The sequence below is a fragment of the Pelomicrobium sp. P1 genome (assembly GCF_052805615.1).
On record NZ_JBRBEM010000001.1, the window covers coordinates 166,885 to 387,575 of the forward strand.

At 67.3% G+C, this 220,691-nt stretch carries 215 protein-coding genes, 3 pseudogenes and 2 riboswitches (1 of these 220 running past the window's edge); of the genes and pseudogenes, 88 read left to right on the plus strand and 130 right to left on the minus strand.

From position 1 onward, the window contains the following. Both cas4g/cas1g and ACUVYZ_RS00840 read right to left on the minus strand, forming a co-directional pair. Nucleotides 1-919 carry the 5' portion of a CRISPR-associated endonuclease Cas4g/Cas1g gene (gene cas4g/cas1g / locus ACUVYZ_RS00835; RefSeq protein ID WP_439932562.1) on the minus strand. The gene continues 791 nt to the left of window position 1, outside the view, so only the first 919 of its 1,710 coding nucleotides appear in the window; it begins with the start codon at nucleotides 917-919; its stop codon lies off the left edge, out of view. 140 nt (nucleotides 920-1,059) lie between these two features. Then, nucleotides 1,060-1,809: an ERCC4 domain-containing protein gene (locus ACUVYZ_RS00840; protein ID WP_439932563.1), complete on the minus strand. Its 750-nt coding sequence runs from the start codon at nucleotides 1,807-1,809 to the stop codon at nucleotides 1,060-1,062. A gap of 182 nt (nucleotides 1,810-1,991) precedes the next feature. On the opposite strand from ACUVYZ_RS00840, the gene ACUVYZ_RS00845 reads away from it, so the two are divergent. Then, nucleotides 1,992-2,240 carry a type II toxin-antitoxin system Phd/YefM family antitoxin gene (locus tag ACUVYZ_RS00845; protein ID WP_439932564.1) on the plus strand — a complete coding sequence of 83 codons (249 nt, stop codon included), beginning with the start codon at nucleotides 1,992-1,994 and terminating at the stop codon, nucleotides 2,238-2,240. A 13-nt stretch (nucleotides 2,241-2,253) separates the two neighbouring features. Then, on the plus strand, nucleotides 2,254-2,634 hold the full coding sequence (locus tag ACUVYZ_RS00850; protein ID WP_439932565.1) for a type II toxin-antitoxin system VapC family toxin: 381 nt from the start codon (nucleotides 2,254-2,256) through the stop codon (nucleotides 2,632-2,634). Nucleotides 2,635-2,759: 125 nt separating this feature from the next. Here ACUVYZ_RS00850 and ACUVYZ_RS00855 read toward each other — a convergent pair whose 3' ends face one another. From ACUVYZ_RS00855 to ACUVYZ_RS00885, 7 genes are all read right to left on the minus strand, one after another. Then, complete coding sequence (locus ACUVYZ_RS00855) at nucleotides 2,760-8,015, minus strand: DUF4011 domain-containing protein (RefSeq protein WP_439932566.1); 5,256 nt, start codon at nucleotides 8,013-8,015, stop codon at nucleotides 2,760-2,762. 89 nt (nucleotides 8,016-8,104) lie between these two features. Beyond that, nucleotides 8,105-9,640, minus strand: coding sequence for a type I-G CRISPR-associated protein Csb2 (csb2, locus tag ACUVYZ_RS00860; protein WP_439932567.1), 1,536 nt, complete (start codon nucleotides 9,638-9,640; stop codon nucleotides 8,105-8,107). A 6-nt stretch (nucleotides 9,641-9,646) separates the two neighbouring features. Beyond that, nucleotides 9,647-10,660 carry a type I-G CRISPR-associated RAMP protein Csb1/Cas7g gene (gene cas7g / locus ACUVYZ_RS00865; protein ID WP_439932568.1) on the minus strand — a complete coding sequence of 338 codons (1,014 nt, stop codon included), beginning with the start codon at nucleotides 10,658-10,660 and terminating at the stop codon, nucleotides 9,647-9,649. A gap of 11 nt (nucleotides 10,661-10,671) precedes the next feature. Then, entirely contained in the window at nucleotides 10,672-13,131 is a 2,460-nt protein-coding gene (cas8g1, locus tag ACUVYZ_RS00870) for a type I-G CRISPR-associated protein Cas8g1/Csx17 (protein WP_439932569.1), read from the minus strand. After that, complete coding sequence (locus tag ACUVYZ_RS00875; RefSeq protein WP_439932570.1) at nucleotides 13,128-13,637, minus strand: nucleotidyl transferase AbiEii/AbiGii toxin family protein; 510 nt, start codon at nucleotides 13,635-13,637, stop codon at nucleotides 13,128-13,130. The genes cas8g1 and ACUVYZ_RS00875 overlap by 4 nt, the downstream gene beginning before the upstream one ends. Next, nucleotides 13,634-16,177: a type I-G CRISPR-associated helicase/endonuclease Cas3g gene (cas3g, locus tag ACUVYZ_RS00880; protein WP_439932571.1), complete on the minus strand. Its 2,544-nt coding sequence runs from the start codon at nucleotides 16,175-16,177 to the stop codon at nucleotides 13,634-13,636. The genes ACUVYZ_RS00875 and cas3g overlap by 4 nt, the downstream gene beginning before the upstream one ends. Before the next feature lie 411 nt (nucleotides 16,178-16,588). After that, the gene (locus tag ACUVYZ_RS00885; RefSeq protein ID WP_439932572.1) at nucleotides 16,589-17,533 is read right to left on the minus strand and encodes a YecA family protein; all 945 of its coding nucleotides are present in this window, start codon (nucleotides 17,531-17,533) and stop codon (nucleotides 16,589-16,591) included. 163 nt (nucleotides 17,534-17,696) lie between these two features. Here ACUVYZ_RS00885 and ACUVYZ_RS00890 point away from each other — a divergent pair, with 163 nt between their 5' ends. From ACUVYZ_RS00890 to ACUVYZ_RS00905, 4 genes are read left to right on the plus strand one after another with little or no spacing between them, the layout of a single operon-like run. Continuing rightward, nucleotides 17,697-17,984 carry a type II toxin-antitoxin system Phd/YefM family antitoxin gene (locus tag ACUVYZ_RS00890; protein ID WP_439932573.1) on the plus strand — a complete coding sequence of 96 codons (288 nt, stop codon included), beginning with the start codon at nucleotides 17,697-17,699 and terminating at the stop codon, nucleotides 17,982-17,984. Nucleotides 17,985-17,992: 8 nt separating this feature from the next. Continuing rightward, the gene (locus ACUVYZ_RS00895) at nucleotides 17,993-18,688 is read left to right on the plus strand and encodes a type II toxin-antitoxin system VapC family toxin (protein ID WP_439932778.1); all 696 of its coding nucleotides are present in this window, start codon (nucleotides 17,993-17,995) and stop codon (nucleotides 18,686-18,688) included. A gap of 30 nt (nucleotides 18,689-18,718) precedes the next feature. Then, entirely contained in the window at nucleotides 18,719-19,003 is a 285-nt protein-coding gene (locus tag ACUVYZ_RS00900; RefSeq protein WP_439932574.1) for a type II toxin-antitoxin system Phd/YefM family antitoxin, read from the plus strand. Further along, complete coding sequence (locus ACUVYZ_RS00905; protein WP_439932575.1) at nucleotides 19,000-19,431, plus strand: type II toxin-antitoxin system VapC family toxin; 432 nt, start codon at nucleotides 19,000-19,002, stop codon at nucleotides 19,429-19,431. Before ACUVYZ_RS00900 ends, ACUVYZ_RS00905 begins: the two co-directional genes overlap by 4 nt. Before the next feature lie 116 nt (nucleotides 19,432-19,547). On the opposite strand, the gene rmuC is transcribed toward ACUVYZ_RS00905, so the two are convergent. From rmuC to ACUVYZ_RS00925, 4 genes are all read right to left on the minus strand, one after another. After that, nucleotides 19,548-20,951, minus strand: coding sequence for a DNA recombination protein RmuC (gene rmuC / locus ACUVYZ_RS00910; protein ID WP_439932576.1), 1,404 nt, complete (start codon nucleotides 20,949-20,951; stop codon nucleotides 19,548-19,550). A gap of 420 nt (nucleotides 20,952-21,371) precedes the next feature. After that, nucleotides 21,372-22,355 (minus strand): helix-turn-helix transcriptional regulator, encoded by a 984-nt coding sequence (locus ACUVYZ_RS00915; protein WP_439932577.1) that lies wholly within the window; start codon nucleotides 22,353-22,355, stop codon nucleotides 21,372-21,374. A gap of 18 nt (nucleotides 22,356-22,373) precedes the next feature. Continuing rightward, the gene (locus ACUVYZ_RS00920; RefSeq protein WP_439932578.1) at nucleotides 22,374-22,649 is read right to left on the minus strand and encodes a cupin domain-containing protein; all 276 of its coding nucleotides are present in this window, start codon (nucleotides 22,647-22,649) and stop codon (nucleotides 22,374-22,376) included. A gap of 20 nt (nucleotides 22,650-22,669) precedes the next feature. Next, nucleotides 22,670-22,774, minus strand: a complete 105-nt coding sequence (locus ACUVYZ_RS00925; protein WP_333843740.1) for a 30S ribosomal protein THX — start codon at nucleotides 22,772-22,774, stop codon at nucleotides 22,670-22,672. Between the two features lie 89 nt (nucleotides 22,775-22,863). On the opposite strand from ACUVYZ_RS00925, the gene ACUVYZ_RS00930 reads away from it, so the two are divergent. The 6 genes from ACUVYZ_RS00930 to ACUVYZ_RS00955 all read left to right on the plus strand — a co-directional run bounded on the left by ACUVYZ_RS00930 (nucleotide 22,864) and on the right by ACUVYZ_RS00955 (nucleotide 28,973). Further along, nucleotides 22,864-24,078, plus strand: a complete 1,215-nt coding sequence (locus tag ACUVYZ_RS00930; RefSeq protein ID WP_439932579.1) for a bifunctional alpha/beta hydrolase/OsmC family protein — start codon at nucleotides 22,864-22,866, stop codon at nucleotides 24,076-24,078. Between the two features lie 436 nt (nucleotides 24,079-24,514). Next, on the plus strand, nucleotides 24,515-25,282 hold the full coding sequence (locus tag ACUVYZ_RS00935; protein ID WP_439932580.1) for a response regulator transcription factor: 768 nt from the start codon (nucleotides 24,515-24,517) through the stop codon (nucleotides 25,280-25,282). Between the two features lie 184 nt (nucleotides 25,283-25,466). Next, nucleotides 25,467-26,588 carry an MlaE family ABC transporter permease gene (locus ACUVYZ_RS00940; RefSeq protein WP_439932581.1) on the plus strand — a complete coding sequence of 374 codons (1,122 nt, stop codon included), beginning with the start codon at nucleotides 25,467-25,469 and terminating at the stop codon, nucleotides 26,586-26,588. Then, nucleotides 26,588-27,388 carry an ABC transporter ATP-binding protein gene (locus ACUVYZ_RS00945; RefSeq protein ID WP_439932582.1) on the plus strand — a complete coding sequence of 267 codons (801 nt, stop codon included), beginning with the start codon at nucleotides 26,588-26,590 and terminating at the stop codon, nucleotides 27,386-27,388. The genes ACUVYZ_RS00940 and ACUVYZ_RS00945 overlap by 1 nt, the downstream gene beginning before the upstream one ends. 8 nt (nucleotides 27,389-27,396) lie before the next feature. Continuing rightward, nucleotides 27,397-28,359 carry an MlaD family protein gene (locus ACUVYZ_RS00950; RefSeq protein WP_439932583.1) on the plus strand — a complete coding sequence of 321 codons (963 nt, stop codon included), beginning with the start codon at nucleotides 27,397-27,399 and terminating at the stop codon, nucleotides 28,357-28,359. After that, nucleotides 28,356-28,973, plus strand: a complete 618-nt coding sequence (locus ACUVYZ_RS00955) for an ABC-type transport auxiliary lipoprotein family protein (protein ID WP_439932584.1) — start codon at nucleotides 28,356-28,358, stop codon at nucleotides 28,971-28,973. The genes ACUVYZ_RS00950 and ACUVYZ_RS00955 overlap by 4 nt, the downstream gene beginning before the upstream one ends. A 69-nt stretch (nucleotides 28,974-29,042) precedes the next feature. Here the strand turns inward: ACUVYZ_RS00955 and ACUVYZ_RS00960 are convergent, their stop codons facing one another. The 11 genes from ACUVYZ_RS00960 to ACUVYZ_RS01010 form a co-directional block, all read right to left on the minus strand. Beyond that, nucleotides 29,043-29,678: a hypothetical protein gene (locus ACUVYZ_RS00960; RefSeq protein ID WP_439932585.1), complete on the minus strand. Its 636-nt coding sequence runs from the start codon at nucleotides 29,676-29,678 to the stop codon at nucleotides 29,043-29,045. Nucleotides 29,679-29,691: 13 nt separating this feature from the next. Next, complete coding sequence (locus tag ACUVYZ_RS00965) at nucleotides 29,692-30,345, minus strand: hypothetical protein (protein WP_439932586.1); 654 nt, start codon at nucleotides 30,343-30,345, stop codon at nucleotides 29,692-29,694. A 98-nt stretch (nucleotides 30,346-30,443) separates the two neighbouring features. Beyond that, nucleotides 30,444-32,213, minus strand: a complete 1,770-nt coding sequence (gene aceK / locus ACUVYZ_RS00970; protein WP_439932587.1) for a bifunctional isocitrate dehydrogenase kinase/phosphatase — start codon at nucleotides 32,211-32,213, stop codon at nucleotides 30,444-30,446. Nucleotides 32,214-32,281: 68 nt separating this feature from the next. Continuing rightward, complete coding sequence (locus ACUVYZ_RS00975) at nucleotides 32,282-32,650, minus strand: YidH family protein (RefSeq protein WP_439932588.1); 369 nt, start codon at nucleotides 32,648-32,650, stop codon at nucleotides 32,282-32,284. An 11-nt stretch (nucleotides 32,651-32,661) separates the two neighbouring features. Beyond that, complete coding sequence (locus ACUVYZ_RS00980; protein WP_439932589.1) at nucleotides 32,662-33,087, minus strand: thioesterase family protein; 426 nt, start codon at nucleotides 33,085-33,087, stop codon at nucleotides 32,662-32,664. Continuing rightward, nucleotides 33,084-33,884: an amidohydrolase family protein gene (locus ACUVYZ_RS00985; RefSeq protein ID WP_439932590.1), complete on the minus strand. Its 801-nt coding sequence runs from the start codon at nucleotides 33,882-33,884 to the stop codon at nucleotides 33,084-33,086. Before ACUVYZ_RS00985 ends, ACUVYZ_RS00980 begins: the two co-directional genes overlap by 4 nt. Continuing rightward, nucleotides 33,881-34,297, minus strand: coding sequence for a DUF488 domain-containing protein (locus ACUVYZ_RS00990; RefSeq protein ID WP_439932591.1), 417 nt, complete (start codon nucleotides 34,295-34,297; stop codon nucleotides 33,881-33,883). Before ACUVYZ_RS00990 ends, ACUVYZ_RS00985 begins: the two co-directional genes overlap by 4 nt. Before the next feature lie 8 nt (nucleotides 34,298-34,305). Next, a complete protein-coding gene (locus ACUVYZ_RS00995) occupies nucleotides 34,306-34,773 on the minus strand; it encodes a hypothetical protein (RefSeq protein ID WP_439932779.1) in 468 nt (155 codons plus the stop codon). A gap of 23 nt (nucleotides 34,774-34,796) precedes the next feature. Beyond that, nucleotides 34,797-35,120 (minus strand): YnfA family protein, encoded by a 324-nt coding sequence (locus tag ACUVYZ_RS01000; RefSeq protein ID WP_439932780.1) that lies wholly within the window; start codon nucleotides 35,118-35,120, stop codon nucleotides 34,797-34,799. 124 nt (nucleotides 35,121-35,244) lie between these two features. Then, nucleotides 35,245-36,588, minus strand: a complete 1,344-nt coding sequence (locus tag ACUVYZ_RS01005) for a TAXI family TRAP transporter solute-binding subunit (RefSeq protein ID WP_439932592.1) — start codon at nucleotides 36,586-36,588, stop codon at nucleotides 35,245-35,247. A gap of 76 nt (nucleotides 36,589-36,664) precedes the next feature. Then, nucleotides 36,665-37,555 (minus strand): hypothetical protein, encoded by an 891-nt coding sequence (locus tag ACUVYZ_RS01010; protein ID WP_439932593.1) that lies wholly within the window; start codon nucleotides 37,553-37,555, stop codon nucleotides 36,665-36,667. 257 nt (nucleotides 37,556-37,812) lie between these two features. On the opposite strand from ACUVYZ_RS01010, the gene thiL reads away from it, so the two are divergent. The 10 genes from thiL to ACUVYZ_RS01060 all read left to right on the plus strand — a co-directional run bounded on the left by thiL (nucleotide 37,813) and on the right by ACUVYZ_RS01060 (nucleotide 45,787). Then, nucleotides 37,813-38,769: a thiamine-phosphate kinase gene (gene thiL, locus ACUVYZ_RS01015; protein ID WP_439932594.1), complete on the plus strand. Its 957-nt coding sequence runs from the start codon at nucleotides 37,813-37,815 to the stop codon at nucleotides 38,767-38,769. Beyond that, nucleotides 38,753-39,256 (plus strand): phosphatidylglycerophosphatase A family protein, encoded by a 504-nt coding sequence (locus ACUVYZ_RS01020; protein ID WP_439932595.1) that lies wholly within the window; start codon nucleotides 38,753-38,755, stop codon nucleotides 39,254-39,256. The genes thiL and ACUVYZ_RS01020 overlap by 17 nt, the downstream gene beginning before the upstream one ends. A gap of 5 nt (nucleotides 39,257-39,261) precedes the next feature. Beyond that, nucleotides 39,262-39,756, plus strand: coding sequence for a CinA family protein (locus tag ACUVYZ_RS01025; protein ID WP_439932596.1), 495 nt, complete (start codon nucleotides 39,262-39,264; stop codon nucleotides 39,754-39,756). Further along, entirely contained in the window at nucleotides 39,753-40,148 is a 396-nt protein-coding gene (locus ACUVYZ_RS01030) for a YkvA family protein (RefSeq protein ID WP_439932597.1), read from the plus strand. The genes ACUVYZ_RS01025 and ACUVYZ_RS01030 overlap by 4 nt, the downstream gene beginning before the upstream one ends. Before the next feature lie 127 nt (nucleotides 40,149-40,275). Next, on the plus strand, nucleotides 40,276-41,295 hold the full coding sequence (gene recA, locus ACUVYZ_RS01035; protein WP_439932598.1) for a recombinase RecA: 1,020 nt from the start codon (nucleotides 40,276-40,278) through the stop codon (nucleotides 41,293-41,295). 28 nt (nucleotides 41,296-41,323) lie between these two features. Further along, a complete protein-coding gene (gene recX / locus ACUVYZ_RS01040; RefSeq protein WP_439932599.1) occupies nucleotides 41,324-41,767 on the plus strand; it encodes a recombination regulator RecX in 444 nt (147 codons plus the stop codon). Nucleotides 41,768-41,791: 24 nt separating this feature from the next. Next, on the plus strand, nucleotides 41,792-44,410 hold the full coding sequence (gene alaS / locus ACUVYZ_RS01045; RefSeq protein WP_439932600.1) for an alanine--tRNA ligase: 2,619 nt from the start codon (nucleotides 41,792-41,794) through the stop codon (nucleotides 44,408-44,410). A 3-nt stretch (nucleotides 44,411-44,413) separates the two neighbouring features. Further along, a complete protein-coding gene (locus ACUVYZ_RS01050) occupies nucleotides 44,414-44,569 on the plus strand; it encodes a hypothetical protein (RefSeq protein ID WP_446033016.1) in 156 nt (51 codons plus the stop codon). Nucleotides 44,570-44,584: 15 nt separating this feature from the next. Next, nucleotides 44,585-45,040 carry a PaaI family thioesterase gene (locus tag ACUVYZ_RS01055; protein ID WP_439932601.1) on the plus strand — a complete coding sequence of 152 codons (456 nt, stop codon included), beginning with the start codon at nucleotides 44,585-44,587 and terminating at the stop codon, nucleotides 45,038-45,040. Nucleotides 45,041-45,145: 105 nt separating this feature from the next. Continuing rightward, a complete protein-coding gene (locus ACUVYZ_RS01060) occupies nucleotides 45,146-45,787 on the plus strand; it encodes a MarC family protein (RefSeq protein ID WP_439932602.1) in 642 nt (213 codons plus the stop codon). A 7-nt stretch (nucleotides 45,788-45,794) separates the two neighbouring features. Here the strand turns inward: ACUVYZ_RS01060 and ACUVYZ_RS01065 are convergent, their stop codons facing one another. The 6 genes from ACUVYZ_RS01065 to ACUVYZ_RS01090 all read right to left on the minus strand — a co-directional run bounded on the left by ACUVYZ_RS01065 (nucleotide 45,795) and on the right by ACUVYZ_RS01090 (nucleotide 50,983). Then, a complete protein-coding gene (locus tag ACUVYZ_RS01065; RefSeq protein ID WP_439932603.1) occupies nucleotides 45,795-47,171 on the minus strand; it encodes a phosphomannomutase/phosphoglucomutase in 1,377 nt (458 codons plus the stop codon). 64 nt (nucleotides 47,172-47,235) lie between these two features. Further along, entirely contained in the window at nucleotides 47,236-48,270 is a 1,035-nt protein-coding gene (locus ACUVYZ_RS01070) for a hydrolase (protein WP_439932604.1), read from the minus strand. A gap of 24 nt (nucleotides 48,271-48,294) precedes the next feature. Beyond that, complete coding sequence (locus ACUVYZ_RS01075) at nucleotides 48,295-48,717, minus strand: YybH family protein (RefSeq protein WP_439932605.1); 423 nt, start codon at nucleotides 48,715-48,717, stop codon at nucleotides 48,295-48,297. Next, complete coding sequence (gene waaF, locus ACUVYZ_RS01080) at nucleotides 48,714-49,748, minus strand: lipopolysaccharide heptosyltransferase II (RefSeq protein WP_439932606.1); 1,035 nt, start codon at nucleotides 49,746-49,748, stop codon at nucleotides 48,714-48,716. Before waaF ends, ACUVYZ_RS01075 begins: the two co-directional genes overlap by 4 nt. Before the next feature lie 98 nt (nucleotides 49,749-49,846). Beyond that, entirely contained in the window at nucleotides 49,847-50,053 is a 207-nt protein-coding gene (locus ACUVYZ_RS01085) for a zinc-finger domain-containing protein (RefSeq protein WP_439932607.1), read from the minus strand. Nucleotides 50,054-50,062: 9 nt separating this feature from the next. Continuing rightward, nucleotides 50,063-50,983, minus strand: a complete 921-nt coding sequence (locus ACUVYZ_RS01090; RefSeq protein WP_439932608.1) for a branched-chain amino acid transaminase — start codon at nucleotides 50,981-50,983, stop codon at nucleotides 50,063-50,065. Nucleotides 50,984-51,226: 243 nt separating this feature from the next. Between ACUVYZ_RS01090 and ACUVYZ_RS01095 the strand changes: the two genes are divergently transcribed. Next, a complete protein-coding gene (locus ACUVYZ_RS01095; protein ID WP_439932609.1) occupies nucleotides 51,227-52,537 on the plus strand; it encodes an adenylate/guanylate cyclase domain-containing protein in 1,311 nt (436 codons plus the stop codon). Nucleotides 52,538-52,546: 9 nt separating this feature from the next. Here ACUVYZ_RS01095 and glnE read toward each other — a convergent pair whose 3' ends face one another. Further along, nucleotides 52,547-55,258, minus strand: a complete 2,712-nt coding sequence (gene glnE, locus ACUVYZ_RS01100; RefSeq protein WP_439932610.1) for a bifunctional [glutamate--ammonia ligase]-adenylyl-L-tyrosine phosphorylase/[glutamate--ammonia-ligase] adenylyltransferase — start codon at nucleotides 55,256-55,258, stop codon at nucleotides 52,547-52,549. A gap of 500 nt (nucleotides 55,259-55,758) precedes the next feature. Here glnE and ACUVYZ_RS01105 point away from each other — a divergent pair, with 500 nt between their 5' ends. The 4 genes from ACUVYZ_RS01105 (at nucleotide 55,759) to ACUVYZ_RS01120 (ending at nucleotide 63,288) form a co-directional block, all read left to right on the plus strand. Further along, nucleotides 55,759-59,583, plus strand: a complete 3,825-nt coding sequence (locus ACUVYZ_RS01105) for a YhdP family protein (RefSeq protein WP_439932611.1) — start codon at nucleotides 55,759-55,761, stop codon at nucleotides 59,581-59,583. Nucleotides 59,584-59,668: 85 nt separating this feature from the next. Then, nucleotides 59,669-60,550 carry a carbon-nitrogen hydrolase family protein gene (locus ACUVYZ_RS01110; RefSeq protein WP_439932612.1) on the plus strand — a complete coding sequence of 294 codons (882 nt, stop codon included), beginning with the start codon at nucleotides 59,669-59,671 and terminating at the stop codon, nucleotides 60,548-60,550. 7 nt (nucleotides 60,551-60,557) lie between these two features. Then, nucleotides 60,558-62,042 carry a metalloprotease TldD gene (tldD, locus tag ACUVYZ_RS01115; RefSeq protein WP_439932613.1) on the plus strand — a complete coding sequence of 495 codons (1,485 nt, stop codon included), beginning with the start codon at nucleotides 60,558-60,560 and terminating at the stop codon, nucleotides 62,040-62,042. Nucleotides 62,043-62,145: 103 nt separating this feature from the next. After that, complete coding sequence (locus ACUVYZ_RS01120; RefSeq protein ID WP_439932614.1) at nucleotides 62,146-63,288, plus strand: 3-deoxy-7-phosphoheptulonate synthase; 1,143 nt, start codon at nucleotides 62,146-62,148, stop codon at nucleotides 63,286-63,288. A gap of 25 nt (nucleotides 63,289-63,313) precedes the next feature. On the opposite strand, the gene ACUVYZ_RS01125 is transcribed toward ACUVYZ_RS01120, so the two are convergent. Next, nucleotides 63,314-63,865 carry a cob(I)yrinic acid a,c-diamide adenosyltransferase gene (locus ACUVYZ_RS01125; RefSeq protein WP_439932615.1) on the minus strand — a complete coding sequence of 184 codons (552 nt, stop codon included), beginning with the start codon at nucleotides 63,863-63,865 and terminating at the stop codon, nucleotides 63,314-63,316. Between the two features lie 172 nt (nucleotides 63,866-64,037). Here ACUVYZ_RS01125 and ACUVYZ_RS01130 point away from each other — a divergent pair, with 172 nt between their 5' ends. Together ACUVYZ_RS01130 and ACUVYZ_RS01135 are read left to right on the plus strand one after the other, a co-directional pair. Then, nucleotides 64,038-64,283 carry a hypothetical protein gene (locus ACUVYZ_RS01130; RefSeq protein ID WP_439932616.1) on the plus strand — a complete coding sequence of 82 codons (246 nt, stop codon included), beginning with the start codon at nucleotides 64,038-64,040 and terminating at the stop codon, nucleotides 64,281-64,283. After that, on the plus strand, nucleotides 64,284-65,351 hold the full coding sequence (locus ACUVYZ_RS01135; protein WP_439932617.1) for a sulfite exporter TauE/SafE family protein: 1,068 nt from the start codon (nucleotides 64,284-64,286) through the stop codon (nucleotides 65,349-65,351). It begins immediately after the preceding gene. Here the strand turns inward: ACUVYZ_RS01135 and ACUVYZ_RS01140 are convergent. Both ACUVYZ_RS01140 and ACUVYZ_RS01145 read right to left on the minus strand, forming a co-directional pair. Continuing rightward, nucleotides 65,313-67,475: a SulP family inorganic anion transporter gene (locus ACUVYZ_RS01140; protein ID WP_439932618.1), complete on the minus strand. Its 2,163-nt coding sequence runs from the start codon at nucleotides 67,473-67,475 to the stop codon at nucleotides 65,313-65,315. The genes ACUVYZ_RS01135 and ACUVYZ_RS01140 overlap by 39 nt on opposite strands. 54 nt (nucleotides 67,476-67,529) lie before the next feature. Then, nucleotides 67,530-69,341 carry a SulP family inorganic anion transporter gene (locus tag ACUVYZ_RS01145; protein ID WP_439932619.1) on the minus strand — a complete coding sequence of 604 codons (1,812 nt, stop codon included), beginning with the start codon at nucleotides 69,339-69,341 and terminating at the stop codon, nucleotides 67,530-67,532. Nucleotides 69,342-69,545: 204 nt separating this feature from the next. Between ACUVYZ_RS01145 and ACUVYZ_RS01150 the strand changes: the two genes are divergently transcribed. Together ACUVYZ_RS01150 and ACUVYZ_RS01155 are read left to right on the plus strand one after the other, a co-directional pair. Then, nucleotides 69,546-69,848, plus strand: a complete 303-nt coding sequence (locus tag ACUVYZ_RS01150) for a c-type cytochrome (protein ID WP_439932781.1) — start codon at nucleotides 69,546-69,548, stop codon at nucleotides 69,846-69,848. A gap of 26 nt (nucleotides 69,849-69,874) precedes the next feature. Further along, nucleotides 69,875-70,213, plus strand: coding sequence for a c-type cytochrome (locus ACUVYZ_RS01155; RefSeq protein WP_439932620.1), 339 nt, complete (start codon nucleotides 69,875-69,877; stop codon nucleotides 70,211-70,213). 100 nt (nucleotides 70,214-70,313) lie between these two features. On the opposite strand, the gene ACUVYZ_RS01160 is transcribed toward ACUVYZ_RS01155, so the two are convergent. From ACUVYZ_RS01160 to ACUVYZ_RS01265, 22 genes are all read right to left on the minus strand, one after another. After that, nucleotides 70,314-70,745: a DUF1841 family protein gene (locus ACUVYZ_RS01160; RefSeq protein ID WP_439932621.1), complete on the minus strand. Its 432-nt coding sequence runs from the start codon at nucleotides 70,743-70,745 to the stop codon at nucleotides 70,314-70,316. A 12-nt stretch (nucleotides 70,746-70,757) separates the two neighbouring features. After that, a complete protein-coding gene (nth, locus tag ACUVYZ_RS01165) occupies nucleotides 70,758-71,465 on the minus strand; it encodes an endonuclease III (RefSeq protein WP_439932622.1) in 708 nt (235 codons plus the stop codon). A gap of 31 nt (nucleotides 71,466-71,496) precedes the next feature. Continuing rightward, nucleotides 71,497-71,913 carry a hypothetical protein gene (locus tag ACUVYZ_RS01170; protein WP_439932623.1) on the minus strand — a complete coding sequence of 139 codons (417 nt, stop codon included), beginning with the start codon at nucleotides 71,911-71,913 and terminating at the stop codon, nucleotides 71,497-71,499. Nucleotides 71,914-71,919: 6 nt separating this feature from the next. After that, nucleotides 71,920-72,594 carry an electron transport complex subunit E gene (locus ACUVYZ_RS01175; protein WP_439932624.1) on the minus strand — a complete coding sequence of 225 codons (675 nt, stop codon included), beginning with the start codon at nucleotides 72,592-72,594 and terminating at the stop codon, nucleotides 71,920-71,922. After that, nucleotides 72,591-73,241, minus strand: coding sequence for an electron transport complex subunit RsxG (gene rsxG / locus ACUVYZ_RS01180; RefSeq protein ID WP_439932625.1), 651 nt, complete (start codon nucleotides 73,239-73,241; stop codon nucleotides 72,591-72,593). The genes ACUVYZ_RS01175 and rsxG overlap by 4 nt, the downstream gene beginning before the upstream one ends. Then, complete coding sequence (locus ACUVYZ_RS01185) at nucleotides 73,238-74,272, minus strand: RnfABCDGE type electron transport complex subunit D (protein WP_439932626.1); 1,035 nt, start codon at nucleotides 74,270-74,272, stop codon at nucleotides 73,238-73,240. Before ACUVYZ_RS01185 ends, rsxG begins: the two co-directional genes overlap by 4 nt. A gap of 26 nt (nucleotides 74,273-74,298) precedes the next feature. Continuing rightward, the gene (gene rsxC / locus ACUVYZ_RS01190) at nucleotides 74,299-75,882 is read right to left on the minus strand and encodes an electron transport complex subunit RsxC (protein WP_439932627.1); all 1,584 of its coding nucleotides are present in this window, start codon (nucleotides 75,880-75,882) and stop codon (nucleotides 74,299-74,301) included. After that, nucleotides 75,837-76,388 (minus strand): electron transport complex subunit RsxB, encoded by a 552-nt coding sequence (rsxB, locus tag ACUVYZ_RS01195; protein WP_439932628.1) that lies wholly within the window; start codon nucleotides 76,386-76,388, stop codon nucleotides 75,837-75,839. Before rsxB ends, rsxC begins: the two co-directional genes overlap by 46 nt. 16 nt (nucleotides 76,389-76,404) lie before the next feature. After that, complete coding sequence (gene rsxA / locus ACUVYZ_RS01200) at nucleotides 76,405-76,980, minus strand: electron transport complex subunit RsxA (RefSeq protein WP_439932629.1); 576 nt, start codon at nucleotides 76,978-76,980, stop codon at nucleotides 76,405-76,407. A gap of 158 nt (nucleotides 76,981-77,138) precedes the next feature. Beyond that, entirely contained in the window at nucleotides 77,139-78,167 is a 1,029-nt protein-coding gene (locus tag ACUVYZ_RS01205) for a quinone-dependent dihydroorotate dehydrogenase (RefSeq protein ID WP_439932630.1), read from the minus strand. A 321-nt stretch (nucleotides 78,168-78,488) separates the two neighbouring features. Continuing rightward, nucleotides 78,489-79,871: a UDP-glucose dehydrogenase family protein gene (locus ACUVYZ_RS01210; protein ID WP_439932631.1), complete on the minus strand. Its 1,383-nt coding sequence runs from the start codon at nucleotides 79,869-79,871 to the stop codon at nucleotides 78,489-78,491. A 37-nt stretch (nucleotides 79,872-79,908) separates the two neighbouring features. Further along, the gene (locus tag ACUVYZ_RS01215) at nucleotides 79,909-81,540 is read right to left on the minus strand and encodes an ArnT family glycosyltransferase (protein WP_439932632.1); all 1,632 of its coding nucleotides are present in this window, start codon (nucleotides 81,538-81,540) and stop codon (nucleotides 79,909-79,911) included. Continuing rightward, entirely contained in the window at nucleotides 81,537-81,833 is a 297-nt protein-coding gene (locus ACUVYZ_RS01220) for a lipid-A-disaccharide synthase N-terminal domain-containing protein (protein WP_439932633.1), read from the minus strand. Before ACUVYZ_RS01220 ends, ACUVYZ_RS01215 begins: the two co-directional genes overlap by 4 nt. Nucleotide 81,834: 1 nt before the next feature. After that, on the minus strand, nucleotides 81,835-82,659 hold the full coding sequence (locus ACUVYZ_RS01225; RefSeq protein ID WP_439932634.1) for a glycosyltransferase family 2 protein: 825 nt from the start codon (nucleotides 82,657-82,659) through the stop codon (nucleotides 81,835-81,837). 233 nt (nucleotides 82,660-82,892) lie between these two features. Then, nucleotides 82,893-84,215 carry a sensor histidine kinase gene (locus ACUVYZ_RS01230; protein WP_439932635.1) on the minus strand — a complete coding sequence of 441 codons (1,323 nt, stop codon included), beginning with the start codon at nucleotides 84,213-84,215 and terminating at the stop codon, nucleotides 82,893-82,895. An 81-nt stretch (nucleotides 84,216-84,296) separates the two neighbouring features. Next, complete coding sequence (locus tag ACUVYZ_RS01235; protein ID WP_439932783.1) at nucleotides 84,297-84,980, minus strand: response regulator transcription factor; 684 nt, start codon at nucleotides 84,978-84,980, stop codon at nucleotides 84,297-84,299. A gap of 28 nt (nucleotides 84,981-85,008) precedes the next feature. Further along, complete coding sequence (locus tag ACUVYZ_RS01240) at nucleotides 85,009-85,746, minus strand: arginyltransferase (RefSeq protein WP_439932636.1); 738 nt, start codon at nucleotides 85,744-85,746, stop codon at nucleotides 85,009-85,011. An 80-nt stretch (nucleotides 85,747-85,826) separates the two neighbouring features. Next, nucleotides 85,827-86,522: a leucyl/phenylalanyl-tRNA--protein transferase gene (gene aat / locus ACUVYZ_RS01245; RefSeq protein ID WP_439932637.1), complete on the minus strand. Its 696-nt coding sequence runs from the start codon at nucleotides 86,520-86,522 to the stop codon at nucleotides 85,827-85,829. 66 nt (nucleotides 86,523-86,588) lie between these two features. Further along, nucleotides 86,589-87,284 carry a hypothetical protein gene (locus ACUVYZ_RS01250; protein WP_439932638.1) on the minus strand — a complete coding sequence of 232 codons (696 nt, stop codon included), beginning with the start codon at nucleotides 87,282-87,284 and terminating at the stop codon, nucleotides 86,589-86,591. 115 nt (nucleotides 87,285-87,399) lie between these two features. After that, nucleotides 87,400-87,936: a superoxide dismutase family protein gene (locus ACUVYZ_RS01255; RefSeq protein ID WP_439932639.1), complete on the minus strand. Its 537-nt coding sequence runs from the start codon at nucleotides 87,934-87,936 to the stop codon at nucleotides 87,400-87,402. 153 nt (nucleotides 87,937-88,089) lie between these two features. Further along, the gene (locus tag ACUVYZ_RS01260; protein ID WP_439932640.1) at nucleotides 88,090-89,415 is read right to left on the minus strand and encodes a nicotinate phosphoribosyltransferase; all 1,326 of its coding nucleotides are present in this window, start codon (nucleotides 89,413-89,415) and stop codon (nucleotides 88,090-88,092) included. A 16-nt stretch (nucleotides 89,416-89,431) separates the two neighbouring features. Then, nucleotides 89,432-90,013 (minus strand): isochorismatase family protein, encoded by a 582-nt coding sequence (locus ACUVYZ_RS01265; protein WP_439932641.1) that lies wholly within the window; start codon nucleotides 90,011-90,013, stop codon nucleotides 89,432-89,434. A 283-nt stretch (nucleotides 90,014-90,296) separates the two neighbouring features. Between ACUVYZ_RS01265 and ACUVYZ_RS01270 the strand changes: the two genes are divergently transcribed. From ACUVYZ_RS01270 to ACUVYZ_RS01320, 11 genes are all read left to right on the plus strand, one after another. Continuing rightward, nucleotides 90,297-90,920: an OmpW/AlkL family protein gene (locus ACUVYZ_RS01270; RefSeq protein ID WP_439932642.1), complete on the plus strand. Its 624-nt coding sequence runs from the start codon at nucleotides 90,297-90,299 to the stop codon at nucleotides 90,918-90,920. Between the two features lie 160 nt (nucleotides 90,921-91,080). After that, complete coding sequence (locus ACUVYZ_RS01275) at nucleotides 91,081-93,615, plus strand: heavy metal translocating P-type ATPase (protein WP_439932643.1); 2,535 nt, start codon at nucleotides 91,081-91,083, stop codon at nucleotides 93,613-93,615. A 57-nt stretch (nucleotides 93,616-93,672) separates the two neighbouring features. Continuing rightward, complete coding sequence (gene ccoS, locus ACUVYZ_RS01280; protein WP_439932644.1) at nucleotides 93,673-93,846, plus strand: cbb3-type cytochrome oxidase assembly protein CcoS; 174 nt, start codon at nucleotides 93,673-93,675, stop codon at nucleotides 93,844-93,846. Nucleotides 93,847-93,973: 127 nt separating this feature from the next. Further along, nucleotides 93,974-95,401, plus strand: a complete 1,428-nt coding sequence (gene ccoN, locus ACUVYZ_RS01285; protein ID WP_439932645.1) for a cytochrome-c oxidase, cbb3-type subunit I — start codon at nucleotides 93,974-93,976, stop codon at nucleotides 95,399-95,401. A gap of 10 nt (nucleotides 95,402-95,411) precedes the next feature. Beyond that, complete coding sequence (gene ccoO, locus ACUVYZ_RS01290; protein ID WP_439932646.1) at nucleotides 95,412-96,026, plus strand: cytochrome-c oxidase, cbb3-type subunit II; 615 nt, start codon at nucleotides 95,412-95,414, stop codon at nucleotides 96,024-96,026. Nucleotides 96,027-96,030: 4 nt separating this feature from the next. Next, the gene (locus tag ACUVYZ_RS01295; RefSeq protein ID WP_439932647.1) at nucleotides 96,031-96,225 is read left to right on the plus strand and encodes a cbb3-type cytochrome oxidase subunit 3; all 195 of its coding nucleotides are present in this window, start codon (nucleotides 96,031-96,033) and stop codon (nucleotides 96,223-96,225) included. Beyond that, nucleotides 96,222-97,130: a cytochrome-c oxidase, cbb3-type subunit III gene (gene ccoP, locus ACUVYZ_RS01300; protein ID WP_439932648.1), complete on the plus strand. Its 909-nt coding sequence runs from the start codon at nucleotides 96,222-96,224 to the stop codon at nucleotides 97,128-97,130. The genes ACUVYZ_RS01295 and ccoP overlap by 4 nt, the downstream gene beginning before the upstream one ends. A 141-nt stretch (nucleotides 97,131-97,271) precedes the next feature. After that, a complete protein-coding gene (ccoG, locus tag ACUVYZ_RS01305) occupies nucleotides 97,272-98,714 on the plus strand; it encodes a cytochrome c oxidase accessory protein CcoG (protein ID WP_439932649.1) in 1,443 nt (480 codons plus the stop codon). Then, entirely contained in the window at nucleotides 98,686-99,234 is a 549-nt protein-coding gene (locus ACUVYZ_RS01310) for a FixH family protein (protein WP_439932650.1), read from the plus strand. Before ccoG ends, ACUVYZ_RS01310 begins: the two co-directional genes overlap by 29 nt. A 19-nt stretch (nucleotides 99,235-99,253) precedes the next feature. Continuing rightward, nucleotides 99,254-99,388 carry a DUF3149 domain-containing protein gene (locus ACUVYZ_RS01315; RefSeq protein ID WP_439932651.1) on the plus strand — a complete coding sequence of 45 codons (135 nt, stop codon included), beginning with the start codon at nucleotides 99,254-99,256 and terminating at the stop codon, nucleotides 99,386-99,388. Further along, complete coding sequence (locus ACUVYZ_RS01320) at nucleotides 99,385-99,762, plus strand: hypothetical protein (RefSeq protein WP_439932652.1); 378 nt, start codon at nucleotides 99,385-99,387, stop codon at nucleotides 99,760-99,762. The genes ACUVYZ_RS01315 and ACUVYZ_RS01320 overlap by 4 nt, the downstream gene beginning before the upstream one ends. 30 nt (nucleotides 99,763-99,792) lie before the next feature. Here the strand turns inward: ACUVYZ_RS01320 and fnr are convergent, their stop codons facing one another. Further along, on the minus strand, nucleotides 99,793-100,539 hold the full coding sequence (gene fnr / locus ACUVYZ_RS01325; RefSeq protein ID WP_439932653.1) for a fumarate/nitrate reduction transcriptional regulator Fnr: 747 nt from the start codon (nucleotides 100,537-100,539) through the stop codon (nucleotides 99,793-99,795). Nucleotides 100,540-100,690: 151 nt separating this feature from the next. On the opposite strand from fnr, the gene hemN reads away from it, so the two are divergent. Both hemN and ACUVYZ_RS01335 read left to right on the plus strand, forming a co-directional pair. After that, the gene (hemN, locus tag ACUVYZ_RS01330; RefSeq protein WP_439932784.1) at nucleotides 100,691-102,112 is read left to right on the plus strand and encodes an oxygen-independent coproporphyrinogen III oxidase; all 1,422 of its coding nucleotides are present in this window, start codon (nucleotides 100,691-100,693) and stop codon (nucleotides 102,110-102,112) included. Nucleotides 102,113-102,259: 147 nt separating this feature from the next. After that, nucleotides 102,260-102,961 (plus strand): sulfite exporter TauE/SafE family protein, encoded by a 702-nt coding sequence (locus tag ACUVYZ_RS01335; protein WP_439932654.1) that lies wholly within the window; start codon nucleotides 102,260-102,262, stop codon nucleotides 102,959-102,961. A gap of 45 nt (nucleotides 102,962-103,006) precedes the next feature. Here ACUVYZ_RS01335 and ACUVYZ_RS01340 read toward each other — a convergent pair whose 3' ends face one another. The 7 genes from ACUVYZ_RS01340 to ACUVYZ_RS01370 all read right to left on the minus strand — a co-directional run bounded on the left by ACUVYZ_RS01340 (nucleotide 103,007) and on the right by ACUVYZ_RS01370 (nucleotide 109,603). Further along, nucleotides 103,007-104,260, minus strand: coding sequence for a class I SAM-dependent methyltransferase (locus ACUVYZ_RS01340; protein ID WP_439932655.1), 1,254 nt, complete (start codon nucleotides 104,258-104,260; stop codon nucleotides 103,007-103,009). Between the two features lie 83 nt (nucleotides 104,261-104,343). Next, entirely contained in the window at nucleotides 104,344-105,681 is a 1,338-nt protein-coding gene (locus ACUVYZ_RS01345; RefSeq protein ID WP_439932656.1) for an ATP-binding protein, read from the minus strand. Beyond that, a complete protein-coding gene (locus ACUVYZ_RS01350; protein WP_439932657.1) occupies nucleotides 105,678-106,361 on the minus strand; it encodes a response regulator transcription factor in 684 nt (227 codons plus the stop codon). The genes ACUVYZ_RS01345 and ACUVYZ_RS01350 overlap by 4 nt, the downstream gene beginning before the upstream one ends. 65 nt (nucleotides 106,362-106,426) lie before the next feature. Beyond that, nucleotides 106,427-106,807, minus strand: a complete 381-nt coding sequence (locus ACUVYZ_RS01355) for a PepSY domain-containing protein (RefSeq protein ID WP_439932658.1) — start codon at nucleotides 106,805-106,807, stop codon at nucleotides 106,427-106,429. A gap of 83 nt (nucleotides 106,808-106,890) precedes the next feature. Then, entirely contained in the window at nucleotides 106,891-107,409 is a 519-nt protein-coding gene (locus tag ACUVYZ_RS01360; RefSeq protein WP_439932659.1) for a glycine zipper 2TM domain-containing protein, read from the minus strand. A gap of 33 nt (nucleotides 107,410-107,442) precedes the next feature. Then, nucleotides 107,443-107,769 carry a hypothetical protein gene (locus ACUVYZ_RS01365; protein ID WP_439932660.1) on the minus strand — a complete coding sequence of 109 codons (327 nt, stop codon included), beginning with the start codon at nucleotides 107,767-107,769 and terminating at the stop codon, nucleotides 107,443-107,445. A 196-nt stretch (nucleotides 107,770-107,965) separates the two neighbouring features. After that, the gene (locus ACUVYZ_RS01370; RefSeq protein WP_439932661.1) at nucleotides 107,966-109,603 is read right to left on the minus strand and encodes an acyl-CoA dehydrogenase family protein; all 1,638 of its coding nucleotides are present in this window, start codon (nucleotides 109,601-109,603) and stop codon (nucleotides 107,966-107,968) included. Between the two features lie 345 nt (nucleotides 109,604-109,948). Between ACUVYZ_RS01370 and ACUVYZ_RS01375 the strand changes: the two genes are divergently transcribed. From ACUVYZ_RS01375 to ACUVYZ_RS01450, 16 genes are all read left to right on the plus strand, one after another. After that, nucleotides 109,949-112,429 (plus strand): heavy metal translocating P-type ATPase, encoded by a 2,481-nt coding sequence (locus ACUVYZ_RS01375; RefSeq protein ID WP_439932662.1) that lies wholly within the window; start codon nucleotides 109,949-109,951, stop codon nucleotides 112,427-112,429. A gap of 53 nt (nucleotides 112,430-112,482) precedes the next feature. Beyond that, on the plus strand, nucleotides 112,483-112,989 hold the full coding sequence (locus ACUVYZ_RS01380) for a DUF7482 domain-containing protein (protein ID WP_439932663.1): 507 nt from the start codon (nucleotides 112,483-112,485) through the stop codon (nucleotides 112,987-112,989). Between the two features lie 30 nt (nucleotides 112,990-113,019). Further along, the gene (locus ACUVYZ_RS01385; protein WP_439932664.1) at nucleotides 113,020-113,349 is read left to right on the plus strand and encodes a heavy-metal-associated domain-containing protein; all 330 of its coding nucleotides are present in this window, start codon (nucleotides 113,020-113,022) and stop codon (nucleotides 113,347-113,349) included. Beyond that, nucleotides 113,327-114,247, plus strand: coding sequence for a transporter (locus tag ACUVYZ_RS01390; RefSeq protein ID WP_439932665.1), 921 nt, complete (start codon nucleotides 113,327-113,329; stop codon nucleotides 114,245-114,247). The genes ACUVYZ_RS01385 and ACUVYZ_RS01390 overlap by 23 nt, the downstream gene beginning before the upstream one ends. A gap of 19 nt (nucleotides 114,248-114,266) precedes the next feature. Beyond that, nucleotides 114,267-115,247 (plus strand): NHL repeat-containing protein, encoded by a 981-nt coding sequence (locus ACUVYZ_RS01395; RefSeq protein WP_439932666.1) that lies wholly within the window; start codon nucleotides 114,267-114,269, stop codon nucleotides 115,245-115,247. A gap of 276 nt (nucleotides 115,248-115,523) precedes the next feature. Next, nucleotides 115,524-116,066 carry a heavy metal-responsive transcriptional regulator gene (locus ACUVYZ_RS01400; RefSeq protein WP_439932667.1) on the plus strand — a complete coding sequence of 181 codons (543 nt, stop codon included), beginning with the start codon at nucleotides 115,524-115,526 and terminating at the stop codon, nucleotides 116,064-116,066. Between the two features lie 13 nt (nucleotides 116,067-116,079). Next, nucleotides 116,080-116,388, plus strand: coding sequence for a glutaredoxin domain-containing protein (locus ACUVYZ_RS01405; RefSeq protein WP_439932668.1), 309 nt, complete (start codon nucleotides 116,080-116,082; stop codon nucleotides 116,386-116,388). Beyond that, nucleotides 116,378-117,073 (plus strand): cytochrome c biogenesis CcdA family protein, encoded by a 696-nt coding sequence (locus ACUVYZ_RS01410; protein ID WP_446033017.1) that lies wholly within the window; start codon nucleotides 116,378-116,380, stop codon nucleotides 117,071-117,073. Before ACUVYZ_RS01405 ends, ACUVYZ_RS01410 begins: the two co-directional genes overlap by 11 nt. Nucleotides 117,074-117,161: 88 nt before the next feature. Beyond that, nucleotides 117,162-117,235: riboswitch (Fluoride riboswitch) on the plus strand. A gap of 102 nt (nucleotides 117,236-117,337) precedes the next feature. Continuing rightward, on the plus strand, nucleotides 117,338-117,724 hold the full coding sequence (gene crcB, locus ACUVYZ_RS01415; protein ID WP_439932670.1) for a fluoride efflux transporter CrcB: 387 nt from the start codon (nucleotides 117,338-117,340) through the stop codon (nucleotides 117,722-117,724). A 19-nt stretch (nucleotides 117,725-117,743) separates the two neighbouring features. Further along, nucleotides 117,744-118,112: a DUF190 domain-containing protein gene (locus ACUVYZ_RS01420; protein WP_439932785.1), complete on the plus strand. Its 369-nt coding sequence runs from the start codon at nucleotides 117,744-117,746 to the stop codon at nucleotides 118,110-118,112. Further along, nucleotides 118,109-119,194, plus strand: coding sequence for a cation:proton antiporter (locus ACUVYZ_RS01425; RefSeq protein WP_439932671.1), 1,086 nt, complete (start codon nucleotides 118,109-118,111; stop codon nucleotides 119,192-119,194). The genes ACUVYZ_RS01420 and ACUVYZ_RS01425 overlap by 4 nt, the downstream gene beginning before the upstream one ends. Continuing rightward, the gene (locus ACUVYZ_RS01430; protein WP_333840265.1) at nucleotides 119,191-119,607 is read left to right on the plus strand and encodes a universal stress protein; all 417 of its coding nucleotides are present in this window, start codon (nucleotides 119,191-119,193) and stop codon (nucleotides 119,605-119,607) included. The genes ACUVYZ_RS01425 and ACUVYZ_RS01430 overlap by 4 nt, the downstream gene beginning before the upstream one ends. Before the next feature lie 15 nt (nucleotides 119,608-119,622). Next, nucleotides 119,623-120,090 carry an HAD family hydrolase gene (locus tag ACUVYZ_RS01435; protein WP_333840267.1) on the plus strand — a complete coding sequence of 156 codons (468 nt, stop codon included), beginning with the start codon at nucleotides 119,623-119,625 and terminating at the stop codon, nucleotides 120,088-120,090. Between the two features lie 140 nt (nucleotides 120,091-120,230). Beyond that, nucleotides 120,231-120,599 carry a HEAT repeat domain-containing protein gene (locus ACUVYZ_RS01440; RefSeq protein WP_333840269.1) on the plus strand — a complete coding sequence of 123 codons (369 nt, stop codon included), beginning with the start codon at nucleotides 120,231-120,233 and terminating at the stop codon, nucleotides 120,597-120,599. A 51-nt stretch (nucleotides 120,600-120,650) separates the two neighbouring features. Continuing rightward, complete coding sequence (locus tag ACUVYZ_RS01445) at nucleotides 120,651-121,895, plus strand: MFS transporter (RefSeq protein WP_333840271.1); 1,245 nt, start codon at nucleotides 120,651-120,653, stop codon at nucleotides 121,893-121,895. Nucleotides 121,896-121,947: 52 nt separating this feature from the next. Further along, entirely contained in the window at nucleotides 121,948-123,126 is a 1,179-nt protein-coding gene (locus ACUVYZ_RS01450; RefSeq protein WP_333840273.1) for a putative sulfate/molybdate transporter, read from the plus strand. On the opposite strand, the gene ACUVYZ_RS01455 is transcribed toward ACUVYZ_RS01450, so the two are convergent. Next, nucleotides 123,116-123,730, minus strand: coding sequence for a hypothetical protein (locus tag ACUVYZ_RS01455; RefSeq protein ID WP_333840275.1), 615 nt, complete (start codon nucleotides 123,728-123,730; stop codon nucleotides 123,116-123,118). The genes ACUVYZ_RS01450 and ACUVYZ_RS01455 overlap by 11 nt on opposite strands. Nucleotides 123,731-123,910: 180 nt before the next feature. Between ACUVYZ_RS01455 and ACUVYZ_RS01460 the strand changes: the two are divergent. Beyond that, a pseudogene (locus ACUVYZ_RS01460) lies at nucleotides 123,911-124,189 on the plus strand (MerR family DNA-binding protein); the annotation flags it as partial. A 58-nt stretch (nucleotides 124,190-124,247) separates the two neighbouring features. Here the strand turns inward: ACUVYZ_RS01460 and ACUVYZ_RS01465 are convergent. The 15 genes from ACUVYZ_RS01465 to ACUVYZ_RS01535 form a co-directional block, all read right to left on the minus strand. Further along, entirely contained in the window at nucleotides 124,248-124,598 is a 351-nt protein-coding gene (locus ACUVYZ_RS01465) for a P-II family nitrogen regulator (protein ID WP_333840277.1), read from the minus strand. Next, nucleotides 124,595-127,717 carry an efflux RND transporter permease subunit gene (locus ACUVYZ_RS01470; protein WP_333840279.1) on the minus strand — a complete coding sequence of 1,041 codons (3,123 nt, stop codon included), beginning with the start codon at nucleotides 127,715-127,717 and terminating at the stop codon, nucleotides 124,595-124,597. Before ACUVYZ_RS01470 ends, ACUVYZ_RS01465 begins: the two co-directional genes overlap by 4 nt. Before the next feature lie 9 nt (nucleotides 127,718-127,726). Then, on the minus strand, nucleotides 127,727-128,941 hold the full coding sequence (locus ACUVYZ_RS01475; protein ID WP_333840281.1) for an efflux RND transporter periplasmic adaptor subunit: 1,215 nt from the start codon (nucleotides 128,939-128,941) through the stop codon (nucleotides 127,727-127,729). Between the two features lie 33 nt (nucleotides 128,942-128,974). Continuing rightward, nucleotides 128,975-130,258 carry a TolC family protein gene (locus tag ACUVYZ_RS01480; RefSeq protein WP_333840282.1) on the minus strand — a complete coding sequence of 428 codons (1,284 nt, stop codon included), beginning with the start codon at nucleotides 130,256-130,258 and terminating at the stop codon, nucleotides 128,975-128,977. Between the two features lie 67 nt (nucleotides 130,259-130,325). Continuing rightward, on the minus strand, nucleotides 130,326-130,682 hold the full coding sequence (locus ACUVYZ_RS01485; RefSeq protein ID WP_333840284.1) for a hypothetical protein: 357 nt from the start codon (nucleotides 130,680-130,682) through the stop codon (nucleotides 130,326-130,328). 107 nt (nucleotides 130,683-130,789) lie between these two features. Continuing rightward, on the minus strand, nucleotides 130,790-131,404 hold the full coding sequence (locus ACUVYZ_RS01490) for a class I SAM-dependent methyltransferase (RefSeq protein WP_333840286.1): 615 nt from the start codon (nucleotides 131,402-131,404) through the stop codon (nucleotides 130,790-130,792). Between the two features lie 122 nt (nucleotides 131,405-131,526). After that, nucleotides 131,527-132,270, minus strand: coding sequence for a cytochrome c biogenesis CcdA family protein (locus ACUVYZ_RS01495; protein WP_333840288.1), 744 nt, complete (start codon nucleotides 132,268-132,270; stop codon nucleotides 131,527-131,529). Nucleotides 132,271-132,585: 315 nt separating this feature from the next. Beyond that, nucleotides 132,586-134,202 carry a multicopper oxidase family protein gene (locus tag ACUVYZ_RS01500; protein ID WP_333840290.1) on the minus strand — a complete coding sequence of 539 codons (1,617 nt, stop codon included), beginning with the start codon at nucleotides 134,200-134,202 and terminating at the stop codon, nucleotides 132,586-132,588. Nucleotides 134,203-134,220: 18 nt separating this feature from the next. After that, the gene (locus ACUVYZ_RS01505; RefSeq protein ID WP_333840292.1) at nucleotides 134,221-135,051 is read right to left on the minus strand and encodes an SCO family protein; all 831 of its coding nucleotides are present in this window, start codon (nucleotides 135,049-135,051) and stop codon (nucleotides 134,221-134,223) included. A gap of 7 nt (nucleotides 135,052-135,058) precedes the next feature. After that, nucleotides 135,059-135,661, minus strand: coding sequence for a TlpA family protein disulfide reductase (locus ACUVYZ_RS01510; RefSeq protein WP_333840294.1), 603 nt, complete (start codon nucleotides 135,659-135,661; stop codon nucleotides 135,059-135,061). After that, entirely contained in the window at nucleotides 135,658-136,290 is a 633-nt protein-coding gene (locus ACUVYZ_RS01515; protein ID WP_333840296.1) for a DsbE family thiol:disulfide interchange protein, read from the minus strand. The genes ACUVYZ_RS01510 and ACUVYZ_RS01515 overlap by 4 nt, the downstream gene beginning before the upstream one ends. A 6-nt stretch (nucleotides 136,291-136,296) precedes the next feature. Beyond that, nucleotides 136,297-137,538: a c-type cytochrome gene (locus tag ACUVYZ_RS01520; RefSeq protein ID WP_333840298.1), complete on the minus strand. Its 1,242-nt coding sequence runs from the start codon at nucleotides 137,536-137,538 to the stop codon at nucleotides 136,297-136,299. Next, nucleotides 137,535-138,095 (minus strand): c-type cytochrome, encoded by a 561-nt coding sequence (locus ACUVYZ_RS01525; RefSeq protein ID WP_333840300.1) that lies wholly within the window; start codon nucleotides 138,093-138,095, stop codon nucleotides 137,535-137,537. The genes ACUVYZ_RS01520 and ACUVYZ_RS01525 overlap by 4 nt, the downstream gene beginning before the upstream one ends. A gap of 31 nt (nucleotides 138,096-138,126) precedes the next feature. Further along, on the minus strand, nucleotides 138,127-139,038 hold the full coding sequence (locus tag ACUVYZ_RS01530; RefSeq protein ID WP_333840302.1) for a F510_1955 family glycosylhydrolase: 912 nt from the start codon (nucleotides 139,036-139,038) through the stop codon (nucleotides 138,127-138,129). Nucleotides 139,039-139,201: 163 nt separating this feature from the next. Next, nucleotides 139,202-139,597: a hypothetical protein gene (locus ACUVYZ_RS01535; RefSeq protein WP_333840304.1), complete on the minus strand. Its 396-nt coding sequence runs from the start codon at nucleotides 139,595-139,597 to the stop codon at nucleotides 139,202-139,204. A 487-nt stretch (nucleotides 139,598-140,084) separates the two neighbouring features. Between ACUVYZ_RS01535 and ACUVYZ_RS01540 the strand changes: the two genes are divergently transcribed. Beyond that, entirely contained in the window at nucleotides 140,085-140,852 is a 768-nt protein-coding gene (locus tag ACUVYZ_RS01540) for a hypothetical protein (RefSeq protein WP_333840307.1), read from the plus strand. A 99-nt stretch (nucleotides 140,853-140,951) separates the two neighbouring features. Here the strand turns inward: ACUVYZ_RS01540 and ACUVYZ_RS01545 are convergent, their stop codons facing one another. The 23 genes and pseudogenes from ACUVYZ_RS01545 to ACUVYZ_RS01655 all read right to left on the minus strand — a co-directional run bounded on the left by ACUVYZ_RS01545 (nucleotide 140,952) and on the right by ACUVYZ_RS01655 (nucleotide 168,367). Next, nucleotides 140,952-141,215, minus strand: coding sequence for a hypothetical protein (locus ACUVYZ_RS01545; protein ID WP_333840308.1), 264 nt, complete (start codon nucleotides 141,213-141,215; stop codon nucleotides 140,952-140,954). Nucleotides 141,216-142,030: 815 nt separating this feature from the next. After that, on the minus strand, nucleotides 142,031-145,153 hold the full coding sequence (locus ACUVYZ_RS01550; RefSeq protein WP_439932672.1) for an efflux RND transporter permease subunit: 3,123 nt from the start codon (nucleotides 145,151-145,153) through the stop codon (nucleotides 142,031-142,033). Between the two features lies 1 nt (nucleotide 145,154). Beyond that, a complete protein-coding gene (locus tag ACUVYZ_RS01555) occupies nucleotides 145,155-146,768 on the minus strand; it encodes an efflux RND transporter periplasmic adaptor subunit (RefSeq protein ID WP_439932673.1) in 1,614 nt (537 codons plus the stop codon). A gap of 28 nt (nucleotides 146,769-146,796) precedes the next feature. Next, nucleotides 146,797-148,149 carry a TolC family protein gene (locus ACUVYZ_RS01560; protein ID WP_439932674.1) on the minus strand — a complete coding sequence of 451 codons (1,353 nt, stop codon included), beginning with the start codon at nucleotides 148,147-148,149 and terminating at the stop codon, nucleotides 146,797-146,799. A 770-nt stretch (nucleotides 148,150-148,919) separates the two neighbouring features. Further along, nucleotides 148,920-150,092, minus strand: a complete 1,173-nt coding sequence (locus ACUVYZ_RS01565) for an MFS transporter (RefSeq protein ID WP_439932675.1) — start codon at nucleotides 150,090-150,092, stop codon at nucleotides 148,920-148,922. Between the two features lie 31 nt (nucleotides 150,093-150,123). Next, nucleotides 150,124-150,207, minus strand: a pseudogene (locus ACUVYZ_RS01570) (enoyl-ACP reductase FabI); the annotation flags it as partial. Between the two features lie 183 nt (nucleotides 150,208-150,390). Next, nucleotides 150,391-152,157: a DUF3141 domain-containing protein gene (locus ACUVYZ_RS01575; protein WP_439932676.1), complete on the minus strand. Its 1,767-nt coding sequence runs from the start codon at nucleotides 152,155-152,157 to the stop codon at nucleotides 150,391-150,393. 56 nt (nucleotides 152,158-152,213) lie between these two features. After that, nucleotides 152,214-154,637 carry a heavy metal translocating P-type ATPase gene (locus ACUVYZ_RS01580; RefSeq protein ID WP_439932677.1) on the minus strand — a complete coding sequence of 808 codons (2,424 nt, stop codon included), beginning with the start codon at nucleotides 154,635-154,637 and terminating at the stop codon, nucleotides 152,214-152,216. Beyond that, nucleotides 154,634-155,425, minus strand: coding sequence for a hypothetical protein (locus ACUVYZ_RS01585; protein ID WP_439932678.1), 792 nt, complete (start codon nucleotides 155,423-155,425; stop codon nucleotides 154,634-154,636). The genes ACUVYZ_RS01580 and ACUVYZ_RS01585 overlap by 4 nt, the downstream gene beginning before the upstream one ends. Before the next feature lie 18 nt (nucleotides 155,426-155,443). Next, nucleotides 155,444-156,631 carry a thiolase family protein gene (locus tag ACUVYZ_RS01590; RefSeq protein WP_439932679.1) on the minus strand — a complete coding sequence of 396 codons (1,188 nt, stop codon included), beginning with the start codon at nucleotides 156,629-156,631 and terminating at the stop codon, nucleotides 155,444-155,446. A 52-nt stretch (nucleotides 156,632-156,683) separates the two neighbouring features. Beyond that, nucleotides 156,684-157,352 carry a methyltransferase family protein gene (locus ACUVYZ_RS01595; protein WP_439932680.1) on the minus strand — a complete coding sequence of 223 codons (669 nt, stop codon included), beginning with the start codon at nucleotides 157,350-157,352 and terminating at the stop codon, nucleotides 156,684-156,686. Continuing rightward, nucleotides 157,349-157,558, minus strand: coding sequence for a DUF2933 domain-containing protein (locus ACUVYZ_RS01600; RefSeq protein WP_439932681.1), 210 nt, complete (start codon nucleotides 157,556-157,558; stop codon nucleotides 157,349-157,351). Before ACUVYZ_RS01600 ends, ACUVYZ_RS01595 begins: the two co-directional genes overlap by 4 nt. Nucleotides 157,559-157,831: 273 nt before the next feature. Further along, nucleotides 157,832-158,281 (minus strand): hypothetical protein, encoded by a 450-nt coding sequence (locus tag ACUVYZ_RS01605; protein ID WP_439932682.1) that lies wholly within the window; start codon nucleotides 158,279-158,281, stop codon nucleotides 157,832-157,834. A 117-nt stretch (nucleotides 158,282-158,398) separates the two neighbouring features. Next, nucleotides 158,399-158,653, minus strand: a complete 255-nt coding sequence (locus ACUVYZ_RS01610) for an SHOCT domain-containing protein (protein ID WP_439932683.1) — start codon at nucleotides 158,651-158,653, stop codon at nucleotides 158,399-158,401. A 140-nt stretch (nucleotides 158,654-158,793) separates the two neighbouring features. Continuing rightward, nucleotides 158,794-160,365, minus strand: coding sequence for a sensor histidine kinase (locus ACUVYZ_RS01615; protein WP_439932684.1), 1,572 nt, complete (start codon nucleotides 160,363-160,365; stop codon nucleotides 158,794-158,796). Then, entirely contained in the window at nucleotides 160,358-161,215 is an 858-nt protein-coding gene (locus ACUVYZ_RS01620) for a response regulator transcription factor (protein ID WP_439932685.1), read from the minus strand. The genes ACUVYZ_RS01615 and ACUVYZ_RS01620 overlap by 8 nt, the downstream gene beginning before the upstream one ends. Nucleotides 161,216-161,238: 23 nt before the next feature. Continuing rightward, complete coding sequence (locus ACUVYZ_RS01625) at nucleotides 161,239-161,586, minus strand: hypothetical protein (RefSeq protein WP_439932686.1); 348 nt, start codon at nucleotides 161,584-161,586, stop codon at nucleotides 161,239-161,241. Nucleotides 161,587-161,694: 108 nt separating this feature from the next. Further along, nucleotides 161,695-162,567 carry a class I SAM-dependent methyltransferase gene (locus tag ACUVYZ_RS01630; RefSeq protein WP_439932687.1) on the minus strand — a complete coding sequence of 291 codons (873 nt, stop codon included), beginning with the start codon at nucleotides 162,565-162,567 and terminating at the stop codon, nucleotides 161,695-161,697. 10 nt (nucleotides 162,568-162,577) lie between these two features. Further along, nucleotides 162,578-165,016: a heavy metal translocating P-type ATPase gene (locus tag ACUVYZ_RS01635; RefSeq protein ID WP_439932688.1), complete on the minus strand. Its 2,439-nt coding sequence runs from the start codon at nucleotides 165,014-165,016 to the stop codon at nucleotides 162,578-162,580. 72 nt (nucleotides 165,017-165,088) lie between these two features. Further along, complete coding sequence (locus ACUVYZ_RS01640; RefSeq protein ID WP_439932689.1) at nucleotides 165,089-166,762, minus strand: ABC1 kinase family protein; 1,674 nt, start codon at nucleotides 166,760-166,762, stop codon at nucleotides 165,089-165,091. 25 nt (nucleotides 166,763-166,787) lie between these two features. Continuing rightward, a complete protein-coding gene (locus ACUVYZ_RS01645; protein ID WP_439932690.1) occupies nucleotides 166,788-167,147 on the minus strand; it encodes a hypothetical protein in 360 nt (119 codons plus the stop codon). Nucleotides 167,148-167,288: 141 nt separating this feature from the next. Further along, nucleotides 167,289-167,867 (minus strand): hypothetical protein, encoded by a 579-nt coding sequence (locus tag ACUVYZ_RS01650; RefSeq protein ID WP_439932691.1) that lies wholly within the window; start codon nucleotides 167,865-167,867, stop codon nucleotides 167,289-167,291. Nucleotides 167,868-168,022: 155 nt separating this feature from the next. Beyond that, nucleotides 168,023-168,367 carry a hypothetical protein gene (locus ACUVYZ_RS01655; protein ID WP_439932692.1) on the minus strand — a complete coding sequence of 115 codons (345 nt, stop codon included), beginning with the start codon at nucleotides 168,365-168,367 and terminating at the stop codon, nucleotides 168,023-168,025. Between the two features lie 344 nt (nucleotides 168,368-168,711). Between ACUVYZ_RS01655 and ACUVYZ_RS01660 the strand changes: the two genes are divergently transcribed. The 3 genes from ACUVYZ_RS01660 to ACUVYZ_RS01670 all read left to right on the plus strand — a co-directional run bounded on the left by ACUVYZ_RS01660 (nucleotide 168,712) and on the right by ACUVYZ_RS01670 (nucleotide 172,117). Further along, a complete protein-coding gene (locus ACUVYZ_RS01660; RefSeq protein WP_439932693.1) occupies nucleotides 168,712-170,541 on the plus strand; it encodes a copper resistance system multicopper oxidase in 1,830 nt (609 codons plus the stop codon). A 148-nt stretch (nucleotides 170,542-170,689) separates the two neighbouring features. Further along, nucleotides 170,690-171,589: a copper resistance protein B gene (locus tag ACUVYZ_RS01665; protein WP_439932786.1), complete on the plus strand. Its 900-nt coding sequence runs from the start codon at nucleotides 170,690-170,692 to the stop codon at nucleotides 171,587-171,589. A gap of 42 nt (nucleotides 171,590-171,631) precedes the next feature. After that, the gene (locus tag ACUVYZ_RS01670; protein WP_439932694.1) at nucleotides 171,632-172,117 is read left to right on the plus strand and encodes a cupredoxin domain-containing protein; all 486 of its coding nucleotides are present in this window, start codon (nucleotides 171,632-171,634) and stop codon (nucleotides 172,115-172,117) included. A gap of 79 nt (nucleotides 172,118-172,196) precedes the next feature. Here the strand turns inward: ACUVYZ_RS01670 and ACUVYZ_RS01675 are convergent, their stop codons facing one another. The 16 genes from ACUVYZ_RS01675 to ACUVYZ_RS01750 form a co-directional block, all read right to left on the minus strand. Next, a complete protein-coding gene (locus ACUVYZ_RS01675) occupies nucleotides 172,197-172,529 on the minus strand; it encodes a c-type cytochrome (RefSeq protein ID WP_439932695.1) in 333 nt (110 codons plus the stop codon). Nucleotide 172,530: 1 nt separating this feature from the next. Then, nucleotides 172,531-172,824 (minus strand): c-type cytochrome, encoded by a 294-nt coding sequence (locus ACUVYZ_RS01680; RefSeq protein ID WP_439932696.1) that lies wholly within the window; start codon nucleotides 172,822-172,824, stop codon nucleotides 172,531-172,533. A gap of 12 nt (nucleotides 172,825-172,836) precedes the next feature. Further along, on the minus strand, nucleotides 172,837-173,979 hold the full coding sequence (locus ACUVYZ_RS01685; RefSeq protein ID WP_439932697.1) for a hypothetical protein: 1,143 nt from the start codon (nucleotides 173,977-173,979) through the stop codon (nucleotides 172,837-172,839). Nucleotides 173,980-174,093: 114 nt separating this feature from the next. Continuing rightward, the gene (locus ACUVYZ_RS01690) at nucleotides 174,094-174,351 is read right to left on the minus strand and encodes a hypothetical protein (RefSeq protein WP_439932698.1); all 258 of its coding nucleotides are present in this window, start codon (nucleotides 174,349-174,351) and stop codon (nucleotides 174,094-174,096) included. A 198-nt stretch (nucleotides 174,352-174,549) separates the two neighbouring features. Further along, nucleotides 174,550-175,863: a porin gene (locus ACUVYZ_RS01695; RefSeq protein WP_439932699.1), complete on the minus strand. Its 1,314-nt coding sequence runs from the start codon at nucleotides 175,861-175,863 to the stop codon at nucleotides 174,550-174,552. 284 nt (nucleotides 175,864-176,147) lie between these two features. Further along, nucleotides 176,148-176,531 carry a hypothetical protein gene (locus tag ACUVYZ_RS01700; RefSeq protein WP_439932700.1) on the minus strand — a complete coding sequence of 128 codons (384 nt, stop codon included), beginning with the start codon at nucleotides 176,529-176,531 and terminating at the stop codon, nucleotides 176,148-176,150. 150 nt (nucleotides 176,532-176,681) lie between these two features. Beyond that, nucleotides 176,682-178,256, minus strand: a complete 1,575-nt coding sequence (locus tag ACUVYZ_RS01705; RefSeq protein WP_439932701.1) for a sensor histidine kinase — start codon at nucleotides 178,254-178,256, stop codon at nucleotides 176,682-176,684. Then, nucleotides 178,253-179,011 carry a response regulator transcription factor gene (locus ACUVYZ_RS01710; RefSeq protein ID WP_439932702.1) on the minus strand — a complete coding sequence of 253 codons (759 nt, stop codon included), beginning with the start codon at nucleotides 179,009-179,011 and terminating at the stop codon, nucleotides 178,253-178,255. Before ACUVYZ_RS01710 ends, ACUVYZ_RS01705 begins: the two co-directional genes overlap by 4 nt. A gap of 13 nt (nucleotides 179,012-179,024) precedes the next feature. After that, nucleotides 179,025-179,483 (minus strand): cupredoxin domain-containing protein, encoded by a 459-nt coding sequence (locus ACUVYZ_RS01715; RefSeq protein ID WP_439932703.1) that lies wholly within the window; start codon nucleotides 179,481-179,483, stop codon nucleotides 179,025-179,027. Between the two features lie 697 nt (nucleotides 179,484-180,180). Continuing rightward, nucleotides 180,181-180,858, minus strand: coding sequence for a Spy/CpxP family protein refolding chaperone (locus tag ACUVYZ_RS01720; RefSeq protein WP_439932704.1), 678 nt, complete (start codon nucleotides 180,856-180,858; stop codon nucleotides 180,181-180,183). A gap of 170 nt (nucleotides 180,859-181,028) precedes the next feature. Next, entirely contained in the window at nucleotides 181,029-181,418 is a 390-nt protein-coding gene (locus tag ACUVYZ_RS01725; protein ID WP_439932705.1) for a DUF302 domain-containing protein, read from the minus strand. A gap of 134 nt (nucleotides 181,419-181,552) precedes the next feature. Then, nucleotides 181,553-181,921, minus strand: coding sequence for a copper-binding protein (locus ACUVYZ_RS01730; RefSeq protein WP_439932706.1), 369 nt, complete (start codon nucleotides 181,919-181,921; stop codon nucleotides 181,553-181,555). 94 nt (nucleotides 181,922-182,015) lie between these two features. Further along, complete coding sequence (locus tag ACUVYZ_RS01735) at nucleotides 182,016-182,501, minus strand: cupredoxin domain-containing protein (protein ID WP_439932707.1); 486 nt, start codon at nucleotides 182,499-182,501, stop codon at nucleotides 182,016-182,018. Between the two features lie 11 nt (nucleotides 182,502-182,512). Next, nucleotides 182,513-183,844 (minus strand): multicopper oxidase family protein, encoded by a 1,332-nt coding sequence (locus tag ACUVYZ_RS01740; protein ID WP_439932708.1) that lies wholly within the window; start codon nucleotides 183,842-183,844, stop codon nucleotides 182,513-182,515. A 15-nt stretch (nucleotides 183,845-183,859) separates the two neighbouring features. Continuing rightward, entirely contained in the window at nucleotides 183,860-185,143 is a 1,284-nt protein-coding gene (locus ACUVYZ_RS01745) for a hypothetical protein (protein ID WP_439932709.1), read from the minus strand. 113 nt (nucleotides 185,144-185,256) lie between these two features. Next, nucleotides 185,257-185,652, minus strand: a complete 396-nt coding sequence (locus tag ACUVYZ_RS01750; RefSeq protein WP_439932710.1) for a hypothetical protein — start codon at nucleotides 185,650-185,652, stop codon at nucleotides 185,257-185,259. 139 nt (nucleotides 185,653-185,791) lie between these two features. Between ACUVYZ_RS01750 and ACUVYZ_RS01755 the strand changes: the two genes are divergently transcribed. Beyond that, complete coding sequence (locus ACUVYZ_RS01755) at nucleotides 185,792-186,697, plus strand: alpha/beta hydrolase (RefSeq protein WP_439932711.1); 906 nt, start codon at nucleotides 185,792-185,794, stop codon at nucleotides 186,695-186,697. 37 nt (nucleotides 186,698-186,734) lie between these two features. Here ACUVYZ_RS01755 and ACUVYZ_RS01760 read toward each other — a convergent pair whose 3' ends face one another. Beyond that, nucleotides 186,735-187,685 (minus strand): LLM class flavin-dependent oxidoreductase, encoded by a 951-nt coding sequence (locus ACUVYZ_RS01760; protein ID WP_439932712.1) that lies wholly within the window; start codon nucleotides 187,683-187,685, stop codon nucleotides 186,735-186,737. A gap of 255 nt (nucleotides 187,686-187,940) precedes the next feature. Between ACUVYZ_RS01760 and ACUVYZ_RS01765 the strand changes: the two genes are divergently transcribed. Next, complete coding sequence (locus ACUVYZ_RS01765) at nucleotides 187,941-188,393, plus strand: MarR family winged helix-turn-helix transcriptional regulator (RefSeq protein WP_439932713.1); 453 nt, start codon at nucleotides 187,941-187,943, stop codon at nucleotides 188,391-188,393. Nucleotides 188,394-188,740: 347 nt separating this feature from the next. Here the strand turns inward: ACUVYZ_RS01765 and ACUVYZ_RS01770 are convergent, their stop codons facing one another. Next, a complete protein-coding gene (locus ACUVYZ_RS01770) occupies nucleotides 188,741-189,592 on the minus strand; it encodes a hypothetical protein (RefSeq protein ID WP_439932714.1) in 852 nt (283 codons plus the stop codon). A 186-nt stretch (nucleotides 189,593-189,778) separates the two neighbouring features. Continuing rightward, nucleotides 189,779-193,264, minus strand: a complete 3,486-nt coding sequence (locus tag ACUVYZ_RS01775) for an FAD-dependent oxidoreductase (RefSeq protein WP_439932787.1) — start codon at nucleotides 193,262-193,264, stop codon at nucleotides 189,779-189,781. 301 nt (nucleotides 193,265-193,565) lie between these two features. Here ACUVYZ_RS01775 and ACUVYZ_RS01780 point away from each other — a divergent pair, with 301 nt between their 5' ends. The 19 genes and pseudogenes from ACUVYZ_RS01780 (at nucleotide 193,566) to ACUVYZ_RS01870 (ending at nucleotide 211,576) form a co-directional block, all read left to right on the plus strand. Beyond that, entirely contained in the window at nucleotides 193,566-195,626 is a 2,061-nt protein-coding gene (locus tag ACUVYZ_RS01780) for an ASKHA domain-containing protein (protein ID WP_439932715.1), read from the plus strand. 8 nt (nucleotides 195,627-195,634) lie between these two features. Beyond that, nucleotides 195,635-195,931: a CDGSH iron-sulfur domain-containing protein gene (locus tag ACUVYZ_RS01785; RefSeq protein ID WP_439932716.1), complete on the plus strand. Its 297-nt coding sequence runs from the start codon at nucleotides 195,635-195,637 to the stop codon at nucleotides 195,929-195,931. Next, entirely contained in the window at nucleotides 195,928-196,284 is a 357-nt protein-coding gene (locus ACUVYZ_RS01790) for a hypothetical protein (RefSeq protein ID WP_439932717.1), read from the plus strand. The genes ACUVYZ_RS01785 and ACUVYZ_RS01790 overlap by 4 nt, the downstream gene beginning before the upstream one ends. Nucleotides 196,285-196,350: 66 nt before the next feature. Then, nucleotides 196,351-197,031 (plus strand): MBL fold metallo-hydrolase, encoded by a 681-nt coding sequence (locus ACUVYZ_RS01795; RefSeq protein ID WP_439932718.1) that lies wholly within the window; start codon nucleotides 196,351-196,353, stop codon nucleotides 197,029-197,031. 92 nt (nucleotides 197,032-197,123) lie between these two features. Next, a riboswitch (cobalamin riboswitch) is annotated at nucleotides 197,124-197,351 on the plus strand. 128 nt (nucleotides 197,352-197,479) lie between these two features. After that, nucleotides 197,480-199,339: a TonB-dependent vitamin B12 receptor gene (gene btuB, locus ACUVYZ_RS01800; protein ID WP_439932719.1), complete on the plus strand. Its 1,860-nt coding sequence runs from the start codon at nucleotides 197,480-197,482 to the stop codon at nucleotides 199,337-199,339. A gap of 38 nt (nucleotides 199,340-199,377) precedes the next feature. Further along, nucleotides 199,378-199,959, plus strand: a complete 582-nt coding sequence (locus tag ACUVYZ_RS01805; protein WP_439932720.1) for a hypothetical protein — start codon at nucleotides 199,378-199,380, stop codon at nucleotides 199,957-199,959. Nucleotides 199,960-199,980: 21 nt separating this feature from the next. Further along, the gene (locus ACUVYZ_RS01810; protein ID WP_439932721.1) at nucleotides 199,981-201,303 is read left to right on the plus strand and encodes a cobyrinate a,c-diamide synthase; all 1,323 of its coding nucleotides are present in this window, start codon (nucleotides 199,981-199,983) and stop codon (nucleotides 201,301-201,303) included. Between the two features lie 93 nt (nucleotides 201,304-201,396). Continuing rightward, nucleotides 201,397-202,167, plus strand: a complete 771-nt coding sequence (locus ACUVYZ_RS01815) for an ABC transporter substrate-binding protein (protein ID WP_439932788.1) — start codon at nucleotides 201,397-201,399, stop codon at nucleotides 202,165-202,167. Nucleotides 202,168-202,259: 92 nt separating this feature from the next. Continuing rightward, a pseudogene (gene bluB, locus ACUVYZ_RS01820) lies at nucleotides 202,260-202,729 on the plus strand (5,6-dimethylbenzimidazole synthase); the annotation flags it as partial. 108 nt (nucleotides 202,730-202,837) lie between these two features. Beyond that, nucleotides 202,838-203,455 carry a cob(I)yrinic acid a,c-diamide adenosyltransferase gene (gene cobO / locus ACUVYZ_RS01825; protein ID WP_439932789.1) on the plus strand — a complete coding sequence of 206 codons (618 nt, stop codon included), beginning with the start codon at nucleotides 202,838-202,840 and terminating at the stop codon, nucleotides 203,453-203,455. Continuing rightward, on the plus strand, nucleotides 203,455-204,378 hold the full coding sequence (cbiB, locus tag ACUVYZ_RS01830; RefSeq protein ID WP_439932722.1) for an adenosylcobinamide-phosphate synthase CbiB: 924 nt from the start codon (nucleotides 203,455-203,457) through the stop codon (nucleotides 204,376-204,378). Before cobO ends, cbiB begins: the two co-directional genes overlap by 1 nt. Then, entirely contained in the window at nucleotides 204,371-205,384 is a 1,014-nt protein-coding gene (gene cobD / locus ACUVYZ_RS01835) for a threonine-phosphate decarboxylase CobD (protein ID WP_439932723.1), read from the plus strand. Before cbiB ends, cobD begins: the two co-directional genes overlap by 8 nt. A gap of 14 nt (nucleotides 205,385-205,398) precedes the next feature. After that, complete coding sequence (locus ACUVYZ_RS01840; protein WP_439932724.1) at nucleotides 205,399-206,298, plus strand: cobalamin-binding protein; 900 nt, start codon at nucleotides 205,399-205,401, stop codon at nucleotides 206,296-206,298. 151 nt (nucleotides 206,299-206,449) lie between these two features. Further along, the gene (locus ACUVYZ_RS01845) at nucleotides 206,450-207,931 is read left to right on the plus strand and encodes a cobyric acid synthase (protein WP_439932725.1); all 1,482 of its coding nucleotides are present in this window, start codon (nucleotides 206,450-206,452) and stop codon (nucleotides 207,929-207,931) included. Beyond that, nucleotides 207,928-208,449 carry a bifunctional adenosylcobinamide kinase/adenosylcobinamide-phosphate guanylyltransferase gene (gene cobU, locus ACUVYZ_RS01850; protein ID WP_439932726.1) on the plus strand — a complete coding sequence of 174 codons (522 nt, stop codon included), beginning with the start codon at nucleotides 207,928-207,930 and terminating at the stop codon, nucleotides 208,447-208,449. The genes ACUVYZ_RS01845 and cobU overlap by 4 nt, the downstream gene beginning before the upstream one ends. A gap of 76 nt (nucleotides 208,450-208,525) precedes the next feature. After that, complete coding sequence (gene cobT / locus ACUVYZ_RS01855) at nucleotides 208,526-209,581, plus strand: nicotinate-nucleotide--dimethylbenzimidazole phosphoribosyltransferase (RefSeq protein ID WP_439932727.1); 1,056 nt, start codon at nucleotides 208,526-208,528, stop codon at nucleotides 209,579-209,581. Further along, entirely contained in the window at nucleotides 209,578-210,177 is a 600-nt protein-coding gene (locus tag ACUVYZ_RS01860) for a histidine phosphatase family protein (RefSeq protein WP_439932728.1), read from the plus strand. Before cobT ends, ACUVYZ_RS01860 begins: the two co-directional genes overlap by 4 nt. A 3-nt stretch (nucleotides 210,178-210,180) precedes the next feature. Then, a complete protein-coding gene (locus tag ACUVYZ_RS01865) occupies nucleotides 210,181-210,909 on the plus strand; it encodes an adenosylcobinamide-GDP ribazoletransferase (RefSeq protein WP_439932729.1) in 729 nt (242 codons plus the stop codon). A gap of 7 nt (nucleotides 210,910-210,916) precedes the next feature. Continuing rightward, nucleotides 210,917-211,576: an adenosylcobinamide amidohydrolase gene (locus ACUVYZ_RS01870; RefSeq protein ID WP_439932730.1), complete on the plus strand. Its 660-nt coding sequence runs from the start codon at nucleotides 210,917-210,919 to the stop codon at nucleotides 211,574-211,576. A 110-nt stretch (nucleotides 211,577-211,686) separates the two neighbouring features. Here ACUVYZ_RS01870 and ACUVYZ_RS01875 read toward each other — a convergent pair whose 3' ends face one another. The 3 genes from ACUVYZ_RS01875 to ACUVYZ_RS01885 form a co-directional block, all read right to left on the minus strand. Beyond that, entirely contained in the window at nucleotides 211,687-213,042 is a 1,356-nt protein-coding gene (locus ACUVYZ_RS01875; protein WP_439932731.1) for a DUF3422 family protein, read from the minus strand. A 76-nt stretch (nucleotides 213,043-213,118) separates the two neighbouring features. Continuing rightward, a complete protein-coding gene (locus ACUVYZ_RS01880; protein WP_439932732.1) occupies nucleotides 213,119-213,847 on the minus strand; it encodes an aldolase in 729 nt (242 codons plus the stop codon). Further along, nucleotides 213,840-215,261, minus strand: coding sequence for an FAD-linked oxidase C-terminal domain-containing protein (locus ACUVYZ_RS01885; RefSeq protein WP_446033018.1), 1,422 nt, complete (start codon nucleotides 215,259-215,261; stop codon nucleotides 213,840-213,842). The genes ACUVYZ_RS01880 and ACUVYZ_RS01885 overlap by 8 nt, the downstream gene beginning before the upstream one ends. A gap of 397 nt (nucleotides 215,262-215,658) precedes the next feature. On the opposite strand from ACUVYZ_RS01885, the gene ACUVYZ_RS01890 reads away from it, so the two are divergent. Beyond that, nucleotides 215,659-216,879, plus strand: a complete 1,221-nt coding sequence (locus ACUVYZ_RS01890) for an MFS transporter (RefSeq protein WP_439932734.1) — start codon at nucleotides 215,659-215,661, stop codon at nucleotides 216,877-216,879. Nucleotides 216,880-216,917: 38 nt separating this feature from the next. Continuing rightward, nucleotides 216,918-217,061: a hypothetical protein gene (locus ACUVYZ_RS01895; protein ID WP_439932735.1), complete on the plus strand. Its 144-nt coding sequence runs from the start codon at nucleotides 216,918-216,920 to the stop codon at nucleotides 217,059-217,061. Nucleotides 217,062-217,105: 44 nt separating this feature from the next. Here the strand turns inward: ACUVYZ_RS01895 and ACUVYZ_RS01900 are convergent, their stop codons facing one another. Genes ACUVYZ_RS01900 through ACUVYZ_RS01920 form a run of 5 tightly spaced genes read right to left on the minus strand, consistent with a single transcriptional unit; the run spans nucleotide 217,106 to nucleotide 220,621 of the window. Then, nucleotides 217,106-217,921, minus strand: coding sequence for a ferredoxin--NADP reductase (locus tag ACUVYZ_RS01900; RefSeq protein ID WP_439932736.1), 816 nt, complete (start codon nucleotides 217,919-217,921; stop codon nucleotides 217,106-217,108). A 14-nt stretch (nucleotides 217,922-217,935) separates the two neighbouring features. After that, nucleotides 217,936-218,487 (minus strand): TlpA disulfide reductase family protein, encoded by a 552-nt coding sequence (locus ACUVYZ_RS01905; RefSeq protein ID WP_439932737.1) that lies wholly within the window; start codon nucleotides 218,485-218,487, stop codon nucleotides 217,936-217,938. Further along, on the minus strand, nucleotides 218,484-219,251 hold the full coding sequence (locus ACUVYZ_RS01910) for a hypothetical protein (protein WP_439932738.1): 768 nt from the start codon (nucleotides 219,249-219,251) through the stop codon (nucleotides 218,484-218,486). The genes ACUVYZ_RS01905 and ACUVYZ_RS01910 overlap by 4 nt, the downstream gene beginning before the upstream one ends. A gap of 58 nt (nucleotides 219,252-219,309) precedes the next feature. Then, on the minus strand, nucleotides 219,310-220,374 hold the full coding sequence (locus ACUVYZ_RS01915) for a M14 family metallopeptidase (protein ID WP_439932739.1): 1,065 nt from the start codon (nucleotides 220,372-220,374) through the stop codon (nucleotides 219,310-219,312). Then, complete coding sequence (locus ACUVYZ_RS01920) at nucleotides 220,367-220,621, minus strand: hypothetical protein (protein WP_439932740.1); 255 nt, start codon at nucleotides 220,619-220,621, stop codon at nucleotides 220,367-220,369. The genes ACUVYZ_RS01915 and ACUVYZ_RS01920 overlap by 8 nt, the downstream gene beginning before the upstream one ends. Between the last annotated feature and the right edge of the window lie 70 nt (nucleotides 220,622-220,691).

Below are 220,691 nucleotides of genomic sequence, written 5' to 3' on the forward strand. Positions count from 1 at the left end.
CCAGGAACCAGCCGCCGAAGGAATGCCAGGAGACGGGAATCTCCCGCGCCATCAGCTCGTGCAGCGTGGGCGTGGTGACGTATACGTTTCCCATGAGCACGAGCTGCGAAACGTCGATCAGGCGCACGGTCTGCGCCTTCTCGTTCTCGACGGAGATTTCCAGGATTTCGCCCTTCTTGCTCACCTTGGCACCACGCGCCTGTACATAGAGCGGCAGCGCCTCGTCGCGCGCGACGGCCAGGGGCCGGGGCGGTGTCTCCTGCCGGCGAAGAAAGTTCACCTCGTCCGGAAGGCAGATGCCCACCAGCGAGCAGCGCGGGCACTTGGGACTGTCTTCCAGCGGCGGCGGGATCTGCCCGCCAGCCGCGATGAGCCGCAATCCGTCGATGGCGTTGCGCGTCAAGGCGCACAGCTCTTCATCGAAGGGCACCCGGACCCGCTCCCGGCTCTCCGTGAAGTAAAGCACCCCTTCATCGCAGGCGTAGCCGTGCTCCTCCAGGATCAAGCCTTGAACGCAGAGCTGCACCCGCTCCGGATCGTAGGCGCCGTGGGCCACGTGAGGCCGCTTTCCCCGTTTGTAGTCCACCGGGACGACGCGGCCGCCTTCCGCCTCGATCAGGTCCATCTTGGCGATCAGGCCGAGCCGGTTGGAGGAAAGGGTGATGGAGCGGGCATGGATCCGCTCGCCTTCCGCGGCTTCCTCGGGCGGCGGAAGCTCACCGCTCGGCCGGTCCACCCGCCGGTGGGCATGGCGGCCCTCCACCGTGTCGGAAGATTCCGCCCATTCTCCCTGCACCCATTCCAGATAGGCAAGCCGCGGGCAATACTGGTACTCGTTCACCATGCGCGCCGGCAAAAGCGGCATGTCGCCGGTGAGCTCCGGGAAGGGCAGGGGCAGCTCTTGCTGAACGTCGTCCATGACGGAAACGTGTCAAGCAATTCACCTTATACATCGATCATCCTTTTTCGTCATGCCGGCAATTTGAAAAATTGTTACTCTCTGGCGGGAATCGGTTGGGAGCGTCGCTGTGGGCCCGACCAGCAGGACCTTGAAGCGGATCACGAGGGATAAGCCGGCAACAGGCTGGAGCTTGCCGGTCGGTCATGGATTTCCGCAGCAAACCTGGGCTCGTAGCGTGCCCCCGGCTCCTCTACCGCCCAGCGGATTCGCCTGGCTGTGTGAGTGCCGATTCCGGCCACCGAGGCCAGTTCGCCTTCGCTTGCCGTCAATATCCTTTCCACGGTTCCAAAGCGCTCCAGCAGCCGGGTGGCGCGCGCCGGCCCGATGCCCGGTAATCCTTGGAGAAGGTATCGCTGCAAAGCTGCCTTGCCCTTGGGTCGCCACCCGCGGCGGGGAAGCGCTCCATGGGCCAGGGTGCGCCCCTGGCGCGCCACGTACAAAAAAGTTCGGACCGTTTCCGCAGGCGAGCGGGTTCTCAGCACCGGCAGACCGATGAATAGGCAGACGGTCACCAAAGCGCCCTGGATAGCTTCCCAGGCCATGCCGTGGCCTCCCAGGTCCTTGGAAGTTCCCTCCAGCACGAGGGCTGGCCGCAAGCCTTTTGCCTGGGCAAACCGCAGCGCCTGATTGAACAGCCGGCCGTCCTCGATGGAAAGCACCAGATCGGACAGTGTCTTGCGTTCGAACAAAAAGCGGCCGTCCACCTGGTAGTCGCCGAGCTTGAGCCGCTCCACTCGAACCTCGAAGGCAGCGGACTCCAAGAGCAGAGGGAGCAGCGAGCTCGACTGTTCCCGGTCGTCCACGACAATCGGGATCGGCTTTCGCGAATCGATGGATGATTCCCGCATGGGTTTGCTTCCTGCTAAGCCTTGCATAGGTGATCGCAACCGCTCGTTGTCAGGAGAAAGCTCAGAGCCGCAATAAATCTTGAATGGAAATCAGTGACCTGCCTCATACCCCGCTCCCGCGCGTGCCGATCATACGATCCCAGCATCTTGCTACAATGTGCTACGATTGCTACACTCGAGACATGAGCAAGACGATTACTCAGCGCGAACTACGAAACGATTCCGCCGCCATCCTCCGTGAAGTGCAGGCGGGCGAGACCATCATCGTCACGCGCAACGGCGTACCCGTGGCCGAGCTGCGGCCGATCCATCCGCGCCGGTTCGTGCCCCGCGCGGTTATTGCCGAAGCCGCGGCGCGGGCGCCACGCATCGACGTCAACCGCTTTCGCGCGGATCTCGACGCGGTAATCGACTCGTCCGTCGATGGCTGAAACGAGCCGGGGATTGCTGGATACGTCCGTCGTCATCGACCATGACGTAGTGGACCCGGCGCTGCTTCCTGACGAATCCGCCATCGCGGCCATCACTCTGGCCGAGCTCGCCGCCGGACCGCACGCGACCCGCGACGAACGGGAACGGGCATGGCGTCAGGACAGGCTGCAATGGGCGGCCGCGACCTGGGACCCGCTCCCGTTCGACGCCGAAGCGGCCCGCATGTACGGCCGCGTGTTCGCCGCCGTGAAGGCCGCGGGACGATCGAGCCGCGCGCGTCTTGCGGATCTGCTCATCGCGGCGACCGCCGCGGCCCATGGGCTGCCGTTGTACACGCGCAATCCTTCCGACTTCACCGGGCTCGAGGAAGTTGTCGCCGTCATCGTGGTTTGAATTCCCTCAAAAAGAAGGCTGCGGCGTGCGGTCGATGATTGCCTCCCAAAGCGCAAGTGCCCTACGTATCGACTGTCCAGCAGCCCCCGCGAAAAGACGGGCGCACGCTTCGGCCAAAGCGCGAATCAGGAAATAGAATCTGACAGACCTCGTCCAGCCGAGGCCTTTCGCAACGCAGTTTCCAGCTTGTCCAGCTCGCGCTCGGGATCGGTCCACCAATCGGTCGACCAGATTCGATGAAGCGACCACCCCAGTCCCTCCAGGATATGCTGTCGCAGCCGGTCACGGTCGCGGGCCGTGGGAAGCGCGTGATAGGTCGCACCGTCGCACTCGATGCCGAGGATGTAGCGGCCGGGCTGTCGGGGGTCTACCACGGCAAGGTCGATGCGGTAACCCGAGCAGCCGACCTGCGGATGAACGATCCAGCCTCTGTCGCGGAGCGCTCGCATGACGTCTGCCTCGAGCGGGCTCTCCGATTCCAACCCGGTCGGCACGGCCTGCTGAACGATGGCCTGCGGTCCTTTGGCCGCGTACTCGAGGTACGTCTTGAGGTCGGCTACACCGGAGGCCCGAATGCGCGAAAGGTCGATGTCCTCGCCGAGGATGGAGCTGAAGATCGTGACCCCCATGCGCGCTCGCGTGATAGCGACGTTGAGACGCCTCTGGCCGCCCTCCTGGTTGAGCGGGCCGAAGTTCATTGCCATCCGGCCGGCCGCATCCTTTCCATAGGTGATGGAGAACAGGATGAGGTCCCGCTCGTCGCCCTGCACGTTCTCCAGGTTCTTGATGAAGAGCCGTTCCGGACCGTGCTCGTCGATGCGCATTTCCAACTCGGGCGCCCTGCGCAGCTCTTCGTCTAGCAGCATCTCGATCAACCGCTGTTGCGGCTGGTTAAAGGTCACGACCCCGAGCGTCATGCGGCGCCGCTCCTCGTTGGAAAAGTGCTCGACAATCGTCTTTACGATCGCCTCAGCTTCGGCACGGTTGGTACGGCTTCCGCCCCGATCGTAGATGCCGGGCACGGCGACGAGTTTCACCGCCATGTCCCGCGTCACAGGCGACGGGAACGTGATCAGGCGCGAGTCGTAATAGCGATGATTGGAGAACGCGATGAGACTTTCGTGGCGGCTGCGGTAGTGCCATTCCAGGCGTAGCGTAGGTAGACCCATACCTAGGCACTCGTCGAGGATGCTTTCAAGATCCCGGACCGGCGCGTTCTCAGAATCGTCTGCGACCTCCTCTCCCATCTCGTCCGCGCGATTGAAGAAATTTGTCGGTGGGAGCTGCTTTGGGTCGCCGACCACCACGACCTGCCGGCCGCGCGCGATCGCGCCCACTGCGTCCCACACCGGAATCTGCGACGCTTCGTCGAATATCACAATGTCGAATGCCGATTGTGAAGCGTCGAGATACTGGGCAACAGACAGCGGCGACATCAGAAGGCACGGCTTGAGCCTGCGCAGGAGATTTGGAATGCGCTGCACCAGCTTGCGCACCGGCAGGTGCGCGCGTTGCTTCGCCAGCTCCTTCAGCAGTGTCCCCATCTCTGGATCGGGCTTTTGCCCTGTGCGCTGCTGCGGCACCTTGCTTGCCAGCACCGCGGCGAGGTACTTCTCGGTCAGCTTCTCGAAGCGTTCGTCGGCGAGCCTGAACTCGTGGATTCGGCGTTCGTGCTCGCCGCTGGAGAAATTGCGAAGCACCGGTTCACGATCGATCACCGCCTTCAGCCACCAGACCTGGTAGGAGTATTCCACGTATGCTTCGATGTCCCGTGCGGCGATTTTGCCCGCTTCGTGGCGCGCTACGACGGCTTCCAACCCGCTGTTGATCGCTTGCTCGCGTAACTGCCGCCAGCGGCACCAGAGCCTTAAGGAACGTCGAGCCGAACTCCAGCCGGCGGCGACCAAGCGCACGCGGCTCGGCAGCCCCGCCGCACGCGGTTCGCCTCCAAATAACGGCGTAGTGCCGGCAAGTGCGCTTACCGTCTCGAGATGCGCTCGGAACGCGCGATAAGCGTCGCGGAAAGCGGTCAGTCGTTCGGCGAGCGGGCCCTCGGGAAGAAGCGCGGCGCTCCGCTCGGCAATCACGCTTCTCAGCCGTTCTTTGACCTGGGCGCTTGCCCCCGCCTCCATGCAAGCCGTGACTCGGCCGATCGCCTCTTCGAGCTGCGTAGACCACTGTGCGTAGCGCCCGACCGCGCTCCAGTCCGTGTCCAGACCTTTGTACTCCGCGCCCAGCCATTCCATCGCCTGGGCTTCCAGAGCCTTCAGCGCCCGATCTTCGGTATTGAGCCCGCGCAAGGCGTCCAGAAGCTGGGGCATGGCTTCAGAAAGCGGTCTTTTACCATCCACGGTGTAAGGCAGCAGGCGCCCGCTGACCGCCCGCTGGGCGAACCAGCGCTTCGGCCACCAGGTTATGGACGCCAACGCCCATGCCTGGGCGAGAGATGCTCCGTCGGCCAGCGCCACGTCTGGCTTGAACACCGGCGAGAGCTGAGCCCAGAGCGCACGCCGCTTCTCGCCGTGCCGTTGAAGCATCTGCATTCCCGTTCGGACGCGCGCGTCGAAGCATTGTGCCGCGTACCCCGGCGGCACGCCTGCCGCCTGGAGAAGGGGATCGACCACGCCGTCGATCGCGTCCAGCAGGGCGGAAGAGGGCGTGCTGAGACTGAGCCCAAATACAGGTGCCAGCTCCTCAGCCACCGTTTGGAGACGTGCCGCGGCGGTGTCAAGCGCCGCTGCATGCTTGAAAAGGCTTTCCTCCCAGGCGTTCGTCCAGTCTGTGCGATGCACTAGGGCGAGCGGATGGTGCGCCAGCGTGCCCAGCTCGCCGATCACGGCACCGATGCTTTTCGCGAGGTCGCGTATTTGATCGAGCGTGCGCTCATCGTGCACGTCTGGATCTGGCCATGGCATCGGTGCGGCGGGCCATTGGCGGTATTGAATTGCGACGTCCATGGCCCGACGCACCGTCAGACCGTTGCGATGCCTCTGGTGCAACAGGCGGGCGAATTCGTTCAACTGCGCGCGCAACCTCCCGAGCCGTTCGGCTTCCCGCTCCCAACCCTCCTCACTGAACCGGCTGGAAACCTCGATCGCGGCGCGAAGTTGGGCGAGCACCTCCGTCTTGCGCGCCTTGGCGGAGTGCAGCTCCAAGCAGAATGGACCCAGCCCGATCGCGTTGAGCCGCCGATGCACCACGTCGAGGGCCGCCATCTTCTCGGCGACAAAGAGCACGGTTTTCCCCTGGCCGAGGAAGTGGGCGATGAGATTCGTGATGGTTTGCGATTTGCCCGTTCCCGGCGGCCCTTCAAGGACGAAGTCGCGCCCTGCCGCGGCCCGGCTGACGGCGTTCAATTGCGAGGAATCGGCGATCAGAGGAGTAAGAAGGCTCCCTGGAGGGTGGCGCTCGTCCAGATCGGTGCGTTGGGAGAGATCCTCGGGCGTCCCGAACGGCTCATGGGGACGTTCGATCAGATGGCGCACCACGGGGTTTTTCTTCAGCTCCTCGGCGCGATCCTGAAGGTCTTTCCACATCAGGAATTTCGTGAACGAGAAGATGCCCAGATAGACGTCTTCCACAACCTCCCAGCGCGGGATTTCTTTCACCGCGAGGCGGAAGATCTGCCAGATCTTGTTCACGTCCACGCCGCCCCCGTCTGCCGGCAGCGGATCGAGGCCCTTCAGCGTGATCTGGAAGTTCTGGCGCAGAAGCTCGAGCAGGGTCGGGTTTACGATCGTCTCGTCGTCGTGCCGGCTGATGGCATAGCCGGTGCGCACCGACTGCCGAGTCAGGGTGACCGGTACGAGGAGGATCGGCGCAAGATGGGTCCGCTCGGCTCGCTCGTCCTCGGCCCACCGCAGGAAACCGAGCGCCAGGAAAAGCGTGTTCGCGCCGCCTTCCTCCAGACCCAGGCGCGCGGTGCTGTAGATTTCATACAGCCGGCTGTCGAGCGTCTTCGCCTCGACGGGCGCAAGCAGTTCCTTGCGCTGCATCGCCTCGCGGGCAAGCGCTTCGACCGGGTCGGTGCCCGTGCGCCGTGCGGCAACTGCCGCAACGCGCGGATCGTCGCCCTGCATGATCGGCGGCAAAGCGCGGAACTTCCACTCCTGGCCCTCGGAAAGGGCGTCCTCGACATGTGCGGGGTCGGGAATGCGCAGCGGCAGCGTCGTCCGGGTGGGCTTGAAATTGATCAGCCGGTTGCGCAACGTGAGGTCGAGAAGCTTCGACTTCCAGCGTGCGAGCCGGCCCTCGGGCGTTTCGGGCCGCTCCTCTTCGTCGAGCAAGATCGTCTCGCCCTCGAGAGGAGGGAGCGGCGGCGCGGGTTCGACCGTGGGCAGGTCGGCAGTGTTGGGCCTGGGCACCTCTCCGGCAAGCGCTTGCGTCCGGGTGGGCAGCGGCCGGATCTGCTCGATGCGCGCCCGCTTTACATCCAGGGCGAAGAGGAACTCCGCTTCGTCCTGCAGGTGAGACAACCCCGTCTCGCAGGCACTTCGCAGCGGAGCGACCGGTCGCTGCGCGAGCAGCGTCGTCTCGAACACGAGTAGCTCTCCGCTTGCGACGCGCTTTCGCACCGCCTGGGGATCGTCGAACACCGCGGTCGGTAGTGTCGTGTTGATCAACCAGCAGCCGGCCCAGGCATGCCCCTTCTTGATGAGAACAAGAGGATTGAGCCCCGCCTGCTCGAGGCACGACGTGATGAGCATTACGAGATCGAGGCAAGTGGCGACGCCTCCCGACAGGACCCGATCCGGGGTACGGATCTTCTGACCCTCCATGCCGAACGATGCAGGAGGGACGCTGTAGTGAAGGTTGGCGGCTGCTACAGCGCCGTAGACTGACGAGATTTGCCCCCACACGTCCTCGCGGTTCCTGGACTGATAACCGTTTAACATACGCCCCGTGCCCGAGCGCGCGAGGAGCTCGGCGGCGTCGAAGAGCAGGCGGTCGACCGCGGGATCGTTCGGAAGCGAGAAAGCAGCGAGCAGCTCCGGCAGGCCGCGGCTCCCAGCCCACTGATCGTAGGCGAGCACCTCGATGGGGTGGTCAAAGTGGGCAATCTCCCCACCGCCCGCCCTTATGTCGACCAAGATCCGCCCGCGCTCGGCTTCTGTAAGTTCCGCGAGATAGCGATGCTCGAACTTGAGATCGAGCGCTTCGAGCCGGCGCATCTCACCCGGCGCGAGCCGCTCAAAGCGAAGCTGCATCGGCTCAGCGAACGGCGGCTCGCAACGTACCGTTACCTCGATATCGCGCAACGGCTCATCAGCAGAGTTGGCAATGTTGAGACTGCGGATAAGGGGAACGTTATTCTGATAGGAGGCGTAGCTGACCGTCGGATCCGCCTTGATCTCGATCTCAACCCTGCCTTCACCCTGCAAGGCTCTGCCTCTATCGATTGAAGCGCTATCCATTACGCACCCCTTCTTCGTGCCTAGTTTCCGCTACTTGCTCGGTTCCTTCCGACACCCTATGCGGGCGCGAATAGCCCAAGACCGAAGTGGCAGGCAAAGCCGAGGGCAATCGGTCCTCGGACAGGCGCAGCAAAGCGAATCTCCAGCAAGCGGCCGAGCTTGTCGGGCTGAACCAGACCACGTTTGCCGCGGAAGCGGTGGTAGTGCAGAGGCTTCAAGCGCCGGCCGTCAAAATCGCGATCGGGCAGTTCGCGGAAATCGACGATCTCGGGCAGGTCCTTCCCGCGTGCGTGCCATTCCCTGCGTAGTTGTGCGAGCAGGGCTTCGTACAAGGCCTCGGGCGAGCGCGCCGCGGGCTTTTTTAGATGCCAGGGGTGCAGCCAGGGCGTAAGGCTTTGCCAGACAGCCGAGGTGCCCACCAGCGGCGTCAGCTGCTCGAAAAGCTGCGCCGGACCGCAGCCTTCCAGCAGCAAACGCAGTTTTGTGTCCTCACCCTGTGGCAAGGATGGCAAGTCGGTGAGAACACGAACCGCCTCCGAGCTCAAACCTCGGGGTGCATGCACCAGCACATGGGTGATCTCGCCGCGTTCGTTCGGCTCGGGCAGCCAGAAGGCGTGGCCGTGGCGGTTGTCCTTCCCGAGTTCGTGGCCCGAGAGTTCAGCAGGAATGCGGTCCGGCCCGAGGCGTTGCCGTGCTCGCCTCATCGCGGCCAGGCGCAGGGCTTCGCCGATGCGCACCGCGTCCTCGATCCGCGGCAGCGGCTTGCCGTAGAGGGCGAAGCGGGCGGTGGTGATGGCGTGTTCGGTCTTGTGAGCAGGTCGTCGCGGTGCTGTCTGGGTCGCCACTGCCTTGAGCGCATGCAGCGGTCGCCGATAGCTGACCCAGCGCGCGGCGGGCGGCAGGCTCCAGCCCGCTTTCTGGATGTCCGCGGTGTCGAGGCTCAGCGCATCGAGCCAGTTCTCGGGCAAGGTTGCGGCAATGCTCTTGGGTAGCTTCTTGCGTGAACCTATCTGCTCCGCACGGAAATCGGCGTATTGCTGCGGCGGTAATGGAATGAGCAGCTGCACGATCTCGCCTACTTCGCCGGTTTCGGTGTCCACGTCCTGCTCGGCGGGGACACAGTTGTAGCCATCCGTCCAGGACGTACGCTCGGCATGGACCCACGACTCGGCGCGGCCGAAGTAGCCGAGCATGTTGAGCAGCGCGTCGAGCAACTCCTGCTCTTTGCCAGGCAGTTCCAGCTCCGGCCACGCGATGACCACGGGATCATCAGGGCGCAAACGCACGAAGGCGTCGAAGATCAAGGTGCGCTTGTCGCCCTTGGTCGGCATGTAATGTCGCGTATGCGCGTGAATCACGTCCTCGGGCAGACGGAACTTCGGTAGGGGCGCCTCGGCGATATGCGCCAGCAAGGATTCGAGCCGTTCACGTGGATAACGGTGCGCATCGAGTTTGCGATGCCAGGTGGCGATCAGTGCGCGGAACAGGCGCCATGGTTCCGGCGGCCAGGCGATATCCGCCTCGTTGACGTGCCGCCCCCACGGTGTGGCGTGATAACGCCCGGCGGGGAAGGTGAGGGCAATCGTGAGCATTGGGCTTTACCCGACCGCGTTTTCGCCTTCCTTGCTTCTCCTTTTGGACGCCTTGGCCGAGGCATCCCAGCGCACGGTCGTCACGCGGGCTTTGGGATCCTCGGGCCAGCCCTTTTCCTTAGCCACGCGCGCGATGAGTCCGGGCAGTGCACTTTCCAGCGTGCTGCGGTCTGGCACCGTAAATCCAGACGGACGCGTGACGGTAAGCGCGTCGCACTCCAGATCGCAAGCGGTCCGTAGCCGAAGACCTTCGTCGAGAAAGGCGCGGATCTTGAAGAGCCCCAAAGCGATAAGAAGTTCGGTCACCGCATTGCCCAATCCGTAACCGCGGATCTGGGCAAGGTCGAGGTTGAAGTAGGCGGTAATTCTGGGCGAGGTGAATTCCGAGCGAGCGAACGGCACGTTGCCGAAACCCTTGGACGTGTCGCCCGAGGGATTGACATGATCGTTCTTTACGCCCCCACTCTGCGCTTCACGCACGTCTTGCGCTTCGATGAATGCCGAGAGCGCTCGCGGTAGACGCAATCTGCCGCCGGCCAGGTCCGATTTGGCGAGAAATACGCCGTGCAGTAGTGCGTTTGTATCCATCCGGAGCAGAACAGCGGCAAGCTTGCGAATGTCCACGGGACCTTCCTCCATTTCTGCCAATTCCCGCTTGAGCTGATTCAGAACGGAGGCGTCCTTGCCCTCCAGAATGTAGGGTGAGTTCGTACGATGCGCTTCGAGCACGGTATTCGTGAGCGGCTGTCCGTTTCCGTCGCACACCTTGATGACCGGCAATCCCTTGAGCGGCGGGACCCAGTCATCGGCGATCTTGTCCCAGCAGACGACTTCCAAACGATTCGCCATGCTCTGCGCGGATTCGACCAGCAGCATCCGCGAGCCGTCCGGTCCGTCATAGGTCGCGGCACCGAGATTGGGAAAGCCAGTGGGCTGGAAGCGCGTACCCTGCAAAGGCTTCAAATGCGCCTCGAGCAGCAGACGTGGGACATTTTGGAGTGCGGAAAAGTCGAGCGACATGGGCATTCTCCTTAAGCGGTGTGTTCGAGAGATTCCTCGGGGGATTCGGACTCGGGTATGAGATCGAGCCAGCGCAGCAGGCGTCCGGTCTCGCTAAAGGTCATGGGAATCATCAGCACGGCAAGCAGCCGCTGGCCGTCGAGGCCGGCAGCGCAAGGCGGCTCCCGCACGGGCAACTTTACACCCAGCGCGCGCAGGCGTTGCCAGGCGATCTCCAGTGCAGCGCTAATGTCACCGCTGGCCAGCCGGGCGGGCATTTCCGCGGGCAGGCGCAAGCCGCGGTCCGGCGGCAGCCACTCACGCCCGTCAATCTTTATCGCACGCAGCAGGGATTCCGGGGTGAAAAACGGCTTCAAGATTGCATAAGCAGGCATTGGCGGCACGGCTTCCGATGCTTCCGGCTGCACGACCTGTCTCAAATCGGCACACGCAAGACCTGCCAGCAGCTCGGCGATGCGCCGATCGTCGCTCTGGCCATCAAGAAAGCGATGAACGTCGGAGATCGCCGCGCCCGTGCGGCTGCGCAGCAGTTCCCCTTCGGCGTTCAGGCGCACCGCTTCCAGCCGGCGGCGATGCAACACCGTCGCCAGATTGCGCGTCAGCGGCCCTGTGCTCCAGCAAACGAGGTGGCTGTCTTTGTCCCAGGACTGGGCATCCCGACTAATCGGCACGAGGTGTGGACGCAGGCCCAGATATTGCCGTTTACCGTTTTCCTCCACGGGCAAAGAGAGGCCAGCAAGCGCAAGCGCAATGCGGAATTCCAAACTGCCATCGTCGGCACGGCGCACCCATTCTGCCGAAAGAGTAGGGACGGGGCCGATCGCTTCGCGAGTTTTGGGGCTGGTGACGCACAAAGCTTCGATGCGGCCGAGCTGGCGCAGCACCTCCTGCACAACCGTGCGTCCGGGGCTTTGCGCGAGCGCGAACAGCGCAGCATCGAGGCGCGCGGCGGCGGCACGGAAGGCGTTTGGTACCTTGTCGTCTCGAGCATAGCGCTGCACATATGCGAGCCATTCACGCTGTTCGAGTTCGTCAATCAGATCGGCCTGAGGATTGCGGCGCACGGCTAAACGCGAAAGTGGCGTTGCCAAGAAGGCCTTGCCGGAACGCATGACGAAAGCGTAACGCTGGAACGCGGCGATGCCTCGATCCACTCCGAGCCGAGCTACTGCGCGAGTGAAATCTAATCCGTCGCGCGCTGGACGCGTGCCCAAGGCTGCGCGTCCCTCGGCGAATAGGCTTAGAACCTCTTCGATGCCAAAAGGCGACGACCACAACGGCATCCAGATCTCGCCGCGAGCGTCGGTGTCGTCGCCGGACGCGGCGGCGCCTTCCGTGGCCAGGCGGCTGCGGACGGTAAACGGCGCCGAGAGTACCGCAGCACTGTTCGATTCCAGACGCCGTGCCGCCGAGGCGGCGAGTAGCACCGCCCCTTCCAGCATCAGAATGAAATCCCAGGGATTGATACGTGCAGTGCCTTCAAAGCCAGAAGTGGTGTTCGGGCCGCCGGCGCTGCCGGGCGAGAACTGGCCGATCGCTCGCTCGATCAGCGTCGCCGAAGGCCGAGCGAACAAGGCCGTACAGAGAAGCTCTCTGGCTTGCGGCTTCGGCTCGCCAGTGGCGATATCAAAGACGTCGGCGAGGCGCTGCATGAAGTTGTTGGTGAAATCGAGATTTCCATCGTTTCCGCCGGTGCCAAGGAGCGGCGGATACCTGGGTTCTCGATCTGCGAGAACGATGGCTGCATCGAGCCATTTGAGCGCAGCCTCAGGAATGCCATTTCGGACGTAAGCGACAAATTCATTCTTCACGTCAGCTTCCGGCGCTTTGACGAGTTGGAAGCGCTGAATGGCTGAACGAGCGGAACTGATCACTTTCCGATATAGCGCGAATCGGGAGGCAGTTGATCGTTCAACAACTTCAAGCGCCCTTGTCGCTTCGGTGGGTTGATCGCGCTTACCCGTCTTTACTTTCTTCCCGGTTACGGGATCTTTTTCGTTCAACTTTCCTTCTTGGTAGTAGAAACCACTGCCGCCATTCCATGGCGCAACAATCGGCGTCGGCTGATAGCGCTGCAGGAAAAACTCCAGCAACTCGTCCTCGTTCAACCGTGTACCCAGCACGAAGACATCGTTGCGCCAGAAGCCCGTGGCGTCCGGATCGCCCGCCTGTTCGGCGACCAGCCGCAGAACCGCGAGGGCCTTGAGGTAGGACGCGAGTGGCATCGGCGTGCAGCCGTGCAGCACGATTTCGTTGCGGCCGCGGCCGCTGGAATAACTCGGCTGCGGTTCGCGCACCTGTTGACCTGGCGCCCGGCTTGCCGCCTGGCGCGTGCGCTCGGCGTGGGTGGTCAGCCGATCCAGCGCCTCCAGCCGTTCGCGCAGGGAAAGCGCACGCCAGCGTTTCAACTGTTCGCGGCGGCTGCCGTCGAAGGTAGTCTTGGACCAGTCGATATGCTCTTGTTCGCTCATGGCTTGCCCTCGTCTTCGAGCATCCAGCGCAGATGCTGGATGTCATCCAAGTCGCGCGGTCTTCCGGCCGCTTCCTTCATGCGGATCAGAGTCGGGATGGAGACGAACCGTGCGGGCAGGCCGGGAGCGATTTCGCCAGCCAGCGCCCTCTCATATTCCTGTTCGAAGTCGAACGGTTCGTAAACGAACACATCTACGGATGTCTCGCGATGGCGGTCGCTGAAGAAGTTGAGCACCTGCATGCCCTTTTCCTCGATCCAGCGCTGTCGCTGCGTCGCGTCGGTGAACTGGTCGGCGGTCACGGGAGCCGTCGGCCGATAGCCGATCCGGGCGAGTGCGGAGAAGGCAGAGATGACATTGCCGGCGTCCAACGCGATCACAAGGTCTATGTCAGCGGTGAAGCGCAAATAACCATGCGCGTTGACCGCAAGCCCCCCGGCGACGAGGTAGCGCACACCCGCCTCGTTGAGCACCTTGGCCACGGCCTCGAAGGCATCGAGTTTCATGCCTGCTCCTTGCGCGAGGCACGCCAGTCTGCGACACGCACGAGCGCCTCGCACCAGGCGAGCTTGAATGGGCCGATGGCGTTCAAGAGGCGTCGCGTGCGGGTGATCCAGGACGGGCCTTGGGCGCCCTCACCCAGCTTCATCAGATTTAGGCGCAGAGTGCAGGCCGGCACCATCTCACCGTCTGAGAACCGCACTTCCGGCAAGACGTCGCCTTCCCAAACGCCGCGCGCGAAGAGCCGACCATCCAGAGCTTCGTTCTCTTCAGGCAGCGCCCGCAGCGACAGGCGCACCTTGCCGTGGTGCGCAGCGATCAAGTAGGCGATCAGGCTGGTCGTCTCATCCGCGGCATGGTTCTGGGTCGCAAGCCAAGCCAAGGCGGACGCCAGTTCGTGCCGAAAGTGCGGCCGCTCGATCTCCTTTCCGTCCGGTTCGCGCAGGACGTAACGCGGTCTGCCTGGCTTGGCTCCCGGCTTCCGGCCCGCCTTGGCCCAGAACCCGTCGCCCAAGCGCTCACCGGCGGCTTGTTCGTGCGCCGCACGCAGCATGTTTTGAAAGGCTTCGTGCGCTTTGCCGAGATCGTGCCAGCGGGCGGCGCGGATGATCGCATCGCAATGAGCACTCGGTAGCGCCTGGCACAGCACCCGGGCCTCGGATTCAACGTCGGCCAGATGCACCGGCAGCGCGACGGGCTTCTCCAGCAGGCTGCGGTGCTCGTCGTCGTAGGCTTCCAGTGCTTCTTCGATTGCCGCCGGCTGCGCAATCGGCGGGACTGGTGTCTTCAGATCGGCGGACAGCCCGAGATCCAGCCCATAGCCGCCCGCCACAGCCGCCACCAGCAGTGTCATACCGGGACGCAGCCGATCGTTCTCGGTCTGCGCCTGCCAGCGCCGTGCGAGCGGGTCCCAGCGCCACGCCTGGCCGTACTCGAGCCGCTTCAGAAGTTGCCTCGCCACGCCAAATCCGGCGCGGCACAGTTCGTCGCGGCCAGGTCCGGGTTGCAAGGGCTCGTTGGGGCTTTCACCGAAGTCGCGCCAGAAGACGAACACATCGGCGTCATCGGCATCCCGTACGTAAGGCGCAATGTCCACGTCGAAGCCGGAGAGATCGGGATCTGTGTTGAACAGGTCCAAAAAATCCTTGCGCCGGATGACGGGGTGTAATGGCGCGGCCTCGTCCGTTGGGGGCAGGTCGCCTGGACTGGCGCTGGCAAGTTTCCGCAGCTTCGCGCGCGCTGCAGCCAGCGCTTCCGTTGCATAGGGCTGTGCGGCGTCTTTGTCGTCGGCGATGTCGATCCAATAAATGTCTGCACCGTCGCTTTCGTTGCACTCGCCATAACGATTGCAGCGGCCAAAGCGCTGCACCAGCGAAGACCAGGGCGCGAGTTCGGTGAACAGCGTGCGGCAGGTCATGTCCACGCCGGCTTCAATGGCCTGCGTGGCGACCACGATGCGGCCCTGCTCCGATACCGGCGCGGAGAGTTTCGCCTCCTGCGCGCGCCGATCTGGGCCTCGGAAACGTGAATGGATCAGGATGACATCGGTCTCGTGGCGATCATGCGACTGGGCGCTTCGTTTGCGACGACCGGCCTGCGCTTCCGGAAACAGCGCGCCATATACCGCCTGCGCCCGCTCCACGGTATTCACGATCACCAAAGTGGTGCTGCCGGGCTTGTGCTGACTCAGGATCTGCTTCGCCAGGGACTGAACGTATTCGGCAAGGTCTTTTTTCGCTGCGGAACTCAGGCTTACCCCCGCACGCCGCAAATGCTTGGTAGCCTGGATCCGCTGGCGAACAGCGGGACTTTGCCGCTCCTCTTCGGAGAGTCCGTGCACGGCGAGCGCGTAGGCATCCAAGTCCACCGTCGTGAGCCAATCCCGGCTGAGCGTAGCGGAGACCCACAGGCTGCGGCTGGTGCTGGCAAGCGAAAAGTGCCGACGAAACGCTTCGAGCTGCACACTGGTAGGCAATCCCGGACCCATCAGTTGCACCTCGTCGAAGACCCAGAAGGCGTCGTTGTGCAACCACGCAAAGTGGACCGGCCATTGGTAGCGGCTCATGCCATAGCCCCGCATCAGCGCACGTGACAGCAGCATGTCCTGCGTGCCGATCAGGACCATGTCCTCTTCCGGATACTCGGCCCAGGTGGCCTGTGCGACATCCTCGGAGCCGCCCATCAGCAAATGCACCGAGACCTTACCCTCGCCGGGCTCGCCGAGGATGCCGAGATTTTCGAGCCAGCCTTGGACGTTCTGGTGTGTCTGCTCGACCAACACCCGCATCGGCAAACAATAGACGAGCCGGCGCGGGGTTTGCTGATCTGGTGGTTGCGCGCGCCCGCCCTGGCGCCAGCCCCGCTTCCATAGCCAGGCGAGCACGACCGCGGCGGTTTTGCCCATCCCTGTGGGCACATCGAGCAGGTCGGGCCATGAGTGACCGTCAAATTTCTCCTCTGCCAATTGGCGCTGGTACTCGAACGGCTTGAAATCGTCACCCGTCTGCCTGCCGAAAGCGCACCTGAAGAAATCGTCGAACGTCACGGGTCTCTCCTGATGATCTCCCGGTGTCCCCCATCGCTAAGATGTGGAGGGAAGGTGTTTTCTTTCGGATGTATTGACGACGCGCAATGTCTCCGGACGAACGGCGGTTTGTGCTCCACCTGCATTGTAGCTACAGTCATAAAGAGGTTGTTACCAGGAGCTTCGTCCACGGGAGTGTCGGCTCGGGGCATGCATGACAAAATTGCGCGCTCCCTTGAGCGCGTCCAAGCGCTGAAGGAGATCATCATCCGGGAGCGCGGTCGGCCGGTCTCGCGTCTTGGGCCCTTTCCGCAGGTCGGGGCAACATCGCTGGAGGGCGCGCGAGCACCCTTGCCTAAGGGACGCCGGAAGAAATCGTTGCAGCGCATCTCCTTTTTTCCTTCGACGAGAACTCAGGCCCGCGAGCCGGCTTTACGATTCTTCCTTGAGCAGGCAGCACTTCTTGTATTTTTTCCCGCTGCCGCAGGGGCAGGGGTCGTTGCGGCCGATCTTGGGACCTGGCCGCACATAGGGTTCCTCGACAGCGAAGTCATCTTCATCGCTCTCCTCGTCCCCGCGGTCCTCTTCCGCCCACCGCGCCTGGCGGCGCTCGATGGCCGTGGGCGCATAAAACGCCCAGGGATCGTCGAAGCGATCCCACTGGGGTTTCTCGTTCATGGCCGTGAAGGCTTGCCGCACGTCGTCTTGGGAGAAATGCACGCCCCATCCCGTCTGCCGCGCCGCCAGATCCTCGAGCAGTGCGCGATGGCGCTCGCGGGGAAAATCGAGCAGTTTGTTGCCGGCCGCGAGGCGCAACGTCCAATCCTCCGATTCGTCGACGGCGATGCCCGCCGCCCAGTCGAGCGCGGCTTCCAATGCGTCCGCGCTGCGCCGTTGGGCGAAGGCAATGATCGACTCGACCGCCTGGATGCGCATATACCAATCGACACCGCGCTCGAGGGCCAGCTCGCGAAGGGGCGCCTCCACCGCCTCGGGCTTGTTGCGGAAAAGCGCCGGCCAGTAGCCGGAGAGCCAGTCCTGAAGGTTCTCGTCTTGCGCCCGTTCCATGCGCCGCATGAAGGAGACGAGCAGTCTCCCCGCGGATTCGCTGGGGATGAGCCCCAGGATCATCACCGCGTGTAGTCTGAGCCACCATTGGCCGAGAGCGATTTGGTCGTTCCAGAACGCTTCCTGGTGTGCAAGAGCGGCGAGGCGATCTACCATCGCTTCGCCGCGGCGGGCGCATTCGTCGATGAGCGCGCGCGGGGCGCGGTCTTCGTCGGCGACGAGCAGGTGCAGCAGCTCGTCTTGGCCGAGCCGAGCCAGTTCCTCGGGAGCGTAGGCGGGCAAGGGCAGTGGGTTGGATGCAGCGTTCACTCAGTGGTTCTCCTTTCGCCGGCGGCTTCGGCTTCGTTTCGTAAGCGCCCACATCGTCCATCTTGCGGGTGTAGATCAGGGCCATTCGGATGCGTGCCACCGTCTCGTTGATATCGAGCCTTTGTGACTACAATGTGTCATGTAGTCACATCGGGAGGCAGCCGTGGAAGTCTCGGTGCGGGAACTCAAAAGCCGCCTGTCCGAATACCTGCGCCGGGCGGCGGCCGGCGAGGAGGTGATCGTGACCTCGCGGGGCAAGGCCGTGGCGCGCTTGAGCGCTCCGCGATCGGTACGACGGGACACGCCTTCCGAGGAGGAGGCAGTGGCCTTTCTGCGCAGCCAGTCCTGGATCCGGCCGGGAAAGGGCAAACCCCGCTTGCCAGAATATGTCGCGCGGCTCAAGCCCGGTGAGAAAACGCAGGCCGAGATCGTGGCCGAAGAGCGCGGATAATCCTTTATCTGGATACTTCCGCCCTGGTGAAATTGTTCGTTCCGGAGGTGTATTCCGAGGCGGTGCGCCGCGGCGTGCGGGCGGGCAGCGTCATTGCGACGCACTTGCTCGCCTACGCGGAGGCTTGTTGCGCTTTCGCGCGTCTGGCGGAGGCGCGAAAGGATGAATCGCTGTACCGGCGCTTGCGGCGTAGGCTCGATGCGCACTGGGCGGAGCGGGAAATTATCCAGGTCGAGGAGCATCCGGTTCGGCGCGCGGCGGATTTTTGCGCCCGGTACCGGTTGCGCGGCGACGACAGCATCCATCTCGCTGCTGCCGAAAGAGTCTGTAGCGCGACTCGCGGCCGTGCCGACTTCCGGTTTGGCGTGTTCGACGCCAGACTGGCGCGCGCCGCAGCCGAGCTGGGGTTGACTTTGCTCGAAGCTCGATCCCTGAGTCATGCCGATTCGGTCGGCGGGCAAGACGCGGTTCATTGCGGATCGTCGTTGGACACGCTGGACGAAAGGGGCGCCGCCCGCAGCGCCCGCGGGGCGCGCTCGACGGGCTCGATCGTCTCGATCTCGACGCCCTCCGGCGCGGCCTTGAGGTCCCGCAGGCGCCGGGCGGAGGCGAGCGCACGGAATTCGTACGGTGGGAAGGGCGCGAACCCGTTTTCGTGCTGTAAACCGTTTCTTGCGTGCCGCAACGTTTTGTGGCTACAATGAAAAAAGTTGTGGCCACATCGGGAAACTGTCATGGAAGTCTCGGTCCGCGAACTGAAAAACCGCTTGTCCGAGTATCTGCGCCGGGCTGCGGCGGGCGAGGAAGTGCTGATCAAGTCGCACGGCCGGTCGGTCGCGAGACTGGTTCCTGCGCCGACAGGCAGGGAGGACACGGAAGCCGCCGCGATTGCGCGTATCCGCGCGCTCCCGTTTGTGATTCCCGGCAAGGGCGGCAAGCCGGAAGGCGCGAAACGTCCCATCAAGATCAAGCCCGGTGAGAAAACCCTGGCGCAAATTGTGATTGAGGGCCGGGAGTGATCCTTTATCTGGATACGTCCGCCTTGGTCAAGCTCTACGTGCGAGAAGATGGCTCGTCCCTGGTCGGACACGCGGTAAGGCAAGCAAGCCTCACCGTCTGTCATCTGCTCGCCTATGTGGAACTCCGTGCGGCGTTTGCAAGAAAGCATCGGCTGCGGGAAATCAGCGAGCGGGAGCTCGCTGCCTGCAAGCGCGAATTGGAGCGAACTTGGCCGCGTTTTGAGCGGCTGCGCGCTGACGAAGCTCTGATCCGGCAGGCAGGAAACCTGGCGGAACGCTTCGGCTTGAAAGGCTACGACAGCGTGCATTTGGCCGCTGCCGAAGCGATTTTTCGCGCCGCAGGCCCCGCTGCGGAATTTCGCTTTGCCGCCTTCGACGGCGGCCTGACAAAGGCCGCTGTCAGGCTTGGCATGCAGCTTCTGACTTGAACCGAGCGGACCCGGACACTCCTCCTCGGCGATCCGGCGCGGGGGCGGGAACGGCTTGAGCCCGTGCAAAGCGGACTCGCCGCGCATTGCGCTTTTGAAGAATTGCGCGTCGTTCCTCATTCTTTCCCGTCCGAAGATATCGGTAAAAGCCCTGGCGCCTGCAGCGCCCGGGGGGCGCGCTCGATGGGCTCGATCGTCTCGATCTCCACGCCTTCCGGCGCGGCCTTGAGGTCGGCGAGGCGCCGCGCGGAAACCAGCACGCGCGTCTCCAGGGTGGCGGTGGCGCTGTTGTAGGCATCCACGGCCTTGCCCAGCCGGTCGCCGACGTTCGCCCAGTGCTCGGCGAGCTTGGCGATGCGCTCGTAAAGCTGCCGGCCGAGGTCGGCGACCACCTGGGCGTTCCTGGCGAGGGCCTCCTGGCGCCAGCCATAGGCCACGGCCCGCAGCAGGGCGATGAGGGTGGTGGGGGTGGCGGGGATCACGCGCTCGTTGACCCCGAACTCGATCAGCCCCGGGTCCTGCTGGAGGGCGGCGGAGAAGAACATCTCCCCCGGCAAGAACAGCACGACGAATTCGGGCGTGGGATCGAACTGCCCCCAGTAGGCCTTGCGACCGAGGGCGGTCATGTGGTCGCGCACCTGGCGGGCATGGTCGGCGAGGTACATTTGCCGGGTCTCGTCGTCCCCCGCCTCCACGGCCCGGAGATATGCCTCCACCGGCGCTTTCGAGTCCACCACGATTTGCTTCCCGCCGGGGAGCCGCACGATCAGGTCTGGGCGCAGGTGCCCCTCTTCGGTCGCGCGGGATTCCTGCTCCACGAAGTCGCAGTATTCCAGCATCCCGGCCATCTCGACCACGCGCTTGAGCTGTATCTCGCCCCAGCGACCCCGCACCGTGGGCTGGCGCAGCGCCTTCACGAGATTAGCCGTTTCGTTGCGCAGCATGGGGAGATGCGTGTCCACCAGGCTCTTCAACTGCTCGCTCAGCGCGGCGTAGGCGGATACCCGCGCCTTTTCCAACTCCCCCAGCTTGCCGTCGACTTTCTCCAGCGATTCGCGGATTGGCTTGACCAGCTCGTCCACCGCCTTCCGGCGCGCTTCCAGGTCGCCTCTCGCGCCTTCCTGGAACTTTTCCAGGGTGGCCTTGGCGAGATCGAGGAAGGACTGGTTGTTGCTCTGGAGCGCTTCGGCGGAGAGGGCCTTGAAGGCGTCGGAGAGGGCGGTTCGGGCTTCCTCCAGAAGCCTGAGTTTTTCTTCGGCCGCCCGGCGCTCGGCGGCGAGCCGCTCTTCGGCCGCCACCCGCCGCTCGGACTCTTCCCGCAACGCTTGCGCCGAGCGCGCCTGCTCGGCCCTGAGCGCTTCGATCTCGCGGGTCCTCTCCGCGAGCTGCTGCTCCGCGGATGCCAGGCGCGCTTCCAGAGCCGCAGCCGCGGTCTTTGCCAGCAGGCCGCGAACCCACCAGGCGGCGAGCCCTCCGGCGATCAGGAAGATCAGGGCGATCCATTCAGCGGACACGGGCATTCTCTTTGCAAGAATTTGTCATGACGGCCTTGGCTGCCAGCAGGTCACACGGCAATCCTACCGGTTCTCACGATCAAAACGCGATAGCGGCCGCCCAGGTCGAAGGAAATTTTCCTCTATTCAGACGGCGGGGAAGGGGCAACGCAAGCTTGCGAGGGTCCCAAGCGACGGCAGGGGCAAACAGGGGCGCCTTTTTCTATGGGCGTATCCCTGCCAGCCTTCGAGCGGGCGTCCGGCTGAGACAGCCGTTCAGCCACGTCTTGCATTTCCTCCAGGGCCAGGATGATGCGCTCCAGGAGCAGGGCGGCCCAGCGCCGGAGTTGCTCCCGGCGCGCCCCTTCCCAGGTCGTCAGCCTCCAGTCCACGCCGTCTTCCGGTCGCTCGGTTTCCGCCATCGCCTTACAACCTCGTGCGTCCGGATTACATGGAGTTCAGTGCGGCGTACTGGGCCAGCGCCTTTTTCAGGCGCTCCACCACCAGGTCGCGCAGACTTTCGGGAGCGACCACTTCCACATCCGGCCCGTAGCGCAGGATGTCCATCGCGAGTTCGGTGGGGTCTCGGAAGGGGATTTGCAGCTCGTAGCGGCCGTCCGTCAGGAACTGGCCCTGCTGCTTGGGATGCCAGCGCTCGTCGGCCACCCACCGGGCCCGCTCGGGGGAGAAGCGCAGCACGGCCACCTGGTTCGCTCGCCCTGCGAAGATGCCGTAGCTCGAGGCGAGGTGCTCGTCGAGGCGCTCGTCGGGGATCTCTTCGGCCGGCTGGTCCAGCTCCTCGGCCCGGCGCACCCGGTCCACCGAGAAGCTTCTGAGCGCCCGGCGGGTGTGGCACCAGGCGTCCAGGTACCAGTTATCCCGGTAGCGGGTAAGGCGCTGGGGCGAGACGGTGCGCTCGGAGACCTCGTCCTTGGAGCGGGCGTGGTAGCGCAAGCGCAGCCGCCGGCGCTGGAGCGTGGCGCTGGCGAGCACGTGGAACCACTCGCCCGCGGGTCGGGCCGCCATGCCGAGGAGCCGGATGCGGCGGCCGACCTCGGTGAGCCCGAGGCGCTGGTGGCGGATGAGCGCCGTGATGCGCTCCTTGAGGGGCGTGAGGTGGTCCCCAAGAAGGCCGGGCTCCAGGGACTCGAAAAGCTGCTCGAAGACGAGCAGGGCTTGAAGCTCCCGGGCGTTGAACCACAGTCCCGGCAGCTCGTAGGCGGCCCCGTCCCCGTCCCGCCGGTAGGCATAGCCCCCCGCCTCCTTGTCGTGCTCGATGGGGGCGCCCAGGTAGTCCTTCATCTCCCGCAGCAGCCGGTAGACCGTGGGTTCGGAGCACTCCAGCCGGTCTGTCAGCTCGGCGAGGGATACCGGGCTGCGGCGCCCTTGCAGGATGCGGTGGAGCTGATAGATGCGGTCGAATTTGTCCACGGGCCGGCGGGGCGTTTTTCAGCGGCGCCGGTAGCCGTAGAACCAGCGGTTCTCGCCGGCCCCGGGGTTTCTCACGCTATGGCGCGCGCCGGCGGGTATCAGGACCTCCTCGCCCGGGCGCAGTCGCAGGGTCTTACCCTGGAATGCGAGCTCCAGCTCGCCCGCGTCCAGCATGACCAGCTCGTCCACGTCGTGGACGAAGTCGATCCACTGCCGCCCCGGCGGATCGGTCCAGATGTCGCAGGAAAAGCCCCGCGCCGACCAGTCGGCCTTGACCCTCGCGTAGTCGGGCATGGGACTGCCGCGGAAGGAATTTATTTGCCCTTGGGGGCCGGCTGCTTCTTTTTACGGGGGCGGGTGACGCCGTAGGAACCATTGTAGATCTTGCCTCGGCGCGTGCGGCGATCGCCTTTGCCCATCGTTGACCCTCCTTCGTGTCAAGAGTAAAAAGCGGTCCTATTCTAACGAGAATCCCGCAGACCTGAAGCCCACGTCCGGAGAACTTCCCATGCAGCCGATCCACTTTCCCGGCGCCCTCGGGGAACCCCTGGCCGCCCGCCTCGACCTGCCGGCGGGCGAGGTGATCGCCTATGCCCTTTTTGCCCACTGCTTCACCTGCTCCAAGGACAGCCTGGCCGCCGCCCGGGTGAGCGCCGAGCTCAAGGCCCAGGGGATCGCCGTGCTGCGCTTCGACTTCACCGGGTTGGGGGGCAGCCAGGGGGACTTCGCCAACACCGGCTTCTCCTCCAACGTGGCGGACGTGGTGGCCGCGGCGGCCTACCTGCGCCGGGAGCATGAAGCCCCCCGGCTGCTCATCGGCCACAGCCTGGGGGGCGCCGCGGTGCTGGCCGCAGCCCGGGAAATCCCGGAAGCGGCGGCGCTGGTCACCATCGGCGCGCCGGCGGAGCCGGCCCACGTGGCCCGGCTGCTCGCCCCGGCCCGGGCGGAGATCGAGGCCCGGGGCGAGGCGGAGGTGGAGCTCGCCGGGCGCCGCTTTCGCATCCGGCGGGAATTCCTGGACGATCTCGCCCGGGCGAACATCCTGAAGAGCCTCGGTAACCTGCGCAAGGCGCTCCTCGTCATGCACTCGCCCCGGGACACGGTGGTGGACATCGAGAACGCCGCCCGCCTGTTTATGGCTGCTAAGCATCCCAAGAGCTTCGTCTCCCTGGATGAGGCCGATCACCTGATCACGCACCGGGAGGACGCCGCTTACGTGGCACGGGTCCTCGCCGCCTGGGCGAGCCGGTATTTGGGGCGAGGTGAAAGTCGTCAGGAGACCTCGCCGGCGTGCCCCGAGGGGGTGGTGCGGGTCGAAGAGGAGGGCAGCGGGAAATACGCCCAGACGATCTGCGCCGGACGCCATCGGCTGCGGGCCGACGAGCCGCAATCCTACGGCGGCACCGACACGGGTCCCTCGCCCTACCAGTTACTCCTGGCGAGCCTCGGCGCCTGCACTTCCATGACCCTGCGCATGTACGCCGACCAGAAGGGCTGGCCCCTGGAGCGGGTGGCGGTGGAGCTTAAGCACGAGAAGATCCACGCGGCCGATTGCGAAACGTGCGAAACCAAGGAGGGCAGGGTGGACCGCATCGAGCGGGTGATCGAGCTCGAGGGCGCCCTCGACGAGGCCCAGCGCGGGCGGTTGCTGGAGATCGCTAACAAGTGCCCGGTGCACCGCACCCTGCATTCCGAAGTGACGATCCCCACCCGTTTGAAATAGGCCCGTCAAGGGCATCGCCGTGGATTCTCCCAGCCCGGCGCCAGTTGCGGGTGGTCGTGGGAGGCGACCGGAGGGCGGACGAGCGCACGCAGAGGCTTCCCTGGCCGTCCGGGATCGAGCCCACGATAGGACCGCCTAACCTGTCGAAGGCGGCGACAGGGCCGACGGCTTCCCGTCGAAGGCGCCCGTTTTCCCTGTTTTCCCTTGTGGGCTCAAGACTTGCCGAGTCGCCGCCGGGGCTGGCCGGGCCGGTTTCCCACCTTTCTTAAACAGGCAGGCGTTCCCTCCCCTCTCACATCTTCATGAATTATAAAAATTTTCCTTGTCCTGGCCGGCAAGCCAGGGTGCTGGCACAGCCCTTGCACTTAATCCGGTGCAAAAAAATTCAATCCAAAGGACGAGGCGGACCAGTTAGGAAGAGAAGGGAGGTATCCAATTGCGTATCGCCATTTTGGTCTACGACCGCGAGCAGGCCGAGCAGCTCAAGCAGAGCCTGCAGAAAGCCGGGCACGATTGCCACGTGTTCGGCGGCGGCCGCCAATTCCTCGTCACCGCTGGCCGCGAGAGCTTCGACGTGCTGCTGGTGGATTGGGAATTGACCGACATGACCGGGGTGGATGTGCTGCGCGCGGTGCGTCGCGGCTCGTCCTGCGACATGCCGGTGATCTTCGTGAGCCATCGCAACGCCGAGCGGGACGTGGCGGACGCCCTGAACGCCGGGGGCGACGACTACATCGTGCCCCCGGTGCGGCCGCTGGAGTTCGCCGCCCGGTTGAACGCCGTCTGGCGGCGGGCTAACCCGCGCATCGAGGCCCGGATCCTGGAGTTCCCGCCCTACGTGCTGGACCTGAACGAGCGGGAGGTGACCCTGCACGGCCGGCGCGTGGAGCTGACCCAGAAGGAGTTCGACCTGGCCGCGTTCCTGTTCCGCAACATGGGGCGCTTGCTCTCCCGGGGGCACCTCCTGGAAGCGGTGTGGGGCAAGAGCGTGGATGTGCCCACCCGGACCCTGGACACCCACGTGAGCCACCTGCGCAGCAAGCTGGGCCTGCGTCCCGAGAACGGCTATCGCCTCACCACCGTGTACAACTTCGGCTACCGGCTGGAAACCGCGCGTATCCCGGATCCAAGCGTCAAGGAGTTACCCCAGCGGTCCACCGGGACGGGGATCGCCCGGGATGCGGCGCGGGCCAACGCGGGATAAAGCGCCCGCCGTGGCCTGAACTTTTCCCTGGGACGTCGAGCTTGAGCGGGTTTCGGCCCGCTCTTTTTTTCTGGGGGCGAGGAATAGGCGGCGCGGGAGCCGCTGGCTCCCGCGGGGCGACAAACGGGGAGGAACCGGGCTAAACTAGCCGGCGTTTTTTCGGACCGGTGACCGGCGCCCAGTCATGACCGACGGCAGCCCGTGGTTGCGCCTCGAGCCCGGCGAGGGCGGCGCGACGCTGCACCTGATGGGCGCGTGGCGGCTGCCCCAGCTCTCCCGCATCGCGCCCGCGCTGGACCAGGTGGCAGCCCTGCCCCTCGCCGCCCTGGACGGCAGCCGCCTGGAGGCCCTGGACACCTCCGGCGCAGCGGTGATCTGGCAGTTTCTGGCCGCCCGCGGCCTCGATCGGGAGCGCATCGAGCTCAAGCGCTTCGCTCCCCGGCACCTGAGCGTCATGACGTTGGTATCGGAACGGCTCGAGCAAAGCGCCGCCTGCCCGCCTACGACCCACCTGGGGCCGGTGGAGAAGATCGGCCGCGCCGCCCTGGACCTGTACGAGGCCTTGCGGGGCATGACCGCGTTCCTGGGCCAGGTGGCGGCAGAGTTCGCCCGGGTGGCGGCGAAACCCCGCGCGTTCCGCGCTCGCGAGACGGTGTCCCATCTGGAGACCGTGGGGGTGGACGCCATCCCCATCGTGGCCATGGTCACTTTCCTGATCGGCGTGGTGTTCGCCTATCTCCTGGGCATCGTGATCGAGCGCTTCGGCGTCAACATCTTCGTGGTGGACGGGGTGGGGCTCGCCATGTCCCGGGAGCTCTCCCCCATCATCGTCGCCATCATCCTGGCCGGGCGCACCGGCGCCTCCTTCTGCGCCCAGCTCGGCACCATGAAGGTGACCGAGGAGATCGACGCCATCCGCACCCTGGGACTTTCCCCCATCCAAGTGCTGGTCATCCCCCGGCTCGTCGCCATCGTGGTGGCCTTGCCCCTGCTCACCTTTCTGGGCGACGTGATGGGCATCTTGGGCGGCATGCTGATCGCCGACTTGCGGCTCGGCATCTCTGTGCCTACCTTCCTCGACCGCCTGCAGAGTGTGCTCGCCGTGAAGCACGTGTGGGTAGGGCTCGCCAAGGCGCCGGTGTTCGCTCTGTTCATCGCCCTGATCGGCTGCCGCATGGGGATGGCGGTCAAGCGCGACGCCCGCAGCGTCGGCGCGGCCACCACCTCTACGGTGGTGCAGTGCGTCGTCTCGGTGATCCTGCTGGATGCCGGGTTCGCGGTGCTGTTCGTGGAGCTGGGCATCTGATGATCCCTTCGGCCGCCGTCCTGCAGGAGACGCCGGCCGCCCCGCCCGGGGCGGAGGCGGTGGTGGAGGTGGAAGACCTGGTCACCCGGTTCGGCGCGGCCACGGTGCACGACGGGGTGTCGTTCCAGGTGCGGCGGGGGGAGCTCGCGGCCCTGATCGGCGCCAGCGGCTCCGGCAAATCGGTGCTGGTGCGGGAGATCATCGGCCTGCTCAAACCCGCCGCGGGGCGGGTGCGGCTGCTGGGCACCGAGGTCTGGAGCGCCTCCGAGCGGGAGCTGGAAGAGACGCGCCGTCGTTTCGGGATGCTATTCCAGGACGGGGCCCTGTTCTCCTCCCTCTCGGTCGCGGAGAATATCGCGGTGCCGATCAAGGAACACACCGACATTCCGGACGCCCTGATCGAGCCGTTGGTGCGCATCAAGCTGGCGATGGCGGGGCTGCCCAGCTCGGCGGCAGCCAAGATGCCGAGCGAGCTCTCGGGCGGCATGCGCAAGCGGGCGGCCCTCGCCCGGGCCCTGGCCCTGGATCCGGAGATCCTGTTCCTGGATGAGCCGACCTCGGGGCTGGATCCCGTCACCGCCCGGGGTTTCGATCGGCTGATCCAGTTCCTCAACCGGAACCTGGGGATCACGGTGCTCCTCGTCACCCACGACCTGGACACCCTGTTCGGCATCGCCCGGCGGGTGCTGGTCCTGGGGGACGGAAAGCTCCTGGCGGACGGGCCGGTGGAGGAAGTCGCCCGGGTGGACGATCCCTGGGTGCGGGAGTACTTTCACTCCCGACAGGACTTGATGCGCTGAGAAGATCCATGGAACCCCAAGCCCGCTACGCCCTCGTCGGCATCGTGATCCTGGTCCTGGCGGCCGCCCTGGTGGTCTTCATTCTCTGGCTCAACCGGGCCGGGCTGGAGCGGGACACCAAGCCGTTCCTCGTCTTTTTCCGCCACCAATCCCTGGACGGTCTGCAGGTCAACAGCGACGTGAAGATGAGGGGCATCAAGGTGGGATACGTGGCGAGGTATCAGATCGAAGAGGGGGACGTGAACGCGGTGCGGGTGGTGATCCGCGTCGCCGCGGACACGCCGGTGCGCAAGAGCACCCAGGCCACCATCGTGCGCAACCTGGTGACCGGGCTGGCGGCCATCCATCTCATCAACACCGATGAGAAGAGCCCGCCCAACACCGAGCCGCCCCCGGGCTTGCCGTACCCGGTGATCGCCGAGGCCGAGGGCACCCAGGAAGTGACCGACGCCCTGAGCCGTTTCGCCGAAGAGGGGGTCAAGACCCTGGAGCAACTGCAGCTCGTGCTCACCGACGACAACGTCGCCCGGATCCGGGGCACTTTGTCCAACCTGGAGAACCTCACCCTGCAGCTCGAGCAGCAGGCCCCGGCCCTGCGGGAAGCCCTCCTCGCCGTGACCCAGGCCGCCGGAGAACTCACCGCCGCCGGCGCCACGGTCAGCCGGGCGGCCAAGGGGCTGGATCACCACGTGGGCGAAATTGCCCAGGGAACGAAGGAGGCCCTGGCCGAGGCGAGGCAAACCCTGGCCGAGGCGCGGAAGCGCCTGGTTTCCCTGGAGCGGGACCTCGGGGCGGTGGCGGGCCATCTGGAGCGCCTCTCCGACACCGGGAACCTGGAGTTGCAGGCGACCGCCCGGGAGCTGCGGGCGGCCGCGGATTCCCTTTCCCGCACCGCGCGGCGGCTGGAAGACCCCCGCGCGGTGCTGTTCGGCCCCCACGCGGGCGAGCTGGGGCCGGGGGAGAAGCGATGAGGCGAACCCCAAGGGCGGGGGCGGCGCTCGCCGGGCTTGCCCTGCTCCTCATGCTTTCGGCATGCATGACGCTGCGGGAGCAGCCCGCCGTCTATTACGTCCTGGGGGACGGGGCTTCCCCTTCCGCCTCGCTGGCGCGGGCGCAAGGGGCGTCCCCCCGGCTGCTGGTGGCCCCCACCGAAGTGAAGAGCTTCTACGACACCGCGTCCATCGCCTTCAGCCGGGCCCCCGGCACCCGGGGCTACTACCAGTATGCCTTCTGGACCGAGCGGCCCGGGCAGGCGTTCACGCGGCTTCTGGCGGCGCGGTTGGAAGCGGCGGGGGCCTTCTCCAGCGTGGCGCTCAGCACTTCGGGCGTGGACGGGGAGCTGATGCTCAACACCACGCTCACCGAGCTCTACCACGACGCCGCCGGCGCGCCCGGCGTGGCCCGGGTGCGCCTGACCGCCGAGCTGGTGGACCGGCGCAGCCGGCGGCTGCTGGCCCGCAGGACCTTCGACCAAGCCGCGCCGGCGGCGAGCTACGACGCGCCGGGGGCGGTCGCGGGCTTCCAGCGGGCGATCGCCGCGCTGCTGGACGACCTGAGCCGGTGGGTGCAGGAAAAAGCCCGGTGACGGGCCTCCGGGGGACAGGACCGGGAACCCGACGGGGAACGCTCCGGCGCCCGCGTTTCAATGACGAAATCATCGCGACGCCGGTTGAGCTTCGCGCACCAGCAGCCCGCTCGCGGATACCTTGATCTCGAACTCGGCCGGGCGGCTCACCGTCACGAAGGTGGCCGAGCCGTATTCCGCGTCCACCAGGGGAGCGAGGAGGGCGTAGCGCCGGCGCAAGAGGAACAGGTCTACCGGCTTGTCCTCGGCCAGGGAATAGACGGTGCGCGGGGCGGTGCGCTCCTGCTCCAGGACAGCGTAGCGCCCGGCGATGCGGGAAAGCTCGTAGGCGGTGTGCAGCCCGAGCAGATTGGCGACGGGCTTCCACTTGAGGATGTGGGCGTCCACGTAGACCTCGTCGCCGGCGAGCTGGAAGGTGTGCTCCTTCCCATCGGGGAGCCGCACCCGCGCCTCGAATCGCTGGGGCCCGATGGGCGTGACCGAGATCCACGCCGCGGTTTCTTCCCGGACGAGGGCCTGGTAGCCCAGGGTGGCGACGGCGAGGGTTGCGAACAGCGCCCCAATTGCCAAGGCGAGCAAGGCGGAAGCGATCCACGACAGGGAGGCGAGGGGGCGACGGCGCAACGCCGCCCGCAGGCCGCCTGCAAACGCCACGAGCCCGAGGGCGGCGGAAGCTGCCGCGATGGCGTAGACGGTGCTCGTCATGGGGCCTGGGCGCTCAGGTGGCGAACCGGCGCTCGAACTCGGCGCGCACCTCGCTGCGGCGGCGGGGCCAGGCGGCCTCCGCCGCGGGGTTCGCAGGCGAGGCGCCGCAGATCCAGGCCGCCCGGGGACGGCTGCGGTGCGCCTCTTCGTAGTCGAGGGCCCATTGCACCAGCCGCACCCGACGCCCCGGGTCCTGGCGCAACAACTCGAACGCAGCGCCGAGGTTGAGGCGGGACTCGAGCTGTTCGACCGCCCCCATCGCCTCAGGGGACCCGCAACGGGCCGCGTCGACCCGTCCCACCAGGGCAGCGGCGGAGACGAACTCCAGCGCCCGGTCCCGCCAGCCTGCCTTTTCCGCGTACAGCCCCATGAAGTAGAGGGCCGGAATCGCCCCCTGGTGGGCCCGCTGCTCGAGCCAGAACACAGTGAGTTCTGCATCCTCCGCGCTCGCCCGATCCAGGCCCTGGGCCAGGGCCCGGGCGAGGGTCGCCGGGTCGCTCTCCCGCTCGACCTGGGCTAAAGCTTGCACGAAGGCGGAAGCTTCCACCCCGCGCTGGTAGCTGGAATAGATCCAGTAGCCCACCCCCATCATGAGGGCGGCGAAGACGGCGAGCCCGAGGGCGAGATGGAGGAAGAATTTCAGGAAACGCTGGCCGAGGGTCGTCACTGGGGTTCCGCTGCAATGGGGTGCTTACCTGTTCTTCGCGCCGGTCATCGGGAGGTGCTCCTTGCGGTTGACCGCGCCCTGGGCTCCCGGGTTTCCATCTAGGCCGCGCCCGCCCGGGCGGCCCGCCGGCTCGCCGCCGTCCGTGACGGCCGGGCGCGGCGGCAGAAGCGCAGCGACTCCGGGTAGGGGAAGACGTCTTCCTGGATGCCCTGGAGGAGGCGCCGTTGCTTCTCCCGCCAGAACGCCGGGTCCACGAGCTCGGGATGCAGCTCCAGGAAGATCGTCCTGGCGCGGGGATCGGTGAACACGTACCGGGCGAACTGTTCCGGAAACACGTCGTTCTGCCCCACCCCGTACCAGGGCTCGGCGGCGAGCTCCTCTTCGGGCGTGCGCGCTTCGGGAAGAGCCCGGAAGGCACAGTCGGTCACGTAGGCGATCTCGTCGTAGTCGTAGAACACCACCCGGCCGTGGCGGGTGACGCCGAAATTCTTGAGCAGGAGATCCCCGGGAAAGATGTTGGCCCCGGCCAGGTCCTTGATCGCCTGGCCGTACTCCTGAATGGCGTGCCGCAAGCGCGCCTCGTCCGCGTCTTCCAGGTAGAGGTTGAGCGGCACCATGCGCCGCTCGATGTACATGTGCCGGATGATGATCTTGTCGGCCTCGAACTCCACGCTGGAGGCGCAATTGTGCTTGAGTTCCTCCAGGAGCTCCGGATCGAAGCGGGCCACCGGCAGCGCCACGTCGGAGTACTCCAGGGTGTCGGCGAGGCGCCCGACCCGGTCGTGGTACTTCACGATCAGGTATTTCTCCTTGACCGTCTCCCGGTCCATGTCCTTGGGTGGGCCGAAGGTGTCCCGGATGACCTTGAACACGTACGGGTAGGAGGGCAGGGTGAACACCAGCATCACCAGCCCGCGGATGCCCGGGGCGACGCAGAAGTTGTCGCTGGAATGCTCCAGGTGGTGGTGCAAGTCCCGGTAGAAGAGGGTCTTGCCGTGCTTCTGCAGCCCGAGCAGGGTATAGATCTCCGCCGGGGGCTTTTCCGGGAGCAGCTCCCGCAGGAAAGCCACGTAGGCCGAGGGCACCTCCATGTCCACCATGAAGTAGGCGCGGGCGAAGCTGAACAGCACCGCGATGTGGGACGGCTCGAGGAGGAGCGTGTCCACGTAGAGCTCCCGCCGCTCGTTTTGCAGCAGGGGCACCACGAACGGGTACTGGCGGTTGCCGTTGATGGCGCGCCCGACGATGTAGGCTCCCTTGTTGCGGAAAAAGAGGGAGGAGAGCACTTGGAGCTGGAAATTGGGCTGGAGCTGCCAGGGGGAGGGAAAGCGTTCCTCCAGGGCCTGCAGCAGCAGGCCCACGTCCCGCCCCAGGTCCTCGAAGGGATTGCGCAGCCCGAAGCTCAGGAGGATGTCCGTCACCGTGCGCCGCAGCCCCCGGGCGGTCGGGTAGTGGCAGCGATAGGTGGGGGCGTCTCCCTCCAGGTACTCGGTGGAGATGGCCGGGCGCCAGAAGATGAACTGGTTGTGGAAGTAGCGCCGGTGCAGCACCCGGCACGCCACCGAGTTGTAGAACGTCTCCGCGCACTCGGGCTGCCGGTGCTCGTAGAGCAGCCCGATGTAGGCGAGCTTGATGCGGGGCCACAGGGATTCGTCCCCGGCGCCGGGGAAGCGCTGGCGCACCGCCGCCACCGCCTCCGCCACCCGCTGGTCGTACATCTGGATACGCAGCCGCTGGGCTTCCCGGGCCGCCGCCCAGTCGGCGTTCTCGAAGCGCTCCTTGGCCCGGGCGCTCGCCTCCCGGAACAGGCGGTAGTGCTTGTCGAAACCCGCCAGGATGGTGCGGGCGATGTCCTCGTGGACGCTCACGGGCTCCCTGCCGCGTTGCTCGGTCGCATCAATGGTAAGCCGCCAGCCCCCGAAACGGCCAGGGGGTTTCACAGGCCGGAAAGCAGGTACAGGGTGATCGCCAGCCCCAGGGCGGCGAGGGCGAGGTTGGTGACAACCCCGGCGTTGTACCAGTAGCGCTCCGGGATCTCCACGGGTTTCAACTGGCGGATCACCCGGCGGTACTGGGCGGTGGAGACGAGGGCAGTGATGACGCCGAGGACGATAAACGCCACCCCCACCCAGAACGATACGCCGCGCTCAATCGGCCGGGTGGGGTCCGCCGCCAGCATGTGCAGGAATAGCCCGAAGCGCTCGATCACGAAGCCGAACGCCATCAAGGTGAGGCTGGTGCGGGTCCAGGCGAGTAGGGTGCGCTCGGCGGCGAAGAAGACGCGGGGGTCGTCGAGGTAGGACATGAGAGGGGCCCCTATCTCGCCGACGCGGCCTTGTGCCGCATCCGCTCGTTGAACCGCTCGGCGTCGATCACGAAGCGCTGGTGGGTGCCGCGGCTCACCACCTGCAGGCCGTCGTCGGCCTCCACCTCGAACGCGAGCCTGCGGCCGTCCACCTCGATCAGCTTGACCCGTACCCGCACTTCCAGCCCTGGCGGGGTCGCCGCCTCGTGGCTCAGGTCGACGTGGGTGCCTACCGTCATCTCCCGCGGCCAGTCCAGGTAGGGGTTGATAGCTCGGATGCAGGCCCACTCGATGAGACCCACCAGAAATCCGGTGGCGAAGACCCGGGGCATTGCCTGGAATTCCGGCGACTCGGGGTACAGGGCGGGCACCGTCTTCGACTCGGGCACCCGATAGCGGAACTCGTGCTCGATACCAGGTTTCAGGGATTCCTTCACGACGCTTCTCCTTTCGCTTGCGGTGAGCTGACCGGGCTCGATGATGCCGCAGCCCACGGCCGGTAAAAGGCGAGGGCGTTGTCGCATAAAACCTTGCGCGCCTGGCCCTCGTCCAGGGCGTCCAGCACCCGCCGCAGGTCCTCGTCCCGGTAGGGCACGGGGGCGCGGGTGGAGGGAAGATCGGTGCCGAACATGACCCCATCGGGGTTGGCGGCGCAGAGGTCCCTGAGCGCCCGGGGTACGTCCAGGTCTCCGCGCCCGAAGCCCATCGCCTTGACCCGCACGCCCCGCTCCGCCAGGCGCAGCAGGGTGGGGAAGCCTTCGCGGGAAAGCCCCAGGTGATCGATGCTCACCGCAGGCAGGCGCACCAGCCTGCCGGCGAGGGGCGGCAGTTCCCGCGCGTCGACGTAGAGCTCCACGTGCCAGCGGGCGAGGCGGTGCACGCGCCAGGCGAGGGTTTCGAGCTTTTCCAGGGCCTCGGAACCGCCCCGGCGCAGGTTGAAACGCACCGCCCGCACCCCGGCGGCGTCGAGCGCCAGGATCTCCTCGTCGGTGGCGCCGGCGGGCAACTGAGTCACCCCCACGAAGCGCGGGCCCAGCTCTGCCAGGGCCGCCTTGAGGTAACCCTGGTCAAAGCCCTGGAACGACCCCGAGACCACGGCGCCGCCCGCGAGCGCCACCCCTTCCATGCGCCGCAGATAGTCCGCGCAGGTGAACGCCTCGGGCAGGTAGCCGTCGTTGGGCGACAAGGGAAAGCGCGGATCGATGATGTGGAAGTGGCTGTCGAAGATCTTCATCGCCGTCCAGATTCCAGGTACTGGCGCAGCGCCACTGCGTTGTTGCGCTCCTCGTCCCGGGCGCCGAAGAGGAGCGTCACGCGCCCGCGGCGGGCGCGCTCCTTGAGCTCCTCCAGTCGTTCCCGGCGGGCCTCCAGCTCCGAGAAATAGCGGCGGCGGAACTCGTCCCAGCGGGCCGGGTCGTGGCCGTACCATTTGCGCAGGGCGTCCGAAGGGGCGATGTCCTTAAGCCACAGGTCCACCCGGGCAGCGTCCTTGCTCAAGCCCCGGGGCCAGAGCCGGTCCACCAGCACCCGCAGCCCGTCCTCTTCCCGGGGCGGATCGTAGACCCGCCGGACGGCGAATCCCTTGGGCGACGGCGCCCCGGCGGCTTTCCGGGGCGAGGACGAAGGGGAGCGACGGCTCGAAGTCATGTGGCGCCTCAGGCGGGCGAAGCCCCGGCGGCGCGGGCCGCCTCTTCCCGGGAGAGCTTCAGGATGTAGGCGGCGAACTCCTCGTCCTCGCCCTGGAGCAGCCAGGGAAGGAGCTGGCGGAAATCCTCCCGCCGGCACCACTCCCGCATGAAGTCTTCCCAGGAATTCCAGCGGCGGCGCTTCTTCTCCGGCATGTTCTCCTCATAGGCGAGGAGGTAAGCCCGTTCGAACAGGGAAATGAGCATATTGAAGATGACCAGCATGCGTTCCCGCTGTTCCTCGGAAAGGTTGGGCGTCGGCTCCTGGGACATGAGCTTGAGATCCGGGTGGTCGATCACCAGCTTGAGGAAATCCGTGTAGGCGTTGGAGAGGAGCTGGTAGACCTCCTCCTCTTCGTTTTCCCGCTCCTTGCGCTGTTCGATGAGGAACACCGCGATGGCGAACGGCAGGCCGATCACGGTGACCACGTAGCTCATGAGCTCCCAGGTCTCCAGGAAGCTCACGCCGCCCTCGGCCCGAACATGATGACGGCCATTCCGGCGAGGGCCACTAGGCCTCCCAGCAGGTCCCAGCGGTCCGGCACCACCCCGTCCACCGCCCAAAGCCAGAAAAGAGCGGTGAAGACGTAGACGCCCCCATAGGCGGCGTAGACGCGCCCGGCCGTCGTGGGATGCAGGGTGAGGAGCCAGGCGAACAGGGCGAGGCTCGCCGCCGCCGGGAGGAGCAGCCAGGGCGAGCCGCCCTGGCGCAGCCAGAGGTAGGGGAGATAGCAGCCGACGATCTCCGCGACGGCCGTGAGAATGAAGAGCAGGGTGGTTTTCAGGAGCGCCATGGGAAGAGGGGGGAAGCCCGCTCGAAGCGCCATTTTACCGTTCGCCGCGCGAAAACCGGGAAAAGGGGGAGGGGGACAGCGGTAAATGGTTCACCGACCATTTACCGGAGACTCATTAATCGATGGGCAGGACATCGCTTCTTTCCCGCGCCAGTGCCAGCGCGATGCGCCGGCGCACCAGGTGGATGTGAAGGCGAAACGTGTAGAGCCGGTCGGTGTAGGCGAGGGGCATGGGGATGCGGTTGACCGCCTCCTCAATGGCGTCCAGCCGCTCCAGTAATTCCCGCAGCTTGCCCGGGTCCCGTTCCTCCTCCAGGTCCAGCTCCACCGCCTTGAGCTTGGCGTACCACTTGTAGATGCGCGAGTGCACCCGCCAGGCGTAAAGGGGCGGCACGATGCGGGAAAGCGGGATGGCCAGGGCCACGATGGGCAAAAGCATCACCCACAGGCGGTCCACCAGGTTGGCCGCCCAGTAGGGAAGATAGCGCTGGAGGAAAGGCGGGCCGGAGCGATAGTAGCGCCGGGCCTCGTCGCTCAAGGGAAAGTCCGTGTCTTTTCCCGACGGGAATTCCCCGGGGCGGGCGAAGAGGCCCGGCTCTCCGTGGACCTCGGTGGCGGCCCGCAGCAGCAGGTAGGCGAGGGCCGGGTGCAGGCTATCCTTGGCCACCAGGGTCGCCGAGGGGGCGAGGAGGGTCACGTCCCTCGCGGGAAGATCCCGGGCCAGGTCGAGGGCCCCTTGGGGCAGCACCACCTGGGTGAGGAAGGGGAAGCGGCGGGTATAGGCTTCCGCCCGGTCGAAGCTCATGAGCCGCACGCCCGGGGACGCGAGCAGCCGCCGGATCACGGGGGCTTCGGGGGAGCCCACCACAAACAAGGCGTCGATTTTCCCCTGGAGCAGGAGCTCGGTGGCAGCGTTGCTCCCTTGGAACACGAGTCGGGTGGGGGGCTGGGTGGCATGGTTCACCGCTAGGAGCATGAGGGCCAGCGCCCGGGTACCGGAAAGATCGCCGCCCACCGCGATGCGCTTGCCGCGCAACTCGGTGAGGCGGGTGATCTCGCGCGGTGCCCGGTAAAACACCCACAACGGCTCGTAATACATGGTCCCCAGCGACACCAAGTTGGGCGCGTTGGCCGCCGAACCGGTGCCGCCCTGGACGAAGCCCACTTCCACGGGCGAGTCCTCGTTCATCAGCCGCGCCACGTTTTCCAGCGAGCCGCCGGACGTCTCGATCTCCAGCCTGACCCCGTCCCGGGCGAGAATCTCCCGGTAGCGCAGGGCGAAATGGTGGTAACCGCCTTCCGGATCGCCGGTGGTGATCACCAGGGTGTCCGGCGGCGCGGGCTTCACGAACTGGTAGGCGAGCCACAGCCCCGCGGCGACAGCGAAGACGAGGGGCGCCACCGCGAAGAGCAAGTCGCGGGCGGAGAGCTGGGAGATGCGCAGGCGCTTGCGAACCATGGGGGCGGCCGGAAGCCAGCCGCCGATTATACGGTGTCGCGGTCCTCGGGACGGCCCGGCCGGACGGGGGCAGGGGTCAGAAGCGGCCCGTCAGGCTGAAGCCGAACACGGGGCTTGGCGCCAGCTCCTCGTTGTAGAGCTCGATCCCGGCACTGTTCTCCAGCCTGAGCTCGCCGCCCAGAAGCGCGCCGGCGTACACGTCCACGCTGAAACGCGGGCCCAGGCTGCGGGCGAGGTGCAGGAACGCCGCCACGCCCCGTTCCTCGCCGACCCCGTAGGGAGCGAGCCCCGTCGCGTCCAGGGGGAAGCGGGCGTTGCGGTAGGCGCCGCCGGCGCCGATCTCCCATGCGTCGGAGAGGCGGTATTTGAGCTCGAGCCCGGCGGGCCCGGTGGGCCCCGTGGCGAGGGGGTTGGTGAGCCGCAGCCGTTCGGTGAACTGCCAGTCCACCGCGAGGAAGGGAAAGGCCCAGAGCCGGTCCAGGCGGTCGAACACGCCCACCCCCAGACCGATGCGCCGTCCGGCCGACACCTCCCGGGCGGCGGAGAGCACGGCGCCGTAGGCGTAGATCGGGCCCCAGCCGGCCGCTCCCTCCCGGGAAGCGCCGAGGAAGGGTGTCGCCGTCCACCACCATCCGTCCCGACCTTGGCGGGTGAGAGACACGCCCTGCTCCATCGATCCTATGGGATCCCGCAGGCTGCGGCCTGGGGCCATAAAGCGGTGGGCGCCCAGCCCGAGGGAGCGCTCCGGTGGAATGCCGAGCCTGGGTCCCGCTGTCGCGGGTCGATTCAGACCCATGTCCCCGGGCCAGGAAAGGCCGCTTGGGGATGCAGGAGAGGAGAGGGACGGTGCCCAGGGCGACGGCTCCCCCGGCCAGCGCAGGCCGTCGGCCCAGGCCTCGCCGCTCAGCCCGATGGCGGACAAGGCAAGGACGATCAACGGGATCTTTCCCGTGCCGGTTCTTCCCATGGCGATTCCTCCCGAGGGCAGGCGGAAGGCCGACACCCGAAATGCATTGCAGGGACCTGCGGAATCATCCACCGGATGGCCCGCCGCAAAGGACCATCGAGGACCCCGTCGGACCGCGCATCGGGCGCGTCTCCTTCTACAAGGATAGAAGCAAATCGGCCCCTGTGCAGGCGCCGGCCCACGTAAAATAATGCAAATTCATCTTCCCCGAAGGCGCCCACGGCCGCGAATATGCATCCTGAGACGCGCTCTGCCGCATGGTTTCCGAGTTCGACCTGATACGCCGTTTTTTTACCCATCCCGCCCCCGGCGCCGTGTTGGGCGTGGGGGACGATGCGGCCCTCATGAAACCGACCCCCGGCCAGGAGCTGGTGGTGTCCACGGACATGCTGGTGGCCGGGCGGCATTTCTTCCTCGACGCCGATCCCGAGAAGCTGGGCCGCAAGGCCCTCGCGGTGAACCTGTCGGACCTGGCGGCCATGGGGGCCCAGCCCCGCTGGACCCTGCTGGCCCTGGCCCTGCCCGAGCCGGACGAGGAGTGGGTGGGCGCGTTCGCCCGGGGTTTCATGGACTTGGCGGCCCAATTCCGCGTGGATCTGGTGGGGGGCGACACCACCCACGGTCCCCTCAACGTGTGCGTCACGGTGCTGGGCGAGGTGCCGGACGGGGAAGCGCTGCGGCGCGACGGGGCCAAGGCGGGCGATGACATCTGGATATCTGGCACCGTGGGCGACGCGGCCCTGGCGCTGGCCCATCTGCGACGGCGCCTCGCCCTCGACCCCCACGACGCGGCCTTCTGTCTCGCCCGCCTGGACACCCCTACCCCCCGGGTGGCGTTGGGCATGGCCCTGCGCGGCATCGCCCACGCCGCCATCGACGTGTCGGACGGCCTCGCCCAGGATTTGGGGCACATCTTGGAGCGCTCGGAGGTGGGCGCCGTCCTGGAATTCTCCCGGCTGCCCCGCTCGGCGGTGATGGCGCGCCTCGCCGACCGCCGGCTCGCCGCCCAATGCATGCTGGCGGGGGGCGACGACTACGAGCTGCTGTTCACCGCCCCGCCGGGAGTTCGCCGGCTGATCGAGGACCTGGGACGGGAGCTGGGGCTGCCCCTCACCCCCATCGGGCGCATCACGGGGGAGCGCGGCTTCACCCTCCGGGGGGAGGACGGCGCGCCGATCACCCTGGAGAGGATGGGGTTTGACCACTTCCGCTGACTCGGGAAAGGTCCCTTCCTGGCGGGAACTGGGGGCAGATCCGGCCCAGCTCATCGCCTTCGGCTTCGGGCTGGGCAAGATCCCCGCGGCCCCGGGCACCTTCGCCAGCCTGGCCATGCTGCCGGCCTACCAGTGGCTTGCGCCGAGGATGGGCGACGCCGGGTTGCTGGTGCTCGTCGCGCTCATGTTCCTTCTGGGCGTATGGGCGTGCGACCGGGCGGGGCGCGCCTTGGGGGCCCATGACCACGGCGGCATGGTGTGGGACGAGATGACGGCGTTTTTGCTGGTGCTCTCTTTTACGCCGCAAGCCCTTCTCTGGCAGGCGTTCGCCTTCCTCCTCTTTCGCCTGTTCGACGTGGCGAAGCCTCCGCCCATCCGCCGCTTGGAGCGGCGGTTCCAGAACGGTTTCGGGGTCATGCTGGACGACGTGATCGCGGCGTTCTACACGCTCCTCGCCCTGGCGGCCTGGCGGGCCCTCACGGGGTAGGCGGCATGGACGCGAAACTCCTGCGGCTGGCGGAAGAAGCGGGCCGGGCCCTCCAGGGGGCGGGCTGGATGCTGGTCACCGCCGAGTCCTGCACCGGGGGCTGGATCGCCCAGGCGGTGACCACGGTGCCCGGCGCCTCGGCCTGGTTCGACCGGGGCTTCGTCGTCTATTCGAACGCGGCCAAGGAGGAGCTGCTGGGCGTGCGCCCGAGCACCCTGGCGGCCCACGGCGCGGTGTCGGAAGAAGCGGTGAGGGAGATGGCGCAAGGGGCCCTCGAGCGCAGCCGCGCCCAGGTGGCGGTGGCGGTGAGCGGCATCGCCGGCCCCACCGGCGGCACGCGGGAGAAGCCGGTGGGCACGGTGTGCATCGCCTGGGCGGTTCGGGAGGGGTCTACCCGGGTCGAAACCCATTGCTTCTCTGGAGACCGGGAGGCCGTGCGCCGGCAGGCGGTAGAAGCGGCCCTGGACGGAATCGCCCGCTGCGCCCGAGGAGGTAGATGAACCGAGCTTGCCGCGAATCGTGGCGCGCCTGGGCCCGGGCACTCAAGCGGGAAGTCTACGCCCTTTATCTGTGCGCCCGGCATCCCCGCACCCCTTGGTACGCCAAGCTTCTCGTGGGCCTCATCGTGGCCTATGCCTTGAGCCCCATCGATCTGATCCCCGACTTCGTACCGGTGCTGGGCTACCTGGACGAGGCGGTCCTGCTGCCCCTCGCTATCCTGCTGGCCCTGCGCATGGTGCCCGCCGACGTGCTGGCGGAGTGCCGCGACCGGGCCGCCGGCGCCTTCGCCGGAGGGAAGCCGGTTTCCCGGGTCGCCGCCGCGGTCATCGTGGGCCTGTGGATCGCGGCCGCCGCGGCCCTCGGGCTCACGGCCTGGGCCTGGATGCGGTAGCCCGGACATTTCACGAAGATCCCCGGCAATCGGGCCACGGCATGCAGCGCCATCACCTGACGCCTGGGGACGCTTATGCCATAATTTTTGTTTTTCCCATCATCCGGTTCGCGAGGGACGGGCATCCATGGACGACCACAAGAGCAAGGCGTTGGCGGCGGCGCTGTCGCAGATCGAAAAACAGTTCGGCAAAGGCTCCATCATGCGCATGGGGGAGGCCGAGGTGGCCCGGGACATCCAGGTGGTGTCCACCGGCTCCCTCGGGCTCGACATCGCGTTGGGGGTGGGCGGGCTGCCCCGGGGCCGGATCGTGGAGATCTACGGCCCGGAGTCCTCCGGCAAGACGACCCTGGCGCTCCAGGTGATCGCGGAAGCGCAAAAGCAGGGCGGCATCGCCGCCTTCATCGACGCGGAGCACGCCCTCGACCCCGTCTACGCCGGCAAGCTGGGCGTGGACGTGGGCAATCTCCTCATTTCCCAACCGGATTCCGGCGAGCAGGCCCTGGAGATCGCCGACATGCTGGTGCGCTCGGGCAGCGTGGACGTGGTGGTGGTGGACTCGGTGGCGGCCCTCACGCCCCGGGCGGAGCTGGAGGGGGAGATGGGCGAGCCCCAGATGGGCCTCCAGGCCCGGCTCATGTCCCAGGCCCTGCGCAAGCTCACCGCCAACATCAAGCGCTCCAACACCCTGGTGGTCTTCATCAACCAGATCCGGATGAAGATCGGGGTCATGTTCGGCAACCCGGAGACCACCACCGGCGGCAATGCCCTCAAGTTCTACGCCTCGGTGCGCATCGACATCCGGCGCACCGGCTCCATCAAGCGGGGCGAAGAGGTGATCGGCAACGAGACCCGGGCCAAGGTGGTCAAAAATAAGGTGGCGCCGCCCTTTCGCCAGGCGGATTTCGACATCCTCTACGGCGAAGGCATCTCCCGGGAAGGGGAGATCGTGGACCTGGGGGTGAGCTACCGGGTGCTGGAGAAGTCCGGCGCCTGGTACGCCTACAAGGGGGAAAAAATCGGCCAGGGCAAGGACAACTGCCGGGAGTACCTGAAGGAGCATCCCGAAATCGCCCGGGAGATCGAGATGAAGATCCGGGAGGCGGCCGGGGTAAAGGCGCCCGAGGCGGAGGCGGCCACGGCCTGAAGCGGGCGGCCCGGGGGGATGAGGGGCCGTGGCGGCCACGCTGCGGGACCGGGCCCTGAGGCTACTCGCCCGCCGGGAGCATACCCGGGCGGAGCTTAAGCGCAAGCTCGCCCCCCACGCCGACGAAGAGGACGACCTGGAGGCGTTGCTGGATTGCCTGGAGAGGGAAGGCTGGCTCTCGGAGCGGCGCTACGTGGAGCAGCTCCTCGCCTCCCGCGGCGGCCGCTACGGGAGCCTGCGCATCGCCCAGGAGCTCAAGGAGAAGGGCGTTGCGGGCCCGCTGGCTGAGGCGGCCTTGAGCGAGGCGCGGCGGCTGGACGAGGCGAGCTGTCGGGCGGTGTGGGCGAAGAAGTTCGGGCGCGTTCCCCGCACGCCGGCGGAACGGGCGCGGCAGGCCCGCTTCCTCCAGTCCAGGGGGTTCAGCCTCGAGGCGATCGGCAAGGTTCTGAAAGGCCCGGCCGGGGACGAGTGAATATCACGTAAACCCAGTACCGCGATGAAAAGCAGCGAAATCCGAAGCAGGTTCCTGCAGTACTTCGAATCCAAGGGCCACACCATCGTGCCCTCGAGCCCCCTCGTGCCCGCAAACGATCCCACGCTGCTCTTCACCAATTCGGGCATGGTCCAGTTCAAGGACGTCTTTCTCGGCAACGAGAAGCGCCCCTACGTGCGCGCCGCCACGGCCCAGCGCTGCGTGCGCGCCGGCGGCAAGCACAACGACCTGGAGAACGTGGGCTACACCGCGCGGCACCACACCTTTTTCGAGATGCTGGGCAACTTCAGCTTCGGCGACTACTTCAAGCGGGAGGCGATCCACTACGCCTGGGACCTGCTCATCAACCACTTCAAGATCCCGACGGAGCGCACCTGGATCACCGTGTACCAGGACGACGACGAGGCCTATGACGTGTGGGTGAAGGAGATCGGCGTCCCCGCCGACCGAGTCACCCGCATCGGCGACAAGCCCGGGGGGCAGAAGTACCAGAGCGACAACTTCTGGGCCATGGGGGACACGGGCCCGTGCGGGCCGTGCTCGGAGATCTTTTACGACCACGGACCGGAAGTGCCCGGCGGCCCGCCGGGCAGCCCCGAGGCCGAGGGCGAGCGCTACATCGAGATCTGGAACCTGGTGTTCATGCAGTTCAACCGGGACGAGCAGGGGGTGCTGCACCCTCTGCCCAAGCCCAGCGTGGACACGGGCATGGGGCTCGAGCGCATCGCGGCGGTGCTCCAGGGCGTGCATTCCAACTACGAGATCGACCTGTTCCGGGACTTGATCCGGGCAGCGGCCCGGGAGACGGGCGCCTCGGATCTCGCGAGCAACTCCCTCAAGGTCATCGCCGACCACATCCGCGCCTGCGCCTTCCTGATCGTGGACGGGGTGATCCCGGGCAACGAAGGCCGCGGCTACGTGCTGCGCCGGATCATCCGGCGGGCCATCCGCCACGGCTACAAGCTGGGACAGAAGCGGCCCTTCTTCCATCGCCTAGTGGATGATTTGGCGCGGGTGATGGGCGACGCCTACCCGGAGCTGCCGGCGGCCAAGGACCGGGTCGCGGCCATCCTCAAGCAGGAGGAGGAACGCTTCGCCGAGACGCTGGAAAACGGCATGCGGGTGCTGGAGCAGGCGCTGGCCCGCAGCGAGGACAAGATGCTGGACGGAGAGACCGTGTTCCAGCTCTACGACACCTACGGCTTCCCGGTGGACCTCACCGCGGACATCGCCCGGGAGCGCAACGTGCTGGTGGACTACGCCGGGTTCGAGGCGGCCATGCAGCGCCAGCGGGAGCGGGCCCGGGCCGCTTCCCGGTTCCAGATGGGGGCGAGCGTGGACTACGCCGGCCGGCCCACCGAGTTCCACGGCTACGACACCTTGAAGCTGGAGGCCACGGTGGTGGCTCTGTACAAGGAGGGCACCCAGACCGAGGAGATCCAGTCGGGGGATTCCGCCGTAGTGGTGCTGGACCGCACCCCCTTCTACGCCGAGTCCGGCGGCCAGGTGGGGGACCGGGGGGAGCTCGCGGGGGTGAACGGGACCTTCGCCGTGGAGGACACCCAGAAGATCCAGGCGGAGGTTTTCGGCCACAAGGGGACGATGAAGACCGGCCGGCTCCAGGTGGGGGACAGGGTGACGGCCACGGTGGACGCCTGGGCGCGCCACCACGCCATGTGGAACCACTCGGCTACCCACCTGCTTCACGCGGCCCTGCGCCAAGTCCTGGGGCCCCACGTGCAGCAGAAGGGCTCCCTGGTGGACCCCTACAAGACCCGGTTCGATTTCTCCCACCCCGCGCCCCTCACCCCGGAGCAGATCCGCCAGGTGGAGCAACTGGTGAACGAGCAGATCCGGCGCAACATCGAGGTATCGGCGCGGATCATGAAGTTCGACGAGGCCATGAAGGCCGGGGCGCTGGCCTTCTTCGGCGACAAGTACGGAGACGAGGTGCGGGTGATCGGCATGGGGGATTTTTCCACCGAGCTGTGCGGCGGCACCCACGTGAAGCGCACCGGCGACATCGGGTTGTTCAAGATCGTCTCCGAGACCGGGGTCGCGGCCGGCATCCGCCGCATCGAGGCGGTGACCGCGGACGCGGCCCTGGAGTACGTCCAGAAGCAGCAGGCGCAACTGGAAACCATCGCCGGCCTGCTTAAGACTTCGCCCCAGGAAGTACCGCAGAAGATTGCCCAGATCGTGGAGAACGTGAAGCAGTTGGAGAAGGAGTTGAACCGCTTCAAGTCCAGGCTCGCCGCCTCCCAGAGCGACGACCTGGCCGTCCAGGCCATGGACGTGAAGGGCGTCAAGGTGGTGGCGGCCACCATCGACGGAGCCGGCGCGCCGGCGCTGCGGGAGGCGGTGGACAAGCTCAAGGAGAAACTGAAGAGCGCCATCGTGGTGCTGGGTTCGGTGGAAGGCCAGAAAGTGACCTTGATCGCCGGCGTCACCCCGGATCTGACCGGCAAGGTGAAGGCCGGGGAGCTGGTGAACTACGTGGCGAGCCAGGTGGGCGGGAAAGGGGGGGGTAGGCCGGACCTGGCCCAAGCGGGGGGCAACGATCCTGCGAAGCTGCCTGCGGCGCTGAAGGGGGTCACTTCGTGGGTGCAGGAGCGGCTTTGATGAATGAGGTCCGGCCTGTTCGGCCGCGCCCGCTCCGGCGCTTGCGCGCTTCCGTGGCGCGGCCGATGGCCCTCCCTGGCCCAAGCGGGGGGCAACGATCCTGCGAAGCTGCCTGCGGCGCTGAAGGGGGTCACTTCGTGGGTGCAGGAGCGGCTTTGATGAGGATGAGGACGAATGGCGGACAAGGAATCGACGAGCAAGACTTTTCGGCGCCCGGAGGTGACCGTGGAGGCGCTCAACCGACGCAGCCCCGGCCATCTCCCGGGGCTGGTGGGCATGGAAGTGCTACAGGTGGAGGAGGGCCGGCTGGAGGCGCGGCTCTCGGTGCGGCCTGAGCTCATGGCCACCAACGGCTTTCTCCACGCGGCGACGGTGATCGCCCTGGCGGACACCTCCTGCGGCTACGCGACCCTGGCCCACCTGCCGGAGGGGGCGAGCAGCTTCACCACCATCGAGCTCAAGGCCAACCTCCTGGGCACGGTGCGGGAGGGGGGCATCCGCTCGATCGCCCAGGCCCAGCACCTGGGCAAGAGCACCCAGGTGTGGGACGCGGTGGTGACCGATGAGGGCACCGGGCGCAAGATCGCGCTCTTCCGTTGCACCGAGATGATCCTCTACCCGAAGGAATAGCGGTAGGGTGCGTAGAGCGAAGCGAAACGCACCGAGGGGCGCCGGTCGACGGTGCGCCCTGCCGCGGAAGCAATCCTGAGTCAGGTTTGAGGCTCGGTGCTCGCCATGGAGGGGCTAGCGTCTTGGACCGACTATACCCGGTTCCTGGTCACCCTCACCGCGGTCCTCGATCCCTTTTTCATCGTCCCGTTCTTTCTCGCCTTCACCGCTGGCTGGAAACCGGGGGAACGCCGGCGCCTCGCCCGGGTGATCACCCTCACCGTAGCGGCGGTGCTCACCGGCTTCGCCCTGGCGGGGGAAGCGGTGCTCCAGTTCATGGGGGGGAGCCTCGCCTCTTTCCGGGTGGGAGGCGGCCTGGTGCTGCTGCTGATGGCCCTTGCCATGCTCAACGCCGAGCCCGGCGGCATCCGCCAGTCCCAGAAGGAAGCCCTGGAATTCGACGCCCACGCCACCGGCGGCGTGGTGCCCCTGGCCATCCCCCTGCTGGCGGGGCCGGGGGCCATCAGCACCGTCATCATCGCGGTGGAGCGGGGGGGATTCGCCCACACGCTCGCCATTCTCGGCTGCATCCTGGCGGTGTGCGGACTGCTCTGGACCGTGCTTCAGCTCGCCGCCCCCATCGGCCGGCGCCTGGGAACCACCGGCCTCAACGTGGCCACGCGGCTGCTAGGGTTGCTTCTCACCGCCATCGCCGTGGAAACCATGGCGGTGGGCTTGAAGGCCCTGTTCCCCGGCTGGGCGGGGTGAAGGGCTCTCAGAACGGCAACCGGGCGTCGGGCTTCGCTTCCAGGATCACCCGGCGGAATTCCTCCTGGATCCTTTTGAGGGCGGTCTCGCTCTCCGCCTCGAAGCGCAATACCACCACGGGCGTGGTGTTGGAAGCGCGGGCGAGTCCGAAGCCGTCCTGGTACTCGACCCGCAGCCCGTCCAGGGTGATGACCTGTTCCGCCCCGGGGAAGCGGGCGGTTTTCTGCAGCTTCTCGATCAGGGCGTAGTTCTCCCCCTCCTCAAGCTTGAGCTGCAGCTCCGGGGTGGAGACCGCGTCGGGGATGGCGTGGAGCGTTCCCGTCACGTCCTTCTGCTTGGACAGGTACTCGAGGAGCCGGGCGCCGGCGTAGAGCCCGTCGTCGAACCCGTACCAGCGCTCCTTGAAGAAGAAATGGCCGCTCATCTCGCCGGCGAGCAGGCCCCCGGTCTCCCGCAGCTTGGCCTTGATGAAGGAGTGGCCGGTCCGGCACAGGACCGGGCGTCCCCCGTGGCGCTCGATCCAGGGCGCCAGGTGGCGGGTGGATTTCACGTCGAAGATCACCTGGGCGCCGGGATTGCGGGAAAGCACGTCGGCGGCGAACAGCATCAGCAGACGATCGGGATAGACGATGCGGCCGTCCTTGGTGACCACCCCCAGCCGGTCCCCGTCCCCGTCGAAGGCGAGCCCCAGCTCGGCGTCGGTGGCGGCCAGGGTGCGTTTCAAGTCCTCCAGGTTGGCCGGCACGGAGGGGTCGGGATGATGGTTGGGGAAGGTGCCGTCCACCTCGCAGAAGAGCTCGATCACTTCGCAGCCGAGCCGCCGGTAGAGCTCGGGGGCGAAAGCGCCGGCCACCCCGTTGCCGCAATCCACGGCGATCTTCATCCGGCGCGCGAGCTTCACATCGCCGGTGATGCGACCGAAATAGGCTTCCCGGATGTCGTGGGTGCGGTACGTTCCCTCGCCGCTCGTGAGCTCTCCCCGCTCCAGCCGCAGCCGCAGCGCCTGGATCGCCTCCCCGGCTAGGGTTTCGCCGCCCAGCACGATCTTGAGCCCGTTGTAATCCGGAGGGTTGTGGCTGCCCGTGATCATGACGCCAGAATGGGTTCCAAGATCGTAGGTGGCGAAATAGAGCACGGGGGTCGCTACCCGACCCACGTCGATCACGTCCACGCCGCTCTTCGCGAGCCCCTGGGCCAGGGCGCGGGAGAGCTCGGGACCGGAGAGCCGCCCGTCCCGACCGATCGCGACCGCCTTCTGGCCGCGAGCCCGGGCTTCCGAGCCGATGGCCTGGCCGATGCCCTCCACGATGGCAGGAGTGAGGGTTTTCCCCACGATCCCGCGCACGTCGTAGGCCTTGAAGATTTCCTTGGGGTAGTCCGTCACGGCGATTCCTTCCTTCGATCCTTTGGCCTTTGCACCGTCCTCGCCCGAGGGGGCGTTTCGGGTCTCAGGGAAGCGGCGCATCCTCTCGGGATGTTACTCCAACTCGCCCCGCCGGCTCGACGGGGGCGTGCCCGGCGAAGAACCCGAGCATCCGCCGGGGCAGCCACTGCAGATGGCCGGGGAAGGGGCCGCAGACGAATCCGGCGTGCCCTCCGGTCGCCAGCACCTCCAGGGTCACGGCGGGGGACACCTCGGCGGGGCGGGGTACGGCCCATTGGGGAAGAAAGGGGTCGTCCCGGGCGTGGACGATGAGGGTCGGCACGGCGATCCGCGCCAGATGGGGCTTGCTACTCGCCCGGGCCCAGTAGTCGTCCGCGTCCCGGAAGCCGTGGAGCGGTGCCGTCACTACGTCGTCGAAGGCTTCAAACGTGCGCGCCCGCCGGACCCGGTCCGCGGGGTAGAGTCCGGGAAAGCGTTCCAGCTTTTCCAGGCTTTTTCGCTTGAGCGAGCGGAGAAAGTGGCGGGTGTAGACCCGGTTGAATCCTTTTGCGAGCCGCCGGCCGGCGGCGGCCAGATCGAAGGGGACCGAGGCGGCGGCCGCGGCTCGCACCACGGAACGGGCGCTGGGGCCCCGCTCCCCCAGCCACTTGAGGAGCGCGTTGCCCCCCAGGGACACCCCCACGGCGAAAAGCGGCGCGCCCGGTTCTTGGTTTTTCAGGCGATGGAGCACCCAGTCCACGTGCTCCGTGTCCCCCGAGTGGTAGGCCCGGGGCCGCCGGTTAAGCTCGCCGCTGCAGCCGCGGAAGTGGGCCACCACCCCCCGCCAGCCCCAGCGCTCCGCTTCAAAGAGGAGGGCCTGGGCGTAGTGGCTGCGGGAACAGCCCTCGAGCCCGTGGAACAGCACGATCAGAGGCCCCGTGCCGGGGGCGTCGAGCCAGTCCAGGTCCACGAAATCCCCGTCGGGGGTGTCCCAGCGGGTGCGCTGGAGCCGCACCGAAGGCCTGGGGCACAGGAGCGCGGCGTAGAGGGTCTGGAGATGACCGCCCGGGAGCCAGCGGGGCGGCCGGTAGGCGATGGGCGGCACGGGCGATCGGTTCACGGCGGATCCTGCGCTGAAAACTACTCAGTGGAGGGTGATGGCCCCGGGCTCGCCCTCGGGCGGCGCCTCCTCCGAGCCGGGGGAGGCGTGGTGCAGGACCAGGCGCCAGCCCCCGGCAGTCAGGGCGTACACGTTGGTGGCGATCACCAGTCCCGAGCGCTCTCCCGCGACCTGGATGTTCTCGTGCACCGTGTGCACCGCCATCAGGGCGCCGCGCCACACCCGGCGATGGGTGATCCGGAAGCGTAAGGTGGGTCCCCGGGAGAACAGCCGCCGCCAGCTTTCCCGCACTTCTTCCAGCCCATCGAGGCGCTTGCCCCCCGGATGGATGCAAGCCACCTCTTCGTCTTCGGCCCAGACCTCCATCATCGCCTCCAGGTCGGCCCGCTGGAAGGCTTCATAAAAGGCGCTCTCCGCCTCGTCGGGGCTGGCGAAGCGCCGGCTCACGGGTTGCCTCCCGGGACGAGGCGGGCGATCTCCTCCAGCACCCGTTCAGGGGTCAGGTCCACCATGCAGCGGAAGTGGCCCAGGGGGCAGACCCGCTTAAAACACGGGCTGCAGGGCAGGCCGAGGCGCAGGATGCGGGCGTGGGGGGATAGGGGCGGGGTGTAGTCCGGGCTCGACGAGCCGAACAGGGCCACCAGGGGCCGGTCCAGGGCGGCGGCGACATGCATCAGGCCCGAGTCGTTGCTCACCACCAGGCTCGCCGCCGAAATGAGGTCGATCGCCTCCTCCAGGGAGGTCTTGCCGCACAGATCGAGCACGGGGGCGGCGATCCCGTCCTGGGCAGCCGTCGCGATCGCCTGGGCAATCTCCCGATCCTTGGCCGAGCCCAGCAGCCATACAGCGTGACCCTTCCCAGCGAGGGCCCGGGCGAGGGCAGCGAAGTGGGCGGCCGGCCAGCGCTTCGCCGGCCCGTACTCGGCGCCGGGGCAGAAGACGGCCACGGGGCCGCTCCCTAGGAGGCCCAGCCGGGCGAGGGTCGCCCGGCGGGCCGCCGGATCCGCCGCCAGGTGGGGGTGGGGGAGGGGGCGGGGAAGGGGCGCGCCCCGGGGCTCGGCGAGGGCCGCGTAGCGCTCCGCGAGGAGAGGATGTTCGGTCTTGTCGAGGAGGCGCGCGTCGTTCAAGAGCCCGTAGCGGGCCTCCCCCACATAGCCGGTGCGCACCGGGATGCGGGCGAAGAAGGGCGCCAGAGCCGACTTGAGGGAGTTGGGCAGCACGATCGCCTGATCGTAGCGGTGGCGCTGGAGCCGCCGGCCCAGGCGAAACCGGTCGGCCAGCCGCAGGCTGCCGTGGGGAAATGGGTTCTCGATCACCGCGTCCACCTCCGGCATGCGCTTGAATAAGGCGGCCGACCAGGCCGGGGCCAGCACGTCGATGCGGGGCGGCTCGGGGCGGGCCTTGAGCCGCGCGAGCAGCGGCTGGGCCATCACGCAGTCGCCGACCCAGGAAGGAGCCACCACCAGAATCTTGTCCATGGAGCGAAGCCCGGGTCGCGGCGTCCCGGCCCTGGGAAGCGGCCGGCTCGGCCCGCGGGCCTCCCCGCGGCCGCAGTCCGGGCGGCAGTCGCCGGCGGTCAGTGGCGGCCCGAGGACGCCCCGCCTTTCAGTTTGTACAGGGTGCCGCAGTAGGGGCACAGGGACGAGCCCGTCTTCTCGATCGGCAGGAACACCCGGGGATGGGCGTTCCACAACTTCTGGGACGGCATCGGGCAGTGCAAAGGGAGATCGGCGGCGGTCACCTCTACCACCCGCTGCCGGTTTTCCGTCTTGTTCTCTTCCATGGGCGGCCTCTAGAGGAAGCTCAGCCAGCCGAGATGCTTCTCCGACCGGCCGTTCACCACGTCGAAAAACATCGATTGCAGCCGGGCGGTCACCGGGCCGCGGCTACCGCTACCGATCATCCGATTGTCCAGCTCCCGGATGGGGGTTACTTCCGCGGCGGTGCCGGTGAAAAACGCTTCGTCCGCAATGTAGACCTCGTCCCGGGTGATGCGCTTCTCCACCACGGTGAGGCCCGCCTCCCGGGCGAGCTGGATCACCGTGTCCCGGGTGATGCCCTCCAGGGCGGAGGTGAGGTCCGGGGTGTAGAGCACGCCGTTGCGCACGATGAAGATGTTCTCCCCCGAGCCCTCGGCCACGTAACCCTCCACGTCCAGGAGCAGCGCCTCGTCGTAGCCGTCGTTGGTGGCCTCCTGGTTGGCCAGGATGGAATTGGAATAGCTGCCCACGGCCTTGGCCTTGCACATGGTGACGTTCACGTGGTGCCGGCTGAAGGAGGAGGTCTTGACCCGGATGCCTTTCTCCAGCCCCTCCGCCCCCAGGTAGGCCCCCCAGGGCCAGGCGGCGATGGCCACGTGCACCGAGATGGTCTTGGCCGAGATGCCCAGGGCCTCGGCGCCGTAGAAGGCGATGGGCCGCACGTAGCAGGATTCCAGCTTGTTGGCCCGCACCACCTCCTTTTGCGCCTCCAGCAGGGTCTCCCGGTCGTAGGGGATCTTCATGCCGAAGATATGGGCCGAGCGGTACAGGCGCTCCGTGTGCTCCTCGAGGCGGAAGATGGCCGTTCCCCGCGCGGTCTTGTAGGCCCTCAGGCCCTCGAACACCCCCAGGCCGTAGTGCAGGGTGTGGGTGCACACGTGGGTGGTGGCCTGGCGCCACGGCACCAGCTTGCCGTCGTACCAGATGAAACCGTCGCGGTCGGCTAATGACATAAGGGCGGCTCCAATGAGGCGGCTCCAGCGCGTCGAAAGGCCGACATTTTACTGCAAAAATCCGACGCCCACGGCGGCGCGGCCGCCCGCGGGCGCCGCGCCCGGGCGCGCAAGGCCCAAATTATGAAGAGGAAAATCCCCGGCCGGCGGGCCGTCGGGGCGGCCCGGCACTGGCCTACGGTTTGCTTCGCTTCCCCGATGCACAAGCTTGCCGTGAGCCGGGCACAAGGAGAATCCCAGGCAATGGGTGGCAGGTTTCCATCGGCGCTGGCCGCGCTCAAGACGGCGGGGGGGGGCTTGCCGCTGCCGGAGGAGGAGAGCCTCAAGCGCCAGCTCCTGGTCTTCGCCGCCGGGCTCATGAGCTTCGGCGTCATGGCCTGGCTCGCCATCTACTGGGCCATGGGGGTGGCCTTCTCCACCACCGTGCCCCTCTCCTACCAGCTCGCCCTGGTCGCCTCCCTCACGTATTTTTTAATCGGCGGCAACTTCGCCGTCTTCCGCCTGGTCCAGCTCAGCCTGTTCCTGTTCTTTCCCTTCCTGATGCAATGGAGCATCGGCAGCTTCGTGACCTCCTCGGGGGTGATGCTGTGGGCGCTGCTGGCGCCGGTGGGCGCCCTGGTGGTGCAGGGCCCGCGGGAGTCGATCCCCTGGTTCGTGGCCTACGGCGCCATGACGGCCCTGTCCGGCTTCTTCGACTACTACCTCGCCGCGCCCGGGCAGGCGGCCCTTCCGATGCAGGCGATCGCGGTGTTCTTCGCCTTGAACTTCGCCGGCGTCTCCTGCGTGGTCTATGCTCTCCTCGCCTACTTCGTCGCGGCGAACGCCCGCATCAAGGCACGCCTCGACGAGCAGCACCGGCTGCTGGAGGAGGAGCAGCGCAAGAGCGAGCGGCTGCTCAACAACATCCTGCCGGCGCCCATCGCCCGGCGGCTGAAGGCGGGCGAAAGCGTCATCGCCGACGGTCATGGCGATGTCATCGTCATGTTCGCCGACCTGGTCAACTTCACCCGGCTCACCCAGGAGCTGCCCCCCGAGCGCCTGGTGGCCCTGCTCGACAAGGTCTTTTCCATGTTCGACGCCCTGGTGCAGGCGCACGGGCTGGACAAGATCAAGACCGTGGGGGACGCCTACATGGTGGCGGGCGGGCTCGCGCCGGAGAATCTCCGTCCCCACCGGGCTGTGGCGGAGCTGGCGCTGGCGATGCGCGCCCTGATCGGCGCCCACCCCGAGCTGCGCGCCCACGGACTCAACATCCACGTGGGCATCGCCTCGGGTCCGGCCATGGCCGGCGTCATCGGCACTCGGCGCATCGTCTACGACCTGTGGGGGGACACGGTGAACACCGCGAGCCGGCTCACGGCGGAAGCGCCCCCGGGCTGCATCCAGGTGGACGCCGCCACCCACCTGCGACTCGCCGGCGAATACACTTTCGAGGGTCCGGTGGAGATCCTGGTCAAGGGCAAGGGAAAGATGGCCGTCTATCGGCTCCTCGGGCGCAAGGCGCCGGGCAGGCGCGGCCTCGCCACCGAGCCAGTGAGCGTCGCAAGCGGATAAGCGGCCGAGTCAATCCTCCCCGAACACGCTGCGCCACAGCTCGCCCACCGCGGCCACCGCCTCGGCCACCTCTTCGAGGGGGACGCGGGCGTAGCGGGCCCCGTTCAGCCGCAGGTGGTGCTGGCGGCGGCGGAACTCCCGGTAGCCCCGCCGCACCCGCTCGGCCAGCTCCTCCGGGATGAGGGAGAGGGCGGCGGCGAGCCTGAGCAGCGCCAGGTTGCCGATGTTGGCGGTGAGCTCCGGGTGGGCGTGGGAGTACCCGAGGACCAGGTACTGGACCGTGAACTCCACGTCGATGATCCCGCCCCGGTCGTGCTTCAGGTCGAACAGCCCGCTCTTGTTGGGATGGGCCTCCAGCATTTTCCGCCGCATGGCCGTGATCTCGCGCTTAAGGGCGGCGAGATCCCGCCGCTGGCACAGCACTTCCTTGCGGATCGCCTCGAAGCCTTCCCCCACGGCCGCATCCCCGGTCACGAAGCGGGCCCGGGTCAAGGCCTGGTGCTCCCACACCCAGGCCTTCTCCCGCTGGTAGGCGGCGAAGGCTTCCAGCGGCGAGACCAGGAGGCCGCTCGCCCCGTCGGGCCGCAGCCGCAGGTCGGTGTCGTACAGCACGCCGGCGGGGGTGTAGCTGGTGAGCCAGGAATTGATGCGCTGGGCGAGCCTGGCGTAGACCTCGGGGGCGGCCGGGTCGGGGTCCTCGTAGAGGAAGATCAGGTCCAGGTCGGAGGCGTAGCCCAGCTCCTTCCCGCCCAGCTTCCCGTAGCCGATGATGGCGAAGCGGGGCGCCTCCCGGTGGCGGCCCTTGAGGCCGGCCCAGGCGAGGCGCAGCACCTCGGAGAGGATCAGGTCCGCCAGGGCCGTCAAATGATCGGCCAGGGTCTCCACGGGGAGCAGCCCTTCCAGGTCCTTGGCCAGCAGCCGGAACACCATGGCGTGGTGGAAGTGGCGCAGCACGTCCATCTGCCGCTCGGTGTCGCCTTCGGCGTCGTCCAGGAGCTGGCGCAGTTGCTGGGCCGCCTGGCGCCAGTCGGGGGCGCTGTAGAGCTCCCGGGCGTCCAGCAGCTCGTCCAGCACGATGGGGTGGCGGGTGAGATAGTCGCAGGCCCAGCGGCTGGCGCTGGCCACCTTGGCCACCCGCTCCAGCGCCTGGGGGTATTCGCTGAGCAGGGCGAGGTAGGCCGCCCGGCGGCTCACCGCCTCCAGCAGGTTGAGGAGCCCCTCCAGGGTGGCGTCGGGATTGGCCTGGCGGGCGGCCGAGACGATGACCGCCGGCACCAGGGCGTCCAGCACCCTCTGGCTGGCGCGGGACAGGCTCTGGTAGCGGGGCCCCCGCCGGAACTTGGCGAGCCGGTCGCAGATCGACTCGGCGTCCCGGTAGCCCAGCTCGGCCAGGCAGGCGGTCGCCTGGTCGGCGGGGAGGCGTTCTTCCCACAGGGCCTCCAGGGCGCCGTGGGCGGGCGCCGGCTGGGGGCCGGCGAAGACCTGCTCGAAATGGCGGGTGACCGCCGCCCGGTGCCGGGCGAGGGCCTCGGCGAGCTGCGGCCAGCCGGCGAAGCCCATGGCCTCGGCGACGAGGGCCCGGTCGGCGGCGGACTCCGGCAGGGACTGGGTCTGCTGGTCGTCCAGGTACTGGAGCCGGTGCTCCAGGTGGCGCAGGAACCCGTAGGCCTCGGTCAGCTCCGCCACCGCCGCCTCGGGCAGCAGCTTCATTTCCCCCAGGCACCGCAGCACGGTGAGGGTGGGGCGGGCCCGCAACTGGGGCACCTGGCCGCCCCGGATCAACTGGAACACCTGGGCGATGAACTCAATCTCCCGGATGCCCCCCGGGCCCAGCTTGATGTTGTCCATGAGCTCCCGGCGCTTCACCTCCTCCCGGATCTGGGCGTGGAGGCTGCGCATGGAGGCGTAGGCGCCGAAGTCCAGGTACTTGCGGAAGACGAAGGGGCGGGTGAGCCGCTCCAGCTCCTGGGCCCGGCTGCCGCACACCACCCGGGCCTTGATCCAGGCGTAGCGCTCCCACTCCCGCCCCTGGGTGATCAGGTAGTGCTCCAGGCTCGGGAAGTTCACCACCAAGGGGCCGCTCTCTCCGAAAGGGCGCAGGCGCAGGTCCACCCGGAAGACGAAGCCCTCGGGGGTGAAGTCGTGGAGCGCCCCCGCGAGCCGCTGGCCCAGGCGGGTGAAGAACTCGTGGTTGCTGATGGGCTTGGAGCCGTCGGTCTGCCCCTCCTCGGGGTAGACGAACACCAGGTCCACGTCGGAGGAGACGTTGAGTTCCCCGCCTCCCAGCTTGCCCATGCCCACCACCAGCAGGTCCTGGGGGCGGCCGGTCTCGCCCCCGACGGGGTGCCCGTAGCGCTGCGCCAGCCAGGCGTGGTGGGCGTCCCGCGCCCGGGTAATGGCGAGATCCGCCAGCGCCGTCATGGTGCCGGTCACCTCCTCCAGGGTGGCGAGCCCGCCCAGGTCCCGGGCCATCACCCGCAGCATCACCCGGCGGCGCAATTGCCGCAGGGCCGAGGCGAGCTGGCCCGGATCCCCTGCCGGCCGTTCGTCCAGGAAGGCCTGCATGGCCTGGGGCGTGTAGGGTTCCCGTACCCGGGCGGCCAGCTCTTCGCCCAGGGAAGGATCGGCGGCCAGCAGGCGATCCGCGTAGCGGCTCAAGCGCCGCACGCGGGAGAGGAACTCGGTGGCCAGGCCGGAGGTGGCAGGGTTTTCGGCGCCCATAGGGAGAGGTGGGTTAACCCGGACATTTCACGAGGGACTCGGGGGGATGGGGCGGGGCCGGGCGAGAGAGGTTCCCCGCAGCCGACGAAGCCCGTGGTGGAGCCCACGGGCGAGGAGAGGCGCGCCAGCGCGCGGAGCAGGGGCCCCGCTTCGCGGGGATGCGACCGCAGAGGCGCGCGTCGCCCGCTCCCGGGTCGCACCTTTGCCCTTCGGGCGTAGGCATCCGCCGTCCGCGAGCGCGACAAGATGGCCGCCCCGCCCCCGCCAGGACCCGAGGAGCCCGGCGGGACAAATTGCTCTTACGCTGCCTTCCAACAAAACTCGCTGATCCTGTGCAGCTTGACTTCATTTCAGGGGCGTCTTCGTGAAATATCTGGGTTAAACTAACGGAGCCTCTGGCTCGTCGCGCGGGTGGCCATTTTCGCGGCGGTTGGGGGAAGATTTCCCGCAATTCTAATCGCCGGGGCGCCGGTTAAGCGAAACGCCCTGGGAAGAGGTCCTTGAGCCCGCTCTCCCGTACCCTGTCGGCCACGTTGCGCGGCCTGCGCCATTTCTCCCGCGCCGCCCTGTTCGTCCTGCTGGCCGGGTTCCTCGGCCTCGCGGTCTCCCTCCTGGCCCTGCGCTACGGGTTGTTCCCCAACGCCGACGCCTTCCGCGGTCACGTGGCCCGCTACGCCGAAGAAGCCCTGGGACTTCCGGTGACCCTGGGCCGCCTGGAGGCCGGCTGGCGGGGCTTGCGGCCCGAGCTGCGGGTGAGCGAGGTGCGGGTGCTGGACCCCGCCGGGCAGCCCGCCCTCGCCCTGGGGCGGGTGGAGGCGGTCCTCTCCTGGTCCGCCCTGCTGCGGGGGGAATTGGGTTTTTACCGGCTGGCGGCCGACGCGCCGGCGGTCCACGTGCGGCGGGACCCCCAGGGCGGGTGGTGGGTCGCGGGCCTGGCCCTAGATCGAACCGGGGAGGGCGCCTCCAACGCCTTGGGCGGATGGCTGCTGCGCCAGCGGTCGGTGCTCGTGCGGGGTGCCGCGCTGGTATGGGAGGACGGGTTGCGGGGCGCCCCGCCCCTGGCCCTCACCCAGGTGGAGCTGCGGCTGGAAAACGGCTTCGGGCGGCATCGCTTCGCCCTGGAAGCTTCGGCGCCGGCGGCTGGAGGCGGGCGCCTGGAGGTGCGGGGCGACCTGAAGAAGGGGCTCTTCTTCGATAACCTGAAAAGCCTGAAGGGCGAGGTGTACCTAGCCCTGGACCGGATGGACGTGGCCGCGTGGCGGCCCTGGCTTCCCCTTCCCGAAGGCCTGCGCACGGGCACCGGCGCCGCCAGGGCCTGGGTGACCCTCCAAGGGGGCGGAGCCGTCGCGGTGACGGCGGACGTGCAGTTGGCCGGCGTGGTGGTGGCCCTTTCCCCCGAGCTGCCCCCCCTCGCCCTGACCGCCTTGGGCGGGCGGCTCGGCTGGAACCGGGAGGCGGGGGGGTACGAGATATCGACCCGGGGCTTGAGCCTCACGACCCGGGAGGGCCTGCGCCTCGCCCCCACTGATTTCCGCTTCCGGCGCACCGGGGAAGGGGCGGACGTCCGGTGGGAGATCCAGGCGAACGCCCTGGACCTGGGGGTGCTGGCGAGCCTCGCCCGCCATCTGCCCTTGCCCGTGGAGGTGCAGCAGCGGCTCGCGGCGCTGGCGCCCCGGGGCATGGTCTCGGGGCTGGAAGCTTCGTGGCGGGGAGACTTGGCCGCCGCGAGCGACTACCGGGTGCGGGCCCGGTTCGACGCCCTGGAGCTCAGCCCCTACGGGCACGCGCCCGGGTTCCGGGGCCTAAGCGGCACAGTGGAGGGGAGCGATCGGGCGGGCTCCTTCGCCTTGTCGGGCAAGGGGGCGATGCTCGACCTTCCCCGGGTTTTCCCCCGGCCCCTGGCCTTCGACCAATTGGCGGTGCAGGGCGGATGGGTGAAGAAGGGGGAGCAGGGCACCGAGATCAGTCTCCGCCAGGTGACCTTCGCCAACGCCGACCTGGCGGGCAGCGCCGCGGGCCGATACTGGACCGCCCCTTCGGGCCCCGGCCGCATCGATCTCACCGGAAGGCTCACCCGGGCCGAAGCCCGCCGGGTCCACGCCTATCTGCCTTGGGTGGTGAACGAAGAAACCCGGACATGGCTGCGGGACGCCCTCCTGGCCGGTCGGGCTTCCGATGGGGAGATCGTCCTCAAGGGGGCGCTGGAACACTTCCCCTTCGCCGAGGAGGGCCAGGGGGAGTTTCGGGTGACCGCCAAGGCGTCCGGGGTGCAGCTCCACTACGCCGATGGCTGGCCCCGGATCGAAGGGATCGAAGCGGACCTGGCTTTCCGGGGGGCGGGAATGGAGATCACTTCGGGCCGCGGCACCCTCCTGGGGGCCCGGGTGAGCGGCGTGCGGGCGGTGATTCCGGACCTGGGCGCCCCGGAACCCCAGCTCACGGTGACCGGGGAAGCCCAGGGGGACACCAGCGCCTTCTTGCGCTTCATCGACGAGAGCCCGGTGGGCAGCCGCATCGGGGGCTTCACCCGGGGGATGGAGGCGGCGGGGAGTGGGCGGCTCGCCTTGAAGCTGACGGTGCCCTTGCGCCACAGCCGGGACGCCACGGTGGAAGGCGCCTACGCCTTCCAGGCCAACCGCATCGCCTTTCTGGCCGGCGTGCCGCCCCTGGAGGAAGTGACGGGAACGCTGCGCTTCACCGACCGGGAGGTGGCGGCGGAGGGGATCGACGCCCGCTTCCTGGGGGGGCCGGTCCGCCTTTCCGCCACCACCGCGGGGGACGAAGTGCGCCTGACCGCCAGCGGGCGCCTGGAAGCCGAGGCCTGGCAGGCGAGGGGGGCGCCGAACTGGGCTCGGTTCACCTCCGGCGCCGCCGACTGGCACTTCGTCCAGGTGATCCGCCGGGACGCCACCGAAGAGACGCTGGAATCGTCCCTGGAGGGGCTCGCCCTGGCCTTGCCCGCTCCCCTGGCGAAATCCGCCCAGGAGCCCCTACCCTTGCGGGTGACCCGGCGGCCGGCCGGCCCTGGATCCTCCGCCCTCACCGTCTCCCTGGGCGAGCGGGCGTCCGCCCAGCTCATCTTAAGTGGCGCGCCGTCCTCCGCCGCCCTGGAGCGGGGCATCCTCGTGCTGGGGGCCGGGACGGCGGAGGCGCAGCGGCAAGGGCTGTGGATCACCGGCTCGACTCCCACCCTCGACCTGGACCGCTGGCTGGAATGGATGCCCAAAGAAGGCGCCGGAACCGGTCCGGGCCTGATCGGCTTCGATTTCCGGGCGGGGCGCCTGTTCGCTTTCAACCGCCTGTTCCACGAGGTGGAGGCGGCGGGGGAGCAACGCCAGGGCACCTTGAAGCTGCGCCTCGCCGGCCGGGAGATCGCGGGGGACGTGACCTGGGAGGGCGCCGGCAGTGGAAAGCTCACGGCCCGCCTGGACCGGCTCACCATCCCCTCGGACGAAACCCTGGGGCGGGGCGAGGCGGAGGCGTTGCCCAAGGAACGGGACCTCCCGGGCCTGGACATCGTGGCCGAGCGCTTCACCCTGAACCAGATCCCCCACGGCCGGCTGGAGCTCCTGGCCCGACCCCAGGGAGGGTTGTGGCGCATCCATAAGCTCTCCCTGGAGCATCCCGACGGCGTGCTCACCGCTTCCGGGGAGTGGCGGCGGCGTCCCGGCCCCCCGCGCACCCGGTTGTCCGTGGACCTGGCGGTGGCCGACCTGGGGCGCTTCGCCTCGCGCCTCAAGCTGGGGGAAGGGATGCGCGGCGGCGCGGGCAGCGTCAAGGGCACCCTGGAGTGGAACGGAGTTCCCTACGCCATGGATTACCCGACCCTCGCGGGTCAGCTTACCCTGGCGTTCGACGACGGCCAATTCCTGGAGGCGGAGCCGGGGGTGGCGAAGCTCCTGGGCATCCTGAGCCTGCAGGCGCTGCCCCGGCGCGTCGCCCTGGATTTCACCGACGTCTTCAGCAAGGGCTTCGCCTTTGAGAAAATCCGCGGCGAGGTGCGCCTCGCCCAGGGAATCGCCCGCACCGAGGAACTCTCCATCGACGGCCCTTCCGCCCGGATAAGGATGCAGGGCGAGGTGGATCTCGCCCGGGAGACCCAGAACCTGCGGGTCAAGGTAATGCCCTCCCTGTCCGAGACGGCGGCCCTTGCCACCGGCGTGGTCGGCGGACCCGTGGTGGGCCTGGCGACCCTGGCCCTTTCCAAGGTGCTCAAGGACCCCTTCGATCAGATGGCGGCGTTTGAATACCACGTGGCGGGAACCTGGGTGGATCCCAAGGTGACCAAAATTCCCAGACGTATCGGCAACCTGCTGCCTCCATGAGCCGCTTACCCGTATTCCATCCCCATTCCACGATGCCGGCGGCTACTGGAGACCCGCTGCGGGTCGGGGCTTGCGGAGGGCGGAAATGACGCTGGCCGACACCGGCGCCGCACCGGCTGGCCTCGTGGACGAGGCGGGGGGAGCCCGTTCCCCCTTCCGCGCAGCGGCGGTGCAGATGGTGTCGGGGCCCCGGGTGGACGAGAACTTGAAGGAAGCCGCCCGGCTCGTGGAGCAGGCGGCGGCGGGCGGCGCCCGGCTGGTGGTGCTGCCCGAGAACTTCGCCCTCATGCCCTTGCGGGACCAGGATCGGCTTGAGGCAGCGGAAGCGCCGGGGGACGGGCCGATCCAGGCCTTTCTGAGCGCCCTCGCCCGGCGGTTCGGGATCTGGATTGCCGGGGGCTCGGTGCCCCTCAAAGCAAGCCGGCCCGACAAAGTCTACAACAGCCTGCTCCTCTACGACGAAGAGGGGCGAGCGGCGGCCCGCTACGACAAGATCCACCTGTTCGGGCTTGACCTCGGCCAGGAGCGCTACGACGAGGCCGCCACCATCGAGCCGGGGACCGAGGTGGTGGCGGTGGATACCCCCTTCGGGCGCGTGGGCCTGTCCATTTGCTACGACCTGCGCTTCCCGGAGCTCTACCGGGCCATGGGAACGGTGGACCTGATCCTTGCTCCTTCCGCCTTCACCGCCACCACGGGACGGGCCCACTGGGAAGTGCTGGTGCGGGCCCGGGCCATCGAGAACCTGGCCTACGTGGTGGCGCCGGCCCAGGGGGGCGTCCACCCCAACGGGCGGGAGACCCACGGCGATACCATGATCGTGGACGCTTGGGGCACGGTGCTGGGGCGGCTTCCCCGGGGCGCCGGGGTGGTGAGTGCCCCGGTGGACCCGGCCTACCAGGCGCGGCTGCGGCAGAGCCTGCCGGCCCTCGCCCATCGCGCGGTGCGCCGGTGCCGAATACAATGACGGGACCATGAACGATCCTCTGGCCGACGCCACCCTCATCGAGGCCGCCGATCCGGCGCGGTTGCTGGAAACCGCCCGCAGCCGGCTGCTCGCCCCCGCGTGTCTCGACACGCCCCAGCTCGAGCGGGTCTTCGGCCAGCTCTTGACCCAGGGCGTCGAGGTGGCGGACCTGTATTTCCAGTACAGCCGGGCCGAGAGCTGGACGCTGGAGGAAGGCATCGTCAAGGCCGGCAGCTTCAACATCGACCAGGGCGTGGGCGTGCGGGCGGTCGCCGGCGAGAAAACGGCTTTCGCCTATTCCGACGACATCAGCCTGGCGGCCCTGGAGTCGGCGGCTCGGACCACCCGGGCCATCGCCCGCCAGGGGGGAAGCCGCCCGGTGCCAGCGCCACGCCCGGCCCGGGGGCTCCGGCTCTACGAGCCGGTCGACCCGCTGGCGACCCTCTCCGCGTCCGACAAGGTGGCGCTCCTCACCCGGCTGGAAAGCTACGCCCGGTCGCTGGACCCGCGGGTGACCCAGGTGATCGCCAGCCTGGCCGGCGAGTACGAGGTGGTGCTGATTGCCTCGAGCACGGGTCTGCTGGCCGCCGACGTGCGCCCCCTGGTGCGCCTCACGGTCCAGGTGATCGCCGAAGCCAGGGGCCGGCGGGAACAGGGTGTGAGCGGCGGCGGCGGCCGCTTCGGCTACGCCTACTTTACCGACGAAGTACTGCGCGACTACGCGAAGAAGGCGGTGGACCAGGCCCTGGTGAACCTGGAGGCGCGCCCGGCGCCCGCGGGCACCATGACCGTGGTGCTGGGGCCGGGCTGGCCGGGCATCCTGCTCCATGAAGCGATCGGCCACGGGCTGGAGGGGGACTTCAACCGCAAGGGCAGCTCCGCCTTTTCCGGCCGCCTCGGCGAGCGGGTGGCGGCTCCGGGGGTCACCGTGGTGGACGACGGCACCCTGCCTCAGCGGCGCGGCTCCCTCAACGTGGACGACGAGGGCACGCCCACCCAGTGCACGGTGCTGATCGAAAACGGCGTGCTCCGAGGCTACCTGCAGGACACCCTGAACGCCCGGTTGATGGGTATGGCGCCCACGGGCAACGGCCGGCGGGAATCCTTCGCCCACCTCCCCATGCCCCGCATGACCAACACCTACATGCTGGCCGGCCGCCACGATCCGGAGGAGATCATCCGTTCGGTGGACCGGGGGCTTTACGCAGTCAACTTCGGCGGCGGCCAGGTGGACATTACCAGCGGCAAGTTCGTCTTCTCCGCCGCCGAGGCCTACATGATCGAGAACGGCCGGGTGACCTACCCGGTCAAGGGGGCGACCCTCATCGGCAACGGCCCCGATGTGCTGACGCGTGTGTCCATGATCGGCAACGACCTGAAGCTCGATCCGGGCATCGGCACCTGCGGCAAGGAAGGGCAGAGCGTGCCGGTGGGCGTGGGCCAGCCCACCCTGAAGATCGAGGGGCTCACCGTCGGCGGCACTGCTGAATAGCCGCTCCCGCCGCGGTCTTTCGCGGCGGGAGCGGCGTGTTCTGTTATAATCCAGCCCCTTTCAGGTACTTATAAAGCGCGACGAGGCGTCGCGCGACCCGACCATGATCCTGATCCTCGAAGAAAACGTGGACCTGAACGGTCCCGAGTTCAAACAGTTGATGGAGCACCTGGGCTCGCTGCCGGGCATCCAGACCCGTATCCACCACGAGAAGGGCACCGAGCGGGTGTTGACCGAGGTCTACCTGATCGGCAGCACGCTGCAACTTTCGGTGGAGGATATGAAGGCCCTACCCTGCGTGGAGCGGGTCGTGCGCGTCTCCGAGCCCTACCGCGTGCTGGGGCGCCACAAGGACGACCAGCGGCTCTCCCACTTCGACTACAACGGTCTGCGCTTCGGCCAGGACACGCTGCACGTGTTCGCGGGCTTGTGCGCGGTGGACACCCGCGAGCACGTGGAGATGATGATGCGGGCGCTGCGGGACAACGGCCAGGTGTGCACCCGCATGGGCGCCTACAAGCCCCGCACCAGCCCTTATTCGTTCCAGGGCCACGGCAAGGACTGCCTGCCCTACGTGTTCGAGCTCGCGGGCAAGTACGGGATCAAGGTGATCGCCATGGAGATCACCCACGAGGATCACATCGATCAAATCCGCGAAGCGCTGCACATGACGGGCAACCCGACCGGCGTCATGCTCCAGATCGGCACCCGCAACGCCCAGAACTTCGAGCTGTTGAAGGCCGTGGGCCGGCAGCAGGAGTTTCCGGTCCTGTTCAAGCGCGGCTTCGGCATCACGCTGGACGAGTCGCTGAATGCCGCCGAATACCTGGCTTCCGAGGGCAACCGCAAGGTGATCTTCGGGCTGCGGGGCATGAAGACCAACATGGGAGACCCCCACCGCAACTTCGTCGACTTCTCCCACGTGGCGGTGGTGAAGCGGCTCACCCGCATGCCGGTGTGCATCGACCCTTCTCATTCGGTGGGCTCCCGAGCGATGGCCCCCGACGGGCTGCTGGACATCATGCACGTGACCGCTCAGGGGGTGATCGCGGGGGCCAACATGATCCTGGTGGACTTCCACCCGGAGCCGTCCAAGGCGCTGGTGGACGGCGCCCAGGCGCTGACCCTGGCCGAACTGCCCTATTTCCTCGAGGACGTAAGGATCGCTCGGGAGGCCTACCTCAAGCGGGCGGCCCTGGCGGAGAAGTTCCACGCCTCCTCCAGCGCCACCCCGGCGGCGGCCTGAGCGCGGCAAACGGCGGCGCGCTGGGCTAGCGGTTTTTTCCCGGCTGCCACAGCACGTCGCCCTGGCCGTGCTGGCGGTTGAGCACCCGCGCCAGGACAAACAGCAAGTCGGAGAGGCGGTTCAGGTACTTGAGGGCGGTGGGGCTCACGACCTCCGCGTTGGCCAGCGTGACCAGCCGGCGTTCTGCCCGGCGGCAGACGGTGCGTGCGAAATGGCACACGGCGGCCTGGCGCGCGCCGCCCGGCAGGATGAATTCCTTGAGCGGCGGCAGGTCGGCGTTGAAGCCGTCAAGGAGATGCTCGAGCCGTTCCACCTGCCGATCGCTGACGGCGGTATGCCCCGGAATGCACAGCTCGCCGCCCAGGTCGAAGAGATCGTGCTGGATGTCCACCAGGCACGACCGTACTTCGGGCGCGAGTTCTTCTGCGAGCAGGAGCCCAATCACGCTGTTCAACTCATCGACGGTGCCGAAGGCTTCCACGCGCAGCGAGTCCTTCGGCACCCGGGAGCCATCCCCGAGCCCGGTGGTGCCCTTGTCCCCCGTGCGGGTGTAGATCTTCGACAGCCGGTGTCCCACGTGCGGTCTTCCTCCGATGAACGTGGCCGCATTGTCGGCCGGGGCCTAGGGAAGGGTCAAGTCGCGGGCCAAAAGCGGCTCGATGCCGCCATAAGAACCCCCTATCAAGGGCCCGGACCCGGCGCCCTATAATCGCGCGAACCGTCCCGCTCCGATACCAAAAACGCCGGGAATGGAACGAGACAAGAAACCGCTGCTCCCCCTCGCCTTGAGCGGCGCCGGCTCCCTGGGGCTCTACCTGCTCCTGTTCCTGTTCGAGGACGAGATCATGCGTGCCTACACCCGGACCGACGGGTTGTACTGGCTGCTGCCGGTGGCGACGGCGTTCGTCTTCTCGCTCGTGCACGGGGCGTTTACGGGCTACTTCTGGGAGGTGCTGGGCGTGCGCGGCAAGAAGCCGAACGGAAGGAAGCGCTGAATGGAACAGATCGCCCCCCACTTCATCGAGCTCGAGCTGCCAGGGGTGATGTTTCTCCTGATGGTCGGCTTCATCGGCGGCCTGGTGTCGGGTTTCATCGGCTCCGGCGGCGCTTTCGTGCTCACGCCCGGCATGATGAGCATGGGGGTGCCGGGTGTCGTCGCCGTCGCAAGCAATATCTGCCACAAGTTTCCGAAGGCATTGGTAGGCGCGTACAAGCGCCATAAGTACGGCCACGTGGATATCAAGCTCGGTCTCTTCATGGCGGCTACGGCGGCCATGGGCGTATGGGTGGGCGCTGACATCCAGCAGGCCATCAAGGCCGCCCATGGCGAAGCGGGCTCCAGCCTGTACGTGAGCACCGCGTTCGTGCTCGTGCTGGTGGTCGTGGGGACATGGGTGCTCGCCGACGCATGGAAGGTCTACCGTCGGGGCGGTGACTCCATAGAGCAGACCCACCGCCTGGCGCGCTGGGTTCAAAGCCTTGAGATCCCGGGCACCATGGTGGAGTTCAAGGTGGCCAAGGTGCGCGTCTCCTTCCTGTTCATCCTGCCGCTCGGCTTCGCTACGGGTATGCTGGCCGCCACCATCGCGGTAGGAGGGTTTATCGGCGTGCCGGGCATGATCTACGTGCTGGGGGCCCCGAGCCTGGTGGCGAGCGCCACGGAGCTGGTGATCGCCTTCGTGATGGGTCTGGGCGGCACGATCAAATACGCCATGCACGGCCTGGTGGACATCCGGCTCGCCATGATCATCCTGGCAGGCTCCCTTTTCGGCATTCAGCTCGGCGCCATCGGCACCACGTATGTAAAGCCCTACATGATCAAGGTGGTCATGGGGGCCATCATGATGATTGTCGCGGTGAGCCGCGCCGTGGTGATCCCCGTCTACCTCGCCCAGCTCGGCAAGCTCGATTTGAGCCCCAAGCTCGTGGAGCTGTTCAAGGACGCGAGCTTCCTGTTCATGGTGGGGGGCGCTCGCCACGGGCGCCGTCATCATCGTGGGCGCCATGGTCCGGGGCCACCGGGATCACGCGCTGAGCGAGGCGGAAGAGGAGCCGGTGCCTGAATAGGGGCCCGGCTGGCGCAGCAGCGGGCAGGTCCGGGGATCGAAGTCCGGGGCATCGATGCGCTTCGCCAGCGCCTCCAGGGCGTCGTCCTCGCTGGCGAACAGGTTTTCCCGGCCGATTTCCTCGATCAACCCCGTGCGTTCCATGACCTCCAGCACCTGACGCTTCAGGCCGGAGAAGGAGAGGGTGACGCCGGCCTCCCGCAGGCGCGCGTTCAGGTGCCGCACCGTCTCTTCGCCGGAGGCGTCCATCTGGTTGATGCCGTCGGCCACCACCAGGATCTGCCGGGCCTTGGGAAAGCGGGCCGCCACGTCCAGGATGGCGGCTTCGAAGTACGGCGTGTTGGCGAAATAGAGCTGCCCGTCGAAGCGAACCGCCACCAGGTGCTCGCAGAGGGGCAGCCCGTGCAGGCGGGCGTCCCGCAGGGTGCCGTCGGGGTGGCGTCCCAGCACCGCCACCCGGGGCTTCATGGTGCGGTACAGGTAAAGCAGCACCGCGAGGCCCGCGCCCAGGAGGATGCCCTTGTCCAGGTGGGGGGCGAAGGCCAGGGTGGCGGCGAAGGTGACGAAGGCGGCGACGCCGTCGTGGCGATGGGCCCGCCAGACGTCGCGCATAGCCCGGAAGTTGATGAGACCCGCCACGGCCATCATGATGATGGCCGCCAGCACGGCTTGGGGCAGGTGGTAGAGCAGCGGGGTGAACAGTAGCAGGGTGATCACCACCATGCACGCCGTGAAGAGGGAGGACAGGCCCGTCCGGGCTCCGGCGCTGTAGTTCACCGCCGTCCTGGAGAACGAGCCGCTCACCGGAAAGGACTGGAATAGGCTGCCGGCCACGTTGGCCAGGCCCTGGCCGATCAGCTCCTGGTTCGCGTCCAGCCGCTGCCGGGTGCGGGTGGCGATCGCCTTCGCCACCGAGATCGCCTCCATGAACCCCACCAGGGCGATCACCAGCGCCCCCGAGAGCAGGGCGCCGACCCGTTCCAGGCTCACCTGGGGCAGCCGCAACTCCGGTAGCCCGGGCGGGATGGCGCCCACCACCTCCCCTCCGCCCGCGAGCCGCAGCTCGCCCTCGCTGATGCCGCGGATCCGCCACAACTGGCCGTCGCCCGGCAAGCCCTCGGGCAGCTCGCCGTGGAGGTAAAGGCGCGGCCCCTCGGGCGTCACGGCGCGCTCGAAGGCGAACTTGCGCAGGTCCCGCAGGCGCTTGCGATTCTCATTTTCCAGATCGGCGAGCTCTAGCCGTAGGATCTCCACCTGGTAGCGCAGGGCCACCGCGTGGCGGCTGCCGGCGCCGCCGGAGCGCTCCGCCGAGCGCAGCTCGTTCAAGCCGGCCTCGATTCGGCGCTGCAGCTCGGCGACGGCGGCCTGGGTCGCCAGGTAATCGACGGCGATGGAGCGCAGCGCCTCGTCGGCGATCTCGTCGGGCCGCGCAGCGCCTTTCTTCTCGAAACCGACGGCCCAGCTCAGGGCAGTGGTAATGATCGCCGCCACCAGCACGCCGGGCGCCCGGGGGGCGATCTTCTTGAGCGCCACCATGAGGCCGATGGCCCCTGTACCCATGGCCAGGGTGGGCCAATGGGTGTCGCCGAGCTGCAGCAGCACGCCCCACATGTCGAGGAGGAAACTTTCGCTTCTGCCTTTGCTGACGCCGATCAACTTGTTGAATTGGGAGGCGGCGATGATGAGGGCCGCCGCGTTGGTGAAGCCCACGATGACCGGGTGGGACAGGAAGTTCACCAGCGCCCCGAGGCGTAACACCCCCAGGAGAAGCTGCAGCACGCCCACCATGAGGGCCAGCAGGATCGCCAGCGCCACGAACTGCTCGGAACCGGCCGCTGCCAGGGGCGCCAGGACCGCCCCGGTGAGCAGGGACACCATGGCCACCGGGCCGGTGGCGAGCTGATGGGAGGACCCGAACGCGGCCGCCACGATGACCGGGACGAAGGCCGCGTATAGGCCGTAGTAGGGCGGCAGGCCGGCCAACTGGGCGTAGGCCAGGGACTGGGGCACCAGGACCAGGCCCACGGTGATGCCCGCCGCCAGGTCGGCCCGCAGGGTCGAGCCCTTCATCGGGAACCAGGCCAGGAAGGGAAAAAAGCGGGTCAAGGAGCGGGCGTTCATGGCGGGATGATACGCAGCGGCTGCGCATCAGGCCTATAGCCTACCTTGGTGCGGTCAGGTATTCATCGGGCTCGCGCCCGCGGCGTTGGCCGCGGACCGCGGCTCCCCGTTGGGAAGCCGGTCTTGGCATTCGCGGAAGATGCGCACCCGGCAATGGCGGCAGATCTCCGGGTCGAGGCGAGGGTAGAGGCGGGAGACCGGGTGGCTCTTGACCGGGAACAGGTTCTCCTCGCCGATCTCTCGCAGGTAGCCGCCACGCTCCATGAGCTCCCGCACCGCGTTCTTCATCCGGTAGAAGTAAAGCCCGCCCCCTTTGCGGCGTAGCCGCCGGGCCTCCTGGGCCAGCATCTCGGCGCCGGCCACGTCCACGAAGTTGATGCCGCTCGCCACGATCAGCACGTGTTTCTGCTGCGGGTTTCGCTCGTCGATCTCCTGCAGCGCCTGCTGCACGTGGTTCACCGCGCCGAAGAACAGCGACCCGTTGATGCGCACCATCTTGAGCTGGGGGCAATCGGGCAGCCCCGTTTCGGCGGAGAAGTGATAGCTGCCCTCGGCGGGATCGGGCTTGACGTCCAGCACCAGGGGCTTGGAGGTGCGGTTCAGGTACAGGATCAGGGAGATGATGATACCGGCGTAGATGGCGAACTCCAGGTCGAGGAGCAGGGTGCCGAAGAAAGTGACCGCCAGCACCGCCGTCTCGGACCGGCTGGTGCGCAGGATGCCGCGGATGTGGTGGAAATCGATCAGGCCCCAGCCCACCAGGAACAGGATCGCCGCCATGGAGGGGATCGGCAGGTAGGCGGCCAGGGGCGCCACCGCCAGCAGGATGAAGACCAGGAAGACGGCGGAGAACACAGCGGAGAGGGGGGTCTTGGCCCCGGCCTCGTAGTTCAAGCCGCTGCGGTTGAAGGAGCCGCTGGAGGCGTAGGCGGAGAAGAACGAGCCGGCGATGTTGGACAGGCCCTGGCCGATGAATTCCTGGTTGCCGTCGATGCGCTGTTCCGACTTCACCGCGATGCTGCGGGCGATGGACACCGCTTCGGTCAGAGCCAGCATGGTGACCGCGAAGGCGATGGGCGCGGTCAGGCGGATTGTCTCCAGGGAGAGGTCCGGCGCCGAGAGGGGCGGAAGCCCCCCCGGTAGCGCCCCCACCGTCGCGATGCCGGTGGTTTCGGCGCCGAATCCCCAGTTGACCCCCAAGGCGAACAGGCTCCCCGCCACCATGGCCACGATCATGTAGGGGATCTTGGGGAGGTAGCGGCGGGACAGGATGCCCGTGACCAGGGTCACCGCGGCCACCGAGAACACGTAGGGGTTGATGTCGTCGATCTGGGCGCCGAACTGGAGGAAGGTTTCCACGAACGACGAGCCGCGCTCGATGGCCACGCCAAAGAAGTTCTTGATCTGGGAGGCGATGATCAGCAGCGCTGCTCCGGCGGTGAAGCCGATGATCACGGTGTGGGAGATGAAGTTCACCAGGGCGCCCATGCGCGCGATCCCCATCACGAGCTGCATAACGCCCGTGAGGAAGGTGAGGGTGAGCACCAGCTTGATGTATTCGGGCGAGCCGGGCACGGCGAGCGGGCTCATGGTGGCGAAGACGACCAGGGAGATGGCGTTGGTCGGCCCGGAAATGAGATGCCACGAGGAACCGAACAGCGCCGCCACCACGGCGGGGACCATGGCGGCGTACAGCCCGTACTCGGGCGGCATGCCCGCCAGGGTGGCGAAGGCGACGCCCTGGGGAAGCACCACGATGGCGGCGGTGAGCCCTGCGGCCAGGTCTGCCCGCAGGGTGTCCCGGGTGACCATGGGCCACCAGCGCAGGAACGGGAAGGCCGTCAGGAGCCAGGATCGAAAGGACACGTGCAAGGTCGAGGGAAGGCCAGCAAATTTTGGCGTATGGTACCAGGGACGGGCCGCGGGCTGCGCGCCCCACGCCTCGGCCGCCGGCGCTGCCTTAGCCCTGGCCGCGGTCATTGACCTGAATGGACTGATCCATTAAAGTCCGAAGCTTTGAATTTCCCAACCGTCCCATCGAGAATCATGAGAAGAACGAAAGTCCTCACCATGGTAACCGGGATGGCCCTGATCGCCTGTGCCGGCGGCGCGGCGGCGGGAGACGCCGAAGCCGGCAAGGAAAAGAGCGCCATGTGCGCCGGGTGCCACGAGATCGCGGGCTACCGCACCGCCTATCCCACCGTCTATACCGTGCCCAAGCTGGGGGGCCAGAGCGCCGAGTACATCGTGGCGGCGCTGGAGGCCTACAAGAGCGGCGCGCGCAAGCATCCTTCCATGACCGCCATCGCCGCGACCCTGTCGGCCCAGGACATGGCCGATCTGGCGGCCTACTACAGCGGGGCGGGCAAATGAGGGGCGCCGCGGGGAGGAGGGGAGGAATGAAAAGAACGCTGTCCCTCGCTTTGTGCGGCCTGCTCGGCGCCACGGGGGCGTGGGCGGCCAGTCCCGAAGCGGGCAAGAAGATCGCCACCGAGGTGTGCGCCGCATGCCACGGGCCGACGGGGGATGCGCCCATCGCTCCCGCGTACCCCAAGCTCGCGGGCCAGTACCGGGACTACCTGGAGAAGGCCCTCATCGATTACAAGACGGGGGAGCGGCAAAATCCCATCATGCAGGGCTTCGCCGCCAACCTGAGCGAGCAGGACATCCGGAACCTGGCGGCCTATTTCGCGAGCCAGAAGGGCAGCCTGCAGGTCAAGCCCCCGGGCAGCCGCTGATTTTCCTGGGGTTGCCTCGGGGGTCCTGTCGGGCGGGTGAAGCCTGCCGGACGAGGGTCGCCGGCCGAAGGACGGGGCGCGGGTCATGCCGCGCCCCGGTTCATTTTCCGAGCCGTCGATCCAGGCAGGCGAGATAGACGCCTGCGTCCGGGGCGGTGCCGTCCCGCTGGGCGCGCCAGAGCGTTTCCGCCAGGCATTCCATGGTGGCGTGCAGGGCCTCGTGGCGGGAGCCGCTCCCCCTCTCCAGGGCCTTGACCCGGTCGACGAGGCCGGGAGGCTGGTCGATGGAAAGCTGCTCTTCGACGGCGAGGTGCAGGCCCAAGTGCAGGAACGGGTTGACCTCCCCCGCCTCGGGAAAGTACTCCATGTCCCCGTAGCGCTCCGGATCCTCCAGCACGGGGTGATACTCGGGATGCAGCAGGATGACGGCGACGGCCAAGTCCTCCAGGGGGCTCAAGACCTGGCGCTCCCGGTACTTGCGCCACGCCTCGAAGAGGAATTGCCGGGCCTGATCGCGGCTGGGCTGGAACATCGGGGCAAGGGGTCAAGCGCCGAAGGAGCGCGCCCGACGGCCAAGCTTAGCACCGCCGCTTTCTCTTTTCACGCCCGGCGCGGGGGGCGCCAGGTTCTTCTCCCGATACTCGCACAGGTCGGCGATGATGCAGCGCCAGCACTCGGGCTTGCGCGCCTTGCACACGTAGCGGCCGTGGAGGATGAGCCAGTGGTGGGCGTGCCTGCGGAATTCCTCCGGCACCACCCGGGTGAGCCGCTCTTCCACTTGGCGGACGTTCTTTCCCGGGGCGAGCCCGGTGCGGTTGGCCACGCGGTAGATGTGGGTATCCACGGCGATGGTGGGCTCGCCGAAGGCCGTGTTGAGAATCACGTTGGCGGTCTTGCGCCCCACCCCCGGCAGCTTCTCCAGGGCTTCCCGGGTGGAAGGCACCCGCCCCCCGTGCTCCTCCACCAGGATGCGGCAGGTAGCGATCAGGTTCTTCGCCTTGGTGCGGTAGAGGCCGATGGTGCGGATGTATTCGGCGAGCCGCTCCTCCCCCAGGGCGAGCATCTTTTGCGGCGTGCCGGCCACCTGGAACAGCCGGCGGGTCGCCAGGTTCACGCTCTTGTCGGTCGCCTGGGCGGAGAGGATCACCGCCACCAGCAGCTCGAAGGGGGTGCGGTAGTCCAGCTCCGTGGTGGGGTTGGGGTTCGCCGCTCGCAGGCGCTCAAAAATGGCGCGGCGTTTCGACGCGTTCATCGACCGTCTCGCGGCGGTCCGGATACGGACGTCACGTATGCCGGTAACGTCCCACCTCGGGCGCCGGCGGCCGGGGCGCGGCGGAAACCTCCTCCTTGAGCCGGGAGAGGAAGGCCCCGTGCTCTTGTTCCAGGCGCTCGAGGGCCTCGGCGCTCAAGCGGGGAAAGAGCGTGCCCTGGATGAACGCCCCCAGGTCGGCGAGGGCGGTGGCCCAGCCGTACTGGTGCAGGTGAAAGTCGTGGAAAGCGTGCTGCCCGTAGGGGAAGCGCTCCAGCTCGGGGCCTTTACACCCCAGGAGATGGGGGTCCTCCATGACTTGCCGCCGCGCCCATTCGTGCCACCACCGGTAGTACTTCTCCTGGAGCGGGAAGCTCAGCCCGTGGCACTCGAAGAACGCGTACACCGCCACCCGGTCGGCGCGTCCGGAGAAGGGGAAATGGGCGCCCATGGCCGGTCACGCACCGCGGGCGAGGGCCGCGGGCGCCGTCCGGCGCTCCGCCCGCCGCCGGTCGAGGGCGTTCTTGGCGGCGATCAGCAGCCCTAGCCCGATAAAGGCGCCGGGGGGCAGCACCGCCAGCAGGAAGCCGCCGTAATCGGGCAGCACCTGCACCGTCCAGCTCCGGGCGCCTTCCCCGAAGACGAGATGCAGGCCCGAGAGCAGGGTCCCTTTGCCCGTGAGCTCCCGCAGGGCGCCCAGCAGGGCCAGCACCGCAGTGAGCCCGAGCCCCATGGCCAGCCCGTCCAGGGCGGAGGCGAGGGGCCCCCGCTTGGAGGCGAAGGCTTCCGCCCGGGCGAGCACGATGCAGTTGGTGACGATCAAGGGGACGAAGATGCCTAGCACCAGGTAGAGATCGTGGACATAGGCGTGCATGAGCAGGTCCACCACCGTGACCAGCACCGCGATGATGAGCACGAACACGGGAATGCGGATCTCGGGCGGGATCAGGTTGCGCGCCGCCGACACCGCCAGGCCGGTCATCGCCATGACCAGGGCCGTGGCAAGGCCCAGGCTCACGGCGTTCACCACCGTGCCGCTCACGGCCAGCAGGGGGCACAAACCCAGGAGCTGCACGAGCCCCGGGTTCTGGGTCCACAGGCCGTTCTCCAGGATTTCACGGTGAGGAGTCATGGGGCTGCCTTCCCGGTCTGGAGGCTCTCCCCCACCAGCGGGTCCCGGTGGGCGTGGAAGTACTCGAGGGCCTTGCGCACTGCCTTCACTACCGCCCGCGGCGTGACGGTGGCGCCGGCCATGGCGTCGAAGGTCCCGCCGTCCTTTTTCACCCGCCAGGCGTTCGCGCTGGCGGGCGAAAACTCGCGCCCGTCGAACTGGCGGATCCAGTCGCTCTTGGCGATGTCGATGTAGTCACCCAGGCCGGGGGTTTCGGCGTGGGCCACGACCCGCACGCCGAGGACGCGGCCCTCGGGGGACACCGCCAGCAGGAGCCTAATTCTACCGTTGTAGCCATCGGGCGCAATCGCCTCGAAGGCCACCGCCGTGACCCGGCCGTCCTTCAGCGCCCGATAGGCGGGGCGCGGCTCGTCGGTCCCCAGCAGGGCGTTAGCGGGAAGCTCGATGGCGTCGGCCAGCAGGTCGTTGTCGTGCAGTTCGGGGGGGATCACCTGGTTGAGGAGCTTTAGCTTCGCCGCCTCTTCCGCTCGGGCGATGGGCTCCCGGGTCTGCTGGAAGGCGAGGCCGAGGAGCAGGGTGCCTGCAAGGGCGAAGGCGGCCAGCACCAGCGCCCCCCGCAGGGCCGAACGCCCGGGGCCCAGGCTCATGAGCCGCCTCCGCGGCCGGGAGGCTTCTTGCCGTACACCGGCGGCTGGGTGTAGGCGTCGATCAAGGGCACCGCCATGTTCATGATGAGCACGGCGAAGGCCACCCCGTCCGGGTAGCCGCCGAAGACCCGGATCAGGTAGGTGAGCAGGGCCGCCGAGGCGGCGAAGATCAGCTTGCCCAGGGGCGTGGTGGGGCCGCTCACCGGGTCGGTCAGGATGAAGAAGGCGCCGAGAACGCCGGCGCCATGGATCAGGTGGAACAGGGGCCCGGCGTAGCGGTCCGGATCAGCGGCGTGAAAGATCCCCGCCACCAGCGCCAGGGTGGCCAGATAGGCCGCCGGCACGTGCCAGGCAATCACCCGCTGCCGCCACAGGATGAGCCCCCCCGCGGCGCAGGCGAGGGCGAGCCAGGCGGGGCCCGGCGAGATCTCGGCAAGGCCGGGCTGGCGGAAGATTTCGTTCAGGGTGTGGCTGGCGGCGAGCTGGGTTTTCACCGCGTCCAGGGGCGTGGCGGCGGTCAGTGCGTCCAGGGAGAGGCCGCCGGGCAGATGGCCGAAGAAGATGTAGGCCGCGGTTTCGGTCCACCCGAGGGGATGGGAGGCGAGGGCCGTAGCCGCGGGCCAGCGGGCGATCTCGGCGGGAAAGGAGAGAATGAGCACGCAGTAGCCCACCATGGCCGGATTAAACAGGTTGCTCCCCAGGCCGCCGTAGAGGTGCTTGGCCACGGCAATGGCGAAGACGGTACCCACGACGGCGAGCCACCAGGGGGCGATGGGGGGCAGGCACAGGGCGAGGAGCCAGGCCGTCACCAGGGCCGAGAGGTCGGACAGGAAGGGCGCGAGGGGCAGGCTCCGGAGCTTGAGCATGAGGGCCTCGGCGGCGAGCGCTGCGGCGCTCGCCAGGGCGAGCTGGATCAAGATGCCGGGGCCATACCACCAGGCGTGCACGGCGATCGCCGGCAGCAGCGCCAGCAGCACCCGGAGCATGACCCCTTGCACGCTACCGGCGAGGCTCACGAACGGTGCCGGCATGGGTCAGGGGTCGGTGCCGGGGGGCTTCACCGCGCTTCGCCAGAAGAAGGGGGGTTCACCGGATCGGAGGAAGCCTGGGCCTTCTTCGCCTTGGCCTGCTCGATGGTCGCCAGGATGGCCTCCCGGTCCGGAGCGTCCGGGCCGGCCTTGCCCGCTTTTTCCGCGAGCCGCCGCGCTCGCTCCTCTTTTTCCCGCGCGAGGCGCGCCAGGCGGAACTCGTGGCGGCGGCGGGCCAGGTCGGCGGCCTTGCGCTCCCGCTCCCGGGCCCAGATCTCGCTCTTGGCGTAGCGGTAGAAGTCGACGAGGGGAATGTGGCTCGGGCACACGGCGCTGCAGCAGCCGCACTCGATGCAGTCGAACAGGGCGTATTCCTGGGCCTTGCCGAAGTTGCGGGACTTGGCGAAGGCGTAGAGGTCCATGGGGGCGAGCCGCGCCGGGCAGGCTTCCGCGCAGCGGCCGCAGCGGATGCAGGGCATGGGCGGGGGCGGCGCCGGGAACAGGGCCGGGGAGCGGGCGATCACGCAGTTGGTGGCTTTCACCACCGGCACCCTGGGCCCCGGGAGCACGAAGCCCATCATGGGCCCGCCCATGATGAAGGCATCGGTATCGGGGCGCGGACGGGCGGCGGAAACCAGGTCCGCCACCGGGGTTCCGATCAGCACCTCCACGTTCCCCGGCGCCTCCACGTTGCCGGCGACCGTGGTGACGCGGGAGATCAGGGGTTCGCCGTGGAGCACCGCCCGGGCCAGGGCGTACAGGGTGCCCACGTTGAAGCAGGCGAGCCCGATGTCGTGGGGGCGCTTGCCCGAAGGCACCTCCCGGCCGGTCAACGTGTAGAGCAGCTGTTTCTCGCCACCGGCCGGATAGATGGAGGGCACCGGCACGATCTCGAAAGCATACCCTCCCGCCTGCACCGCCGTCCGCATCGCCGCGATCGCCTCGGGCTTGTTGTCCTCGATGCCGATCAGCACCTCCACGGCGCCCAGGAGGTGGCGGGCGATCTCGATCCCCGCTACGATCTCGGCGGCGCGCGAACGCATCAGCATGTCGTCGCAGGTGATGTAGGGCTCGCACTCCGCGCCGTTCACCACCAGGGTGCGCACGATATTGGCGCCGGGGTTCAGCTTGATGTAGCTCGGGAACACCGCCCCGCCCAGGCCCGCCAGGCCCGCTTCCCGCAGGCGGTTGCGCACTTCGCTCGGGTCGGCGTTGAGATAATCGATGGGCTCGCGCTCGATCCAGCGCTCCGCTCCATCCGGCTCGATCATCACGCACAGGTCGGGAAGCCCCGACGGGTGGGGCACGGGCCGCGGCTCCACCGCCACCACCCGGCCGGAGGTGGGGGCGTGGACGCTGCAGGAGACGTAGCCCTCGGCGAGCCCGATGGGCTCCCCCTTGAGCACCCGCTGCCCCGGGGCCACCAAGGGCTTCGCTGCTGCGCCGATGTGCTGGGCGAGGGGCACGACGAGCAGGTGGGGCAGGGGCAGGGGCTCGATCGGGCGGGCGGTGGAGAGCGCCTTGTGGTCCTCCAGCCTGAGCCCGCCGGGGAAGCGATGGAGCCGCCTCATGCCGCGGGCTTTAGGGAAGACAGAGGAGGCTTCCACTTCCATGTCTCGATGCGCTCCGGCACCGCCACCATGGCGATGCAATCCACCGGGCACGGGGGCAGGCACAGCTCGCAGCCGGTGCACTCGGCGGCGATCACCGTGTGCATCTGCTTGGCCGCGCCGACGATGGCGTCCACCGGGCAGGCCTGGATGCACAGGGTGCAACCGATGCACAGGCTTTCGTCGATCAGGGCCACCGCCTTGGGCTTCGCCTGGCCGTGCTCCGGGTTCAAAGGCTTGGGCTCCACCCCCAGCAGCTCGGCCAGTTGCCTGATCCCTTCCTCGCCTCCCGGGGGGCACTGGTTGATGTCTGCCCGGCCTTCGGCGATGGCCTGGGCGTAGGGACGGCAGCCGGGATAGCCGCACTGCCCGCACTGGGTCTGGGGCAGGATGGCGTCGATTTTTTCCACCAGGGGATGGCCTTCGACCCGCAACCGCTGGGCGGCGAAGCCCAGGATGGCCCCCAGGCCCACGGCCAGGCCTCCCATGATGAGCAGCGCGGTCAGCATTGCTCAGTTACCGTCCTCACTTCACCAACCCAGAAAACCCCATGAACGCCAGGCTCATGAGCCCGGCGGTGACCAGGGCGATGGGGGAGCCCCGGAAGGGCGGGGGCACGTCCGCCGCCTCCAACCGCTCCCGCATGGCGGCGAACAGCACCAGCACCAGGGAAAAACCCAGGGCGCCGCCCAGGCCGAAGAACAGGGATTCCACGAAATCGTGGCCGGCCTGGACGTTGAGCAGGGGAATGCCCAGCACGGCACAGTTGGTGGTGATGAGGGGCAGATAAATGCCCAGCATCTGGTGCAGTAGGGGGCTCGTCTTGCGCACGAACATCTCGGTGAACTGCACGACGCCGGCGATCACCACGATGAAGGAGAGGGTGCGAAGGTAGAAGAGTTCCGTACCCAGGAGATAGCGGTTGATAAGATAGCTCGCCCCGGAAGCCAGGGTCAGCACGAAGGCGGTCGCGAGCCCCATGCCCATGGCGGTCTCTAACTTCCTGGAGACGCCCATGAAAGGGCACAGGCCCAGAACTTTCGCGAGCACGATGTTGTTCACCAGCACCGTGCTCACCAGGATCAGCAGATAGCCTTCCATGGCGCGTGAACGTTCGGCTGCATTCGAGCGCTGCAGCCGCAGCGCGAACGCAATTTGTAATTATCGTCGCACAGGTCGTCTGCGGACAACCTTGTTCGTGAAGAGGAATTCCCGCGGTCCGCCGTGAAGGCCGCAGGTCGAAGACGGAAGCGGCCGTGTCAGGCCTCCCGCGCCGCCGCCGTGGCGCGGAGGAGCTCGGCGACGAGCCCCGGACCCCGGTAGACGAGCCCCGTGTAGACCTGTACCAGGGTGGCGCCCGCCTCCAGTTTTTCCCGCGCATCGGCCCCGGAGAGGATGCCGCCCACGGCGATGATGGGCAGCGCCCCGGCCAGGGTGGCCGAGAGCAGGCGCACCGCCCGGGTGGCGGCGGGACGCAAGGGCGCGCCGGAGAGCCCTCCCGCTTCCCGGGCAAGGGGATGCCCGTCGAGCTGGGGGCGGGCCACCGTGGTGTTGGTGGCGATCACGGCGTCGAGGCCGTGCTTGAGAAGCAGCCGGGCGATGGCCTGGATCCCGGCGGCGTCCAGGTCCGGGGCGATTTTCACCGCCAGCGGCACTCGCCGGCCGTGGGCGTCGGAGAGCCGCTCCCGCTCGGCCGCGAGCTCGGCCAGCAGGGCGTCCAGGGCCTCTTCGGCTTGCAGGTCCCGCAGTCCCGCGGTGTTCGGGGAGGAAACGTTGATCGCCACGTAGTCAGCCTGGGGATACGCTTTGCGCAGGCAGGTGAGGTAGTCTTCCGCCGCCCGCGCCAGGGGCGTGTCGAAATTCTTGCCGATGTTGATCCCTAGCACGCCCCGGTAGCGGGCGCGGGCCAGGTTGGCGAGCACGGCGTCGATGCCCGCGTTGTTGAAACCCATCCGGTTGATGATGGCCTGGGCCTCCGGGAGGCGGAACAGCCGGGGACGGGGGTTGCCCGGCTGGGGGCGCGGCGTCACCGTGCCTACCTCGATGAAGCCGAAGCCCAGGCTGCCCAGGGCGTCCACGTGGGCGCCGTCCTTGTCGAAGCCGGCGGCGAGGCCTACCGGGTTGGGAAAGGCGAGCCCCATGGCCCGCACCGGCTTGCCCTGGGGCGGGTGGAGCGCGAGCCGGTCGAGCCGCAGGGCGTGGGCGGCCTCCAGCAGGGAAAGGCTAAGAGCATGGGCGGTCTCCGCCTCCAGCGCGAACAGCGCTGGGCGCAGCAAAGGATAGAGCATGGGCGGATTGTAGCCGCTCCGCTGGCGGGGCGACATCCGAACGCGGGTGCGGTAGAGCTCGCCGGCCACCTGGAACGCGGCGCGCCACGCGCCAGCGGTTCGAAAGCAGGGCGAGGCGCAGGACGAACGACGCTGCCGCGCTGGCGGATGGACCGGGAACCTCGAGGCAGAGGGGGGTTCTCCTCGCATTCGTATCGCTGCCCGTGGGAGGAAAGACGGGGCAGATGCTACGCGGGACCGCATGAGGAAGGTGTCAGGCAAAGGTGAGGAATTTGCGGGGACGCGAAAGCGCAGGCGCCATGGGTCGCGGACCGGACGCCTTCATCCGGCGGCCTGTAGGCCGGCCGCGGCGGCCTCGGCGGGCCCGTGGCCGCCGCGGCCGATGCCGTGGTACTCGAAGCCCTGGGCCGCCATATGCCCGGGTTCGAACTGGTTGCGGCCGTCGAAGATGACGGGCAGCCGCATGATACGGCGCATGCGCGGAAGGTCCGGGCTGCGGAACTGTTTCCATTCGGTGACGAGCAGCAGCGCGCTGGCGTGCCTCAGGGCGTCGTAAGGGTCGTCAGCGAGCCTGAGCCGGCCGGAATCGAACCATGCCTTGGGGAACACGGTTCGCGCCGTATTCATCGCGGCCGGGTCGAAGGCGCTGACGGTGGCCCCGGCCTCGATCAGCTGCGCAATCAGCGTGACGGCGGGGGCTTCCCTCATGTCGTCGGTGCCGGGCTTGAAGGCGAGACCCCATACGCCGAATCCGAGTCCGGCCAGTCTCCCGCCGAAGCGCGCCGCGAGCTTGTCGAAAAGCAGGCGCTTCTGGGCCTGGTTGCGCGCTTCGGTGGCGCGCAGCAGCCCGGGGTCGACGCCAGCGTCCTGCGCCAGACGGATCAAGGCGCGGACATCCTTCGGAAAGCACGATCCGCCGTAACCGCAGCCGGGGTAGATAAACGAATAGCCGATCCTCGGGTCGGAGCCGATGCCGACCCGGACCTGCTCCACGTCCACGTCCAGCCGCTCGCAGATGGTGGCCAGCTCGTTCATAAACGAGATTCGGGTGGCCAGCATGGCGTTGGCCGCGTACTTGGTCATCTCCGCATCGCGCACCGCCATGGCGATCAGGCGCTCGTGGTTGCGGGTGAACGGGGCGTAGAGCATGCGCAACAAGGCGATGGCGCGCGGGCTTCGGCTGCCCACGATGACCCGGTCGGGCCGCATGAAGTCGTTGACCGCGTCGCCCTCCTTGAGGAACTCGGGATTAAAAGCGACGTCGACGGTCAGGATTTCTCGCCTGGCGGATAGCGCTTCTGTGATCAACGCTTCCACGCGCTCGGTGGTGCCGACCGGAACGGTGGATTTCACCACCACTACGGCATCGTGATCGAGGCAGGCGCCCAGATCGCGCGCCGCAGCGAGCACGTCCTCCACGTCGGCAGAGCCATCCGAGCGCGGCGGAGTGCCCACGGCGATAAAAATCACCTCGGCGCCGGCCACTGCCTCGGGGAGGTTGGTAGTGAAACGCAACCTCCCCTGGCGCAGGTTGGCCGCGACCAGGGGCTCGAGACCGGGCTCGTAGATCGGCACTTCGCCTCGCTCAAGCCTTTGGATCTTGGCGGCGTCCCGGTCCACGCAAGTCACGTGGTTGCCCATTTCCGCGAAGCAGGCGCCGGTCACCAACCCGACGTAGCCCGTGCCGAGCACGGTCAGCCGCATGGCTTGCCCTCCTGCGGCGCCTCCGTTTGGACGCCGGTCACGGCGTCACCTCGCTGGCCGGCATTCCGGCCGGATGTCCCGCTGCGACGCTCGCTGCGGCGCGGGCCCCCACGATGGCCACGAACCGGCTGCGGAAAGGCTGCAGGAACTCGGCTTGGTCGAGCATGGGATCGTTCGGGGGAAGATAGACGATGGCCCGCCCCGCCGGGTGCCGGGCGAGCCAGGCGGGCAGGTCCTGGGGCTGGATGACTTCCAGGGGGCGTTGCAAGCGCCCGAGGAACTGGAACTGGCCGTGGTACTTGCCCACGTGGGCCAGCGGCACGCCTTGTTCTTCGAGCGTCTTGAGCCGGGCGCTGATGGAGTTCAGGTCGTAGGCGTTCCACACGGGCAACGACAGCCCCGCCTGAAAGGCGGCGACCGTGAAGGCCGACGCCAAGGCCGCCTTTGCGGCTTCGAGGAAAGGATGCTCGAGCCTGACCACCGCCAGGACGACGCCGGCCCCGGCAATGGTGAGGCCGGTCACCACTGGAAGCTCCGCGACCCACGCGGGCAAGTGAAGCTTCGGTCCGAGAATCGGCGTAAAGGAGAGCAGCCCGCCGAAGAGCACCAGGCCGGCGGCAGGGAACAGGGCGTCGCCCGGGCGGACCGTCGGGCTTTCGACGAGACCGCGACCAGCCAGCAGGGCCAATGGCGGCAGCAGCGGCAGGAGGTAATGCGCCTGTTTACCGCTAAAAGCCGAGAAAGCGGCCAAACCGACGCCGCTCCATACCAGCATCAGACGAATGCCGCTGTCCGGTCGGGTGGCGACCAGCGGGTGCAACGCGCGCCACAGCGGCGGCCATACGATCCAGGGAAACAGCAGCAACGGCAGCAGGGGGAGATACCACCAGAGCGGGCGCCGGTGAGCGAATGCCGACACCACGCGTCCAGTCGTCTGGTGCCAGAGGATTTGCTGGGCGTACGCATCGCCGCCGGCTTGGGCCGCCGGAAACGCCCAGGCGGCGGCGAGCCCAAGCCCGACCGCCGCACCGGCCGCCACGCCAAGATACCAGCGTGTCCATTGCGGCCGGTTTTCGCGCATCCACAGCGGGGCGGTCAGCGCGGGAATCCCCAGGTGGAGCAGGGCAACCGGTCCTTTGGTCAAGATCCCCAGGCCAGCCGAGATACCGAACAGGGCGAAACTGCTCCACCGCTTTTCCTGCCACGCGTGCAGCAGCGCAGCCGTGCCGGTCAGCACGAAAAAGGCGAGCGTCATGTCGTAGACCAGGCCGGTGCAGAATGCCGACCAGAAGGCGGTTCCCGCGAGCACCAGCACTGCACCGCCGGCGGCTTCGGACGTGTGCGGCCACAGGCGCCGTCCGAGGGCGTGCGTGACATAGAGACAGCCGAGCGCGAACAGCGGCGGCACCAGCCGTGGCCACCAGGTATTGACGCCGGCCGCTGCCCAGCCCAGCTGAATGATCCAGAATAAAAGCGGGGGCTTGTCGCTGTAAGGCGCGCCGTTCAGATACGGAACCAGGAAATCCCCCCGATTCCACATCTCCCACGCGACGCTGACCACACGGGTTTCGTCGACCGGCAGGATGGGTCGGAACTCCAGCGTCACGAATGCCGGCAGGAACCAAAGGCCGATGACGAACGCGAGACCGGTCAAGCGGGCGCTCTTCATGCCGGTTCGCGTCCGTGAACGCCGGCCGTCTGCCGGCGTTCACGGGAAATGAGGTGAAGGTTGCGGGCGTAGATCACCAATCCGCCCATCTGGCCGACGATGAAAACGGGGTCGGCGCGGTAGACTGCGTAAGCGAGCAACGCAGCGCCACCCGCAAGGCTGAAATACCAAAAGGCGAGCGGCACCACGCTTCTTTTGCGCCGTTCGCTCGCCCACCACTGGACCAGGAAACGCATGGAGAACAGCGATTGACCGAGAAAACCCAATCCCAACCAGAACATTTCTGCATTCATCTCAGCAGCCTTCTTCAATGTCGGCCCGGCGGTAGCGGCGTTTCAACCACAGCACGCCCAGCAGGTCGACGATCCCGACCCACAGACGGTTGCCGATGCCATAGTGAGAGCGGCCTTCGAGCCGCGGCCGGTGATTGACCTCGACGAGCACGATTTCACCCCCTTGGCGCTGGACCAGCGCCGGTAGGAAACGGTGCATATGATCGAAGTAGGGCAATTCCAGAAAAGCGTCGCGGCGAATCAACTTCAGTCCGCAACCGCTGTCGGGTGTACGATCTCCCAGCACGCGGCTGCGCACGGCATTGGCGATGCGCGAGGACAGCTTCCGAAGCCACGGGTCTTCTCGGCGGCGGCGCTGACCGGCCACGAGCTGGACCCGCTCTGGGGTTGGATGCCTCTCCAGCGCTTCGATCAGGCGTGGGATGTCTGCGGGATCGTTCTGACCATCGCCGTCGAGGGTGACAATCCAGGAGTGGCGGGCCGCCCTGACGCCCGTGCGTATCGCCGTGCTCTGGCCGCATTTATGGCGATGACGCACGAAGCGCAGCCACGGCCGGCCCGCGGCGAGCCGTTTCAGTTCACGCACGGTGCCGTCGCTGCTGCCATCGTCAATAAAAATGACCTCTAACGGCGGCAGACCGGCATGGGTTGCTTCCAGCTCCGCCACTAGGCGGGCCAGATTCGGCGCCTCGTTGTGCAGGGGAATGACTGCAGAGAGCGCGCTGACCACTGGGTGGCGCCTTGAAAGGGTACCCCGAGACGCATCAATGTTCAGGATCTCTTTGAGTTCCATCGCTGGCCGGTGGAACGGACAAACCCCGTCCATGCCCGGCTCGTCGTGTTCAGAATGGAGGGGGATACTAATCGGAGTGCGGTCGAGATCGCGTGAGGGATTTGTGAGGGATTTGTGAGGAACCTCGTCCAGGGATGGGTTCCTCCCCGAGTCATGCGCTGGCGAAAATGGCCCTTATCGTGAACCCGGCAAGGTCATGTTTGATTTCTTGAAAGCGGCATCTGCCCTCCGCCTGCAGCGGCCGGGCGGCACGGGCGCCTGCGGCTTTATCCGTGCCCGGTCTCGGGAGCGGGCGTGGGTGGGAGCGAGGATGAGGAACCCGGGAACTCGATGCGAAAGCGGGTGCCTTTGCCTAGCTGGCTTTCCACGGCTATACGCCAGCCGAGCCGGTCGGCGATGGAGCGCACGATGGCGAGCCCGAGTCCGGTGCCTTCGGTACTGGCATCGTTTTGGCCGCGGTAGAAGCGGTCGAAGATCCGCGGCAGGTCGTGCTCGGCGATACCGCTGCCGGTATCGCTCACCTCTAGCACCGACCCGCGGAAGCTGACCCGAATCTGGCCATGGGAAGTATGGGCGATCGCGTTCTTCAGCAGGTTGGCGACCGTGAGCTGTAGGGCGATGCGATCGGTTTCCAGGGTGGCGCTGGCATCGACGTCGATTTCAAGGTGCACACCCGGCCGCGTCCGCAGCGTTTCCCGCAACGGCGCCAGTGCCTCATGTACCGCTTCGCGCACGTTTATCGTTTCCGCAACGGGGGTCGCAGTTTCCCGGGCGAGAAACAATAAGGCGCGGATCGATTCCTCCATGCGCGCTGCGGCGCCGGCCAGCGCTTCGACCCGCCGGCGTGCCTTGTCCGACAAGCTGGGATCCTGAACGAGCAGCTCGCAGCCGGTCTTGATGGCGGTCAGCGGCGTGCGCAGCTCGTGGCTCGCGTTGGCGGTGAACTCCTTTTCGCGACGAAGGAGTTCGGCGGCGCGGCGGTGATAGTCGGCGATCGCCTGGGCGAGACTGGCGATTTCCTCGTCCTGATAATCGGCGGCCGTCGGCGGCGCATCATCCTCGGTGCGCAACCGTGCCACGCGCCGGGCGAGATCGGTGACTTGGCGCACCAGGAGCCCCGCAACCCAGTAACCCAACAGGGCGGTGATGACCGCCATGGTGAGCACGGCGAGCACCATCAGGTGACCGAACTCCCGCACGCGTTCCTCGTGGGGGGTCGCGTCGTACACCAGGTACAACGTGGCCTCGCCCACGCGGCGGACCTCGATGTGCAGCTCGCGTCCGTTGCGCTCGAGCTCCGTGGTGCCGGGGGGCAGGTCACGGAAGGCGGCCGGTACCTGCGATCGCTCGTCAGGGGTGCGGGCGAGGTAGCCCTGGAAGTCCTCGCCTGCCGGCAGTTCGGGCACCTGCCCAAGCCGGATCTGCTCTTCGAGCCGGCGCAGCTGACCGTCCAGGATCTGGGTGACGAGATCGTCTTCCTGCTCTTCGGTGAGCATGACCACCGCCACCGACTGAACCACCACCAGGAGCAGGCTGACGGCGGCGATGGTCAGCGCGGTGCGGGTGCGCAATCCCAGCTTAGCCCGCATTTTTTCACCTACGCGCCGGGAGACCGGTGTCACGGCGCACAGAGACCCGCGGTGACCCCAAGTTCAGGCGCGGTTCGCGCGCTAGCGTGCATGGGTCGCGGGCAAGCGGTAGCCGAGACCGTGCACGGTCTCGATCGGATCGTAGCCTGCCGCGGCCGCCAGCGCCCGCCGCAGCACGTACATCTGGCTGCGCAGGGTGTCGCTCGACTCTTGGGGCTCGCCCCATATCGCGGTTTCCAGCTCGGCCCGGGAGAACACCCGGTCCGGCTGGGCCATGAGCACTTCCAGCAGGCGGATCGCCTTGGGGGGAAGCTTGACCGGCTTGCCGCTGAAGCGGACCGATAGCGTGCGGGGGTCAAAGCTGAGCTCTCCCACCTTCAGTTCGCGGTGGGTGACGCGGCCGGTGTGGCGCTTGTGCAGGGCGGTCAAGCGGGCTTCCACTTCTCGCAGGGAAAAAGGTTTGACCAGGTAATCGTCGGCGCCGTAGGAGAAACCCTCCAGCTTGTCCTCCAGGGTGTCGCGGGCGGTGAGCATGAGCACTGGCGTGTCCTTGCCCGCCTCCTCCCGCAGCTTGTGGCACAGGGTCACGCCGTCCATGCCGGGCAGGTTGAGATCCAGCAGAATGGCGTCGAAGTCGTGGGTGATGGCCAGGTGCAAGCCGGTAACGCCGTCGGCAGCGGCGTCCACCACGTGGCCCCGCGCTTCCAGGAAATCGTAGAGGTTGGTGGCGATGCTTTTATCGTCCTCGACGATCAGGATGCGCATCGCCAAAGAATGGAGCACCGGGAGCGGGTCACGCCGGCGCGGGCGGCGCCAGCCGCTGCCACCGGCCGTTGACCAGGCCCTCCATGGGCTGGAACTGGATCTTGTAAGCCATCTTGCGGCTTTCGGCGATCCAGTAGCCGAGGTAGAGGTAGGGCAGCCCCAGCTCGCGGCACAGGTGGACCTGCCACAGGATATTGTAGGTGCCGTAGCTCGCTCCCGGCACGTTGGGCTCGAAGAAGGTGTAGACCGACGACAGCCCGTCGGACAGCTCGTCGATGATGCTTACCATCCGGAGCTCCGTTCCTTCGTGGAATTCCACCAGCTTCGACGTGACGTTGCTCTGCAGGAGGAAATGGCGGTATTGCTCCCGGCTGTCCTGGTCCATGCCGCCCCCCGCGTGGCGGTGGGCCTGGTAGCGCAGGTAGAGGGCGTAATGGGCGGCGCTGTAGTGCAAGTTGTGGACGCTCGCCCGCAGGTCCCGGTGGCGCTTCCAGGCCCGGCGTTGGGAGCGGTTGGATTTGAGCTCGTCCACCACCACCCGCACCGGCACGCAGGCGCGGCAATGGTCGCAGTAGGGCCGGTAGGTGAAGGCGCCGCTACGGCGGAAGCCGGCCCGCACCAGCTCGCCGTACACCCGGGTGTCGATCAGGTGGCTCGGAGTGGCCACCTGGCTGCGAGCGAGCCGCCCCGGGAGATAGCTGCAGGGGTAGGGCGCCGTGGCGTAGAACTGGAGCACCGACAGGGGAAAGTCGTTGAGCAAAGCCATGGTCAGACCCGAAGCTCCGGTCAAGTGGGATCACGTCCGTTCATAAGCCTTCCGACCGCCCTCCCGGCTTAAGCTCCCCGTCACACCAGGTCGGCGTCGAAGCGCCATTTTCCAGTGACGCCTCCATAGTTTACCAATTCCGCCAGGCGACGCGTGAAGTCGCTGCGAGGGATCTCCCGCGCCCCCAGGGAGCGCAGATGCGGGGTGGTCATCTGGCAGTCGATCAGCCCGAAGCCCCAGCGCTCGAGCTGGCGCGCCAGGTGCACCAGGGCGATCTTGGAAGCGTCTGGAACGAGGTAGAACATGGACTCGCCGAAGAAAACCCGTCCCAGGGCCACCCCGTAGAGCCCGCCCGCCAGCTCCCCGTCGATCCAGGTCTCCACCGAGTGGGCATAGCCGGCCCGGTGCAGCCCCTCGTATGCTTCCATCATGAGGGGGGAGATCCAGGTGCCCGCCTGACCGGGCCGCGGGGCGGCGCAGGCGCCCATCACCCGGCGAAACGCGGTGTCGCAGCGGATCTCGTAGCGGCGGTGGCGCAAGGTTTTGCGCAACGAGCGGGAGATCCTGATCTCCGGCGGAAACAGCACCATGCGCGGGTCCGGGCTCCACCACAGGATGGGCTCGCCTTCGTTGAACCAGGGGAAGATCCCCCGGCGATAGGCGTCCAGGAGCCGGGCGAGGGAGAGGTCGCCGCCGGCCGCGAGCAGCCCGTTGGGGGAAGCAAGAGCGGTTTCGACCGGCGGAAACGGGGTATGGGCGTTGAGCCAGGGGATCATCCTGGAGCGGCGGGAGAGGGGCGGAGATGGAGGAGAGCGGCTGCCGTCCCGCGCGAGCGGGAACGCCTAGCAGCGCACCCGCTGCTCGCAATAACGGGCGAGTTCCGCCACCCGGGTGATCCGGGTCACCGGCGTCTTGGGCAGGGTGTCGGAGCCATGCTCCAGCACCAGGCGGAAGTCGTATTTCTGGAAGAACTCGTTGAACAGCTCCCCCCCCAGGGTGCCGACGGCGTACAACTGGTCGGCGACCGGATCGTGCTCCAGCAGGATGGCCGCCAGGGGCTGATCCGCCGGCCCGCCCACCACCCGGGCCCCGCTGGCCGGGTCGTACTCGCTGTGCTCGGCGCAGCAGTGGATCATGTTGGGCCGGGCAAAGGTGGAGCCTTCCGAGGCGCTGCGGTAGCTGATGAAGCTGATCTGTTTGGTCGGGTACGCCAGCTTGTGGGCGCAGATGGCCGAATAGGCGACGATGGAGCGCCGGGGCCCGACGCCTCCCGCCCAGACGTAGGTCTGGCCGTTACTGGTCCTGAGCCTCACGTCCCGCTGGGTGGGTTTGCCCAGGTCGAGGAGGAAGCAGGGCGTGCCGCCGAAGGGGTAGTGGAAGATGTAATTGGTGCCCGCGGCGAGGGCCGAGGCTCGGAGGGGCTTGTCCTCTAGGTCCACCAGGAGGGCCCTGGCGTAGTAGCGGGGCGATACCGCCTGGGCGGCCAGGGCCTGGGGGTTGGAGGCGGCGAGGAGCGCGCCGGCGGCGCAGGCTTTCATGAAGTGGCGGCGTTCCATGGCTGGCGGTGGAAGACCCAAACGATAGGATTAATCTAAGCCTCTGGCCGCCGCCCCTGTCAACCGGCCGGGGCAACGCCCTCCGCCCGCAGGTGCCTCAATACCCGCTCCTGCCTGCCTTGGCGACGATGAGGCCGCAGGCGATGCGGGCGCCCGCGTTGCCGTGGGGCTGGGTCTTGAAATCGTCGGGGTCGGCGTGGACGATCACGCTGCGCCCGAGGATGTTGCCCGGCCCCGAGCCGATGGAGAGGGCGTCCGTTTCCAGGGTCAGCCTGGCGTTGCCGCTGGCATCCGCCACGATGTTCCCCAGGTCGCCGGCGTGGCGATCCGGGTCGTTGGGCCCGCTGTGCTTCTTGCCATGGGGGTTGAAGTGTCCGCCGGCGCTCATGCCGTCCGGCGCGCTGCAGTCGCCCTTCTCGTGGACATGGAAGCCGTGCGGCCCGGGCTTGAGCCCCTTCACTTCGGCCACCACCAGCACCTTGTCCCCCTTCTGGGTGAAGTTCACGGTTCCGGTGACGCCGCTTCCCTTCAAGGGCTTGAGCTCGGCGACGGCGGAGGGCCCGGACTGGAAGGGAAGGTAAGCGCAGGCGGAAAGCAGCAGGGCGGAAGCGGCAGCAAGTAGCGTTTTTTTCATGGCTTTCTCCTCTTGGCGCAAAAGGAAGCGAGGCGCCTTCCCATTGTAGCCGGGCCGGCGGCTAAGGAAAGTGGTCCCCGGGCACCCGTTTAATGGGGAACCGGCAGGGCGGCGGTGGGCAAGCCCGCGGCAATCCAGGCCTTCGCGCGGCCTCTAGGATTCCGAGCGGTCCACTTCCTCCGCCAGCGCCCGCAGCGCCGGCGCCACTTCCACGGGATAGGGCGGGGCCGGGCTGAGCCCCCGCAGAGCTTCCGGCAGCCGGGCGTATTGGGCCAGGGTCCGCTCCCGGATCTCCTTGAGGGCGGGGGAAGGGCCGGTGCGGCGGCCGCCCGCCATGACCTGGACCAGCAAGGGTTCCCCCTTCTGGGGGTCGGTCTCCAGTGTGAGCACGTCCCCCGCCAGGAAGCCCTTCCCGTCGTAGCGGCGATAGACCTGCTTGCGCCCGGGCCAGGTGGCCTTCTGCTCGGAGCGCTTGCGGCGGGCCCGGCCGGCGTACTCCTGGAGCTTGTACACCGAGTCGAGGAAGGGGGCGTCGCTGGAGGTGGTGAGGCTGGTGCCGACGCCGAAGCCGTCGATAGGAGCGCCCCCCTGGACCAGGGCGGCGAGCTTCTCCTCGTCCAGGTTGCCGCTGGCGAAGATGATCGCCCGCCGCAGCCCCCCCTCGTCCAGGATGCGCCGCACGTTGCGGGCGTGGCTCGCCAGATCGCCGCTGTCGATGCGCACCCCCCGTATCTGAATGCCCTCCGCCGCCAGCTTGCGGGAGAGCTCCACCACCCGCCGGGCCGCCCGCTCCGTGTCGTAGGTGTCGATGAGCAGGATCGCGTTCTTGGGAAAGGCGCGGGCGAAGTCCTCGAAGGCCTGGGCCTCCGAATCGTGGGCCTGGATGAAGGAATGGGCCATGGTCCCATAGACGGGAATGCCGTACTTCCGCCCCGCCAGCACGGTGGCGGTGCCGTTGAACCCGGCGAGATAAGCGGCCCGGGCGGCCAAGAGCCCGGCCTCCGCCCCGTGGGCCCGCCGCAGCCCGAAGTCCACCAGGAGCTTGCCCGGGGCCGCCAGCACCGAGCGGGCAGCTTTGGAGGCCACCATGGACTGGAAGTTGACGAGGTTGATGAGCCGGGTCTCCACCAACTGGGCCTGGGGGAGCGGCGCCACCACTCGTAGGATGGGCTCGTCGGGGAAGAAGGGCGTGCCCTCGGGCATGGCGTACACGTCTCCCTCGAAACGCAGCTCGGCGAGGAAGTCCACGAAACCCGGCTTGAACAGTCCCGATTCTGCCACCCAGCGCAGGTCCTCGTCCCGGAAGCGCAGGTTTTCCAGGTACTCGAGGGCCTGCTCCAGCCCTGCCGCCACGAAAAAATTTCGCCCGGGCGAGCGCTTGCGCACGAAGAGCTCGAACACGGCGGTCGCCTGCATGCCTTGCTCCAGGTAGGCCTGGAGCATGGTGAGCTGGTACAAATCGGTGAGCAGGGGGCTCATCGAGGGGAGCGCTTCCTCAGGCCAGGTCCGCCACGGTGATGGGCACCGCCCCAGCCCGCTCCATCTCGGTCCGGGCCGCCTCTCCGTCTCCCGGCTTCACGTCCACGGCGCGGATGGCGTCGATCAGGAGCAGCACCTGGAAGCCCTGGGTCAGCGCGTCTTTTACCGTGTTCAGCACGCAGTAGTCGGTGGCGAGCCCCCCCACCACGACCCGCTTGACGCCCCGGCGCCTGAGCAGCTCCGCCAGCTCGGTACCCTGGAAGCCGGAGTAGGCGTCCCGCTCGGGGGTGGTGGCCTTGGAGATCACCACGGCGGAGGCGGGCAGCCGCAGGCCCGGGGCGAACTCGGCGCCCCGGGTCCCCGCCACGCAGTGGGGCGGCCACGGCCCGCCCTGAGCCTTGAAGGAGCAGTGGTTTTCCGGGTGCCAGTCCCGAGTGGCGAAGACGGGAAGCCCCTTGGCCTCGAACAGGACAGCGGCCCGGTTCAGGGGCTCGATCACCTGGTCCCCTTGGGGCACGGCCAAGGCCCCGCCGGGAAGAAAGTCGTTCTGCACGTCCACGACGATCAGCGCATCGCCGGGAGAAACGGTCACCGTCATGGTTCATCCTCCTGGTTGATCTGCGCGGTCCCTTCATTGTTGCGACGCAGTTGGAGGGCTCCAGGTTTCCGATTATAGGAAGGAAGATTGAGCGCGGCGAAGGGCTTGGCTCGATTCGTTGGCTCGCGTTTCAGTTCGGATCTGATCCAGGCCTTGAATTTGGTTTGGATTTGATCCAGATCAAATGCTGCGCCGCCGCAGCCGCTAGTATTCCCACCATCAGGTGGGGTAGGTCTTTAGCTCCCGCCGTACCGATTTTGCTTCGTCATCCTGGGAGAAACTCATGAAAAGAGAACTGGCAGGAATGGTCGTGGCGGGCGTGGCCCTGGCATTGCCGGTGATGAGCCACGCCGAGACAGGCGACTGGCTGGTCCGCGCTCGGGTGGTCAACATCGATCCCGACGCCGGTTCTTCCGCCGGCGGTCCCCTGGGGCTTCCCGCCGACGCCTTGGACGTGGACAACCGGGTGGCCCCGGAGGTGGATATCAGCTACTTCATCACCAAAAACATCGCCTTGGAGCTGATCCTGACCTACCCGCAGAAGCACGACGTCACCCTGATGGGAGCCGACATCGGGTCGGTCAAGCACCTTCCGCCCACCCTCACCCTGCAATACCACTTCATGCCTGATCGGGCGTTCAAGCCCTACGTGGGCGCGGGCTTCAATTACACCCGCTTCACCGACCGAGACCTCCTCAACGATACGCTGGAAGTGGAGAAGGACAGCTTCGGAGGGGCCCTGCAGGTGGGCTTCGACTATGCTCTGACCGGGAACTGGTACCTCAACGTGGACGTGAAGTACCTGTGGATCGACACCGACGTGAGGCTCAAGGCCACGGGGGCTACCGTGACCAAGCTGGATATCGATCCCTGGGTCTACGGCGTGGGGATCGGGTACCGGTTCTGAATGGGCAGCCGAGGTTTAGAATTAGAATATTATTAAATTCTAATTTATAACCGAGTACCAGGAATATTCTTGGGGGCGGAAAGGCCCCCAAGGGATTCATTCCGAAGTCTGTTGGCGCTTCGTCCAGGCCCGCCTGGGCGTGGCTGGCGGAATCCCCGCGGTGAGCGCACTCTTCTCAAACTCTGCTTCCTTGGCGGCCACCGCCTGTTTTCATTGCGGGCTTCCGGTGCCGGAAGGCCGCCGATATACGGTGCTGGTGGAGGGCGCCGCTCGCCCCCTGTGTTGCCCCGGCTGCGAGGCAGTGGCCCGCGCCATCGTGGCCGCGGGCTTGGAGAGCTACTACCGGCACCGCAGCGCGCTGCCCGCCTCGCCCCGGGAGACGCTGCCCGAGTTCCTGGGGGAGCTCGAACTCTACGATTCGCCCAAGGTGCAGCAAGGCTTCGTGCGGGCGGCGGGGAAGCACGTGCGGGAGGCCTCCCTGATTCTGGAGGGGATTCGCTGCGCGGCCTGCGTATGGCTCAACGAGCAGCACCTCGCGCGGCTGCCCGGGGTCCTCGCCGTGAGCGTGAATTACGCCACCCGGCGCGCCCGGGTGCGCTGGGACGAGACCCGGGTGCGTCTGTCCGAAATCCTCCGGGCCATCGCCGCCATCGGCTACACCGCCCATCCCTACGATCCCGGCCGGCACGAGGCGATTCTGCGCCAGGAGCGGCGGCGGGCCTTGTGGGAGCTGTTCGTCGCCGGCTTCGGCATGATGCAGGTGATGATGCTGGCGATCCCGGCCTATCTGGCCGGGGAAGGGGAGATGCCGCGGGACATCGGGGCGCTGCTGCGCTGGGGGGCGCTCCTCCTCACCGTGCCGGTGGTGGGGTTTTCCGCCGCCCGATTCTTCCGCGGCGCCTGGAACGATCTGCGGGCCCGGCGCTTAGGGATGGACGTGCCGGTGGCCCTGGGCGTCGGCCTCGCCTTCGCCGCCAGCGTCTGGGCCACCCTCGCCGGAGTAGGGGAAATCTACTTCGACTCCATCACCATGTTCGTCTTCTTCTTGCTGGGCGGCCGCTACCTGGAATGGAACGCCCGGCAGCGGGCCGCCGACGCTTCCGAGGCCCTGGCCCGCTTGAGACCCGCCATGGCGTGGAAGCTTTCCACGTACCCCGAAAGCGCCGAGGAGGCGCGGGTGGCGGTGGCGGAGCTCGTCCCGGGGGACTACGTGCGGGTGCGCCCCGGGGAAGCGGTGCCGGCAGACGGGGTGGTGGTCGAAGGCGCCACCGCCGTGGACGAGGCCCTCCTCACCGGGGAGAGTCGGCCGGTGGCGAAACGACCGGGCGATGGGGTGATCGGCGCCTCCCTCAATGTGGAGAGCCCGGTGGTGGTGCGGGTGGAACGGGTGGGGGAAGAGACGGTGCTCGCCGGCATCCTGCGGCTGCTGGATCGGGCGGCGGCGGAGAAACCCCCCATCGCGGCCCTGGCGGACCGGGTGGCGGCCGGGTTCGTGGCGGCTCTGCTCCTGGTGGCAGCGGGCGTCTTCCTTTACTGGTCCTCGGCGGCACCGGAACAGGCTCTGGGGATCACCGTGGCGGTGCTGGTGGTGACCTGCCCCTGCGCCCTGTCCCTCGCCACCCCGGCCGCTCTGGGGGCGGCCACCGCCCGGCTGGCGAGGAGGGGGCTGCTGGTGACCCGGGGGCACGCCCTCGAGACCTTGGCGAAGGCCACCCATGTGGTGTTCGACAAGACCGGTACTCTCACTGAAGGGCATCTAACGCTCGAGGAGGTCCTCCCCCTGGGGCCGCTGCCCGCCCATGGGTGCCTCGCCCTGGCCGCCGGCCTGGAGCAAGGGGCGGAGCACCCGGTCGGCCGGGCGTTGCGGGAAGCCGCCCGCGCCCGGGGCTTGGCGCTTCCCGCCGGCTCCCTTCCGGTGCGCGTGCCGGGCGCCGGGATGGAAACGGTGATCGACGGGCGCAGGCTACGCATCGGCACGCCGGAGTTCGTCGCCGAACTCGCGGGTCAGCCGACGCCGCCGGCTCTCGCGGCTTTCCTGGAACGCCATGACATCGTCGTCGTCCTGGGGCACGAAGGCGGCTATCTGGCGGCGTTCGCTTTCCGCGACGCGCTTCGCCCGGACGCCGCGGCTGCCGTGGCGCGCCTGCGGGCCGCGGGCTGCCGGGTCATGTTGCTCTCGGGCGACCGGCTTGCGGCGGTACGGCGCGTGGCCGAGCGCCTGGGCATCGATCGCCCCGTGGCCGGCGCCTCGCCCGGGGACAAGCTGGCCTTCGTTGAGCGGCTCCAGCGGGAAGGGGCGGTGGTGGCCATGGTGGGCGACGGGATCAACGACGCGCCGGTGCTCGCCCGGGCCCAGGTCTCGGTGGCGGTGGGGAAGGCGGCCCAGGCAGCCCGGGCGAGCGCGGACATGGTGCTCACGTCCGAGCGGCTCCAGGACCTGGCGGAGGGATTTACGGTGGCACGCCGCACCGTGCGCATCGTGCGCCAGAACTTCGCCTGGGCCATCGCCTACAACCTGATGGCGCTGCCCCTCGCCGTAGCGGGATTCGTCACCCCCTGGATGGCGGGCATCGGCATGGCGGGAAGCTCGCTGCTGGTAGTGCTGAACTCCCTGAGGCTGGGGCATCAGGAATCAGGGATCAGGACTAGGTCAGAAAACCGGGACGCAGGACCCTCGCTTGAAACCGCTCGCTGATGCTCCGACTCGTAACGCTGGATCTGGAATCCTGGCTTCTGATCCCTGATTCCTGAAATGGACATTTTATACCTCCTCATTCCCTTGTCCCTCACGCTGGTGCTGCTGATCGGCGCGGTGTTCTGGTGGGCGGTGAGGAGCGGGCAGTTCGACGACCTGGAGGGGCCGGCCCATCGCATCCTTATGGACGATGACCGGCCGGGGAAAGACCGGAGGGAATCCAGCCCTTGACTTGATCTAAGTCAAAAAGCGCCGGTTCCGGAACCCTTACCATCCATGCGCCCACGCGCGGCATGGGCTCGGAGCCGGGGGCCGGGAAGGCTGGAAGGTTTTTGATTGAGCAACGGGGAGAGCTTGAATGGAAGCGCAAGCCACGTACAACTACAAGGTGGTCCGCCAGTTCGCCGTCATGACCCTGGTGTGGGGCATCGTGGGCATGCTGGTGGGGGTGATTATCGCCGCCCAGTTGATCTGGCCGGATTTGACCTACGGCATCCCGTGGCTCTCTTACGGGCGGCTGCGGCCGCTGCATACCAACGCGGTGATCTTCGCCTTCGGCGGTTCCGCCCTCTTCGCCACGTCCTATTACGTGGTGCAGCGCACCTGCCACACCCGGCTCTTTTCCGATGGCCTGGCGGCGTTCACCTTCTGGGGCTGGCAGGCGGTGATCGTGGCTGCCGCCATCACCTTGCCGCTGGGCTACACCACCTCCAAGGAATACGCCGAGCTGGAATGGCCCATCGACCTCCTCATCACCCTGGTGTGGGTGGCCTACGCCATCGTGTTCTTCGGCACCATCTACAGGCGCAAAACCCCCCACATCTACGTGGCCAACTGGTTCTTCGGCGCCTTCATCCTCACCATCGCCCTGCTGCACGTGGTGAACAGCCTGGAGATCCCGGCCACCCTGTGGAAGTCCTATTCCGTCTTCAGCGGCGCCCAGGACGCCATGGTGCAATGGTGGTACGGGCACAACGCGGTAGGCTTCTTCCTGACCGCCGGCTTCCTCGGGATGATGTACTACTTCATTCCGAAGCAGGCGGGGCGGCCGGTGTACTCGTACCGGTTGTCGGTGGTGCACTTCTGGGCCCTGATCTTCACCTACATGTGGGCGGGCCCCCACCACCTGCACTACACGGCGCTGCCCGACTGGACCCAGTCGCTGGGGATGCTCTTCTCCCTGATCCTGCTGGCGCCCTCCTGGGGCGGCATGATCAACGGCATCATGACCCTGTCGGGGGCGTGGGACAAGCTGCGCACCGACCCGATCCTCAAGTTCCTGGTCACCTCCGTCTCGTTCTACGGCATGTCCACCTTCGAGGGGCCCATGATGTCGGTGAAGACGGTGAACGCCCTATCCCACTACACCGATTGGACCATCGGCCACGTGCACTCGGGCGCGCTCGGGTGGGTGGCCATGATCTCCATCGGTTCCCTCTACTACCTGATCCCGCGCATGGTGGGCCGCAGCGAGATGCATTCGGTCGGCCTGATCACGGTGCATTTCTGGGTGTCCACCATCGGCGTGGTGCTCTACATCGCCTCCATGTGGATCGCCGGGGTCACCCAGGGGCTCATGTGGCGGGCGGTGAACGACGACGGCACGCTCACTTACAGCTTCGCGGAAAGCGTGAAAGCCATGTATCCCTTCTACTCGATCCGCTTGCTGGGCGGCATCCTGTTCCTCGCCGGCATGCTGATCATGGCCTACAACGTGTGGAAGACCATGGCCGGCGCCAAGGCCGTGGACAACGTGCCGGCGCCGGTGCCGGCCGCGGCCCATTGAGGAGGGCGCCATGAGCTCGATGCACGAACGGATCGAGAAGAACCTAGCCCTCATGATCGTGCTCATCGTCCTGGTGGTGGCGGTGGGCGGGCTGGTGGAGATCGTACCGCTCTTTTTCCAGCGCTCCACCACCGAACCGGTGCCCGGGCTCAAGCCCTTCACCGCGCTCGAGCTCGCGGGCCGCGACATCTACCAGCGGGAGGGCTGCTTCAACTGCCACTCCCAGATGGTGCGGCCGTTCCGGGCGGAAGTGGAGCGCTACGGCCACTACTCGGTGGCGGGCGAGTCGGTGTACGACCACCCGTTCCTGTGGGGGTCGAAGCGCACCGGCCCGGACCTCGCCCGGGTGGGCGGGCGCTACTCCGACGAGTGGCACCGGGTCCACTTCATGAACCCGCGGGACGTGGTGCCCGAGTCCAACATGCCGGCGTATCCCTGGCTCGCCCAGGCCAAGGTGGACGGCTCCCAGGTGGCGAAGCACATGAAGGCGCTGCAGCGGATCGGCGTGCCTTACAGCGACGAGGAGATCGCCAACGCCCCCAAGGAAGTGGAGGGCAAGACCGAGATGGACGCCATCATCGCTTACCTCCAGGGGCTGGGCACGGCGTTGAGGAGCGCAAGGTGAGGCCATGGATGTGAACGACCTAAGGATCCTGGCGACCGTGCTCGCCTTCGTCTGTTTCGTGGGGATCGTCGCCTGGGCCTGGAGCGGGCGCGCCCAACGGCGGTTCGAAGAGGCCGCCCTCGCCCCCTTCGACGGCGAGGAGCGGGAGCGCATCTGCAACGAGAAGGAACAAGCGCGTCGCGGGAGGAAAAAGCAATGAGCGATTTCGTGAGCCCCTTCTGGGGCTGGTACGTGGCCGTCCTGACGCTGGCGAGCATCGTCGGCTGCGCCGTGTTCCTGTGGTTCCTGTCCAAGGCCAAGGTCAAGAAGGGGGAGGCGGTGGGCACCACGGGCCACGTGTGGGACGAGGACCTGGCGGAGTGGAACAATCCCCTGCCTAAGTGGTGGAGCAATCTCTTCTACATCACCATCGTGTTCGCCCTGATATACCTGGTGCTCTACCCGGGGCTCGGCACGTTCCAGGGCGTTTTGGGGTGGAGCTCCAAGGACCGGTTCGAGCGGGAAATGGCCAAGGCGGAGGAGACCTACGGGCCCATCTTCAACAAGTTCTTGCAGCAGGACCTGCAGGCCGTGGCGGCCGATCCCCAGGCGCGGGAGATGGGCCAGCGGCTGTTCCTCACCTACTGCGCCCAATGCCACGGCTCCGACGCTCGCGGCTCCGTGGGCTTTCCTAACCTGGCCGACGGGGACTGGCTCTACGGGGGCGATCCGGAGACGATCAAGGCGTCCATCGCCAACGGCCGGCAGGGCGTGATGCCGCCCATGATCGACGCCGTGGGCGGCCCCGAAGGGGCCAAGGCGGTGGCCCATTATGTGCTCTCCCTCTCCGGCCGGCCCCACGACGCGAAACTGGCCGAGCAGGGCAAGGAGAAGTTCGTGGTGTGCGCCGCCTGCCACGGCGCCGACGCCCAGGGCAACCCCCAGCTCGGCGCGCCCAACTTGACCGACAACGTGTGGCTCTACGGCGGAAGCGAAGCCGTCATCCTCGAGACCATCACCAAGGGGCGCACCGGGGTCATGCCGGCCTGGGGCGAGCGGCTCTCGCCGGCCAAGATCCACCTGCTCTCGGCCTACGTGTACGGGTTGTCTCGGCAGACCAAATAGAAGCCGGACGTGCAGGCCGTTTCCAGGGAGCAGGGGCGGGGGACGCCCCCGGCGGGAAAAAGGGAACATGAGGGAGGGGAGGCGGCGACACCCAGGCCGCCGCCTCCCCTCGTGGCATTGAGGCGGGGCGGCTCGTCGCCCGTGAAAGGGATTGGACAGTTGGATCGGCCGGTTCAAAAGGTAAACGCTTCGGGGACGGACGACAGCCTCGAAGTCGCCCTGTACGAGGTCCGCAAGAAGATCTACCCGCGGGCGGTCTCGGGCGTCCTCGCCAACTGGCGCATCGCCTTGGTGGCGCTCACCCAGCTCGTGTTCTACGGGCTGCCCTGGCTCACCTGGAACGACCGGCAGGCGGTGCTGTTCGATCTCGCCCACCGCAAGTTCTACATCTTCGGCATCGTCTTTTGGCCCCAGGACTTCATCCTGCTCACGGCGCTTCTGGTGATCTCGGCCCTGGCGCTGTTCCTGTTCACCGCCGTCGCCGGCCGCCTGTGGTGCGGCTTCGCCTGCCCCCAGACGGTGTACACGGAAATCTTCCTGTGGATCGAGCAGTGGGTCGAGGGCGACCGGATGAAGCGCATGAAGCTGGACCAGGCGCCCACGAGCTGGCGCAAGCTGCGCGTCAAGGCTGCCAAGCACGGCCTGTGGATCGCCTTCTCCCTCTGGACCGGCATCACCTTCGTGGGCTACTTCACCCCGATCCGGGAGCTGCTCGGGGAGCTCGCACGATTCTCCCCGGGGCCGTGGGAGACCTTCTGGGTGCTGTTCTACGGCTTCGCCACCTACGGCAACGCCGGCTGGATGCGGGAGCAGGTGTGCAAGTACATGTGCCCCTACGCCCGCTTTCAGAGCGTGATGTTCGACCCGGACACGCTGATCGTCACCTACGACTACAACCGGGGCGAGCCCCGGGGGGCGCGCTCCCGCTCCGCCGACCGGAAGGCCCTGGGGCTCGGCGACTGCGTGGATTGCGGCATCTGCGTGCAGGCCTGCCCCACGGGCATCGACATCCGCAACGGCCTTCAGTACGAGTGCATAAGCTGTGGCGCGTGCATCGACGGCTGCAACCAGGTGATGGACAAGATGGGCTACCCCCGGGGGCTCATCCGTTTCTCCACCGAAAACGCCATCGAGGGAAAATATTCGGACCGGGACATCGTGAAACACCTGCCGCGGCCCCGGGTGCTGATCTACTCGGCCATCCTCCTCGCCCTGGTGGCGGCGGTGGCGGCCACCCTCTATTTCCGGGTGCCGCTCAAGGTCAACGTGATCCGCGACCGGGCGACCCTGGTGCGGGAGGCGGAGGACGGGCGGCTGGAGAACGTGTATCGGCTGCAGATCTTCAATACTACCGAGCGGCCGCGGCGGTACACCGTCACCGCCAGCGGCATCGACGGGCTCGAGCTGAAAGGGGAACCCCAGCCGATCCAGGTGGAAGGGGCCTCGTCCCGCACGCTGTCGGTGCGGCTGCTGGCCGAGCGGACGGCGGTGCAGAAGGGCGCGAACCCGGTGGTGTTTCGCGTGCAGGCGGTGGACGACGAGCGGGTGAGGACCGATGAGAAATCCAGCTTCATCGCCCGCTGAGGGGCGGGAGCGGTGGCCGGGGGCGCGCCCCTGGTACCGGGAGCCCTGGGTGTGGGGGCTGTTCGCCGGACCCGCGGCGGTGGTCGCGGCCGGCTTCGTGACCCTATGGATCGCGGTGAAGAGCGACGACGGCCTGGTGGTGGAGGACTACTACCAGCAGGGGCTCGCCATCCACCAGGTGCTGGACCGGGAGCGGGCCGCCCTTCGCCGGGGCGTGACCGCGCAAGTGCGGCTGGAGGAGGGCGGACGCAGCGTGGCGGTCGAGCTCGCGGTGAAAGACGGCGGGCCGCCGGCGGCGCTGGTGCTCAAGGTGATCCATCCGACCCGGGCGGGCTTCGACCAGACGCTGCGGCTCGCCCCCGCGGGCAAGGGCGAGTTCCGCGGCGCGCTCTCGCCCCCGGCTCCCGGGCGCTGGGTGTTGAGCCTCGAGGACGACGGCGGCACCTGGCGGCTCACGGGTTCCCTCTGGTATCCCGAGCAACCGGCGGTGCGGCTCGTGCCGCCGCCCGCTTCATCCTGATCGAAGGAGCGAGAACGACATGTCTCCGGCATTGGAACTGCTGCTCAACTCAGATTTCGGCCGCTTGAGCCTGTTCACCATCGGCTTCATCATCGCCATGGGGATTTTCCTGCTGGTATGGCTCGCCCGAAAGTCCCGAGGTCCCAAGCCATGAGCTGCCCGAGCCTGCCGCAGGCAGCGGAAACCCAGGAGCTAGGCAGCTTCGGGCGGCGATTGATCTGGATCCTGTGGCCATCGTTCATCGTGGGCGGGATCGGGGAGGCGATTTTCTTCAGCCTGTTCGACCCCATGGAGCTGCCCTTCAGCGACACCCTGCTGCCGGGCGGCCAGACGCTGGGGGAAAACCGCCTGATGGTCTACACCATCGGCTTCTTCCTCTTCTGGGCCTTCGCCGCCGCCTCCAGCGCCCTCACCTGCTTCTTCCAGCGCACCTCCGCCGAAATCAACCGCTGCCCGCTCGCGCCCGCGGAGCGGCCGCCGGGTTGCCCCAAGCGGGAGGAGCCGGGGGTGCCGCGCTGTGATGGATGATTTACCACGCAGGTTAAACCTCAAAAGCGCCTAGCGCAGCACGCAGGGCCCGATGAAGGCGTTGAGCCCCGCGGGGTCGAGGATCTGGATCGCCTTGTTGTGCACCCGGATGAGGCGCTCCTGCTGGAACTTGGAAAAGAGGCGGCTCACGGTCTCCAGCTTCAGGCCCAGGTAGCTGCCGATCTCCTCCCGGGTCATGCGCAGGTTGAATGCGGAAGGCGAGTAGCCGCGGGCCTGGAAGCGCTGGGAGAGGTTCACCAGGAAGGCGGCCAGGCGCTCCTCCGCCTTCATGCTGCCCAGGAGCAGCATGACCCCCTGGTCGCGAACGATCTCCCGGCTCATCATCTTGTGCAGATGGCGCTGCAGCGACGGCATTTCCCGCGACAAGGTCTCCAGCTCGGAGAAGGGGACCTCGCAGGTCTCGCTGTCCTCCAGCGCGACGGCGCTGCAGGGATGCCGGTCCGAGCTGATGGCGTCCAGCCCCATCACCTCCCCCATCATGTGAAAGCCGGTCACCTGCTCGCGCCCGTCCTCGGACAGCAGGTAGGTCTTGAAGAAACCGGAACGCACGGCGAAGAGGGCGTCGAAACCCTCCCCTGCCCGGTAGAGGTGCTCGCCCCGCTTCACGCGGCGGCGTCGGTACACCACCGCGTCCAGGCGCTCCACCTCCTCCCGGGTGAGCCCGATGGGCAGGCAAAGCTCCTGGAGGTTGCAGGCGCTGCACGCGGTGCGCAGCGCCGTGAGGCTGATGCCCTTGACGGGGGGCGGGGCGGCCATAGGCGGGTGCTGCAGGGCGATCCCGGGCGGGGTCCTGGAACGAAGATAAACGAATTCTAATGCACCGCATCCCGTTGATCTAGATCAAAGGCTCTTCGGCTGCCGGTGGCATAGTAGGGGGCCTATGGGAACCGTCTTGCACATCGCCGCGATGCACCGATCCGAACACCAGGCAGTTTTCCAAAGCGCGCCGCCCCTGCCGGCCTTCGATGCCGAGCTGATCCGCCGCTTCGACGTGAGCGGCCCCCGGTACACTTCGTACCCGACCGCCGACCGCTTTGTCGAAGCCTACGATGAGGCCGCGTATCGGGCCTGGGCCGCGAAGCGCAACATCGGCGGCATCCGCCGGCCCCTTTCCCTCTACGTGCACATCCCGTTCTGCGACACGGTCTGTTTCTATTGCGCGTGCAACAAGATCATCACTCGGAACCGCCGCCGTGCCGTCAGCTATCTCGGGTACCTGCGCAAGGAGCTGGACCTGCAGGCGGCCCTGTTTGCCGGGGACAACGAGGTGCATCAGCTCCATTTCGGCGGCGGCACGCCCACCTATCTCTCGGACGAGCAGCTCGGCGGCTTGATGCAGGACATCCGCTCCCGCTTTGCCCTGTCGCCCCAGGGGGAATATTCCATCGAGATCGACCCGCGCAAGGTGGGCCCGCATACGGTGCGGGTTCTGGCGGAGCTCGGCTTCAACCGCGTGAGCCTCGGCGTCCAGGACCTGGACCCCCAGGTGCAGCGGGCGGTGAACCGCATCCAGAGCGAGGCCCAGACGGTGGCCGTGATCGAGGCTGCCCGGGCCCACGGATTCCGCTCGGTGAGCCTGGACCTGATCTACGGGCTGCCGAAGCAGACGGTGGCGGGCTTCGCTCACACGCTGGAGCGGGTGATCGCGGCGAACCCGGACCGCATCGCCCTCTATAACTACGCCCACCTGCCCCATGTCTTCAAAACCCAGCGGCAGATCGATCCGGCCGAGCTGCCCAGCCCCGACGAGAAGCTGGAAATCTTCAAGCTCGCCATCGAGCGCTTGACCGCCGCGGGATACCTCTACATCGGCATGGACCATTTCGCCAAGCCGGACGACGAGCTGGCGGTGGCTCAGCACCAGGGCCGCCTGCACCGCAACTTCCAGGGCTACTCCACCCACGCAGGGTGCGATCTGGTGGGGCTGGGGGTCTCGGCCATCGGCATGATCGGGCCCACCTACGCCCAGAACCATCGCGCGCTGCAGGAGTATTACGAAGCCCTGGACGACGGGCGGCTGCCCATCATGCGTGGGCTGGAGCTTTCCGCCGACGATCTCCTGCGGCGGGCGGTGATCCAGGCCCTCATCTGCCATTTCGAGCTTTCCTTCGAGCCCATCGAAAGCGGCTATCTCATCGATTTCCGCCGCTACTTCCAGCGGGAGCTGGAAGCGCTGAGGGAGCTGGAGCGCTGGGGCCTGGTGACCCTGGAGGACGACTGGATCGGCGTTACCCCCCGGGGCCGGCTGCTGGTGCGCCACGTGTGCATGGTGTTCGACAAGTACCTCCAGTCCGACCTCCAGCGCACCCGTTATTCGAAAGTGATATGAGAATCTATTCGCCACAGAGGCATAGAGAAAGAAGAGAAGGAAGTTTTCGACGCGAAGGGCGCAAAAGGCGCGAAAGAAGGAAATCTTTATTGCAGGATTGGTTTTTATTTGCGCTCTCTGCGCCTCTGTGGTTCAAGATCCTAAACAATGACCTCGGAGTTTCTTTCGGTGTTCCTGGTGGGGCTGCTTGGCGGCACCCACTGCGTGGGCATGTGCGGCGGCATCGTGGGCGTCCTTTCCCTCAGCGCGGGCGAAGCGGGAGTGGGGCGCCGGGCGGGGCTGCAGGCGGCCTACAACGTGGGGCGCATCGCCAGCTACGGGGTGGCGGGGGCGGTGGCGGGCGCAGCCGGCTCCGCGGGGCTCCTGGCCGAAGGGCTGATTCCCGTGCAGCAGGGCCTGTATGCTAGCGCGAACCTGATGCTGATCGCCCTGGGGCTCTATATGGCGGGTCTGTGGCGCGGCGTGGCCCACCTGGAGCGCGCCGGCGGCCTGCTTTGGCGCCGGCTCCAGCCGTGGACGGCCCGGATGCTGCCCATCGACAGCCTGCCGCGGGCGTTTGCCGCCGGCACGGTGTGGGGGTGGCTGCCCTGCGGGCTAGTCTACAGCGTGCTCTTCACCGCACTCCTCTCGGCGAGCCCGGTCACCGGCGCCCTCATCATGCTGGCCTTCGGGGCGGGTACGCTTCCGAACCTGATGGCCATGGGCTGGTTCGCCGGGAGCCTGAAGGGTTTTCTGCAGCGTCCCTGGGTGCGCTACGGGGCGGGTGCGGCGATCGTGGCGTTCGGCATTACCGGGCTCCTGCGGCTCCCGAACCTACCCCTCGGCATCGCCGAGTTCTGCCGCTCCTAGCCTGGCGTTGCCTGGTCGAAAAACCGTGCCCGGCGGGCGCCATGATCAGGCGAGGCGCATGGCTTCGCTCGGCTGCGCCGCTTCGGCGTCCCGGGCCGGGGCGTACATATAGGCGCGGGTCCACGGCAGAGGGCTCTCGCCCGCCCGGGCGGGCTTGAAGGCGAGGACCTGCTGGATCGTCACCCAGCCCTGCTCGAAGGCGTGGGCGCAGCCGGCGAGATACACGCGCCAGATGCGCAGCCGCCTCTCGCCCGCGATGGCCGCCGCCCGGGCCCGGTTCTGCTCCAGCCGCTCCGCCCAGTGCCAGAGGGTCTTGGCGTAGTGCAGCCGCAGGGTTTCCACGTCGGCCACTTCCAGCCGCTGGGCGGACATCTCCCGGATCGCCAGCGACAGGTGGGGGAGTTCCCCGTGGGGGAAGACGTATTTCTCGATGAACTCGCCTCCGCCTAAGGGGGACCAGCGGCTGTCGGGATCGCCGGCGGTGATGCCGTGGTTGAGCGCAATGCCGCCGGGCTTGAGCAGCCGCTGGATGACGCCGAAGTAGCGGGGCAGATTCTTCAGCCCCACGTGCTCGAACATGCCCACGCTGGCGATCTTGTCGAACGCCGCCTCCCCCGGCACGTCCCGGTAGTCCTGCAGCAGAACGCGGCAGCGGCCGGAGAGACCCTCCTCCTCGATGCGCTTTGCGGCGTACTCGTACTGGTACCGCGACAGGGTGATGCCGATGGCATCGACCCCGTAGTGCCTGGCGGCCCAGCGGATCAGCCCGCCCCAGCCGCAGCCGATGTCGAGGAATTTCTCGCCGGGCCGCAGCATGAGCTTGCGGCAGATGTGATCCAGCTTCTGCTCCTGGGCGGTGTGGATGTCCTCGTCTCCCGTCTTGAAGTAGGCGCAGGAGTAGACCATGTGGCGGTCCAGCCACAGGGCGTAGAAGTCGTTGGAGACGTCGTAGTGGTACTGGATCGCCTTCCGGTCCGTGCGCCGGGAATGGGCCCAGCGCCACACGGGCAAGCGGCCCTGGCCGGCGCCCGCGTAGGCGGCGAGGCGCGTGGCGGCGCCGATCACGTCCCTCAAGGGCCCTTCCACGTCCACGTGGCCTTCCACATAGGCCTCCCCCAGCTTGGCGAGGGTCGGGCGCAGGAAGTAGCGGGCCGCCGCCGGGGCGTTCAGGCGCAGCAACACCGTGGCATGGGGCGAAAGCTCGACCGCGCGGCCGTTCCACAGCTCCACCCGTAGCGGAAGGGCGCCTTTCTCTTTCAGGCCTTCCAGGAATCCTTCGATCTTTTTTTCGAAGAGCATGCGTCCCCCTCGGCGGCAGCGACCGGGACAGTTTAGAGCACCGGCCGCGGAGCGCGCCAGATGGTCGCGGCGGTTCTTCCTGTTCAGTCGCGGAAGCGCACGGTGACCCGCGCGCCGCCTAGGGGCGAGCGGTCGATGGCGACGGCGCCGTCGTAGGCGCTGGCCACGTCCCGCACCACGGCGAGACCGATGCCGTGGCCAGGCACCGTCTCGTCGGCCCGCACGCCTCGCTCGAGGAGCCGCTGGGCCTCCCCCGGCTCGATCCCGGGACCGTCGTCCTCTACTGTGAGGGAAAGCCCCTCCTCGCTCCTCGCGGCGGCGACCCGCACCTGGGAGCGGCACCACTTGTAGGCGTTGTCCAGGAGGTTCCCGAGCACCTCCATCAGGTCGTCCTCGGCGCCCCGGAACACCTCCTGGGCCTCCACCGCCACGGTGGTGCCCACGGGCTTGTCCCGGTGGACCTTGGCCAGGGTGGCGATCAGGCGCTCGGCCATCGGCCGCACCGCCACCGGGCCGCTGAAGGTGGCGGCCCGTCCCGCCGCGGCGCGCTGGAGGTGGTACTCCACCAGACGCCCCATGCGGTCGAGCTGCTCGCCCAGCGCCGCCGGGGAAGGAGGGGCGGACCCGTCCGGATCGCTCATGCTCCGGAGCACCGCCAGGGGGGTCTTCAGGCTGTGGGCCAGATCCGCAAGCGCGTTCTTGAGCTTCTTCTGCTGGGCCCGCTCGTGGGTGAGGAGGGCGTTGATGTTTTCGGTGAGGAGCTTGAGCTCCTCCGGATATTCTCCCCTGAGATGCTCCTGGCGTCCGGCCTGGACCGCGGCCACTTCGGCGGCCACGCGCCGCAGGGGTTTCAGTCCCCAGCGCAGCACCAGCCACAGCACCGCGAGGAGCAGCACGGAGAGGGCGGCGAGCCACCCCCCCAGGGCGGTGCGGTAGCGACGGATCTGCTGCAGATACTCGGTCAGGTCCTCGGCGACGCTGAAGGTGAGATCCCGGGGATTGGCGCCGATGGCCCAGCGCACCCCCAGGCTCTGGACGACGTAGTCCTCCCCGGCGGCGTCCGTGCGCCGCTCGAAGCGCCGCGCGCCGGGGGGAAGGCCGCTTGCGAAGGGAACGTCGAGCCCGAGGGCGGAAGGGGAACGCCACAGCACTGCGCCGCCGGCGTCGGCCACCTGGGCGTAGAGCCCGGAACCGGGGAGGCTCAGCCGCGGCTCGGGCAGCGGTTCGGGCAGGATGAGCCGGCCCTCCGCGTCTTCCTCGGCCGCTCCGAGGAGGAGGTAAATCTGGGCGAGGAGGCGTTCCCGGCGCGCCGATTCGGCGCTTTCCCGGAACGCCTGCTCCAGGGCGACGCTGGTGAGGGTGACGAACGCCGCGAGCACCAGCGCGGCGGACAGCGCCACGCGCCGGTGCAGGGACATCATGAGGCGTCGCTTTCCAGGACGAAGCGGTAGCCCCGGCCCCGCAGGGTCTCTATGGGGGAGAGCGCCCCTTCCGGGTCCAGCTTGCGCCGCAGCCGCCCCACCAGCACCTCCAGCACGTTGCTGTCCCGGTCCTCGTCGTGGGGATAGAGGACGTCGGAAAGCTCCGCCTTGGAGATCACCTTGTTGCGGTGGGTCACCAGGTATTCCAGGAGCCGGTACTCGTAGGGCGTGAGGTCCACGTCCACACCGTTCACGCTCACCTTCTGGGCGGCCAGATCGACCCGGAGGGGGCCGCATTCCACGGTCTGGGAGGCGGTGCCGGCGGCGCGGCGGATCAGGGCCTTGACCCGCGCCAGCAGCTCCTCCATCTGAAAGGGCTTGGTGAGATAGTCGTCGGCCCCGGCCTCCAGCCCTTCCACCTTGTCTTGCCAGCGGCCCCGGGCGGTGAGCACCAGGATGGGCAGCAGCCGCCCCCCCGAGCGCAGCCGTCGGATGATCTCCAGCCCCGGGATGCCCGGCAGCCCCAGATCCACGATGGCCGCGTCGTAGGGGTATTCGCTGGCGAGGTAAAGGCCTTCCGCGCCGTCGCCGGTGCCGTCCACCTGGTAGCCCTCCCGGGCGAGGCGCTCGGTCACCTGGCGGCGCAGGTCGGCTTCGTCTTCGATGACCAGGAGGCGCACTTGAGACAGGTTTGCGGCCTTGCGAGACGGAAAAGCAGGGGAGCCGGTCCCTTCATCGGGACGGCTCAGCGTTTCCCCCGCCCGTTGCCCGGGCCCACGTCGTAGTAGCGGACCTCCCCCTCCGGGGTGAGGATGCGCACCCGGTAGCCCTCCCGGTCGTCTCGGCGGGAACGCTCCTCGATGGAGAGCACCCGGCCGCCGGTCTCCCGACGGGCCCGCTCCGCCGCCTCGTCCCGGGGGGAACGGGAGCCCCGGTCCCGCCTGTCCACCCGGTAGAAGTCCCCGGGCGGGACCTCGCGGGACTCGTAGCGCCGGTAGTAGCGCTCCGACCGGTCATCGCGGGGGTCGAAACGGTCGTGGTCGGCCCAGGCGGCGGTCGCCGCCAGGGCGATTCCGAGCCCGGCGGCGAGCCAGGCGGAGGCCGACAACCCTTTTTTCCGCGTCACGAGGACAACTCCCGGCGGTTCAAACGAACTTTAACAGAAAGGCGGCCCTGCCGGCTTCCTCCCGCCACGGGCCGCCTGGGGCTTCACTCGGCGGGCTCCACGGACACCCGCACCCGCAGGCGGGGGCCCGGATCATAGGGCAGCACCGTGGTGTAGGTGCGGCCCGCGTACTGGTAGGTCACTTCGTAGCCCGCGATGCGCTTCTCCCACCGGTCCACCACCCGGCAACGCTGCACGTCGTGGGGCGGCTCGTAGGCGTAGGCCTCGTTCCGGGAGAGCTCCGCGCCCACGATGGTGCCGGCCACCGCGCCGGCGCCGATGGCCACATGCTTTCCGCTGCCCTTGCCCACGGTGGAGCCCAGGAGGCCGCCCGCGATGCCGCCGATGATGGGACCGAGGTAGTTGTCGGGCCCGCGGGTTTCCCGGTAGCCGCCGGGAACGCGCTCGGTCCAGCATTCTTCCCGCGGGACGTTTATCCGTTCATAGCGGGGGGTGACGCTTTTCACCTTGGCGTAATCGAAGTCCTCGTAGGCCTCGTAGGACCAGGCCGGGGCGGTGGCCAGGGTTAGCATCGTGGCCAAAGCGATCTTTTTCTTCCACATGGCAACCTCCTTTCTTTTCACGCGCTGGGTGGCTCAGAAACTGCCGCGCCAGATGATGGTGAAATCACTGCCGTAGCGGTCGTAGTGCCGCGGATAGTAATAATGGTGGTACTCCTTGTAGTACGGCCGGTAGATGATCCTCGGCGGCCCGTAATCGTAGTAGTGATAGTGGTAGTACCGGTGCCCGGGAGGCACCCAGTCGTGGTGCTTCCAGTGATGGCGCTTCTTCCAATGGTCGTGCTTCCAGTGGTGCTTGGGGTGCCAGTCTCCGCCGTCGGCTTGAGCCACCGCCGGAGCACCCAGGCCGGCCACCAGCGCCAGGGCGGATCCCAGCAGGGCGAGCTTGCGAATCCCTTTCATTTCAAGCCTCCTTTACCAGTCTTTTTCCAGTTTTCTACGCTTGCATCCTACGCCCCGGTTCCTGAACCGCCGCTGAACAGGTTTGAACCGGGCAGGTTGCGCTCGCGCCAGGGGAAAGAATGGGGCGGCGTGGCTGAACCGGGCCTGAACGGGAACCCCCGGCGTCCCGAAGGTGGGTCAAGCGGTTGAGAAAGGGTCAAAAATCCAGGATCTGGTCGATCCCGGCGGCGGCAAAGCGCCGGGCCGCCTCCCGGCACCGGCCGTCGCCCTCCTGGTCCAGGGACCACTGGGCGTGGCGGGCGAGAAGGGCGGCCCCAATGGCCCGCCCCAAGGTCGTGGCGAGGCGCCGGGCCCCGGCCTCCAGGGCCGGCGGGCCTTTCTGCTCGGCCCGGGCGAACCACTGCCGGGCGTGGCCCAGGGCCGCCTCGGCCGAGGCGAGGGCTCGCTGGAGGGCCGCCTCCTGGACACCAGGGCGCAGTCGGGCCAGCAGGTCCTCCACGGGGGCAAGACCCCCCGCCGCCTTCAACGCCCGTAGGGCGTCGAGGGAAAGCACGTTGGTGGTTCCCTCCCAGATGGAAAGCACCTGGCAGTCCCGCAAAAGCACCGGCAGCCCCGTGTCCTCCACGTAGCCCGCGCCACCGAAGCACTCCAGCACCTCGCTCGCCACGGCGATGGCCTGCTTGGCGGTGAGAAGCTTGGCGATGGGCGTGAGTAGCCGCAGGAGCCAAGCGTCCGCTTCGCCGATCTCTCCCGCCTCCTGCCGGCCCCTGAGCTCCACCAGGTAAAAGGCCAACTGGAAGGCGGCGGCGAACTCCGCCTCCAGGTGGAGCAGGGTGTCCTCGTGCAGGGGCAGATCGCAGAGAGGCGCGCCGAAGGCCACTCGCTTGCGGGCGTAGTCCCGGGTCAGGGCCAAGCCCCGGCGCATGTAGGCCACCGCGCTCACGCTGTTCCACAGCCGGGTGACGTTGAGCATGGGGGCGATGTTACGCACGCCCTCCACCAGGCCCGCCACCGGCACCGCTGGCGTGCCGTCCAGGGTCAGCTCGGCGGTGGGGAGCTTGCGGGTTCCCAACTTGTCCTTGAGGCGGTTCACCTGGAGGCGGTTCGGTCGTCCTTCCGCGTCCCGGGTTTCGACGTAGAACAGGGCGAGGCCGCGCCCGCCCGGGGGATTGCCTTCGGGACGGGCCAGGACAAGGGCCATTGGGGCGGTGACGGCCGAGGTGAACCACTTGCGCCCGTAGAGCCGCCAGGTGCCGTCCGCGTCTCGGCGCGCCGCCGTCTCCGAGCGGCCCACGTCGGAGCCGCCCGTGAGCTCGGTCATCCACTGGCCGGAGGTCCAGAACCGGGCCGGGTCCCGGCTGGTGAGGCGCGGCACCGCCCGCTCGATGAGGTCTCGGTTGTCGAGCTCCAGGAGGGTGCGGGCCGCCCCGTCGGTCATGGCCAGGGGACAGGCGTACATGTCGGTGGCGGGGGCGAAGAGGTAGGCCAGGGCGAACTGGTGCACCCGAGAGAAGGCCCCGTGCCGGGCCTCGTAGGCGGTGGCCACCACCCCGTACTGGGCCGCCAGCCGCTCGGCCGCCTGCCACACGCGGGTCAGCTCGATCTGGTCGACGCGGTTGCCCCAGGCGTCCCACTGGATCAGCACCGGCTCGTTCACCCGGTCGGCGAGTTGGAGCGGGTAAAGCTCTGCTCCGCAGATCTCCCCCAGGGCCCGCAGGCCGGGAATCACTTCCGCCTGCACCTCCGGCGGCAGCACCCGGGCCAGGTGGGAGCGCAGCATCCAGTCGTCATCGAACGGGTGGCCGAGGACGGGCGGAGATTGTACGAAGGCCATGGCGGTTCCTTCCGGGCGGTTGCGGCGCTGTATAGTCTGAGGCAGCGGGCTTCCGACGGAAAGCGAGAAGCGCCCGGTGCGCGGGCTGGCCGCTGTTATCCCAGCGGAACCGGGGCCACGCCCACCATGAGCTGGCTGCGCCAGCTCACCGACGAAACCCGGGCCTGGCGCATCCCGGAGACCGGAGCGCGTCCGCCCTTCGCCCGCCGCCCTTCGGCGCGATTCCCTTGACTCTGGAGTGGACTCCAGGGTTTAGCCTTCAAAAATGCTTTCGCAATCCCGTGATTGGGCACTTCGGGCGGCCGGTCCGCCGTCCTCCGTGTCCGTTATGAGCGCGCCACGACCATGAACGATGGGCATGAAGCGACCATTACAACAGGCCGCGGAGCGGCGGAGGGATCCGCCGCCCCGCGTCCGGCGGCGAAGCTTCAGCTTCGCGTCGGCGGCATGGCGTGCTCCTTCTGCGTGGCCAGCATCGGCAAGGCCCTCGGGCGTACCCCGGGCGTGCGCAGCGTGAACGTGAACTTGGCGCATGAAGAAGCGTTGATCGAGTTTGATCCGCGCCAAGTCACGCCCGATGCGCTCCGGCAAACCCTGGTTGAGCTCGGCTACACCGTGCGCAGCGCCGACCGGCTCCGGGCCTTCGAGGAGGAGGAGGCCGAGCTGCGGCAGCGGCGCGATGACTTGTTGGTGGCGACGGGCTTTGCACTTGTGTCCTTCGCCGCCATGGGGCTCATGTGGCTGGAGCTCTTGCCGCCCGAGGGAATGGCGTCGCTGTATTGGCTGATGCCCTTCCTTGCGCTCTCGACCGTGTTCGGCCCGGGATGGCGCGTCCTGGAGATGGCCTGGGCGAGCCTGCGCCGAGGGATTCTGAACCAGCACGTGCTCATGGAGTTCGGCGCCTTCGCCGGCCTCTTCGGCGGGTTCCTGGGCTACGTGGACCCCGCGTTTCCCGCGCCCGATTTCTTCGGCGTGGCGGTCTTCGTCACCACCTACCATCTCCTGTCCGGGTACGTCTCGGCGCTCGTGCGCACCCGCGCCTCCCAGGCGGTGCGCAAGCTCCTTTCCCTGGTTCCCCCCACGGCGCGGGTGGTGCGCAACGGACGGGAGCAAGAGGTTGCGCTGGCGGAAGTGAAACCGGGCGAGCTGGTTCGCGTGCGGCCCGGCGAGTCGATTCCCGTCGATGGGGAAGTGGTCGAGGGCTCCTCCGGCGTGGACGAGAGCCTGGTGACGGGCGAATCGATTCCGGTGGAAAAGTCGCCCGGCGATGGGGTGATCGGCGGATCCGTCAATCAGCTCGGCACGCTTCTTGTCCGCGTCGCGAAGGTGGGAGAGGAAAGCTTCCTTAGCCAGGTCGCGCGGCAGGTGGAGGAAGCGCGCGCCCTGAAGCCGGGGATGCTCGCGCTGGTGGATCGCATCCTTCAGGTCTACGTCCCCGCCGTGCTCGCCTTTGCCGCCGTCGCCATCGCGGTCTGGACTTTGGGGGCGTGGTCGGTGGCCGGGCAAGCCGACTGGACGCGAGCAGTTTTTGCCGCGCTTGCGGTGCTCGTCATGGGCTACCCCTGCGCGCTGGGCATGGCGACACCGCTCGCCATGATCCGCGGCGGCGGCATGGCCGCCGAACGGGGCATCCTCATGCGCTCGGCGGAAGCGTTCCAGGTGCTGAAAGACGTGAAGAAGGTGGTCTTCGATAAGACCGGCACCCTGACGCTGGGCAAGCCGGCGGTGGCAGACGTGATTGCGCTGAATGGCTGGGGCGAGGCCGCGGCCTTGCGGCTCGCCGCGGCCGCGGAGCAGGTCTCCGAGCATCCCCTGGCCCGGGCGGTGGGCGACGCTGCGGCGGCCTGGCACCTGCCGGTACCAAGGGCAGACGAGTTCCAGGCGACCCCCGGCCAGGGCGTGGTGGCGCGGGTGGAAGGGCGCCGCGTCGCCGTCGGCAGCACCGCGTTCGGGATCCAGCAGGGCGCAGACCTTGCGCTGGCGGGGGAAAAAATCGAGCGGATGCAGGCCGAGGGTAACACCGTTATTTCCGTGGTGGTGGATGGCCAGCTTGCGGGGCTGATCGCGATTGCCGACCCGGTGAAGCCCGAGGCAAGGGAGACGGTCGCGCGCCTAAAGGATGCAGGATTGCACCCCGTGATGCTCACGGGCGACCACGCGCGCACTGCCCGGGCCGTCGCTCAGACCCTCGGCATCGCCGAGTATCACGCCGAGGTGCTGCCCCAGGAAAAAGCCGAGGTGATCCGAAGGCTCCAGGGCGAGGGGTACCGGGTGGCGATGGTGGGCGACGGCATCAACGATGCGCCGGCCCTCATGCAGGCCGATGTGGGCATCGCCATTGGCGCAGGAACCGACATTGCTATCGAGTCTGCTGACGTGGTGCTGATTGGCGAGCGTTTGACCGCCGTCGTGGAGGCGTTTCACATCGGCCGGGCTTCCTACCGCAAGACGGTGCAGAACCTGGCGCTCGCGTTTTCCTTCAACGGCGTCGGCGTGCCCCTCGCCACGACCGGTTGGGTGCATCCGGTGTGGGCGATGATCGCCATGGCGGCCAGCGTGACGGCGGTGCTGACCAACTCCTTTGCCGGGCGCTTGCTTCCCAGGCGGCGGCTACCGCGCCGCGCCGAGGCGCGCTTCGTCGTGGCCAACATGCATTGCGAGCGCTGTCTCGTCGCGATCCGGGAAGCCCTGCTCGAGCTGGACGGCGTGGAACGCGTCGCCGGCGATCCCGAAGCGAAACAAGTCATCGTGACGTATCGCCCCGACGCGATCGGAGCGGAGGGCATACGCCGCGCCATCCTGGCCCGGGGCTACGAAGCGACATGAGCGCGCGGGCTGAACGCGGCGGGTTGAGTTTTACGGAAACGAATGAGCGAACCATGACGCGCAATCTCGTCGTGACCGCGCTGGTCGGCGTGCTCGTCGCCGGCTTCGTCGTGGCGGCCCGATTCTATACCGGCACGGTGGTGCCCCCGGTGGACGGCTACCTGGAAGGCAAGCGGATCCTGTTCATCCACACCGAAGCCTCCGATCCCCAGGTGGCCGCGCTGCTCACGCGCATGAAGGGCTCCCCGGTGCTGGTCGTGCCGTCCCTGGCGGACGCCCCCCAAAACATGCTCGCCAAGGTTTACGTGTTCAAGAACGGCGTTTCCGGCGACGGACCTTTCGACTTCCAGGCCGACGTGTTCGACCGTCCGCCCCACGCCGACGGCTACAGCCCCCTGAGAGCGCTCCATCTCGTGAGCTGGAAGGATGAGCGTTCGGCTCGGCTGCTCACCAGCGCCGCCGAAGTGGAGCAGGCGGCGTCCCGCGGCGAAATCGCGGTGGAGAGGACCGGCGTCGTCATCAACATGCCGCTCCTCACCTGGCCGGGCGGCCGGCGGTGAAAGGAATGATTGGATAGGAGGAACACGGCAATGAGGAAGATGCTGACCGTCCTGGCATTTGCGCTGGGGCTGCTGTGGATCGCTTCAACGGCGCTGGCGGCTGGGCCGAGTTACCGGCTCCAGGTGGACGGGCTGGCGTGCCCGTTCTGCGCCTACGGGATCGAGAAGAAGCTGCGCACCCTCGACGGGGTCGACAAGGTCAAGGTGGATCTCGATAGCGGGCAGGTGGTGGTCACCATGAAGGACGGCGCGGCCCTCGCCGAGCCCACCGCCCAGCAGGCGGTGAAGGACGCCGGTTTTACCTTGCGCGCTTTCGAGCAGATTCCTGGAGGATCCAATGGCGGTGAACCGCGGAAATAGCCAGGCAAGGCCGTTGAAGGGGCTCCTGGCGCTCGGGCTCGGGATCGCGAGCGGCCACGTCTTTGGCGCCCCGATCACCTTCAATACCGCGCTGCCGGTCGCCAAAGGCGATTTCGTTTTCCGCGAACTCATCGTGGTGGGCCGGTCGGGGGACGATCCGAGCGGCGCCGGCCGGGACTTCCGGGGCACGGCGGCCGTCACGGCGCTCGGGTACGGCGCGACCGGCGATCTGGCCCTCTTCGGCGTGCTGCCGTACGCGGACAACAAGCTCGAGCTCGGCAGCGGCGGACAGCGGGTCACGCGGGAGGCGAGCGGTTTCGGCGATCTCAGCCTCTTCGGCCGCTATACCGTGGTTCGTCGGGACGACCCTGGACGCACCGTCCGCATCGCCCCGTTTGCCGGGGTCAAGGCCCCTACCGGAGGCGACGACAAGCGCGACGCTCTGGGGCGGCTCCCGCCCGATGTGCAGCCGGGTTCCGGCTCCTGGGACGCGTTCGCGGGCGTGGTGGCCACGTACCAGACGCTGGATTTCCAGATCGACAGCCAGGTGAGCTACGCGATGAACGGCGAGGCGAACGGATTCGAGGCGGGCGATGCGGCACGATTCGACGCCTCGCTCCAGTACCGGCTCTGGCCGCGGGCGCTCGCCGCCGGCGTGCCGGCGTTCGTATACGGGGTGATCGAGGTCAACCTGATCCATCGGGGCAAGAACCGCGCCGGCGGCGTGGCCGATCCCGACTCGGGCGGAACCACGCTGTTCCTGACACCCGGCCTCCAGTACGTGACCAAGCGCTGGATCTTCGGAGCGGGCGTGCAGCTTCCGGTGGTGCAGGATCTCCGCGGGACGGCGCTGGAGACGGACTACGTGCTGCATGCCGGGTTCCGCTTCAATTACTGACTCTCGCGGTGGGGAGCGCATGACGCTCGCCGTAATCGGCAAGTACGCGGGATGGACGATTCTCGTCCTGGCCTCGCTTGCCGCGCTCGGCGGCTTCGCTTTCATCCCGTCCGCCAAAGAGCCCGCCTACGCGTTCGTCAAAGCCTGGGGCGAAAAAGGCGACGGTCCCGGCCAGTTCGACGATCCGACGGGCATCGCCGTGGCGGGCGGGGAGGTGTTCGTGGCGGATTCCCGCAACGGGCGTATCCAGGTGTTCGACTTCGATGGCAATTTCAAGCGTCAGTTCGGCCGCACCGGCGAGGGCACGGGCGAACTGGGTCGCCCCATGAACCTCTACGTTCGCGACGGCGAGCTCTACGTGCCCGAGTACTTCAACGATCGCATCCAGGTATTCGCCCTCGACGGCACGCCGAAGCGCGCGTTCGGCCGGCCAGGAAGCGGGCCGGGCGAGTTCAACGCGCCCGGGGGCGTCGCGGTGGCCGGCAACGGCGACGTCTTCGTCGCGGACTTCTACAATCATCGGATCCAGCGTCTCAAAGGCGACGGCACGTTTATTCGCCAGTGGGGAACGACCGGAAAGCCGGGAATTTGGGCGGGCGAGTTTGTCTATCCCACCGACGTGGCGCTGGCGCCGGACGGGACGCTCTTCGTCGCCGACGGCTACGCGGACCGGGTGCAGGCGTTCGCGCCCGACGGGCGTTTCCTGCGCAAGTGGGGCGGTCCCTTCGCGATGAACGTCCACGGGCCGTTCAACGGCTGGTTCGCCACCGTGACCGGCATCGCCGTCGGGCCGGACGGCGGCGTGTTCGTCGCCGACTTCTACAACGACCGGGTCCAGAAGTTCGCGCCGGACGGCACCTTCCTGACCACCTTCGGCAAACGGGGCAGTGGCCCGGGACAGTTTCGGCATGCGATCGCGGTGGCGGTTGCCGAAGATGGAACGGTGTTCGTGGCGGATTTCCTCAATAGCAGGATCCAGAAATGGCGGCCCGGGCGTTGAGGGGATCTGGCCGGGCGGAAACGCGGGCTATTGCATGCCGGCTCATCGCCGGTGAATCCTGCATGGTGATTCTCGATCGCAGTAGAACATCCCCCCGGCCGTGCCGTGATCGTGGTCACCCGCGCGGAGGCCCTTGCCGGAAGCTCGGACCAGAGCCCGTGCTTGATGGGCGGCTCGGGCCGTGACGGGACTCGGCTGGCGCGAGCGCAGGGAGTACGCCGACCTTTGAAGGATGACGCAGGTCTAACCAATACGGAAAGCAAGCGAGCATCGCGCATGTCACGCAAGAAGGCGACAGGGTCGCAACGCCCGTCGAGGTCAGGAAAGCCGGGCCCTGATGCGGAGGTGGTGTCGGGCGCGTCATCCTTGTGCAGGCACGATACGCTGACCATTGGCCAGGTGGCGAGCCGGGCCGAGGTCGGCATCGACACGATCCGCTACTACGAAAAGGAAGGGCTGCTCGCGCCGGTTCGCAAGAGCCCGGCGGGTTATCGCCTTTATACGCCGGAGGCGGTACGGCGGCTTGGGTTTGTCAGGCACGCGCAGCAGTGCGGCTTTTCCCTCGCCGAGATTCGCGAGCTGCTGGAGCTGAAGACCCACGACGATGCCTGCTGCAACGACGTGCGCAGCGTTGTGATTCAAAAGAAGCTGCAGGTAGAGGGCAAGATCAAGGCGCTCAGGGCCATGTCCCAGGCGCTCAGCGGCCTGATCGACATCTGCGACGGTGGAGCCAGGCCGCTGGACGAATGCCCGATTCTCGATGCGCTTGAAAGCAGCGTGGCGAACGAGGGACAACGGAACCGTTCACGCAAGACCTGACCTTCCCAGCGCGATGATTAAGGTGGAGGTTTTTACAACGCCCGGCTGCGACAAATGTGCGCGGGCTCGCGAGACGCTCAAGTCCATCGCCGAGGGTTTCGGCCGGGACAAGGTGAGCTGGCGGGAGGTGGACGTTCTGGAGGAAATGGACTACGCGGTGGAGCTGGGCGTGACCAGCCCGCCGGCGATCGCCATCGACGGGGCGCTGGTTTTCCCGGTGCTGCCCAGCGCCCAGCGGTTCGGGCGGGAGTTGCGCGAGCGGCTCGAGCGCATGGCCGGTGCGGATGGGGCCGGTCCCCGGAGAGAACGCGATGGACGTTGAGTCGCTGCGCCAGACGCTCGAGCAGGCTAGCCTCGCTTCGCTGGCCGCCGGCTTCGTGATTGGGTTCCTGTTCAGCTTCAACCCGGTGGCGCTTGCGGCGATCCCGGTGTCGCTGGCGTATGTCACCAAGGCTCATGCGCCCGGTCGGGCGTTTCTCTATGGCGGGATGTTCGTTCTCGGGATGGTGATCACCCATGCCCTGCTCGGGTTGAGCGCGGGGCTCGGCGGAAACGGCCTGCAGCGGCTCATGGGTCGCGAGTGGGGACTGGTGCTGGGACCGCTCTTGATCGTGCTGGGCCTCGCGTGGCCCGGCTGGCTGAAACTTCCGCTTCCCACGCTCCGGCTGCGCGCCAGGCCCGCGGCGACCGCGTGGGGCGCTTTTTCGCTGGGCGTGCCGTTTTCCGTGGCCATCTGCCCCTTCTGCACGCCCGCCCTCGTGATCCTGCTCGGCATCGTCGCCGGGATCGGCTCGCCCCTGTTCGGCACCGTCTTGCTCCTCGCCTTTGCCCTCGGCCGCGTGGTGCCGATTATTCTCAGCGCGGCGGCGGTAGGGTGGCTGGAGAGCCTGAAAGGCTTGCGCACGCGTCAGAAGGCCTTCGAAATCGCCGGAGGCGTGATTCTGATCGCCTCCGGCCTCTACCTACTCAACTCATATTTCATCGTCGTGCCCGGCCTCACAGGCTGAAGGAGAAGGCATCCGGGATCACGATCGACCTGCGGCTGCGCAAACGCCCGCGGCCCTGTTGCTGCGGGACCGACTACAAGCGTATACTTTATGTTAAGGAGATGGCATTCCTCCCTTAACCGCCTGGCCTACCTCCGGCCGGCTGATGATGCCTACGGTTGTTTCCGGGAGCGTTCGGGACGCGTAGGCTCATCTGAAATCTCCGACGTTTCGGCCCGCGCCCAGCGCTCCGGTTCACCAAGAACCCAACAAGAAAGGAGCGCGATGGGTACCTCTGGCTTTGCCGCCATCAGCTTGGGCGCCACTCTCGGGGCGATGTTGCGCTGGTGGCTGGGCCATCGACTAAACCCCGTTTTTCCTACCCTTCCTCTCGGCACCTTGGCTGCCAACCTGCTTGCCGGCTTCCTGATCGGCGTGGCTGTTGCCTTCTTCAATAAGCATCCGGGCCTGCCACCGGAGACGCGGCTCATGACCATGACCGGTTTTCTGGGCGGTTTGAGCACTTTTTCCACCTTTTCCGCCGAGATCGTATCCCTGATCGCTCGCGGCGAATATCTCTGGGCGCTCGGAGCGATAGGCCTGCACTTGTTCGGCGCGCTGCTGCTCACAGGGCTGGGAATTTTGAGTGTGCAGCTCATATCGAGCGCATGATTCGATGGAAGGGGACACCATGGAAGGCGCTTTTCTCCGCTTCTACGTGCACGAGAACGCACGCCACCGCCACACCCTCCTGTGGGAATGGCTGCTGGAGCAGGCCAACCGCATGGGCATCCGCGGCGGCTCGGCATTCCGCGCCATGGCCGGATTCGGGCGGCACCACGTGCTGCACGAGAACCACTTCTTCGAGCTGGCCGGCACCCTTACCGTGGAGGTGGAGTTCATCGTCACGCCGGAGGAAGCCAGGCGGCTGCTGGAACGGGTCGAGCGGGAGAAAATTCGGGTTTTCTACGCCCACATCCCGGCCCGCTTCGGCGTGCTCAACCCGGACGAGGGCGATCCGCCGTCTGTGGCGGAGGAGCCGCAAGGAGTGAGACTATGACCGAAACCTGGACGCTGGCGGCTTTGTGGCTCGGGTTGGCGCTCGCGGCGAGCCTTCTTTCCATCTGGCTGCGCGTTGCGACCGCCCTGTCCGAAATCGTAGTAGGCACCATCGCCCAGCTCTTCATCGGCGCCGCGGCTGGCACCGCAGCCTTGGGGGCGGATGCCTCGTGGATCAAGTTCCTTTCCGGTACCGGAGCCATCGTGCTCACCTTTCTCGCGGGCGCAGAGCTCGATCCCGAGGTCTTTAGGCTTAAATGGAAGGAGGCGGCCGCTGTCGGTCTAGCAAGCTTTTTTGTCCCTTTTTTGGGCTGCGCTGCCGCCGCCCGATGGCTTCTGGGCTGGGATCCGTGGGCAAGCTGGCTCGCCGGCATCGCCATGTCCACGACCTCGGTGGCCGTGGTCTATGCCGTAATGCTGGAGTTCGGCTTCAACATGACTGATTATGGCAAGACGGTACTCGCTTTCCGGCGCTATGGCAACCGGCCCTCGGAGCTGGAGGCGAAGTTTCTGCTTTTCTTCTTGTTCGGCATGGGAGCGCTCGCCGTTTGGGCCGATAGCGAGGCAGTGCTCCCCGCCTACTTGATCGGCATGGTGTTGGCGGGCACCGTGGGCAGGGATCATGCCTTGGTGCGGCGCCTGCGCACGCTCACTTTCGGTTTGCTCACCCCATTCTATTTTATTCGTGCCGGCTCTTTCGTCTCGTTGCCAGCGCTGATGGCTGCCCCGGGAGCGTTTCTTTTGTTGCTGTTCGTGAAGATGGGGACCAAGTTTATCGGCGTGTTCCCGGTAACCAAGGCTTACGGTGCACCGGGGAAGGAGGCGACCTACACCACGCTGCTTATGTCGACAGGGCTCACCTTCGGCACCATCTCGGCGCTGTTCGGATTATCGCGCCAGATCATCGACCAGGCGCAGTACTCGGCCTTGGTGGCCGCGGTCATCGGCAGTGCTGTGATCCCGACCCTGATCGCCAACGCCTTCTTCTTTCCGCATCACCATCTGCACCTGAAAAAGGAAGTTAGTTCCCAGGAGGACACAACCGTGGCTGGCACGAAGGCAAAATTGGAGGCAAAAACATGATCAAGAAAATCTTGTTGGCCTACGATGGTTCCGAGCCTTCCACCAAGGCGTTCGCCATGGCGGCTGAGCTGGCGAGCCGCTATCAAGCCGAGCTCTGCGTATTGACGGTCGCCCAAGTGCCGGAATTCGGCGAGGACGTGGAAACTGAAGCAGTCATCGAGCATTCGCGCGACTACCATCAGAGCCTGCTCGATAAGCTCAAGCAGCAGATCGATCGACAGGGGATCATGGCGTCGCTGCAGATCGCGGTCGGACATCCGGCGCAACAAATCCTCGAATACGCCGGGCGGCAGGCCGTGGATCTGATCGTCCTTGGTCACCGTGGCCGGGGTGCGTTCGACCGGTGGCGGCTGGGCTCGGTTACCCACCGGGTGATCAGCTACGCGGAGTGCGCCGTCCTGGTGGTGCGCTGAGGAAAGACTTTTGCTGTGTTGAGAGTTGACATCCCCGATTTCGCCACGGTAGAGCTCATGCATCTCGTTTTGGATTACAACGGCACGCTGGCCCTCGACGGCGAGCTTTTGCCGGATGTGCGCGAGCGTCTGCAGCGGCTGTCCGCTGCGCTCAGCATCCACGTGGTGACCGGCGACACCTTCGGCACGGCCCGCGCACGCCTGGCGGGGCTTCCGTGTCAATTGTCGATCCTGCCGCAGCGGGGCCAGGCCGAAGCGAAACGAGTCTACGTGGAGCATCTCGGCGCCGGTTGCGCCTGCATCGGCAACGGCCGCAACGATCATCTGATGTTGAAGGCTGCAGCGCTGGCAATCGCTGTTGTGCAGCAGGAAGGCGCTTGGGGAGATACCCTGACGAGCGCGCAGGTCATCGTGCGGGATATTCGCGACGCCTTGGATCTACTTCTTTATCCTCAGCGACTGGTAGCCACCTTGCGAGGCTGAGCCGGTGGGTTTGGACACTTCCTCTATTTGGGGTGAGGGGAAGACGCCTCTCGCCAGCCGCACGTGATCGTAGAGGCCGGGAGACTGGACTGGAGCACGTGGAACGACAACCCTGTTTTTGCCTCGAATGCTTCGCTCTGATGCCGGCCGAAGCGCGGGTCTGTCCCCACTGCGGAGAGGATCAAGAGCGACTGAAGGAAAGGGACTACCGCGCGAGGCTCCTGCACGCCTTACGACACCCGTTGTCGGAGGTGCGCATGCGTGCGATCATCGCCCTCGGCTGGCAGGGCGAGCCGGACGCGGCCTCGGCCCTGGTGGACTGTGCCTTGCGCCATCCGGTGGACGTGGTTGAGGGGTTAGAGATCGTCCGGAGCCTGGCACGGATAGAGGGCCGGCACCCCGGAGTGGGGGCGCTTGAGCGCTTGCTCGAATTGCATCCCGCCCATGCGGTCCGCGCGGCGGCATTGCGGGCTTTGGGAGGAGAAGCGCCCGATACGGAATCCAAATAAAATAAAGGAACAGGGATCTCCATGGAATCTGCGCAACAAGAAAAACCACCCATGAAAGCCGCTGCACCCGTTCGAAGCATTGCCAGCTCTGCCGGCCCTGGCATTCCGCCCGCCATCTGGGCGCTCGGCTTCGTCAGCCTCCTCATGGACATCTCCTCGGAGATGATCCACAGCCTGCTGCCGGTCTTCCTGGTGACGGCCGTGGGTGCCAGCGCCGTCGTGGTCGGGCTGATCGAGGGGCTGGGGGAAGCGACCGCCCTGATCGTGAAGGTGTTCTCGGGGACGCTTTCCGACTACTGGGGAAAGCGCAAGCCCCTGACCCTCCTGGGCTACGGGTTGGGAGCGCTTTCCAAACCCTTGTTCGCCCTGGCGACGAGCGCCGGCCTGGTCCTCGTCGCGCGGCTCATGGACCGGGTGGGCAAGGGCATCCGCGGAGCGCCGCGAGATGCGCTGGTGGCGGACATCGCGCCCCCCGAAGTGCGCGGGGCGGCCTTTGGTCTGCGCCAATCCCTCGACACGGTGGGGGCCTTTCTCGGGCCCCTGCTCGCCATGGGGTTGATGCTGCTGTGGGCGAACGATTTCCGGGCCGTGTTCTGGGTGGCCGTCATCCCCGGGTTTCTGGCGGTGGCGCTCCTCTTCTTCGGCGTGCGGGAGCCGGAACGGCAGGCGGGGCAGGGGATCGTCCATCCGATCCGCCGGGAGAGCCTGCGCCGGCTGTCGGCCGCCTACTGGTGGGTGGTGGCGATCGGCGCCGTGTTCACCCTGGCGCGCTTTTCCGAGGCGTTTCTCATCCTGCGCGCCCAGCAGGGAGGATTGCCCGTGGCCCTCGCGCCCCTGGTGCTGATCGGCATGAACGTGGTCTATGCGGCTTCGGCCTATCCCTTCGGCAGGCTTTCCGACCGGATGAGCCACACCCGACTGCTGGTACTGGGGCTTTCCATCCTGATCGGCGCGGACCTCTCGCTGGCGTATAGCCACCACTGGGGCTGGGTAGGGACCGGCATCGCTTTGTGGGGCTTGCACATGGGCATCACCCAGGGGCTCTTGGCGACCATGGTGGCCGACGCCGCGCCGGCGGAATTGAGGGGCACCGCCTACGGCTTCTTCAATCTGATGAGCGGCCTCGCCATGCTCCTCGCCAGCGCTTTGGCGGGGCTGCTGTGGGACCGGTTCGGAGCTTCGTTCACGTTTATCGCGGGGGCCGCTTTCAGCGCCCTCGCCCTGACGATCCTCCTGGTCCGGGGCAGGCGTCCGACGGCCCGAAACGGGGACGCCTTCCGCGATTCCCCTGTTTGACCGGATGCACCGTCCTCGAGCGGTTCGGGAACGAGCCGGTTAAAATCTCTGCATGAAACCCATCGAGAAGTCCGACTCCGCCTCCGCGCCGGAAGCTGTCCGGGGCAACCGCTTCGACCGCCTGGAATGGGCCGGGGCGTTCGGGGATCTCGGGACGCTGATCCCCTTCGTCGTCGCCTACATCGGCGTCCTGAAGATGGATCCTCTTGGAATACTCCTCGGGTTCGGGATTCCGATGCTGGTGTGCGGCGCCTACTATCGCACCCCGTTCCCGGTGCAGCCCATGAAGGCGGTGGGGGCCATCGCCACGGCCCAGGCGGCCCAGACCTTCGTCGTTACGCCCGCGGCGGTGTACGGCGCATCCCTGGTCACGGGGCTCGTCTGGCTCGCTCTCGGGCTTACCGGTGCCGCCGACCGGGTGGCGCGCCTGGTGGCTCGGCCGGTAGTGGTCGGGATTGTTCTTGGCCTGGGCATGAGCTTCATGCTGCAGGGCGCCAAATGGATGTCGAAGGGATGGCTCCTGAGCGCTTTCGGGCTGGCGGGGACCGTGCTGCTGCTCACCAACCGCACGTTTCCCGCCATGTTCGCGCTGCTCCTGTTCGGGTTCGGCGCGGGCGCAGTGCAGAGCCCGGAGCTTATCGGAAGCCTGGTGGAGGCGCGGCTCGAGCTGCGACTGCCCTCGTTCGCCCTTTCCGGCCTGACGCTGGACGCCTTCCTGATCGGCGCCGTGTTCCTGGCGCTGCCTCAGGTTCCCCTCACCCTGGGCAACGCCATCATTGCCATCACCGAGGAGAACAACCGCCTGTTCCCCGACCGCAAGGTCTCCGAGCGCACGGTGGCCACTTCCACCGGCGTGCTCAACCTGTTCGGCGCTACAGTGGGCGGTGTGCCCATGTGCCACGGCGCGGGCGGAATGGCCGGGCACGTGCGCTTCGGCGCCCGCACCGGCGGCGCCCTCATCATCCTCGGCGCCCTTCTCACGGTGCTCGGGTTGTTTTTCAGCGGCTCGGTGGAGGCCCTGTTCCGCCTGCTGCCGCAGCCGATCCTCGGCGTGATCCTGTTCCTCACCGGCGCCCAGCTCGCCCTCGGGGCGTGCGAATTCAGCCGCGACAAGCGGGAGCGGTTCATCACCCTGGTGACGGCGGGGCTCGCGGTGTGGAACGTGGGGCTCGCTTTCGTTGCCGGCATGGCCGCCCACGCTATCCACCGCCGCGGGTGGCTCAGGCTATGAGGAGCTTCCTCGCTCCACTGCGGCTGCTGCAGGTGGGTTGATCGAGGACACGGTTGTGGGCACATCGGTTGCCGACAGGAGCCACAGCGCGTTGGCGACCACCAGCAGCGACGCGCCCACCAGCGACGGCGATGGTCATGAGCAGATTCATGTCCGGTCGCAGCTGCCTCGCGGCGTGCCACGCTTTGACGATCACGTAGCGTCCGCCAAGCAGGATCGCCAGCGCGTAGGCGGCCATCACCGGAAGTGGCGTTGCGTTGGCCTCGTGGCCGCCGGGCAGCCGCAAGGCCTCGTGGAGCCCGCCCGCCCACAAGATGTCCAGCACGAAGCCCGCCGCCGTAGCGATCCCGCTCAATGCGGTGAGCCACGCCTGTGCGGAGTGGCGTCGGGTGTCAAAGCCCGCCGGTGGTGCGCCAGGGGACAGGCGCTCGGCGCGCATCCCGGTCCGCGCAACGGCCTCGAGGATGACCCGATCCGGCACCTGGGATGCGCTCTCCGCCACGGTCATGCGCCAGTTGATCACGTCGAAGGCGAGCCGGTCCGCGCCGCCGACTACCGGACCGACAGCGGCCTGCAACGCCTGGACTTCGTCAGCGCAGTCCAACCCCTGGACCCGGAACGTGCGTCCGGGTGCGGGCTCGGGGTGGCCGCCTGTTCCGGCCGTTACGATTTGGCAGCGGTCGGTACCGCAGCTTTGCGGTCCGCGGACCTCTGGCGGATCCGGGAGTCTCGTGCCGAGCCTCTGGTGTGGCATTCGACCCCCGGGCGCCGGCCGGGAACTTTGTTCATCCGCCACAGCCGGGAGCTGGGATTCCCGTTGCCGGCGATCCGCGAGCTGCTGCGGCTTGCCGATCACCCCGAGCAAACGTGCACTGTTGCCGACCGCATCGCGCGGGAGCAGTTGGAGCAGGTGGAGCGCCGTATCGGGCGGCTGGTTGCGCTCCGGGAGGAACTGAACCGTATGATCGCCCAATGCGCCGGCGGCCAGGTGGCCGATTGCCGCGTGATCGAAGTGTTGGCCGATCACCATCAGTGCTTGCACTCGGACCATTGCGCCAGTTGAACACCGCCCCGGGCGTGTGGCGCTCCTTCCCGATGCCAGGCGGGCAAGGTGCGATGGCTTAAACGCGCGCGCCGCTGATACGCACGGCTTGCTCCACCGCGCTCACCAGGACCCAGCCCGCCTCCTGCTGCCCGGTTCGCCCGTACTTTTCGATGAGATCAACGATGGCCGAGGCGTCGTCGTCCCTGCACAGAAGCTCAAGCTTGGCCTCGCGGATGACCGACCGCGCCAGTTCCATCGAATATCGCTGTTCGGCGGAGTCCAGCGCGCGCAGCAGGCTCTCGGTATGGGAAACGTTGAGGTTGTGGCATGCGGCCGGGCCCCCCGAACCGAGGTAGCCCGCATCGCTCAGCGCCTGGATCACATCGGCGACCCGGTTCAAGTGAACGAAGGCCTTGATCTCTTTCATGGCTGTCCTCCGTTGGCGTTGTCGTTGGTCATTGCCTCTTGCCGCCGCTCGCGCCAAGTTTCGACCCATTCGTAGGCGAGCGGCAGTATCAGCAGGGTGAGGGTGGTGGAGGTGAAGAGACCACCCACCACCACCGTGGCAAGCGGCCGCTGGGTCTCCGCGCCGACTCCTTGCGAAAGGAGCATCGGAATCAGGCCGAGGATCGCGACCGACGCGGTCATCAGGACCGGCCGCAGGCGCAGTGCTGCACCCTCGCGTACCGCTTCGCGCACGGAATAGCCCCTGCGGCGCAGCTCGTTGAATAAGGAGACGAGCACGATGCCGTTGAGCATCGCCACGCCGAACACCGCAATGAACCCAATCGCCGACGGTACCGAGACGTACTGCCCGGTCACGAAGAGCCCGAACACCCCGCCGATCACCGCAAACGGCACGTTGGCGATGATGAGCGCCGCGTAGGTGAGCGAGTTAAACGCCGTGTACAGCAGCACGAAGATGAGCCCGATGGTGAGCGGGACGATGACTGCCAACCGAGCGAGCGCTCGCTGCTGGTTCTCGAAGGCGCCACCCCACTGGATCCAGTAGCCCTCCGGCAGATCGACCTGGGCCAGGATCTTGGCTTGCGCCTCCCGGACGAAGCCGTCCACGTCGCGTCCCCGAACGTCCATCTGCAACACTGCGTAGCGGCTCAACTGCTCGCGCCGGACGAAGGTGTAACCCTCGTCGGTGGTCACCGTGGCGAGCGCCGATAGGGGTACCAGGGCACCCTCGCCAGTGCGCACAGGGACGCTTTCGATGGCACGAACGCTGTTGCGGAACGGCTCATCCAGCCGCACCACGATGTCGAAGCGGCGGTTGCCGTCGATCAGCGTGCTCACCGCCTCGCCGCCTATGCCCGCGCGGACCACCTCCAGCAGCTCGTCGGCGTTGATGCCGTAGCGCGCGGCTCGGTCGCGGTCCACTTTCACCACCACCTGCGGTTTGCCCTTGTTGGCTTCCAGCGACAGGTTGGCGATCCCGGGCACAGACTCCAGCACCGGCTTTATTTGTTCCGCCAGGCGGTCAAGCATGGCCAGCTCGGGCCCGTAGACCTTCAGCGCCAGGGTCGCGCGCACGCCCGAGATCAGCTCTTCGACCCGCATCTGGATAGGCTGTGTGGCGGAGAATACCACCGTGGGAATTTCCTTCTCCAGGGTGTCGCGCATGCGGTCGGAAAGTTCCGGCATGCTCAGCTTTTCGGGCCACTCACTCTGCGGTTTTACCTCCACCAGCACCTCCATGTAGTTGGCGTCCGTGGTTTCGCCTTTCTCGGCTCGGCCGATGGTGGCGACCACCGACGTAGTCTGGGGAAAACGTTCCCGGAGGACAGCGCTCATCTGCCTGGACACGCGCACCGATTCCTCCAACGAGGTCGACGGTATGCCGGTTACGCGAAACATGATGGCGCCCTCCTGCAGGGTCGGCATGAACTCCTTACCGAGGAAGGGGAAAACGGCCGCCGCCGCAACCAGCAGCGCCAGCCCGATCCCGGCCACCACCCGCTTGCGATCGAGGGCCCACTGCAGTAGAGGCAAGTACCCCGCCTTGGCCCAGCGCATCAGTGCAGTCTCCCGCTCGGCGCTAGGCTTGAGCACCAGGGACGAGAGCACCGGCACCAGCGTCAGGGTGAGGAGCAGCGACCCTGCCATGGCGAAGCTGATGGTATAGGCCATGGGCTTGAACAGCTTGCCCTCCAGGCCTGTCAGCGAAAACAGCGGCAGGAACACCACGATGATGATCAGGATGGCGAACGCGATGGGGTTGGCCACTTCTCGCGCCGCCTCCAGGATCACGTGAGTGCGGTTCAACTGCCTGCCGCCTAAATGGGCGAGCAGCCGGAAGCTGTTTTCCACCATCACCACGGCGCCGTCCACCATCATGCCGATGCCGATGGCGAGGCCGGCCAAGGACATGAGATTGGCGGAAAGGCCGAAATGCTGCATGAGGATGAAGGCGATCAGCATGGCGAGCGGCAGAGTGACGATCACCACCAGCGCAGAACGCAGCTCGCCAAGGAACAGAAAGAGGATGATCGCCACCAGCACCGCTCCTTCGACCAGCACCCGCTCTGCAGTGGAGAGCGCTTTTTCCACGATATCGGTGCGGTCGTATACCGGGTTGATGGCGACGCCCGCGGGGAGCGCCTGCTTGGCCAGGGCGAGCTTCTGCTTCACCGCATCGGCCACGTTCTTAGCGTTTTCCCCGATGCGGGCAAGCGCGATGCCAAGGACCGTCTCCTCGCCGTTGCGCGTAACCGCGCCGAAGCGCAATGCCGGTCCCTCTTGGACCCGCGCCACGTCCAGCACCCGGATCGGGATGCCTTCCCGTTCGGCCACCACGATGCTCTCGATGTCCGCGACGGAGCCCACCAGGCCTAGGCCGCGAACCAGGTACTGTTCCCGTCCCAGGTTTACGTACTGCCCGCCCACCTGGCGGTTGTTGGCGGCGAGTGCCTCCATCACCGTCCTGAACGTGAGGCCGTACTTGATCAGCTTGCGCGGATCGATCAGCACCTGGTACTGCCGTTCGAACCCACCCCAGGACGTCACGTCGTCGACACCGGGCGCCGTGCGCAGCAACAGCCGGACGCTCCAGTCGTGCAGCGTGCGAAGGTCCATTGCGGAAAGCTTGCGGTCCGCAGATTCGACCGTATACCAGAACACCTGGCCCAGGCCGGAGCTGTTGGGACCAAGTTCCGGTTCCCCGTAGCCAGGCGGGATTCGCCCCTTGGCGTCCTGCAGGCGCTCGTTCACCAATCGACGGGCGAAATAGATGTCCACGTCGTCGCGGAAATACACGCTGACGTAGGACAGGCCGAACAGCGAGACCGAGCGGATGTACTCCACCCCGGGAAGACCGGCCATGGACGTTTCGATCGGGATGGTAAGCAGGTTTTCCACGTCCTCGGCGGCAAGGCCCGGCGATTCTGTGTAGATGTTGACCTGGTTGGGGGTGACGTCGGGAAAGGCGTCCACCGGCACCTGCTGCCAGGCGCGTGCGCCGAGAAAAGCGATCAGCGCAAACCCGAGCAGCACCAGGACGCGGTAACGCAGGGAGAGGTCGACGATGGCATTCAGCATGGCGGCTCCTCAGTGGGCGTGGCCTTCGCCGAGCTGCGACTTGAGCATGCGGGCTTTCAGCGCGTAAGCTCCCGCCACTGCCACCTTCTCCCCGGGCGCGAGGCCGGAGGCGATCAGCGTTCGGCCGCCGATGCGCTCGCCGGTCTCGACGGTGCGCGCCTCGAAGCCTTCGCCCTCCTCGACGAACACGGTGGGCCGCCCTTGCACCAGCACCACCGCTTCGTCGGGCACGCTGAGGCCTGAGCGCCGGCCGGGGGTTTCGATGGCGGCGCTGGCGAACATGCCGAGCTTCAGGCGGCCGTCCCGGTTCGGGACTTCGATCCGCACCTTTACCGTGCGTGTTTCCTTGTCCAGCACGCTGTCGATGTAGGCGATTTCCCCGCGGAATGATTCTTCCGGGTAGGCGGCGACCATTACCACCGCCGGGGCACCGACGCGCACCTTGGCCAAATCCCGCTCGAAGACGGCGGCCTCGATCCACGCGACCGACAGGTCGACGACGGTGAAAAGCACCTTGTCCCTGGCCACTACTTCGCCCATCACGGCCGACTTCTCCACGATCATTCCGGCGAATGGCGCCAGCACCGGCGCCACCGAAGTCCCGGCGCCTTCCTCCTTGGGCGAACCTCCCAAAAGGCGCAACCGGTCTTCGGCAGCGCGCAGGGCCGCGCTCGCCTTCTCCAGGTTACCTTGGGCTTCGAGGAAGCCCTTCTCCGGGATAACCTGCTCGGTGCGGAGCTTTTCGGCGCGCTGGAATGCTGCCAGCGCCACGGCATGCTCGCTCCGCGCCTGGCGCAAGGCGGCGTAGGCGTCGCCCAGTTCGGCGCTGTCGATGAGTGCCAGCGCCTGGCCGGCTCGCACCCGCTCGCCGAGGGCGGCGTTCACCTTGACGACACGCCCGCCGACCTGCGGCGTCACCAGGGCGTAGCGCTCGCGATTAGGGCGGATGGTGGCGGTGACAGTGAGCGTTTCGCTCACCTTTCCCTCGGCCACGGCTTCGACCCGAACACCGGCCTTTTTCCGCTCCTCCGCGGAGAGCTTGAGCACGTTTTCCCCGATGTGGGCGTCACGGCTTTCCCCATTGTGTGCTTTCTCATCGGCGTACCTGCCGGTAGGTGACGAAACCGTGGTATCGGCGGGACGGTTCTCGCCACAGGCGGCGAGGGCGAGCGATGCGATGAACAGGGCCAGCGCCGCGGCGGGACCCACGAAGTTCGGTTTCATGGGGTGCTCCAAGGGAAACAGTGTTCGAAATGGTCAGCGGCCGGACAGCGAGGGAATCCCGGCTGCACGTGCGAGCTCAGCCTGTACCAGGCGCAGCTCGGCCTCCGCTTCCAGCAGCTCGCGGCGGGCGTCCAGCGTCTGACGGTTCACCAGCAGCAGCTCGACCAGCCCGATTTCCCCCGCTTCGTAGGCCTTGGCGGAGAGCCGCTGGTTCTCGTCCAGGCTCGGCAACACGGAGCCGGCAAGGCGATCGACCCGGGTGCGCAGGCTCTGCAGCTTGCTCCACAGGGCGCTCACTTCCGCCCGGGCGTCGCGCAGCGCGCGACGGCGCTCGATCTCGACCTGGGTCAGCTCCGTCGTGGCCCGGCCGATGCCTGCCTCGTTGCGGCGAAACAAGGGCAAGGGAATCGAGAGACTCAGGCCGTTAATGCGTTCGCGACTCGTGTTCGAGCTTTCGCGCTCGGTGAATAGCCCGACGGTAATATCCGGATACACGCTCGCGCGCTCCAAGGACAGGCGGCCCCGGGCGGCCCGTTCCCGGTGTCCCAAGACCCGCAGGTCGGGCCGCTGGGTTGCGGCGTCGAGCAATTCCCGGAGGGTATACGCCGGTGGAGGCGTGGACAGATCTCCGACCGCCTGCGGTGCCACTCCTTGGGGAAGCTGCAGCGTCGCTGCCAGCTCGGAGCGGGCGTCGATCAGTTGTTCCTCCAGCATGGCAATCTGGTTCCGCGCCCGTTCCGCTTCCACGCGGGCGAGATTTCCCGCGAGGCGGCTGTCCTCGCCGGCAGCGACTCGCCGCTGCGTCAGCCGGGCGGCGTTTTCTATTAGCTCGAGTGATCGCTGCTCGAGCGCCAAGCGTTCTTGGAGCGCGAGCAGCTTGAAGAATCGTTGCTCCACCTCGGCCAGGATCCTGCGGCGCACGGCTTCGACGTTTTCCTTCGCTTCTGCGAGCGCCGCCTCGGCCGCCTGGCGCCGGTAGCCCTGCTGTCCGGCGATCTCGAACGTCTGGGCGATGCCCAGTTGCCACTCGCGGACCTTTTCGTCGGCTAACCCGGGCACTGGCGTGGTCCGCCAGCGGTGCTCTCCGGAGAGTTCCGGGTTGTTCCGTAGCGGTGCATCGGACTCCGTCTTCTCTCCTTCCGCTGCCCTGAGGGCAGCCTGCGCTGACTGCAAGGCGGGGTTAGTCCGTTCGGCGAGCTCGATGGCCTGATCAAAGGTGTACGTTTCGGCCGCCGCCGAAGAGGCGGCAAGCGCAAGGGCCAGCGCAAGCGCCGCCGTAGCGCGCGGCAGCCGCGCGCGGGTATGGGTGTCCACCATGGGTTTCCTTCGCGAGCTCGGCACGCGCGCCTACGCGCGCAACGCCGCGGTTCACAAACTGGAACGGCTAGGCTCGGAAGAAGGTACGGGGAGGTCGGTAAAGGCCCTTGGGCGAGAGACTAGGAATGAGGGAAGACGGGCCCATTGCGGGCCGGGCCGTGGGCAAAGGCGCGGTGGCTATGGGGCCAATGATCACCGGCTGCCCCAGGAAATGAAAGCCGAGATGGCTAAGGCAAGTGTCGTAAACGTTTCCGTTGAAACGATCAGGCGCCGCGGGATCAGCTTTGCTCCCAGCGTCTGGAGCGAGTCTCCACGTTTCCAGCGGCTGCTCCAGCGCCGCCGCCGACAGCTGCGGAGCAGAAGCCAGCAGATTCAGTAGAAGGGCAAAAATGAACGACCAGATGGTCGCGACCTTGTACTTCATGGGTGCCAGAGTATACCGATAGAAACTCGGCGGGGCAAGCCAGAGTATACCGATAGAAACTCGGCGGGGCAATTCGGCGGTTGACATTCGGCGGTTGCGTATTCCACTCATCCCGGCGCCGCGCGGCCGAAATAGATGTAGCTCATCGGCCGCGGTCCTTTCGCGTATTCCGTGGCGAGCTCCAGGATGCGGAAACCCGCCCCCCGGACCAGTTCGTCCATTTTCCGGTCTAGGTTACAGCCGCCGGCGAGCTTGTTCCACAGGGGGTTGAGCCGGCGCTGCCAGCGCTGGACCGAGGCTTCCGGCGCGAGCCCGTGCTCGGCGAAGAGCAGCACGCCTCCCGGTTTCAGCACCCGCCGCATTTCGGCGAGCGCCTTGAGGGGATTGGGGATGCTGCACAGGCTCCAGGTGGTGACCACGGTGTCGATGGAACGGTCATCGATCGGAATCTCCTCGGCCGAGCGGGCGAGAAGCTCCACCGGGAAAGGCGCTCCACGCACCTTTTTCTCCGCCATGCGCAGGAGCTCTTCCGACGGATCGACCGCATAGAGCCGATCCACCTGCGGCCCGTAAAAGGGCAGGTTGAGCCCGGAGCCGACCCCGACCTCCAGGGTGACGCCCCGGGCCTGGGGGAGAAGCTGGGCCCGGTAGCGGGTGGCCTCCTTGTTCCGCATCGCCAGGTCGGTGAGCCGCGGCAGGATCCACTTGTCGTAAAAACTCATGATCCCTTCCTTCGTTCCGTTTGGAAGCGATATGACCTGCCCAGATAGGCCCGGTTCGAGGTGGACAACCCGTGAGCGGGCCGTCCCTTCGCACCGGCTATTATCCGCCTATTTGACGGGCTTTATCCGATGCGCCCCAGGGCCGGGAAGGTTTCCAGCAGCCAGTAGCTGAACGCCGTGAGCTGGCCCGTCATCATGGCAATACCCATGAGCACCATGACGACGCCAGCCGCCGCCTGGAGCGGCCGGCCGGCGTGGCGCAAGGCCTTCAGTCGGCCCAGCAGCTCCCGCAGGAAGAGCGCGGAGAGCAGGAACGGCACGCCGAGGCCGAGGGCGTAGGCGGTGAGCAGCCTGACGCCCGTCGATATGGACTCCTGCATGGCGCCGGCGGTGAGGATCACGCCCAGCACCGGGCCGATGCACGGCGTCCAGCCGAAGCCGAACGCGAGCCCTAGCACGAAGGCGGCCGCGGGATGCCCCCCGGCGAGCCGAGGGTGGAAGCGCAGGTCCCGGTGAAACCAGGACACGTGGCGCATCATGCCCAGCATGAAAAGCCCAAAGACGATGATGATGGCACCGCCCACGATGTTCGCTTCATACCGGTACTGGAGCAGCAACCGGCCGAGGGCCGTGGCGCTGGCGCCTAAGGCGATGAAGACGGTGCTGAAACCCAGGACGAAGAACAGGCTCATGACCGCCGCATTCAACCGGGTGCGAGCGTCCATCTGCAGTGCTGAACCATGTAGCGACTTGCCGGCGACATAGGAAACGTAGGCGGGCACCAGCGGCAGCACGCAGGGGGAAAGAAACGAAACGATGCCTGCCACGAAGGCGGCGGTCAGGCCGATGGCGGAACTTTCGATCATGCTAGTGTCTTGTCCCGGAAATACCTCGCCGAGGGGAGGTGCTCGCAGGTGGGCCAGGAGGTCCGATCGTCATGCTCAACCTTGCACAAGTTATTTTCGGGACAGGCCACTAGGGGACCGTGTACTGAGCGTTGTATACCCGAATGACAGCCCGTCCCTTCCCAGGCGGACCCTCTCCCTGTCCCTCTCCCGCCGGGAGAGGGACCCACGGAAACTTGCGGTAACCGGGTTTCGCAGGGTGCGTAGAGCGCAGCGGAACGCGCTGCCGTGGCCTGTAAACCAGGCAGCGGTGCGCTAGAGCGCACCCTACGAGGCTCATCCTTTCCCCGTAGCGTCCGATCCGAACAGGCAGTTGCGCATCATGCCGCCGTCTTCATGCTCCAGGTTGTGGCAGTGGTACATGAAAAGTCCCGGCTCCGTGGGCGCGACGAGCACGCGCACCCGCTCGTCGGGAAAGATCAGGAAGGTGTCCTTGTAGCCCGCGTCGATCAATCCCTCCCGCAGGTCCTCGGGTATGTTCCCGCCGCTGCGTTCGAGGATGCGGAAACGCACCCCATGGATGTGGATGGGATGGGGCATGGGCATTCCCGGCCCGTCGTTGGAAAACGTCCACACGGTCCCTTCGTTCAGGGGAAGGCGCTCGTCGTCCGCGACCACCCCCATCTCGAAGCGGCGTCCGTTGAAAAAACCTCGCATGTGGCGAAACGCGAGTTGGGTGTAAATCGCATGCTTCCCTTCGCGCACATCGGACGTCGGCTCGGGGAGGCGGAGCGCTTCGCTGCGCACGCGCGCTTCGGTCGAAACGGTGAAGCGGGCGACCAGAAGCTCCTCGCCCTGGCCGGAGCCCATCATGCCTCTCATCATCCCGCCCATCATGCCGCCCATGCCACGGCCCATCATTCCACCCATCATTCCGCCCATGTCGCGGCCCATCATGCCCCCAGACATGCCTCCGGAGCCTCCACCCATCATGCCATCCATCATTCCATCCATCATCTCCAGGCCGGAAAACGCCTGGCTCACCAGGGCGACCTCCGCGCCGGCGCGGCGCTCGCCGAAGTCCTCCAGCAGCTCGACCCGCTCGAACGGCGCCAGCACCACGTACGGACGGGTCTGGGTGCCCTCCGCCGAGGAGAGGAGGCCGTTGTCGGTGGCAATGACGCGCATCGGGCGGCCGTCGGACCAGGCGAGCTTGTAGATCCGCGCGTTGGACACGTTGGCGAGCCGCAACCGGTAACTGCGAGGGGAGACCTTGAACGCCGCATCGGGCAAGCCGTTCACGAGCACCGTGTCGCCCAGCACGCCGTTCATGTCGTCCATCATCATGCGCTTGAACGCGAACTGGTTTTCCCGGCCGATGCGCCGGTCTTGGATGACCAGGCTCAACTCGTGCTCGGGCGCGGGAAGGCCGTAGGTCAGCTCCCCCCGTTCCCGCACGATCAAAAGCCCTGCCAGGCCGTAGTACACCTGCTTGCCGGTGAGCCCGTGGGGATGGGGGTGGTAGAGATAAGTCCCCGCCGGGTTTCGCACGGTGAAGTCATAGATGTATTCGCTCCCCGGGCCGACTGCGTGATGGGGATGGCCGTCGGCCACGTCCGGCACGATCATCCCGTGCCAGTGGATGATGCTGGGCTCGTTCATTCGGTTCTCGAAATGGATGCGCACCCGCTCGCCGCGCCGCAATTCCAGCGTGGGACCCAGATAGCTCGAAGCGGGGCGCACCGCGTCCCGCCGCCCTTTGAGGACTTCCGCACGATAGCGCAGCACCCTGGTCTCGGGCCCGGACCAGATCGGCTTGCGGTCCGGAGAAGCCGTGACCCGCAGCACCAGGTCGGGTTCCTCGCCGGCGAGGGCGCGTTTTACCTCGATCGGGATCGCCAGGGTCGCCGCGGAGGCGGCGGTGGTCAACAGAAATCGGCGTCGCGTCCACATGGCATCTATCTCCTTCCGTTATTCAGGGCTTGGGCCTCTTTGGACGAGCTGCCTGCGCTGCCGGCGGCGCCGGTGCAGCAGGAACCCTCCGATGCCCAGAGCTGCGAAACCCGCTCCCAGCGCCGCCTGGAAAAAGACACCGCCCGGCCAGGATGGCTTGCGCTCCGACGGGCTGCCGGCGGCGGTCGGGGCGGCCGCCGAAGCGGCAGCGGGACCGTGATGGTCCGGGTAGAGCAGCGTGTTGATGAATGCGGTCACGCTGAGCGGCTGGACCTTGAGGCCGTGAAAGCGAGCCCGCAGGATTCCCGCTTGATCGATGACGTGGGTGACCACACCGTGCATCTGGAGGCCCTCCGCCGCCTGGGTGAACTCCAGCCCGTAGGCTTTGGCAAGCTGAATCCCGGTGTCGGGCTTTCCGGCGCCCCGGTACAGGAACACCCAATTGGCGGGGTCGAGGCCGTGGGCCTTGCCGTGGGCGCGCATGAGCTGGGCGGTGGCCGCGGCGTCCTCGGTGTCGGTCGCAACCGTGATGAACTGCACCTGGTCGCGCATCAGCGTGGTGTTGACCTGCTCCTGGATCCGGGCGATCAGCTCGCTGTGCAGCGGGCAGACGTCGGTGCAGCGCGAGTAGATGAAGTTGAGAACCACCACCTTGCCGCGGAAATCGGCGAGGGCGACTTTCCGGCCGGACGGGTCTTCCAGGGCGAAGCCCGGCGCTTCCCGGTCCGCGAGCTGGAGGTAGGGCTCCTTTTCCCGCAGCTCCCGCAGCACTTCGTCGGGGGAGTGGGCCCGAGCGGAAAACGCGGCGAAGAGCCCGAGGCTCAGAAGCAATACGGTCAATCGAATCATCACGGATTCACGATTCGCGAGCGCCGTCCTTCAAGTAGCGCCGGATGCGCTCCACGACCTCGGGTTTGTCCCATTCCACGGGCCCCACCACGCGCCAGAGCTCCCGCCCTTTGCGGTCCACCAGCAGCGTCGTGGGAAGCCCGACCGCGCCCAGCGCCGCCATCGCCTCCGCGCTAGCGTCCACGTAGATCTTGAGATGGCGAAGATCCATTTCGTCGAAGAAACTTTGCACCGCGAAGAGGCCTCCCCGGTCGATGGACAGGGCCACCACCTCGAAGTCCGGGCCGCCGAGCTTTTCCTGCAGCCGGGCAAGGCTAGGCATCTCCTTGCGGCAGGGCGGGCACCAGGTGGCCCAGAGGTTGAGCAGGATCACGCGCCCGCGGAAATCGGCGAGGGCGCGCGGCTTGCCGTCTGCGTCGACGAAGCGCAGCGGCGGCACGGGACGCCGGGCCTCGACGGGGGCGAATCCCGGGAGTTTTCCGTCGGCGGCGACTTCCGGGGTCGGATCGCCGCGGGTCTCGTCCCGCGCCGTGCTCAATTCGCGAACCACGCCCGCGACCGAGAGGCCGAGCACGGCCAGGCCCGCCGCGATGAGCCCGGTCCTGTTCACGGCGAGCCTCCCGGGCGCGGATTCGAAGCGCCCGCGGAGGCTGCTTCGGCCTGCAGCCGGGCGATCAGCGGGCGAAGCTTTTGTTCCAGGACTTCGGGGGTGATGGGCCCGATGTGCTTGTAGGCGATCCGGCCGTTGGGGTCGATCAGGAACGTCTCCGGCACTCCGTAGACGCCCCAGTCGATGGCGACCCGGCCGTCGAGATCCGCGCCGGTGCGGGTATAGGGATCCCCCAGAGTGTCCAGCCAGGCGGCCGCGTCGTCCGGCCGGTCCTTGTAGTTGAGCCCGTGGATAGGGATAAGGCCTTCGCGCTGGAGTTGCAAAAAAATGGGGTGCTCGATCCGGCAAGCGACGCACCAGGAGGCGAAGACGTTGACCAGGGACACCTCGCCCTTGAGGTCGCGGCTCGCGAGCCCCAGCGAGCGGCCCTTCACCGGCGGCAGGTCGAATGGAGGCACCGGCTTGCCGACGAGGGGCGAAGGAATCTCCCGCGGATCGCGGGTCAAACCGACCGCGAACAAGGTGACGATTCCCGCAAACAGCGCCACGGGTACGAGCGCGGTCCAGCGCAGCGCGCGGCGCGGCTGGGCGGCGGGGGTGCTGCCGGCGTTATTCGCTTTAGGGGTCATTCGCGTCTATGGGCACTGGTTCTTGACGAAGGCCGAGATCTCGGCCGGGTCCGAAAACACCACGAAGGCCCGGTCGCCCATCATGCCGGCGCCGAACAGCACTGGTTGGCCCTTCCTGGGTCCCCGATCGCTGGAATCGGTCTTGAACCGCAGGTTGAATTCCCAGATGGGAAACGTCTCGCCGTCGGCGGTGGTGACGTGGTAGGTGTCGCGGCAGTAGCGGATTTCCTTGACCAGGCTCTCCGGGTCGGCCTTCTTGAGATCGGCAAGCCGAGGCGCCTGCATCATGCCGCCTCTGCCGGTCGGGGCGGAAGCCGCTTTGCCCTCGGAGGCCGCCTTCAGATAGGCGATCAGGTCGGCGCGCACGCGGGCGTCGGGGATGCCGCGGAAGGTCATGAGGTTGCCTGGAATGAGCTTCGCTGGATCCTGTAGCCAAACGTCCAGGGTCTTTTCGTCCCACACCACGCCGGAATCCTTGAGCGCCTTGGAGTAGCGCTGGAAACCTTCCACCGTCGCCGCTTTGCGCCCGAAGACATCGGCCAGGCTCGGGCCCGTCAGGTGCTGTCCCGGCTCGATGGAGTGGCACGCTGCGCAGGCGCGGAAGGCCTGGGCGCCCCGGGCGGGATCGCCCGCGGCATCGGCATCCGCGGGAACGGCGGTACCGAGGAGCGCCAGGCTCAGCGCGGCGGGCAGCCAGAGCGTGTTCATCGTGTTTCTCCTCTCCTCTTTCGCGACGCTGCTCCCGGCCGGCTGGATTCGGTTTCCCAGGAAAAGGCGGCGCGCGATCCATAGGGAAGCCGCCGGCACCACGAGCCACTGGGCGAGGGGCGACAGGCCCACCTCCAGGTGCGGCACGACGGGCATCAGCTCCGAATAGGCCCAGCTCTTGCGCACGGCGGTGTTGAGCCACTCGCTATAGACGGTGTAGCCCGTACCGGCGGTCACCGCGACCGCGGTCACCCAGGGCCAGCGCCATTGGGGCAGCGCTCCGGCGCGGGTGAGGAGGAGGGCGGTGAAGAGGGCCGAGAGGCCGATCAGCACGTCGCCGCCGGTGCAATGGGCGACGGCGAAGGCGATCTCGGGCAGGGCCGACGCCCACAGGGTGTAGAGGGGGAGCTGGGCGACCTCCCAGGCGAGGCTCAGCGCCGCCAGGGTGGGGACGTAGGCAAGAAAAATGAAGCGCCACGATTGCAGGTCCCGGACCCAGCGCGGCGCGAAAAGCGCTTCGAAGGCGCTGCGACTCGTCATTTCACCTCCTGCTCCGCCAGGGCTTCCTTGCGCCACTCGATGACTTTCGGTGACCAGCGGCTCTCGATGAAGGCCAACGCCGCCCGGATCTCTTCGTCGGAGAGGATGTCCTTGAACGCTGGCATGTCGCTCTGGTAGCCGGGGGGCGCGTAGGGCGGGACGAGCCCGTGCTTGACGATGCCGAAGAGCACGGGCTCGGGGTGATGCCAGGTGTGGCCCGAGTCGTCATGGGGCGGGGCGGGCATGCGCCCGTCTGGACGACGGCGCTGCCAGTCGGGCTGGCCTTCCAGGTTGGCGCCATGGCAGGCGGCACAGTGGCGGTCGTAAACGCTCTTTCCAAGGGCCACCAGAGCTGCGTCCGCCCCTGGGGCCGCGGTCGTGCCCTGGCGGGATCCCTCCGCACGGGGCGCGTCGGAACGCGGCCACCTCGCCTCCGGCGCGTCCGGGCGCGTCGCCCAGTAGGCGAACGCGACAAACCCGGCGGCGAAGGCAATGATCCCGCCGGCGATCAACCGGGAGATCCACTTCGGAAACGGCGGCTTCTCGGTTTCGCTCATGGCGCAAGCTCCCGGACTGGAATGCCTGGACTCACAAGGTGCGTCCCCGGTCGGCGATCTGGGTCCACGTCTTGCCCCCATCCCGGGTGAGATAGACGCTGCGCTCGAAGGTGGCGATGGCGTATTCGTCCCGGCGCTTGGGGTTCTGGGCGATGTAGGCCACGGCGTCCCGCGTGAGCGGGGGCAGGGTCACGGGCTTTTTCCCGCGGGTTGCCAGATCCACCTGGGTGAGGGCCGGCTGGCCGTGGAAAGTCGCGGCCCACAGGCGCTTGCCGTCCAGGTCGAAGAACACGGCGAGACCTTGGACTCCCGTCATCACTGGCTCGAAGGTGGCGCCGGCATCCTTCGAGAGGAAGATCCCGCTTTGGGTCGCGGCGGCCACCGTCTTGGGATCGCTCGGATGCACGGCGAGGCCGATGACGTCCCCGGCGAGCCCCTTGGCTTCAGCGGGGCGCCAGGCGAAACCGTCGTCCAGGGTGTAGTGGAGGCCGCGCCGGGGCATGCGCGAATTGGGGTGCGGGTTGTAGACATAGACCGCGTTGGTTTCGTACCCGGTGGCGAGCACGTGAAAATCGGATTCCCCTTCCAGGCCGAGGCGCTGCCAGCTCTTGCCGTCGTCGTCGCTGCGGATGAGGCCGAACGGGTTCTTGAACCCGGTCCCGGGGGCCGGGTGCCCGCTGCTGTAGAACCGCTCCCGGGTGGCCGAGAAGCCCATGTAGTCGTGTTGCGGTCCGGGGGCCTTGGCCCAATGCCCTTCGTTATAGATCGCAAGGCCGTGATGGCTCGGGATGTAGAGCCGCGTACCGTCGGCGCTGTAGGCAAGGCCGTGCACGTGGGTGAGGGTGACGCCGGACTGGGCGGAAACCGCCCCCGGCAGGGCCAAGGCGAGGGCCGCGATGAACGGCAGAACCAAGGGCCCGAAGAAGGGTTTTCGTTTTTTCATCAAAGATGCTCCCATCGATGGAGTGACATCCGTCAATGCCTGGATGCTCCCCGCAGGTCCCGCTTCTTTCGGGAACGTCGGGCAAGCGTCCGGGAAGGGACGACGAAGACGCTGCGCGCGCGAGCACAGACCGCGGGCGTAGGGTAACCGCGCGCCCCCCAGGCTAACTGAGGTAGCGGTGCAGGCGGATGGGGATGGGGACTTCGGAACGGGGGCTTGCCAAAGGCGGCCGGGCACCGGCTTCGGGCCTCGGCAAGGGGTGCGCGGCCCACGCCACGAGCAGGGGCGGGACGAGATTCGCCGACGGCAGCTCCATGGGCACACCTGGCTCCAGGCCGTAGGGATTGGCCAGGCAATCGGCGGGCTTCGGAGCATGGTCGCAGCACGGGGCCGTGGCCAGGTCGGGAGCGCCGCCAGCCGCCTGGGCGGCCGCCGCTGACGGTGCACTGCCCAGGATGGCCAGGCAAATCTGGGCCGCCAGGCCCGTCTGCACAACGAGCAACAGGCCCAGCACCGCGAGCGTACGGTGGAAAATCCGGGGGAAAGGCCGGCGTTTCATTGCCCTGTAAGACTCAGCGATTGTTCCGTGAGTTCATGGGTGAGCTGAATTTTAACCCGCAATTTCACAAAGGGCCGGTATTTCAGCTTCTTTTTGGATAGAGATTTCGGACTCCCCTGAACTGGACCAGCGACGTTACGGCGCACCAGTATGGTGCACAAGGGGTAAACGATGCACCAGGATGGCCAGACCCATCCACCCCGGTCCCCGCCAAGCGGACCGTGAATGTTCACAACTTCCTGTATTTTTGAGAGAAATAAACCGGAGAGGGGAATGGCACGGGGCATGCTCATGGAGGTTCAGAACCCGTTCAAGTGGCCGGTGTCCGCCGATGCGTCTCTTTACTTTGTCTGCCGCTCCCTTGAGCTTGCTTTTGGCCAGTTCCTTGGCGTGGAGCGAGCCGGTTTCCTCTACCTCGGGAGTTGGCGGCGACGGTTTAGTTATTCAGGTCGAGGCGGGGGATTGGGGAACGGCAAGCCGGGATGTTGTGGAGGTGCTGCTTTATTCGGTGGCCAAGGAGCTGTGGGTGTTTTTCCCTGGGCATGCGTTGGCACCGATTCGGGTCATCCCCGGTTCCGGCAACCCGAAGGTGTACTACGAGAAGAGCACCCGGGGTGAATACGTGGTCCAGCTCACCGCCAGGAACCGGCGCTGGGCCCAGTACGCCTACCAGTTCGCCCACGAGTTCTGCCACGTGCTGTCCAACTTCGAGCGCAAAGAATTCCGCCACGGCGATCCAGTCGCGCCCAACCAGTGGTTCGAGGAATCCCTGTGCGAGGCGGCGGCGCTGTTTACGCTCAAGCGCATGGCGGTCCGGTGGGCGTCGGAGGCGCCCTACCCGCACTGGGCGGGCTACGCCCCGGCGCTACGGGAGTATGCGGACCGGCTGCAGAGCGAGCCTCACCGCCACGCGGTGCGGGCCATGGACCTCGCGGCCTGGGTGGCGCAGCGGGAACAGGCGTTGCGGGAGGACCCCTACCGGCGCGATGACAACGAGGTCTGCGCCAATGCGCTGTTGCCGTTGTTCGAGTCCAACCCCGCCCGCTGGGAAGTGCTGCGTTACCTCAACAGCCATCCGGGCGAAGCGTCCAAGCCGTTCGTTGAATACCTGGCCGGCTGGCATCGGGCCGTACCCGAGAAGCACCGCCGATTCCTGCAGCAAGTATCCGCCCTGCTGGTGCCCGGTGCCGTCCCTGGGACGCGAATGGACATGGCTTCCTCCGAGCGGGCGGCACAGGGCGGCATGCATAACTGACGCTCGGGCCCGGCACAGGGGCTCGGTCTCCCCGGAAAGAAGCGCGGCGCGGGGCAAACCCCACGCCGCGCTGTCGGCGGTTACAGAACCCCTGGAGGCTCAGTAGCTGTAGGCGTTTTTCGGGTGGACGCGCTTAAACAGCTCCTTTCCAGGAACCCCTTCTTTCGCCTCCCGGGTGTCACCGGCGCGGCCTTCGGCCGCGGGTCCGGTGCCCCGGGTCGCTTCGACTGTTTGATGCTTGGCTTCTTTCGCTTTCATGGCGCGGTGCAGCTCCATCATCTGGGATTCGTCACGACCGGCCAGAGCTGCTGCCGATGCGAAGCCGGCGGCGGCGATGACGGAAAGAAGAATAAGGCGTTTCATGATTCAGCCTCCGATTGGAAAAGCAAGGGAGCTACCTGCCCATCGGCGGGGGACTCGCTCTTGGACCCCTCACGTCGACCGACGGTCTCTTGTCGAGTAGCCTGGGCCGGCGATCAAAGCCCGGCGCTCGGGCGGCGAGGAGGATGTCGAGGAATTTCGGCGATGTGCTGGGGTCCGCCGAAGGCGGGCGCTGGCATCGCAGAAACAACGTGTTGCGGGAGAGGGCTCGCGTTTTGAGGCGGGGCGAAGGATGCGCCGCACGAGACGCAGGGCCCCGGCTGCGCGCACGGCGCCCCTGGAACGTTCCCCGGTTCCTGGCAACCCTGGCAAGGGATTGCAGCGGTCAGGGCGATGGCTGTCTTCCCATCCCCATGGCCGCCCTGGCAGGCCATGGCGCCCATGCTCCCCCACGCAACCGACAACCAGGCGGCGAGCGCGAACGCTATCGTTATCTTTCTACCGGTGCGGGACATGAACCTTCCCTTGCAGGATTAGACTCGGGCCCCCCCGCTCGGTTCGTGAGACGAGCGCATGCGCCGGCGGAAGCAAATCCCGCTGCCGGCGGCAGAGAGGGGGGTTGATGCGGAAGGAATTCCATGGGGAGCCTGCACGCCTGGTTTCGCTCGCTTGGATGCCTCCTATAAGTCGGCAGGGGCTACCTCGGACCGGGTGCGAATGTGGAACACTTTATCCACCGGAAGGACGGCCACGATGCCGTCGCCCGGAACCCCTGTGTGGGCGGCTTCCATGATGGCAGCGGTCACGGCCTCCGCCTTCGTCTTTTCGGTAAACCCCGCCTCATTGGTTGGACTCGTTCAGGAGGCCTGCCGGTGGAGGGCGAATGCCTTCACCAGCGCATAAATCGCGGGGATCACGATCAGCGTGAGGATGGTGGCGGAGACCATGCCGCCCACCATGGGCGCGGCGATGCGGCGCATGACCTCTGAACCGGTGCCGCTGCCCCACATGATCGGCAAAAGGCCCGCCGTGATGGCAAACACCGTCATCATGATGGGCCGCACCCGCAGCAGCGCCCCTTGTATCACGGCGTCGTGGACATCGGTCGCGCTTATCCGCTCCCCCGCGGCCTGGCGCCTCTGGGTTATCGCCCGCAGTGCGTGGTCCATATAAATCAATATGATCACGCCAATCTCCGCTGCTACCCCCGCGAGGGCAATGAACCCCACCGCCACCGCCACGCTCAGGTTGTAGCCCAGGAGGTACATGAGCCAGATCCCGCCCACCAGCGAGAAGGGCACCGAGAGCATGACGATCAGGGTTTCCGTGAGCCGCTTGAAGTTGAAGTACAGCAGGAGAAAGATGATCACGAGGGTCAGCGGAACGACGATGGAAAGCCTTTGCTTGGCCCGCTCCATGTACTCGAACTGGCCGCTCCAGGTGGCGTAATAGCCGGGGGGGAACTTGACCTTTTCGAGGACCGCTTTCTGCGCGTCGGCCACGTAGCCGCCGATGTCGCGGTCGCGAATGTCCACGAAGATATACGCCGCCAGCAGCGCGTTCTCGGTGCGGATGCTGGGCGGCGCCTTGATCAGCTTGACGCTCGCCACCTGCCCCAAGGGGATCATGGCGCCGCCCATGATGGGCACCAGCACCTGGGTGGCGATCTTCTGGGGATCGTCGCGCAGCTCGCGAGGGTAACGCACGATGACCCCGAAGCGCTCGAGACCCTCCACTGTGGTGGTCACCATCTCGCCGCCCAGCGCAGCGCCGATCACCTCCTGTAAATCGCCCACCGTCAGGCCGTAGCGGGCGAGGGCCAGGCGGTCGGGCACGATGTCCAGGTAATAGCCGCCGGTGACCCGCTCGGCGTAGGCGCTGGTGGTGCCGGGTACCGTTTTCACCACGGTCTCGATTTCCTTCGCGATCTTCTCGATTTCAACCAGATCCTTGCCGAACACCTTGACCCCGATGGGGGTGCGGATGCCGGTCGAGAGCATGTCGATGCGCGCCTTGATGGGCATGGTCCAGGCGTTGGAGACACCGGGAATCTGCAACGCCCGGTCCATCTCCGCGATCAGCTTGTCGACGGTCATGCCGGGTCGCCATTCGGACTCCGGCTTCAGGTTGATGACGGTCTCGAACATCTCCAGCGGCGCCGGGTCGGTGGCGCTGTTGGCGCGGCCCGCCTTGCCGAACACCGAGGCCACCTCGGGGAAGCTCTTGAGGATTTTGTTCTGGGTCTGCAGCAGTCTGGCGGACTCGGTGACCGACAGCGCCGGGAGGGTGGTCGGCATGTAAAGCAGCGATCCTTCGTTGAGCACGGGCATGAACTCGCTGCCCAGTTTCATCGCGGGATAGGCGGTGACCGCGAGCGCCGCCACCGCGGCGACGATGGTGAGCTTCTTCCAGCGCAAGGCCCAGCCGATGACCGGGCGATAGGCCCAGTGCAAGAACCGGACGATGGGGTTTTTGTGCTCCGGCGGGATGCGGCCGCGGATGAACAGCAGCATCAGCACCGGGACCAGGGTGATGGACAGGAAGGCGGCTCCGGCCATGGCGAAGGTCTTGGTGTACGCCAGCGGCTTGAAGAGCCGGCCTTCCTGGGCTTCCAGCGCGAAAACGGGCAGGAACGAAACGGTGATGATCAGCAGGCTGAAGAACAGGGCGGGTCCCACTTCCCGGCAGGCCACGATGATCGCTTCCAGGCGGGACGCCTTGGGATCCAGACGCTCGAGATGCTTGTGGGCATTCTCGATCATGACGATCGCCGCGTCCACCATGGCGCCGATGGCGATGGCAATGCCGCCCAGGCTCATGATGTTGGAATTGAGCCCCATCCAATACATGGCGATCAGCGCGATCAGGATGCCGATGGGCAACATGACGATAGCCACCAGCGCGCTGCGCGCGTGCATCAGGAAGATGATGCACACCAGCGCAACGATGAGGCTTTCCTCGATCAGCGTGTTACGCAGGTTCTCGATGGCCCGGTGGATCAGGTCAGAGCGGTCGTACACGGCTTGCAGCGACACGCCCTGCGGCAGGCCGGAGGAGATTTCCTCCATTTTCGCTTTCAGATTGTGGATCACGTCCAGCGCGTTCTGGCCGTAGCGGGCGACCGCGATGCCTGCCACCACTTCTCCTTCGCCATTCAGCTCGGCGAGGCCACGGCGCTCGTCCGGCGCCAGTTCGACCCGAGCGATGTTGCCGACCAACACCGGCGCGCCTTTCTCTGCCTTGACCACCAGGTTCTCGATGTCTGAAATGTCGCGCAGATAGCCTCGGCCCCGCACCACGTATTCGGTCTCCGCCATCTCGATCACCCGGCCGCCCACGTCCCGGTTGCTGTCGCGGATGACCTGGGAGACCCGGGACAGGGGGATGCCGTAGGCCTGGAGCTTGCGAGGGTCCACGGTGACCTGATAGGTCTTGACGAAACCGCCCACGCTCGCCACTTCAGCCACTCCCTGGGCCTTGGTGAGCTGGTAGCGCAGGAACCAGTCCTGGAGGGTGCGCAGCTCCGCCAGGGTGCGCTGCGCGCCGATCACGGCGTACTGGTAGACCCAGCCTACCCCGGTGGCGTCGGGCCCCAGGGACGGCGTTACGCCCCGCGGCAGGCGCCCGGAGACGTAGTTGAGATATTCCAGAACCCGCGAGCGGGCCCAATAGATGTCGGTCCCGTCCTCGAAGATGACGTAGACGAAGGAGGCGCCGAACATGGAAAGCCCGCGCACCACCCTGGACTTAGGAACGGCCAGCATGGCCGTCGTGAGGGGATAGGTGACCTGGTCCTCTACCACCTGGGGCGCCTGGCCCGGGTACTCGGTGTAGATGATCACCTGCACGTCGGAAAGATCCGGGATCGCGTCCAGCGGCGTCTTGATCGCCGTATAGATACCCGCCGCGACGAGGAAGAACGTGCCGAGGAGGACCAGGAACACGTTGCGCACGGACCACTCGATGATGCGGTTCAGCATTTCAATGCCCCTTGTGGCCGGAAATGGGGCCGCTGGCGGCGGGGCTGGCGCCCGCCGGCTGGATGCGGGCGATGACATACTCGCCGCCTGCTTCCTCCACCAGCTCGAAGGCGATCTTCTGGCCTGGTTTCAGGCTCTGGAGCAACGCCGGATCCTTGACGCGGAAATCCATGGTCATTGCCGGCCATTGGAGGCTGTCGATCGGGCCATGGGCGAGCTTCACCATGGCGCGGGAGAGATCTATCGTCTTGATGCTGCCTTCGCCGCGGTGAGCGGCGGGTGAGGGCGCTGCGGCAGGTGCGGCGGGTTTGACCTGCCCGTCTTCTCCCGGCTTGGAACCATGGGCGCCGTGGCCGAAGGCGCCGAGGGCCGCTTTCAGATTGCTCTCGGCGTCGATCAGGAAGTTGGCGCTGACCACCACGCGCTCGCCTTCTTTGATCCCTTCGAGCACTTCCGCGTAGCCGTCGGCCCGCGCTCCCAGCTTCACCTCCCGGGGCTCGTACAGCCCTTCACCCCGCTCGACCAGCACGACTTGACGTACCCCGCTGTCCAGCACTGCGGAATCGGGAACGGCGAGGACCTTGGCCTTGTTGGGACTGGATATGATCTCCACCCGGGCGTACATGGCAAGCTTGAGCAGGCCGCCGGGGTTAGGCAGCTCGATGCGCACTTTGGCGGTGCGTGTCTCGGGGGCGACCGTAGGATAGATGAACACCACCTTGCCGCCGAACACCTTGTCCGGGTAGGCGTCGATGCGGATTCTGGCGGGTTGCCCCAGGCGCACCAGGGCTAGGTCCTGCTCGAAAACGTCCACTAGGAGCCATACCGAAGCCAGGTTGGCGATGCGGTACAGCACTTCGCCTGGCATGAAGCGCATGCCCTGCAACGCGGGCTTTTCCAGCACCACACCGTCGACCGGCGAGCGCAGCGTGAGGAACTGGGTGACCTGGCCATCCCGTTGCAGGCGCAGCAACTCTTGCTCGGAGATGTCCCAGTTGCGCAGCCGCTGCAGGGTGCTCTCGACGAGCCGCTGCATGCTCTCCTGAATCTCCGGGGCGCCCTCCTTGACTGCTTGCAGACCTTTCCAGGCGATCAGGTACTCCTGCTGGGCGGTGATCAGGTCCGGGCTGTAGACGTCCATCAGGGGCTGGCCGCGCCGGACCGGTTCCCCGGTGGCGTTCACGTGGAGCTTCTGTATCCAGCCCTCGAACTTGGGGGTGACGGTGTAGAGCTGGCGCTCGTTCGCTTCCAGCGCCCCCACTGCCCGCACCGTCCGCTGGAGCTCGCGCGCTGCCGCGGCTTCGGTTTTGACCCCCAGCTTCTGCACCCTGTCCAGGCTGATCTTGACCAGCGCCTCGCCCCCCTCGGGTTCTTCGCCTTCGTAGACCGGGATGTAGTCCATTCCCATGGGGTCCTTTTTCGGCACCGGCGAGATGTCCGGAAGGCCCATGGGGTTGCGGTAGTAGAGGATCCTCCGCTCCGGCTGGGCTGGGGAATGCTGGGACGCGCCCTGAACCGCAGGCGCCGCCTGCCTGTTCGCTCCCCACCAATAACCGGTTCCCAGGGCGGTGGCCGCCAGGGCCAGCATTGTCGTCGCGATTGCGATCGGTTTCACGATTCATCTCCAGTCGGGATCAAGTGCTCTAGAACGCCTGTTTGCCGGTCAGGAAATCGACCTCCGCCAGCGCCTTGCGATAGCCGACGAGGGCCGTGGCATGGGCGATCTCGAAGTTGAAGACCGTCATCTGGTTGTCCAGCAGGGTGAAAAAATCCACCCGGTTGACTCTGTACGCGGCGAGGGCGGCCTCCACGGCGAGCCGGGCCTGGGGCAGGATCCCGGTCTCGTAAAGCCGGGCCGAGCGAAGGTTTTGCTCTGCAGCGGCCACCTGCTGGCGCAGCCTGGCGGTGAGCTCGTTAAGCTGTGCCTCGTACATTTCCGATGCCTGTTCCCGCATGGCTACGGCCTCGGCGACGCGCGGGGCCCGCTTGGTTTCGCGCCACACCGGCAGGTTGATGGCGACAGTGAGGCTCACCATGTCCTCGCGGGGAGCCCCGTCCGGCATCCGGTCACGCTGGCCGTAGGAGAGCCGCACGTCGAAATCCGGGTAATACTCCTGGCGGGCGAGATCGAGCGCCTTTTCGCTGCGGGCGATGAGGCTTTGCAGGGCGAGAAGCTGGGGGCGGCCCTTTATTGCCATCTCCCGCAACGCTTCCGGTTGCAATGCCGTCTCCTGGAGGGGGGGCATCTCCGGCAGCAGGGCCAGAGAACCCGGTTTGCGGCCCAGGGCCCGGCCGAGCTCGGCTTCGATCGTCTCCCGTTCGCGGGCCAGGCGGATCAGCTCGTCGTTCATTCTCGAAAGCTGGGTTTGGGCCTTGAGCACGTCGGCCTGGCTGCCCTGTCCCACCGCGTACCGGGCCTCGGCGATCTGCAGGAATTGCTCCAGGATCCGCTTGTTCCTTTCCACCAGCCGGGCGGATTCCACGACCAGGGCCAGATCGAAGTAGGCCAGCTTGACGTCCCGGATGACCCGGTTGACAGTCTCCTGGTAGCCGTGGCCGATCGACTCCGCGTCCTTGGCGGCCAGGTCCTGGCGCAAGCGGCGCTTGCCGGGGTAGGGGAGCCTCTGGGCGAGACCGATCATTTTCATGGTCATGTCTTCGCGCCGGAAACTCAGCGATTCCGCCGGAAGATTGACGATTCCCGCCTCCAGCATCGGATCGTCGAGCGCCCCCGCGGGAAGAACCCGTTGCTGCGCCGCCTCCCACTCCCGCCGCGCCGCCTGGATCTCGGGGTTGTTTTCGAGCGCTTCCGCGACGAGTTGAGCGATGAGGACTGGCTTCTGTGGGGCCTGTTCACGGCCGTCCGCGCGGGCGAGCTGCCCGGGTGTCGCGCTTCTCAGGTGATCGAAAAGGCCGTCGGCGGCTTGCTGCGCGCGGGAAGCCACAGGCAGCGCCGTCGCCGCCAGCAGCACCACCGCCATCCACTTGTGCTTCATTTCGTTTCTCCCCGACGATCTCCTTCGGTCCGGAATACGTGCAGCCTGCAGCGATCGCTCGCAGGCCGCGAGGGCTAAGATCTCTTGGAGCGGGCCTGTCCGAAGGTCGGGCCAAGCGGTGCTGCTTGACCTCAGCCGGACAGGCTCGCCGTCACGCGAGGGGTGGTCGCTTGGGTGGGGAGGGTATGAATCCGCGGGGCCGCGGCATGGTGTGGTCCGCTCGGTGCTCGGTGAGCGGCACCGCGCCTAAGGTCAAAACGTCAGAGTGCAAGAAGCCGCCGGAATGGCATAGCAGGCAATTGCACAAGAGCGAGGCGGGAGCTGACTCCCGGTCGCAACCGTCCAGGTGATTCGAGTCAAGGCTGCCGTAATCGGGAGAAGCCGCCGCATGGGCATGAAAGCCATCAGGAGCCGCGCTCGCCAGCGTCCCGGCGAGCGGGAGCCAGAGTATGAGCAGCGAGGCGATCCAGATCCTCAGGCGGCGGGTCATGGCGGCGGCAGTATAGACGATCGACGGCTCAAGGGTGAATACAACCGTTCCAAACGGGCCTCTGCCAAAAGCCATCGGGCACCGCCGCGGCGCCGAGCCGGTGGGCGGGAATCATGGAATTTCTCAAGTCATAAATGAACATCGTAGCCAACGTAGCAGCATCGACCGGGTGGCGGTTTGATCTACGTCAAGTCGAAATCATGATCGAGGCTGCCGCGGCGCACCAGCCTCGGTGCTGGCCGCCTGGAGCGGGGGAAAAGTCGTGCATCATCGCGTTGCTCTACGGGAGTGGGGGCGGCTTCGAGAGCCCGAGCGCCGTCCGTCGGCCCGGGCTCGCAACTGCCAGCGCCCCGACCAAGGCCAGCGCCGCCGCGACCCAGAATGGCGCCGAGGGCATGACCTCGAACAGCACCCCCGCAGCCACGGATCCCAGGGCTTGTCCCAGACTGAACGCCGCCACCTGTTTTCCAAGCGCCGCTCCTGGGGCGTGGGCGGCGTCGAGCGACACCCAATAACTCAGCGCCGGCAGGAGCACACCCGCCCCGGCGGCGATTAAGACGATCGCTGCGGCCGCCAGCATGACGTTTTCCCCGACGGGCAGCATGGCGAGGCCAATCCCCAAGGCCGCCAGTGCTCCGGCGCTCACCCGGGTCGGGCGGAAGGTTCGCAGGAGGCGGGGAAAGATCGCGAGTTGGACCGGAATCATGACGGCCATGCAGAGCGCGAACAGGTGTCCCAGCCGAGAAGGGTCAAGGCCAAGACGCGCTTCCCCGAACAGGGAGAAGCCGACTTCGAAGGAGCCCAGGCCGTAAGTCACGAGGACCGTCACCGCCAGCGCCATCGCGAGCTTGATGTGGCTGCGACGCGGCTGCCCGAGTCTCTTTCCCGGGTCCGGCTGGCGGCAACGGGCTGTCTCGGGGACGAGGACAGCCGCTCCCGTCGCGGCGAGGGCGGTGATGCCCGCCGCAACCAGGAAAGGCAACCCGATTCCACTCTCCTGCCTGTCTCCGAGCCAGCCTCCGAGCGCCGGTCCGGCAAGGAATCCCAGCAGCGAAGCAGCGCTCACCCAGGCCAGGCGCAGGAAAGCCTGATCACGCTCGCCGCTTTCACCGGTGGCGGTGAGCGCGGCGGGCAGGACCGCGGCGGCGGCAACTCCCGCCAGCACCTGGGCCGCGATTGCAGCCGCCAGGGTTGGGGCGGCGGCGAACAGCGCGAGCGCTGGCGCATACGCCGCCATACCGCCTAGCATCATGGGCCTCCGCCCGAGGCGGTCGGAAAGCGCTCCGAGCGCGGGGGCAAAGGCGAAGAGGGCGGCCGTGTAGGCCCCCGGCAGCAATCCCGCGTACCAGGCGGCCGGAAGACCCCGACTGCCGTCCGAAAAGCGCTCGATGATCTCCGGCAGCAAGGGGATGGCGACGCCGTAGCCCATGCTTACCGCAAATGCCGTCGCCATGAGCACGATGAGCGTCCCGGGGCGTCCAGCGCCCGCCAGCGCGAAAGGCTTTGGCGCAGCCCCAGGCGATGCTCCGTTCATTGGCGATGCCCACGACGAGCCCTTTTTCCCCTTGAGACTTCCCGGGTGCATCGTTTTACTCCATGCCGGATGCAGGTGTCGAACGGGCGCTCAAGCTGTCGAACCGAGCCTCAGCAGCCAGAACGCCGGCGACCATGATGGCTGGATCCTCCGACGGGCCGTTCGCCGGGGGCTTTGGCGGCGTACTGGTCGGGCGAGGCCTCGAAACGCTGCCGGTTCACCCGTAGATCCTGCCGAAAGCGAGTTCCACGGCCTGGTCTCTGATCGCACGGTACAGGTCCAGCGTGGCCGATATCTGGGCGCTCGCCGCGCGTTCTATCATCCCATACGGGTTGTTCTCACCCGGAGGTTGGCGCTGCTGCCGCACCAGCGGCTCCAGCGCAGCTACGCCCGCCATCCACGGACTGAACTTCTCCGAGAAGAGATAGCGGCTCGTGCGCATGGGGTGCATCCACTTGAGCCACAAGGCGCTCAGCGGGTTCGCCGCCGCCTGGACCCAGGGGCTGAGGAAGGCGCTGTACAGACGCTCGTTCAATTCGGAGACCTCCCGCACCCGTTCGAATGCCCTGCGCGGGTAGTCGAAGCGGATATCCTCGATATCCCGCGCCTCGAAACGCACGGAGTACTGGGGCTTGTGGCAGTCGGGGTCTCCGGTGGGATTCAGGATCTTCATCTCGTAGAGACCCGGCGGGAGCGCTTCCAGCTCGTCCAGGCTCTCCAGGATCGCCCGGTGCTCCAGCCGGGCCACGCTCGCCGAAACGAAAATCCCGAGGTGCCCCACGTGGGGGTTGATGAGATAGACGATGCGCTGCCCGGCCGCCTTGAGGGCCTCGGTGGTGGGATAGACCGTCGGGATCCAGTTGAGCGCCTGATGGGGCGGCGTGATGTTGTCCCCATGGGAGGCGAAGATCACGAGGGGGTTGCGGATGCGCTTCAAGTCCGCAATGCAGCCCTCGCAGATGCGCATGGTGCCCTGCTCGAGCTGGTTGCCGATGAAGAGGTTCTCCACGATGGCCACGATCTCCTCGCGGCTCAGGAAATAGAACCCGTTCCACCAGCGCTCGAAGTCGAGGAAGCGCTCCCGCTCCTCGTCCACGTTGGCGAACAGGTGGTAGTACTTGTCCCACAAGGCATTGGCGGGCTTCAGGTTCTCGAAGTTCTGCACCAGCCAGGCGCCGTCGAAGCGGCCGTCGCCCAGGTCGGCGAGAAAGTGGGCCAGCCAGGCGCCGCCGACAAAGCCGCCGGCAAGCCGCATGGGGTTGACGTCGGACTCCCCCGCCCAGTAGGAAAGGGGAGAGCCGTTGAGCACCGCCGGCCCCACCAGCCCTTCGCAATCGGCGGAGAGCAGCGTCACTGCCCAGCCCGCCTGGCAATTGCCGTAGAGGGCCGGCGCTTTTCCGCCGTGACGGCGGCTCACTTCTTCCACGAAACGGCGCAGGGCGTGGAGCACGTCGGCGAGCGTCTGTCCCGGGCACGGCTCGGGAAAGAAGATCACGAAGTAGACCGGGTGGCCTTCGTGCAGCGCCATGCCCACCTCTGAATCGCGCTTGAAGCCGCCGATACCGGGACCGTGACCGGCGCGCGGGTCAATGATGATGACCGGGCGCTTCGCCTCGTCCACGCACTCTTCCAGCCGGTCGGTACCGGCGCCGGTAATGCGCAGGAGGGCGTAATTTGCCGGCTGCTCGAAGCGCCGGGCGTCCAGGATCGTCTCGTAGTCGAAGTCGAGCACGGGCGGCAGGCCCGCCTGCTCGTGGGCCAGCATGTCGTTCGCCCGTTCGCGCAGCGTGTCCAGGAACAGCAGGCTGCGCTGCCACAGGTCCACCTGGTAGCGCCAGGCCTCTTCCAGCAGATTCGGGGGCGAGAGGGGCGTGGAGGGGGTCTGGGCCGCCACCGGAGTCTCACCTGGGGCGGGAGGCGTCGCCGGCACCGGCTGGGAAGCGGATTTAACCGCTGTTTTCTTGACGGTGGTTGCCATTGCCATCTCCTTGGGTTGTGTGTCGGGGATCGCTGGGCATTGCATAACCCGGGTTCCGCCGCTCAACGATGCGAATGCGCGGCCGCGGTCACGGGAATCGCCGGGGCCGACGGCTCGCCGAAACCGGCCAGTTTCGCCCGCTTCAGCATGAGCGCGTTCACCGCCACGATCAGCGAGCTGCCGGACATGGCGAGGGCGGCGATCTCCGGGCTGATGGTGAGGGGATAAAAGACGCCGGCGGCGATCGGGAACGCCACCACGTTATAGCCTACCGCCCACCACAGGTTCTGGTGCATCTTGCGCAAGGTGTGGCGGGAAAGCTCGATCGCCGCGACCACGTCGTACGGGTCGCTCCTCATCAACACCACGTCGGCGCTTTCCATTGCCACGTCGGTGCCGGCGCCGATGGCGAAGCCCACGTCGGCCTGGGTGAGGGCGGGGGCGTCGTTGATCCCGTCGCCGACCATCCCCACCCGGTTGCCCTGGGCCTGGAGCTTCTTCACCTCGTCCGCCTTCTGGCCTGGCAGCACCTCGGCCAGCACGATGTCGATGCCGAGCTCCTTGGCAATACGCTCCGCGGTGGCCTGATTGTCTCCGGTCAGCATGGCGACCTTCACGCCCCGGGCGCGCAGATCCCGGACGGTCGCCGCTGCGGTGGGACGAGGCGCGTCGGCGATGGCAATGAGCCCCCACAGCTTGCCAGCCCGTGCGACGTGGACCACGGTCCGTCCGGCGCCCTGCATCTCGGAAGCCTTTGCTTCCATGCCCGCCATGTCCACGCGCTCGGCGTCCATCAGCCGCCGGTTACCGATCAGCACCGGATCGCCGTCCACCACCGCCTTGGCGCCCATGCCGTCCACGTTCGTGAATCGCCCGGCGCTCAGCGCCAAGTCGTTCTTCCCCGCGCGCTCCAGGATCGCGTGCGCAAGCGGGTGCTCGGAGTGCTTTTCCACGGCCGCGGCGAGCGAGAGCACTTCGTCCGGGGTGCGCCCCGCGGCCGCAGCGACATCGACCACCTCGGGCTTGCCTTGGGTGAGCGTGCCCGTCTTGTCGAAGATGACGACGTCGAGCTTGGTCGCGTTCTCCAGGGCCGAAGCGTTCTTGATCAGGATGCCGTGGCGCGCGCCACGCCCGGTGCCGATCATCACCGCCATCGGCGTCGCCAGACCCAGCGCATCCGGACACGCGATGACGAATACGGTGATGGTGAGCGTGAGCGCGAAGAGCAGGGACTGTCCGATCCACCAGTACCAGGCGACGAAGGTGAGGAGCCCGATCACGACCGCGATCAGCACCAGCCATTGGGACGCCTTGTCGGCGAGGAGCTGGGCCGGCGCCTTGGAGTTCTGCGCTTCCTGCACCAGCTTGACGATCTGCGCGAGCGCCGTCTCGGCGCCGACCCTGGTGGCGCGGTAACGGAAGCTGCCGCTCTTGTTGATGGTCGCGCCGGCGACCTGGCTGCCGACGCTCTTCTTCACCGGCATCGATTCGCCGGTGAGCATCGATTCGTCCACCAGGGACTCGCCCTCGATCACCTCGCCGTCCACCGGGATTTTATCGCCCGGTCGCACGACGACGATGTCGCCCACGACCACCTCGGCCGTCGGGATCTGCACCTCGCGCCCCTCCCGGACGACGTTTGCCATCGGCGGCGCGAGATCCATCAGCGCCCGGATCGCATCGTTCGCCCCCGCCCGCGCACGCATCTCCAGCCAATGACCGAGCAGGATGAAAACCAGCAGTACCGCCACCGCCTCGTAGAACTGCACGCCCTCGAAAAAGAACGTCGAGCCGACGCTGAACACGTATCCGGTGCCCACGGAAAGAACGACCAGCACCGCCATGTTGAGTACGCCGTTCCTGAGGGCGCGCCAAGCGGCGACGAAGAACGGCCAGCTCGGCCACAGCACGGCGGCGCTGGCGGGGATGAACAGCCACTGGTCCAGAGCGAGCCCGAACGGCGGCTTGAGCGGCTCGATGTCCAAACCCATGGGGGAATACGGAAGGATCAGCAGGGTGAAGGCGAACGCCACCCAGAAGCGGTTGCGCATGTCGCGCGCCATGGCCTGCATGTCGTGGCCTTCGCCGTGGCCCATCTCATGCGCCATGGCTTCCACGGCGTGCTCGGCGTGCTCGGCCACCGGCTTGGGCGGTGCAGCAGGCTCGACGTGGCGTGCATGCCCGGCGTGGGCGCCATGCCCAGGGCCCAACGCCGGCGGCGCCAGCGCAGCCGGCGACGGCGGGTCTTCAGGCTTGCACACGTGCTTGGGCACCATCTCCCCGGCGCAGTGGTAGCCGCACTCGCGCACCTTGGCCTTGATGGCCTTGAGGCTGGTTACCGTCTCGTCGTATGCCACGGTGGCGCTACCCGAGACGCAATTCACCTCGGCCCGGATCACGCCGGGCAGGCGCCTCAGTTGCTTCTCCACGCCGCGGGCGCTCAGCGCCGAGAGCAGGTCGCCAACTTCGATGACGCTGGTCTTCATACCGCTTTCCTTTCGTTGCCCAGAAATCTTCCGGACGCTTCCGCGCGTTCCTCGCGCTCGGGCGGGGACCCGAGGAACCAGATCTGAAAGAGGGAAATCAAAATCTGGGCGGCCAGAGCGAGCCCAAGCAGCGCGCCGCCGATCACGACCGTGTAGGCGTAGACCGGGTCCCACTTGGCCAGGAACCAGGAGCCGATATCGGCGAGCATGGCGGCAAACGGCAGCAGCATGAGCGTCCCGCGGAGCCAATCCGGAAGCGACGCCCGACGGAATATCATTCCCACGCCGAGAAGGAGCAGGCTGATGCCGAACAGGTGGATGTGCGAAAGCTTCACCAGCGTCCCCAGCGACTCGCCCGTATCCACCGCCGCCACCTGCCGCACCCCGTCGAAGCTGGACAGGTCGGGGACCTTTAGTCCGGATCGGGGGCTGTGGCAGGCGATGCAGTTCTTCTGCAGGATGGGCCACACGTTCTCTTTGAAGCCCTTCTCTGTGGCGCCGGACTTGAGCCAGGCGACGACATGGTGCCGCTCCTCGGGCCGCATATACCCGGCCATCGGTCCGCGGATCGCCGCTTCGAGCCGGGTGCCGCTGCGGTTACCGTAATAGTTGAACACGATGTCTTCGATCGACAGGCCGGGCTTTCCATCGTGGCCCGCATGGCTGAGGTAGAGATAGGTCATGGCCAGCAGGTAGCCGATGCCCGCCACGACCAGGAACGCGCTGTAGAGCAGCTTCTCGCTCAAGGGGCAGTCGTGGTATCCGCGCGCCGCCGAGGTCTTTGACATGGCGATCCACGCCCCGCTTCAAGCGAGCATTTCGATCGCCAGCGCGATGCCCTGGCCGCCGCCGATGCACAGCGTCACCACGCCGCGCTTGAGCCCGTCGCGCCGCATCGAGTGCAGGAGCCGCGTGGTCAGGATTGCGCCGGTCGCGCCGATCGGGTGCCCATGGGCGATGGCGCCGCCTTCCACGTTGACGATGTCTTCGGCCAGACCGAGTTCCCGCACCAGCGCGATGGCGATGGCGGCGAAGGCCTCGTTGATTTCGATGCGTTCGATGTCGCCCAGTTTCCAGCCGGCCTGGGCCAGCGCCCGGCGCATCGCGGGCACGGGGCCCAGACCGAACATGCCCGGCTCCACGGCACCGACGCCGTAGGACACGAGCCGGGCTACGGGCGCGATGCCCTTCTCCTCGGCGAACCCTCGCTCCGCCACGATCATAGCCGCCGCGCCACTGTTCAGGCCCGGGGCGTTGCCGGCGGTGATGGTGCCGTTCTTGCGGAACGCGGGCTTGAGCTTGGAAAGGGACTCCAGCGTCGTGTCCGGGCGGTTGTGCTCGTCGGTTGCGAACACCTCTGGGCCTTTCCGGCCGGGCACCTCCACGGGAACGATCTCGTCCTTGAACTTGCCCGCGGCCTGGGCGGCAGCGAAGCGGCTCTGGGAGCGCAGCGCCCAGCGGTCCTGGGCCTCGCGGCCGATGCCGGACTTCGCCGCCAGGTCCTCGGTGTGCCAGCCGGAGTGCTGGGAAGAAAAGGCGTCGTTCAGGCCGTCGTACAGCATGCTGTCGTGAATCGTGGCGTCCCCCATGCGATAGCCCCAGCGGCCATTGCTTATCAGGTAAGGCGCCTGATCCATGTTCTCCATGCCGCCGGCGATGGCGCAGCGCGCGGCGCCGGCCATGATTTCGGCGGCCGCCGAGGCGATGGCTTGGGCGCCGGAGCCGCACACGCGGTTGACGGTCATCGCCGGGACGCCGACGGGGAGCCCGGCGCTAACCGCCGCCTGGCGCGCCGGGTTCATCTTGGCGCCGGCCTGGATCACCTGACCCAATACCACCGTTTCCACCGCTTCCGGGGCAAGGCCGGCGCGGGCGAGGCTCTCGCGGATCGCCACCGCCCCGAGCTCGGCCACGGGGACCGATTTCAATGAGCCCCCGTAGGTGCCGATGGCGGTACGGACCGGGGCGCAAAGCACGACTTCTCTGTTCGGCATTTTCTGTTCTCCATGAAAAGTGACGTTTTCGAAACGGCGAAGCCAGCGCTGCTCATGGGCTTTTGCTTCCGGCCTTCAACAAACTGCCGAGCTTCGGGATGAAGGCGGGCGTGCTGTCGCGGTAGCGGGCATAAGCGTCGCCGAATTCCGCCAGCACTTCCCGTTCCTCGTGACGGGCGAGGCGCACGTACATCCATACCAGCACCGGGAACATGACAAGCGTCAGGATCGTCGGCCACTGCAAAAGGAAACCGAACATGATCAGCACGAAGGCGACGTACTGGGGATGGCGCACGTAGGCATAGGGCCCGGTGGTGGCCAGGTTGCCTGCCTGTTGGGCCTCATACAGCACCTTCCAGGCCCTCGCCAGCAGGATGAAGCCGGCGAAGATGAGGAGATTGCTGAGAATGTGGAACGGGCCGAAGTGGGGGTTGGCCTTCCAGCCGAACAGCACTTCGAGCAGATGCCCGGCATCGTGCGAGAACCAGTCGACGCCGGGATAGCGGCTCTGCAGCCAGCCCGAGAGGAAGTAGATCGTGAGCGGAAAGCCGTACATCTCGGTGAACAGCGCCACGATGAACGCCGAATACGCGCCGAACGAGCGCCAGTCGCGGCCCGTGCGCGGCTTGAAGAAACTGAAGGCGAAAATGATGAACACCAGGGAATTGATGATCACCAGCGCCCACAGGCCGTAGGCGGGCGCTGAAGCCGGTTCGGTCATGTTGTGTCTCCAGAATTCGGACCGCGGCGCGACGGCGTGTCATGCCTGTGGGAACCGTGCCCGCCGTGTCCTCTGTGCATGAAGAGATGGAGCAGCGGGCAAGCGAGCAGGATCAGAAAAGGAAGCACGCCCAGCAGGTGAGCTCGATGCTCGGTGAACAGGAAAAAGGCCGCCACGGCGATGAAGCCGAGCAGGACCCAGTTCACGCGGGACTTCCCCGTTGGCTGCGGGCTGGAGGGGTGTTCGGAAGCCATAGACATGCCTTCAGGCGGTTATTTATAGGAAGCCCGGTAATGGTGGGGAGCAGTAAAAAGGTTACCCATGAAACTTCTCAGATTCATCTAAGCTTTCTCTCTTGTTTCGCGTTCCTTGATCGAGACCACGTTCCGCGGGTGCGAGGGGCGCCGGCCGCGTGGACCCGCCGGGACGCGCCAGGTGGGCGTCCCGGCAGGGGATTTTGAAACGACGCAACGTGCCTTTCATGGTTGCCGGTATTCGAATCGAGCCTGAATCGGTCGATGGGCGCCAGGGAGCCGGATGGACAACTCGATCCGGTGAGGTCCAGGACCGGACATCCTGAAATAATTTCCGAAGCTCATCGCCTCGTTGACTTTCATCAGCTCGAGGGACTTCTCTTCCCCGGCAAGGCCGACCTCGGCGATCCGGGCCGCGACTTTTGCTTCGGTGATGCGGCGGCCAGTGGCTTTGTCGAAGAGAGTCACCACGACGTGGAAGTCCCTGGACGCTTGCGGTTTCCCGCTGTGTTCTTTCTCGTGCCCGCGCACCATCGCCGCGGGGAGAACCCCGTAGTAGATCTCGAGACCATCGGCCGTTGCGTGTTGCGGATTGTGCGCGGCGCCGGCATAGGTGGAGAGGGTGAACGCGGCGACCGCGGCCAGCACCCTCACTGGAAAAGTTGCGGGTTTCATGACGGTCCTCCTTGTTCTGACTGGCATGGCTTCGTCCCTGGATCCGTGGTTTTCCTTGATGGCGGAGCGGGCGCACCGGGCATTCGACGCCCCGCTCGCCAGCTTCCGGGATGCGGTTCAACCCGCGAGGTCGCGCTTCTTCTGCTCGAACTCCTCGCGGTCGATTTCCCCGCGGGCGTAGCGCTCCTTGAGGATATCGAGCGCGGTTTTCTCCCGCGGCGCGCTGCCGCCGCCGCTTGAAGAACCCGCCGCGATCCACTTCACCAGGATCACGATGCCGAGGATGACCAGCACCCAGAAAAGCACCATGCTGATCATGCCGAACCCCATGCCCCAGCCCCATCCGTATCCGTCGTATCCACCCCACATCATGGCTTCTCCTGCGAGTCGTTGATTCAGATTTCATTCCATGCAGCGTATCCGTGCCTGACGTTTGACCTTCCGTCCTTTCACGGAAACCTTGCTGCGCAGGCGAGCTCCGCAGCAAGGCGGGTCTTTTCGGGCATCGTCTTTTACGATGAATCGAGGTTCGCTTTCTCGATCGGAAACGGGCGCGGATCCTCCGGGCGAGCTTGCTTCACGATCCCGTGAGTTGATCCATCGGTCTGCCCGGCTATCGCAAGCTTGGGGAGGCGAAAGCGGAACACGCTGCCTTGTCCAACACGGCTTTCGACCTCGATGCTTTGACCATGGAGGTCGAGTATCCGCTTTACGATCGCGAGTCCCAGCCCGCTTCCGTCCCGGGATTCACCTGGGGTACGCCGGCCGACATAAAACTTGTCGAATATGCGGGGAAGATCCTCCGGTGCGATTCCACAACCGGTATCCGCCACTTCGATGCGGATGGCGGATCCCTCGTTCGACGCGTGTACGGCGACGCTTCCCCCGCTGGGAGTGTGCCTAATCGCGTTTTGCAACAGGTTGACCAGGACTCGCTCAATAAGCCGGGGATCGCCCACGACGTCGATTTCGCTCGCCGATGGCGCAGCTTCGAGGCGCACACCCCGCTTCGCTGCGGTGCCGCCGACCTTGTGGAGCGCCTCGCCGATCAGCTCGGAGAGGTCGAACGGCTCGCGGACGATTCGGGCATCCGGCGATTCGAGCCGGGCCAGCTCAAACAGGCGATCCACGAGGTAGCTCAAATGACCGGCCTCCTGCGCCGCGATCCCGATGTAACGCTGCCTGTCGGCTTCGGGAAGATGGGGCTTGGCGGACAGGGTCTCCAGGTAGCCCCGCAGTGACGCCAGCGGGGTGCGCAGGTCATGGGCGATATGGGTCAGGATTTCCCGCCTTACGACGTCGGTCTCCTTCAGGCGAGTCATCTGGGAGCGGATTCGTTCGGCCATCTGGGCGAAAATCTTGGAGAGATCTCCGACCTCGTCGCGGCTCCTGGGAAGGGATTTTGGGGCGCATTCGGGTCCCTCGGGGGTCGCGAGTTGCGCGTGGAGCTGGTTCATCGCGGCGACGAGGCGGCGCAAAGGGGCCGTCAATATCCGTATCAGGATCAATCCCGCGGCCGCCGCCAGGAGCGTTCCTGCAACGAGATAGAGGGCCCATTCCCGGTAGGCATGGGACCTTTTGACGCCGGCGGCTGCGGCATCCTGCTCTTCGCCCCGCAGCAGCACGTACAGAAAGACGGACCCGTTCTCCAGGCCCGGGATCCGGGCAGCGGAAAAGATCTTCGGATGGGCAGGGTCCCGCGGATCGTCAGCCAGGATCGGAAAGCGGGCGGTTCCCGCGACGAACGCGTTGAGCGGATCGATGTCGATGGTCGCGGCCATCAGGGCGTCCCCAGGGGTTGAACCCGCCAGGATCGTTCCGTCGCCGGCGACAAGGTAGACGTCGATAGATGGATTGACCGAGGTAAGCGAGCGCAGCGCGCTTTCGACCACGCTTCGGTCGCCAGATAGCGGAAGACGCCGTTCGCTGACGAGACGCTGGGCCAGTCCCGCGTTGACCTGCTGGCGCGCCTCCAGGTGATAGTGTTCGTGGTAGGCCCGCAGCACCAGCAACTCGAGCATCGCCAGGATCAGGCTGATCCCGACGATGACCGCGGCTAGTTTGCGAAAAAGCGTATTAAACAAGATCATCCTTTTCCGGATCGGCATCCGAGAATTTGTACCCCGTTCCCCATGCGGTCAGGATGTAACGGGGATTGGCGGGGTCACGCTCGATCTTGGCCCGTATGCGGTTGATGTGGGACTTGACCGTGGTGTCGTACCCCGTGTAGTCGTAACTCCACACGACATCCAAGATCTGGGCCCGGGTGAAGACGCGGCCTGGATTCCGCGCAAGGAGCAGGAGCAATTCGAATTCCTTGGGGGCCATCGGGATTTCGCGGCCGGCCACGGTGACGGTGCGCTTGAGCTCGTCGATTTCGAGCTCGCCGAATCGCAAGGGGACGGATTCGCGGCCATTGCGCGGCTGGTATATTTCGCTGCGCCGGAATATGGCCTTTACCCGAGCCATGAATTCCGCGATGCTGAAAGGCTTGGCCAGATAGTCGTCCGCCCCCGCTTCCAGCCCGGTAACGCGGTCGTCTTCTCCAGAGCGGGCAGTGAGCATGAGGATGGGGGTATAAATCCGCTCTTCGCGAAGCCGGCGGCAGACCTCAAGCCCGTCCAAGGCGGGAAGGCTCAGATCCAGCACGATCAGGTCGAAGTCTCCCGCCCGCCCCCGGGCCAGCCCGGTGGGGCCGTCGTAGGCGAGCTCCACGCGGCAACCGAAGTCTTCGAGATGAAGCTTCACCAATCGGGCGATGTTCTGATGGTCTTCGATGACCAGCACGCTGCGGGTCATCGCCTGTTCCTCTCGATCAGCCCCGGCGGTACGGGGTGCCCGCAGGGCAGGGCCGTCGTTCCACTCAGGACCGGAATGCTTCGAAATAGGCATCGGTCTGTCCGGCCCTTGGCCGCCGCGCTCCGCCGCGGCCAAGGGCTTTTTCAGGGGCGGGGCCGTCAGTTCGCCACCGGAAGCGGGTGGAACTCACCATCCGTCTGGCGCCGGAAGTGCTCGAGCTGCGGGTTTGCGACTCGTCCGCCAGCAGCCTTTGGATACCCGCCGTACGGGTGATCGCTGCCGTCGGTCTTCGAAAGCTCGTGCTCGAGGTCCTTGGCGAATTTGGCAGCCCCCAGGCCGGCGATGGGCCCCTTTTCAACGAGCCCCGGGGCGCCGATCGCGTAGGCGTTGCCGTCCGTTTTGACCCTTTCGTCATCGAGGGATGATGCCATCGCGACGCCGGTGGAGAAGGCGGCAACCAGGCCGAGGGCGGAAATCAGGCTTTTCAGGGTCGGTCTTTGCGACATGATGATACCTCCGTAAGTTGAGCTACAGTGTGCAGGGGCGCTTCGCGCACATCCGCGTTTTCGCCTGCCTGACGGTGCCCATTTTCCGCTGCATTGGTAACGAAATCGTCACGGGAAAGCGGCGTGGAAATTGCCGGGATGTCCCGCGGCCTGCAACACGGGCTTCGTCGCCGCCCAAAAGCTCAGCAACTGCGCCCGGCGCCCCAGGAGCTTCACCGGTTCGAAACCCGCTTCCTCCGCATAGCGGGGAATCAATCCCCGCAAATTGTCTGCGGTCATGGGCAGCAACAGGAACGGCCACACCGCAAGCCACCACCAGAGACCCCCCGGGCGGTCGAAATCGACGATCACCAGGCGCCCTCCGGGCTTTAGCACCCGGTAAACCTCTTTCAGCCCCATGCGTTTCACGTCTGGCGGCAAGTGATGGAGCATGAGGCTCGCCAGAACCAGGTCGAAGCTCGCGTCTGGGAAGGGCAGTCGCTCGATGGAAGCGACCCGGAACTCCGCCGCGCTCCCTTCCGACTGGGCGTTCTCCCGCGCCACGGCGATCATCGCCGGCGCGGGGTCTATTCCCACGGCGGACCCCGACGGACCGACCGCCCGCGCCGCAAGGCGGGTGAGCACCCCGGTACCGCAGCCCACGTCAAGGATCCGTTCCCCGGGTCTGGGCCCGGCGTAACGAAGCGTTTCCTCCCGGAATGGGGCGCCCAAACCGACCGCCCGGCAGTACGGGTCATAGACAGGGGCGAGCCAGTTGAGAGTCATCCCCCGCGTTCGTTGCGCTGCGTGCCGCTCAACATCGGGCAGGCGGCGGGCGACGATCAGGCCCCAGAGCATGAGCGCCGGGCACACCAGGAGCAGCGCGATCAGAAGGGCCGTCAAGAGGGTAAAGCCCCACCACATGAGCACCATGGAGACCAGCGCCAGCGCCAGAGGAGGGCAAATCCAGGCCCAGCGGTTCGCGGAAGAGCGTTTTTCCATCGGAACGCCTTCACACGCTCGCCAGCCTTGCTCTCTTGAGCAACGCCGAGTTGACGATCACCGACAAAGAGGAAAGCGCCATGGCCGCTGCCGCGATGATCGGGTTCAGGAACCCGAGAGCCGCCACCGGTATGCCTACCGTGTTATAGATGAACGCCCAGAAAAGGTTCTGCTTGATCTTGCGCATGGTCGCGCGCGCGAGCCGGATGCTCGTCACCACCTCGCGCACGTCGTCGCGCACCAGGATGATGCCGCCGGTCTCCTTGGCCACGTCCGAGCCGGAGCCGATGGCGATGCCGATGTCGGCGGCCGCGAGCGCCGGGGCGTCGTTCACCCCGTCCCCCACCATGGCGACCACCTTGCCCTGCTTCTGCAGGTCCTGGATCACGCGCGCCTTGTCGCCGGGCAGCACCTCGGCAATCACGTTCTCGATGCCGAGCTCGCGCCCGATCGCGTTGGCGGTGCGGCGGTTGTCGCCGGTGAGCAGGACCACCTCGACCTTTTCCTGCTTGAGCGCGGCGATGGCCTCCTTCGCCTCGGGCTTGAGGGTGTCCGCCACGGCGATGATGCCGGCGAGCCTGCCGTCGCAGCCCACGAGCATCGCGGTCTTGCCCTCGCCCTCCAGGCGCACCATCTCGGCCTCCGCCGCGGTGGTGTCGATGCCCGCGCGCTGGAACAGACGCCGATTGCCGAGCAGCACTTCGCGCGCACCCTCCATCCCGCTTTCCCCCACGCAGGGGGAGAGCATGGAACCCCCCTTTCCCTTGATGGGGGAGGGATGGGGAGGAGATGGCACTCTTCCGCGAATCCCGTGTCCGGGGATCGCTTCGAAATCACGAATAGGGGGAAGCGCGATATTGCGGTGCTTCGCCGCACGCACGATCGCCTCGCCGAGCGGGTGCTCCGAGCCCACCTCGACGGCGGCTGCGACCCGCAGCACCTCGGCCTCGGACAGCTCCGCGAGCGGCACGATGTCGGTCACGTTCGGCTCCCCGCGCGTGAGCGTGCCGGTCTTGTCGAACACCACGGTCGTAAGCTTCTGCGCGCGCTCGAGCACCTCGCCGCCGCGGATCAGGATGCCGGCCTCCGCGCCCCTGCCCACACCGACCATGAGCGCGGCGGGTGTCGCGATGCCGAGAGCGCACGGGCAGGCGATGATGAGCACCGCGATGAAAGCGAGCAGTCCCTGCGGGAAATTGCCCAGCATCCACCAGCCGGCGAAGGCGGCGAATGCCGTCACCACCACGGCCGGCACGAAATAGGCGGTCACCCGGTCGGCGATGCGCTGGATCGGGGCGCTCGAGGCCTGCGCTTCCTCGACCATCTTGATGATCTGGGCGAGGGCGGTGTCGGCGCCGACACGGGTCGCCTTGCAGTGCAGTAGCCCGGTGCGGTTCAGCGTCCCGCCGATCACCTCATCGCCCGGTTTCTTCTCCACCGGCATGGACTCGCCGGTCAGCATGGACTCGTCCACCGCCGAGCTGCCTTCCACCACGACGCCATCGGTCGGCACCTTCTGGCCCGGGCGGATGACGCAGACCTCGCCGACCATGACGCCCTCGGCCGGCACCTCCATCTCCTGCCCGTCGCGGATGACGCAGGCGACGGCGGGCTTGAGATCGAGGAGCTTGCGGACCGCGGCCGAGGAGCGCCTCTTGATCAGTTCTTCCATGTACTTGCCGAGCAGAACGAAGGCGATGATCACGGCTGAGACCTCGAAGTACACGTCGCGCTCCTCGACCTTCACCGGCAGCACCTCGGGGAAGAAGACCACCGCCACGCTGTAGACGTAGGCGACCGTGGTGCCGAGCGCGATCAGCGTGTCCATGTTGATCGTGCGCGTCTTGATCGCCGTCCAAGTGCCCTTGTAGAAGCCCCAGCCGCCGATGAACTGCACCGGGGTCACCAGCAGGAACAGCCACATGCCCCAGGTGAACCAGGGAAGCGCCGGGATCGGCGCCCAGGTGACGATGGTGGCGCCGGCGGCGAGCGCGATGAACGCGGCGGCGCGTAAGACAGCGAGCGCGAGCACGCCGGTGAGCGCGATCATCACCCGCGTCTTCATCGCCTTTAGCTCCTGTTCGGGCGATTCGAAGGTGCGCACGCAGTTGGCCGAGCAGAAGTAGTACGTGCGCCCGCCGCGTTCGACCTTGAGCGCCTTGTCTCTCTCCACCACCATGCCGCAGATCGGGTCCTTGGCGAGGTCCTGGGCGACTTTCGCCCTCGGCGGGGGCGCGGCGTGCACGTGCGCCTGCCCCGTGTGGCTCTGGCCTACGGCCATCTTCATGGGAATCACCTCGGCCTCGGCGTGCACATATGCCTCGGGATTCGTCTTGAACTCGTTCAGGCACTTGGCGGAGCAGAAGTAATAGCTCCTGCCCTGATAGGCGAACGAACCCGCCGCTTCCTTCTCCTGGACCGTCATGCCGCAGACAGGGTCGATCGCCATAGGAATCTCTCAATATCTCTCAATAAGTTGCGGTGGCGGGAGACTGCCGGCCGACACCCGCGCGCCGCAGTTTCAGAACTTCCCCGAACGCAGGATCGCCACCGCCCAGGCGACCCCGAGCAGCGCCGCGATGACGTAGCCGATCAGCCCGAGCAGCGGGATGCCTTCGTAGTGCGGGCCGGTGTGAAACGCCATCACGAGCGAGGAGCCGACCACGACCGCGGCGATGATCAGGCTGAAGCTCAGGCGGTTGCTCGCGCGGTCGATGTGGCGCTCGAGGCTGTCGAGCGGGTCGTGCTGGAGGCGCAGCCGCGCCTCGCCGCGGCTGACCGCGCGCAGGCCCTCGGACAGGGCCGCCGGCAGCTCGCCCGCCGCGCGACGCAGCGCGCTCAACGCGCGGTACGCCCTGGCGAGGTCGCGGCCGGCCTCGATGCCCGGCACGAGCCCGCGCAGGAGCAGGCCAGGCGCGTAGCGCTCGAACGCGGCGATCATGTCGAACTGCGGATCGAGCGTGCGCGCCACGGACTCGAGGATCATGAACACCTTCGCGACCAGCAGGGTTTCGCGCAGCAGCCGGATCTCGTAGCGGCTGCCTAGGCGGATGAACTGCTGCAGCACCTCGCCGAAGGAGGCGCCGCGGGCGGACGCCTCGTAGTAACGATCGAGCGACTCGCCGAGGTCGCGGACGAACGCGGCGCGGTCTATCCCCGCGGGCACGCCGCCCATGTCGAGATAGGTGTCGGCCAGCCACTCCGCGTCGCGCGCGACCACGGCGAGGAACAGATGCCTCAGGTTCTCCTGATCGCGCCGCGACAGCCGCCCGACGATGCCGAAGTCGTGAAAGCACAGGCGCCCGTCCGGCAGGATGAACACGTTGCCAGGGTGCGGGTCGCCGTGGAAGAAACCGTGCTCGTAGATCTGGACCAGGGTGAGGCGCGTGAGCGTCTGCGCGAGCCGGCGGCGCTCGGCGGCATCCGCGGGATACTCGGGCCCGATGCGCTGGCCGGTGCTGTGCTCCATGGTGAGCACGCGCCGGCTCGAGAGCTCCCAGAACACCTGCGGTACGTAGACCGCGGGCTCGTCGCGGAAGTCGGCGCGGAAGCGCTGCGCGTTGTGCCCCTCGCGCAGGAAATCGAGCTCGAGCGAGATGCGCTCCGCGAACTCATCGACGAGCCCCGGCGGGTCGTAGCGCCGCGCCTCGGGCACGTGCCGCGCGAGCAGCCGCGCGAGGAAGCGCAGGATCTCGACGTCCGCGCGGATGAGTTCCTCGATGCCTGGCCGCTGCACTTTCACGATCGCCGCCGTGCCGTCCCGCAGGCGCGCGTGATGCACCTGGGCGATGGAGGCGGCGGCGAGCGGCGTCTCGTCGAACGCGGCGAAGAGCTCGCTCACCGGCGCTCCGAGCTCCTCCTCGACGATGGCTCGCGCCTGCGCCGCCGGAAACGGCGGCACCCGGTCCTGCAACTGCTGCAGCTCCGCGATCACCTCTTCGGCAAACAGGTCCTGGCGCACGCTCAAGGCCTGGCCGAACTTGATGAACGTGGGCCCGAGCTCCTCGAGGGCCGCGCGGAAGCGCCGCGCGTCGCCGGCGGCCTGCGTGGCCGGGCCGCCCGGGAGCTGCGCCTTGAGGCGCAGCCGCTCCACGTAGCGCCCGAAGCCCTGCGCCGCCGCCACGCCCAAGATATGCGCCAGGCGCGGCAGCTCGCGCACCGGCAGATGCGCCGTCGCCGGCGTGGCTTCGTTCATTTGGCCCGTACCGGTGCGCACTGCCTCACCCCAGTCTCCGCCTCCAGAACCTCCATGCGCCGGCGTAGATCGCACCAAGCACAAAACCGGCGGCTGCGGAGAGGGCAAGACCAAAGGCGTAACCCAAGGGACCGCCCGTGATCGGCCAAGGGCTCGCTGGCGCGAGCCATGCAAGCAGGCCGAAAGGCGGAAACAGCGCGTCAAAGAACGCACACAGGATGTATGCGGCCGCGCCGGTCGTCGCAAACGCGAGTGCGTAGACTTTCCAGCTAGTATCGCCCACGGCTGTGTTTCCGGGGAACGTGCCTTCGGCTGCGGTTCGGGCCGGCAGCGCGCGTCGCCGCCGGCTATTGCCGCTACCATTCTTTTCCTGCTGTTTTCGCATCTTGCGGTTGCCTTATCGCCCCTCCGGGATAAATTCAGCCGGGTCCGCCGGGCAGCGGCGCAGCACTGCATTTAAGGCGCACCATGTCGCGGAGCGCGTCTTCCTCGGCGTAGGGATATGTGAGTCTTTGGGTCCAGAGGCCTATTTCTGTGCTGGCCGAGCCTGGGGCTTCAGCATCTGTTCCATCATCATCTGCATCATGTCCAGTCGTTTTTCCATCTGCTGCATGCGGTTCATCATGACCTCGGGCGCCATGCCGCCGGCCATTCCTCCCATGCCGCCCGCCATGCCTCCCATCATGCCGCCGCCCATCATGCCCATCATGGGGCACATGCCCATCATCCCGGGCCCCATCATGCCACCGGGCCCCATGCCGCCCATCATGCCCATGCCGGGAGCGGCGCCCGGGCCGCCCATCATCAAGGACTGGCCCATCATTATGTTCTCCCGCATGGTCTGCATGTGCTCCTGAAGCAGCATTTGGCGCTCCTGGGGATCCTTGGCGCGCGCGATCTTGTCGAGCTGTTCCTGCATCCTCTGGGTATTGGCTTTCATCTTTTGCACCATCTTGCCGCTGTCGGCGGCGGCCGGTGGCCCGGCCTTGTCCCCTGCGGGGGCCGCCGCTCCGGGTTTCTGGTCGGGGTGGTGCTCCTCCACGGCGAAGGCCGGGGCGGAGGCGAGGGCGACGAGGGTCATGGCGATGATCAATGGCCGTTTCATGGCATTTCCTTTCGGTTGAGAGGGTGGTTTGCTGCAATTTCGGGTAAATCCACGTGGCCCGTTTCGAAAAACGGAGCGGGGAACGCCAGTATTTGCGACGTACAGCGATCTGCCGCAACACGGTCGTGCTCGCCCCGCAAAGCGGGGCCGCGAATTCAGGCGAGGGGAGGGCGGCGAGGCTGCTCGGGAACGAACGACGAGAGGGCCCCGGGCGTTGCCGAGCCATAGACGTCCGAATCAGGAAGAGGGCAAACGACCGGCGCCGAAGGGATGGGAAAGGCGCCGGCGAGATGGTGGCAGGCCTTGAAGTGATCGCCGGGGGCGTGGCCTGCGGATGGGTCGTGGTGGCAGCCGCCGTCCCCCGCGAGCTGGGTGCTGGTATCGATGGCGGGGGGCGCGTCGTGATGCCCCCCGGCCAAAGACAGCGCTGCGGCCACGCCTTGCACCGGCAGGCTGAGGGCCAGCAGAAGCACTACGAACCGTTTGAATCGCCGCAACATGGAGTAGGTATCGAATCGATCTTGCTTTCAAGGTTAATCCAAGCCGAGCGGCGCCCTTTGACGTAGATCAAACAACGGTATTTTACCAAGAGCCCTGGGTCATGAGGGAAAAGGCCAAGGCGGGGCGAAAATCTTGAAAGAGAATTGCGAAGAAACTGCGAAGTTCCGCGAGTATTTTACAAGTCGGACTCAACCGGGAAGCGCAACGGCGGGTTGGACGCGAGTGTTATGGAAGACCTCGTCGAGCGCCAAGAATCCGAGGCGCTTGCGAGGGCGTTGATTGAGAACTTAAAGCGGCGAGCATTCCTATCGATTTTCTGAAGCGTAGTGCCCAACCCCTCCTGATGTTTCCCGCTCCTCGTTTCCCTCGCCGGCGATTCCTCCAGGGCATAGCTGCTGGCGGCGTGCTCTTCGGGCTTTCGCCTTGGCTCAGGCCGTCGTGGGCAGGCGCGGCAGCGACGGCCACCGGAACGCCCCCGATGCTCCTCGGCACCGAGTTCGATCTGACCATCGCCGAGACGCCGGTCAACTTCACCGGTCGCCCGCGCATGGCGACCACCATCAACGGCTCGATCCCGGGGCCGGTCTTGCGCTGGCGCGAGGGTGACAACGTGACCCTGCGCGTCACGAACCGGCTCCCGGAGGACACCTCCATCCACTGGCACGGCATCCTCCTGCCGTTCGAGATGGACGGCGTTCCCGGCATCAGCTTCCGGGGCATCGCGCCCGGCGAGACGTTCGTCTACCGCTTCCGGGTGAAGCAGGCGGGCACCTACTGGTACCACTCCCACTCGGGGTTCCAGGAGCAAACCGGAATGTACGGCGCCATCGTCATCGATCCGGCGGGAAAAGACCCGATCCGCTTCGATCGCGAATACGTGGTGCAACTCGCCGACTGGACCGACGAGGACCCGATGCGGGTGCTCAAGAAGCTCAAGGTGCAGAGCGACTACTACAACTTCAACCAGCCGACCGTGGTGGATTTCTTCCGCGACGCGGCGAAGGAGGGCATGCGTGCGGCCGTCGACAAGCGCCGCATGTGGAACCAGATGCGCATGAGCCCGACCGACCTCGCCGACATCTCCGGTTACACCTACACCTACCTCCTGAACGGCATCACCCCGGCGGGCAACTGGACCGGCCTGTTCCGGCGCGGCGAGCGGGTGCGGCTGCGCTTCATCAACAGCGCCGCGCAGACCTTCTTCGATGTGCGCATCCCCGATCTCAAGATGACCGTGGTCCAGGCTGACGGCCAGGACGTGGAGCCGGTGACGGTGGACGAGATCCGCATCGGCGTCGCCGAGACCTACGACGTGATCGTCGAGCCCAAGGACGACCGCGCTTACACGATCTTCGCCCAGTCGATGGACCGCACCGGCTACGCCCGCGGCACGCTCGCCCCGCGGGCCGGCATGGAGGCTCCCGTTCCGGCGCTGGACAAACCCGAGCCGCTCACCATGGCCGACATGATGGGGGCGATGGATCACGGCAACATGCCGGGGATGTCGGGCATGGACGGCATGGATCACGGCGCGCAGGCCATGCCGGGCATGGAAAGGATGCAGGGCATGGATCACGGCGGCCACGCCATGCCGGCCATGGATCATGGCCAGCACGCCGTGCCCGGCGGTATGGGGATGGGGGCCGGCGCGGTGCGCGTGCGCCACGCGCGGACCGAATACGGCCCGGGCGTGGACATGCGCGTCGATTACCCCCGGACCAACCTGGATGATCCCGGCGTCGGTCTGCGTAACAACGGCCGGCGCGTACTGACCTACGCCGACCTGCACACGATCGGCGGGCCGCTCGACGTGCGGGGTCCGGAGCGGGAGGTCGAGCTGCACCTGACCGGCAACATGAAACGCTTCACCTGGTCGTTCGATGGCCTGGAATTCGGCAGGTCCACGCCGGTGCACTTCCGCTACGGCGAGCGCCTGCGCGTCGTCCACGTCAACGACACGATGATGACCCATCCCATGCACCTCCACGGCATGTGGCAGGAGCTGGAAAGCCCCGACGAGCGCTTCCAGGTGCGCAAGCACACCATCAACGTGCAGCCGGCCCAGCGGGTCACCTTCCTGGTCACCGCCGATGCGCTCGGCCGCTGGGCCTGGCATTGCCACCTGCTATACCACATGGACGCGGGCATGTTCCGGGAAGTGGTTGTGGCCTGAGCGCGGCCCAACCCAATCCAGCAGAAGGATAACAATGGTGCGCAACCAGGTGAGTTCGTTCGGCGCTTTCCCGCGTTTCATTCCGGCTGCGCCGGGACCGGCGCAAAGAATCGCTTCAAGCGTGGTTTCGCTTGCCGCCGCCATCCTGATGGCGCCTGGCCTATCCCCAGCCTGGGCGCAGAACCCGCTAGCGCCGGCGGGTCCGCACGCGGGGCATGCCACATCGCCCGCGCCTGCGGAGGACCCGAGCCGCGGCAGCGGCGCAGCCAGGGGCACGGACGGGGAGGCCGGCCGGATACGCGATGCGGGGATGGACCACGGATCGATGCAGGGGGGTGCGGCCCCGCCCGATGCCCGGGATCCGCACGCCTATTCGGGCGGTTACGACTTCGGGCCGCGCAAATTGCAGCTTGCGGATGAGCACGGCTTCGGGTCGTTGCTGGTGGATAACCTGGAATACATGCGCGGTGACGGTAACTCCTCCGTGGAGTACGACCTGCAGGCCTGGTACGGGCGCACCTACGACCGGGCGGTACTGAAGGCCGAAGGTGAACGCGACGGCGGCAATTTCAAGGAAGCGCGTACCGAGCTCTTGTGGGGGCATGCCATCGCCTCCTTCTGGGACGCGCAGCTCGGCGTGCGCTACGACGGCGGGGAGGGGCCGGACCGGACCTGGCTGGCGTTCGCCGTCCAGGGGCTGGCGCCCTACTGGTTCGAGGTGGAAGTCGCCGGTTACGTCGGCAACAAGGGGCGCAGCGCGCTGCGGCTGGACGTCTCGTATGACCTGCTCCTGACCCAGAGGCTGATCCTGCAGCCGAGGATCGAAGCCGATTTCTACGGCAAGCGCGACGCCGCGCGCGGACTGGGCAGTGGGCTGTCCGTCGCCAGCGCGGCGCTGCGCCTGCGCTACGAAATTTACCGCGAGCTTGCCCCTTACGTGGGTGTGGAATGGTCGCGCAGGTTCGGGGGTACGGAAGATCTGGCGCGTGCCGCCGGCGAAGATCCGAACGAAGCGCGATTCATCGCGGGACTGCGTTTCTGGTTCTGATTCGACCGTTCAAGGCAACTCAACCCGAAGGGAGCAAGCCGTATGAAAAAGACATTCTCGATCCTGGTCCTCGGCGTACTCCCGGCGATGGAGCAGGCCGCCGGCAATCACGACGGCGGCCATGACATGGCCGGCATGCACAAGGACATGCATGTGTCGATGGCAGGCAAGCCTGGCGATCCGGTGAGGGCGGGCCGCACCATAGAGGTCACGATGGACGACACCATGCGATTCACGCCCGATCAGATCAAGGTGAAAGCGAGCGAGACGGTCCGCTTCTTCGTGCGCAACGCCGGCAAGCTCCAGCATGAGATGGTGATCGGCACCCTGGAGGAGCTGAAGGAGCATGCCACCATGATGCGCGGGAACCCCGCTATGAAGCACGCCGAACCCAACATGACGTCCGTGCCTGCGGGGAGGGTCGGGGGCATCGTCTGGCAATTCGACAAACCGGGCACGGTCTATTTCGCGTGCCTCGTACCCGGCCATTTCGAAGCCGGCATGGTAGGAAAGGTGGAGGTCGAGTGATCGGCGCGCCGAGCCGGAAAGTAGCAGCGGCAGGGGACAGATCAGAGAGGAAACGGGCCGCGCGGGCCAAGGCGGCCCCTCAAGAACCGAACGCCGCCCGCATATACCGGAGGACCGCCTTGAGGTCGTCTTCCGTGAGCGTTGGATTTCCGCCCCTGGGCGGCATCGCCATGGGCGAGCCCGGGGTCTGAAAGCCCTTGATCATGTTTTCCAGCAGAACTGCGTCCGCCTTCGCCAGCGGCCCCCCTTTCTTGGTAAGGTCCGGTGCCCCGGGAACGGCGCCCTTTCCATCCGCTCCGTGACAGGCGATGCACGTTTGCTCGTAAACCGCCTTGCCGCGGCTGTCGGCGAGGGACGCGCCTGCGCAACCCGCGAATACCGCGCCGATTGCCACCGCCGCCCATGCCTTCATCTCAATTGCTCCCCTGCAAGAACAGTAGAATGTCCCGCGCCTCCTGGCCGGTCAGCCCGGCGCGAATGCGCATATGCGTGACTACCGGTTTCCACTGGTCGTCGCGCAGCTCTTTCGGGTCGCGCAGATTGTGGCAACGGGCGCAGTTGTCGGCCCATGCTTTCGCGCCCCGGGCGAAGGCCGCGGGATCGGTTTTCTGTTCTTCCGCGCGGGCGATTCCCGTCGCCAGGGTGATGGCGAGCAGCGATGCCGCCATCGCCAGGGCTGCCGTACGTGACAGATTTCGGTTACTCATGGCGCATTGTCCTCAGAAGCCGTAGGCCGCCTGGAGCAGCCACCGGTTGTCATCGTTGGGAGTCCCGGTCAAGCCCTTGTTCCACTCGTAGGCGATCTTGCCGACCAGGTTGGGCGCGAACCAGTAGTTGACGCCCAAGGCCCATTGTTTTTGGTCTTGGTCGGCGTGCGGCGTGTTGTAGTCGCCGTAGCGCACGACGCCTTCCCATTTCGTGGGGGCCAGCCGGTACGCCGCCTGGAGATACCAGGCTTTCCATTTTCCGCCCGCAGGGGCGACGCTCCCCGCCAGGCCGCCGACTTTCTGCTGCACGTATTCGCCACGCAGGTCCAGGTTCTTCCATTGATAGGCGGCGTCGGCGCCCAAGACGTCGTAGTCCCGGGCGGCCTCGGCGGTCCCGTCTGTGACCACGGCGACCTTGCCGCGGGCAGCAGAGAGGCCCAGCTCCAGCTTGGGAAGGGGCAGCAGCGCGATCCGCCCGCCGAAGACCTTTTTCCCGTCCGGATCGCTGGTGGCGCCTTCCGCCTCGATCATTTCGATCTCGTCGCCGGCCGCGTTCAGCTCGAGCCGCGGCCCGTTGCCTACCCACAGGTCGTAGGTTGCCCGCATCGGTCCCAGCGGAAGACCTCCGCGCACGCCGGCGCCCACCTCGGACGTCGGAGCGGCCTGATCGTGGCCGAAGCCCACCGGCGTCGAAGGCAGCCGGTTGATCCACCCCGGGTGCAGGTTCTGGCGGAACTGGCCGATGCCGCTGTTGAACTTGCCGGCGTACACCGCCGCATAGTCGTGGGCCAGCAGGCTGATCGTGGCGAACTCCAGTCCCGTCTCGGTGCCGCCGTCCTCGTCCACCGCGATCTCCAGCTCCGCGTCGAGCAGCACCAGGTCCTGGTACTGGTAATGGAACGCGGGGTTGAACCGCGCCAGATCGAAGAGGCCGCTGCCGTTCTTCGCGTCGGTGTAGCCCACGTCGGCGTATCCGGCGAAGTGCTTGGTCGAGCCGACGTCCTTCCATTCCGACCGGGCCTTCGCCACCTCTTGACGGAGCGCGGCAACCTCCTCGGTCGGCGGCGCCTTTTTGACCAGGGCGCGAAGTTCCTGGACCTCCTTCCGGAGGGCTTCGATTTCGGCCTTCAGCGCTTGGGTATCGTCAGCCGCCACGGCGGCCCCTGACCCGGCGCCGATTGCCGCCAGGGTGCTCAATAGCCCGAAATGGATCAATCGTGACCTACTGCGCATGCGAGTCTCCCGGTGTGAGAAGTACGGCGATCGGCCTCATTTCTGGGTCTTTCCCTCGGCGTCCGGGGCTCTTGCTTTGCCGGCCTCCTGGGTTGCGCGGGGCGTATGGGGGTCTACCCCCTCGTCGTGACGGCCGCCGGAGCGCTTCGGCGCTTTCTTTCCCGCGTCTTGCGCTTTTTTCTCCTTCTGCGCATGGGGGCTCACGCCCTCATCGTGGCGGCCTTGGGCATGGGACCAGTCGCTGACGCCGAAGGCGAGCGCCGCGGCGAAAACCATCAGTAGGGCGGCTTTCATTTGCCTGTCTCCTGTTCCAGATAAAAAGCGGGAGATTCCATCGAAGGTGGGGGAGCGCGCGAGGTTGATAAATGAAGGCGATGCGGCCGTCAGAGGAGAACGCGGCCGCATCGCCGAGTTGGCGGCTGCCCATCGCGCCGGGCTTAGCCGGCATTCGCGCCCGCGACAGCACGAAAATGGGCGGCCACCCAGCCGCTCTTAGAACCGGTGACGCAAGCCCAGGGCGATGGCCTGGGGATCGGCGCCGGGACCGGCGGCAGGCGCGCCGGTCACGCCGAAGTTATAGGAAGCAGCGGCGTCGTTCTTGATCTTGGTCCAGTGCAGGTAGCCGTCGGTGCGCTTGGAGAAGCTGTAGGCGTAACCCAGCGCGTACTGCTTGGCGCCCAGGCCGCTGGTGGAGCAGGGCCCTCCGGTTGCCAGCGTGCAGGAGCCCTCGTCGGCATCGCTGTAGGACACGCTCACTCGGTGGTTGGCGAAACGATGGGTCGCCGACACCACCCATGCGTCCCGGTCGAACGCGGTCACGCCGCTGGCGGGAACGCTGGTCTCGTAGTCCAGGTTCTCCCACACCGCCAGGAACTCGGTGCTGCCCCATCTGCCGTCCCACCTGTATCCCGCGCCGACCTTGTTCGCCGTGTCCTCGGAGGACCCGGCGGTGGGCACGGTCCCGGCGACGATGGAGTTCAGGCCGAACACGTCGTCCCGGCGCTCGTAGGCATAGGTGAGGAAATAGGGCCCCTGCTCGTAGCGGACCTGCAAAGATACGACCGAGGGTTTCAGCGTCGGGGTTTTCTGTTCGCGGGCCCCATAGGCGATTTCTCCGGAGAATCCGTTGAACACCGGGCTCCGGTAAAACACCATGTTGTTCAGCCGGGCGTCGAATCCGGCGTTCTGCTGAATCGTCCCACCGGCATTGCCGCCCACGGTGATTCCGGACACCGCGTTCACGCTGGCGACGTTGAAGCCCGGGCTGCCCAGGATGCCCTTCTGGGTGGCGACGCCGGTCGCGTAGAAGGGATCTTTGCCCTGCACCGCGCGCTTGTAGGGGCTGTCGTGGTTGCCGGCGAAGAGGAGGGTACCCCAGTTGCCGGTCAAGCCGGCATAGGTATCCCGGCCGGCCAATGTGCTCGTACCGCCGTCCATGGCGATGGCCGACTCGATTTGCCAGACGGCTTTCAGCCCGCCGCCCAGGTCTTCGGTACCCCGGAAGCCGATATTGGAAGAGTTGGACGAGACCCGGTCCCGGCGGGCGCTGTTGACCCCGGTTCCGGCGGGAACCAGGCTATTGAGCGGCACCCCGGCCGCGGTCGCGCCCTCCCGCTTGACGAGTTCGTAATCGACGTTCAACGTGCCGTAGATCGTGACGCTGCCCGACTCGCGTCCCTTGTGCAGGGCGTCGTGAGGGGTGCTTTCCGCTTCCGCCTTTCCCTGGGCCAGCACGGCTGCGGGAGCAGCGAAAGCGCCCGCCACCGCCAACACCAGGACTTTCTTTTTCATCGAGCTGGTCATCATTCGTTTCTCCTCTGAGTGGGTTAATGGCCGCGTTGCCTCGGGCCGGGCGCATCGGACCTTCCTCCCCGGCGACACGGCTTTCGAAGCAACACCCGCGCGATGATCGTTGCTTTAGGTCTTAGGAATATCGCGAAAACATCTCAAAAACTTCTCACTCCCAGGAAACGCGATAAACGGTCTTACCACCCCCGGCACTCGCGTTCCTGGCCAACGGGGCGCGTCAAAGAACCGCCCCGTGATGAGCGCGCTGCGCACCCTCCGGCCCGGCATGGGGAGCCGCCCGTTCAGCACAGCGGCAATCTGGACAGGGCGTAGCCGTCGACGCCATCGGTGATCTGAATATCCCGCTCGAATCGGGTGATGCAGCGTTCCTGTTCGCGCGAGGCAGCCGGGGGGAAACCCTCCCGTCCCTCGACACCCCGTTTGGCCGCGCCCTTGCCGGATTCCGCGGGGCACAGGGGGATTTGGGACATGGCGTACCCGTCATAGCCGTCGGTGATCTGCATCTCCCGTTCGAGCCACGTGATGCAGCGTTCCTGCGGAACCGGCTCGGCGGTGCGTCCTTGATGGCGGTCGGCCGCGAGAACCGGAGCGGTAGCCAGGGTGGCGCCCAAGAGCGCCGCGGCATACGCGAACGAAGCCGCGTTTCGAGACCGTTTGGTCGACATGATTTTTCTCCTTGCGTTGACACGTGATCGGAAAGCCTGGGAAACAGGCGCGCATTGCGCGCCTACGTTAACTATCGACCAGAAAGGTCTCCGCATAATCGCAGCAAGCTCATTTTTTCTGGTCGCTGCGCGGAGGCGGGCCGGGGGCGCTTACGTCGGATGACGTTGCGGCCGACTGCGCAGAGCGGTGTCGCCGGAACTGAGGGCGGGCGTCTTGCTGGAATGGCCGGCGTTCGGTGCGACGACAGGAAGGGCGAAGCGGAACGTGCTGCCCAGCCCCGGGCTGCTTTCCACGGTTATGGCGACGCCGTGGAGCTCGAGGATGCGTTTGACGATGGCGAGCCCGAGCCCGGCGTGTTCGGAAGCGCCGGGACGCTCCTTCTCGGCGCGGTAGAACCGGTCGAAGATGTGGGGCAATTGCTCCGCGCTGATCCCGGTGCCGGTATCGTCGACTTCCACGATCACCCGGGCGCCGCGCGGGATCAGGCATACCCGGATGCGCCCGCCCGCGCCCGTGTGCTGCAGGGCGTTGTCGATCAGGTTTTCCAGCACGCGCTCGATGAGCCCGATGTCGGCCATGACCAGCGGGACGTCATCCGGCGCCTCCATGACGAGGGAACACCCTTGGGCGCTGGAGGTCAAGGAGAATTTCTGGATGACGTCTTGTACGAGATCGGAAAGCTGAAAGGGTTCCAGGTTGGGAATTATCTCGTTGGACTCGAGCTTGGCCAGGTCCAGTAAACGCTTGACCATTTTCGCGAGACCTTGCGTCTGCCGGATCGCGGTCTCTACGTAGAGACGTCTCTCGGAAGGGGTGAGCTTCGTCTCGTCGAGGAGGGTCTCCAGGTGGGCGTGCAGCGAAGTGAGGGGCGTCTTCAAGTCGTGGGCCAGGTGGGTGACCCATTCGCGCCTCGCCGCGTCGGTCTGGCGCAACGCCTGCATCTGGTCGACGATGCGCTGCGCCATCTGCGCGAAAGTGTAGCTCAGGCGCTGGAGCTCATCTCCAGGAGGGTCTTTGGTGACTTCCGGCAGCACCGGTGTTTTCGTGAACTGCGAGTTGCGGAAATCGTCCATGGCCGAGATCAGGCGCCGGAGCGGGCGGGTGATCAGGCCGATGCTTATAAAGGCCGCAGTAAACGCGACCACCACGCCGCTGAGGCTGACCAGAACGTATTCCTTGGCGGCGTAACTGCGCCGCAGCGCCCGCGTGGCGTCGTCCCGATCGGCTCCGCCGAGGATCACGTAAAGAAACGCCGTTTCTCCCGAGGGCAGGGCAAAAGGCGCGACGGAGAACACGCTCTTTCGCCCGGGATCCCTGGGATTGTCCCCAAGAATCGGGAACGCGGGCTCGGCCGAAAGCATCTGCCGGATCGGCGCGAGGGAGACGTGGGTCAAGGCGATCTGCCCGGGCGGCAGCGACGACATGAGGATGCGGCCACGCTCATCGAGGACATAGATCTCGACGTCGCGATTGACCTGCGCCAGGTGGTCGAGGGCGCCCTGCAACTGAGCGAGATCGGCGAGACTTCGCGGCGCCAGGACGGATTCGGTCAGGAAATTGGCGGCCAGCGCCCGGTTGACGAACTGGGTGATCTCCTGATGGTACGTATCATGGAAAAGGCGCGCCGCAACGAGGAACAGCGCGCTTATCGCGCTGCACAGGATGAGCAGGACCGCTACCAGCTTGGCTTTGAGAGTCGGGAGCCCGAGCGGCGGACGGGTCATACCTGTTCGGATAGCTTATAGCCCGCGCCGCGTACGGTTATCAGGTATCGGGGTGAGGCCGGGTTGCGCTCGATCTTCGCCCGTAGCCGGTTTATCATGCAGTTGACTGCATGCTCGTATCCCTCGTGGCCATATCCCCAGACGGCGTCCAGGAGCTGGGCGCGCGTGTACACCCTCCCGGGGTTGCGCGCGAAATACAGCAGGAGGTCGAACTCCTTGGCCGTGAGCTCGACCGGCGTCCCGCCCACCGATACCTGGCGGCGGGACGGATCGATGACCAGGTCCCCGACCTGCACGGGTTCCGGGGCACCGTCCGCTTCGGGCCTGGAGAAGGCTTCGATGCGCCGGAACAATGCTTTCACCCGGGCGACCAGTTCCGCCATCTGGAAGGGCTTGGCGAGATAATCGTCCGCTCCCAGCTCCAGCCCCAAGACCCGGTCCAGGTCCGATGAGCGGGCGGTCAACATGAGTATCGGCACCCGGTTGCCGCTTGCCCGGAGCCGTTTGCAGACCTCCAGGCCGTCCATGGCGGGCAGCATCACGTCGAGGATGATGAGGTCGAACTGCCTCGTTTCCGCCAAGGCGAGGCCGGCGGCCCCATCCGAGACCAGTTTGACCTTGCAGGACAACTGATCGGCAAGCTGTTTGCCGACCAGTTGCGCCACGTCCTGCTGATCTTCGATGATGAGAACGCGCCAGGTGCGGCTACCCGGGTCTTTCGATGGGCTTGCGGCTGGAGAGCCATGGTGGATCATGGTGAATTCCATCTCATCGCTTGACGAAAGGAACGCGACTCACCATCCCCGCTTCGTAATGGCCCGGCAGGTGGCAGGCGAGGACGACATCGCCCTCGACCGGCTTGTCGAAACGCCAGGTAATCTCCTTGATCTCGCCCGGCTTGAGGGTCACCGCCGACGGATCGTCGGCGTGTTCCATGTCCGGCCGCTTTTTCATCGTCGCGGCGCGGGTGTGCTGGGAGGCTCCATCGCCGATGGAAAATCCGTGCTCGATTCTTCCCGCGTTTACGACAATGAAGCGGATGACGTCGCCTTGCTGGATTGTGAAAGAACGCGGGAACACGAACCGCATGTCGTCGGTCGCTTTGACAGGCACGATCCGGGTGGCCTCCGATGGCTGGGCCGGAGCTCCGAAGGAATGGCTTCCTCCGGAGCTTCCTTGAGCGACGGCCAAGCCGGAAAAGGCGAGGACGAGGAGCGCAACCGGCAATTTCATGTCGGCATCTTGAGCCCGGCCGATACGCGAACAAGGGCGAGTGTGGTTCCCACAAGCGCCTAGCATACGAACGGAACTTCGCATGATGTTCTCAGCGAGTTAGCACGCGATTCGCTCCAAGCGATATCGAGGTCACGCGCTCCCCTTACCGGCGTTGCCGGCGGCATAGCACGCCGGACCGGGGCCGTGCGAGGCGGCTCCGCTTGCAAAGCGGGGGCGCAAGAGAAACGGCGGAAAACGCCGCGCGCGCCGCGGCGATCCGCGGCGGGCCGGGCGCCTGCCCCGGAGGGTCGGGGTCAGGCTAGCGGCGGGCGTTTCGGTGGGGCGGGAGTGAGGCTGGAAAACCGGGCGGCTTCGATGGAGAAGCGGAACGGCGCGGCAACAGGGCCCCGTGCGGGCGCTGTTACCGGAAGGCCAGCCCAGGTGCACACCTGATGCTGGGATAGGACATTCTTGCAGGAAGGCGCTGGCGACGCTGGCTGGTCGCCTTCGCGATCGCCCGTTTCCACCATCGAAGCAATCGTTAGCGATGCGCTCGGGCGATAATCGATCTCATCCATTTGGTCCGCCGCGAACGCCTGAAGCGAAAGAATCAACAGGAGAAGGTGGATGAGAAACGTTCGGGTCGGCCGGTTCATGGTATTTTTTTGCTCCGACTGAGGGTGTGGCCGCCGGCCTTCGGGTCAGGGCGCTACTCGATGTCCTGCGCCCACCACGGGCCGAAGCGCCTGAGCTGCTCCTTCTGCTCCCTGGTGAGTACCCCTTCGAGCTTGTCGTGGGCTTCGAGGCGCAATTGCAGGTGCTGCTGGCGCAGGTCCTGGAGCCTCTTGTATTGCTCCTGGATGGCCTTGTTGTCGCGCTTTTCGGCCCAGAGCAGGTTGGCCAGCTTCTGCCGCTCTTCCATCATTCTGCCCATCAGATCCCACTGCTTCCTGCGGACTTCTTCATGGATCCCCTCGATCTTCTTGCGCTGGTCGTCGGTGAGATTCAATGTGCCGAGGGGACCGTAGCCCATCATGCCAGGCCCCATCCCCATGCCGGGCCCATAGCCGCCCATCATCCCGGGGCCCATCATTCCCATCCCCATGCCTGGGCCGTAACCACCCATCATGCCACCGCCCATCATGCCGGGACCCATGCCCATTCCGTAACCGGGGCAGTAACCGCCGCCCGGCCCATACCCGCCGCGGGGCCCTGGACCGTATCCGCCCATCATGCCCGGACCCATGCCCATCCCGGGTCCCATCATGCCCGGCCCCATGCCGTAGCCGCCCTCTTGATGTCCTTGAGCCAGCGCGGTTGCGCCCAGCGCGGCGACCCCGGCGAGCGTCCCGGCGGCGAGTGTCCTGCGTACATCGATGCGTTTCATGGCAATGCTCCTTTTCGAGTACGAAGAGAAAAACAACGTGATGAGAGGCGCGCGAAAAGCGTTTACTGGTCGGATACTCGACATGGACGGAAAAAATACCGCATAACGACAACCGGCATGTTGATTTACATCAAATCGGAGCCCGGCAGACGCACCCGTCGGCGAATCCTTCATCGTTTGAGCGCGTCCCGCACCCGTTCGAGGCGCGCCCGCACTTCCTTGCCCAGCGTGTGCACTTCGGGCTTGTCCACCAGCTTGAGCACCGCTTCCGGATCCATGAAGCCGACCCAGATGCGGCCGTCGTCTTCTTCGCGCACGACAACATTGCACGGGAGCAGCAGCCCGATATCGGGATCGGCGTCGAGCGCCCGGTGGGCGAGCGGCGGATTGCAGGCGCCCAGGATGCGGTAGGGCTTGCGGTCGATGTTGAGCTTGGCCTTGAGCGTCGCCTTCACGTCGATGTCGGTGAGCACGCCGAAGCCCTCCTTCTTGAGCGCTTCGGCCACGCGCTCCACCACGGCGTCGAAGGGGCCGTCTACCGTGAGGTTGAATCCATACATCGGCGCCTCCTTTCCTTTGAAAGATCAATTCATTCTAATATTCTGATGGACGAGCGGCAATTGGCGAGGGTCCTCGAAATGCCTGACGGACGCTCGGCCCTCTCAATAGATCCCTCGCCGTGCCTTCCGCTGCGCTATCTCGCTTGGCGGATCGACGTGATGGCGTAGCCGCCGGCCTTTTTCTTTCCCAGCTCGAATTCCACTTTCATGCCGGGTTTCAACCCTTCCAGCATCGCTTTGTCCGCCACCTCAAAATCCATCGTCATCTGGGGCCACTTGAGACTGGGGATCGGGCCATGGGTTACGTTCACCATGCCACGCTCGGCATCGACCGTGTTGACCAGGCCGGTGGCCTTGTGGGCCTCCGCGCCCTGCATCGGCATGCCCGTGCCGCCATGGTCCTTCTGGGACATGCCGCCGTGGTCTTTCATTTGCGCCGCGGCCTCCGGTGCGGCGCCGGTGTATAGCGCCGCGAGGATGACGCCGAAGACGATCGCTTTCATGGAAATCTCCTTTTCGCCTTTGTTCCCCTTCTGGCCGGGGCTTGATGCGAGAGCGCGTGTTGCGTTCTTGCACCTTTTCCGCCCGGTCCGGGCGTCAGTTCTGCTTCGCCTTCTCGAAGTCCACCCTGGCCGTCATGCCCGCCCGGTGGTGGTTGTCGTGGAAGCAGGCGAAGACCACCTTGCCGTTGATCGGCTTGTTGAACTTCCAGATGATCTCCTTGGTTTCGCCAGGGGCGAGGGTGACCGCCGCCGGATCGCCCTCGTGCTTCATGCCGGGCATTTTTTCCATCATTTTGGCGTGGGCCCGCTGGGTCGCCTCGTCACCCAGAGAGAACTCGTGGGTAAGCCTGCCCGTATTGGTGATGACGAAGCGAATGGTCTCGCCCTGTTTGATGGCAGGCAGATCGAACAGGAACTTCATGTCGTCCGTCGCTTTGATCTCGATCGTTCGGGTGACTTCATGGGGCTTGCCCGGTTCGCCGAAACTGTAAGCGCCGCCGTGGCCGCCGGAATGAACGCCTGCGGCGGTCACGGCCGTGCTGGCGCCGAGCAGTACGAGGGATGCGATCGTGCGTTTCATGGGCTCTCCTTTCACTGTTGCGGGTTGAAACCGGCCATCAGCTCCCGGGCGCTTTTCTCGTCCAGCTCCCAGGCGACCGTGCCTTTGGGGTGCTCGTACCAACCGGGGTCCGAGTAATCCCCCGGCTTCTGGTCGTCGCGGACCTTCACCACGGTGAACATGCCGCCCATTTCGATGGGGCCGAAGGGCCCTTCGCCCGTCATCATGGGCAGCGTGTTCTCCGGCAGGGGCATCATGTGGGCCATGGCCGCCATGTCCTGCATCTCCGCCATGCCGTGCTCGCCCATGGGCATGTAATGCTTGCCCGGCATGAGATCCGCCAGGCGCTCGGCGGGCCTGGACTGGTCCACGCCCAGCATGTTGGGCACGCCGTGGCCCATGGGACCCATGGTGTGGTGGGGCTTGTGGCAATGGAACGCCCAGTCGCCCGGGGCCTCCGCCACGAACTCCACCACCCGGATCGCGCCCACCGGCACGTCCACGGAGGTTTCCGGCCAGCGGGCGCTCTCCGGGATCCAGCCGCCGTCGGTGCCGGTCACCCAGAAGCGGGTCCCGTGGATGTGGATCGGGTGGCTGGTCATGGAGAGGTTGGCGATGCGCACCCGCACCCGTTCGCCGGTGCGGGCCACCATGGGATCGATGCCCGGAAACGTGCGGCTGTTGAAGGTCCAGATGTTGAAATCCAGCATCTCGGAGGGATCCGGGGTGTAGGTGCCGGGATCGAACTTGTACGTGGCCAGGATGAAGCAGTAGTCCCGGTCCACGCGCCGCTCCTCCGGGTGGCGCGGGTAGACCACGAACATGCCCATCATGCCCATGGCCATCTGCAACATCTCGTCGGCATGGGGGTGGTACATGAAGGTGCCGTTCTGCTTCAGCGTGAACTCGTACACGTAGGTCTTGCCCGGCGGGATCTGGGGCTGGTTGAGGCCGCCCACCCCGTCCATGCCGTTGGGCAGGAAGATGCCGTGCCAGTGGATGGTGGTGTGCTCCTTCAGCCGGTTGGTGACGTAGATGCGCACCCGGTCGCCTTCCACTGCTTCGATGGTGGGGCCGGGGGAGGAGCCGTTGTAGCCCCACAGGTTCGCCACCATGCCCGGCGCGATCTCCCGCTTCACCGGCTCGGCGACGAGGTGGAACTCCTTCACTCCATCCTTCATGCGAAAGGGGAGGCTGCGCCCGTTCAGGGTGACCACGGGCCGGTACGGCGCCCCGGCGGCGGGGGCGGGCGGCGGCTGGGTGCGGGCCTCCGGCGCCGTCCTGGCGGCCGCGGCCGCCTGCTTGAGCAGGGCGATGCCCAGCGCGGCGCCGCCGCTCGTAGCGAGAAAACGTCTGCGATCCATCGTGTCACTCCAATTTCAGTGTTGGCCGGCGTGGGCGGCGCCGGTTTTGAGCGTTTCCTGGGGCGCGGCCGGTTCGGCATAGTTGAAAGCGACGGGCTGCGGCAACTCGCCGCCCACCGCCTGTTCCAGGTCCAGGGTGGCGATCCAGAAGTCCCGCACCGCTTCGAGGTATTGCTTGCGCGCTTCCAGCTCCTCCCGCTTCGCCTCGATCAGGTCGTAGACGCCCACCAGCATGCCGTTGTAGTGCTTGAGCGTCTCGTCCACCAGCGCGGCCTTCACCGGCAGCACGGTGGCCCGGTAGCCGTCGGCCCTGGCGTAGGCGAGCCGCAGGCGCGCCTCCCGCTCAGCCACCTCCGCCGCCACGCTCCGGTGGATTTCCAGCAGTTCAAGCTCCGCCTTGGGTACCGGTGCCGGGAGGCGGTAGAGGTTATCCGGCGCGAGGAGGGGTAACCGCACCCGGGTCTCGGGCAGCGCAGAGGCATAGCCGGTGGGGTTGTCGGCCCGGAACCGCTCTTCGGCCCGGCGGGCATCCAGCCGGTTCGCCCAGGCGAAAGCCGGCAATCCTTGCCACTGGGGCAGGGTGTCGGGTAGCGCGGGAAGCCCCGCGGTCTTCAAGGGACGGCTGCCCGGCACGAGGCTCAAGCGCCGCGCCAGCTCCCGCTGAGCGTTGGCGAGGGCGACCCGGGCGAGGTCCCGCTCGAGGGTCACTTCGGCGAGCTGAACACGATGAGGAAGCGTTTTGAGGAGGCTGGCGTTGCCCGCCTTCCGCTGGCCGTCCCCGAGCTCCGCAGCGGCCAGGGCGGCCTCGGCCAGTTGCTCGGCGTGGGGCGCGAGCGCCTCGGCGAGGGCGAGATCCAGGTAGGCTCCGGCCACTTCCCGGCTCACGGCCAGGGCCGTCCGGGCCACCTGGGCGCGCAGCTCGTCCGGGGCGCGCAAGGGTTGTGTCGCCGTGGCAAGCGGCAGGCCGAGAAAATCGCTGCGCACCTGCAAGGGCGCCGCCCGGGAGGCCAGCAGGCCCGATTGCACCAGGGCGGAAGGCGTGATCCCCAGTTCCCGGTACTCCCGCAGGAGCTCGGCGTTGGTCACCAGGGCGATGCGGATCGCGTCGTGCAGCGTCAGGGGCCCGGCGAGCAGGGCTTCCACCGCGGGCTCGACGCCGCGGGCGTAGGAGCCTCCTTGCAGGTTGGGCAGGCGGGGGCCGCCTGCCCGGTCTTGCGCCGCTTCGGCCGGAGGGAAGCCGAGGGCGGCGGCCAGAGCGACGGCCGCAAGGGCCAACGCTCCGCGAGGGATTTGCGACATAAGCTGACTCCCATTTCCAGTTGAAACCGGCTCCGCGCTGGACGTGGAGCAGGAGGAGGGCGCGAATCGTCGCGCCCCGGGGCGGCGGTTTCAGCCGCCCGACGGAATGGGGTTCAGAGGAGGGGTGGCCGCTGGAAGGAGGCGAGAAAGACCGGCCGGGGCGCGAGCACCGCCAGGGTCGGCTGGGCGTCCGCGATCACCGGGCGGGCCGTGACGGTCGCCGCGGGGAGGGCCGGCGCGCTGCACTGCTGGCATAGGCTGCAGCCGTCGCAGGCGGGCAAACCCCGGGAATCCCCGTCCTGGGAAGCGGGCGGGTCCGCGGCGGGGCTTTGGTGATCAAGGCCTTGGGAATCGTGGGGCACCCCGTGGTGGGCCAGATGGACGGTGTGCCAGCCATGATCGGCGGGGGGGCCGCCGTTTCCGTGGGTGCCGCAGAAGGGCATCGCGATGCCGGCGAAGCCCTGGGCGGGCAGCCAGAAGGCCAGCAGCAGGAGGACAATGCGTTTCATTACATTACAATGGACACGGGCGGCAGTATACGGCAGTGGCCTCGCTTCGGGCAAACATGCTCGTAGACAGGAGGACATCGGCCGAGTTCCTCGATCCGCAAGGATTCTCAAGCGTGCCAGAGGAGTACAGGAGTCAGCCATGGAACCCAGCATCGATCCGTTCTTCGAGCGGCAGTACAACGCCCGGGCGGCGATTCCCGACCATCCCCAGATTTTCGCCCGCTGGGCCGAGGCGTCCGCGCGGGTGCGGGCCGAATGGCCCTGCGCCCTGGACGTGCGCTACGGCAAGGGGGAAAAGCAGACCCTGGACGTGTTTCTGTCCCAGGGGCCGAGCCGGGCGCTGTTCGTGTATTTCCACGGGGGCTATTGGCGCTCCCTGGACAAGAGCGATTTTTCCTTCCTGGCGCCGGCCCTGGGGGAAGCGGGCGTCACCGTGGCCATGGTCAACTACGATCTCGCGCCCAAAGTCGCGGTGGCCGACGTCGTGGAGCAGGCGCGGGAGGCGGTGGTGTGGCTGCTGCGCAACGCCGGCGACTACGGCGCCCATCCGGGCAAGCTCTTCGTCGCGGGCCATTCCGCCGGGGCCCATCTGGTCGCCATGCTGTACGTCACCGACTGGGACCGGGTGTACTCGGGGCTGACCCCCAAGGTGATCAAGGGAGGCCTGGCGGTGAGCGGGATCTACGACCTGGCGCCCCTGGTGGAAACCAGCATGAACGCCGACCTGCGGCTCACCGCGGAGGCTGCCCGGGCGTTGAGCCCCGTGTACATGGAACCGCGGGTGAAGGCTCCCCTCACGGTGGCGGTGGGAGGGGAGGAGAGCAGCGAATTCCGGCTCCAGACGGAGTTGCTGGTGGAGCGCTGGAAGGAGAACCTCCAGATCGAAGAGGTGCCCATGCCCGGCTTCCACCATTTGAACGTCATCGAGGAGCTGGGCCGCAAGGGATCGGCGCTCCACGCCGCGGCGATCCGGCTGATGGGTTTGGACCGGGAGGAAGAGAAGGAAAAGCCCGAGGAAGAAGAGGACGAGTGGGAGGACGACTGACGGCCAGTTCCTTCTTTCCTCTGTGCCTCTGTGGTGATTATTTGCTTTGCTTGAACGCCGGCATGATCTCCCGGGCGAAGAAGCGCATGCCCTCCAGGGGCGGAATCGGCTGGATCACCAGGTGCTCGACGCCGGCGGCCCCCCAGGCGCGGATGCGCTCCACGCAGCGCTCCACCGGCCCCCACAGGTTCTCGTTGAGCACGTCCGCGGGCGTGGGCGGCACGGGAAAACGGTGGGCGCGCTCTTTCGCGTAGAGCACGCTCCATTTTTTAACCTCCTCGTCCGGGAGACCCGCCAGGCACACGGTGGAAGTGGCCATGGGCAGGCGCCGCCCGCCGGTACGGCGGCGCATGTCCTCGGCGTACCCGGCCACGGTCTCGGGCGGCTTGGAGTAGAACAGCCAGGCGTCGCCCAGCTCGGCGGCCAGGTCCCGGATCGCCGGCGAGTCCCCCGGCACCCAGATGGGGATATGGGGCTTCTGCACCGGCTTCGGCTCAAGATAAGCTTCCTCCAGCCGGTAGAAGCGGCCGTGGAAAGTCACTTCCGGCTGAGTCCACAGGGCCTTGGCGATGAGGAGCGCTTCCCGCAGCCGGGCCACCCGGTCCCCGTGCTCGTCCCAGGGAAGCCCGTAGCTCACGCTCTCGTGGCGGAACCAGGCCGAGCCCAGGGAGTAGATGAGGCGGCCGTTGAACATGACGTCGAAGGTGGCGGCCATCTTCGCCATCACCGCGGGATGGCGCAGGGAATTGTTGAACGTGTGGCCGGCGAAGACGACCCGGTGGGTGAGGGCTCCCAGAGCCGAGAGCACGGTCCAGTTCTCCAGCATCGGCGTCTTCTTTTCCATGTGGGCGTTGATCACGTGGTCCGGCAGCCAGACGCTGTCAAACCCCAGGGCTTCCGCCTCCAGGGCCATCGTGCGCGCGTAGTCCCAGCCCTGGCCCTGGGCCCCCATTTCCCCCTGCACCGCCAGCCTGACGCCGAACTTCATGGGTTTTCTCCCTAGCCGATGCACCCGTTAAATACTATTGTAAAAAACTATTTTGTGCAATAACGAAATAGCGGTGCTAAGATGCGCCTGTCACCGCTGTTTTTTCTCATGTCCGGTCGCCGCCCGCCCAGGAAAAATTCGGGCGCCACTCCCCCGGCGCCCCTGCCCAGCCCGCCCGCGCGGCGAAGGCGCTCGGCCGTTTCCCGGACCCGCTCCCAGCCACCCCAGGATCGCGCGGACGGGCATGACCGGCGCGTGCACGAGGTGCTGCGCAAGTTTCGCATCGTGTTCAAGTCGTCGGTCCAGCACTCCCGCTGGGTGGAGAGCCACTGCGGCGTGAGCGCTCCCCAGCTCTGGGCGCTATCGGAGCTGGCGAAGCGGCCGGGGCTGCGCGTCGCCGATCTCGCCCGCACCATGTCGCTGCACGCGTCCACCGCCAGCAACCTGCTGGACAAGCTGGAGCAGCGACGGCTCATTGAGCGTGTCCGCGATCGGGCGGATCAGCGGGTGGTCCGGCTGTTCGCCACCGATGCAGGCTTGCGGCTGCTCAAGGACGCGCCGGGACCCGCCATGAGCCTGCTGCCGGAGTCCCTGTACAAATTGCCGGACAAGGTGCTGGAAGACCTGGATCGGGCAATGACCCGGTTAGTGGCCAACCTGGGCGTCAAGGACGAAGGGGCCGGCTACGAACCGATCAACCTGCCTTGAGGAGTGCCTCTGATGATGGAACCCGCGGCTGCGACGTCCAGGCTCACGCTTCGCGGTCTCCGCGTCCGGGTGGTGAACGTGCGGATGACGCGGTCCCTTGCCACCGGGGGGCGGCCGGATTTCGACGGCGCCGCTAGTGCTGATCGATCTGTTGACCGAGTTCTCGTAGGGTGCGCCTCGGCGCACCGCGCACCCAGCGTCGTTTCAGTGCGTTTCGCTTCGCTTCACGCACCCTACGGGCATAAAAGCGGGTTGTTTGTCATTCCGCGGTCGGGGAGCTAGCCCAACTTCCACAGTTCGCGGGTGTGAATGTTGGTAGATCAGGGGCTTAAGGTCCGCAGTTGGCACTACATTTCGACGGTCTGTGGCGCGCGAAGGCGCTCAGGCAGGGTAAGGCCCAGACGGTCAATGAGTAGCGCTTGACTGCGATCGGGGTGCACGACACAGCGAATCTTGAGTTCGCGCCTCGAACCATCCGCCAAGGGCAGCACGACATCGGCGCTGGTGATGCGCGAGAGTTCGGTGAGGATCGTGCGTGGCGAATCTCCCAGACCTGCGCGCGGTTGCCACTGTTGCAGCGTCTTCCACAGCGCGTAGCCCAAGAAGCACACCAGGATGTGCGCTTGAATGCGTTCGGCCTTCTGATGCCAGATGGGGCGAATTGCCAGATCGGACTTGTGAATGCGGAAGGCCGCTTCGGCTTCGGTGAGCTGGAGGTAGGTCTTCCAGAGCTCTTCGTCGCTCCACTCGTGCACGTTGCTGCGCAGGATATAAGTGCCCTCAGAGAGGTTCGCCCACTCGTCCCACTCGGGATGGGCGCGCCATTTGAGCCGCAGGCCCGAGTCGTGGGTATCGTCGTCTTCGAGGGCGATCGAATAGCGGGCCGCGGCCCGGGCGTTACGCTCCAGCAGCTGCCCGATCTGGCGTTCGAGCGCTCTGCCATCCAAGCGGCGTTTGGCTTTGGCGATGCGCCGTGCCATGCGCTCCAGCCGTACCTTACCGAGCTGCACCGGCACCGCATCGGCGCCGTCCTCGGCGGCAAACAGATCGCGCTGCGCGCTCTGCGCCCCGCCGGTGATTGAGCGCGCCAGCACCTGCGCCCGCGTCCGAGCCTCAGCATCAAGTTCCCTCAGCTGCGCCACCGTCTCCTGCACCGCCTCCCGGCCGTGACGCACCGAGCGCACCAGGCGCCAATACACGTGGGTCTTGCCGTTCTTCCTGTGCGCCTGTGTGCCGAAGGTACATGAGCACATTCTCACGAAGCACCCAGGATCAGCCCGCGCCTGCGCCTGGCCGCGCGCCACTTCACTCTGAAAACGAACTGTTGCGGCCGCGCTACAGCCGGCCACTATCGGCAAAAATTAAAGGCAACTGTGGAGGTTGGGCTAGCCGCCGGCCTGGCGGGCCGCCCGTTCGTCGCCGGGGATCAGCCGGCCGAGGCAGCGTCGGACCCAGCGGGCAGTGAGCTTTTCCTGTAGCGCGTTCTGGGACAGCCTTGAGGCGAGGCAGGCGAAGCTCACGTGATCGAGCGGCTGGTCCTGGTTGAAGCAGGAGAAGACCACTTCCTCCCGGCCGGTGGCGGGGTCCCGGTGCAGTTGCAGGCACTGGCCGCAGATCTCCTTCATCATGCACTGCATCGGCGAATTGATGGAGCCGATGGCCCCGTGGCCGGGCTTCAGATACGGGGCGAGACACCCGGCGCGCGCCTGGGCGACGGCGGCCATCATGCGCTCCGAGCCGATGGCGATGATACGGTCCACTGCCGAGAGGGGCGGCTGCGGCTCCCCCAGCTCACCCCGGGCGTAGGCCTCCATCGCCTGCACGATGTTCCCGACGAAAGCCCGGTCCTGGAGCCGGCCCGGAATGAACCCGGGCGCTTCATCACAGCACCAGACCACCGTATCGGCCGCCGCTTCGATCCGCTCCACGTGGTATCGGTCGGCGAGGCGCTTGTAGCCGGCGAAGTAGAGCACGCGGCAGCCGTTGGCGCGCAGCGCCTGGCCGATGGAGAACAGCACCGCGTTGCCCAGGCCCCCGCCGGCCAGCAGCACCGTCTCGCCCGCGGGGATCTCGGTCGGGGCGCCGGTGGGCCCCATCACCACCACCGGCTCCCCGGGCTTGAGCAGCGAGCACACGTCGGACGATCCTCCCATCTCCAGGACGATCAGCGACAGGAGCCCCTTTTGTTCATCGACCCAGGCGCCGGTGAGGGCGAGCCCCTCCATGGCGAGGCGCGTCCCGTCGGCCCGGGGCGCGTACGCCTCGAAGTTCTGCAGGCGATAGAACTGTCCCGGGCGGAAGCGGCGGGCGGCCATGGGCGCGCGGACCACCACCTCGACGATGGTGGGCGTCAGGCGGTGGACCGCGTGCACCGTGGGCCGAAGCTCTCGATTCAGCGTGGCGAGCAAGGTCTCCGGCGCCACCGGCTCGGGCGACCGCGCCCTGAGCCTGCCCGTGACCACCGGATAGCCCTGCTTCGCGCCGGCCATGGCCTTGACCACGTTGCCGGCGTAGGACGGGTGCAGGTCGCCCCAGAAGCTCATGGCCCGCCCGTCGGGAAACAGCGCCATGAGCACATGGGGTTTCGCCGGCTTGGGGCTGCGCTCCGGCGCGACGGGCCGCCCCTCTTCGTCGAAGGCTTGGTAGTAGGCGCCGTCCAGGGGCGGCAGATGCCCGGGAAGCTCCCGCGCCAGCACGGTGTTCGGCTGGGTGCCGGCGGCGATGAGCACGGTGCGCGCCGCAAGCGCCACCTCGCCGCCGTCGCCGGCGCGCTTGAGCCGTAGCCCCCGGGCGGCGCCGAAATCGTCGGTGAGGACCGCCACCGGCTGCAGGTTCTCGGCGAAGCGCACGCCTTCCTCCATGGCCTTGCGCACTTCCTCGTGATTGAGGCGGTAGCTCGGCGCATCCGCGAGCCGCCGGCGGTAGACGAGGGTGACGCCGCCCCAGGCGTCCAGTAGTTCCCGCAGGCAGGGGGCGCGCCCTTCCCGGGCGGCCGCCGCCCGTTCGGCGCGGATCGACCGGGCGTGGGCGATGAACTCCTCCGCGATGGCCGCGTCCTCGGCGCTCCAATCGGCGCGCACCGCCTCCTCCCCCTGCTCCGCCGCCAGGATTTCGTAGCGGGAAAGGAACTTCTCCACCTGCACCGGGTAGTAGGCCAGCGTCTCGGTGGCGGCGTCGATGGCGGTCAAGCCCCCGCCGATCACCACCGCCGGCAGGCGGATCTGCAGATTGGCGATGGAATCCGACCGGGCCGCGCCGGTCAATTGCAACGCCATCAGGAAATCGGAGGCCATGCGCACGCCCCGGGCGAGGGCGTTTTCCATCGGCACCACGGTGGGCCGGCCGGCGCCGGTGGCAAGCGCGATGTGATCGAAGCCCAGGGCCAGCGCGTCCTGCGGCGTGAAGGTGCCGCCGAAGCGCACCCCGCCGAAGAGGGCGAAACCCGGTCGCCGCTCGAGGAGCAGGCGCACGAGCTTGAGGAAGTTCTTGTCCCAGCGCACGGTGATTCCGTATTCGGCCACCCCGCCGAAGCCCGCCATCACCCGCTCGCTCAGGTCCTCCCACAGGGCGCCCACGTCCCGGATCGGATGGAACGGTACTCGCCGGCCGTCCGGCGTGACGCCGGAGAGGGACTCCGGCAGCGGCTCGATCTTCAGGCCGTCGATGGCCACCACCGTGTGGCCTTCGTTCAGCAGGTGGTGGGCGAGGTTGAAGCCCGCCGGTCCCTGGCCCACCACGAGCACCTTGTAGCCCGTCTCGGGGCGGGGCACCGGCCGCGTGAGATGAAGGGGCGCCCAGCGGGTGAGGAGGCTGTAGAGCTCGAATCCCCAGGGCAGTGCCAGAACGTCCTTCAGCACCCGCGTTTCGATCTGGGGAATGTCCACCGGCTCCTGCTTCTGGTAGATGCACGCCTTCATGCAGTCGTTGCAGATGCGGTGGCCGGTGGCGGCGGCGAGGGGGTTATCCACCGTGACGATGGCGAGCGCCCCGAGGGAGGCCCCATGGGCCTTGGCGAAATTCATCTCGGAGATTTTCTCTTCCAGCGGGCAGCCGGTGAGGGCGGCGCCGAGGGCGTTGACGCGGAAGCCGCCCCCCTTGTCCCGCAGCCCCACGGAGCAGGAGTCCTTGGACTGGCCGTGGCACCAGAGGCAGTAGTTCGCCTGATCGAGGACCGCCGCCTCGCCCATGCCGGAATCGGTGAGGTGGAACCCGTCGCGCCGGCGCAGATGGGCCTCGCTCATGCGCAGGGGCGCGATCGCGTCGGCGGCTTCCGGCGCCGCCTCCACCAGCCGCGCGGGATCGAGCCTGGCGGGGACCTTGAACAGCGTGCCGGCGGCGTGGCGTGAGCGTCCGGCGGCCGTGCGCACCGCCCAGGCGCTGTAGCGTTCGGCGAGCGCCAGGGCGGCCTCGTCGCCCTCGGCGAGCCAGCGCTCCACGTGGCGCGCGAACGCGGCCTCCGAGAAGGCTTCTCCCATGCGCTGCTCTAGCGTCCGCGCCAGGGCCGTCCCGTCCTCCCGTTCCGCCTCCTCCGGAGAGCGGGCATGGAGCGCCCGGCGCTGCACGAACTGGCGCTTGACCCGGTAGATCTGTTGCGCAGCCTCGTGCTGGGCGTTCAGGCGCGCGACTTCCGCCTCGATGCCGAAGAGCCGTCCGAGAAAGGCGTCCAGATGCGGGGCTGCGTCCACCAGAAGCCGGGAGTACTGGAATTTGGTGATCGCTTCGGGGCGCGCCCGGGCCGCGACCAATTGCTCGTACACCTGTGGCGCGCTGCGCCGCAGATGCTCGAGAAAAAGCCGGTCGATGCGCTCGATGCCCGAGCGCTCGTAGAGGTCGGAAAAAGTCAGACCGAAAGCAAGCTTCAGTGTGTCCATATCCATGTTTGCTGGTCCATTGGACGCTGCGATGTGCCGCCCGTTCGCCGGTGCACCCGATTCGGCGGGCGGTGCGGCGCGCCCCACGGCCGCGGTTCCTGGCGCGACATCCCGAGAGATTCCCCAACGGGATCAGTATACGGGCCAGCGCAAGCGGCCGCGCCCTGGTGAGCCGTTCGGCCCATGCGTCGAGCGCATGGTCCCCATGCCTTGCAGCCGGTTGACGAGATATCCCAGGGACGTAAGGCTAATCCAAAGAAAATAGGCCCGTAAACCCGTATTCCGAATCGCCGATGCCGCCATGACGCTGGAGGCCATACAGACCGCTGGAAAGGACGAGGACGCAGCCCGGAGCCCAGCGGCTACCGCGCGGGTGGTGTTTACGCCCTCGGGGCGGCGCGGGGAATTTCCGGTGGGCACTCCCGTGCTCACGGCCGCCCGCAGCCTGGGCGTGGACTTGGACTCGGTCTGCGGCGGCCGGGCGGTATGCGGCCGCTGCCAGATCATTCTCTCCACGGGCGAATTCGCCAAGCTCAAGATCACATCCGCGGCCGGACATCTCAGCCCGCCCGGCGAGACGGAGAAGAAGTACGCGCGCCTCAAGGGGCTGAAGGAAGGGCGGCGCCTTTCCTGTCAGGCCCGGCTTCTCGGGGACGTGGTGATCGACGTGCCGCCCGACTCGCAGATTCACCGCCAGATGGTGCGCAAGCGGGCGGACCCGATCCGGGATCTGAAAATCGACCCGGTGGTGAAGCTTTACTATGCCGAGCTGCCGCGCCCCAGCATGGCGGACCAGACCTGCGATTTGACGCGGCTCAAGAAGGTGCTGGAGCGGGAGTGGGGGCTTGCCGGCCTGGAAGCCGATCTCGCCTTCCTGCAGCGGCTATCGCCCGCCATGCGCGCCGGCAACACGTACGGAGGCGACTGGAAGGGCACGGTGGCGGTGCGGGAGGGCAAGACCCTGATCGCCGTCTGGCCCGGCTTCAAGGAGCGGATCTACGGCGTGGCGGTCGACGTGGGAACCACCACCATCGCGGGCCACCTGTGCGATCTGGGGACGGGAGAAGTGCTGGCCAGCGCCGGAATGATGAATCCCCAGATCCGCTTCGGCGAAGATCTAATGAGCCGCATCTCCTATCTTCAGCAGAACGAGGGCCAGGCGCAGGCGCTTACCGCAGCGGTACGGGAAGCGTTGAGAAGCCTCGTCGCCCAGGTGGCCGAGGAGGCGGGCGTCGCCCTCGATGACGTGGTCGAGATGACGGTGGTCGGCAATCCCACCATGCATCACCTGGTGCTGGGGATCGACCCCACCCAGCTCGGCATGGAGCCTTTCCCCCTCGTTGTGGATACCGGGGTCACCGTGCTCGCCCGGGATCTTCAGCTCAATCTGAATCCAGGGGCCCGGGTTTATTTCCTCCCGTGCATCGCCGGGCACGTGGGCGCCGATACCGCCGGCGTCATTCTTTCCCAGCAGCCCCACGCGGGCAACGAGCTGACGCTCATCATCGACGTGGGCACCAACGCCGAAATCGTGCTGGGCAGCCGTGACCGGCTGATCGCCGCTTCTAGCCCCACCGGGCCCGCCTTCGAAGGCGCCCAGATCAGTTGCGGCCAGCGCGCGGCGCCCGGCGCCATCGAGCGCGTGCGCATCGACCGGGAAACCCTCAAGCCCCGGTTCAAGGTGATCGGCGTGGAGGCCTGGTCCGACGAGCCGGGATTCGAGGAGGCTGTCGCCAAAACGGGTGTCACCGGCATCTGCGGCTCGGGCATCATCGAGGCAGTGGCCGAGTTGTACCTGGCGGGCGTGATCGACGAGACCGGACGCATGCTGGCCAAGGGCAAGGAAGTGAGGAACCATCCGCATTTCATCCCGCGCGGACGGGCGTTCGAGTATGTCCTGTACCGGAGCGGCGAGCGCGTGGTGAAGGTGGTGCCCGGCGACATCCGGGCCATCCAGCTGGCCAAGTCGGCCTGCTACTCGGGGGCGAAGCTGCTGATGGATGAAATGCGGGTCGACCGCGTGGACCGGATTTATCTCGCCGGGGCCTTCGGCAGCTACATCGACGTGAAGTACGCCATGGTGCTCGGCATGATCCCGGACTGCGATCTGGAAGGGGTCAGCTCGGTGGGCAACGCGGCGGGCACGGGTGCGCGCATTGCGCTGCTGTCCAGGGCGGCGCGGGAAGAAATCGAGCGGGTCATCCGGCGCGTGGAGAAGGTGGAGACCGCCATCGCGCCCAAGTTCCAGGAGTATTTCGTGGCGGCCATGAGCATTCCCAACGCGGTCGATCCGTTTCCACGCCTGGCGGCGGCGGTGCCGCTGCCCCCGCGCCAGGGGCGGGCGCCGGAGCGGAGCGATTAGGAGGCATCATGGCCCGCGACCTGCCCGTTTCGCCCCAGATCGGTCCCTATGCCGTGCCGGTGGAGGAAGGACAGACCTATCTCTGGTGCAGTTGTGGCCTGTCGGCCACCCAGCCCTGGTGCGACGGTTCCCACGGCGACAGCGGGTTCAAGCCTATCGCCTTCGTTGCCCCGATCACCGAAACGTTCTACATGTGCGGGTGCAAGCGTTCGGACAACAAGCCCTACTGCTTCGGCAACTGCCGCGGGCAGCGACGCTCCTCGATCCCCCTGCAGGCCGCCGTGGGCTGGGACGAGGGCGCATGAGCCGCGGTGCCACTGCCTATATGGGTAAATCCGACATCTTTTGCGTGATCGTCGAGCATAACCTGGTCGTTGCCCTGCGCCGCGCGGGGGAAGAGGCGGGCGAAGGGCAGGTGCCCGAGACGTCTTTGGACGTGGCGACGCTACTGGCCCAGCGGTTTCAATCCGGCGGCAGCATCGACGGCGTGTACTATTTCCGCGACCACCCGCGCGCCCGGGTGTTCGCCTCCCTGTGCCTGGATTTCGTGCGAAAGCTGGCGGAAAAACGCTTGCAGAGCATCGAAGGCCTACAGGCGGGGGCGGAGTACGCGTCGGGCATTCATTCACCTGCTTCCCGGCCGGCGCTGATCGAGTAGCTGCCGGTGGGCGTGCGCGTACGCTTCCTTGGCTCCGGAGACTCCTACGGGAGCGGGGGGCGGTTCATGACCTGCATCCTGGTGGAGGCCGACTCGACCCGATTCCTCATCGACTGCGGGGATTCGTCGCTCATCGCGATGAAGGCCCAGGGCGTCCATCCGAACAGCATCGACGCCATTCTCCTCACCCATCTGCACGGCGATCATTGCGCCGGAGTCCCGTTCCTGCTGATCGACGCCATGCTTCAGAGCAAGCGCGATCGCCCCCTCACCATCGCCGGTCCACGGGGCTTCATCGAGCGGCTGGACATAATCCGCGAAGCCCTGTTCCCGGGAAGTCACGGGATGAAGCCCAAGTTCCCGGTGGAGTGCCGGGAGCTGTCGTTTGGAGCAGCGAACCGCATCCTGGATTTGGACGTGACGCCGTGGCGGGCCGTTCATAATCCGGACACGCATCCAATCATGTTGCGGGTCCAGTGTGCGGGCAAGGTCATCGCGTACACCGGGGATACGGAGTGGACGGAGGACATCGTGGCGGCATCCCACGGAGCGGACCTGCTGATCGTCGAATGCTACTTCTACGAAAAGCCTATCAAGTGGCACATGACCTACGCGGGGCTGCGCCGGCACTTGAGCCGCCTGGCGGCCAAGCGCGTGGTGCTCACCCACATGTCGGAAGACATGCTGCGGCACGCGGCCTCCGTTCCCGAAACGTGCGCGTTCGACGGGATGACCATCGACCTGTAACGCCCTTCGGGCAGACGGGTTGCGTGGGGCTCATGCCCCCTTTGAAGCGGGCGCGAGCCTGGTCTCCTTGACACGCCCATCCCCTCGTCGATACATTGCAAGGAGCTTCAGGTACTGGGCCGGCGGCCGCCGACCCAGTGAAACGGGAAGCCGGTGCGTCCGGATCGATCGGGCAAAGCCGGCGCTGCCCCCGCAACGGTAAGCGAGTAAAGGGTCTGCATCAACGCCACTGCGCGACGAGCGCGGGAAGGCGCAGACCCGGACGGCTCAACACCGCTCCACTCGCAAGCCCGGAGACCGGCCTGGAGCGATCGCAGGGGGATCGCGGAGGGCGGTCCGACGGCGCCCGGCGGCTTTTCCAGCGCACGCTCCGTTTCATCCTTCCTCCGGATCCGTTCTCAATCACGTGAGGCCTGCCGCGGGTGTGCGCGCGGGCGGAGGAGAAGCGATGAAAAAAGCCTACGGGCCGGCGGGCTTGGCGTTGCTGGCCGTTTGCAGCGGATCTTTGGGGGCGGAGACACAGCCGGCAAAGGAGATGGTGGCCCTCGCGCCGGTGATCGTCACCGCCAGCCGCACCGCGGAGACCGCCGACGAGACCCTGGCGTCGGTCACGGTGATCACCCGGGAGGACATCGAGCGCAGCCAAGCGTTGTCCGTCCAGGAGGTGCTGCGGGGACTCGCCGGCATTTCCATTGCCAACAACGGCGGGCTCGGGAAGAGCACGTCCTTGTTTCTGCGCGGCACCGAGTCCGACCACGTGCTGGTGCTGATCGACGGCATCAAGGTCGGCTCGGCCACCCTGGGCCAGGCCGCGTTCCAAGACTTTCCCATGGAGCAGATCGAGCGCATCGAGGTGGTGCGCGGCCCCCGCTCCAGCCTGTACGGGTCGGAGGCTATCGGCGGCGTGATCCAGATCTTTACCCGCCGGGGAGGAGGGGCTCTCACGCCCTACTTCAGCGCCGGCGCTGGCACTCACAGCACCTCGTCCCTGGTAGCGGGCTTGCAGGGGGGCGGCGAGCGGAGCTGGTTCCACCTGGGCCTGAGCAACCTGGACACCCAGGGGTTCAACGCCTGCACCGGCAAACCGTTCCCGGGGGGCGCGGGCTGCTTCACCATCGAGCCCGACGCCGACGGCTATCGCAACCGCGCCGGCTCGCTGCGGTTGGGGCACCGCTTCGACAACGGCGCGGAGGTGGATTTCCACGCCCTGCGCGCCAAGGGGCAGAACGAGTTCGACGGCACTTTCGTCAACGAGTCCGAGTCGGTGCAGCAGGTGATCGGCGGGCGGTTGAAGTTTTCGCCCCTCTCCCGGTGGCAGGTATCCCTCTCCGCCGGCCAGAGCCGGGACGAATCGGACAACTTCCTGAACGGCGCATTCCGGACCCGTTTCGACACCCGGCGCGACCTGTTCTCCCTGCAGAACGACATCGCCCTGGGGACGAATCAGCTCGCCACCGTCGGCTTCGACCACCAGAACGACCGGGTGGACAGCACCACTGCCTTTCCAGTGACCTCTCGCCGCAACGAGGGATTTTTCGCCCAGTACTTGGCCCGGTTGGGCGCCAACGACCTGCAAGCGTCCCTGCGCCACGACGACAACGAGCAGTTCGGCGGCGAGACCACCGGCAGCGCGGCCTGGGGCTACGAGCTCATCAAGGGCTTGCGCTTCACCGCTTCCTACGGCACGGCGTTCAAGGCGCCCACGTTCAACGAGCTGTTCTTCCCCGGCTTCGGCAACCCTAACCTCCAGCCGGAGGAGTCCCGAAGCGTAGAGGTGGGGCTGGAAGGCATCGGGCGCGCCTGGCGCTGGTCCCTTCATGCGTACCAGACCCAGGTGGACAATCTGATCGCCTTCGACGCAGCTACCTTCCTGCCCCAGAACATCGACGAGGCCCGCCTCCGGGGGATCGAGGGCATCGCGAGCGGAACGGTGGCCGACTGGCGGATCGCGGCCCACGCCACCCTCCTGGACCCGGAAAACCGGAGCAGCGGACCGAACCGCGGGAAGGTGTTGCCGCGGCGGGCGGAGCAGTCCTTCCGGCTAGACGTGGACCGGGACATCGGGCGTTTCACCGTCGGCGCCACCGTGGTGGCGGAGGGCCGGCGCTTTGACGATCTGGCCAACACTCGCCGCCTGGGAAGTTACGCCACCTTGGACCTGCGGGCCGAGTACCGGCCCCACAAGGACTGGGCGGTGCAGCTCAAGGTGGGGAACGCGTTGGACAAGGAGTACGAGACGGCCGCCTTCTTTCCCCAGAACGGCACTAATGTGTTCGTCACCCTGCGCTACCGGCCCCAGGGCGGGTGATGGGTTTATTTAGCGTTACATCAAAGGAGGACCTCATCGTGCATGCGCTTGATCGCCTTTCTCCGCTCCTGGCCGGCCTTGGCCTTGCCGCCCTGATGGCCGCCACTCGCTATCACCATTTCGGCTCGGCGGTACAGCTTCCCGATGCGTCCTGGGCCGTGTTCTTCCTGGCAGGCATGTCCCTGCGCTCGGCGGGATGGTTTGCCGCGTTTCTCGCCGAGGCCGCCGCGATCGATTTTCTCGCCATCACCGTGGGTGGGGTGAGCGGCTGGTGCGTGACGCCCGCCTATCCGTTCCTCGCCTTTGCCTACGGGGCCCTGTGGCTCGCGGGGCGCTGGTGCGGGCGGGAAGGAATGGGCGGCAGCCGCGGGTGGGCGCGCGCAGCAGCGGCGCTTCTCGCCGGTGTTACCGCCGCCTTCCTGATCTCCAACGGGAGTTTCTACTTGCTTTCGGGTTACTTCCTGGAGCTGAGCGGATCGGAGTACGCGGCCCGCGTGGCCCGCTACTACCCGCGCTATGCGCTGTACGCTTTCTTCTATGCTGCGCTGGGCCTGGCCGGATACAGGTTCCTTCGCTGGCTTGCGCATCCGCGCCCGGATGGAGTAAACCAGTCCTCGTAACTCTGCTCTCCGCCATCGGCCATGCCGCAAGGCGCCCTTGAGTCTTCGCCCCAGACCGCTGCACTCCGGCACTGTCCGGCGCTGCTGGTGACCGCGCCGGCCTCGGGGCAGGGGAAGACCACGGCCACCGCGGCCCTCGCCCGCCTGCACTGCCGGCAGGGCCGGCGGGTGCGGGTGTTCAAGACCGGGCCTGACTTCCTGGATCCCATGATCCTGGAGCGGGCCTCCGGCGCGCCGGTGTACCCGCTCGACCTGTGGATGGTGGGGGAGGCGGAGTGCCGTCGCCGCCTGTTCGAGGCGGCAGGGGAGGCGGACCTGATCCTGGTGGAGGGGGTGATGGGGCTCTACGACGGGGAGCCCAGCAGCGCCGACCTGGCGATCGCTTTGGGCCTCCCGGTGCTGCTGGTGGTGGACGCTTTCGCCATGGCCCAGACCTTCGGTGCCGTGTGTTACGGCCTGGCCGCTTACCGGCCGGGGCTGCGGGTAGCGGGGGTTGTGGCCAACCGGGTCGGGGGGCCGCGCCATGGGGAGCTTCTGAAGGCGAGTCTGCCGCCCGGGCTTACGTTTTTCGGCGCGGTGACCAACCGGGCGGACCTGGCGCTTCCCGACCGGCATCTCGGGCTGTTTCAAGCCCAGGAGATCGGCGACCTGGACGCCCGGCTCGACGCGGCGGCGCAAGCCGTGGCGGCCACCGGGGCGGCGGAGCTGCCGGCGCCCGTGGCTTTTGCCAAGCCGGCGGATTCGGACGTGGAACGCCTCCTCGAAGGGGTGCGGATCGGGGTGGCCCGGGACGCCGGGTTTTCTTTTCTTTATCCAGCCAACCTGGATCTGCTACGCCGGCTGGGCGCCGAGCTCATCTTCTTCTCGCCCCTGGAGGATGACAACTTGCCGCCGGTGGACAGCGTCTGGCTGCCAGGGGGCTACCCGGAGCTGCACCTGGACCGGCTCGCCGGGAACGAAGGCATGAGGCGGGCGCTGCGAGCCCATCATGAGCGCGGAAAACCCATCCTCGCCGAGTGCGGGGGTATGCTCTACTTGCTGGAAGCTCTGACCCATGAGGGGCACCGGGCGCCCATGGCGGGCCTGGTGCCGGGCGAGGCGGTGATGCAGGAACGGCTCGCCGCCCTCGGCTTGCAAGAGGTGCAAACGCCGGAGGGCCCCGTGCGCGGGCACACGTTCCATCACTCCCGGCTCACCACCGGCCTCGAGCCCTGGGCGCGGGCCGTCACCCCCCGGGGCGATCCCGGGGAGGCGGTGTACCGGATCGGACGCCTCACCGCCTCCTACGTGCACTTCTACTTTCCGTCCAATCCGCGCGCCGTGGCGGCCTTTTTCAAGCCTTGAACGAAAATGGCCCAGGGCAAACCGCTCCCCAGCTCCCGCAACCTCGCCCGCGGCGCGGCAATCGGGGCGCGCCTGCCGAGCCGCATCGTGTGCATGACCGAGGAGACCACCGAGACCCTTTACCTCCTGGGGGAAGAGCACCGCATCGTGGGGATTTCCGGCTTCACCGTGCGCCCGGCCCGCGCCCGCAAGGAAAAGCCCAAGGTGTCGGCCTTCACCAGCGCCAAGATCGACAAGATCCTGGCCCTTGCGCCGGACTTGGTCTTCGGCTTTTCCGACCTCCAGGCCGACATCGCCGCCGAGCTCATCCGCCGGGGCGTCAACGTCTGCATCTTCAACCAGCGCTCGGTCGAGCAGATCCTGTCCATGATCGCCACGGTGGGCGCGATAGTGGGCGCCCGGGAGAAGACCGAGGAGCTGATCCAGAGGCTGGAGGCAGGCATGGAGGAGGTCCGGCGGCAAGCCGGCGAGCTTCCCCGCCGCCCGCGGGTTTACTTCGAGGAATGGGACAACCCCCAGATCTCGGGCATCCGCTGGGTGTCGGAGCTGATCGAGATCGCCGGCGGCATCGACTGCTTCCCCGAGCTGGCCCGGCGCCCCATGGCCCGGGATCGGGTGATCGCCGACTCCCTGGAGGTGCCGCGGCGCGCGCCGGATATCATCATCGGCTCCTGGTGCGGCAAGAAATTCCGTCCCGAGCAGGTGGCGGCGCGCCCCGGGTGGCAGGACGTCCCGGCCGTGCGGCACGGGCATCTCTACGAGATCAAGTCGGCGGACATCCTGCAGCCGGGACCGGCGTGCCTCACCGACGGGCTGCGCCAGGTGCACCGGATCATCCGGCGTTGGGCAGGAGCGGTGACGTGAGCGACCGGCACCGTTACAGCGACGGGGACATCGAGGCGGTTTATCGGGTCATCGCCGAGCGGCGGGACGTGCGCCACTTTCTCCCCGATCCCGTGGACCCGGGGCTTCTGGCCCGGCTCCTAGCGGCGGCCCATCTCGCCCCCAGCGTGGGGTTCATGCAGCCGTGGCGCTTCGTGCGGGTGACCGACCGGTGCTGCGGGCCGGGATCCACCGGCTGGTGGAAGAGGAGCGCCAGCGCACCGCCGAAGCGCTGGGAGAGCGCAGGGACGAGTTCATGCGGCTGAAGGTGGAGGGCGTGCGCGAATGCGGCGAGCTGCTGGTGGTGGCCTTGATGGCGGGGCGGGAGCGGCACGTGTTCGGGCGGCGCACCCTGCCGGAGATGGATCTCTGTTCGGTCGCTTGCGCGATCCAGAACCTCTGGCTGGCAGCCCGGGCCGAGGGCATCGGCGTGGGCTGGGTTTCCCTGTTCGATCCGGACGCCCTCGCCCGATTGCTGGCGATGCCCGAAGGAAGCCGACCGGTGGCGATCCTGTGCGTGGGACACGTGGAGGCGTTTTACGAACGGCCCATGCTGGAGCGGGAGGGCTGGGCCCGGCGCGTTCCGCTGGAAGCGCTGGTGTACGAGAACGCGTGGGACCGATCCGCGGAAAACGCAGCGAAGGAGAACCCGATGAGGGAAAGCGGCGAGAAGCCGGATCTGTATGAGCGCCACCGCTGGCGCATGGCACGCAAGAAGGCGGTGGTGGACGCGAAGATCGCGAAGGCCGGTGAGGACCGGGGTGTCGTCGTCATCGCCACGGGAAACGGCAAGGGCAAGTCCAGCTCGGGCTTCGGCATGGTGGCCCGGGCCCTGGGCCACGGCATGCGGGTGGGCATCGTGCAGTTCGTGAAGGGCCGCTTCGCCACCGGCGAAGCGGCTTTCTTCCGCCGCTTCCCCGAAGTGGATTACCACGTGATGGGCGAGGGCTACACCTGGGAGACCCAGGACCGGGAGCGGGACATCCGCGCCGCCCGGGCCGCGTGGGACAGGGCCCGGGCCATGCTGGAGGAGGCGTCGTACCAGCTCGTGCTGCTGGACGAGCTGAACATCGTGCTCAAGTACGGCTATCTGCCGGTGCAAGAGGTGATCGCGGCGCTCAGGGCGCGGCCGACCATGCAGCACGTGGTCATCACCGGACGCGGGGCGAAGCCCGAGCTCGTCGCCGTGGCCGACACCGTGACCGAGATGCAGGCGGTCAAGCACGCCTTCGAGGTCGGGGTCAGGGCCCAGAAGGGCATCGAGCTGTGATGCAGACGGCCTTCGTCGCCCTCGCCGCGGTGTTGCTGGACCGCCTGCTGGGGGAGCCCCGGCGCTTCCATCCGCTGGTGGGGTTCGGGCGGCTGGCCAGCGGCATCGAACGCGCCCTCTACGGCGGCGCAGAGGCCGCGCCCTCGGCGCGGCGCTGGCGCGGCATGGTGGCGCTGGCGCTCGCGGTCCTGCCGTTCGTCGCCGCGGCGTGGTGGGCGGCGGCCCAGGGGCCCTGGATCGGCGTGGCCGCGGAAACCGCGTTGCTCTATCTCGCCCTCGGCGGCAGAAGCCTGGAGGAGCACGCCCAGCGCGTGGCGGGCGCCCTGGAGGCGGGGACGCTCGAGGACGCTCGCCGGCGGGTTGGGGACATGGTGAGCCGGGACACGGGGGCGATGGAGCCCGAGGACGTGGCGCGGGGAGCGGTGGAGTCGGTGCTGGAGAACGGCAACGACGCCGTCTTCGGCGCCTTGTTCTGGTACGCGCTGGCCGGGGCGCCCGGCGTGGTCCTGTACCGCCTTGCCAACACCCTGGATGCCCTGTGGGGCTACCGCACGCCGCGGTATCTTCATTTCGGCTGGGCAGCGGCGCGGCTGGACGATGGGCTCAATTACCTGCCGGCGCGCCTGACGGCCCTCACCTACGCCGCCCTTGGCCGGTTCGAGGGCGCGATGCGCTGCTGGCGGGCCCAGGGACCCGCGTGGGACAGCGTCAACGCGGGCCCCGTCATGGCGGCGGGCGCCGGCGCCCTGGGGGTGAAGCTGGGCGGTCCGGCCCAATACCACGGGGCGCTGAAAATACGCCCGGCTTTGGGTGAAGGAAAAGCTCCCGGCGTAGCCGACATTGCACGAGCGACGGCCCTGGTCCGGCGCGGCACCTGGCTGTGGCTGTGTGTCTTAATGACAGGAGCATGGATCAATGCTTGAGCACGGCGGCCAACTGCGCCGGGCGGCGCAGCGCTACGGCATTCCGCTGCGGCAGTGGATCGACCTTTCCACCGGAATCAATCCCCGGGGATGGCCGGTCGCCGCCGTGCCCGCCGAGTGCTGGCGGCGGCTGCCGGAAGCGGGGGACGGGCTGGAAGAGGCGGCCCGGGCCTATTACGGCGCGTCTTCCCTGCTGCCCGTGCCCGGCACCCAGGCGGCGATCCAGGCGCTGCCGCGGCTGCGGCCTCCGGGACGCGTGGCGGTGCTGGAGCCGGGTTACGGCGAGCATCGCCGAGCCTGGGCCGCGGCGGGGCATGACGTGATCGGCGTCTCGGCAGCCGATTTGCGCGCCGGCGTGCCGCCGGTGGACGTGCTGGTGCTGACGAGCCCCAACAATCCCACCGGCGAACGTTTCGGCCGCGAGGCCCTGCTGGCTTGGCGTAAGACGCTGGCGGCTCGGGACGGCTGGCTGGTGGTGGACGAGGCCTTCATGGACGCGACTCCCCAGGAAAGCCTCGCCCCGGTCAACCATTGGCCGGGCCTGGTGGTGCTGCGCTCCCTGGGGAAGTTCTTCGGCCTCGCCGGCATTCGAGCGGGCTTCGTGCTGGGTGAACCCAGGCTCCTGACGAGGCTGGAGGAAGCGATGGGGCCATGGGCGGTAGCCAACCCGTCCCGTTACGTGGCCGCCGCGGCGCTGGCGGACACCGGCTGGCAGCAGAAGACGCGCCGCATGCTGCCCGCGGCGAGCGAGCGGCTGGCCCGACTGCTCGCCGCTTCGGGCCTCGCGCCTGCCGGAGGCACCGCCCTGTTCCAGTGGGTGAAGACGCCCCGCGCCGCGGAAGCCTGGGAATTCTTCGCACGGCGGGGCATCCTCGTGCGCGCCTTCGCCGATCCGCCGGGGCTGCGCTTCGGGCTTCCCGCCGGCGGCGGCCCGTGGGAGCGCCTGGCCCTCGCGCTGGATGAATGGGCGCGCGCCGCGCCCCGTCTCGAACGGGCGGCGAGATGACGGGAAAGAGCTGCATGGAGATTCTGCGGCGTTGGGGGTGGGCCCTGCTCGCATGGGTCCTCGCGGCGGCCGCCCAAGCCGAGATCGTGGTGCGCGACGACGTGGGAAACGAAGTGCGGCTCGCCCAGCCCGCGCAGCGCATCGTGAGCCTGGCGCCCCACGCGACGGAACTGCTGTTCGCAGCCGGTGCCGGGCGCTCCGTGGTGGGTGCCGTGCAATGGAGCGATTACCCGCCCGATGCGAAGAAAATCCCCCGGGTGGGCAGCTACGTTTCCCCGGACCCGGAACGCATCATGGCCCTCGCGCCGGACCTGGTGGTGGGCTGGGCGAGCGGCAACGACCCGCGGTTGCTGGGGCAGCTCCGCGACCTGAAGCTGACCCTTTACGTGACCGAGATCCGCACCTTCGAGCAGGTGGCGACCAATCTCGAGCGCCTGGGAGCCTTGGCGGGGATCGGGGCGCAAGCGCAGAAGGCGGCGGGCGCTTTCCGCGACCGCTGGCGCCGGCTCCAATCCCGCTACGGGGGCGAGCCCAGGGTTTCGGTCTTCTACCAGATCTGGGACAGGCCCCTCATGACCGTGAACGGGGAGCATCTCATCAGCCGCGTGATCGAGCTGTGCGGCGGGACCAACGTGTTCGCTTCGGTCCACACCCTCACGCCCATGCTCAACGTGGAGTCGGTGCTGGTCGCCAACCCCCAGGTGATCGTGGCCGGGGGCATGGGGGAAGCCTACCCGGAGTGGCTGGAGGGGTGGCGGCGCTGGCCCCAGATCGAGGCGGTGAAGCAGGGCAACCTGGTGTTCGTGCCTTCCGATCTTCTGCAGCGGCCCACGCCCCGCATCCTGGACGGCGCCGAACGGCTGTGCCAGGCCCTGGACGCGGTGCGCAGCCGCAGCGCCCACGCGCGGAAGTGATAGCCCGGGGGCCGAGATTTCTTAACCACAGAAAAAAATTGAAACGCAAAGCTGTAGGGTGTGTTGAGCGCAGCGAAACGCACCGATCAGCCGCCGGCAGGACGGTGCGCCGAGGCGCATTCTACCCAAACGGAAACCATAGGATGACGTCATGGCGCATACGCTGATGATCCAGGGCACCACCTCGGACGCGGGCAAGAGCACCCTGGTGGCGGGCTTGTGCCGGGCCCTCGTCCGGCGCGGGGTGCGGGTGGCGCCGTTCAAGCCCCAGAACATGGCGTTGAACAGCGCTGTTGCCGCGGATGGGGGCGAGATCGGCCGGGCCCAGGCGGTGCAGGCTCAGGCCGCGGGCGTGGCCCCCACCACCGACATGAACCCGGTGCTCCTCAAGCCTAACACGGACGTGGGCGCCCAGGTGATCCTCCAGGGGCGCGCCATCGGCACCATGGACGCCCTGGGCTACCACGCCTACAAGGCCCGGGCCCGGGCGGCAGTGCTGGAATCCTTCCGTCGTCTGGCCGCGCAATACGAGGTGGTGCTGGTGGAAGGGGCGGGCAGCCCCGCCGAGATCAACCTGCGGGACAACGACATCGCCAACATGGGCTTCGCCGAGGCGGTGGACTGCCCGGTGCTTCTCGTGGCCGACATCGACCGGGGGGGCGTGTTCGCCCACTTGGTGGGCACGCTTGAGCTGCTTTCCCCCTCGGAGCGGGCGCGGGTGCGGGGATGGGTGATCAACCGCTTCCGCGGCGATCTCAAGCTGCTGGAGCCCGGCCTCCATTGGCTGGAGGGCCGCACCGCCCGCCCGGTGCTGGGGGTGCTCCCGTACCTGCACGGGCTGCACCTGGAGGCGGAGGATGCGATCGATGATTCCCAGCCCACCAAGGACACAGGCGCGCTCAAGCTCGTGGTGCCGGTCTTTCCCCACATCAGCAACCACACGGATCTCGATCCCCTGCGACTGCATCCCCGGGTGGACGTGCGTTTCGTGGGCACCGGTGAACCGGTGCCGCCGGCGGACTTGATCGTCCTTCCTGGCAGCAAGAGCGTGCGCTCGGACCTCCAATGGTTGCGGGAGAACGGCTGGGAGCGGGCCATCTATCGCCACCTGCGCTACGGCGGCAAGCTCATCGGCATCTGCGGCGGCTTCCAGATGCTGGGCCGGGCGATATCCGATCCCCTGGGACTGGAAGGCCCGCCCGGCGCGAGCCCCGGGCTCGGGCTCCTGGACCTGGTCACGGTGCTGGAAGCGGAAAAGCAGCTCGCCAACGTGCGTGGCACGCTGATCTTCGGCGACGCCCCCGTGACCGGCTACGAGATCCACTGCGGCGTGAGCCGGGGAGCTGCCCTTGCGCGGCCGCTGGTGCGGCTCGACGGCCGCCATGACGGCGCCATCTCGGAGGACGGCCAGATCCTCGGCACCTACCTCCACGGCCTGTTCGAGTCCCGTCCCGCCTGCGACGCCTTGCTCGCCTGGGCGGGCGTGCAAGCACCCGAGACGCCCGATTACCCCGCCCTGCGGGAAGCGGCCCTCGACCGGCTGACGGACGCGTGCGAAGACCACCTGGACATGGCGCGGATCCTGGCGATCCTCGGCCTGGACTCCGGCACGGGCGCAGCGGCGGCGAAGTGAAGACGCTGATCCTCGGCGGCGTGCGCTCGGGCAAGAGCCGGCTGGCGGAGCGGCTGGCGCGCGACAGCGGGCTCCAGGTGATCTACGTGGCCACCGCCACGGCGGGGGACGAGGAGATGGGCCGGCGCATCGAGGAGCATCGCCGGCGGCGGCCAGCGGAGTGGGTGACAGTGGAGGAACCCATGCGGCTCGCCCGGGCGCTGGTCGCCCATGGTCGCGAAGACCGCTGCCTGCTGGTGGAGTGCCTCACCCTGTGGCTCACCCACCTGCTCTGCAGCGCCGAAGCGGAGGCGCTCGCCCGGGAGCGCGAAGCGCTCCTCGCCGCGCTGCCCGGGCTTCCGGGCCAGGTGATACTCGTCGGCAATGAGACCGGCCTGGGGGTGATCCCCGTCGATGCCCTGTCCCGGCGCTATTGCGACGAAGCGGGGGTGTTGCACCAGCGCCTCGCCGCCCTCTGCGACCGGGTGATCCTCACCGCGGCGGGGCTGCCCCTCACGCTGAAAGGGCCGGCGCCGTGAGGCGAGCCGTGCCCGAGGCTCGCCGATGGGGTTCCCGACATCGTTTTCGAGATCCCGTTTGACGAGGAATCGATACGTGTCATCGTCATGGATCGACGCTCCGGCCGCGCCGGTGGATCGCGGCGCTCAAGAAGCGGCGCGGCTGCGCCAGTCCCGCCTCACCAAGCCCCCCGGCGCCCTGGGGCGCCTGGAGGAGCTCGCCGTGCGCCTGGCGGGCCTGCAGGGGCGGGAGCGGCCGTCGGTGGAACGGGTGCGCATCGCCGTGTTCGCCGCCGACCACGGCGTGGCGGAGGAGGGTGTCTCCGCCTTTCCCCAGACGGTGACGGTGGAGATGGTGCGCAACTTCGCCCGGGGCGGCGCGGCCATTTCGGTGCTGGCGCGGCACCTGGGCGCCGAGCTGGAGGTGGTGGACGTGGGCACGGTGCGGGATCCCGGACCGCTCCCCGGCGTCGTCTCCTGCCGGGCCGGTGCGGGGACCGCCAACTTCTGCCGGCAACCCGCCATGTCCGCCGCCCAGCTCGGGATCGCCCTGGAAGCGGGCCGCGCCGCGGCGCTGCGGGCCCGGGAGGCGGGCGCGGCGCTTTTCATCGGCGGCGAGATGGGCATCGCCAACACCACCGCCGCCACGGCCCTCGCCTGTGCGCTGCTCGACGAGGCGCCCGAGCGCCTGGCCGGCCCGGGCACGGGGCTCGACGCGGCCGGCGTCGCCCGCAAGGCGGACGTGGTGGGGCGGGCCCTGGCGCTCCATCGTGCCGGGCTGGGCGATCCCCTGGAAGTCCTGCGCTGCGTGGGCGGCTTCGAGATCGCGGCCCTCGCAGGCGCCTACGTGGCCTGCGCCCAGGCGGGGCTGCCGGTGCTGGTGGACGGCTTCATCGCCACCTGCGCGGCCCTCGTGGCGGTGCGCCGCTGCCCGGGCGCTGCGCCATGGTTGCTCTATGCCCATGCCTCCGCCGAGCCCGGCCATGGGCGCCTGCTCCAGGCGCTGGCGGCCGAGCCGATCCTCCACCTGGGCATGCGCCTCGGGGAGGGGAGCGGGGCGGCGGTGGCGGTGCCCATTCTGCGGCTGGCCTGCGCCCTGCACGCCGAGATGGCCACCTTCGCCGAGGCCGGCGTCTCGGAGAAGGCCCGGTGACGCCTGGAAAGGGGTGGATCGACCTGCTCCGCCACGGGGAGGCGGAGGGCGGGCCCCGGTATCGGGGAAGCACCGATGACCCGCTCACGGCCGCCGGCTGGCAGCAGATGGAAGCGGCCGTGGAAGGACAGGGACCCTGGGACCGGATCGTGACCTCGCCCCTCGCCCGCTGCGCGGCCTTCGCCCGGGCACTGGCGGCGCGGCAGGTCGTGGCGCTCGTGGTGGACGAGCGGTGGCGGGAGATCGGTTTCGGCGCCTGGGAGGGGCGGACCGCCGAGGCGCTGATGGCCGAGGACCCCCAGGCCCTGGAACGGTTCTGGCGCGATCCCCTGGCCCATCCGCCGCCGGGGGGCGAGCCGGTGCCCGCGTTCCGGGACCGGGTGCTGGCCGCGTGGCGCGAGCTGGTTTCGCGCTGCCGCGGCGAGCGGGTGTTGATCGTCACCCACGGCGGGCCGATCCGGGTGGTGCGGGCCCATCTCGCGGGCCGGTCGGCTGCGGACGGGTTGGCGATTCCGGTGCCACTGGGGCACCGGGTTCGATGGCAACCGGAAGTGTCCGGCGAGCTTTCCGGACCCCCGCGCCGCGGATCGTCTTGAGCGATGCTCCAGCCGTTCCTGATCGCGCTCCAGTTCCTGACCCGCCTGCCCGTCACGCAGGGAGATTGGCGGGAGGAGGACGTGGGCCGCTCCATCGCCTGGTACCCCGCCATCGGGCTCCTGCTGGGGGGCCTGCTGGCGGGCTTCGGCTGGATACTGCAAGGCGCGTCCCCCGGCGTCGCCGCGGCCCTGCTCCTGGCCCTGTGGGTCGCGGTCACGGGGGCCCTGCACCTGGACGGCCTGGCCGACAGCGCCGACGCCTGGCTGGGGGGTCACGGCGACCGCGACCGCACCCTGGCCATCATGAAGGACCCGCACCGAGGCGCAGCGGCGGTGGTGGCGGTGGCGGTGGTGCTGATCGCCAAGTTCGCGGCCCTGGAGGCCGCGATCGGGAACGGTGCCTGGCTCTGCCTCGCCGTCGCTCCCTTCGCCGGCCGGGCCCTGGTTCCCGTGCTGTTCCTGACCACACCCTATGTGCGCCCAGGGGGCCTGGGTAGCGCCCTGGCGGCCCATCTGCCGCGGCGCCAGGCCATCGTCAGCACCGGTGCGGCCGTGGTGGCGATCCTGGTGCTGAACGCGGGACGCGGCTTAGTGATTGTGGCGATAGCCGGCCTTGTATTCGCCCTGCTGCGCTGGCTCATGATGGCGCGCCTCCAGGGCACGACCGGCGACACCGCCGGCGCGCTCATCGAAATCGCCGAGGCCGCGGTGCTGATGGCGGCCGTGACGTAGGCCCACCATGTTCGACACCCTGCACGCGCCTTTTCGCGTGACGCTCGCAAGCGGCGCGCTGGTGGTCGAACTCGGCGCTTGTCGCCCGGTCCTGTCCAGCGCTCCCTACCGGGGCGGGCGGGTGCGGAGCCGATTCTGGGTGAACCACTCCGTGGGGCTCGATTTCTGCGAGGCCGACCTCCAAGGCTGGATCGCCGCCCGGCTGGCGTCCCTGGGGCTTCCCGCGGAGGAGACCACCGGCTGCCTCACCGCGGCCCGGGTGGAGCGCTACGGTGAAGGAAGCGCGGCGCGGGACGGGTTTCGCGCCTGCGCCCTGGTGACCGCGGGCCTGGGCAACCTCTCCGCCCCGGGGCTGAGCCCCGTGTTCGAGGGGACCGTTCCCCACACGATCAACGCGTGCGTGATCGTGGAAGCCGCACTGCCCGAAGCCGCTCGGGTGGAACTGGTGCACTTGATCGCCGAGGTGAAGGCCCGGGCGCTCGCCGGGCTGCGCACGCCCGATGGCCATCCGGCCACCGGCACCAGCACCGACACGGTGACCGTGGCGCTCGCCCCGGGCCCTTCGGCCCGGTACGCGGGCGCCGTTACGCCTGTGGGCTGGTGCGTGGCGCGGGCGTTCGAGCAGGCGCTCCAGCAGGCGCGGGAGCGCTCGCGAGCTCTGAGGTGAGCGATTCGCGTTCGCGAGAAGGCGGCCCGCAATCGGTCGTTCAAGTTGAAGTGGGTCACGGTGCGCGGGCGGCTGCGCCCGGGGGTGGAATTGACGGACCGCGATGCCCTTTACGAGCGCATGGAAGGGCGCGCTTGATCGCGATCGATTGAAGGCGGTCCGGGCTCGGGCATGACCAGGTGCCGCAGGCGCCGGACCCCGGCCCACACCAGGGGCACCACCACCAGGAGGCTTCCCGCCTGGAGCAGCTCAGGGTCAAGGCCCGGGAAGAAGTTGGCAAGACCTTTGAAGCCGTACCCCAGTAACCCGATGGCATAGTAGCTGATGGCCACCACCGAGAGGCCCTCCACCGTCTGCTGCAGCCGGAGCTGCAGTTGCGCCCGGCGGTTCATGGAGCGCAGCAGGTCCCGGTTCTGGGCCTGGAGGGCCACATCTACCACGGTACGCAGGGAGTTGCCCGCTTGGGCGACCCGCACCGCCAGGGCGTTGATCCGGGCGCTGACCGACTCGCAAGTCTCCATGGCTGGGGCGAGCCGCCGGTCCATGAACTCGCTCCAGGTTTGGAGCCCCTCGATGCGGCTCTCCCGCAGCTCGGCGATGCGCCGGCGCACCAGGCTGTAATAGGCCCGGGCGGCGCCGAAGCGATAGCTGGTCTGGCTTGCGAGCCGCGCCGTTTCCGCGTCCAGGCGGGTGAGCGCCGCGAGCAGCGCCTGTTCCGTCTCCAAGTCCTTGACCTCGGCGATCTGGCCGGTGAGCCCGGTCAGCTCCAGCTCCAGCTCCCGCAGCCGGGGACGGATTTTCAGCGCCAGGGGAAAGGCGAGCAGGGCCGCCGTGCGGTAGGTTTCCACCTCCAGCAGCCGCTGCACCAGCCGGCCCGCCTGGCGGTCGTTGAGCCCCCGGTCCCGGGCCAGGATGCGGACGAAGCCGTCCGCATTGAGCCGGAAGTCGCTCCAGGCGATAGCTTTGCCGCCGGCCATGAGGGAGCCCACGTAGCGGTCGGAGCCGCACAAGGCTGCCAGGTTCGCCGCATCCCGCTCTTGCGCGGCGGCGTTCTCCAGGGCGAGATGCACCGCCACCAGGAGCTGGCCCGGCAATTGACGCAGCCAGTCCGCCGGGACGTGGGCGATGGCCGGATCCCGGAACGGCTCGGCGAAGGGTCTTTGCCGGTAGAAGGTGTAGGTGGTGAACTCAGTGTGTCGCTCCCAGCGCACGAGCGCTTCCCCCAGGTCGGCCACATGGTAGTTTGCCGCCGGCGCTGGCGGCGCGGTGCCGAAGCGGCGACACAGCTCGGCGAGATGCTCCCGGTTGCGCTCGTTTTCCAGCTCGCCGGAAAGCACCGCGAGGTGGGAAGCCTCCAGGGGCGCGCGCAGCGCCATGAAGGGCCGCGCGTGGAGCTCGTTCACCAAGGCTTCCCGCTCGGGCAAGGGATTCAGCAGCCAGGCGGAATAGGGGTGGGGCGCGTCCAAGGTCCTGTCCTCCGGGAGGGTCGGCTTCCCGGCGAAGGATAGCAGAGCCCCGGTCCCTGGCGCAGGCCGCGACGCCTCAGGCGGTGTAATCGGGATCGACCCCGGCCAGGAGCCGCTTCAGCGCCTCGAAGTGGAGGATCGCATAGCTGTCGGTGGAAGTGAATTCCTGGAAGGTGCGGCGGGCGATCTCGTCCGGCACGCGCCTCAAGGGCAGCCCCGTGGACAGGGCCAGCACCTGGGCCTGGGCCGCCCGCTCCAGGTAGTAGAGGTCGTCGAAGGCGGCGGCGACGCTCTTCCCCACCACGATGACGCCGTGATTGGCGAGGAAGAGGACGCGCTTATCGCCCAGCGCGGCGGCGATGCGGTCCCCCTCCGATTCGTCCAGCGCCAGCCCGTTGTAGGCGTCGTCGTAGGCGATGTCGCCGTAGAAGCGCAGGGCGTTCTGCCCCGCGGGGAGAAGCTCGCCGCCCTCCGTCATGGCCAGCGCCGTGGCGTAGGGCATGTGGGTGTGGAGCACGCAGGCGGCGCGGGGGTTGCGGCGGTGGAGGGCGGTATGGATGCAGAGCGCCGTCTTCTCCACCCGGCCTTCCCCCTCCAGCACCCGGCCCTCCGCGTCCACCAGGAGCAGGCGGCTCGCGGTGATCTCGCGCCAGTGGAGGCCGAACGGGTTGACGAGAAAACGATCGGCCGCGCCCGGGGCTTTGACGCTGAAGTGATTGCACACGCCTTCGTGGAAGCCCAACGCCTCGGCCGCGCGCAGGGCGGCGGCGAGATCGATGCGCGCCTGCTTCAACGGATCACCCACCGGCGGCGTCCTCCGGCAGGATCTTGCCCGGGTTGAACAGGTTGTCCGGGTCCAGGGCTCGCTTGATGGCGGCCATCAGGTCCACGGCATCCCCCAGCTCCTCCCGCAGGTAGTCGCGCTTGCCGACGCCGACGCCGTGCTCGCCGGTGCAGGTTCCGTCCAGAGCCAGGGCCCGCTCCACCAGCCGGTGGTTGAGGGTTCGCGCTTCCCTGAGGTGCCCGGAGTCCTGGGGATCCACCAGGACGATCAAGTGGAAGTTGCCGTCGCCCACGTGACCGAAGAGAGGCACCGGCAGGGGCGTCCGGGCGATGTCCTCCAAGGTGGTCTCGATGCATTCGGCCAGCCGCGAAATGGGAACGCACACGTCGGTTACCAGGGCCCGGCGGCCGGGAACGAGCTGCAGGCAGGCGAGGTACGCCTCGTGCCGGGCTTTCCACAGGCGGCTGCGCTCTTCGGGCCGGGTGGCCCATTGGAAATCCACGCCGCCGTGCTCCCGGGCGATGGCCTCTACGGCGCGGGCCTGTTCCGCCACCCCCGCTTCGGTTCCATGGAATTCCAGGAACAGGGTGGGCGCCTCCCGGTACCCGGTTTTTGCGTAGCGGTTGACCGCCTGCATGGTCAACGCGTCCAGCAGCTCGCTGCGGGCGATGGGAATGCCCGACTGGATGGTCTGGATCACCGTGGCGACGGCGGAGCTCACGCTGGGGAAAGGGCAGACGGCGGCGGAGATGGCCTCGGGCACCGGGTGAAGCCGCAGGCTCACCTCGGTGATGAGCCCCAGGGTGCCCTCGGCGCCCACGAACAGGCGCGTGAGATCGTAGCCCGCGGCGCTCTTGCGGGCGCGCCGGGCGGTGCGCACCACCCGGCCGCTGGCGGTGACCACGGTGAGCCCCAGCACGTTCTCCCGCATGGTGCCGTAGCGCACGGCGTTGGTGCCGGAGGCGCGGGTGGAGGCCATGCCGGCCAGGGTGGCGTTGGCGCCGGGGTCGATGGGAAAGAAAAGCCCCGTGTGCCGCAGATGGTCGTTCAATTGCTCCCGGGTGACGCCGGCCTGCACCGTGGCATCCAGATCCTCGGGATGCACCGCCAGGATGCGATCCATGCGGGTGAAATCCACGCACACGCCCCCATGGGTGGCGAGGACCTGGCCCTCCACCGACGTGCCGGCGCCGAAAGGCACGATGGGTACCCGGTGGCGACGGCAGGCAGCCACGATGGCCTGTACCTCTTCCGTGCTCTCGGGAAACACCACCGCGTCGGGCGGGCGGGGGGCATGGTACGACTCGTCCTTGCCGTGATGGGCGCGAACCGCGGCCGACGTGGAGAGACGGTTGCTCACGATCGCACGAAGGTCGTCGAGAAGATCGTCGGGAAGCGGAGTTGAACGGCCCATGGATAGGTCTCGCGGCAACATGGGACGATTCTAAACGCAAACGGAGCTCAATGCTTGAGCCCGTGTTTGGCCATCAGGCGGTACAGAGTCATGCGGCAGGGTCAAGCTTGGCGGGGCCTGGGGCATCGTGCAGGAGTGCACCAGCGCATCCGGGAAAAATCCCAGCAATTTCTCAAGCGGCTTTTCCACATCCCTATTCGTTTGGCATGAGGCAAGCGTTTTCGCGCTGGAAGATGTCGCAGGTCTGTTACACTTTCGTTCGTCTACCCCGCCAACGGGACGGACCCGCTGGGCGCCGTTCCGGCGCTCGCACCGGCACAGAGGGGCAACGCTCGGCCGGGGATCTGTTCCTTGTCCCGGCGGCGGGCAGGCCTATACTCCTGATTCCATGAGCGCGTCCTTGCCAGAGGTGAGAAACGTGAGAGGATCCTGGCGCACCCCCGCCGTCGCCCTTCTCTTCGGGGGCGTGATCCTGACCCTTTCCCTGGGCATTCGCCACGGGTTCGGGCTGTTTCTCCAGCCCATGAGCGGCGAGTACGGCTGGGGCCGGGAAGTGTTCGCCTTCGCCATCGCGCTCCAGAACCTGGTCTGGGGCCTGGCGCAGCCCTTCGCCGGCATGGTGGCCGACCGGTTCGGGACGGGGCGGGTGCTGGCCGCGGGCGGCGTGCTCTATGCCCTGGGCCTGGCCCTGATGGCCTACTCGGACAGCCCGCTCACCCTTTCCTTGAGCGCCGGGCTGCTCATAGGGCTCGGGCTCTCGGGTACGGCCTTTTCGGTGGTCTACGGAGCCCTCGGCCGGGCCTTTCCGCCCCACAAGCGCAGCATGGCCTTCGGCATTGCCGGGGCCGCCGGTTCCTTCGGCCAGTTCATCATGCTGCCGGTGGAGCAGTCCTTGATCGGGGCGTTGGGCTGGTTCGAGGCGCTCTTGATCCTCGCCGTCCTGGCGGCGTTCATGGCGCCCCTCTCCGCGGCCTTGGCGGAGCGCCGGGACGGCGGGACCGCTGGCGCCCTTTCGGGGCAGACGATGCGGGAGGCCCTGGTGGAGGCGGGCGGGCACTCGGGTTTCCGGCTTCTGTGCTTCGGCTTCTTCGTGTGCGGTTTTCAGGTGGTGTTCATCGCCGTGCATCTTCCGGCCTTCTTGACCGACCAGGGGCTGCCTGCCCGGGCGGGGATGATGGCGCTGGCCCTGATCGGGCTGTTCAACATCGTGGGCACCTACGCGGCCGGGTGGCTGGGCGGGCACTACCGGAAGAAATACCTCCTGGCGGGCATCTACCTCGTCCGGGCGGGGGTGATCTCGGTGTTCCTGCTCGTCCCCATCACCGAGGTTTCCGTCTACCTGTTCGCCGCCGGAATGGGGCTCCTGTGGCTGAGCACCGTGCCCCTCACCAACGGGGTCGTGGCCCAGATCTTCGGCGTAAAATATCTCTCGACCTTGTTCGGCTTCGTGTTTCTCGGTCATCAGGTGGGAAGCTTCATGGGTGTGTGGCTGGGCGGTTTTCTGTTCGACCTGACTGGCACCTACGACGCGGTCTGGGCCATCACCATCGGCCTGGGGGTGCTGGCGGCCCTCCTGCACTGGCCCATCGACGACCGGGAGCTGAGACCCGCCTCTTTCGCCGGAGCGCCAGTGAAATGACTTCGAGGCATGGGGAAGTCTTCGGGCTCCCGCGGGCTATGAAAACCGCACTGGACGGGAGCCCCTGGGCCTGGGTGGCGGTGGCGCTGGTGGCGGCGCTCACCACCCTCGGGGTGTGGGCCTTCCGCGGCTACCTGGACCCCGACGCCCTTTTGTGGTTTTCCAACCTGCGGCTGTGCTGAAGCGGTCCGGGGTGCCGGCCCACGCGCCTCGCCGCCGGAGCGGCCTACCAGTAGTTCTCCACGGTGATCTGGCCGGGGTCCTTGCGCCGGTTTTTCTTGAAGCCCCGGGCCTCCAGCACGGCACTGGTGTCGCTCACCATGTCCGGGTTGCCGCAGATCATGACCTGGGAGCCTTCGGCGGCGAGGGGCACGCCCGCCCGGGCTTCCAGCCGCCCGTCCTGGATCGCCTGGGGAACCCGGGCCTTGAGGGCGAAGTCCGTATCCTCCCGGGTGACGAAGGGCACGTAAACGAACTGGCTTCCCCGCCGCTCGGCGATGGCCCGCACCGTCTCCTGGTAGGTGAGCTCCTTCGCGTAGCGTACCGCGTGGGCCAGCACCACCTTCTTGAATCGCCGCCAGGGTTCCTCCGTCTTGCAGATGGAGAGGAACGGGCCGAGGGCGGTGCCGGTGGAGAGGAGCCACAGGAAGTCCGCGTCCTGGATGTCAGCAAGGGTCATGAAGCCCGAGGCCCGGGGAGCGATCCAGATGGGATCTCCCGTACGCAGCTTCACCAGCCGCTGGGTGAGGGGGCCGTTCTCCAGGGTGATGAAGTAGAACTCATGGGGCCGTTCGAAAGGGGCGTTCACGAAGGAGTAGGGGCGGACGATCATCTCGCCATCGTCTCCGGGAAGCGCCAGGCGCCCGAATTGTCCCGCCCGGAAGGGCTCCACGGCCGCCTCCACCTGGATCGAGTACAGCCGCTCGGTCCAGGGCTTGAGGGTCACCACCCGCCCTTCGACGAACTTGGCCGCCGCTGGGCGGTGCCCGGTCGCTTGCGATTTCGCCTGACTCACCGTGCCTTTTTCGGCGTCGCTGGCCATCGCGCCCGTTCGGTTCATCGGGTTTGGGTCTTGGGGCCCTCGCCGCCCGCCCGGCGGGTCGAAGCCCCTTGGATTAAAGCGCCGACCTTCTCCAGCGCGTCCGGGTCGTCCCACTCCTTGGCACCGAAGAGGGAGTAGCGGATCCGGCCTTCCGCGTCCACCACGAAACTGGTGGGAAAGGCCCGCACTTTCCACGCCCTCAGGGCGGCGCCGTCCTTGTCCAGGAGGATGGGGAAGCGGACCGGTACCTCCTTGAGAAAATCCCGGACCTCGGCCTCGGTTTCGCCCATGTCCACCGCCAGGATGGTGAACGGCCGGCCGGCGAGCTTGTCCTGGAGCCGCTGCATGGAGGGCATCTCCGCGCGGCAGGGCGAGCACCAGGTGGCCCAGAAGTTGACCAGCACCACCTGGCCCCGGTAGTCCTCCAGGCGATGCACGCGCCCGTTCAGGTCCGGCAGGGCGAGGGGCGGGGTTTCGCCGGTGTGGGGCTTCAACTCCCGCCCATCGGCGATGTCCGCCAAGGGCAAGGCGAGGAGCAGGATCATCCATGCGACGGGCTTCCTCATGACGGATTCCTCCCGTTGATCTTTTTCCACGCCGACTCCAGCACCGCGGGAAGCCTGGCGGCCATGGCCTGCTCGTCCTCGGTGGCGTCCTCGCGGAAGTAGAAGCGGTCCCGCACCGTCTGGAGGTAATAGACGTACACCGGCGCGCCGTGGCGTGCGAGGCGCGCCTTCAGCTCGTCCACCCACCAGTACCAGGGCGACAGGGTGGGTTGGATGATGGCCACGGGGAGGTGGTTCGCCGTCGCGGCCGGGACGTAGCGCGGCTCCTCGCCGGGATCGGGCGTGGCGGCGTAGAAGTTGGGAGACAGTAGAATGGTCCCCTTGAGCATGGAGGCCGAAGCGCCTGCCTCCCGGCGCCAGAGGTCGGCGGCCTCCAGGGCGAGGACCGCTCCCCGTTCCTCGGCGATCAGCACGACGGGCTTCAAGCTCTCCACGGCCTTGGCGAGCACCGCCACGGCATCGGAGGGGGGGATCTGGTCCATCTGGCTGGGCACGGCCGCAAGGAATCGGGCGGCGTGCAGGTCGGCGAGCCACACCTCGAAGCCCCGCCCGGCGAGGGCCCGGGCCGCTTCCCGGTCCCCGGCGGTCAAGCCGTGCTCGGAGGGCAGCCATAAGGCGATCACCGGCCCCGAGCCCTCCCGCGTCACCGGGATGGCGGTGCCGTCCACGGCCCGAACGTGGAGCGTTTCCGCGTGGCCGAGGGCGGAGAGCAGGGCCAGCGCGAGAACCCACAGCGACCGGCGGATCGGATGGGATGGGATCATGGCGCGAAACATAAAAATGGGAATTTTACGCTATCCGACCCCTGGACCCGGGGGACGTTCATTTCAACGGCAACGGTTCCATGAAATACCCGAGCCGGTCGTGCCGGATCGCCTCGGGTTGTACGGTGAGCATGGAGGGGATCACTGGGCGCTTGAGGGCGATGCGATCGTCGTGGACCTCGAGATAGGCGTCGGCCACGTCGCGCCCGCGCTCGTCCCGCACTTCCAGAAATCCCGAGCGGCCCCGACGCCGGGCGAACACGGTGCCCGCCGGCAGCTCCTGGAAGTTCATGCGGTCCAGGTCGGGCGGGAAGCACAGATCCCCGTCGCAGTCCCCGAAACCGAAGGTCACGTGGCGCGGCACGGTGACGCTCGCCACGGTATGGAACAGTTGCACGTCGCCCGGGCGGGGTGGATGGCCCGGCACCTCCGCCAGATGCAGGCAGGCGTCCACGAACTCGGCGGCGTGCTCGATGCCCGCCGCGTCGCCGATCTTGCCGCACTCGCAGGTGACCGCCGGGCCCAGGGCGGAAAAGGCGGCCGACTGCACCCCCAGGGGGCGCAGGAAATAGACCACCGTGCGGCTGAACAGGGAGGCCAGATGGAGCCAGGGCGGATCGAGGCGGTTCACGCACGCATAGTGGGGATTGACGCCGCTGTTGTTGTGCAGATCGATGCTCGCGAACACGCCCCGCTGGCCCATGAGCTCCACCACCCGCGCCAGCACGGCCCGTTCCCTGGGATGATCCGTCCCCTCGGCGCCGGGCCAGATGCGGTTGTAGTCCGGGCCCCCGGGCAGCAGGCGCACCCCGTACTGGGCCGCGGCCACGTTGCCGATGAAGATGGAGAGGGCCCGGGGAAGCCCGTGGCCGGCGTGCCGGGCCAGCACCCGCTGGAGGGCGTGGAGCCCCACGGTCTCGTCCCCGTGGAGCAGGATGGAGACGAGCAGTGGCGGCTCGCGCCGGCCCGGCAGGTGGATCAAGGTGGCGTTGGGCACCAGGCGGTGGAGCTCGCGGGCGCGTACCGAGAGAAAACCCTCCGGGAGCGAGCCCAGCACCGTCGGCTCCGCTGGCCCGGAGTCCGCCTGGACGGCGCCGGAAACTTCGTTCAAGACGTCAGACATCCCATTCGTGCACCGGGCGGCCCGATTCCTGGCCCTCCAGGTAGGCCGCCACCAGGGCGTGGAAGTCTGCCCCATGGCGTTCCACGAAGGCCCGCTGCCAGGCGGCGCCGGTGCGCCCGCTGGTGGCCCGCGCCTCCACGATCTTTAGCAGCTCCTCCGCCAGGGACCGCTCGACGTGGAGCTGGGCGAGCCCGTAAGCCGCCAGCGGCAGGAGGCTGTCCAGACCATGGTGCCGACAGGTTAACATTGGTGAAGCGGCGGGCACAGCCCGGGAGGGGCGCCTCCCGGCGCATCGAGGTCGGTGAACCCGGAACGCG

What these genes read in the sequence shown, in the direction of transcription:
- ACUVYZ_RS00840 (WP_439932563.1), bottom strand. Translation starts at nt 1,809, where the DNA reads ATGCGGGAATCATCCATCGATTCGCGAAAGCCGATCCCGATTGTCGTG.
- ACUVYZ_RS00845 (WP_439932564.1), top strand. Translation starts at nt 1,992, where the DNA reads ATGAGCAAGACGATTACTCAGCGCGAACTACGAAACGATTCCGCCGCC.
- csb2 (WP_439932567.1), bottom strand. Translation starts at nt 9,640, where the DNA reads ATGCTCACGATTGCCCTCACCTTCCCCGCCGGGCGTTATCACGCCACA.
- cas7g (WP_439932568.1), bottom strand. Translation starts at nt 10,660, where the DNA reads ATGTCGCTCGACTTTTCCGCACTCCAAAATGTCCCACGTCTGCTGCTC.
- cas8g1 (WP_439932569.1), bottom strand. Translation starts at nt 13,131, where the DNA reads ATGAGCGAACAAGAGCATATCGACTGGTCCAAGACTACCTTCGACGGC.
- ACUVYZ_RS00875 (WP_439932570.1), bottom strand. Translation starts at nt 13,637, where the DNA reads ATGAAACTCGATGCCTTCGAGGCCGTGGCCAAGGTGCTCAACGAGGCG.
- ACUVYZ_RS00900 (WP_439932574.1), top strand. Translation starts at nt 18,719, where the DNA reads ATGGAAGTCTCGGTCCGCGAACTGAAAAACCGCTTGTCCGAGTATCTG.
- rmuC (WP_439932576.1), bottom strand. Translation starts at nt 20,951, where the DNA reads ATGCCCGTGTCCGCTGAATGGATCGCCCTGATCTTCCTGATCGCCGGA.
- ACUVYZ_RS00920 (WP_439932578.1), bottom strand. Translation starts at nt 22,649, where the DNA reads ATGCCCGACTACGCGAGGGTCAAGGCCGACTGGTCGGCGCGGGGCTTT.
- ACUVYZ_RS00925 (WP_333843740.1), bottom strand. Translation starts at nt 22,774, where the DNA reads ATGGGCAAAGGCGATCGCCGCACGCGCCGAGGCAAGATCTACAATGGT.
- ACUVYZ_RS00930 (WP_439932579.1), top strand. Translation starts at nt 22,864, where the DNA reads ATGCAGCCGATCCACTTTCCCGGCGCCCTCGGGGAACCCCTGGCCGCC.
- ACUVYZ_RS00940 (WP_439932581.1), top strand. Translation starts at nt 25,467, where the DNA reads ATGACCGACGGCAGCCCGTGGTTGCGCCTCGAGCCCGGCGAGGGCGGC.
- ACUVYZ_RS00945 (WP_439932582.1), top strand. Translation starts at nt 26,588, where the DNA reads ATGATCCCTTCGGCCGCCGTCCTGCAGGAGACGCCGGCCGCCCCGCCC.
- ACUVYZ_RS00950 (WP_439932583.1), top strand. Translation starts at nt 27,397, where the DNA reads ATGGAACCCCAAGCCCGCTACGCCCTCGTCGGCATCGTGATCCTGGTC.
- ACUVYZ_RS00955 (WP_439932584.1), top strand. Translation starts at nt 28,356, where the DNA reads ATGAGGCGAACCCCAAGGGCGGGGGCGGCGCTCGCCGGGCTTGCCCTG.
- ACUVYZ_RS00960 (WP_439932585.1), bottom strand. Translation starts at nt 29,678, where the DNA reads ATGACGAGCACCGTCTACGCCATCGCGGCAGCTTCCGCCGCCCTCGGG.
- ACUVYZ_RS00975 (WP_439932588.1), bottom strand. Translation starts at nt 32,650, where the DNA reads ATGTCCTACCTCGACGACCCCCGCGTCTTCTTCGCCGCCGAGCGCACC.
- ACUVYZ_RS00985 (WP_439932590.1), bottom strand. Translation starts at nt 33,884, where the DNA reads ATGAAGATCTTCGACAGCCACTTCCACATCATCGATCCGCGCTTTCCC.
- ACUVYZ_RS00990 (WP_439932591.1), bottom strand. Translation starts at nt 34,297, where the DNA reads ATGACTTCGAGCCGTCGCTCCCCTTCGTCCTCGCCCCGGAAAGCCGCC.
- ACUVYZ_RS00995 (WP_439932779.1), bottom strand. Translation starts at nt 34,773, where the DNA reads ATGAGCTACGTGGTCACCGTGATCGGCCTGCCGTTCGCCATCGCGGTG.
- ACUVYZ_RS01005 (WP_439932592.1), bottom strand. Translation starts at nt 36,588, where the DNA reads ATGGTTCGCAAGCGCCTGCGCATCTCCCAGCTCTCCGCCCGCGACTTG.
- ACUVYZ_RS01010 (WP_439932593.1), bottom strand. Translation starts at nt 37,555, where the DNA reads ATGGGAAGAACCGGCACGGGAAAGATCCCGTTGATCGTCCTTGCCTTG.
- thiL (WP_439932594.1), top strand. Translation starts at nt 37,813, where the DNA reads ATGGTTTCCGAGTTCGACCTGATACGCCGTTTTTTTACCCATCCCGCC.
- ACUVYZ_RS01025 (WP_439932596.1), top strand. Translation starts at nt 39,262, where the DNA reads ATGGACGCGAAACTCCTGCGGCTGGCGGAAGAAGCGGGCCGGGCCCTC.
- ACUVYZ_RS01030 (WP_439932597.1), top strand. Translation starts at nt 39,753, where the DNA reads ATGAACCGAGCTTGCCGCGAATCGTGGCGCGCCTGGGCCCGGGCACTC.
- recA (WP_439932598.1), top strand. Translation starts at nt 40,276, where the DNA reads ATGGACGACCACAAGAGCAAGGCGTTGGCGGCGGCGCTGTCGCAGATC.
- alaS (WP_439932600.1), top strand. Translation starts at nt 41,792, where the DNA reads ATGAAAAGCAGCGAAATCCGAAGCAGGTTCCTGCAGTACTTCGAATCC.
- ACUVYZ_RS01050 (WP_446033016.1), top strand. Translation starts at nt 44,414, where the DNA reads ATGAGGTCCGGCCTGTTCGGCCGCGCCCGCTCCGGCGCTTGCGCGCTT.
- ACUVYZ_RS01055 (WP_439932601.1), top strand. Translation starts at nt 44,585, where the DNA reads ATGGCGGACAAGGAATCGACGAGCAAGACTTTTCGGCGCCCGGAGGTG.
- ACUVYZ_RS01060 (WP_439932602.1), top strand. Translation starts at nt 45,146, where the DNA reads ATGGAGGGGCTAGCGTCTTGGACCGACTATACCCGGTTCCTGGTCACC.
- waaF (WP_439932606.1), bottom strand. Translation starts at nt 49,748, where the DNA reads ATGGACAAGATTCTGGTGGTGGCTCCTTCCTGGGTCGGCGACTGCGTG.
- ACUVYZ_RS01085 (WP_439932607.1), bottom strand. Translation starts at nt 50,053, where the DNA reads ATGGAAGAGAACAAGACGGAAAACCGGCAGCGGGTGGTAGAGGTGACC.
- ACUVYZ_RS01090 (WP_439932608.1), bottom strand. Translation starts at nt 50,983, where the DNA reads ATGTCATTAGCCGACCGCGACGGTTTCATCTGGTACGACGGCAAGCTG.
- ACUVYZ_RS01095 (WP_439932609.1), top strand. Translation starts at nt 51,227, where the DNA reads ATGGGTGGCAGGTTTCCATCGGCGCTGGCCGCGCTCAAGACGGCGGGG.
- glnE (WP_439932610.1), bottom strand. Translation starts at nt 55,258, where the DNA reads ATGGGCGCCGAAAACCCTGCCACCTCCGGCCTGGCCACCGAGTTCCTC.
- ACUVYZ_RS01110 (WP_439932612.1), top strand. Translation starts at nt 59,669, where the DNA reads ATGACGCTGGCCGACACCGGCGCCGCACCGGCTGGCCTCGTGGACGAG.
- tldD (WP_439932613.1), top strand. Translation starts at nt 60,558, where the DNA reads ATGAACGATCCTCTGGCCGACGCCACCCTCATCGAGGCCGCCGATCCG.
- ACUVYZ_RS01120 (WP_439932614.1), top strand. Translation starts at nt 62,146, where the DNA reads ATGATCCTGATCCTCGAAGAAAACGTGGACCTGAACGGTCCCGAGTTC.
- ACUVYZ_RS01130 (WP_439932616.1), top strand. Translation starts at nt 64,038, where the DNA reads ATGGAACGAGACAAGAAACCGCTGCTCCCCCTCGCCTTGAGCGGCGCC.
- ACUVYZ_RS01135 (WP_439932617.1), top strand. Translation starts at nt 64,284, where the DNA reads ATGGAACAGATCGCCCCCCACTTCATCGAGCTCGAGCTGCCAGGGGTG.
- ACUVYZ_RS01140 (WP_439932618.1), bottom strand. Translation starts at nt 67,475, where the DNA reads ATGAACGCCCGCTCCTTGACCCGCTTTTTTCCCTTCCTGGCCTGGTTC.
- ACUVYZ_RS01150 (WP_439932781.1), top strand. Translation starts at nt 69,546, where the DNA reads ATGGTAACCGGGATGGCCCTGATCGCCTGTGCCGGCGGCGCGGCGGCG.
- ACUVYZ_RS01155 (WP_439932620.1), top strand. Translation starts at nt 69,875, where the DNA reads ATGAAAAGAACGCTGTCCCTCGCTTTGTGCGGCCTGCTCGGCGCCACG.
- ACUVYZ_RS01160 (WP_439932621.1), bottom strand. Translation starts at nt 70,745, where the DNA reads ATGTTCCAGCCCAGCCGCGATCAGGCCCGGCAATTCCTCTTCGAGGCG.
- nth (WP_439932622.1), bottom strand. Translation starts at nt 71,465, where the DNA reads ATGAACGCGTCGAAACGCCGCGCCATTTTTGAGCGCCTGCGAGCGGCG.
- ACUVYZ_RS01170 (WP_439932623.1), bottom strand. Translation starts at nt 71,913, where the DNA reads ATGGGCGCCCATTTCCCCTTCTCCGGACGCGCCGACCGGGTGGCGGTG.
- ACUVYZ_RS01175 (WP_439932624.1), bottom strand. Translation starts at nt 72,594, where the DNA reads ATGACTCCTCACCGTGAAATCCTGGAGAACGGCCTGTGGACCCAGAAC.
- rsxG (WP_439932625.1), bottom strand. Translation starts at nt 73,241, where the DNA reads ATGAGCCTGGGCCCCGGGCGTTCGGCCCTGCGGGGGGCGCTGGTGCTG.
- ACUVYZ_RS01185 (WP_439932626.1), bottom strand. Translation starts at nt 74,272, where the DNA reads ATGCCGGCACCGTTCGTGAGCCTCGCCGGTAGCGTGCAAGGGGTCATG.
- rsxC (WP_439932627.1), bottom strand. Translation starts at nt 75,882, where the DNA reads ATGGAAGTGGAAGCCTCCTCTGTCTTCCCTAAAGCCCGCGGCATGAGG.
- rsxB (WP_439932628.1), bottom strand. Translation starts at nt 76,388, where the DNA reads ATGCTGACCGCGCTGCTCATCATGGGAGGCCTGGCCGTGGGCCTGGGG.
- rsxA (WP_439932629.1), bottom strand. Translation starts at nt 76,980, where the DNA reads ATGGAAGGCTATCTGCTGATCCTGGTGAGCACGGTGCTGGTGAACAAC.
- ACUVYZ_RS01205 (WP_439932630.1), bottom strand. Translation starts at nt 78,167, where the DNA reads ATGCTCTATCCTTTGCTGCGCCCAGCGCTGTTCGCGCTGGAGGCGGAG.
- ACUVYZ_RS01210 (WP_439932631.1), bottom strand. Translation starts at nt 79,871, where the DNA reads ATGCGGCTGACCGTGCTCGGCACGGGCTACGTCGGGTTGGTGACCGGC.
- ACUVYZ_RS01215 (WP_439932632.1), bottom strand. Translation starts at nt 81,540, where the DNA reads ATGAAGAGCGCCCGCTTGACCGGTCTCGCGTTCGTCATCGGCCTTTGG.
- ACUVYZ_RS01220 (WP_439932633.1), bottom strand. Translation starts at nt 81,833, where the DNA reads ATGAATGCAGAAATGTTCTGGTTGGGATTGGGTTTTCTCGGTCAATCG.
- ACUVYZ_RS01225 (WP_439932634.1), bottom strand. Translation starts at nt 82,659, where the DNA reads ATGGACGGGGTTTGTCCGTTCCACCGGCCAGCGATGGAACTCAAAGAG.
- ACUVYZ_RS01230 (WP_439932635.1), bottom strand. Translation starts at nt 84,215, where the DNA reads ATGCGGGCTAAGCTGGGATTGCGCACCCGCACCGCGCTGACCATCGCC.
- ACUVYZ_RS01235 (WP_439932783.1), bottom strand. Translation starts at nt 84,980, where the DNA reads ATGCGCATCCTGATCGTCGAGGACGATAAAAGCATCGCCACCAACCTC.
- ACUVYZ_RS01240 (WP_439932636.1), bottom strand. Translation starts at nt 85,746, where the DNA reads ATGGCTTTGCTCAACGACTTTCCCCTGTCGGTGCTCCAGTTCTACGCC.
- aat (WP_439932637.1), bottom strand. Translation starts at nt 86,522, where the DNA reads ATGATCCCCTGGCTCAACGCCCATACCCCGTTTCCGCCGGTCGAAACC.
- ACUVYZ_RS01250 (WP_439932638.1), bottom strand. Translation starts at nt 87,284, where the DNA reads ATGAAAGCCTGCGCCGCCGGCGCGCTCCTCGCCGCCTCCAACCCCCAG.
- ACUVYZ_RS01255 (WP_439932639.1), bottom strand. Translation starts at nt 87,936, where the DNA reads ATGAAAAAAACGCTACTTGCTGCCGCTTCCGCCCTGCTGCTTTCCGCC.
- ACUVYZ_RS01260 (WP_439932640.1), bottom strand. Translation starts at nt 89,415, where the DNA reads ATGAGCCCCCTGCTCACCGATTTGTACCAGCTCACCATGCTCCAGGCC.
- ACUVYZ_RS01265 (WP_439932641.1), bottom strand. Translation starts at nt 90,013, where the DNA reads ATGACGGTGACCGTTTCTCCCGGCGATGCGCTGATCGTCGTGGACGTG.
- ACUVYZ_RS01270 (WP_439932642.1), top strand. Translation starts at nt 90,297, where the DNA reads ATGAAAAGAGAACTGGCAGGAATGGTCGTGGCGGGCGTGGCCCTGGCA.
- ccoS (WP_439932644.1), top strand. Translation starts at nt 93,673, where the DNA reads ATGGACATTTTATACCTCCTCATTCCCTTGTCCCTCACGCTGGTGCTG.
- ccoN (WP_439932645.1), top strand. Translation starts at nt 93,974, where the DNA reads ATGGAAGCGCAAGCCACGTACAACTACAAGGTGGTCCGCCAGTTCGCC.
- ccoO (WP_439932646.1), top strand. Translation starts at nt 95,412, where the DNA reads ATGAGCTCGATGCACGAACGGATCGAGAAGAACCTAGCCCTCATGATC.
- ACUVYZ_RS01295 (WP_439932647.1), top strand. Translation starts at nt 96,031, where the DNA reads ATGGATGTGAACGACCTAAGGATCCTGGCGACCGTGCTCGCCTTCGTC.
- ccoP (WP_439932648.1), top strand. Translation starts at nt 96,222, where the DNA reads ATGAGCGATTTCGTGAGCCCCTTCTGGGGCTGGTACGTGGCCGTCCTG.
- ACUVYZ_RS01310 (WP_439932650.1), top strand. Translation starts at nt 98,686, where the DNA reads ATGAGAAATCCAGCTTCATCGCCCGCTGAGGGGCGGGAGCGGTGGCCG.
- ACUVYZ_RS01315 (WP_439932651.1), top strand. Translation starts at nt 99,254, where the DNA reads ATGTCTCCGGCATTGGAACTGCTGCTCAACTCAGATTTCGGCCGCTTG.
- ACUVYZ_RS01320 (WP_439932652.1), top strand. Translation starts at nt 99,385, where the DNA reads ATGAGCTGCCCGAGCCTGCCGCAGGCAGCGGAAACCCAGGAGCTAGGC.
- fnr (WP_439932653.1), bottom strand. Translation starts at nt 100,539, where the DNA reads ATGGCCGCCCCGCCCCCCGTCAAGGGCATCAGCCTCACGGCGCTGCGC.
- hemN (WP_439932784.1), top strand. Translation starts at nt 100,691, where the DNA reads ATGCACCGATCCGAACACCAGGCAGTTTTCCAAAGCGCGCCGCCCCTG.
- ACUVYZ_RS01335 (WP_439932654.1), top strand. Translation starts at nt 102,260, where the DNA reads ATGACCTCGGAGTTTCTTTCGGTGTTCCTGGTGGGGCTGCTTGGCGGC.
- ACUVYZ_RS01340 (WP_439932655.1), bottom strand. Translation starts at nt 104,260, where the DNA reads ATGCTCTTCGAAAAAAAGATCGAAGGATTCCTGGAAGGCCTGAAAGAG.
- ACUVYZ_RS01345 (WP_439932656.1), bottom strand. Translation starts at nt 105,681, where the DNA reads ATGATGTCCCTGCACCGGCGCGTGGCGCTGTCCGCCGCGCTGGTGCTC.
- ACUVYZ_RS01360 (WP_439932659.1), bottom strand. Translation starts at nt 107,409, where the DNA reads ATGTGGAAGAAAAAGATCGCTTTGGCCACGATGCTAACCCTGGCCACC.
- ACUVYZ_RS01365 (WP_439932660.1), bottom strand. Translation starts at nt 107,769, where the DNA reads ATGAAAGGGATTCGCAAGCTCGCCCTGCTGGGATCCGCCCTGGCGCTG.
- ACUVYZ_RS01370 (WP_439932661.1), bottom strand. Translation starts at nt 109,603, where the DNA reads ATGGCCTTCGTACAATCTCCGCCCGTCCTCGGCCACCCGTTCGATGAC.
- ACUVYZ_RS01375 (WP_439932662.1), top strand. Translation starts at nt 109,949, where the DNA reads ATGAACGATGGGCATGAAGCGACCATTACAACAGGCCGCGGAGCGGCG.
- ACUVYZ_RS01380 (WP_439932663.1), top strand. Translation starts at nt 112,483, where the DNA reads ATGACGCGCAATCTCGTCGTGACCGCGCTGGTCGGCGTGCTCGTCGCC.
- ACUVYZ_RS01385 (WP_439932664.1), top strand. Translation starts at nt 113,020, where the DNA reads ATGAGGAAGATGCTGACCGTCCTGGCATTTGCGCTGGGGCTGCTGTGG.
- ACUVYZ_RS01390 (WP_439932665.1), top strand. Translation starts at nt 113,327, where the DNA reads ATGGCGGTGAACCGCGGAAATAGCCAGGCAAGGCCGTTGAAGGGGCTC.
- ACUVYZ_RS01395 (WP_439932666.1), top strand. Translation starts at nt 114,267, where the DNA reads ATGACGCTCGCCGTAATCGGCAAGTACGCGGGATGGACGATTCTCGTC.
- ACUVYZ_RS01400 (WP_439932667.1), top strand. Translation starts at nt 115,524, where the DNA reads ATGTCACGCAAGAAGGCGACAGGGTCGCAACGCCCGTCGAGGTCAGGA.
- ACUVYZ_RS01405 (WP_439932668.1), top strand. Translation starts at nt 116,080, where the DNA reads ATGATTAAGGTGGAGGTTTTTACAACGCCCGGCTGCGACAAATGTGCG.
- ACUVYZ_RS01410 (WP_446033017.1), top strand. Translation starts at nt 116,378, where the DNA reads ATGGACGTTGAGTCGCTGCGCCAGACGCTCGAGCAGGCTAGCCTCGCT.
- crcB (WP_439932670.1), top strand. Translation starts at nt 117,338, where the DNA reads ATGGGTACCTCTGGCTTTGCCGCCATCAGCTTGGGCGCCACTCTCGGG.
- ACUVYZ_RS01420 (WP_439932785.1), top strand. Translation starts at nt 117,744, where the DNA reads ATGGAAGGCGCTTTTCTCCGCTTCTACGTGCACGAGAACGCACGCCAC.
- ACUVYZ_RS01425 (WP_439932671.1), top strand. Translation starts at nt 118,109, where the DNA reads ATGACCGAAACCTGGACGCTGGCGGCTTTGTGGCTCGGGTTGGCGCTC.
- ACUVYZ_RS01430 (WP_333840265.1), top strand. Translation starts at nt 119,191, where the DNA reads ATGATCAAGAAAATCTTGTTGGCCTACGATGGTTCCGAGCCTTCCACC.
- ACUVYZ_RS01440 (WP_333840269.1), top strand. Translation starts at nt 120,231, where the DNA reads ATGCCGGCCGAAGCGCGGGTCTGTCCCCACTGCGGAGAGGATCAAGAG.
- ACUVYZ_RS01445 (WP_333840271.1), top strand. Translation starts at nt 120,651, where the DNA reads ATGAAAGCCGCTGCACCCGTTCGAAGCATTGCCAGCTCTGCCGGCCCT.
- ACUVYZ_RS01450 (WP_333840273.1), top strand. Translation starts at nt 121,948, where the DNA reads ATGAAACCCATCGAGAAGTCCGACTCCGCCTCCGCGCCGGAAGCTGTC.
- ACUVYZ_RS01465 (WP_333840277.1), bottom strand. Translation starts at nt 124,598, where the DNA reads ATGAAAGAGATCAAGGCCTTCGTTCACTTGAACCGGGTCGCCGATGTG.
- ACUVYZ_RS01470 (WP_333840279.1), bottom strand. Translation starts at nt 127,717, where the DNA reads ATGCTGAATGCCATCGTCGACCTCTCCCTGCGTTACCGCGTCCTGGTG.
- ACUVYZ_RS01475 (WP_333840281.1), bottom strand. Translation starts at nt 128,941, where the DNA reads ATGAAACCGAACTTCGTGGGTCCCGCCGCGGCGCTGGCCCTGTTCATC.
- ACUVYZ_RS01480 (WP_333840282.1), bottom strand. Translation starts at nt 130,258, where the DNA reads ATGGTGGACACCCATACCCGCGCGCGGCTGCCGCGCGCTACGGCGGCG.
- ACUVYZ_RS01485 (WP_333840284.1), bottom strand. Translation starts at nt 130,682, where the DNA reads ATGAAGTACAAGGTCGCGACCATCTGGTCGTTCATTTTTGCCCTTCTA.
- ACUVYZ_RS01490 (WP_333840286.1), bottom strand. Translation starts at nt 131,404, where the DNA reads ATGAGTTTTTACGACAAGTGGATCCTGCCGCGGCTCACCGACCTGGCG.
- ACUVYZ_RS01495 (WP_333840288.1), bottom strand. Translation starts at nt 132,270, where the DNA reads ATGATCGAAAGTTCCGCCATCGGCCTGACCGCCGCCTTCGTGGCAGGC.
- ACUVYZ_RS01500 (WP_333840290.1), bottom strand. Translation starts at nt 134,202, where the DNA reads ATGTGGACGCGACGCCGATTTCTGTTGACCACCGCCGCCTCCGCGGCG.
- ACUVYZ_RS01505 (WP_333840292.1), bottom strand. Translation starts at nt 135,051, where the DNA reads ATGATTCGATTGACCGTATTGCTTCTGAGCCTCGGGCTCTTCGCCGCG.
- ACUVYZ_RS01515 (WP_333840296.1), bottom strand. Translation starts at nt 136,290, where the DNA reads ATGACCCCTAAAGCGAATAACGCCGGCAGCACCCCCGCCGCCCAGCCG.
- ACUVYZ_RS01520 (WP_333840298.1), bottom strand. Translation starts at nt 137,538, where the DNA reads ATGACGAGTCGCAGCGCCTTCGAAGCGCTTTTCGCGCCGCGCTGGGTC.
- ACUVYZ_RS01525 (WP_333840300.1), bottom strand. Translation starts at nt 138,095, where the DNA reads ATGAGCGAAACCGAGAAGCCGCCGTTTCCGAAGTGGATCTCCCGGTTG.
- ACUVYZ_RS01530 (WP_333840302.1), bottom strand. Translation starts at nt 139,038, where the DNA reads ATGAAAAAACGAAAACCCTTCTTCGGGCCCTTGGTTCTGCCGTTCATC.
- ACUVYZ_RS01535 (WP_333840304.1), bottom strand. Translation starts at nt 139,597, where the DNA reads ATGAAACGCCGGCCTTTCCCCCGGATTTTCCACCGTACGCTCGCGGTG.
- ACUVYZ_RS01545 (WP_333840308.1), bottom strand. Translation starts at nt 141,215, where the DNA reads ATGAAACGCCTTATTCTTCTTTCCGTCATCGCCGCCGCCGGCTTCGCA.
- ACUVYZ_RS01550 (WP_439932672.1), bottom strand. Translation starts at nt 145,153, where the DNA reads ATGCTGAACCGCATCATCGAGTGGTCCGTGCGCAACGTGTTCCTGGTC.
- ACUVYZ_RS01560 (WP_439932674.1), bottom strand. Translation starts at nt 148,149, where the DNA reads ATGAAGCACAAGTGGATGGCGGTGGTGCTGCTGGCGGCGACGGCGCTG.
- ACUVYZ_RS01565 (WP_439932675.1), bottom strand. Translation starts at nt 150,092, where the DNA reads ATGGCGACGGCATTTGCGGTAAGCATGGGCTACGGCGTCGCCATCCCC.
- ACUVYZ_RS01575 (WP_439932676.1), bottom strand. Translation starts at nt 152,157, where the DNA reads ATGGCAATGGCAACCACCGTCAAGAAAACAGCGGTTAAATCCGCTTCC.
- ACUVYZ_RS01580 (WP_439932677.1), bottom strand. Translation starts at nt 154,637, where the DNA reads ATGAAGACCAGCGTCATCGAAGTTGGCGACCTGCTCTCGGCGCTGAGC.
- ACUVYZ_RS01585 (WP_439932678.1), bottom strand. Translation starts at nt 155,425, where the DNA reads ATGTCAAAGACCTCGGCGGCGCGCGGATACCACGACTGCCCCTTGAGC.
- ACUVYZ_RS01590 (WP_439932679.1), bottom strand. Translation starts at nt 156,631, where the DNA reads ATGCCGAACAGAGAAGTCGTGCTTTGCGCCCCGGTCCGTACCGCCATC.
- ACUVYZ_RS01595 (WP_439932680.1), bottom strand. Translation starts at nt 157,352, where the DNA reads ATGACCGAACCGGCTTCAGCGCCCGCCTACGGCCTGTGGGCGCTGGTG.
- ACUVYZ_RS01605 (WP_439932682.1), bottom strand. Translation starts at nt 158,281, where the DNA reads ATGAAACCCGCAACTTTTCCAGTGAGGGTGCTGGCCGCGGTCGCCGCG.
- ACUVYZ_RS01610 (WP_439932683.1), bottom strand. Translation starts at nt 158,653, where the DNA reads ATGATGTGGGGTGGATACGACGGATACGGATGGGGCTGGGGCATGGGG.
- ACUVYZ_RS01625 (WP_439932686.1), bottom strand. Translation starts at nt 161,586, where the DNA reads ATGTCGCAAAGACCGACCCTGAAAAGCCTGATTTCCGCCCTCGGCCTG.
- ACUVYZ_RS01630 (WP_439932687.1), bottom strand. Translation starts at nt 162,567, where the DNA reads ATGGAAAAACGCTCTTCCGCGAACCGCTGGGCCTGGATTTGCCCTCCT.
- ACUVYZ_RS01635 (WP_439932688.1), bottom strand. Translation starts at nt 165,016, where the DNA reads ATGGCGATCGACCCTGTCTGCGGCATGACGGTCCAGGAGAAGGAAGCG.
- ACUVYZ_RS01640 (WP_439932689.1), bottom strand. Translation starts at nt 166,762, where the DNA reads ATGAACGAAGCCACGCCGGCGACGGCGCATCTGCCGGTGCGCGAGCTG.
- ACUVYZ_RS01645 (WP_439932690.1), bottom strand. Translation starts at nt 167,147, where the DNA reads ATGCGAAAACAGCAGGAAAAGAATGGTAGCGGCAATAGCCGGCGGCGA.
- ACUVYZ_RS01650 (WP_439932691.1), bottom strand. Translation starts at nt 167,867, where the DNA reads ATGAAACGGCCATTGATCATCGCCATGACCCTCGTCGCCCTCGCCTCC.
- ACUVYZ_RS01655 (WP_439932692.1), bottom strand. Translation starts at nt 168,367, where the DNA reads ATGTTGCGGCGATTCAAACGGTTCGTAGTGCTTCTGCTGGCCCTCAGC.
- ACUVYZ_RS01660 (WP_439932693.1), top strand. Translation starts at nt 168,712, where the DNA reads ATGTTTCCCGCTCCTCGTTTCCCTCGCCGGCGATTCCTCCAGGGCATA.
- ACUVYZ_RS01665 (WP_439932786.1), top strand. Translation starts at nt 170,690, where the DNA reads ATGGCGCCTGGCCTATCCCCAGCCTGGGCGCAGAACCCGCTAGCGCCG.
- ACUVYZ_RS01670 (WP_439932694.1), top strand. Translation starts at nt 171,632, where the DNA reads ATGAAAAAGACATTCTCGATCCTGGTCCTCGGCGTACTCCCGGCGATG.
- ACUVYZ_RS01675 (WP_439932695.1), bottom strand. Translation starts at nt 172,529, where the DNA reads ATGAAGGCATGGGCGGCGGTGGCAATCGGCGCGGTATTCGCGGGTTGC.
- ACUVYZ_RS01680 (WP_439932696.1), bottom strand. Translation starts at nt 172,824, where the DNA reads ATGAGTAACCGAAATCTGTCACGTACGGCAGCCCTGGCGATGGCGGCA.
- ACUVYZ_RS01690 (WP_439932698.1), bottom strand. Translation starts at nt 174,351, where the DNA reads ATGAAAGCCGCCCTACTGATGGTTTTCGCCGCGGCGCTCGCCTTCGGC.
- ACUVYZ_RS01695 (WP_439932699.1), bottom strand. Translation starts at nt 175,863, where the DNA reads ATGATGACCAGCTCGATGAAAAAGAAAGTCCTGGTGTTGGCGGTGGCG.
- ACUVYZ_RS01700 (WP_439932700.1), bottom strand. Translation starts at nt 176,531, where the DNA reads ATGTCGACCAAACGGTCTCGAAACGCGGCTTCGTTCGCGTATGCCGCG.
- ACUVYZ_RS01705 (WP_439932701.1), bottom strand. Translation starts at nt 178,256, where the DNA reads ATGACCCGTCCGCCGCTCGGGCTCCCGACTCTCAAAGCCAAGCTGGTA.
- ACUVYZ_RS01710 (WP_439932702.1), bottom strand. Translation starts at nt 179,011, where the DNA reads ATGATCCACCATGGCTCTCCAGCCGCAAGCCCATCGAAAGACCCGGGT.
- ACUVYZ_RS01720 (WP_439932704.1), bottom strand. Translation starts at nt 180,858, where the DNA reads ATGAAACGCATCGATGTACGCAGGACACTCGCCGCCGGGACGCTCGCC.
- ACUVYZ_RS01725 (WP_439932705.1), bottom strand. Translation starts at nt 181,418, where the DNA reads ATGTATGGATTCAACCTCACGGTAGACGGCCCCTTCGACGCCGTGGTG.
- ACUVYZ_RS01730 (WP_439932706.1), bottom strand. Translation starts at nt 181,921, where the DNA reads ATGAAAGCGATCGTCTTCGGCGTCATCCTCGCGGCGCTATACACCGGC.
- ACUVYZ_RS01735 (WP_439932707.1), bottom strand. Translation starts at nt 182,501, where the DNA reads ATGAAACGCACGATCGCATCCCTCGTACTGCTCGGCGCCAGCACGGCC.
- ACUVYZ_RS01740 (WP_439932708.1), bottom strand. Translation starts at nt 183,844, where the DNA reads ATGGATCGCAGACGTTTTCTCGCTACGAGCGGCGGCGCCGCGCTGGGC.
- ACUVYZ_RS01745 (WP_439932709.1), bottom strand. Translation starts at nt 185,143, where the DNA reads ATGTCGCAAATCCCTCGCGGAGCGTTGGCCCTTGCGGCCGTCGCTCTG.
- ACUVYZ_RS01750 (WP_439932710.1), bottom strand. Translation starts at nt 185,652, where the DNA reads ATGAAACGCATTGTCCTCCTGCTGCTGGCCTTCTGGCTGCCCGCCCAG.
- ACUVYZ_RS01755 (WP_439932711.1), top strand. Translation starts at nt 185,792, where the DNA reads ATGGAACCCAGCATCGATCCGTTCTTCGAGCGGCAGTACAACGCCCGG.
- ACUVYZ_RS01760 (WP_439932712.1), bottom strand. Translation starts at nt 187,685, where the DNA reads ATGAAGTTCGGCGTCAGGCTGGCGGTGCAGGGGGAAATGGGGGCCCAG.
- ACUVYZ_RS01775 (WP_439932787.1), bottom strand. Translation starts at nt 193,264, where the DNA reads ATGGACACACTGAAGCTTGCTTTCGGTCTGACTTTTTCCGACCTCTAC.
- ACUVYZ_RS01780 (WP_439932715.1), top strand. Translation starts at nt 193,566, where the DNA reads ATGACGCTGGAGGCCATACAGACCGCTGGAAAGGACGAGGACGCAGCC.
- ACUVYZ_RS01785 (WP_439932716.1), top strand. Translation starts at nt 195,635, where the DNA reads ATGGCCCGCGACCTGCCCGTTTCGCCCCAGATCGGTCCCTATGCCGTG.
- ACUVYZ_RS01790 (WP_439932717.1), top strand. Translation starts at nt 195,928, where the DNA reads ATGAGCCGCGGTGCCACTGCCTATATGGGTAAATCCGACATCTTTTGC.
- ACUVYZ_RS01795 (WP_439932718.1), top strand. Translation starts at nt 196,351, where the DNA reads ATGACCTGCATCCTGGTGGAGGCCGACTCGACCCGATTCCTCATCGAC.
- btuB (WP_439932719.1), top strand. Translation starts at nt 197,480, where the DNA reads ATGAAAAAAGCCTACGGGCCGGCGGGCTTGGCGTTGCTGGCCGTTTGC.
- ACUVYZ_RS01810 (WP_439932721.1), top strand. Translation starts at nt 199,981, where the DNA reads ATGCCGCAAGGCGCCCTTGAGTCTTCGCCCCAGACCGCTGCACTCCGG.
- ACUVYZ_RS01815 (WP_439932788.1), top strand. Translation starts at nt 201,397, where the DNA reads ATGACCGAGGAGACCACCGAGACCCTTTACCTCCTGGGGGAAGAGCAC.
- cobO (WP_439932789.1), top strand. Translation starts at nt 202,838, where the DNA reads ATGAGGGAAAGCGGCGAGAAGCCGGATCTGTATGAGCGCCACCGCTGG.
- cbiB (WP_439932722.1), top strand. Translation starts at nt 203,455, where the DNA reads ATGCAGACGGCCTTCGTCGCCCTCGCCGCGGTGTTGCTGGACCGCCTG.
- cobD (WP_439932723.1), top strand. Translation starts at nt 204,371, where the DNA reads ATGCTTGAGCACGGCGGCCAACTGCGCCGGGCGGCGCAGCGCTACGGC.
- ACUVYZ_RS01840 (WP_439932724.1), top strand. Translation starts at nt 205,399, where the DNA reads ATGGAGATTCTGCGGCGTTGGGGGTGGGCCCTGCTCGCATGGGTCCTC.
- ACUVYZ_RS01845 (WP_439932725.1), top strand. Translation starts at nt 206,450, where the DNA reads ATGGCGCATACGCTGATGATCCAGGGCACCACCTCGGACGCGGGCAAG.
- ACUVYZ_RS01865 (WP_439932729.1), top strand. Translation starts at nt 210,181, where the DNA reads ATGCTCCAGCCGTTCCTGATCGCGCTCCAGTTCCTGACCCGCCTGCCC.
- ACUVYZ_RS01870 (WP_439932730.1), top strand. Translation starts at nt 210,917, where the DNA reads ATGTTCGACACCCTGCACGCGCCTTTTCGCGTGACGCTCGCAAGCGGC.
- ACUVYZ_RS01885 (WP_446033018.1), bottom strand. Translation starts at nt 215,261, where the DNA reads ATGTTGCCGCGAGACCTATCCATGGGCCGTTCAACTCCGCTTCCCGAC.
- ACUVYZ_RS01895 (WP_439932735.1), top strand. Translation starts at nt 216,918, where the DNA reads ATGAAAACCGCACTGGACGGGAGCCCCTGGGCCTGGGTGGCGGTGGCG.
- ACUVYZ_RS01900 (WP_439932736.1), bottom strand. Translation starts at nt 217,921, where the DNA reads ATGGCCAGCGACGCCGAAAAAGGCACGGTGAGTCAGGCGAAATCGCAA.
- ACUVYZ_RS01905 (WP_439932737.1), bottom strand. Translation starts at nt 218,487, where the DNA reads ATGAGGAAGCCCGTCGCATGGATGATCCTGCTCCTCGCCTTGCCCTTG.
- ACUVYZ_RS01910 (WP_439932738.1), bottom strand. Translation starts at nt 219,251, where the DNA reads ATGATCCCATCCCATCCGATCCGCCGGTCGCTGTGGGTTCTCGCGCTG.
- ACUVYZ_RS01915 (WP_439932739.1), bottom strand. Translation starts at nt 220,374, where the DNA reads ATGTCTGACGTCTTGAACGAAGTTTCCGGCGCCGTCCAGGCGGACTCC.
- ACUVYZ_RS01920 (WP_439932740.1), bottom strand. Translation starts at nt 220,621, where the DNA reads ATGTTAACCTGTCGGCACCATGGTCTGGACAGCCTCCTGCCGCTGGCG.